Annotated in this window: 205 protein-coding genes, 2 tRNA genes, 1 other RNA gene and 6 pseudogenes (1 of these 214 only partly in view); 115 read left to right on the top strand and 99 right to left on the bottom strand. The window is 58.6% G+C overall.

Annotated elements, in window-relative coordinates; translation table 11 throughout:
* Both lysA and ACI2KB_RS13995 read right to left on the bottom strand, forming a co-directional pair.
* Positions 1-387 carry the 5' end (the start) of a diaminopimelate decarboxylase gene (gene lysA, locus ACI2KB_RS14000; RefSeq protein WP_404635408.1) on the bottom strand. 861 nt of this gene lie to the left of the window's left edge, so 387 of the gene's 1,248 nt are visible here — the first part of the coding sequence; the start codon lies at positions 385-387; its stop codon lies off the left edge, out of view.
* Positions 388-396: 9 nt separating this feature from the next.
* A complete protein-coding gene (locus ACI2KB_RS13995; RefSeq protein ID WP_404635407.1) occupies positions 397-555 on the bottom strand; it encodes a lipoprotein in 159 nt (52 codons plus the stop codon).
* A gap of 238 nt (positions 556-793) precedes the next feature.
* On the opposite strand from ACI2KB_RS13995, the gene cyaY reads away from it, so the two are divergent.
* Entirely contained in the window at positions 794-1,135 is a 342-nt protein-coding gene (gene cyaY, locus ACI2KB_RS13990) for an iron donor protein CyaY (RefSeq protein WP_404635405.1), read from the top strand.
* A gap of 2 nt (positions 1,136-1,137) precedes the next feature.
* Positions 1,138-1,359, top strand: a complete 222-nt coding sequence (locus tag ACI2KB_RS13985) for a DUF1289 domain-containing protein (protein ID WP_404635403.1) — start codon at positions 1,138-1,140, stop codon at positions 1,357-1,359.
* 132 nt (positions 1,360-1,491) lie between these two features.
* On the opposite strand, the gene ACI2KB_RS13980 is transcribed toward ACI2KB_RS13985, so the two are convergent.
* From ACI2KB_RS13980 to ACI2KB_RS13970, 3 genes are all read right to left on the bottom strand, one after another.
* A complete protein-coding gene (locus ACI2KB_RS13980) occupies positions 1,492-4,341 on the bottom strand; it encodes a class I adenylate cyclase (protein ID WP_404635401.1) in 2,850 nt (949 codons plus the stop codon).
* Between the two features lie 192 nt (positions 4,342-4,533).
* Positions 4,534-4,782, bottom strand: a complete 249-nt coding sequence (locus ACI2KB_RS13975) for a TIGR02647 family protein (protein WP_404635399.1) — start codon at positions 4,780-4,782, stop codon at positions 4,534-4,536.
* A gap of 362 nt (positions 4,783-5,144) precedes the next feature.
* Positions 5,145-5,438, bottom strand: a complete 294-nt coding sequence (locus ACI2KB_RS13970) for a hypothetical protein (RefSeq protein WP_404635397.1) — start codon at positions 5,436-5,438, stop codon at positions 5,145-5,147.
* Positions 5,439-5,619: 181 nt separating this feature from the next.
* Here ACI2KB_RS13970 and ACI2KB_RS13965 point away from each other — a divergent pair, with 181 nt between their 5' ends.
* Positions 5,620-6,285: a glutathione S-transferase family protein gene (locus tag ACI2KB_RS13965; RefSeq protein ID WP_404635395.1), complete on the top strand. Its 666-nt coding sequence runs from the start codon at positions 5,620-5,622 to the stop codon at positions 6,283-6,285.
* 109 nt (positions 6,286-6,394) lie between these two features.
* Here the strand turns inward: ACI2KB_RS13965 and argH are convergent, their stop codons facing one another.
* Entirely contained in the window at positions 6,395-7,789 is a 1,395-nt protein-coding gene (gene argH, locus ACI2KB_RS13960) for an argininosuccinate lyase (protein WP_404635393.1), read from the bottom strand.
* Between the two features lie 140 nt (positions 7,790-7,929).
* Here argH and ACI2KB_RS13955 point away from each other — a divergent pair, with 140 nt between their 5' ends.
* From ACI2KB_RS13955 to rsd, 8 genes are all read left to right on the top strand, one after another.
* Positions 7,930-9,012, top strand: coding sequence for a sensor histidine kinase (locus ACI2KB_RS13955; RefSeq protein WP_404635702.1), 1,083 nt, complete (start codon positions 7,930-7,932; stop codon positions 9,010-9,012).
* Positions 9,009-9,755, top strand: coding sequence for a LytR/AlgR family response regulator transcription factor (locus tag ACI2KB_RS13950; RefSeq protein WP_404635392.1), 747 nt, complete (start codon positions 9,009-9,011; stop codon positions 9,753-9,755). The genes ACI2KB_RS13955 and ACI2KB_RS13950 overlap by 4 nt, the downstream gene beginning before the upstream one ends.
* Positions 9,756-10,048: 293 nt before the next feature.
* Entirely contained in the window at positions 10,049-10,990 is a 942-nt protein-coding gene (gene hemC / locus ACI2KB_RS13945) for a hydroxymethylbilane synthase (RefSeq protein ID WP_404635391.1), read from the top strand.
* Complete coding sequence (locus tag ACI2KB_RS13940; RefSeq protein ID WP_404635389.1) at positions 10,987-11,763, top strand: uroporphyrinogen-III synthase; 777 nt, start codon at positions 10,987-10,989, stop codon at positions 11,761-11,763. Before hemC ends, ACI2KB_RS13940 begins: the two co-directional genes overlap by 4 nt.
* A 51-nt stretch (positions 11,764-11,814) precedes the next feature.
* Positions 11,815-12,957 (top strand): uroporphyrinogen-III C-methyltransferase, encoded by a 1,143-nt coding sequence (locus ACI2KB_RS13935; RefSeq protein ID WP_404635387.1) that lies wholly within the window; start codon positions 11,815-11,817, stop codon positions 12,955-12,957.
* The gene (locus ACI2KB_RS13930) at positions 12,954-14,201 is read left to right on the top strand and encodes a heme biosynthesis protein HemY (protein WP_404635385.1); all 1,248 of its coding nucleotides are present in this window, start codon (positions 12,954-12,956) and stop codon (positions 14,199-14,201) included. Before ACI2KB_RS13935 ends, ACI2KB_RS13930 begins: the two co-directional genes overlap by 4 nt.
* Positions 14,202-14,450: 249 nt before the next feature.
* Positions 14,451-14,978: a disulfide bond formation protein B gene (locus tag ACI2KB_RS13925; protein WP_404635383.1), complete on the top strand. Its 528-nt coding sequence runs from the start codon at positions 14,451-14,453 to the stop codon at positions 14,976-14,978.
* A gap of 184 nt (positions 14,979-15,162) precedes the next feature.
* Positions 15,163-15,621, top strand: a complete 459-nt coding sequence (gene rsd / locus ACI2KB_RS13920) for a sigma D regulator (protein ID WP_404635381.1) — start codon at positions 15,163-15,165, stop codon at positions 15,619-15,621.
* A gap of 58 nt (positions 15,622-15,679) precedes the next feature.
* Here rsd and ACI2KB_RS13915 read toward each other — a convergent pair whose 3' ends face one another.
* Positions 15,680-16,357 (bottom strand): FKBP-type peptidyl-prolyl cis-trans isomerase, encoded by a 678-nt coding sequence (locus ACI2KB_RS13915; protein WP_404635379.1) that lies wholly within the window; start codon positions 16,355-16,357, stop codon positions 15,680-15,682.
* A gap of 180 nt (positions 16,358-16,537) precedes the next feature.
* On the opposite strand from ACI2KB_RS13915, the gene ACI2KB_RS13910 reads away from it, so the two are divergent.
* Positions 16,538-17,587: an AlgP family protein gene (locus ACI2KB_RS13910; RefSeq protein ID WP_404635377.1), complete on the top strand. Its 1,050-nt coding sequence runs from the start codon at positions 16,538-16,540 to the stop codon at positions 17,585-17,587.
* On the opposite strand, the gene ACI2KB_RS13905 is transcribed toward ACI2KB_RS13910, so the two are convergent.
* Positions 17,584-18,051, bottom strand: a complete 468-nt coding sequence (locus ACI2KB_RS13905; protein WP_404635375.1) for a TIGR02444 family protein — start codon at positions 18,049-18,051, stop codon at positions 17,584-17,586. The genes ACI2KB_RS13910 and ACI2KB_RS13905 overlap by 4 nt on opposite strands.
* Before the next feature lie 46 nt (positions 18,052-18,097).
* On the opposite strand from ACI2KB_RS13905, the gene ACI2KB_RS13900 reads away from it, so the two are divergent.
* The 3 genes from ACI2KB_RS13900 (at position 18,098) to ACI2KB_RS13890 (ending at position 21,344) form a co-directional block, all read left to right on the top strand.
* Entirely contained in the window at positions 18,098-20,008 is a 1,911-nt protein-coding gene (locus ACI2KB_RS13900; protein WP_404635373.1) for an ATP-binding cassette domain-containing protein, read from the top strand.
* On the top strand, positions 20,008-20,613 hold the full coding sequence (locus ACI2KB_RS13895) for a mechanosensitive ion channel domain-containing protein (protein WP_404635371.1): 606 nt from the start codon (positions 20,008-20,010) through the stop codon (positions 20,611-20,613). The genes ACI2KB_RS13900 and ACI2KB_RS13895 overlap by 1 nt, the downstream gene beginning before the upstream one ends.
* 104 nt (positions 20,614-20,717) lie before the next feature.
* Positions 20,718-21,344 carry a LysE family transporter gene (locus ACI2KB_RS13890; RefSeq protein WP_404635369.1) on the top strand — a complete coding sequence of 209 codons (627 nt, stop codon included), beginning with the start codon at positions 20,718-20,720 and terminating at the stop codon, positions 21,342-21,344.
* 184 nt (positions 21,345-21,528) lie between these two features.
* Here ACI2KB_RS13890 and ACI2KB_RS13885 read toward each other — a convergent pair whose 3' ends face one another.
* Genes ACI2KB_RS13885 through ACI2KB_RS13870 form a run of 4 tightly spaced genes read right to left on the bottom strand, consistent with a single transcriptional unit; the run spans position 21,529 to position 24,699 of the window.
* Positions 21,529-22,281: a penicillin-binding protein activator LpoB gene (locus ACI2KB_RS13885; RefSeq protein WP_404635367.1), complete on the bottom strand. Its 753-nt coding sequence runs from the start codon at positions 22,279-22,281 to the stop codon at positions 21,529-21,531.
* A gap of 3 nt (positions 22,282-22,284) precedes the next feature.
* Positions 22,285-22,875 (bottom strand): penicillin-binding protein activator LpoB, encoded by a 591-nt coding sequence (lpoB, locus tag ACI2KB_RS13880; protein WP_404635365.1) that lies wholly within the window; start codon positions 22,873-22,875, stop codon positions 22,285-22,287.
* A gap of 35 nt (positions 22,876-22,910) precedes the next feature.
* Positions 22,911-23,282 (bottom strand): YcfL family protein, encoded by a 372-nt coding sequence (locus ACI2KB_RS13875; RefSeq protein WP_404635363.1) that lies wholly within the window; start codon positions 23,280-23,282, stop codon positions 22,911-22,913.
* A gap of 13 nt (positions 23,283-23,295) precedes the next feature.
* Complete coding sequence (locus tag ACI2KB_RS13870) at positions 23,296-24,699, bottom strand: COG3014 family protein (RefSeq protein ID WP_404635361.1); 1,404 nt, start codon at positions 24,697-24,699, stop codon at positions 23,296-23,298.
* Positions 24,700-25,064: 365 nt separating this feature from the next.
* Here ACI2KB_RS13870 and ACI2KB_RS13865 point away from each other — a divergent pair, with 365 nt between their 5' ends.
* Positions 25,065-26,960, top strand: coding sequence for an FTR1 family protein (locus ACI2KB_RS13865; RefSeq protein ID WP_404635359.1), 1,896 nt, complete (start codon positions 25,065-25,067; stop codon positions 26,958-26,960).
* 27 nt (positions 26,961-26,987) lie between these two features.
* A complete protein-coding gene (locus tag ACI2KB_RS13860; protein WP_404635357.1) occupies positions 26,988-27,440 on the top strand; it encodes a YaiI/YqxD family protein in 453 nt (150 codons plus the stop codon).
* A 206-nt stretch (positions 27,441-27,646) separates the two neighbouring features.
* Here the strand turns inward: ACI2KB_RS13860 and elbB are convergent, their stop codons facing one another.
* Positions 27,647-28,324 (bottom strand): isoprenoid biosynthesis glyoxalase ElbB, encoded by a 678-nt coding sequence (elbB, locus tag ACI2KB_RS13855; RefSeq protein ID WP_404635355.1) that lies wholly within the window; start codon positions 28,322-28,324, stop codon positions 27,647-27,649.
* Positions 28,325-28,500: 176 nt separating this feature from the next.
* Between elbB and ACI2KB_RS13850 the strand changes: the two are divergent.
* Positions 28,501-29,021, top strand: a pseudogene (locus ACI2KB_RS13850) (hypothetical protein); the annotation flags it as partial.
* Here the strand turns inward: ACI2KB_RS13850 and ACI2KB_RS13845 are convergent.
* Positions 29,008-29,628 (bottom strand): DedA family protein, encoded by a 621-nt coding sequence (locus ACI2KB_RS13845; protein ID WP_404635353.1) that lies wholly within the window; start codon positions 29,626-29,628, stop codon positions 29,008-29,010. The pseudogene ACI2KB_RS13850 and the gene ACI2KB_RS13845 sit on opposite strands and share 14 nt — an antisense overlap.
* A 330-nt stretch (positions 29,629-29,958) precedes the next feature.
* Here ACI2KB_RS13845 and ppk1 point away from each other — a divergent pair, with 330 nt between their 5' ends.
* Complete coding sequence (ppk1, locus tag ACI2KB_RS13840; protein WP_404635351.1) at positions 29,959-32,181, top strand: polyphosphate kinase 1; 2,223 nt, start codon at positions 29,959-29,961, stop codon at positions 32,179-32,181.
* On the opposite strand, the gene ppx is transcribed toward ppk1, so the two are convergent.
* The 5 genes from ppx to ACI2KB_RS13815 form a co-directional block, all read right to left on the bottom strand.
* Positions 32,168-33,670, bottom strand: a complete 1,503-nt coding sequence (ppx, locus tag ACI2KB_RS13835) for an exopolyphosphatase (RefSeq protein WP_404635349.1) — start codon at positions 33,668-33,670, stop codon at positions 32,168-32,170. The two genes, ppk1 and ppx, sit on opposite strands and share 14 nt — an antisense overlap.
* Positions 33,671-34,000: 330 nt before the next feature.
* The gene (locus ACI2KB_RS13830; RefSeq protein WP_404635347.1) at positions 34,001-34,735 is read right to left on the bottom strand and encodes an amino acid ABC transporter ATP-binding protein; all 735 of its coding nucleotides are present in this window, start codon (positions 34,733-34,735) and stop codon (positions 34,001-34,003) included.
* Positions 34,722-35,372, bottom strand: coding sequence for an amino acid ABC transporter permease (locus ACI2KB_RS13825; RefSeq protein ID WP_404635700.1), 651 nt, complete (start codon positions 35,370-35,372; stop codon positions 34,722-34,724). The genes ACI2KB_RS13830 and ACI2KB_RS13825 overlap by 14 nt, the downstream gene beginning before the upstream one ends.
* The gene (locus tag ACI2KB_RS13820; RefSeq protein WP_404635345.1) at positions 35,369-36,034 is read right to left on the bottom strand and encodes an amino acid ABC transporter permease; all 666 of its coding nucleotides are present in this window, start codon (positions 36,032-36,034) and stop codon (positions 35,369-35,371) included. The genes ACI2KB_RS13825 and ACI2KB_RS13820 overlap by 4 nt, the downstream gene beginning before the upstream one ends.
* Positions 36,035-36,063: 29 nt before the next feature.
* Entirely contained in the window at positions 36,064-36,849 is a 786-nt protein-coding gene (locus ACI2KB_RS13815) for a transporter substrate-binding domain-containing protein (RefSeq protein WP_404635343.1), read from the bottom strand.
* A 267-nt stretch (positions 36,850-37,116) separates the two neighbouring features.
* Here ACI2KB_RS13815 and ACI2KB_RS13810 point away from each other — a divergent pair, with 267 nt between their 5' ends.
* From ACI2KB_RS13810 to ACI2KB_RS13780, 7 genes are all read left to right on the top strand, one after another.
* Complete coding sequence (locus tag ACI2KB_RS13810) at positions 37,117-37,821, top strand: FadR/GntR family transcriptional regulator (protein WP_404635341.1); 705 nt, start codon at positions 37,117-37,119, stop codon at positions 37,819-37,821.
* Positions 37,822-37,940: 119 nt separating this feature from the next.
* On the top strand, positions 37,941-38,261 hold the full coding sequence (locus ACI2KB_RS13805) for a thioredoxin family protein (RefSeq protein WP_404635339.1): 321 nt from the start codon (positions 37,941-37,943) through the stop codon (positions 38,259-38,261).
* Positions 38,262-38,453: 192 nt separating this feature from the next.
* Complete coding sequence (gene trxA, locus ACI2KB_RS13800) at positions 38,454-38,783, top strand: thioredoxin TrxA (protein WP_081564805.1); 330 nt, start codon at positions 38,454-38,456, stop codon at positions 38,781-38,783.
* A gap of 227 nt (positions 38,784-39,010) precedes the next feature.
* Positions 39,011-40,270, top strand: a complete 1,260-nt coding sequence (gene rho, locus ACI2KB_RS13795; RefSeq protein ID WP_108236129.1) for a transcription termination factor Rho — start codon at positions 39,011-39,013, stop codon at positions 40,268-40,270.
* Between the two features lie 116 nt (positions 40,271-40,386).
* The gene (locus ACI2KB_RS13790) at positions 40,387-42,351 is read left to right on the top strand and encodes an acyltransferase family protein (protein ID WP_404635337.1); all 1,965 of its coding nucleotides are present in this window, start codon (positions 40,387-40,389) and stop codon (positions 42,349-42,351) included.
* Between the two features lie 73 nt (positions 42,352-42,424).
* Positions 42,425-43,891, top strand: a complete 1,467-nt coding sequence (gene ubiD, locus ACI2KB_RS13785; RefSeq protein WP_404635335.1) for a 4-hydroxy-3-polyprenylbenzoate decarboxylase — start codon at positions 42,425-42,427, stop codon at positions 43,889-43,891.
* The gene (locus tag ACI2KB_RS13780) at positions 43,891-44,859 is read left to right on the top strand and encodes a CDP-6-deoxy-delta-3,4-glucoseen reductase (RefSeq protein WP_404635333.1); all 969 of its coding nucleotides are present in this window, start codon (positions 43,891-43,893) and stop codon (positions 44,857-44,859) included. Before ubiD ends, ACI2KB_RS13780 begins: the two co-directional genes overlap by 1 nt.
* Positions 44,860-44,867: 8 nt before the next feature.
* Here the strand turns inward: ACI2KB_RS13780 and ACI2KB_RS13775 are convergent, their stop codons facing one another.
* The gene (locus ACI2KB_RS13775) at positions 44,868-45,347 is read right to left on the bottom strand and encodes a sn-glycerol-3-phosphate transporter (RefSeq protein WP_404635331.1); all 480 of its coding nucleotides are present in this window, start codon (positions 45,345-45,347) and stop codon (positions 44,868-44,870) included.
* Positions 45,348-45,697: 350 nt separating this feature from the next.
* Here ACI2KB_RS13775 and ACI2KB_RS13770 point away from each other — a divergent pair, with 350 nt between their 5' ends.
* Positions 45,698-46,372 carry a gamma-glutamylcyclotransferase gene (locus ACI2KB_RS13770; RefSeq protein WP_404635329.1) on the top strand — a complete coding sequence of 225 codons (675 nt, stop codon included), beginning with the start codon at positions 45,698-45,700 and terminating at the stop codon, positions 46,370-46,372.
* A gap of 105 nt (positions 46,373-46,477) precedes the next feature.
* Here ACI2KB_RS13770 and glpT read toward each other — a convergent pair whose 3' ends face one another.
* Complete coding sequence (gene glpT / locus ACI2KB_RS13765) at positions 46,478-47,827, bottom strand: glycerol-3-phosphate transporter (RefSeq protein ID WP_404635327.1); 1,350 nt, start codon at positions 47,825-47,827, stop codon at positions 46,478-46,480.
* A 262-nt stretch (positions 47,828-48,089) separates the two neighbouring features.
* Between glpT and ACI2KB_RS13760 the strand changes: the two genes are divergently transcribed.
* The 3 genes from ACI2KB_RS13760 (at position 48,090) to ACI2KB_RS13750 (ending at position 50,286) form a co-directional block, all read left to right on the top strand.
* Positions 48,090-48,731 (top strand): TonB family protein, encoded by a 642-nt coding sequence (locus tag ACI2KB_RS13760; RefSeq protein WP_404635325.1) that lies wholly within the window; start codon positions 48,090-48,092, stop codon positions 48,729-48,731.
* A gap of 47 nt (positions 48,732-48,778) precedes the next feature.
* Positions 48,779-49,426 (top strand): energy transducer TonB, encoded by a 648-nt coding sequence (locus tag ACI2KB_RS13755; protein WP_404635323.1) that lies wholly within the window; start codon positions 48,779-48,781, stop codon positions 49,424-49,426.
* Between the two features lie 215 nt (positions 49,427-49,641).
* Positions 49,642-50,286 carry a TonB family protein gene (locus tag ACI2KB_RS13750; RefSeq protein WP_404635321.1) on the top strand — a complete coding sequence of 215 codons (645 nt, stop codon included), beginning with the start codon at positions 49,642-49,644 and terminating at the stop codon, positions 50,284-50,286.
* 51 nt (positions 50,287-50,337) lie between these two features.
* Here the strand turns inward: ACI2KB_RS13750 and ACI2KB_RS13745 are convergent, their stop codons facing one another.
* A complete protein-coding gene (locus tag ACI2KB_RS13745) occupies positions 50,338-51,318 on the bottom strand; it encodes an NADPH:quinone oxidoreductase family protein (RefSeq protein WP_404635319.1) in 981 nt (326 codons plus the stop codon).
* A gap of 135 nt (positions 51,319-51,453) precedes the next feature.
* Here ACI2KB_RS13745 and ACI2KB_RS13740 point away from each other — a divergent pair, with 135 nt between their 5' ends.
* On the top strand, positions 51,454-51,867 hold the full coding sequence (locus ACI2KB_RS13740; RefSeq protein ID WP_404635317.1) for a flagellar basal body-associated protein FliL: 414 nt from the start codon (positions 51,454-51,456) through the stop codon (positions 51,865-51,867).
* 113 nt (positions 51,868-51,980) lie between these two features.
* On the opposite strand, the gene ACI2KB_RS13735 is transcribed toward ACI2KB_RS13740, so the two are convergent.
* Entirely contained in the window at positions 51,981-52,430 is a 450-nt protein-coding gene (locus ACI2KB_RS13735; RefSeq protein ID WP_404635315.1) for an EVE domain-containing protein, read from the bottom strand.
* Between the two features lie 195 nt (positions 52,431-52,625).
* On the opposite strand from ACI2KB_RS13735, the gene ACI2KB_RS13730 reads away from it, so the two are divergent.
* Positions 52,626-52,778: a hypothetical protein gene (locus ACI2KB_RS13730; RefSeq protein WP_404635313.1), complete on the top strand. Its 153-nt coding sequence runs from the start codon at positions 52,626-52,628 to the stop codon at positions 52,776-52,778.
* 289 nt (positions 52,779-53,067) lie between these two features.
* Here the strand turns inward: ACI2KB_RS13730 and ACI2KB_RS13725 are convergent, their stop codons facing one another.
* The 4 genes from ACI2KB_RS13725 to ACI2KB_RS13710 all read right to left on the bottom strand — a co-directional run bounded on the left by ACI2KB_RS13725 (position 53,068) and on the right by ACI2KB_RS13710 (position 54,536).
* Positions 53,068-53,694, bottom strand: a complete 627-nt coding sequence (locus ACI2KB_RS13725; protein ID WP_404635311.1) for a 5-formyltetrahydrofolate cyclo-ligase — start codon at positions 53,692-53,694, stop codon at positions 53,068-53,070.
* A gap of 108 nt (positions 53,695-53,802) precedes the next feature.
* A non-coding RNA gene (ssrS, locus tag ACI2KB_RS13720) (6S RNA) lies at positions 53,803-53,981 on the bottom strand.
* 31 nt (positions 53,982-54,012) lie between these two features.
* Entirely contained in the window at positions 54,013-54,330 is a 318-nt protein-coding gene (locus ACI2KB_RS13715; protein WP_404635309.1) for a cell division protein ZapA, read from the bottom strand.
* Entirely contained in the window at positions 54,327-54,536 is a 210-nt protein-coding gene (locus tag ACI2KB_RS13710) for a TIGR02449 family protein (protein WP_062379587.1), read from the bottom strand. The genes ACI2KB_RS13715 and ACI2KB_RS13710 overlap by 4 nt, the downstream gene beginning before the upstream one ends.
* Before the next feature lie 150 nt (positions 54,537-54,686).
* On the opposite strand from ACI2KB_RS13710, the gene ACI2KB_RS13705 reads away from it, so the two are divergent.
* The 4 genes from ACI2KB_RS13705 (at position 54,687) to ACI2KB_RS13690 (ending at position 59,097) form a co-directional block, all read left to right on the top strand.
* Positions 54,687-55,238: a YecA family protein gene (locus ACI2KB_RS13705; RefSeq protein WP_404635307.1), complete on the top strand. Its 552-nt coding sequence runs from the start codon at positions 54,687-54,689 to the stop codon at positions 55,236-55,238.
* Positions 55,239-55,308: 70 nt separating this feature from the next.
* The gene (gene pepP, locus ACI2KB_RS13700) at positions 55,309-56,643 is read left to right on the top strand and encodes a Xaa-Pro aminopeptidase (protein WP_404635305.1); all 1,335 of its coding nucleotides are present in this window, start codon (positions 55,309-55,311) and stop codon (positions 56,641-56,643) included.
* A complete protein-coding gene (ubiH, locus tag ACI2KB_RS13695; RefSeq protein WP_404635303.1) occupies positions 56,640-57,827 on the top strand; it encodes a 2-octaprenyl-6-methoxyphenyl hydroxylase in 1,188 nt (395 codons plus the stop codon). Before pepP ends, ubiH begins: the two co-directional genes overlap by 4 nt.
* Before the next feature lie 49 nt (positions 57,828-57,876).
* A complete protein-coding gene (locus ACI2KB_RS13690) occupies positions 57,877-59,097 on the top strand; it encodes a 2-octaprenyl-3-methyl-6-methoxy-1,4-benzoquinol hydroxylase (RefSeq protein ID WP_404635301.1) in 1,221 nt (406 codons plus the stop codon).
* Positions 59,098-59,226: 129 nt separating this feature from the next.
* Here ACI2KB_RS13690 and ACI2KB_RS13685 read toward each other — a convergent pair whose 3' ends face one another.
* From ACI2KB_RS13685 to ACI2KB_RS13675, 3 genes are all read right to left on the bottom strand, one after another.
* Complete coding sequence (locus tag ACI2KB_RS13685) at positions 59,227-60,756, bottom strand: SulP family inorganic anion transporter (RefSeq protein WP_404635299.1); 1,530 nt, start codon at positions 60,754-60,756, stop codon at positions 59,227-59,229.
* Between the two features lie 124 nt (positions 60,757-60,880).
* Complete coding sequence (locus ACI2KB_RS13680) at positions 60,881-61,615, bottom strand: carbonic anhydrase (RefSeq protein WP_404635297.1); 735 nt, start codon at positions 61,613-61,615, stop codon at positions 60,881-60,883.
* A 327-nt stretch (positions 61,616-61,942) separates the two neighbouring features.
* Positions 61,943-63,001, bottom strand: a complete 1,059-nt coding sequence (locus ACI2KB_RS13675; RefSeq protein WP_404635295.1) for a PA0069 family radical SAM protein — start codon at positions 62,999-63,001, stop codon at positions 61,943-61,945.
* A 189-nt stretch (positions 63,002-63,190) separates the two neighbouring features.
* Here ACI2KB_RS13675 and ACI2KB_RS13670 point away from each other — a divergent pair, with 189 nt between their 5' ends.
* From ACI2KB_RS13670 to gcvH, 5 genes are all read left to right on the top strand, one after another.
* On the top strand, positions 63,191-63,862 hold the full coding sequence (locus tag ACI2KB_RS13670; protein WP_404635293.1) for a dual specificity protein phosphatase family protein: 672 nt from the start codon (positions 63,191-63,193) through the stop codon (positions 63,860-63,862).
* Positions 63,863-63,957: 95 nt separating this feature from the next.
* Positions 63,958-64,959, top strand: a complete 1,002-nt coding sequence (locus ACI2KB_RS13665; RefSeq protein WP_404635291.1) for an extracellular solute-binding protein — start codon at positions 63,958-63,960, stop codon at positions 64,957-64,959.
* 189 nt (positions 64,960-65,148) lie between these two features.
* On the top strand, positions 65,149-66,765 hold the full coding sequence (locus tag ACI2KB_RS13660; RefSeq protein ID WP_404635289.1) for an ABC transporter permease: 1,617 nt from the start codon (positions 65,149-65,151) through the stop codon (positions 66,763-66,765).
* A 155-nt stretch (positions 66,766-66,920) separates the two neighbouring features.
* The gene (gene gcvT, locus ACI2KB_RS13655) at positions 66,921-68,003 is read left to right on the top strand and encodes a glycine cleavage system aminomethyltransferase GcvT (protein ID WP_404635287.1); all 1,083 of its coding nucleotides are present in this window, start codon (positions 66,921-66,923) and stop codon (positions 68,001-68,003) included.
* A 67-nt stretch (positions 68,004-68,070) separates the two neighbouring features.
* Complete coding sequence (gene gcvH, locus ACI2KB_RS13650; protein ID WP_404635285.1) at positions 68,071-68,454, top strand: glycine cleavage system protein GcvH; 384 nt, start codon at positions 68,071-68,073, stop codon at positions 68,452-68,454.
* A 72-nt stretch (positions 68,455-68,526) separates the two neighbouring features.
* Here gcvH and ACI2KB_RS13645 read toward each other — a convergent pair whose 3' ends face one another.
* The 5 genes from ACI2KB_RS13645 to ACI2KB_RS13625 all read right to left on the bottom strand — a co-directional run bounded on the left by ACI2KB_RS13645 (position 68,527) and on the right by ACI2KB_RS13625 (position 72,778).
* A complete protein-coding gene (locus ACI2KB_RS13645; RefSeq protein WP_404635283.1) occupies positions 68,527-68,844 on the bottom strand; it encodes a DUF2388 domain-containing protein in 318 nt (105 codons plus the stop codon).
* 188 nt (positions 68,845-69,032) lie between these two features.
* The gene (locus ACI2KB_RS13640) at positions 69,033-69,479 is read right to left on the bottom strand and encodes an NfeD family protein (protein ID WP_404635281.1); all 447 of its coding nucleotides are present in this window, start codon (positions 69,477-69,479) and stop codon (positions 69,033-69,035) included.
* 3 nt (positions 69,480-69,482) lie between these two features.
* Complete coding sequence (locus ACI2KB_RS13635) at positions 69,483-70,421, bottom strand: SPFH domain-containing protein (RefSeq protein WP_404635279.1); 939 nt, start codon at positions 70,419-70,421, stop codon at positions 69,483-69,485.
* Between the two features lie 112 nt (positions 70,422-70,533).
* Positions 70,534-72,318 carry a GspE/PulE family protein gene (locus tag ACI2KB_RS13630; protein ID WP_404635277.1) on the bottom strand — a complete coding sequence of 595 codons (1,785 nt, stop codon included), beginning with the start codon at positions 72,316-72,318 and terminating at the stop codon, positions 70,534-70,536.
* 112 nt (positions 72,319-72,430) lie between these two features.
* On the bottom strand, positions 72,431-72,778 hold the full coding sequence (locus tag ACI2KB_RS13625) for a hypothetical protein (RefSeq protein ID WP_404635698.1): 348 nt from the start codon (positions 72,776-72,778) through the stop codon (positions 72,431-72,433).
* A 163-nt stretch (positions 72,779-72,941) separates the two neighbouring features.
* Between ACI2KB_RS13625 and ACI2KB_RS13620 the strand changes: the two genes are divergently transcribed.
* Complete coding sequence (locus ACI2KB_RS13620; protein WP_404635275.1) at positions 72,942-73,412, top strand: Lrp/AsnC family transcriptional regulator; 471 nt, start codon at positions 72,942-72,944, stop codon at positions 73,410-73,412.
* Between the two features lie 114 nt (positions 73,413-73,526).
* Here ACI2KB_RS13620 and ACI2KB_RS13615 read toward each other — a convergent pair whose 3' ends face one another.
* Positions 73,527-74,894, bottom strand: a complete 1,368-nt coding sequence (locus ACI2KB_RS13615; protein ID WP_404635273.1) for an inorganic triphosphatase — start codon at positions 74,892-74,894, stop codon at positions 73,527-73,529.
* 155 nt (positions 74,895-75,049) lie between these two features.
* On the opposite strand from ACI2KB_RS13615, the gene argE reads away from it, so the two are divergent.
* Both argE and argA read left to right on the top strand, forming a co-directional pair.
* Positions 75,050-76,198: an acetylornithine deacetylase gene (gene argE, locus ACI2KB_RS13610; protein WP_404635271.1), complete on the top strand. Its 1,149-nt coding sequence runs from the start codon at positions 75,050-75,052 to the stop codon at positions 76,196-76,198.
* 128 nt (positions 76,199-76,326) lie between these two features.
* A complete protein-coding gene (argA, locus tag ACI2KB_RS13605; protein WP_404635269.1) occupies positions 76,327-77,625 on the top strand; it encodes an amino-acid N-acetyltransferase in 1,299 nt (432 codons plus the stop codon).
* Between the two features lie 146 nt (positions 77,626-77,771).
* Here the strand turns inward: argA and gshA are convergent, their stop codons facing one another.
* From gshA to ACI2KB_RS13590, 3 genes are all read right to left on the bottom strand, one after another.
* Positions 77,772-79,358 (bottom strand): glutamate--cysteine ligase, encoded by a 1,587-nt coding sequence (gene gshA / locus ACI2KB_RS13600; protein WP_404635267.1) that lies wholly within the window; start codon positions 79,356-79,358, stop codon positions 77,772-77,774.
* Between the two features lie 213 nt (positions 79,359-79,571).
* Positions 79,572-79,955, bottom strand: a complete 384-nt coding sequence (locus ACI2KB_RS13595; RefSeq protein ID WP_404635265.1) for a PaaI family thioesterase — start codon at positions 79,953-79,955, stop codon at positions 79,572-79,574.
* Complete coding sequence (locus ACI2KB_RS13590; RefSeq protein ID WP_404635263.1) at positions 79,955-82,279, bottom strand: Tex family protein; 2,325 nt, start codon at positions 82,277-82,279, stop codon at positions 79,955-79,957. Before ACI2KB_RS13590 ends, ACI2KB_RS13595 begins: the two co-directional genes overlap by 1 nt.
* Positions 82,280-82,558: 279 nt before the next feature.
* Here ACI2KB_RS13590 and ompR point away from each other — a divergent pair, with 279 nt between their 5' ends.
* The gene (gene ompR, locus ACI2KB_RS13585) at positions 82,559-83,299 is read left to right on the top strand and encodes a two-component system response regulator OmpR (protein ID WP_108236092.1); all 741 of its coding nucleotides are present in this window, start codon (positions 82,559-82,561) and stop codon (positions 83,297-83,299) included.
* Positions 83,300-83,466: 167 nt separating this feature from the next.
* A complete protein-coding gene (locus tag ACI2KB_RS13580) occupies positions 83,467-84,780 on the top strand; it encodes an ATP-binding protein (protein WP_404635260.1) in 1,314 nt (437 codons plus the stop codon).
* A gap of 65 nt (positions 84,781-84,845) precedes the next feature.
* On the opposite strand, the gene rimK is transcribed toward ACI2KB_RS13580, so the two are convergent.
* Positions 84,846-85,751, bottom strand: coding sequence for a 30S ribosomal protein S6--L-glutamate ligase (rimK, locus tag ACI2KB_RS13575; RefSeq protein WP_108236090.1), 906 nt, complete (start codon positions 85,749-85,751; stop codon positions 84,846-84,848).
* Positions 85,748-86,203, bottom strand: coding sequence for an ATP-dependent zinc protease (locus ACI2KB_RS13570; protein ID WP_404635696.1), 456 nt, complete (start codon positions 86,201-86,203; stop codon positions 85,748-85,750). Before ACI2KB_RS13570 ends, rimK begins: the two co-directional genes overlap by 4 nt.
* A gap of 201 nt (positions 86,204-86,404) precedes the next feature.
* Here ACI2KB_RS13570 and ACI2KB_RS13565 point away from each other — a divergent pair, with 201 nt between their 5' ends.
* Complete coding sequence (locus ACI2KB_RS13565) at positions 86,405-86,806, top strand: RNA-binding S4 domain-containing protein (protein ID WP_404635258.1); 402 nt, start codon at positions 86,405-86,407, stop codon at positions 86,804-86,806.
* 223 nt (positions 86,807-87,029) lie between these two features.
* On the opposite strand, the gene ACI2KB_RS13560 is transcribed toward ACI2KB_RS13565, so the two are convergent.
* Positions 87,030-87,839: a phosphatase PAP2 family protein gene (locus ACI2KB_RS13560; RefSeq protein ID WP_404635256.1), complete on the bottom strand. Its 810-nt coding sequence runs from the start codon at positions 87,837-87,839 to the stop codon at positions 87,030-87,032.
* A gap of 99 nt (positions 87,840-87,938) precedes the next feature.
* On the opposite strand from ACI2KB_RS13560, the gene hslO reads away from it, so the two are divergent.
* Both hslO and ACI2KB_RS13550 read left to right on the top strand, forming a co-directional pair.
* Positions 87,939-88,841: an Hsp33 family molecular chaperone HslO gene (hslO, locus tag ACI2KB_RS13555; RefSeq protein ID WP_404635254.1), complete on the top strand. Its 903-nt coding sequence runs from the start codon at positions 87,939-87,941 to the stop codon at positions 88,839-88,841.
* A gap of 191 nt (positions 88,842-89,032) precedes the next feature.
* Positions 89,033-90,574, top strand: coding sequence for a phosphoenolpyruvate carboxykinase (locus tag ACI2KB_RS13550; RefSeq protein WP_404635252.1), 1,542 nt, complete (start codon positions 89,033-89,035; stop codon positions 90,572-90,574).
* A gap of 323 nt (positions 90,575-90,897) precedes the next feature.
* Here ACI2KB_RS13550 and ACI2KB_RS13545 read toward each other — a convergent pair whose 3' ends face one another.
* The 3 genes from ACI2KB_RS13545 to ACI2KB_RS13535 all read right to left on the bottom strand — a co-directional run bounded on the left by ACI2KB_RS13545 (position 90,898) and on the right by ACI2KB_RS13535 (position 92,972).
* Positions 90,898-92,025: a hypothetical protein gene (locus ACI2KB_RS13545; protein WP_404635250.1), complete on the bottom strand. Its 1,128-nt coding sequence runs from the start codon at positions 92,023-92,025 to the stop codon at positions 90,898-90,900.
* A 140-nt stretch (positions 92,026-92,165) separates the two neighbouring features.
* Positions 92,166-92,780: a hypothetical protein gene (locus ACI2KB_RS13540; protein WP_404635248.1), complete on the bottom strand. Its 615-nt coding sequence runs from the start codon at positions 92,778-92,780 to the stop codon at positions 92,166-92,168.
* Positions 92,781-92,972, bottom strand: a complete 192-nt coding sequence (locus tag ACI2KB_RS13535; RefSeq protein WP_404635246.1) for a hypothetical protein — start codon at positions 92,970-92,972, stop codon at positions 92,781-92,783.
* Positions 92,973-93,213: 241 nt separating this feature from the next.
* Here ACI2KB_RS13535 and ACI2KB_RS13530 point away from each other — a divergent pair.
* Both ACI2KB_RS13530 and ACI2KB_RS13525 read left to right on the top strand, forming a co-directional pair.
* Positions 93,214-95,145, top strand: a pseudogene (locus ACI2KB_RS13530) (ATP-dependent DNA helicase RecQ).
* Positions 95,146-95,193: 48 nt separating this feature from the next.
* Positions 95,194-95,622, top strand: a complete 429-nt coding sequence (locus ACI2KB_RS13525) for an acyl-CoA thioesterase (protein WP_404635244.1) — start codon at positions 95,194-95,196, stop codon at positions 95,620-95,622.
* 50 nt (positions 95,623-95,672) lie between these two features.
* Here ACI2KB_RS13525 and ACI2KB_RS13520 read toward each other — a convergent pair whose 3' ends face one another.
* The 5 genes from ACI2KB_RS13520 to yrfG all read right to left on the bottom strand — a co-directional run bounded on the left by ACI2KB_RS13520 (position 95,673) and on the right by yrfG (position 101,498).
* Positions 95,673-96,143 carry a glycine zipper domain-containing protein gene (locus ACI2KB_RS13520; RefSeq protein ID WP_404635694.1) on the bottom strand — a complete coding sequence of 157 codons (471 nt, stop codon included), beginning with the start codon at positions 96,141-96,143 and terminating at the stop codon, positions 95,673-95,675.
* 325 nt (positions 96,144-96,468) lie between these two features.
* Complete coding sequence (locus tag ACI2KB_RS13515; RefSeq protein WP_404635692.1) at positions 96,469-98,799, bottom strand: FdhF/YdeP family oxidoreductase; 2,331 nt, start codon at positions 98,797-98,799, stop codon at positions 96,469-96,471.
* A 2-nt stretch (positions 98,800-98,801) separates the two neighbouring features.
* Positions 98,802-99,641, bottom strand: coding sequence for a formate dehydrogenase accessory sulfurtransferase FdhD (gene fdhD / locus ACI2KB_RS13510; RefSeq protein WP_404635242.1), 840 nt, complete (start codon positions 99,639-99,641; stop codon positions 98,802-98,804).
* 95 nt (positions 99,642-99,736) lie between these two features.
* Positions 99,737-100,624, bottom strand: a complete 888-nt coding sequence (locus tag ACI2KB_RS13505; protein ID WP_404635240.1) for a LysR family transcriptional regulator — start codon at positions 100,622-100,624, stop codon at positions 99,737-99,739.
* 211 nt (positions 100,625-100,835) lie between these two features.
* Positions 100,836-101,498, bottom strand: coding sequence for a GMP/IMP nucleotidase (gene yrfG / locus ACI2KB_RS13500; RefSeq protein WP_404635238.1), 663 nt, complete (start codon positions 101,496-101,498; stop codon positions 100,836-100,838).
* A gap of 96 nt (positions 101,499-101,594) precedes the next feature.
* Between yrfG and nudE the strand changes: the two genes are divergently transcribed.
* Both nudE and cysQ read left to right on the top strand, forming a co-directional pair.
* Positions 101,595-102,161, top strand: coding sequence for an ADP compounds hydrolase NudE (gene nudE / locus ACI2KB_RS13495; RefSeq protein WP_404635236.1), 567 nt, complete (start codon positions 101,595-101,597; stop codon positions 102,159-102,161).
* Positions 102,158-103,006, top strand: a complete 849-nt coding sequence (gene cysQ / locus ACI2KB_RS13490) for a 3'(2'),5'-bisphosphate nucleotidase CysQ (protein WP_404635234.1) — start codon at positions 102,158-102,160, stop codon at positions 103,004-103,006. The genes nudE and cysQ overlap by 4 nt, the downstream gene beginning before the upstream one ends.
* A gap of 149 nt (positions 103,007-103,155) precedes the next feature.
* On the opposite strand, the gene ACI2KB_RS13485 is transcribed toward cysQ, so the two are convergent.
* The 7 genes from ACI2KB_RS13485 to rfbB form a co-directional block, all read right to left on the bottom strand.
* On the bottom strand, positions 103,156-103,626 hold the full coding sequence (locus ACI2KB_RS13485; protein ID WP_404635232.1) for a YiiD C-terminal domain-containing protein: 471 nt from the start codon (positions 103,624-103,626) through the stop codon (positions 103,156-103,158).
* Positions 103,613-104,992, bottom strand: a complete 1,380-nt coding sequence (locus tag ACI2KB_RS13480; RefSeq protein ID WP_404635230.1) for a sigma-54-dependent transcriptional regulator — start codon at positions 104,990-104,992, stop codon at positions 103,613-103,615. The genes ACI2KB_RS13485 and ACI2KB_RS13480 overlap by 14 nt, the downstream gene beginning before the upstream one ends.
* Positions 104,989-106,800: an ATP-binding protein gene (locus ACI2KB_RS13475; RefSeq protein ID WP_404635228.1), complete on the bottom strand. Its 1,812-nt coding sequence runs from the start codon at positions 106,798-106,800 to the stop codon at positions 104,989-104,991. The genes ACI2KB_RS13480 and ACI2KB_RS13475 overlap by 4 nt, the downstream gene beginning before the upstream one ends.
* Before the next feature lie 131 nt (positions 106,801-106,931).
* Positions 106,932-107,828 carry a dTDP-4-dehydrorhamnose reductase gene (rfbD, locus tag ACI2KB_RS13470; RefSeq protein ID WP_404635226.1) on the bottom strand — a complete coding sequence of 299 codons (897 nt, stop codon included), beginning with the start codon at positions 107,826-107,828 and terminating at the stop codon, positions 106,932-106,934.
* A complete protein-coding gene (rfbC, locus tag ACI2KB_RS13465; RefSeq protein WP_404635224.1) occupies positions 107,825-108,370 on the bottom strand; it encodes a dTDP-4-dehydrorhamnose 3,5-epimerase in 546 nt (181 codons plus the stop codon). The genes rfbD and rfbC overlap by 4 nt, the downstream gene beginning before the upstream one ends.
* Positions 108,367-109,242 (bottom strand): glucose-1-phosphate thymidylyltransferase RfbA, encoded by an 876-nt coding sequence (gene rfbA / locus ACI2KB_RS13460; RefSeq protein ID WP_404635222.1) that lies wholly within the window; start codon positions 109,240-109,242, stop codon positions 108,367-108,369. Before rfbA ends, rfbC begins: the two co-directional genes overlap by 4 nt.
* The gene (gene rfbB / locus ACI2KB_RS13455; protein ID WP_404635220.1) at positions 109,239-110,318 is read right to left on the bottom strand and encodes a dTDP-glucose 4,6-dehydratase; all 1,080 of its coding nucleotides are present in this window, start codon (positions 110,316-110,318) and stop codon (positions 109,239-109,241) included. The genes rfbA and rfbB overlap by 4 nt, the downstream gene beginning before the upstream one ends.
* A gap of 278 nt (positions 110,319-110,596) precedes the next feature.
* Between rfbB and ACI2KB_RS13450 the strand changes: the two genes are divergently transcribed.
* The 8 genes from ACI2KB_RS13450 to ACI2KB_RS13415 all read left to right on the top strand — a co-directional run bounded on the left by ACI2KB_RS13450 (position 110,597) and on the right by ACI2KB_RS13415 (position 120,161).
* Positions 110,597-113,515, top strand: coding sequence for an aminotransferase (locus ACI2KB_RS13450; RefSeq protein WP_404635218.1), 2,919 nt, complete (start codon positions 110,597-110,599; stop codon positions 113,513-113,515).
* 267 nt (positions 113,516-113,782) lie between these two features.
* Positions 113,783-114,661, top strand: coding sequence for an N-carbamoylputrescine amidase (aguB, locus tag ACI2KB_RS13445; RefSeq protein ID WP_404635216.1), 879 nt, complete (start codon positions 113,783-113,785; stop codon positions 114,659-114,661).
* Positions 114,662-114,664: 3 nt separating this feature from the next.
* A complete protein-coding gene (aguA, locus tag ACI2KB_RS13440; protein ID WP_404635214.1) occupies positions 114,665-115,771 on the top strand; it encodes an agmatine deiminase in 1,107 nt (368 codons plus the stop codon).
* Between the two features lie 201 nt (positions 115,772-115,972).
* Positions 115,973-116,152 carry a hypothetical protein gene (locus ACI2KB_RS13435; RefSeq protein ID WP_404635212.1) on the top strand — a complete coding sequence of 60 codons (180 nt, stop codon included), beginning with the start codon at positions 115,973-115,975 and terminating at the stop codon, positions 116,150-116,152.
* A 249-nt stretch (positions 116,153-116,401) separates the two neighbouring features.
* On the top strand, positions 116,402-117,670 hold the full coding sequence (locus tag ACI2KB_RS13430; protein WP_404635210.1) for an OprD family porin: 1,269 nt from the start codon (positions 116,402-116,404) through the stop codon (positions 117,668-117,670).
* Positions 117,671-118,006: 336 nt separating this feature from the next.
* Positions 118,007-118,780: an AraC family transcriptional regulator gene (locus ACI2KB_RS13425; protein ID WP_404635690.1), complete on the top strand. Its 774-nt coding sequence runs from the start codon at positions 118,007-118,009 to the stop codon at positions 118,778-118,780.
* 210 nt (positions 118,781-118,990) lie between these two features.
* Positions 118,991-119,164: a DUF1427 family protein gene (locus ACI2KB_RS13420; RefSeq protein WP_081564875.1), complete on the top strand. Its 174-nt coding sequence runs from the start codon at positions 118,991-118,993 to the stop codon at positions 119,162-119,164.
* A 37-nt stretch (positions 119,165-119,201) separates the two neighbouring features.
* Complete coding sequence (locus tag ACI2KB_RS13415; protein WP_404635208.1) at positions 119,202-120,161, top strand: zinc-binding alcohol dehydrogenase family protein; 960 nt, start codon at positions 119,202-119,204, stop codon at positions 120,159-120,161.
* A 79-nt stretch (positions 120,162-120,240) separates the two neighbouring features.
* On the opposite strand, the gene ACI2KB_RS13410 is transcribed toward ACI2KB_RS13415, so the two are convergent.
* Both ACI2KB_RS13410 and ACI2KB_RS13405 read right to left on the bottom strand, forming a co-directional pair.
* Positions 120,241-120,990, bottom strand: a complete 750-nt coding sequence (locus ACI2KB_RS13410; protein ID WP_404635206.1) for a substrate-binding periplasmic protein — start codon at positions 120,988-120,990, stop codon at positions 120,241-120,243.
* Between the two features lie 136 nt (positions 120,991-121,126).
* Entirely contained in the window at positions 121,127-121,450 is a 324-nt protein-coding gene (locus ACI2KB_RS13405) for a hypothetical protein (protein WP_404635205.1), read from the bottom strand.
* 230 nt (positions 121,451-121,680) lie between these two features.
* Here ACI2KB_RS13405 and ACI2KB_RS13400 point away from each other — a divergent pair, with 230 nt between their 5' ends.
* The 4 genes from ACI2KB_RS13400 (at position 121,681) to ACI2KB_RS13385 (ending at position 126,419) form a co-directional block, all read left to right on the top strand.
* Entirely contained in the window at positions 121,681-122,589 is a 909-nt protein-coding gene (locus ACI2KB_RS13400; protein WP_404635203.1) for a LysR family transcriptional regulator, read from the top strand.
* 108 nt (positions 122,590-122,697) lie between these two features.
* Entirely contained in the window at positions 122,698-123,891 is a 1,194-nt protein-coding gene (locus ACI2KB_RS13395) for a CaiB/BaiF CoA transferase family protein (protein ID WP_404635201.1), read from the top strand.
* A complete protein-coding gene (locus tag ACI2KB_RS13390) occupies positions 123,888-124,826 on the top strand; it encodes a hydroxymethylglutaryl-CoA lyase (protein ID WP_404635199.1) in 939 nt (312 codons plus the stop codon). The genes ACI2KB_RS13395 and ACI2KB_RS13390 overlap by 4 nt, the downstream gene beginning before the upstream one ends.
* A 258-nt stretch (positions 124,827-125,084) precedes the next feature.
* The gene (locus ACI2KB_RS13385; RefSeq protein ID WP_404635197.1) at positions 125,085-126,419 is read left to right on the top strand and encodes an MFS transporter; all 1,335 of its coding nucleotides are present in this window, start codon (positions 125,085-125,087) and stop codon (positions 126,417-126,419) included.
* Positions 126,420-126,508: 89 nt separating this feature from the next.
* On the opposite strand, the gene ACI2KB_RS13380 is transcribed toward ACI2KB_RS13385, so the two are convergent.
* The 15 genes from ACI2KB_RS13380 to ACI2KB_RS13310 all read right to left on the bottom strand — a co-directional run bounded on the left by ACI2KB_RS13380 (position 126,509) and on the right by ACI2KB_RS13310 (position 141,689).
* Positions 126,509-126,769, bottom strand: coding sequence for a DUF2790 domain-containing protein (locus ACI2KB_RS13380; RefSeq protein ID WP_404635195.1), 261 nt, complete (start codon positions 126,767-126,769; stop codon positions 126,509-126,511).
* A 296-nt stretch (positions 126,770-127,065) separates the two neighbouring features.
* Complete coding sequence (locus ACI2KB_RS13375) at positions 127,066-127,422, bottom strand: DUF3597 family protein (protein ID WP_404635193.1); 357 nt, start codon at positions 127,420-127,422, stop codon at positions 127,066-127,068.
* 416 nt (positions 127,423-127,838) lie between these two features.
* Positions 127,839-129,170, bottom strand: a complete 1,332-nt coding sequence (locus tag ACI2KB_RS13370) for an SPFH domain-containing protein (protein WP_404635191.1) — start codon at positions 129,168-129,170, stop codon at positions 127,839-127,841.
* A 146-nt stretch (positions 129,171-129,316) separates the two neighbouring features.
* Positions 129,317-129,859, bottom strand: a complete 543-nt coding sequence (locus ACI2KB_RS13365) for a hypothetical protein (protein WP_404635189.1) — start codon at positions 129,857-129,859, stop codon at positions 129,317-129,319.
* A gap of 72 nt (positions 129,860-129,931) precedes the next feature.
* Entirely contained in the window at positions 129,932-130,222 is a 291-nt protein-coding gene (locus ACI2KB_RS13360) for a DUF6124 family protein (protein WP_404635188.1), read from the bottom strand.
* An 857-nt stretch (positions 130,223-131,079) separates the two neighbouring features.
* Positions 131,080-133,596 (bottom strand): DEAD/DEAH box helicase, encoded by a 2,517-nt coding sequence (locus ACI2KB_RS13355; RefSeq protein ID WP_404635186.1) that lies wholly within the window; start codon positions 133,594-133,596, stop codon positions 131,080-131,082.
* 3 nt (positions 133,597-133,599) lie between these two features.
* Entirely contained in the window at positions 133,600-134,526 is a 927-nt protein-coding gene (locus tag ACI2KB_RS13350) for a DUF1837 domain-containing protein (RefSeq protein ID WP_404635184.1), read from the bottom strand.
* 886 nt (positions 134,527-135,412) lie between these two features.
* Positions 135,413-135,934, bottom strand: coding sequence for a DUF2846 domain-containing protein (locus ACI2KB_RS13345; RefSeq protein ID WP_404635182.1), 522 nt, complete (start codon positions 135,932-135,934; stop codon positions 135,413-135,415).
* A gap of 258 nt (positions 135,935-136,192) precedes the next feature.
* A complete protein-coding gene (locus ACI2KB_RS13340) occupies positions 136,193-136,792 on the bottom strand; it encodes a hypothetical protein (RefSeq protein ID WP_404635180.1) in 600 nt (199 codons plus the stop codon).
* A gap of 96 nt (positions 136,793-136,888) precedes the next feature.
* Positions 136,889-136,964: transfer RNA gene (locus ACI2KB_RS13335), tRNA-Thr, on the bottom strand.
* A 295-nt stretch (positions 136,965-137,259) separates the two neighbouring features.
* Positions 137,260-138,465, bottom strand: a complete 1,206-nt coding sequence (locus tag ACI2KB_RS13330; protein WP_404635178.1) for a methyltransferase — start codon at positions 138,463-138,465, stop codon at positions 137,260-137,262.
* A gap of 234 nt (positions 138,466-138,699) precedes the next feature.
* Positions 138,700-139,389 (bottom strand): ABC transporter permease, encoded by a 690-nt coding sequence (locus tag ACI2KB_RS13325; RefSeq protein ID WP_404635176.1) that lies wholly within the window; start codon positions 139,387-139,389, stop codon positions 138,700-138,702.
* Entirely contained in the window at positions 139,386-140,081 is a 696-nt protein-coding gene (locus ACI2KB_RS13320) for an ABC transporter permease (RefSeq protein ID WP_404635174.1), read from the bottom strand. The genes ACI2KB_RS13325 and ACI2KB_RS13320 overlap by 4 nt, the downstream gene beginning before the upstream one ends.
* A 62-nt stretch (positions 140,082-140,143) precedes the next feature.
* Positions 140,144-140,902 carry an ABC transporter substrate-binding protein gene (locus ACI2KB_RS13315; RefSeq protein WP_404635172.1) on the bottom strand — a complete coding sequence of 253 codons (759 nt, stop codon included), beginning with the start codon at positions 140,900-140,902 and terminating at the stop codon, positions 140,144-140,146.
* A gap of 13 nt (positions 140,903-140,915) precedes the next feature.
* The gene (locus tag ACI2KB_RS13310) at positions 140,916-141,689 is read right to left on the bottom strand and encodes an ABC transporter ATP-binding protein (RefSeq protein WP_404635170.1); all 774 of its coding nucleotides are present in this window, start codon (positions 141,687-141,689) and stop codon (positions 140,916-140,918) included.
* 420 nt (positions 141,690-142,109) lie between these two features.
* Between ACI2KB_RS13310 and gabP the strand changes: the two genes are divergently transcribed.
* Complete coding sequence (gene gabP, locus ACI2KB_RS13305) at positions 142,110-143,501, top strand: GABA permease (protein WP_404635168.1); 1,392 nt, start codon at positions 142,110-142,112, stop codon at positions 143,499-143,501.
* A 336-nt stretch (positions 143,502-143,837) separates the two neighbouring features.
* Here the strand turns inward: gabP and ACI2KB_RS13300 are convergent, their stop codons facing one another.
* The 6 genes from ACI2KB_RS13300 to ACI2KB_RS13275 form a co-directional block, all read right to left on the bottom strand.
* Positions 143,838-144,389 carry a cytochrome b gene (locus ACI2KB_RS13300; RefSeq protein WP_404635166.1) on the bottom strand — a complete coding sequence of 184 codons (552 nt, stop codon included), beginning with the start codon at positions 144,387-144,389 and terminating at the stop codon, positions 143,838-143,840.
* An 89-nt stretch (positions 144,390-144,478) separates the two neighbouring features.
* Positions 144,479-144,970 carry a hypothetical protein gene (locus ACI2KB_RS13295; protein WP_404635164.1) on the bottom strand — a complete coding sequence of 164 codons (492 nt, stop codon included), beginning with the start codon at positions 144,968-144,970 and terminating at the stop codon, positions 144,479-144,481.
* Positions 144,971-145,119: 149 nt separating this feature from the next.
* Positions 145,120-145,195: transfer RNA gene (locus tag ACI2KB_RS13290), tRNA-Phe, on the bottom strand.
* Positions 145,196-145,296: 101 nt separating this feature from the next.
* Complete coding sequence (locus ACI2KB_RS13285; protein WP_404635162.1) at positions 145,297-145,569, bottom strand: oxidative damage protection protein; 273 nt, start codon at positions 145,567-145,569, stop codon at positions 145,297-145,299.
* Positions 145,566-146,633, bottom strand: coding sequence for an A/G-specific adenine glycosylase (gene mutY, locus ACI2KB_RS13280; RefSeq protein ID WP_404635160.1), 1,068 nt, complete (start codon positions 146,631-146,633; stop codon positions 145,566-145,568). The genes ACI2KB_RS13285 and mutY overlap by 4 nt, the downstream gene beginning before the upstream one ends.
* A 182-nt stretch (positions 146,634-146,815) precedes the next feature.
* Positions 146,816-149,038, bottom strand: a complete 2,223-nt coding sequence (locus tag ACI2KB_RS13275; protein ID WP_404635158.1) for an AsmA family protein — start codon at positions 149,036-149,038, stop codon at positions 146,816-146,818.
* 326 nt (positions 149,039-149,364) lie between these two features.
* Between ACI2KB_RS13275 and ACI2KB_RS13270 the strand changes: the two genes are divergently transcribed.
* The 6 genes from ACI2KB_RS13270 (at position 149,365) to hisF (ending at position 154,564) form a co-directional block, all read left to right on the top strand.
* Positions 149,365-151,026: an OFA family MFS transporter gene (locus ACI2KB_RS13270; protein ID WP_404635156.1), complete on the top strand. Its 1,662-nt coding sequence runs from the start codon at positions 149,365-149,367 to the stop codon at positions 151,024-151,026.
* A 342-nt stretch (positions 151,027-151,368) separates the two neighbouring features.
* Positions 151,369-151,962 carry an imidazoleglycerol-phosphate dehydratase HisB gene (gene hisB, locus ACI2KB_RS13265; RefSeq protein ID WP_404635154.1) on the top strand — a complete coding sequence of 198 codons (594 nt, stop codon included), beginning with the start codon at positions 151,369-151,371 and terminating at the stop codon, positions 151,960-151,962.
* On the top strand, positions 151,962-152,600 hold the full coding sequence (gene hisH / locus ACI2KB_RS13260; RefSeq protein ID WP_404635152.1) for an imidazole glycerol phosphate synthase subunit HisH: 639 nt from the start codon (positions 151,962-151,964) through the stop codon (positions 152,598-152,600). Before hisB ends, hisH begins: the two co-directional genes overlap by 1 nt.
* On the top strand, positions 152,600-152,857 hold the full coding sequence (locus ACI2KB_RS13255; RefSeq protein ID WP_404635150.1) for a DUF2164 domain-containing protein: 258 nt from the start codon (positions 152,600-152,602) through the stop codon (positions 152,855-152,857). Before hisH ends, ACI2KB_RS13255 begins: the two co-directional genes overlap by 1 nt.
* Positions 152,858-152,880: 23 nt before the next feature.
* Positions 152,881-153,618, top strand: coding sequence for a 1-(5-phosphoribosyl)-5-[(5-phosphoribosylamino)methylideneamino]imidazole-4-carboxamide isomerase (gene hisA / locus ACI2KB_RS13250; RefSeq protein WP_404635148.1), 738 nt, complete (start codon positions 152,881-152,883; stop codon positions 153,616-153,618).
* 175 nt (positions 153,619-153,793) lie between these two features.
* Positions 153,794-154,564 carry an imidazole glycerol phosphate synthase subunit HisF gene (hisF, locus tag ACI2KB_RS13245; protein WP_404635146.1) on the top strand — a complete coding sequence of 257 codons (771 nt, stop codon included), beginning with the start codon at positions 153,794-153,796 and terminating at the stop codon, positions 154,562-154,564.
* On the opposite strand, the gene ACI2KB_RS13240 is transcribed toward hisF, so the two are convergent.
* Positions 154,565-156,046, bottom strand: a complete 1,482-nt coding sequence (locus ACI2KB_RS13240) for a trypsin-like serine peptidase (protein WP_404635144.1) — start codon at positions 156,044-156,046, stop codon at positions 154,565-154,567.
* Positions 156,047-156,328: 282 nt separating this feature from the next.
* On the opposite strand from ACI2KB_RS13240, the gene ACI2KB_RS13235 reads away from it, so the two are divergent.
* Positions 156,329-157,060, top strand: a complete 732-nt coding sequence (locus ACI2KB_RS13235) for a substrate-binding periplasmic protein (RefSeq protein WP_404635688.1) — start codon at positions 156,329-156,331, stop codon at positions 157,058-157,060.
* A gap of 173 nt (positions 157,061-157,233) precedes the next feature.
* Here the strand turns inward: ACI2KB_RS13235 and ACI2KB_RS13230 are convergent, their stop codons facing one another.
* From ACI2KB_RS13230 to gpmI, 4 genes are all read right to left on the bottom strand, one after another.
* Entirely contained in the window at positions 157,234-158,034 is an 801-nt protein-coding gene (locus ACI2KB_RS13230) for a divergent polysaccharide deacetylase family protein (RefSeq protein WP_404635142.1), read from the bottom strand.
* A gap of 1 nt (position 158,035) precedes the next feature.
* On the bottom strand, positions 158,036-159,367 hold the full coding sequence (locus ACI2KB_RS13225) for a S41 family peptidase (RefSeq protein WP_404635140.1): 1,332 nt from the start codon (positions 159,365-159,367) through the stop codon (positions 158,036-158,038).
* Between the two features lie 30 nt (positions 159,368-159,397).
* Complete coding sequence (locus tag ACI2KB_RS13220) at positions 159,398-160,708, bottom strand: murein hydrolase activator EnvC family protein (protein ID WP_404635138.1); 1,311 nt, start codon at positions 160,706-160,708, stop codon at positions 159,398-159,400.
* A 141-nt stretch (positions 160,709-160,849) separates the two neighbouring features.
* A complete protein-coding gene (gene gpmI / locus ACI2KB_RS13215; RefSeq protein WP_404635136.1) occupies positions 160,850-162,397 on the bottom strand; it encodes a 2,3-bisphosphoglycerate-independent phosphoglycerate mutase in 1,548 nt (515 codons plus the stop codon).
* Positions 162,398-162,548: 151 nt separating this feature from the next.
* Here gpmI and ACI2KB_RS13210 point away from each other — a divergent pair, with 151 nt between their 5' ends.
* The 3 genes from ACI2KB_RS13210 to secB are packed head-to-tail and all read left to right on the top strand — an operon-like array spanning position 162,549 to position 163,750.
* Positions 162,549-162,962, top strand: a complete 414-nt coding sequence (locus ACI2KB_RS13210) for a rhodanese-like domain-containing protein (protein WP_404635686.1) — start codon at positions 162,549-162,551, stop codon at positions 162,960-162,962.
* 1 nt (position 162,963) lies between these two features.
* A complete protein-coding gene (gene grxC, locus ACI2KB_RS13205; protein WP_062379408.1) occupies positions 162,964-163,218 on the top strand; it encodes a glutaredoxin 3 in 255 nt (84 codons plus the stop codon).
* Positions 163,219-163,264: 46 nt separating this feature from the next.
* Positions 163,265-163,750 carry a protein-export chaperone SecB gene (secB, locus tag ACI2KB_RS13200; protein ID WP_404635134.1) on the top strand — a complete coding sequence of 162 codons (486 nt, stop codon included), beginning with the start codon at positions 163,265-163,267 and terminating at the stop codon, positions 163,748-163,750.
* 181 nt (positions 163,751-163,931) lie between these two features.
* Here the strand turns inward: secB and trmL are convergent, their stop codons facing one another.
* Entirely contained in the window at positions 163,932-164,387 is a 456-nt protein-coding gene (trmL, locus tag ACI2KB_RS13195) for a tRNA (uridine(34)/cytosine(34)/5-carboxymethylaminomethyluridine(34)-2'-O)-methyltransferase TrmL (RefSeq protein ID WP_404635132.1), read from the bottom strand.
* On the opposite strand from trmL, the gene ACI2KB_RS13190 reads away from it, so the two are divergent.
* Together ACI2KB_RS13190 and ACI2KB_RS13185 are read left to right on the top strand one after the other, a co-directional pair.
* On the top strand, positions 164,386-164,829 hold the full coding sequence (locus ACI2KB_RS13190; protein WP_404635130.1) for a hypothetical protein: 444 nt from the start codon (positions 164,386-164,388) through the stop codon (positions 164,827-164,829). The genes trmL and ACI2KB_RS13190 overlap by 2 nt on opposite strands.
* Before the next feature lie 463 nt (positions 164,830-165,292).
* Positions 165,293-170,923, top strand: a complete 5,631-nt coding sequence (locus ACI2KB_RS13185; protein WP_404635128.1) for a dermonecrotic toxin domain-containing protein — start codon at positions 165,293-165,295, stop codon at positions 170,921-170,923.
* 77 nt (positions 170,924-171,000) lie between these two features.
* On the opposite strand, the gene tauD is transcribed toward ACI2KB_RS13185, so the two are convergent.
* The 4 genes from tauD to tauA all read right to left on the bottom strand — a co-directional run bounded on the left by tauD (position 171,001) and on the right by tauA (position 174,743).
* Positions 171,001-171,834 (bottom strand): taurine dioxygenase, encoded by an 834-nt coding sequence (gene tauD, locus ACI2KB_RS13180; protein WP_404635126.1) that lies wholly within the window; start codon positions 171,832-171,834, stop codon positions 171,001-171,003.
* Between the two features lie 60 nt (positions 171,835-171,894).
* Positions 171,895-172,746 carry a taurine ABC transporter permease TauC gene (gene tauC / locus ACI2KB_RS13175; RefSeq protein WP_404635124.1) on the bottom strand — a complete coding sequence of 284 codons (852 nt, stop codon included), beginning with the start codon at positions 172,744-172,746 and terminating at the stop codon, positions 171,895-171,897.
* Positions 172,743-173,534 carry a taurine ABC transporter ATP-binding subunit gene (gene tauB, locus ACI2KB_RS13170; protein ID WP_404635122.1) on the bottom strand — a complete coding sequence of 264 codons (792 nt, stop codon included), beginning with the start codon at positions 173,532-173,534 and terminating at the stop codon, positions 172,743-172,745. Before tauB ends, tauC begins: the two co-directional genes overlap by 4 nt.
* A 231-nt stretch (positions 173,535-173,765) precedes the next feature.
* Positions 173,766-174,743 carry a taurine ABC transporter substrate-binding protein gene (tauA, locus tag ACI2KB_RS13165; protein WP_404635120.1) on the bottom strand — a complete coding sequence of 326 codons (978 nt, stop codon included), beginning with the start codon at positions 174,741-174,743 and terminating at the stop codon, positions 173,766-173,768.
* Positions 174,744-175,559: 816 nt separating this feature from the next.
* Here tauA and ACI2KB_RS13160 point away from each other — a divergent pair.
* The 12 genes and pseudogenes from ACI2KB_RS13160 (at position 175,560) to ACI2KB_RS13105 (ending at position 190,205) form a co-directional block, all read left to right on the top strand.
* Positions 175,560-176,948, top strand: a complete 1,389-nt coding sequence (locus tag ACI2KB_RS13160; protein ID WP_404635118.1) for an OprD family outer membrane porin — start codon at positions 175,560-175,562, stop codon at positions 176,946-176,948.
* Positions 176,949-177,513: 565 nt separating this feature from the next.
* Positions 177,514-178,060 (top strand): annotated as a pseudogene (locus ACI2KB_RS13155) (chromate resistance protein ChrB domain-containing protein).
* Entirely contained in the window at positions 178,053-179,411 is a 1,359-nt protein-coding gene (gene chrA, locus ACI2KB_RS13150; RefSeq protein ID WP_404635116.1) for a chromate efflux transporter, read from the top strand. Before ACI2KB_RS13155 ends, chrA begins: the two are co-directional and overlap by 8 nt.
* A gap of 113 nt (positions 179,412-179,524) precedes the next feature.
* Positions 179,525-179,736, top strand: a pseudogene (locus ACI2KB_RS13145) (chromate resistance protein ChrB domain-containing protein); the annotation flags it as partial.
* Positions 179,737-179,990: 254 nt separating this feature from the next.
* Entirely contained in the window at positions 179,991-181,130 is a 1,140-nt protein-coding gene (locus ACI2KB_RS13140) for a glutathione-independent formaldehyde dehydrogenase (protein WP_404635114.1), read from the top strand.
* Between the two features lie 358 nt (positions 181,131-181,488).
* Positions 181,489-182,522 (top strand): annotated as a pseudogene (locus ACI2KB_RS13135) (putative bifunctional diguanylate cyclase/phosphodiesterase).
* Between the two features lie 263 nt (positions 182,523-182,785).
* The gene (locus ACI2KB_RS13130) at positions 182,786-183,088 is read left to right on the top strand and encodes an antibiotic biosynthesis monooxygenase (RefSeq protein ID WP_279892650.1); all 303 of its coding nucleotides are present in this window, start codon (positions 182,786-182,788) and stop codon (positions 183,086-183,088) included.
* A 361-nt stretch (positions 183,089-183,449) separates the two neighbouring features.
* Entirely contained in the window at positions 183,450-184,028 is a 579-nt protein-coding gene (locus ACI2KB_RS13125; protein WP_404635112.1) for a redoxin domain-containing protein, read from the top strand.
* Complete coding sequence (locus tag ACI2KB_RS13120; protein ID WP_404635110.1) at positions 184,004-184,543, top strand: DsbA family protein; 540 nt, start codon at positions 184,004-184,006, stop codon at positions 184,541-184,543. Before ACI2KB_RS13125 ends, ACI2KB_RS13120 begins: the two co-directional genes overlap by 25 nt.
* Positions 184,544-184,821: 278 nt before the next feature.
* On the top strand, positions 184,822-187,581 hold the full coding sequence (locus ACI2KB_RS13115; protein ID WP_404635684.1) for an AAA family ATPase: 2,760 nt from the start codon (positions 184,822-184,824) through the stop codon (positions 187,579-187,581).
* Between the two features lie 234 nt (positions 187,582-187,815).
* Complete coding sequence (locus tag ACI2KB_RS13110; protein WP_404635108.1) at positions 187,816-189,579, top strand: monovalent cation:proton antiporter-2 (CPA2) family protein; 1,764 nt, start codon at positions 187,816-187,818, stop codon at positions 189,577-189,579.
* Between the two features lie 134 nt (positions 189,580-189,713).
* Positions 189,714-190,205, top strand: a complete 492-nt coding sequence (locus ACI2KB_RS13105; RefSeq protein WP_404635106.1) for a phosphate-starvation-inducible PsiE family protein — start codon at positions 189,714-189,716, stop codon at positions 190,203-190,205.
* Positions 190,206-190,301: 96 nt separating this feature from the next.
* Here ACI2KB_RS13105 and ACI2KB_RS13100 read toward each other — a convergent pair whose 3' ends face one another.
* On the bottom strand, positions 190,302-191,162 hold the full coding sequence (locus tag ACI2KB_RS13100; RefSeq protein WP_404635104.1) for a LysR family transcriptional regulator: 861 nt from the start codon (positions 191,160-191,162) through the stop codon (positions 190,302-190,304).
* A 200-nt stretch (positions 191,163-191,362) separates the two neighbouring features.
* Between ACI2KB_RS13100 and gloA the strand changes: the two genes are divergently transcribed.
* Positions 191,363-191,758 carry a lactoylglutathione lyase gene (gloA, locus tag ACI2KB_RS13095; protein ID WP_108238970.1) on the top strand — a complete coding sequence of 132 codons (396 nt, stop codon included), beginning with the start codon at positions 191,363-191,365 and terminating at the stop codon, positions 191,756-191,758.
* A gap of 255 nt (positions 191,759-192,013) precedes the next feature.
* Here the strand turns inward: gloA and ACI2KB_RS13090 are convergent, their stop codons facing one another.
* A complete protein-coding gene (locus ACI2KB_RS13090; RefSeq protein ID WP_404635102.1) occupies positions 192,014-192,901 on the bottom strand; it encodes a LysR family transcriptional regulator in 888 nt (295 codons plus the stop codon).
* Between the two features lie 101 nt (positions 192,902-193,002).
* Here ACI2KB_RS13090 and ACI2KB_RS13085 point away from each other — a divergent pair, with 101 nt between their 5' ends.
* The 9 genes from ACI2KB_RS13085 to ACI2KB_RS13045 all read left to right on the top strand — a co-directional run bounded on the left by ACI2KB_RS13085 (position 193,003) and on the right by ACI2KB_RS13045 (position 200,902).
* Positions 193,003-194,001 (top strand): zinc-dependent alcohol dehydrogenase family protein, encoded by a 999-nt coding sequence (locus ACI2KB_RS13085; protein WP_404635100.1) that lies wholly within the window; start codon positions 193,003-193,005, stop codon positions 193,999-194,001.
* 231 nt (positions 194,002-194,232) lie between these two features.
* Positions 194,233-194,526: a putative quinol monooxygenase gene (locus tag ACI2KB_RS13080; RefSeq protein WP_404635098.1), complete on the top strand. Its 294-nt coding sequence runs from the start codon at positions 194,233-194,235 to the stop codon at positions 194,524-194,526.
* 10 nt (positions 194,527-194,536) lie between these two features.
* Positions 194,537-195,556: a zinc-binding alcohol dehydrogenase family protein gene (locus tag ACI2KB_RS13075; RefSeq protein WP_192067732.1), complete on the top strand. Its 1,020-nt coding sequence runs from the start codon at positions 194,537-194,539 to the stop codon at positions 195,554-195,556.
* A 246-nt stretch (positions 195,557-195,802) separates the two neighbouring features.
* Positions 195,803-196,441 carry a peroxiredoxin gene (locus ACI2KB_RS13070; RefSeq protein WP_404635096.1) on the top strand — a complete coding sequence of 213 codons (639 nt, stop codon included), beginning with the start codon at positions 195,803-195,805 and terminating at the stop codon, positions 196,439-196,441.
* 452 nt (positions 196,442-196,893) lie between these two features.
* Positions 196,894-197,859, top strand: a complete 966-nt coding sequence (locus tag ACI2KB_RS13065) for a sulfonate ABC transporter substrate-binding protein (RefSeq protein WP_404635094.1) — start codon at positions 196,894-196,896, stop codon at positions 197,857-197,859.
* 27 nt (positions 197,860-197,886) lie between these two features.
* Positions 197,887-198,675 (top strand): aliphatic sulfonate ABC transporter permease SsuC, encoded by a 789-nt coding sequence (gene ssuC, locus ACI2KB_RS13060; RefSeq protein WP_404635092.1) that lies wholly within the window; start codon positions 197,887-197,889, stop codon positions 198,673-198,675.
* The gene (ssuB, locus tag ACI2KB_RS13055; RefSeq protein WP_404635090.1) at positions 198,672-199,481 is read left to right on the top strand and encodes an aliphatic sulfonates ABC transporter ATP-binding protein; all 810 of its coding nucleotides are present in this window, start codon (positions 198,672-198,674) and stop codon (positions 199,479-199,481) included. Before ssuC ends, ssuB begins: the two co-directional genes overlap by 4 nt.
* 51 nt (positions 199,482-199,532) lie before the next feature.
* On the top strand, positions 199,533-199,748 hold the full coding sequence (locus ACI2KB_RS13050; protein WP_404635088.1) for a molybdopterin-binding protein: 216 nt from the start codon (positions 199,533-199,535) through the stop codon (positions 199,746-199,748).
* Between the two features lie 692 nt (positions 199,749-200,440).
* Positions 200,441-200,902 (top strand): hypothetical protein, encoded by a 462-nt coding sequence (locus ACI2KB_RS13045; protein ID WP_404635086.1) that lies wholly within the window; start codon positions 200,441-200,443, stop codon positions 200,900-200,902.
* A 57-nt stretch (positions 200,903-200,959) separates the two neighbouring features.
* Here the strand turns inward: ACI2KB_RS13045 and ACI2KB_RS13040 are convergent, their stop codons facing one another.
* Positions 200,960-201,595: a TetR/AcrR family transcriptional regulator gene (locus tag ACI2KB_RS13040; protein WP_404635084.1), complete on the bottom strand. Its 636-nt coding sequence runs from the start codon at positions 201,593-201,595 to the stop codon at positions 200,960-200,962.
* Between the two features lie 306 nt (positions 201,596-201,901).
* Positions 201,902-203,278, bottom strand: a complete 1,377-nt coding sequence (locus tag ACI2KB_RS13035) for a glutamine synthetase family protein (protein ID WP_404635082.1) — start codon at positions 203,276-203,278, stop codon at positions 201,902-201,904.
* Positions 203,279-203,555: 277 nt separating this feature from the next.
* Between ACI2KB_RS13035 and ACI2KB_RS13030 the strand changes: the two genes are divergently transcribed.
* The 8 genes and pseudogenes from ACI2KB_RS13030 (at position 203,556) to ACI2KB_RS12995 (ending at position 212,954) form a co-directional block, all read left to right on the top strand.
* Positions 203,556-204,344, top strand: a complete 789-nt coding sequence (locus tag ACI2KB_RS13030; RefSeq protein ID WP_404635080.1) for a gamma-glutamyl-gamma-aminobutyrate hydrolase family protein — start codon at positions 203,556-203,558, stop codon at positions 204,342-204,344.
* A 50-nt stretch (positions 204,345-204,394) separates the two neighbouring features.
* Positions 204,395-205,753: a glutamine synthetase family protein gene (locus tag ACI2KB_RS13025; protein WP_404635078.1), complete on the top strand. Its 1,359-nt coding sequence runs from the start codon at positions 204,395-204,397 to the stop codon at positions 205,751-205,753.
* Positions 205,754-205,825: 72 nt separating this feature from the next.
* Complete coding sequence (locus ACI2KB_RS13020; protein WP_404635076.1) at positions 205,826-207,190, top strand: aspartate aminotransferase family protein; 1,365 nt, start codon at positions 205,826-205,828, stop codon at positions 207,188-207,190.
* A 250-nt stretch (positions 207,191-207,440) separates the two neighbouring features.
* Positions 207,441-208,535 (top strand): polyamine ABC transporter substrate-binding protein, encoded by a 1,095-nt coding sequence (locus tag ACI2KB_RS13015; RefSeq protein ID WP_404635074.1) that lies wholly within the window; start codon positions 207,441-207,443, stop codon positions 208,533-208,535.
* Between the two features lie 332 nt (positions 208,536-208,867).
* Complete coding sequence (locus ACI2KB_RS13010; protein WP_404635072.1) at positions 208,868-209,962, top strand: polyamine ABC transporter substrate-binding protein; 1,095 nt, start codon at positions 208,868-208,870, stop codon at positions 209,960-209,962.
* Between the two features lie 55 nt (positions 209,963-210,017).
* Positions 210,018-211,160: a polyamine ABC transporter ATP-binding protein gene (gene potA / locus ACI2KB_RS13005; protein ID WP_404635070.1), complete on the top strand. Its 1,143-nt coding sequence runs from the start codon at positions 210,018-210,020 to the stop codon at positions 211,158-211,160.
* Positions 211,157-212,077 (top strand): ABC transporter permease subunit, encoded by a 921-nt coding sequence (locus tag ACI2KB_RS13000; RefSeq protein ID WP_404635068.1) that lies wholly within the window; start codon positions 211,157-211,159, stop codon positions 212,075-212,077. Before potA ends, ACI2KB_RS13000 begins: the two co-directional genes overlap by 4 nt.
* Positions 212,074-212,954, top strand: a pseudogene (locus tag ACI2KB_RS12995) (ABC transporter permease subunit). The gene ACI2KB_RS13000 and the pseudogene ACI2KB_RS12995 overlap by 4 nt, the downstream one beginning before the upstream one ends.
* A gap of 211 nt (positions 212,955-213,165) precedes the next feature.
* On the opposite strand, the gene ACI2KB_RS12990 reads toward ACI2KB_RS12995, so the two are convergent.
* Positions 213,166-215,565, bottom strand: a complete 2,400-nt coding sequence (locus tag ACI2KB_RS12990; RefSeq protein ID WP_404635066.1) for a penicillin acylase family protein — start codon at positions 215,563-215,565, stop codon at positions 213,166-213,168.
* Positions 215,566-215,736: 171 nt separating this feature from the next.
* On the bottom strand, positions 215,737-216,318 hold the full coding sequence (locus ACI2KB_RS12985; protein WP_404635064.1) for a DUF6436 domain-containing protein: 582 nt from the start codon (positions 216,316-216,318) through the stop codon (positions 215,737-215,739).
* Between the two features lie 109 nt (positions 216,319-216,427).
* Here ACI2KB_RS12985 and ACI2KB_RS12980 point away from each other — a divergent pair, with 109 nt between their 5' ends.
* Positions 216,428-217,369, top strand: coding sequence for an alpha/beta hydrolase (locus ACI2KB_RS12980; protein ID WP_404635062.1), 942 nt, complete (start codon positions 216,428-216,430; stop codon positions 217,367-217,369).
* A 145-nt stretch (positions 217,370-217,514) separates the two neighbouring features.
* Here ACI2KB_RS12980 and ACI2KB_RS12975 read toward each other — a convergent pair whose 3' ends face one another.
* Positions 217,515-218,255, bottom strand: a complete 741-nt coding sequence (locus tag ACI2KB_RS12975) for a DUF2059 domain-containing protein (protein WP_404635060.1) — start codon at positions 218,253-218,255, stop codon at positions 217,515-217,517.
* Between the two features lie 195 nt (positions 218,256-218,450).
* On the opposite strand from ACI2KB_RS12975, the gene ACI2KB_RS12970 reads away from it, so the two are divergent.
* Positions 218,451-219,083, top strand: a complete 633-nt coding sequence (locus tag ACI2KB_RS12970) for a 2OG-Fe(II) oxygenase (RefSeq protein WP_404635058.1) — start codon at positions 218,451-218,453, stop codon at positions 219,081-219,083.
* Between the two features lie 215 nt (positions 219,084-219,298).
* Positions 219,299-219,736, top strand: a complete 438-nt coding sequence (locus tag ACI2KB_RS12965) for a DUF4399 domain-containing protein (protein ID WP_404635056.1) — start codon at positions 219,299-219,301, stop codon at positions 219,734-219,736.
* 209 nt (positions 219,737-219,945) lie between these two features.
* Here ACI2KB_RS12965 and serA read toward each other — a convergent pair whose 3' ends face one another.
* On the bottom strand, positions 219,946-221,175 hold the full coding sequence (serA, locus tag ACI2KB_RS12960; protein WP_404635054.1) for a phosphoglycerate dehydrogenase: 1,230 nt from the start codon (positions 221,173-221,175) through the stop codon (positions 219,946-219,948).
* Between the two features lie 203 nt (positions 221,176-221,378).
* Between serA and ACI2KB_RS12955 the strand changes: the two genes are divergently transcribed.
* From ACI2KB_RS12955 to ACI2KB_RS12945, 3 genes are all read left to right on the top strand, one after another.
* A complete protein-coding gene (locus tag ACI2KB_RS12955; RefSeq protein WP_404635682.1) occupies positions 221,379-222,773 on the top strand; it encodes an FAD-binding oxidoreductase in 1,395 nt (464 codons plus the stop codon).
* 41 nt (positions 222,774-222,814) lie between these two features.
* The gene (locus ACI2KB_RS12950) at positions 222,815-223,480 is read left to right on the top strand and encodes a fumarylacetoacetate hydrolase family protein (protein WP_404635052.1); all 666 of its coding nucleotides are present in this window, start codon (positions 222,815-222,817) and stop codon (positions 223,478-223,480) included.
* A gap of 182 nt (positions 223,481-223,662) precedes the next feature.
* On the top strand, positions 223,663-224,583 hold the full coding sequence (locus ACI2KB_RS12945) for an SdiA-regulated domain-containing protein (protein WP_404635050.1): 921 nt from the start codon (positions 223,663-223,665) through the stop codon (positions 224,581-224,583).
* Between the two features lie 169 nt (positions 224,584-224,752).
* Here the strand turns inward: ACI2KB_RS12945 and rpiA are convergent, their stop codons facing one another.
* Positions 224,753-225,424, bottom strand: coding sequence for a ribose-5-phosphate isomerase RpiA (gene rpiA, locus ACI2KB_RS12940; RefSeq protein WP_404635048.1), 672 nt, complete (start codon positions 225,422-225,424; stop codon positions 224,753-224,755).
* 147 nt (positions 225,425-225,571) lie between these two features.
* Between rpiA and ACI2KB_RS12935 the strand changes: the two genes are divergently transcribed.
* A partial coding sequence (locus ACI2KB_RS12935; protein ID WP_404635680.1) for a hypothetical protein occupies positions 225,572-225,687 on the top strand: 116 nt, incomplete at its 3' end.

Raw genomic sequence — 225,687 nt, 5'->3', positions numbered from 1 at the left:
TTCGTCGGTGGATTCGACGTTGAAGCAATGGACACCGACTTCAAGCGCACGGCGCATGTCGTCGCGAGTCTTGCCGACACCGGAGAACACGATCTTGTCAGCCTGACCGCCAGCGGCCAGCACCCGCTCAAGCTCGCCACGGGAAACGATGTCGAAACCGGCGCCCAGACGCGCCAGGACATTGAGTACACCCAGGTTCGAGTTGGCTTTGACGGCGAAACAGACCAGATGCGGCATGCCGTTCAAGGCGTCGGCGTAGGCGCGGTATTGTGCTTCGATGTGGGCTCGGGAGTAGACATAGGTCGGCGTGCCGAAACGTTCGGCAATGGCAGACAATGCCACTCCTTCCGCGAACAGTTCACCGTCGCGGTAGTTGAAGGCGTCCATGGTCAGTCCCTAGTAGGTCGAGTGCTTGTGCGAGTGCGAAGAGTTGTCCGCGCCAGGGGCATTGGACGTTTCGCCGTCCGGCAGGTACAGCGGACCTTTCTGACCGCAGGCAGAGACCAGGCACGCAACAGCGAGGAGCGCGGCCAGGGAGGAAATCAGGCGCTTCATGGCGAAATCCTTTGTATAAGCATTAATTGCGCCCGAGTATACCGACCACCCGACAGATTGCCTATGCGCCACGGCTCCCGTCCGGCGGGGCTTTGACGCGGGCACCCGGGAGGCGAGGGATTGGCGGGCGTTTTTTGGCGCGGCAATCTGCAAATGGGCGGGTAAGCTTTGCAATTGGGCGCAAGCGACCGTATCTTGCGTCGCTGCGCCATCCGCAGACACTTTCGAGGTTCCCGCAATGAGTTTGACCGAAGCCCGCTTTCATGACCTGGTCGATGCTACTCAAGAAAAACTTGAGGATATCTTCGACGAGAGCGACCTGGATCTGGACCTTGAGAGTTCGGCCGGTGTGCTGACCGTGAAATTCGAAAACGGCACTCAGTTCATTTTCAGCCGTCAGGAGCCGCTGCGTCAGTTGTGGCTGGCGGCGGTCGCTGGTGGTTTCCACTTCGATTACGACGAAGAGGAAAAGCGCTGGGTGTGCGACAAGACCGAAGAGCTGCTGGGCGAGATGCTAACGCGTCTGGCGAACACCCAGGCAGGCGTTGAGGTCGATTTCGACGCGGTTGACGGCAACTGATCGTGACCACCAGCGCTGCCCCTGTCAGACCGCCGAAGCCGCTGTACAGCAACGTCAGCCCGGCGGTGCCATCGCCGTGCATCAGTGTGTGCAGGCTCGATGAGCAGAAAGTTTGTACAGGATGTTTCCGCCATGTCGAAGACATCCGCGAGTGGCGGGCTGCGACGGATGAGCGTCGGCGGGAGATCGTGCGGCAGGCGGATCAACGCCGGGCTCCACGCTGACTTTACGGTTCGCCGGGACCTTGTGGGAGCCGCCTTGGTGGCGAATGCGGCGTGTCAGGCGCCATCAATGAACATGACCCACCGTTTTCGCCACCAAGGCGGCTCCCACAGGTCGGTGTTCACAATGACGGCTCAAGCCTCCTCCATCGCCTCATTCAGCGACTTCTCCAGCTCGGCCTTGTAGCGCAGGAACAGAATCGTCTCGCCCCGCGTATCCGCCAGAATGCCCGACAGATCAAGATCCGTGATGTAGCACCGATAGCGCTGCGGTTCGCGACGCTGGTCGAGAATCTGACGAGCAACGACGCTAAACAGTTGCTCGCCGAACTCCAGCTCCGAAAACTCCATCCCGTCGCAGTACAGCGTGACGTTGACCTGCCCTGGCGATGCTTCTTCGACAATGGCTTGTACGTCATAGAAGGGTTTGTCGGTTGACATCACTGGGCCGAGCCGTTGCTCGATCCGCCTCGCGCGGCCGGCGCCGTCTGGCGTGATGCGGTAATATAGGGTTTCCAGCGTCGAGGGTTCAAGCGGGTTGTCCAACGGCAGCAACGCGCCGCGTCGGAACATCAACGATTGCAGGAAACGTTGCAGTGGCACCAGCAAACTCGGCTCGTCGTGATAGGGCAGGCGCTGATGCCAAAGGGCGTTGTGTTCGTCGAGCACATAGATATCGGCGTTTGGCTCGTTGATCCGATAGAACACCTGAATGCATTCGGGCTGGCCATGAGGAATGATCAGCGACAGATCACTGTCGTCCAGCGCCTGTGGGTCGAGATGAATCGGGCTGTAGGTCTGTAGTTCCTCGCCCAGATACTCGTAAAGCGCGGGCAGGTTATCCAGTACGACGTGACTCACTTGGCCGGGCGTCATTTCCAGAACGTGGTAGCGATACTGGACCTGTATCAGATAGCGATGATTCAACTGTCGGGACAGCAACAATTGCGCCGTATTCACCAGCTCCTCGACCCGCTGGGCAATTGCGGGCGCTCGGTTGTGGCAGAAGCAGCGCACGTGAATGACGGGTTTGGGCGACGTTTGCGGCAGGTTGTTCAGCAGTTCGGTCAGGCAATCGAACAGCGCATTCGGACCATCGAAGCGATTGACCAGCACTTCGTTCCAGCTATTGAGCGTGATCTGGTCGAAGGTCAGTACCAGATTTTCCCGGACCCCGGCATAACTCAAGGAGTCGGTGCGCTCGGTCGTCATCAGGATGTTCAGGTCCTTGTGGTGCTTGAGCGGGTCGACGCCGACGTTCACTAGCAGCAAGATCTCGCTGGGCACACTCGGACGTAGCAGCGCTTCGTCAGACACCATCCCGAGTGGCATCGGGATGGTCTGTTGCAGCGCGCCTTGCAGATTGAACAGTTCGAATTCGGTGAGATCGCTGGTGCCGGGATGCAGGGCCAGCCGCGTGCTGCTGTCGATCACGTTGTTGCGATGGCACCAGGCAAGCAACTCCAGCAGTTCGCGGCTACGTTTGATCGGCGCGAAGGATTCCCACTCATGCACGCCGAGGTTGCCGTTATACAGGCCCCACTGGTATTTGCCGGGTTCGCGTTTATTGGGGGATTGCACCAGTGTCAGCGTGTCTTCGGCCAGGTCCGGGGCGATGCCCGGATTGACGAACTCGACCTTGCCCGCCTTGCGCTCAAAGGCCGCATAGAGACGACGCCCCAGCAGGTTGAGGTCGCGCTTGTTGATCGAGTTGACGGTGTTTTGCGTGCGCGCGAACTGGGTCAAAAAGCGATAGCTGAAGTTGAGTTCACTGACCAGTGCGCGGCGTTCGCTGGCGACTTGTCGCACTTTCCATTGGCTGCGGCTGTCGAGCAGTGCCAACTGGCGCTCGTCCCATTTCCACTCCTTGGCCAGCCGCTCAAGCAACAGGCGCTGCCAACTGGTTGCCCGTTGCCGAGGTGAGCCGGTCAACTTCTTGTTCACTTTGAGGTACAGGCTGCGGCGAACGAGTTCCAGCCGCTCAGGTTCGCCCCGCGCCAGCAAATATTCCTCGATGCGGCGATACACCATCATGTAGGGGTCGAGTTCGTCGAGGTCCACACGGCTGGCGAAGACCTCTTTCTTCATGCGCATGCTCAGGCACTGCACTTGCGGATGCTCGCTGGCATACGCCTCGGTCAGCAGCAGCTTGAGCACGGACTTGTAAGGCGATTCGATACCCTTGAACAACTGCCAGAGCCCGGCCCCGATGAACTCTCCCGGAGGGATGTGGGACATGTTGCCCAGATCGAGCACCTCGTCTTCACGGATGAAGCGCTTGGACAGCAGCGTGTGGGTGTACTCGGCGTAGCGAGCCTCTTCGTAGACCGGCACCAGCCACCAGATCGGCGTGCGACCGGCCAGCCAGATCGCCGTGCGGTAAAACTCGTCGAGCAGCAAATAGTGCTGCGTCGTGCCGCAATCTTCGCCGCTGAGTTGGGCATCGCGCTCGCCCAGCACGAAACGCTCGGGGTCGATCAGGAAGAAATGCGCTTCGGCGCCCATCGTCGCCGCCCAGGTCTCCAGCGCCTGGCACTTTTTGCGTAATTCGTTGACCTCGTCGGGCGACAGGTGGGTGTCGTGGCAGATCCACACGTCCATGTCGCTGTTATCGGCCTGAGCCAGCGTGCCCAGGCTGCCCATCAGAAAAATGCCGTGAATGGGCTGAGGCGGATTGCCGCGACGGGGTTTGTAGGAGAAAGACCGGGTCAGCCGCTGAGCTTCGGCCAGGGCCTGAGCGTCGGGTTCGTAGTGGGAAACCCCGGCTGGTGTAGCGCCTGATACATAACCTGGCAGCAGAGGATGGTTGACGTGAAAAAACAGTGGCAGCAACGCCAGTACCGACTGCTGACGCGTGGACAGCCCCTCATTGGCGCGACTCAGCCGCCCTTCGTTGAGGGTGAGAAAACGGTTGCGCAACTGGCTGAGGACCTTGCGGTCGATGCCCTCATCCAGATCGGGGCGGATCTCGAAACTACGAATCATCGCGACTCAAAGCCGACGGACGGCACTGCTGGGGTGGCGAGCAAGGCGACAGGCAAGAAGGTTCAGCGGTCGTGAGGCGGCTTTGTCTTTTTTCTGGCGCCAGAATTTTATCGGCGCAGCATCTTATAAATGAAGGGTTCGCGAAACCTTTATTTCAAGGGGGTTGAACAAAGGTCTCGCGACGCGACGGCCTCAGGCCGCTTCCTGTTGGGTGGACAAAATGATCAGCAACGATTGGGCGTGTTCGGCTGCATCCAGTCCCAGGCTGGTCAAGTAGCCGCCGTCGACCTGAGTCGTCAGGCCTTTGTCGAAAAGTCGTTGGGCCGCGGCAACGGCGGCGGGGGCCGCAATGTGGTGGACCTTCAGGCCCTCTTGAGTGTTGCGCAGGTTGTAAAGCGACAGGATTTCCAGTTCGGCAACCAATTCAGGGGTGAACGACATAGGTGCTCCAGACTTGTTCTAATGGATGACACGGCGATGGAATCGCAGACAGGACGGCCCCGTAGATCAAGCGGCAGCGGGGCATCTGGAGTGTAGTAAGCGTCTGGAGTTTTTGCAGGAAGTATCTGGCCGGTCGTCAGGTCAGACACAGCAACTTTAACTGACGCACCGCTTTCGCCACCAAGGCGGCTCCCACAAGGATAGCGTCGGAATCAAATTTTTGTTCTCGACGCTGGAACTGTGGGAGCCGGCTTGCTGGCGAAGACCATAGACCAGTCAGCATCGTCAGTCAGTCGGACACAGAGCGTTTGCATCCCACCATAGAATCTCCCGCAGGCCCAGTAAGCCTGTGGCGGAGAGTGTCACTCCTCGTCATCCAGCTCCACACCCGGCGGCAGCTCCGGCAAGGCGCGCAGGGCCTTTTCGTACCATTCGGTGTTGAACGGGCGATCTTCTTCAAGGATGCCGTCGATTTCCACCGCCAGCACGTGAGCCATCATATTGAGGATGTCGTCACGCTCGTAACCGACCAGAGTCAGTTTGTTGAACGTGGCCTTTGCGGCAGGCGGGTTGTCGCTTTCGATCTGGTTTTCGATGGCTTGAATCAAGGTCGATTCAGCAAATGCTTCATCGTCATTGTCGATCTGGTCGCTCATGGCAGACTCCTCGGGAAAGTCGCAGTTTACCTTCAATTGAGGGGCGCGTAATTCTGCATGCACATGACCCGCATCAACGACCCTGCAATGGCGAGCTGCTAGCGTGATAGCCGCTCTGCGTAAGGCCCTTGTGCCGGGCCGAGCGGCAATGATCGCCCAAAGAGGCCAAGGAGGCCTGTCAATGTTCAAGCTCTACGGATTCGCTTCGAGTAACTACTTCAACATGGTCAAGCTGGCGTTGCTGGAGAAGCAATTGCCGTTTGACGTCGTGTCGATGCACGGCTGTCAGAATCCTGAAACGCTGGCCGTCAGTGCTCGCGGCAAGATCCCTGTTCTGGAAACCGAAGCAGGTTTCATCAGCGAAACCGACGTCATTCTGCGCTATCTGGAGGATGTGCACCCCCAGATTTCATTACTGCCTGCTGATCCGTTTCGGCGAGCGCAAGTCTGGACGCTGGTCAAGGAAATCGAACTGTACATCGAGTTGCCCGCGCGGCTCTGCTATGTGGAGGTGCTGTTTGGCGGGCGCGCGACACCCGAGGCGCTCAAGGCAAAAGCCCGAAGGGATTTGATCAAGGGTTTTGCGGCGCTGGCGCGCAGAGGGCACTTTGCACCTTATGTGGCGGGGTCGACGTTCACGCTGGCCGACATCTATTTCATGTACACCGTGGATCTGGCGCAGCAGGTGGGCGAGCGATTGTTCGGATTGAATCTGCTCGATGAGGTGAAGGGGGCGAGGGCATTGCTGGAGCGGCTTAACGAGCGCGATAGTGCACGTGTTGTCGCCGTAGAGCGGGAGGCCGACTTTCCCGTGTTTCTGGCGAGGGTGAAGCCGGTCGCAGTCTAGCGAGCAACGCCTTGTAGGAGCGCGCTTGCCCGCGATTGCGGTATGCCTGTGACGAAATTGCTATCTGGCACAACCCTATCGCGGGCAAGCGCGCTGCTACAGTCCGCGCTTAGCGGCTGGCGAGCAACTGCTTGCCACGTCCGACAGCCGCCTTGACCTGAGCTGGGGCGGTCCCGCCAATGTGGTTCCGAGCGTTGACCGAGCCTTCGAGCGTCAGCACGGCGAACACGTCCTGTTCGATCTGATCACTGAACTGGCGCAGCTTTTCCAGCGACATTTCAGCCAGGTCCTTACCGGTTTCCACGCCGTACTTCACGGCATGACCGACGATCTCGTGGCAGTCACGGAATGGCAGGCCACGGCGAACCAGATAGTCGGCCAGGTCGGTGGCAGTAGAGAAACCGCGCAGCGCCGCTTCACGCATGATCGCGTGCTTCGGTTTGATCGCCGGGATCATGTCGGCGAACGCACGCAGCGAATCGCGCAGGGTGTCGGCGGCGTCGAACAGCGGCTCTTTGTCTTCCTGGTTGTCCTTGTTGTAGGCCAGTGGCTGGCCTTTCATCAGGGTCAACAGGCCCATCAGGGCGCCGAACACGCGGCCGCTTTTGCCACGCACCAGCTCCGGCACGTCCGGGTTTTTCTTTTGCGGCATGATCGAGCTGCCGGTGCAGAAGCGGTCCGGCAGATCGATGAACTGAAATTGTGCGCTGGTCCACAGGACCAACTCTTCGGAGAAGCGCGACAGGTGCATCATTGCCACGCTGGCCGCCGAGCAGAATTCGATGGCGAAGTCGCGGTCGGAGACGCTGTCCAACGAGTTGCCGCCCACGGCTTCGAAGCCCAGCAACTGGCAGGTCAGTTCGCGGTCGATCGGGTAGGTCGTGCCCGCCAGCGCAGCGCTGCCCAGCGGCATGCGGTTGGTGCGTTTGCGGCAGTCGACCAGGCGCTCGTAGTCGCGGCTGAGCATTTCGAACCACGCCAGCATGTGGTGCCCGAAGGTCACCGGCTGTGCAGTTTGCAGGTGGGTGAAGCCTGGCATGATGGTCTCGGCTTCACGCTCGGCCAGGCTCAGCAGGCCTTCTTGCAGGCGTGTGATCTCCGCGAGGATCAGGTCGATTTCATCACGCAGCCACAGGCGAATGTCGGTCGCGACCTGGTCATTGCGGCTGCGTCCGGTGTGCAGCTTTTTGCCCGTGATGCCGATGCGGTCGGTCAGACGCGCTTCGATGTTCATGTGCACGTCTTCCAGGTCCACGCGCCAGTCGAACGAGCCTGCCTCGATCTCGCCCTGAATGGTTTTCAGGCCGTCGATGATGGTGTCACGCTCGGCATCGGTCAGTACGCCCACTTTGGCCAGCATCGTGGCATGGGCGATGGAACCCATGATGTCATGGCGGTAAAGGCGTTGGTCGAAAGTGACGGATGCGGTGAAGCGTGCGACGAAGGCGTCGACGGGTTCACTGAAGCGGCCGCCCCAGGACTGGTTGGTCTTGTCGGTGCTCATGGATTCGCTCGCTGCTCTGCTGTTGACTGTACGAATGGAGATGTGGCCGATTTTAAAAGGCGCGGGCGATGATAACAGGATTGCCGGTTTTTTATGCCGGACAGCTTGCCCGCGCGGGGATGAGCGCAGAGACTGATCGTATGCAAAAAGAGCGCAACCCGCCGAGCCAGAGCGCCTCGCCCGGCAAAGAATTCTTCCTCCCGGAACTGTGTCTGCCTCAGGCGCTGCTGGTCTTGGTCGTGCTCGCGGAACTGTTGGTGCTGGTTCTGGTGCTGGTCGAACCGATGTACCCCGAATTCGACTGGGTGCGGCTGGCGCTGATTTCGCTCTTCGTGCAATGGATCGTGCTGCTGTCGGCGGGTCTGCTGTGCGGCCTGCGCCCCTGGCTGGCACGGCTGAGGCCGGGCATTGCAGGCGCGGCGGGTTGTTTGTTGGTAGTGGCGGTGACGCTGATGTGTACGGCGGTCACGGATTACTGCCAACTGACGGGAGCGACTTCGCTCGACGGGGTGGTTGAACGCTATGTTCGCTATTCGTTGATTGCTCTCATCATGTCGGCGCTGATGTTGCGCTACTTTTATCTGCAGAGTCAGTGGCGCAAACAGCAACAGGCAGAATTGCGAGCGCGGATCGAGTCATTGCAGGCACGCATCCGGCCGCACTTTCTGTTCAATACCCTCAACAGCATCGCGAGCCTTGTGACCAGCGACCCGGTCAAGGCCGAGCAGGCGGTGCTGGATTTGTCGGACCTGTTTCGCGCCAGCCTGGGCAAGCCCGGCAGCCTGACCACATGGCGCGAAGAGTTGGAATTGGCCAAACGATATCTGTCGATTGAGCAATATCGGCTCGGCGAGCGTCTACAGTTGGACTGGGACGTCAGTGCAATTCCCGACGACTTGCCGATTCCCCAGCTAACCTTGCAGCCATTACTTGAGAACGCGTTGATCTACGGTATCGCGCCCCGCGTTGAAGGCGGCGTGGTCAGAGTCGAGGCGGACTACGAACGGGGAGTATTCATATTGCGTGTCAGTAATCCCTACGACGAAGTCGCCCGGCGGCAGACTTCAAGCGGCACTCAGCAGGCCTTGGCAAATATCGGCGCCCGCATCACGGCACTTTTTGGCCCTCTCGCGAGTCTGAGCGTGGAACGCCGTGACGGTCGTCACTTCACCTGTCTACGCTATCCTTGTGCGAGACTCACGCAGGAAGCCAGTGCAATATGAATGTCCTGATCGTTGATGACGAACCCCTAGCCCGTGATCGCCTGAGCCGTCTGGTCGGCGACCTCGAGGGTTATCGGGTCCTTGAACCCAGCGCCACCAATGGCGAAGAAGCCTTGACGCTGATCGATAGTCTGAAACCCGATGTGGTGTTGCTCGACATCCGCATGCCGGGTCTGGACGGGCTGCAAGTGGCAGCCAAATTATGTGAACGCGACACCCCGCCTGCGGTGGTGTTCTGCACTGCCCATGACGAGTTCGCGCTGGAGGCTTTCCAGGTCAGCGCCGTGGGTTACCTGGTCAAACCGGTGCGTCCGGAAAATCTGCTGGAAGCACTGAAGAAGGCCGAGCGACCCAATCGCGTGCAACTGGCAGCCATGACGCGTCCTGCGGCCGAAAGCGGCAATGGCCCACGTACCCACATCAGCGCCCGCACCCGCAAGGGCATCGAGCTGATTCCACTGGATCATGTGATCTATTTCATTGCCGACCACAAATACGTGACGCTGCGCCACGAAGATGGCGAGGTGTTGCTCGATGAACCATTGAAGGCGTTGGAAGACGAATTCGGTGACCGCTTCGTGCGTATCCACCGCAACGCGCTGGTGGCTCGCGATCGTATCGAACGCTTGCAGCGCACGCCGCTGGGGCATTTTCAGTTGTTCCTGAAAGGCTTGAATGGCGACGCACTGATCGTTAGCCGCAGGCACGTGGCAGGTGTACGCAAGATGATGCAGCAGTTATAGCCAAGGACTCTTGGATTGCGCCTGGCTTTGTGGGAGCCGGCTTGCTGGCGAACGCGAACGATCAGTCAGGTTAATTGCAACTGACCCACCGCTTTCGCCAGCAAGCCGGCTCCCACAGATGCTGCGTCCAACCGCAGACATTCGGTGCACCACCTGATACAGCGATCGGAAGCGACACACCACCGCATGGCATTGCCCGGACGATTTGAGATCATGAGGCGTCGCAGACAGTCATCGGCCCGATTGGGCCGAGCTGTTATCATTCGCCGCATTCACTCAGTACGGATCGATCCATGTCTTCTCGCGAAATCCGCATCGCTACCCGCAAAAGTGCTCTGGCACTCTGGCAGGCCGAATACGTCAAGGCTCGTCTGGAGCAGGCGCATCCGGGCCTCATCGTGACGCTGGTGCCGATGGTCAGTCGCGGCGACAAGCTGCTCGACTCGCCGCTGTCGAAAATCGGCGGCAAGGGCCTGTTCGTCAAAGAGCTGGAAACCGCGCTGCTGGAGAACGAAGCGGATATCGCCGTGCACTCGATGAAAGACGTGCCGATGGACTTTCCGCAAGGCCTGGGCCTGTTCTGCATTTGCGAGCGTGAAGACCCGCGTGATGCCTTCGTCTCGAACACCTTCGCCAGCCTCGATGATCTGCCTGCGGGTAGCATCGTCGGCACGTCCAGCCTGCGCCGTCAGGCTCAGTTGCTGGCCTATCGTCCCGACCTGAAAATCCATTTCCTGCGCGGTAACGTCAACACGCGCCTGGCCAAGCTGGATGCCGGTGAATACGATGCCATCATCCTCGCGGCGGCCGGTTTGATTCGTCTGGGCTTCGAAGACCGCATCACCTCGGCGATCAGCATCGAAGACAGCCTCCCGGCAGGTGGCCAGGGCGCGGTCGGCATCGAGTGCCGCAGCGTCGATGTGGAGCTGCACGCTTTGTTGGCGCCTTTGCATCACGCCGAAACGGCTGTGCGCGTAACGGCCGAGCGAGCCTTGAACAAGCACTTGAACGGCGGCTGTCAGGTCCCGATTGCTTGCTACGCAGTGTTGGAGAACGATCAGCTCTGGCTGCGCGGTCTGGTCGGTGATCCTGCCGGAAGCCTGCTGCTGCGTGCCGAAGCTCGTGCGCCTCAGGCCGATGCACAGGCACTGGGTGTGCAAGTGGCCGAGGCGCTGCTGGGGCAGGGCGCTGCGGCGATTCTCAAGGCGGTCTATGGCGAGGCGGACGAGGCGTGAATGGATGGCGTCTGCTGATCACGCGCCCGGCTGAAGAGTCGCAGGCGCTCGCCGAGACGCTGGCGCAAGAAGGCATATTCAGCGCCAGCCTGCCGCTTCTGGACATCGAGCCGCTGCCGGTCTCGGAAGAAACCCGCGCGATCATTTACAACCTCGCGACATACTGTGCCGTGATCGTCGTCAGCAAACCGGCAGCCCGGTTGGGGCTGGAGAGGGTCGATGAAATCTGGCCGCAGCCGCCCATGCAGCACTGGTTCACGGTCGGTGCTGCCACTGCGCAGATTCTCGATGACTACAACTTGCGCGTCTTCTTCCCCGAGCACGGCGACGACAGCGAAGCGCTGCTCGATATGCCCCAACTTCACACCACGCTTTCTTCGGTTTACGACCCCAAGGTCCTGATCATGCGGGGCGAAGACGGGCGCGAATGGTTGGCCGAGCGCTTGCGCGAACGGGGTGTTAGTGTCGATTATCTGCCGCTGTACCGCCGCAAGCTCCCGCAATACCCGGCATTCGCCTTGCCCGATACCGTGCAGGCGGAACGCTTGAACGGGCTGGTGGTCAGCAGTGGACAAGGTTTTCAACATCTGCGAGAGCTGGCGGGCGACAGCTGGCCTGAGTTGTCGCGGATGCCGTTATTCGTACCGAGCCCTCGGGTCGCTGAACTGGCACGTGAGGCCGGGGCTCAGACCGTAGTGGACTGCCGTGGCGCCAGCGCTGCGGCCTTGCTGGCAGCGCTGCGGGACTATCCTGCACCTGCCTCTCAGGCGTAATGATCGACCCGTCGGATTACGCGATCACGCCCAAATGCAAAGGATGGATACGTGAGCGAAACAGTCTTGCCAAAAGATGACGCAGAACCGGTATTGGCCAAACCTGAGCCGTTGCCGGAACCCGCGCAAAAAGAACCTTCCAATCGCCGCTCCGGAACGGGTCTGGCCGTACTGGCCTTGCTGCTCGGGGCTGCGGGCGTCGCCGTCGGTGGCTGGAGTGTGTGGCAACTGCGGGCCATTCAGACCGGTCATCAGCAGCAGGCCGGACAGCTGCAGGACATCGGCGCACAAACTCAGGCCCTCAAGCAGGGCGAGCAGCAACTGGCAGCCCGTCTGGCCACCTTGCCACCTGCCGAGGAGCTGGAGGACCGTCGTCGGCTCGTGACTCAGTTGCAGGGCGATCAGCAACGACTGAGCCAGCGTGTGGAGACCGTACTCGGTGCCAGCCGCAAGGACTGGCGTCTGGCCGAGGCCGAGCATTTGTTGCGTCTGGCGAGCCTGCGTTTGTCCGCGTTGCAGGACATTAACAGCGCTCAGGCGCTGGTTCAGGGGGCTGACGAAATTCTGCGCGAACAGAACGACCCTGGCGCCTACGCCGCTCGCGAGCAACTGGCCAAAAGCATGGCTGCGTTGCGCAGCGTCGATCAGCCGGACCGCACGGGCCTGTTCCTGCAACTGGCTGCACTGCGTGATCAAGCCATTCAGTTGAATTCCCTTGCCCCGGAATACAAGGACAAAGGCGAGTCACTGTTTGGTCTCACCGACGGTTCCGAAGACAGCTACTGGGCGACGTGGTGGGACAAGATTTCCCGGTACATCCGCATCGACTTCCACGCCGACAAGAACATTCGCCCGTTGCTGGCGGGACAAAGTCTGACTCAGGTTCGCCTGGCATTGAGCCTTGCGCTGGAACAGGCCCAGTGGGCTGCGCTCAATGGCGAGCAACAGGTCTACGGCACAGCTGTGGCTGAGGCGCGTAGCGTGCTGAATGCCAATTTCAATCAGGACAACCCGCAGAGCAAAGTCATTGGCGAACGTCTGGACGAACTGGCCAAGCAGCCGGTTTCGGTTCTGACGCCTGACCTGGCCCAGAGCCTCAGCGCGGTGCAGGCTTACCTTGAGCAGCGTCACACACCCGTAGGCGGCGCGCTGGAGCAACCGGCTGAAGGGGCGAAGCCTGGGAGCAAACCATGAAGCGGGCGTATGTGATCGTCTTCATCCTGATCGTCGTGGCGGCCTGTGTTGGACTGGCCATTTCCCGTCACGCAGGCTACGTCCTGATCGCGTATGACACCTTCCGTTATGAGTCCAGCCTGTGGGCGGCATTGGCCTTGCTGGTGGTCATTGGTTTGGTGGTCTGGCTGTTGCGAGGGCTGATCCGGCTGCTGACGACCTCGGGGGGCGTGGTCAACCCATGGTCGCGCCGCAACCGCAGTCGTCGTGTGCAGGTGGCCATCGAGCAGGGCCAGCTGGACCTTGCTGAAGGTCGCTGGGCCAGCGCGCAAAAGCACCTGCATCGCGCAGCCGAAGCTGAGCGTCAGCCATTGCTCTATTACCTCGGTGCCGCACGTGCTGCGAACGAGCAAGGTCGTTACGAAGACAGCGACAATTTGCTGGAACGTGCACTTGAACGTCAGCCTCAGGCTGAGCTGGCCATTGCGCTCAATCACGCGCAACTGCAGCTTGATCGTGGTGACAGCGACGGCGCGTTGACGACGTTGCAGGCGATGCATGATCGCCATCCGCACAATCCACAGATCTTGCGCCAGTTGCAGCGACTGTATCGGCAGCGCGGTGAGTGGTCCGATCTGATTCGCCTGATGCCGGAACTGCGCAAGGATAAAGTTCTGCCTGCGCAAGAACTGGCCGAGCTGGAAAAACGTGCCTGGGGCGAAAACCTCTCGTTGGCGGCTTATCGGGATTCGGAGAGCGAATCGGGCGCTGCAGGGCTGCCCGCGCTGGAGAAGGCCTGGCAGCAACTGACGTCTGCGCAGCGTCAGGAGCCTGCGTTGATTCTGGCGTATGCGGAGCAGTTGCGCCGCCACGGTGCCGATGTGCAGGCAGAGGAAGTGCTGCGCAACGCCCAAAAGCGTGAATACAGCAGCCATCTGGCACGATTGTACGGGCTGGTACGTGGCAGTGATCCGGCCAAGCAGCTGCAAACGGCTGAAAATTGGCTCAAGCAGCATTCCGATGACCCGGGCCTGCTGTTGACGCTAGGTCGCTTGAGCCTGCAAAGCAGCTTGTGGGGCAAGGCTCGCGACTATCTGGAGGCAAGCTTGAACCTCCAGCGCAATCCTGAAGCGTGCGCCGAGCTTGCGCGTCTGCTGGGTCAATTGGGTGAGACGGACCGTAGCAACCAATTGTTTCAGGAGGGGTTGGGCCTGCTGGATGAGCGTTTACTCGCTCGCCCGCTCCCGACTCTGGCTCGCGTTTAGCGCCGGTATTCATATGCACAAAAGGCCCGGAATGAGGGCCTTTTTTGTGATCGTTTCGCCAATTCCTGTAGGGCTTTTCCTAATGCTTCGAAGGCTATTTTCTTGCTTGTCGAGAAATGAGAGTAAATTCCCGTATGCGTAGTTGATAGATCCGTAATCACACTCGGAAACATCCTCCTTCGGTCGCCTTGAAAGCGAGTCTCGCTTTCCTCTACCGTTATCGCCCTCGTCTTTTGTTACGGATTTTCCATGCATCTGGCTCGTACGCGCTCACTGTTTTTTCTGGCGTTCCTCGCTTGCGCGTTGATCGTGGGTGCGGCTGTCTATCTGGGACATTTGACCGGATCAGACACTTGCCCATTGTGCTTCGTACAGCGTGCATTGATGTCGGTCTGTTCGGCTATTTGCTTGTTCGCCATTGTGCATCAGCCGGGTCGTAGTGGCTGGCGTGGCTATTCGGGTGGGCTGTTTTTCATTGCGTCCCTGGGTGCGGCGGTCGCGGCGCGACAAGTCTGGCTACAGGAGTCGCCGCCTGACAACCTGGCGTCCTGCCTTGAGAATCTGAAGTATCTGCTCGATACCCAGCCGTTCTGGAAAGTGCTCTATCTGACATTGATCGGTGCTGCCGGATGTTCCGAAATCAACTGGACCCTCTTTGGTATCAGCGTTCCCGAGTGGAGTTTGCTGGCGTTCTCAGGACTCATGCTGTTTTCGCTGTACTACGTTTTCATCGAATTTCGCCGCGCTAGGCCAATGGATACAGGGACCTCGGATTAAACGCTTGTATGAACTTTATCGACTGCGTACCTTGAAGGCCTCGGCGAGCGGGCATAATCTGGGCCGCACGCATCATCGGATCATGCTGCTGTCGACGTTTTTCACAGCCGGTTTTCATAGGCCACGCGCCGGATCACCTTTATGATTCGGGGTCGGAGTGCCCCTGAAGGGAAGAGAGAACATCATGCTGGAAAGTTGTCAGAATGCTCAGGAACGCTGGGGTGGGGTTCACAAGCTGATCGACCGTTGGTTGCACGAGCGCAACGAGCTGATCCAGGCTTACGACGTGCTGGGTGCCGAACCCGAAGCGCTGTCTGAAACCCGTAAACAACTGCAAGAGTTCTGCGGCACGCTCGTTGATTATGTGTCGGCAGGGCACTTCGAAATCTACGAACAACTGACTGGCGAAGCCAAGGCCTTCAACGACCAGCGTGGTCTTGAACTGGCCGATACGATCTATCCCCGGATCGACGTCATCACCGAGAAACTGCTGGCGTTCAACGATCTTTGTGATGAAGGCAAATGTGTTGCCGAGAAATTCAAGGAGCTGGGCGGCTTGCTGCATGAGCGCTTCGAACTTGAAGACTGCCTGATCGAAGTGCTGCACAACGCGCACAAGGAACAGGATGCCGTTCAAGCCTGACTTGGCCGCGATCAAAAAAGGGTGCTCTGAGGGCACCCTTTTTTTATGGCACCTGCGTTTACTGGGAAACCGCCAACAACTCGATTTCAAACACCAGCGGCGTGTAAGGGTCGATCAGATCGCCAGCGCCTTCAGCGCCGTACGCCTGGGCTGATGGAATCACCAGGCGCCATTTCGCACCCACCGGCATGTCCACCAGCGCAGTGGTCCAGCCCGCGATCACGCTGTCCAGGCGGAACCATTGTGGTTGCTGGCTCTGGTCGAAGATCGTGCCATCCGGCAGGCGCCCGACGTATTTCACCTGAACGCGGCCATTGATGTCCGGCTTGGGGCCATTGCCGGGTGTCAGTTCGGTCATGAGGATGCCGTCTGCCAGCTGGCGTACGCCGGGTTTGGCTTTCTCGGCGTCCATGAAGCGACGCTCTTCCTTGAGCGCAGCTTCGGTCTGCGGCTCGGACTGGCCGGAGTTTTCAGCCTGGGCAAGAGCCGCATCATGGTCGCTGAGAATCTGCTCCATGCGCTCCTGTTTGATCGCCAGTGGCTTGTTCTGGTAGGCCTGCTGCAAGCCTTCGATCAAGGCAGGCAGTTGCAGGTCGGGGGCTTCCTGGCGCAGACGCTCGCCCAGACTCGCACCCAGGCTGTAGGCCAGATCATGAGCGTTGTCAGCGGGTGGGGCATCGGTCGCGTGGGCAAGGGGTACCAAGAGGAACAACGACATAAACAGGTAGCGCGACATGAATGCTCTCCGGCCTGGGAAGTGGCGATTATGCCAGCGCTGAGGATCGAATGTGATGGCTGGATGTGCTGTTTTTCCGCTCCGTGCAACAGACCGGAAATTGTAGTGTCAAGATGCCCTAGCGGCGGTGCGGGCAGAGGTCTAGTATGAGCCGCATTCAAATCAGCCAGGAGGTAAGTCATGTCGGCCACCAAGAAGCCAGTAAACACTCCGTTGCATTTGCTCCAACAACTCTCGAGCAGCTTGCTCGAACATCTTGAAGATGCCTGCTCTCAAGCCTTGGCTGACGCCGAGAAGTTGCTCGCCAAGCTTGAAAAACAACGCGGTAAAGCTCAGGAAAAACTGCACAAGTCTCGCACCAAATTGCAGGACGCGGCGACTGCCGGTAAAGCCAAGGCACAGGCCAAGGCCAAAGACGCTGTCGCTGAACTCGAAGCGTTGCTCGATGCGCTGAAAAATCGCCAGACCGAAACCCGCACCTACATTCAGAATCTCAAGCGCGATGCTCAGGAAAGCCTGAAGCTGGCCCAAGGCGTGGGTCGTGTGAAAGAAGCCGTTGCCAAGGCGTTGAGTGATCGCGCGGCCAAGGCCCCGGCGAAGGCAGTCGCCAAACCGGTCGCTAAAGCCCCTGCGAAAGCGGCAGCCAAACCCGCCGCTAAAGCACCGGCCAAGGCGCCAGCCAAAGCTGCCGCTGCCAAGCCAGCCGCAGCAAAACCGACGGCTGCCAAACCAGTAGCGGCCAAGCCTGCTGCAAAAGCCCCTGCGAAAACGACGGCCGCCAAGCCAGCCGCCAAAACTGCAGCGGCCAAACCGGCTGCCACCAAGGCGCCTGTTGCGGCTAAACCCGTCGCCAAGCCTGCCGCAAAGCCTGCCGCGAAAGCCCCGGCTAAAACCGCTGCCGCAAAACCTGCGACCGCTGCGGCAAAACCAGCGGCCAAGCCTGCTGCGAAGGCGCCAGCCAAGCCCGCCGCGACCGCTGCAGCCAAACCGGCAGCCGCAAAACCTGCCGCCACTGCCAAACCTGCCGCCAAGCCCGCTGCCGCCAAGCCGACGGCCAAGGTCGCCGCCAAAGCGGCCTCCAAGCCTGCCGCTGCCAAGCCTGCTGCAAAACCAGCGGCCAAGCCCGTGACGCCTGCTCCAGCCGCAGCGACCTCGACCCCTGCTCCTGTAGCGCCGACCACTCCGGCCGCTGCTCCAGCCACCGGTTCGATGCCGTCCAGCGCGTCTTAAGCGGCGTCCTGCCCGACGCGTTGCAGCACGTGCAGCGCGTCGGGTGCTTCGCTCGCGGCTTTGCCCGCCAGCGCCTCTAGCCACGCCCCGGTTGTCTGCATGGCCTGATCCGGCCAGTCCTGAACCAGACGTTGCAGCCTCACCAACAATTCCCGTTCGGCATCCAGTTCCAGCACTTTCAAGCGCTCACGCAACGCATCGAGTTCCTCGTCGGTAGCGGCTGCCGCTTTCCATTGCGTGCGGATCGCCCGCAGAGGGCCGACCACTTCGTCGTGCCAAGGCGTCGCCAATTGTCTGATTTCTTCGGCGCGTATCGGATCTAACGGGATCCGTCGCTGATCCAGCCACACCCCGCACAATAGCGCGCAGACGTTGCCGCCGCTGGCCTGTAGCGCGAGACAAGCCTGTTCAACGCCGGGGCGCGCATAGAAATCGAGGGTAAAACTCCAAAGGTCGGAAGGCATCGTCATCTACCCGTTTTGGGCGAAGCTGGTAGACTCCGCCGCCATTATGATCAGACTTCAAAGCCTTACCTTACAGCGTGGTCCGCAGCGTCTGCTAGAAGATGCCGAGATGACGCTGCACGCCGGTCAGAAAGCCGGCCTGATCGGGGCCAACGGCGCCGGTAAATCCAGCCTGTTCGCGTTGCTGCGGGGTGAATTGTCCCCTGACAACGGCGATTGCTCGCTGCCCGCCGATTGGCGCATTGCCCACATGCGTCAGGAGGTCGATACCCTCGAACGCCTGGCGGTGGACTATGTCCTCGATGGCGACTTGCGTCTGCGTCAGGTGCAGCAGGACCTGGCGGCGGCTGAAGCAGCTCACGACGGCGCTGCTCAAGCGCGACTGCACGCCGAACTGGACAGTGCCGATGGCTACACCGCTGACGCCCGCGCTCGCAAGCTGCTGGCCGGTCTGGGCTTCACCAACGAGCAGATGGAACGCCAGGTCGGCAGCTTCTCCGGTGGCTGGCGGATGCGCCTGAACCTGGCACAAGCCCTGATGTGCCCATCGGACCTGCTGTTGCTCGACGAGCCGACCAACCACTTGGACCTCGACGCCATTCTCTGGCTCGAAGACTGGCTCAAGGGTTATCCGGGCACGCTGTTGCTGATTTCCCACGACCGGGATTTCCTTGATGCCGTGGTCGATCACGTTGCCCACGTCGAGCAGAAAAAAATCACGCTCTATCGCGGTGGCTACAGCGCCTTCGAGCGTGCCCGTGCCGAACGTCTGGCCCAGCAGCAACAGGCCTACGAGAAGCAGCAGGCGCAGCGCGCGCACATGGAAAAGTACATCGCCCGCTTCAAGGCCCAAGCCACCAAAGCGCGTCAGGCCCAGAGCCGGATCAAGGCGCTGGAGCGGATGGAGGAGCTGTCGGCGGCCCACGTCGATTCGCCGTTCAACTTCACCTTCCGTGAGTCCGACAAGATCTCCAGCCCGCTGCTGGATTTGTCTGATGCGCGTCTGGGGTATGGCGACAAGACCATTTTGCAGAAGGTCAAACTGCAACTGACGCCGGGCGCCCGGATCGGTTTGCTGGGGCCCAATGGTGCCGGTAAGTCCACGCTGATCAAAAACCTGTCTGGCGAGCTGTCGCCGTTGAGCGGGCGTTTGCAGCGTGGGGAGAACACCGTTGTGGGTTACTTCGCCCAGCATCAACTGGACTCCCTCGATTCCAAGGCCAGTCCGCTGCTGCATTTGCAGCGTATCGCGCCGACCGAACGAGAGCAGACCTTGCGCGACTTCCTCGGTGGTTTTGACTTCCGGGGGGCGCGGCTGGAAGAGCCGGTGCTGAATTTTTCCGGTGGCGAAAAGGCTCGTCTGGCTCTGGCGCTGATCGCCTGGGACAAACCGAACCTGCTGCTGCTCGACGAACCGACCAACCACCTGGACCTGGAAATGCGTCTGGCGCTGACCATGGCGTTGCAGGAGTTCAGCGGTGCGGTGCTGGTGGTGTCTCACGATCGTCACTTGCTCAAGAGCACCACCGACAATTTCCTGTTGGTCGCCGATGGTGCGGTCGAGGAATTCGACGGCGATCTGGACGACTACACCCGCTGGCTGGCGGACTATCGTCAGCGCAACGCGCCGGTCAGCAACACACCGGTGAACCCGGACAAGACCGACAAAAAAGCCCAGCGGCAACAAGCTGCGGCGTTGCGTCAGCAACTGGCCCCGCACAAAAAAGAAGCCGAGAAGCTGGAAAAAGAACTCGGCACGGTCCACGAGAAACTGGCGAAGATAGAGGCAGCGTTAGGCGACAGCGCCATCTACGATGCCGCCAACAAGGACAAACTGCGTGATCTGCTGGCTGAACAGGCCAAGCTGAAAACCCGCGAGTCGGAGCTGGAAGAGGCGTGGATGGAAGCGCTGGAAGTGCTGGAGTCGATGCAGGCCGAGCTGGAAGCGTTGTCCTGATGGAGTCTTTGGCCTTGCCGGTTCCGGCGTACTGGATCGAGCCCATTCTGGTCGCGTTGCAGATTTTGCTGATCCTGTTGATCGGCTACACCTTGCAACGCTTCGTCGCGCGCTTTCTGACCCGCATGGCCGAGCGTTACCCGCTGCTGCCTCCAGAGTTGCTGGTGATGGTGCGTGGCGGCTTGCGCTGGTTGATCATGGGCACGGCGCTGGTAGCGGTACTCGGGCGGCTGGGCGTTTCGGCTTCGGTATTGTGGGCGGCGCTCTCGGGGTTTGTCGCCGTGGCGGCGGTGGCGTTCTTCGCCATGTGGAGCGTGCTGTCGAATCTGCTGTGTGCGGTGTTCATCTTCACCATGGGGCCGTTTCGCATTGGCGATGTGGTCGAGCTGGTGGACACCACCGACAAGCCCGGCATCAAAGGCCGTGTGACGGCGATCAATCTGATGTTCACCACGCTGGTGGAGCCTGCCGAACTGGGCGGCACCCTGGTGCAGGTGCCCAATAGCCAGTTCTTCCAGAAGTCGATCCGGCGCTGGCGCGGTAACGACGGCGTTGCGATAGTTTCGGGCGAGAGGCGAGTGGGCGACAGCCCGGTGTCGAAATAGCCTCACAGTTGCCCACAAAGCTGGCGTAACAGTTAGAAATAATTGGTTTTTGGCCCACGCAAACACTAGCTTAGGCAGAGATGCCGTTCTGCCTGAGGTGTGTAATGTCGCTCGAAACGTGGCTGGCCTTTTTCGCCGCCTGCTGGGTCATCAGTCTTTCTCCGGGTGCCGGTGCGATCGCATCGATGTCCAGCGGTCTGCAATACGGTTTCTGGCGTGGTTACTGGAACGCGCTGGGCCTGCAACTAGCGCTCATTGTTCAGATCGCGATCATCGCGGCGGGTCTGGGTGCCGTGCTTGCGACCTCGGCATTGGCGTTCACTCTGATCAAATGGTTCGGTGTCGCGTACCTGGTGTACCTGGGCATCAAGCAGTGGCGCGCCTTGCCTACCGATCTTTCCGATAACGCTTCCATTCGTCCGATTGGTAAACCGCTGGCGCTGGTCGCGCGGGGCTTTCTGGTGAACATCAGTAATCCCAAGGCGCTGGTGTTCATGCTGGCGATCCTGCCGCAATTCATCGACACCCATCTGCCACTGCTGCCGCAGTACCTGATGATTGGCGTGACGATGGTCAGCGTCGACCTGATCGTGATGGCGGGGTATACGGGGCTGGCGTCGAAAGTGCTGCGGGCACTGAAGACGCCGAAACAGCAGCGTCGAATGAACCGCACGTTTGCCGGATTGTTCGTGAGCGCGGCGGCGTTTTTGGCGACGTTGCACCGCGCTTGAAAGCACGCGCATAAAAAACCGTGGCGGATGGCGCATCGTTCAGATGACACGCTGTCGCGCAGTCAGCAAAGTGTGGGAGCGAATTCATTCGCGAGACGTCGGTACACCCGATACACATTTTCTGGATGTACCCTCGCATCGCGAATGAATTCGCTCCCGCAGTTGAGCTGCGTTGGTTTCGGAATCACCGCAGAATCTTCGGCGCCTCGTCACGGGGCAGGTTGTTGCGTGGCGCAGGTTGCTCTTGCGAGTACTCCAACTCCCCTCGCAGTTGCTCTCGCAACTGGCGCGCAACGTCAATACCGATCGACTTTGAAACCTCTTTGACGACGCGACCGCGATTCGGCGTGACGCGCACGTCGTTGCCATTGACCAGTTTGGTGTCCTGACCTTCGCCCATCGCCGTAAAGGCCGAAGTGATTTCGAAGGTGCGGGTGTTGATCAGGCTGAAGTCGCCCACCAGCGTCAGGCCCAGCACGGCTGAGTGGCTGTTGGTGTTGGCGATTTCATTGACGTCCTGGCGAAAATCGATGTCCGACACGGTGCCGAACAGCACGTAATCAGCGCCTTTGAAGTTGCCGTTCTTGATGCGCTTGATGACGTCGTACACGTCTTCCTTGGCGTTGGCCGTGTAAGGCGTGCCCTGCACCAACTGGAACATCCCGGACTTGAGGATCTGGCCCTTGATGTCGCCGCTGAATGTGCGCAGTTCGCCCTGTTCGATGTAGGTGTTGCGCGCTTCGTACTCGTTGTAGCTCGATGAGCCGCTGGCGCTGTAGCGATTAACCTGAAGGTTGGTCTGCGCCGACACCGTGTGGATGTACTGTTCCACTTGCTGTTCGAACGCCATGTCAGTCACAGCGACTTTTGGCGCCGCTTGAGCGCACAGCGTGCTCATTGCGCACGCCAGGCCGAGAATGCCGATCCATGTACGCATCGCTTAGCGCTCCGTGGTTTTGCGGATTTCTTTCTCGTCCATCCACTCAGCAATGCCGCTTTCAACGTCGATCAGTTGCAGGCTGAATTTGTAGAAGACGTCCTTGTAATCGCTGCTGCGCTTGACGATGGAACTGATCGAACCCTCAAGACGGTATTTGGCGGCGATCATGTTGCCGGTCTTGTTAACGGTCGACTGCTTGTACAGGCCGCTCTGGTTTTGCAGCTTCAACTGGTCGACCTGGCTCTGCATATCCGTGTTGTCGCTGGCGAAACGTGCAGTGCCGGACTTCATCAGCTGGGTCTTGATCGTCGTGGTGATTTCGCGGGTGTCGATGTACTCGCTGGTCTTGTTCTTCACGTCGTAGACCTGCACCACCGGGCGGCCTTGCAGCGCGCCGGACTGGGCCAGCGAGCGGGTCATGCTCTCGGCGATCATTTGCAGGTCCGTGGAGCCGAATTCGTTGGTCACGGTTTCCACGGCCTTGGTGTCGCCGTAGCTGATGTTCTTGCTGCCCAAGGTGGGCGAGTTGTTGGCACAGCCGGTGGCCAGCAGGGCGACAGCGGCGAGGAGTGAAAGGCGAATGAACGACATGTCTTTAGTCTCTTGGGCTGAGCGAAGGGGGGCGATCAAGGGGTTTTGACTTCGAGGCGGAAGTCAGTGGCCTTGGGAACCGGGGCGATGGCGGGCAGGAAGCTGCTCTGGGAACCATACAGCGTCAGGCTTTTCCAGGTTTCAGGCTCGGCGACCGGAAAGCCGTCGTTGCCCAGCCAGGCGAAGCGGTAATACATCGTCTTGTTGTAACTGCTGGTGTTGTTGAGCGAGACGTTGACGGTCATGAAGCCGTTTTCACGGGCGACGCGCATCGGACCGATCTCGATGTTTTTCAGGTCACCCAGCGCAACAACCTTGCTGGCCGCCGTGCCAGGAGCAGGTGGTGGAGGTGTGGCGCAACCGGCGAGGAGTGCCAGTGCCGTCAGCGCGAGAATCTTGCAACGCATGGAGAGTCTTCCTTCAAGGTTTGTTGGCGGCCACGGCTTGCGGCAGGGTCGATGGCATCACTTGCGCGGCGAGACCGGCGGTGTAGACCTGGTTGCCGATGGCGCGCAGGGTGACCACTTGATAAGGGCGATCGATTTTGATCTGCACATGAGTGCCACCTAGCGACGACGGCAACACCACCTGATGTTCGCCCTGCTTGAGACGTACGCGGGCCACCAACGTGTTGTCCGGCAGCGTGCGCCAGGTGCGGGTGTCGGCGCCTTCGGTCACCGCTGACGCGATGCCCACCGCCAGGCCGGCCAGCGGGTTTACGTCGTTGAGTTTTTTCTGCGCCACGCCACGGGTGATCGCTCGCACGCTGGTGCGCAGGATGATGCCCGGCATGTCGTCACGCAGTGCGCGGCGGGACATGGCCGTGGTGCTGTTGAGCGCAGTCAGGTTGAGTGGCTGGCCGTCGAGACCGATCTGATCGAAAAACGGCGTCGAAGTGTCCGCCTTGATCACCGGGAACGACAGTGGGGTGATCACCAGGTTGTTGTTGATCGGCAACGGTATCGGGAGGCGAATTGAATCCCGGGCGGGCGCGAAGCCGGTTTGCACGACGAGCAGCACTTCGCTGCCCTCTGTCTGGGTGTTTTTGCTGCCTGCAGCGTCGAGGTCCAGCAGTGCCTGATCCAGCAGCGGGGTGTTAGGGCGCAGTTCGGCGGCCTGTCGATAACCTGGTGCTGCCAAGTCCTTCTCACCCAACGCTTCGTAGACGAAACCCGCGAGGTAGTGGCTAAAGGCGCTCTGATAGCTGTTCTTCAGACTCACTACTTCGGGCGCATTGAGGGATTCGACCGGATAGCCTCTGAGGTCCTTGTACTGGGTGTTCACACCTTGAGCCTTGGCCTCGTCTTCGCTCTTGAGGTACTCCTTGTCGCGCAGTTCGGCGATGACGGCTTCGCGCTCGTGGGTTTTCTTGATTTCGGTGCGAGCGCCTTCGAAATCGTTCTGGGCCAGCAGGTTCAGGGCCATCTGCGTGGTCAGCATGACTTTTTCGTAGTCGTAGCCTTCGTAGCGACGGACCTTGTCATTGACCAGGTAACTGCCGAACTGGGCCAGGTACTTGCCGCTGTCCAGTTTGACCGAGTCTTCCCAGGCGATGACGGTCTGGTCTGCGTGGCCCCATGCGGCCTGGCTGCCCGCCAGATCGCCCTTGGAGCGCAACAATTCGCCTTTCTCGAAGTAATAGAGCAGGTCTTTGTCGTCGCCAGTGTTGTTCTTTTCAAGGAGCGTCAGGGCGCCGTCGACGTTGCCGCTGGTGAGCTGCTGGTTGGTTTGTTGCAGTTCCGTATCGTAACTGCGAAACGCAGCACAGCCGGTCAGTTGCGCAGCAGCGATCAGCGCGAGAGTGCCAAGGGCGCGAGGTGACATCGAGATCAGTCCTTGAACAGGGCTGGCCGTGTCGTTGAGTCTGCGGCCAGACAAATCCGTTTGAAGAAGGCGAGGGCGCTTCCCATGAAAACAGCCCTGGATGATGGCTGTGTGCCACACTGTGGCGGGCGGGAATTATAAGGAGTGAGGCGCTGAAAACAATGGCTTTTTGATGGCTTTCAATACTTTTAGAAGTGTCTGACACGAGGTTTTGCCACATGCACAGTGCCACTGGTACATCGGCTGACAAGCCCGGAGGTTAAGCATGAAAAGCGCACATCGAGGCCATTGAGCAGCAACGCTTGAGTGCGCGACGCCCAACATGAACAATAGCAACCCTTCGCATTTCTATTTGAGATCCCTTCATGTTGTCCCCTTCTCGCTATCTGGCCTGCCTGAGCCTGACATTGCTGAGTCTGTTCAGCGTTGGCGCATCGGCAGATTCCGCCGACGGTGCCGCTCAGGCGCTGCACCTGCTCGATTACGTGAGCGCCGATTACCCACCCACTGTTGCGGATGGCAAGGTCGTCGATGAGGCGGAATACAAGGAGCAGGTTGAGTTTCTGGGGGCTTTGGAAGGGCTGATCGAGGCGCTGCCAGAGCGGGCTGAACGTGCCGATCTGGCCCAAGGCGTCAAAACGCTGCAACGCGCGGTTGATCAGAAGCAGGACGGCGCTTCCGTGGCGCGTCAGGCCCGTCAGTTAGGGGCGAAGCTTGCGGTGGCGTATGAAGTGAGCCAGGCGCCGATCATTACGCCGGATCCGGCTCGCGGTGCGCCGCTCTACGCCCAGTATTGTTCGGTCTGCCATGGCGATGCGGGCGCGGGTGATGGACCGGCAAGCATCGGCATGACGCCTTCTCCGGCCAATCTGCGTGATGCGGCGCGACTGGATCGCCTGAGCCTCTTCGACGTTTACAACACCCTCGGACTGGGCATCGAAGGCACGGACATGCCGTCGTTCGCCGATCAACTGGACGACCGCCAGCGCTGGGACGTGGCGACCTACATCGCCAGTTTCAGCGCCGATGCCACGGCCCAGCCGGTCAAGACCTTCAACCTTGCGGACCTTGCGCGTCAGACCCCGGTCGAAATCGCCGCTGTCGAAGGCCCGCAAGCGGCCGCCACGTTCCGCGCCCTGCGTGCCCAGCCGCCCCAGGTTCAGCGAGGCCCAGCGCAGTTGCTCGATTACACCAGCACGACGCTGGACAAAAGCCTGGCGGCCTACCAGTCCGGGGATCGCGAGCAGGCGTACGACCTGTCCGTCGCCGCGTATCTGGAAGGCTTCGAGTTGGTGGAAAGCTCGCTGGATAACGTCGACGCCACTGTGCGCAAGGACACCGAAAAGGCGTTGATGGCTTATCGACAATCTTTGCAGGATGGCCTGCCAGCCGCCGAAGCCGCCGAAAAACTCGCCGCTGCGAAGGTGAAGTTGAAAGCGTCAGCCGACCTGCTGGGCAGCGATGGCTTGAGCACGTCGCTGAGCTTTGTTTCGGGCTTGTTGATCCTGCTGCGTGAAGGGCTGGAAGCGATTCTGGTATTGGCGGCGATTCTGGCGTTCCTGCGTAACACTGGCCAGCAATCGGCGGCGCGTAGCGTCAACGTCGGATGGGGGCTGGCGTTGCTCGCGGGTCTGGGAACGTGGGCGTTGGCGGCCTATGTGATCGACGTCAGCGGCTCGCAGCGTGAATTGCTTGAAGGCGCGACCGCTCTGTTCGCCAGTGTCATGGTGCTGTGGCTGGGGGTGTGGATGCACGATCGGCGCCACGCCGCGGCATGGCAGGACTACATCAAGAGCAGCCTGGTCGGTGGCGGCGGTCGGTTCGGTTTTGCGGTGTTGGCGTTCTTCTCGGTGTACCGCGAGTTATTCGAGGTGATCCTGTTTTACGAGACTCTGTGGCTGCAAGCCGGTCCAGCCGGGCATAACGCCGTGTTGGCGGGCGGCGCCACGGCGCTGGTGTTGCTGGTCGGTCTGGCGTGGGTGATTCTGCGCGGTTCGGCGAAGCTGCCATTGGCGATGTTTTTTGGCATCAACGCCGCGTTGTTGTGCGCGCTCTCTGTTGTGTTCGCAGGGCATGGTGTCAAGGCGTTGCAGGAGGCTGGAATCTTCGGCACACGCCCGGTGCCGTTTTTCGAATTCGACTGGTTGGGTATTCACGCTGATGCGTATTCACTGAGTGCTCAGGCCATCGCGTTGGTTGCGATTGCGGTTTTGTATGGGCGCAGTCGTCTCTCGGAGAAGCGACGCGCGTCAGCGGCCTGATGGTTACCCTGTAGGAGTCAATGCCAAATGCGCGTCTGGATCGATGCCGATGCCTGCCCCAAGGCGGCGCGGGATCAAGTGGTCAAGTTTGCCCTCAAGCGGCACTTCGAAGTGGTGTTGGTGGCAGGGCAGGCTGTGCCTCGGCCTGCGTTTGCAGTGGTGAAGCTGATCGTGGTGCCCAGCGGGCCGGATGCCGCTGACAATTATCTGGTTGAACACGCAGTGCCAGGCGAACTGGTGATCTGTAGCGATGTGCCGCTGGCTGACAGGCTGGTCAAAAAAGGCGTCGCGGCACTGGACCCGCGCGGCAAGGAGTTCGATGCCCAGAACATGGGCGAACGGCTGGCGGTGCGCAATCTGTTCACTGACTTGCGCGAGCAGGGTCAGGTGGGAGGAGGGCAGAGCGCTTATGGCGATCGCGAGAAACAGGCATTCGCCAATGCGCTGGATAGGATTCTGACGCGCTTATCCCGTGGTTGAGCTGTTCGCAAACCTTACGTGGTTAACCCCTGTAGGAGCCGGCTTGAACTGGCGAGGCGTTACGTCTGTCACCTCATCAGTCACTGACCCACCGCATTCGCCAGCAAGCCGGCTCCCACGCTCAGGATCAGCGCCGATTCTGTGGGAGCCGCCTTGGTGGCGAAAGAGGTTGTCAGCCGACATAAAAGCTCCTACAAGGTAGCGCTTCAAGCGGGGGCTGCTTCATTCTCCTGCACCAACTCCAACACCCGATCCACCAGTTTGTTGATCCCCGACGCCACTTCGCCAATCGACTTGGCGACCATGTAGGCCGGTGTGCTCACCAGTTTGCGGTCTTTGTCTTCGACGATGTCGGTGACGTCGCAGTCTTTGTGCTGGCCGCCCATTTTGGCGATCTTGGCTGCCGTTTCGGCGCAGTTGCCAATGGTGCAGGTCACACCGGGGCCGTAGATTTTGGCGGCCAGTGCAGGCGATACGCAGATCAGGCCAATTGGCTTGCCCGCTTCTGCGAATGCTTCGGCCATGGCCAGGACCTCCGCTTGAACCTTGCAGGCTGAACCCTCTGTTGCGAAGTTCGACAGGTTCTTCGCCGCACCAAAACCGCCGGGGATGATCAGCGCGTCGAATTCGCTGATGTCAGCCTCGCGGATGTCTTCGATGGCGCCTCGGGCAATGCGCGCCGATTCCACCAGCACATTGCGGGTTTCGGGCATTTCTTCACCCGTCAGGTGATTGATGACGTGGTGTTGGGCGATATTGGGCGCAAAACACTTCACCTCGGCGCCGCGCTGGTCCAGACGCAGCAGGGTGAGCACGCTTTCATGAATTTCCGCGCCGTCCTGTACGCCGCAACCGGAAAGAATGACGGCCACTTTTTTGCTCATGCGTGTATTCCCTCTCTGAGACGATCCGTTCGCGCCGGGTACGCCATTGTTGTCCTGTTCTCTGGCACTTTTGGCGCCAACGATGGCATCAAATGTCTACTAATTTCTCACCTGTTGCCACAAGGTTTTGCCGTGGTGGCGCCTAATCTTTGAAGTTTCGTCGCCGGGTGGCATCGATGAATTTCATTCTGTACGCCGTGCCGTTTTTCTTTGTGCTGATCGCGGTAAAACTGTTGGCTGATTGCTGGCGTAAGGTCAATTACTACCGTGGAGCGGACGCGATCAACAGTTCGAGTACCGGCGTGCTGTCAACCACCACCGGGTTGCTGACCAAGGGCAAATTCGATGTGCCGTTGAACCTTGCGCAGCAGATTTACATCGACGTGCAGTTTTCGTTGTACACGCTGCTCGGTAGCTACCTGCTGTCGAATGGGGAAGCGCTGTCCTCGCCCGCGTTGATGCTGGGCTGGACGTGGGTTGCACTGGGTTTGTTCGTGTTCGGGGTGGCGCTGGAGAAAGGGCCGCCGCGTTGAAGCTGGAGGGGGTGAGGCTGGTGGCGAACTGGCCGCTGATGGCGCTGGCGCCTGTTGTGGGGCTGTGGTCAGCCAGTTCGCTGGGATGGGCGGCGTTGCTGACGTACACCTTGTTGAGCACGATTGCGATGTATCGCGCTCATGGGCGGTTTACTCGTCTGGCCGGTCCTTGGCGTCGACCGCAGCAGGCAGCGCCAGCTTGGCTTCTTCCCGGGCAATGCGGGCGTTCTTGAGGCGGCGTCGGAGCCACAGCAGGCCACCGATCACCAACAGGGCGCCCAGTACCCACAGCTCGTATTTCTTGACGTTGCCCAGCAGGCCTTCGAGTACGGCGCCGAATTTGTACGCCGCAGCGCCCAGCGCCGCCGCCCAGATCGCTGCGCCGATACCGTTGAGCAGCAGATAGCGCCCCGGCGGGTAACCGGACAGGCCAATCGCCACGGGCATGACCGTACGCAGGCCGTAGACAAAGCGGAAGCTCAACACCCAGATGTCCGGGTGCTTGCGAATGTGTTCCAGCGCGCGATCGCCGAGCATTTGCCAGCGCGGTTTGCGTGCCAGGAGCTTGCGGCCGTGCTTGCGCCCCATGAAATACCAGAGCTGGTCGCCTGCGTAGCTGCCGAAGAAGGCAACCACCACGACCAGATTGATGTCCATGTACCCGCGAAACGCCAGAAATCCAGCGAGAACCAGAATGGTCTCACCTTCGAAAAAGGTGCCGAGGAAAAGGGCGAAGTAGCCAAATTCTTGTAAAAAATGCTGGAGCATCATATGGGTGCTGGCGAAATGAACGCGCAGCCTAACGCGCCGGACACATTCAGGAAAGTGTCGAAATGTGTCTTGGCGTTAAAGTTTCCTACGACTTCAGTGGAATTGTTGTCTGGGAAGCGGGTTTGAGTCTGACACTGTATGGTGGACATCCAACTGTCATGCAAGAGTCATAATGCTGGCTTATAACTGTCACGTTTGTCCGCAGGAGTCCGGTGTGACCGGTCTGCGCTGCTGTTCGTCCCCCTAGCTGTGGCGGGACCGGCAGGTTGATCTCCTCAGCCGTTCCCACGGCCCAACTGTGATAAGGGCGATTGCCTTACAGGATTATTCATGAGTACCGAAGGAACAACCGAAGCCGTCGTCGAAATCGAACCTCAGGTCGTGTCGCAGGAAGTGAACTCAGTGGTCGAGCCGACCATCGAGGTCGTACCCGCTCCTGAAGCGCACCCGCCCGTCGCTCCTGCTGTCGTGATTCCAAACCTGGACGACAGCAGCCTTTATATCCATCGCGAACTGTCGCAGTTGCAGTTCAACATTCGCGTGCTGGAACAGGCGCTGGATGAGTCCTATCCACTGCTCGAACGTCTCAAGTTCTTGCTGATTTTCTCCAGCAACCTCGACGAGTTCTTCGAAATTCGCGTCGCGGGCCTGAAGAAACAGATCAATTTCGCCCGTGAACAAGCCGGTGCCGACGGTCTGCAACCGCATCAGGCGCTGGCCCGCATCAGCGAGCTGGTCCATGGCCACGTTGACCGCCAGTACGCGATCCTCAACGACATCCTGCTGCCGGAGCTGGAAAAGCATCAGGTGCGTTTCATCCGTCGTCGTTACTGGACCACGAAACTGAAGACGTGGGTGCGTCGTTATTTCCGCGACGAAATCGCGCCGATCATCACGCCGATTGGTCTGGACCCGACGCACCCGTTTCCGTTGCTGGTCAACAAATCCCTGAACTTCATCGTTGAGCTGGAAGGTATCGACGCCTTTGGTCGTGACTCGGGTCTGGCAATCATTCCGGCGCCACGTCTGCTGCCGCGCGTCATTAAAGTGCCGGAAGATGTCGGTGGGCCGGGCGACAACTACGTGTTCCTGTCGTCGATGATTCACGCCCATGCCGATGACCTGTTCCAAGGCATGAAGGTCAAGGGCTGCTATCAGTTCCGTTTGACGCGTAACGCTGATCTTGCGCTGGATTCCGAGGACGTCGAAGACTTGGCCCGCGCCCTTCGTGGCGAGCTGTTCTCCCGGCGTTACGGTGATGCGGTGCGTCTGGAAGTGGCCGATACCTGCCCTAAACACCTGTCGGACTACCTGCTCAAGCAGTTCAACCTGACCGAGAGCGAGCTGTATCAGGTCAACGGTCCGGTCAACCTGACCCGTCTGTTCAGCATCACCGGTCTGGACAGCCATCCTGAGCTTCAGCACCCGCCGTTCACCCCGGCAATTCCGAAGCTTTTGCAGAACAGCGAAAACATCTTCAACGTGATCAGCAAGCAGGACATTTTGCTGCTGCACCCGTTTGAGTCCTTCACGCCCGTGGTGGATTTGCTGCGTCAGGCCGCGAAAGACCCTCACGTCCTCGCCGTACGCCAGACCCTGTACCGCAGCGGCGCGAACTCGGAAATCGTCGACGCGCTGGTGGACGCCGCGCGTAACGGCAAAGAGGTCACGGCCGTCATCGAATTGCGTGCGCGCTTCGATGAAGAGTCCAACCTGCAACTCGCCAGCCGTCTGCAAGCGGCAGGTGCGGTGGTGATTTACGGCGTGGTCGGCTTCAAGACCCACGCCAAGATGATGCTGATTCTGCGCCGCGAAGCGGGTGAGATTCAGCGTTACGCGCACTTGGGGACGGGTAACTACCACGCTGGCAACGCACGTCTGTATACCGACTACAGCCTCCTGACCTCCGACGACGCGCTGTGTGAAGACGTCGGCAAACTGTTCAGCCAGTTGATCGGCATGGGTAAAACGCTGCGCATGAAGAAGCTGCTGCACGCGCCGTTCACGCTCAAGAAAGGCATGCTCGACATGATCGGTCGCGAAACGCAATTCGCGACCGAAGGCAAGCCCGCGCACATCATCGCCAAGTTCAACTCGCTGACCGATCCGAAGATCATCCGTGCGCTGTACAAGGCCAGTCAGATGGGCGTGAAAATCGATCTGGTGGTGCGTGGCATGTGCTGCTTGCGTCCGGGCGTGCCGGGTGTGTCGCACAACATTCAGGTACGTTCGATCGTTGGCCGCTTCCTGGAGCACACTCGTGTCTTCTACTTCCTTAACGGCGGCGACGAGCAGATGTTCCTGTCCAGTGCAGACTGGATGGAGCGCAACCTCGACAAGCGCGTCGAGACCTGCTTCCCGGTCGAGGGCAAAAAGCTGATTCTGCGGGTGAAGAAGGAGTTGGAAGGGTATCTGACCGACAACACCCACGCCTGGCTGTTGCAGCCGGACGGGCGCTACATTCGCAGCACGCCGACCGGCAACCAGAACCCCCGCAATGTGCAGGCGTCGTTGCTGGAGAGGCTCAGCAACCCGGTCCTCAGCGTACGCTGAGGACGATGTTGACTCGGGTCAGCCACTCCGCTTCCAGCGCGAAGTCGGCCTGAGTCAGCTGGTTGTTTTCCAGCCAGCCATCCGGGAACTGAATGTCGAGCTGGTTATCGTTGGCGGTCAGCACAGGTTGCGGCATCTCTTGGGTGCCGCGAATGTGGTGGAACAGGATCGCGAAGCGCAGCAGCACGCACAGGCGAATCAGCTTCACGCCCACATCGCCAAAGTCGGCGAATTTATCCTTGGGAATGTTGCGGCGGTGGCCGCGTACCAACAGTGCGAGCATTTGCTGGTCTTCCCGCGAGAACCCTGCCAGATCCGAATGCTCGATCAGGTACGCGCCGTGCTTGTGGTAGTGGTAGTGCGCGATGTCCAGACCCACCTCGTGCACCTTGGCGGCCCAGCTCAGCAGATCACGATACAACTCATCTTCCAGTCCCCACGCCTGTGCGACCTGATCCAGCGCTGACAGTGCCTTGCGCTCGACGCGGGCGGCTTGTTCCAGATCGACGTGATAACGGTCCATCAGCGAACTGAGGGTGCGTTCACGGACGTCCTCGTGGTGATGCCGGCCCAGCAGGTCGTACAGCACGCCCTCGCGCAATGCGCCGTCGCAGTGATCCATGCGCTCCAGATTGAGTGCGTCGAAGATCGCTTCGAGAATGGCCAGGCCTGCGGGGAAAATCGCGCGGCGATCCGGTTTGATGCCGTCGAAATCAATCTTGTCGACTTCTCCCAGCTTCATCAGTTTGCGCTTGAGCCACGCCAGACCTTCGGCGTTGACCTCGCCATTGCCGTGGCCGCCCGCCTTCAGGGCCAGACCGATGGCGCGAATGGTGCCGGACGAGCCGATGGCCTCATCCCAGGACAGGCGATGCAGGGCGTGCTCAATGCTCATGATCTCCAGCCGCGCTGCGGTGTAAGCCTGCGCGTAGCGTGCCGGGGTGATTTTGCCGTCCTTGAAATAGCGCTGGGTAAAGCTCACGCAGCCCATTTGCAGGCTTTCGCGCAGCAGAGGCTCGAATCGCTGGCCGATGATGAATTCGGTACTGCCGCCGCCGATGTCCGCCACCAGACGTTTGCCGGGCGTGTCGGCCAGGGTGTGGGACACGCCGAGGTAGATCAGGCGCGCTTCTTCACGGCCGGAAATGACTTCGACCGGATGGCCGAGGATCTCTTCGGCACGATGAATGAATTCATTGCGGTTGCGCGCTTCGCGCAGGGCGTTGGTGCCAACGATGCGCACCGAGCCTGGCGGCATACCGTTGATCAGTTGGGCAAAACGCTTCAGACAATCGAGCCCGCGCTGCATGGATTCTTCATTGAGCTTGCGCTCGTCGTCGATTCCGGCGGCCAGTTGCACCTTCTCACCGAGCCGCTCAAGGATGCGGATTTCACCCTGATGCGCTTTGGCAACAACCATGTGAAAGCTGTTGGAGCCCAGGTCGATCGCGGCGATCAGCGAGAGGTTCTTGTCAGTGGATGGCGGCATGGTCAAAGGTCTCGGTCGATAACCCCGACATCGTGCCACGAACGGGCATTGGCGCCAAACAAGACGATACATTTGTGCTGCGAGTGTTGCGGGGGCGGCTTGCTGGCGGACGCATGGGGTCCGCACAGGATGAACCGACTGACACGCCGCCTTCGCCAGCAAGGCGGCTCCCACAGGTTCGGCGCCGAACAGAAGTCATGGATCTGCCCCGGTCATTGTGGGAGCCGCGTTGGTGCGGGCGGCGTTCCGACGAATGCGGTTGACCAGCCAACAAAGAATCCCCCACGGGATCGCGTTCGCCGATAAGCCGATAAATGGTGTGTAACGACCTCAGGCGTTTTCAACTGAGCCAATGAAATTCGCCAGCTCCGGCGTCTTCGGGTTAGCCATCAATTCTCGCGGATCGCCCACCTCATGCACCTTGCCCTGGTGCATGAACACCAGCTTGTCGCCCACTTCCCGGGCGAAGCGCATTTCATGGGTCACCATGATTAGCGTCATGCCGTCTTTGGCCAGCTCCCGCACCACGCTGAGCACTTCGTTGACCAGTTCCGGGTCCAGCGCCGAGGTGATTTCGTCACACAGCAGCACCTTGGGCGACATTGCCAGCGCACGGGCGATGGCCACGCGCTGCTGCTGACCGCCAGACAGACGATCCGGGAACGCATCGAACTTTTCCCCAAGACCCACGCGGTTGAGCATTTCTTTCGCCAGCTTGGCCGCTTCAGCCTTGGAAGCTTTTTTCACGACTTGCGGCGCGAGCATGACGTTCTCGCCGACCGTCAGGTGCGGAAACAGGTTGAACTGCTGAAACACCATGCCGACTTTCTGTCGTAGGCTGCGCAGATCGGCCCGCGCCGCGTCCAGATACTCGCCGTCGACTTCGATCACGCCGTCGTTGATCGATTCCAGCCCGTTGAGCGTGCGCAGCAGCGTACTTTTGCCCGAGCCGCTGCGGCCGATGATCGCCACGACCTGGCCTTCTTCGACGCTCAGGTCGATGCCTTTGAGCACGTGGTGGTCGCCGTAGTATTTGTGCAGGGCGGAAATTCTAAGCAGAGGCATGAAGTCTCCTTTCCAGGTAGCGCGCGCTGAGCGACAGCGGGTAGCAAAGCAGGAAGTAGCCCAGGGCGACGAAGCCGTAGACCATGAAAGGCTGAAACGTGGCGTTGGCGAGCATGCCACCGGTCTTGGTCAACTCGGTGAAGCCGATGATCGAGGTCACGGCCGTGCCTTTGACCACCTGCACCGAAAACCCGACGGTCGGCGCAACCGCGATGCGCAAGGCTTGCGGCAGAATCACGTAACGCAGCTGTTCGACGCGGGTCAGGGCCAGGCTCGCCGAGGCCTCCCACTGACCGTTGGAGATCGACTCCACGCAACCTCGCCAGATTTCGGCCAGGTAAGCGCTGGTGAACAGCGTCAGGGCCAACGCCGCAGCGACCCAAGGCGAAATATCTACGCCCAGCAACGCAACGCCAAAGAACACCAGAAACAGTTGCATCAGCAGCGGCGTACCTTGAAATAGCTCGATGTAGGCGCGAGCCAGCGTACGGAACGCCGAGGTGTGCGAGATGCGCATCGTCATCACCAGCAGCCCGATGATGCCGCCGCCGATGAATGCCACCAGCGACAGCACCAGTGTCCATTGCAGCCCGGTGAGCAGGTTGCGCACGATGTCCCAGAGGGTGAAATCCATCAGCGGTTCCTCGCGATATAGCGACTGCCGATCCAGGCCAGCAACTGACGAATCATCAGGGCCATGAACAGGTAGATCAGCGTGGTAATGATGTACGTCTCGAAGGCGCGGAAGTTACGCGACTGAATGAAGTTCGCCGCGAAGCTCAGCTCTTCCGTGGCGATCTGCGAGCAGACTGCCGAACCGAGCATCACGATGATGATCTGGCTGCTCAGCGCGGGCCAGACCTTGCCCAGTGCGGGGATCAGCACCACGTAGCGGAACGTTTCGAAGCGCGTCATCGCCAGCGCAGCCGACGCCTCCAGCTGCCCGCGAGGAATCGCCTGAATGCCCGCCCGGATGATTTCCGTCGAGTAAGCCCCCAGGTTGACCACCATCGCCAGTACCGCCGCCTGCCACTCGGAAATCTGCAGCCCCAGCGAAGGCAGGCCGAAGAAGATGAAAAACAGCTGCACCAGAAACGGCGTGTTGCGTATCAGCTCGACGTAAACCCCGAACAGGGCCGAGAACGGTTGGATTTTCCAGGCTCTGACGATAGCGCCGACGATGCCGACTGCAACGCCCAGTAGGGTGCCGATAGCGGTCAGCTCAAGGGTGAACAGCGCGCCGCGCAGCAACAGGTCAGCGTTTTGCAGGACTGGAATGAAGTCGAACTGATACGCCATTTATAAGGCCTCAAAGCAACGAGCAGGAATCAGAGATCGGCTGGCAGTGGCTGTTTCAGCCAGGTTTGCGAGTTCTTTTCCAGCGCGCCGTCCTTCTTCGCCGCTTCCAATATCTCGTTGACCTTGGCCAACAGTTCAGGTTGGCCCTTGTTCACGCCGACGTAGACCGGCGAATCCTTGAGCTTCACTTTCAGCGCCGGGATGCGCTTCGGGTTCTTCTCGCTGATCGCAACCATGACCACGTTGCCGCTGGCGATCAGATCGGTCTGGTTGGCCAAGTAAGCCGCGATGGTCGAATTGTTGTCTTCGAAGCGCTTGATGGTCGCTTCCTTTGGCGCAACGGCGGTCAGCTCGATGTCTTCGATGGCACCACGGGTCACGCTGATGGTTTTGCTTTTCAGGTCGTCCACGCCGTTAATGGCCGCTTCAGGTGGGCCAAACACCGCCAGGTAGAACGGTGCGTAGGCGCGGGAGAAGTCGATGACCTTCTCGCGATCCGGGTTCTTGCCAAGGCTGGAAATCACCAGGTCCACTTTGCCGGTGGTCAGGAACGGGATGCGGTTGGTGCTGTTGACCGGGGTCAGTTCGAGTTTGACCTTCAGTTTGTCAGCGATCAGTTGTGCGGTGTCGATGTCCAGGCCGCGAGGTTTCATGTCCGGGCCAACCGAGCCGAACGGCGGGAAGTCCTGCGGTACGGCGACTTTCAGGGTGCCCCGTGCGGTCACATCGTCCAGGCCGTTGGCGTGGGCGGGGGCCTGGCCGAGCATCAGGCTGGCAAACAGGGCGGCAAGCAGAGCGCTGTAACGCTTGGTCATGTGACGTCTCCGAATCGAACGAATGTGTTGGCGATGCGTGTGTGATGATTCACCGCTTTTGCACAGCCCATGCCACTCTCTCTTTTGTGACCATGGAATGCGGGCTGGAAGGGGGTTGTGGTCTAACTGGTCTGAACAGTTGGCCTGCATCGCGCCCCGCTTTGGCGCGCCTGCAAGCCACGCCGCCCCTTGCTTGGGCGTCACTTGCCGAATCTTCGCGATGACTATAAAAGAGGATTTTTCCACCCTGATTGCGTCTGAACTCTCATGCACTCAAACCCGATTGCAGTACCCGAAGCGGCCTTTCAAGCGATCCGTAAACTGATTGCCGAACAGGGCTACGGCCCCGGCGACAGCCTGCCTTCGCAGCGGGATCTGGCAATTCGGCTGGGAGTCAGTCGCGCGTCTTTGCGTGAAGCGTTGTCATCACTTAGCGCGTTGGGCGTGGTCAGTGTGCAGCCCGGAAAAGGGGTGTTCGTTCAGGCGATTTCTGAACCACAACAGAGCACGAGCGGTTTTTCCTGGCCTTTCGCTGCCCATGCGTCGCCTTCCGAGACCTTTCAATTGCGCTATGCGCTGGAAGGGTTCGCGGCAGGCTTGGCCGCTGTGACCTTGACGGCCGATGAGCGTGATGTACTGGAGGATAACGTCGAAGCCATGCGGCTTGAGCTGAAGGCGGGTGATTTCGACAGCGCCGCGAAGCTGGATTTCGATTTCCACCGGCGCATTCTGGTGGCCAGCGGCAATCAGGCGATTCTCGGCATCATCACCGCCAGCGCCGACATCTTTCTGGAAAGCCAGAAACTACCGTTCATCCGGGCGGGCAGGGCGATGGAGACCTGGCAGGAGCACCGCAAGATCCTCCGTGCTCTGGCGCGCAATGCTTCCGGTCCCGCGCAGAAGGCGATGCAGGAGCATATAAGAGGAGCGGCGTTGCGTACGGGGATCGTGTTCGTTGCGCCGTCTGGCTGAAAACGAGGAGCCGTTTGTCATTTAAGAGTCGGCACGCTCTCAGGGTTCTAAAATTAAGGTGCTGCCGGAAGGAGCATGGAGGCAGTCGACTGTTCGCATGAATGAAAAGGAGCTTTCTCATGAGCAAGTTAGACATCGTTACAGACGCTGATTTCGATCAGCAAGTTGATAGAGCTGAAATTCCTGTGTTGGTGTTCTTCACTGCCCCTTGGTGTGGCCCAGGCAAAATGTGCCTCCCTTTTCTTGAGGGGCTGAAGGATGATTACAATGGCAAGGCTCTAATTTTTCAAATGGACGCGGATGAAAACCCCGATACGGTCGCAAGATTCGCCATTCAATCTCTGCCGACGGCAAAGATATTCAAGAAAACCATCCGCACGCTGATCGGAGCCCAGCCTAAGGAAAACTTTAAGGCTGAACTTGATTCCGTTATCAATTAGTCCTAGCTGGCGCCAGGTTTAGATTGGCTGTCGGCGCCTTCCTGTCCTTCGGTTCGGCCAGGAACTCTCTGACCCTTGATTAGTCTTCCCTCCTGCTGTCATAGCAAGAGACAATCGCCTCAGCCTTCCTGTCACGCGTTGACACAGTTATGATGACCCACGTTTTTTTGCCTATGACCTCGGAGAATTCTCATGAGTAGCGACCTTATCAAACACGTCAGCGACGCGAGCTTCGAAGCCGATGTCCTGAAGGCTAGCGGCCCTGTGCTGGTGGATTACTGGGCTGAATGGTGTGGCCCTTGCAAAATGATTGCCCCGGTTCTGGATGATATCGCCGGTACCTACGAAGGCAAACTGACCATTGCCAAGCTGAACATCGACGAAAACCAGGAGACTCCGGCCAAGCACGGCGTGCGTGGCATTCCGACCCTGATGCTGTTCAAGGACGGCGAAGTCGCGGCGACCAAGGTCGGCGCACTGTCCAAGTCGCAGCTGCAAGCATTCCTCGACGCCAACATCTGATGGCGCTAAAGCCCCGCAAAACGCGGGGCTTTTTTCGGGCGTTGCACTAGACGCTCAGAAAATCAAGTGGTACATTCGGCCCCGCAACGGCTTCTCCGTTGCCCCCTGCATAGCCGTCGCCGACGTTCTCCTTTCGATTTGTACGCGATCCTGTCGCCTTCTCTGCGGCGCGGCCTCATTAAGCCAAAAGCTTAATTTCCCCTCATACATGATTACGTCATTCCTATATGAACCTGACTGAACTCAAGCAAAAGCCTATTACCGATCTGCTCGAAATGGCCGAACAGATGGGCATTGAAAATATGGCCCGTTCGCGCAAGCAGGATGTGATTTTCTCCCTGCTGAAGAAGCACGCCAAAAGCGGCGAGGAAATCTCGGGTGATGGCGTGCTGGAGATCCTCCAGGATGGCTTCGGCTTCCTCCGCTCTGCAGACGCTTCTTACCTCGCTGGCCCCGACGACATCTACGTCTCGCCAAGCCAGATCCGCCGTTTCAACCTTCGCACCGGTGACACCATTGTCGGCAAGATCCGCCCACCGAAGGAAGGCGAGCGTTACTTCGCACTGCTCAAGGTCGACACCATCAACTTCGACCGTCCTGAAAATGCGAAGAACAAGATTCTGTTCGAAAACCTGACACCGCTGTTCCCCAACGAGCGCCTGAAAATGGAAGCCGGTAACGGCTCCACTGAAGACCTCACCGGTCGTGTGATCGACCTGTGTGCCCCGATCGGCAAGGGCCAGCGTGGTTTGATCGTCGCGCCGCCAAAAGCGGGCAAGACCATCATGCTGCAGAACATCGCAGCCAACATTACCCGTAACAACCCTGAGTGCCATCTGATCGTTCTGCTGATCGATGAGCGCCCGGAAGAAGTGACCGAAATGCAGCGCACCGTGCGCGGCGAAGTGGTTGCCTCTACCTTCGATGAGCCACCAACCCGTCACGTGCAGGTCGCCGAAATGGTGATCGAAAAGGCCAAGCGCCTGGTCGAGCACAAGAAAGACGTGGTCATTCTGCTCGACTCCATCACCCGTCTGGCTCGTGCCTACAACACCGTCATCCCAAGCTCCGGCAAGGTACTGACCGGTGGTGTCGATGCTCACGCGCTGGAAAAGCCGAAGCGTTTCTTCGGTGCGGCCCGTAACATCGAAGAAGGCGGCTCGCTGACCATCATCGCCACCGCGCTGGTTGAAACCGGCTCGAAGATGGACGAAGTGATCTACGAAGAATTCAAAGGCACCGGCAACATGGAACTGCCTCTGGATCGCAAGATCGCTGAAAAGCGCGTCTTCCCAGCCATCAACATCAACCGTTCCGGTACTCGCCGCGAAGAGCTGCTGACGGCCGACGACGAACTGCAGCGCATGTGGATTCTGCGCAAGCTGCTGCACCCGATGGATGAAGTCGCTGCCATCGAGTTCCTGGTCGACAAGCTGAAAACGACCAAGACCAACGATGAGTTCTTCCTGTCGATGAAGCGTAAGTAAGACAGGCGCAAGTCATGCGTTGAGCGGCATACGCCGAACGGCGGTGGAAAAATGGTGCCCCTTTCGGCACCATTTTTTTCGGATTTCGAAAACAAGAAAGCGGGACAAGGAGCGTCATGCATACGTTTGGCAATCGTCGAGACATCGACGGGCTGCGCGCTTTGGCTGTCATTCCGGTGGTGCTGTACCACTTCGGATTTGGCCTCTTCAGTGGCGGCTTTGTGGGTGTCGATGTGTTTTTCGTCATCTCCGGCTTTCTGATTACCTCGATCATTTTTCGGGAAATCAGCGCGGGACGCTTCAGTTTTGTCGATTTCTGGGCGCGTCGCGCCCGCCGCATCATTCCAGCTCTGAGCGTCATGATGCTCGCTGCGCTGGCGGTCGGCTGGGTGCTGATGCCCGCCAATGACTACTCGCAGCTAGGCCGCGCAGTGCGGTATCAGGCGATGTTCGTCTCCAACATTCTGTTCATGCGCCAGGACGGGTATTTCAACCCTGCATCGGATTTCAAACCGCTGCTGCACACCTGGTCGCTGTCGGTCGAAGAGCAGTACTACATTCTCTTTCCGTTACTCATGGTGCTGTTGACCCGCTATCTCCGGCATTGGCGCTGGATATTGTTGGGCCTGCTGATTGTGTCGTTTGCGCTCAACATCGCGGTGATCAAGCGTCAGCCCGATGCGGCATTTTTCCTGTTGCCGATGCGTGCGTGGGAGTTGCTGTGCGGCGCGATGCTGGCGGTGTTTCCGGTGTCTGATCGCAAATTCTCGCCATGGCTGTATCAGGGCGTCAGTCTGGCCGGGCTGCTGGCCGTGCTGTACGCCATCTTTGGACTCGACAAATACACGCCGTTTCCCGGCTGGGCCGCATTACTGCCCGTGTTGGGCGCGACGGCGATGATTTGGGCCAACGGGCACGCCTCGACGTGGGCGGGGCGTCTGTTGAGCGGGCGCGCGATGGTTGCTGTCGGTCTGATTTCCTACTCGTGGTATCTGTGGCACTGGCCGGTGTTCGTCTACGCCAACGCCGTTTCGGTCGATGGTATGCAGGCGTTGGAGGCGAGTGGATGGGTCATCCTGACGTTGGTGCTGGCATGGCTCAGTTGGCGTCTGATTGAATTGCCGTTCCGCGAAAAACGTCTGTTGGCAGGGCGCAAGCCGGTATTGTTCGCCGGTCTGACAGCACTTTTAGTGATCGGCTTGGCAGGGCAGGTTGTGCGCTCCGGCGATGGCATTCCTGATCGACTGTCAGGGCAGGCGCTGCAATATGCGCAGGCCCGAGACTGGCAGCGAGGACAAAAAGAGTGCTTGCTGCAGCGCGACAGCGAAGACATGAGCAAGATCTGCCGTTTCGGTGGCGACGAACAGACGCCTCCGATGCAACTGGTCTGGGGCGACAGCCATGCCGCCGCGCTCAAGCCTGCCATTGAAGCTGATGCCGAGCGTTATGGCATCCCGGTGTGGTTAGCGAGCCTATCAGGCTGCCTGCCGATTCTGGGGCATGAAACGCGCCCGCAATGTCAGGATTTCAATCAGGCCACGCTGCAATCCATTCGCGAACACAAGATCCGAGACGTTGTGCTCGCGGCGCGCTGGAGCCTCTATCTCTACGGCGAAGAAGACGGAGACATGCAGCATGTGCTGTACCGCGATGACAGTCGCGCTATTGCGGAACAGGAGATCGCCAAAGACCTGAGCGCCATGGTGCGCAGCGTGCGAGAGACCGGCGCACGGGTTTGGATCTTCAAAGAGGTGCCGTTGCAGCGACAGGGGACGGTGGCGCGTTTGGCCAGTCTGGCGATGGTGGGCCGGTCTGCCGAGAAGCTGGGGCGGCCGATTGCCGAGCACCTGGCGCGTCAGCGGTTTTTCAATCAACTGTTTACTCAATTGAGCGCGCAGGACCCCAACGTTCGGGTTCTGGATCCGACGCCCTTGATGTGCCCGGATGGCGTCTGTCGCGCCGAATTCGATGGCTATTCGCAATACATGGACGAAAATCACCTCTCCGACAAGGGCGGTGAGCGCATGAAGCCTTTATTGGCGCCGATATTCTTGAGTGAAAACGCCGTTCGGGGCGGATGATTGCGTGTCAGGCTGCTGCCGTCGGCCGCGAGAGCAGGTAGGATGTGCGTCTATTTGTTAAGTGGCCGGGTTAATGAAATTCAACGACCTACGGGATTTCGTGCAGCAGCTTGAGCAGCGCGGAGAACTGAAACGCATCCAGGTACCCATTTCGCCTGTGCTGGAAATGACCGAAGTCTGCGACCGGACCCTCCGCAACAAGGGACCGGCCCTGCTGTTCGAGAAACCCACGGGCTTTGATATTCCGGTGCTCGGCAATCTGTTTGGTACGCCCGAGCGCGTGGCCATGGGCATGGGCGCGGAATCTACCGAAGAGCTGCGGGAAATCGGCAAGCTGCTGGCCTTCCTCAAAGAGCCCGAGCCACCGAAGGGGCTGAAAGACGCCTGGTCGAAGCTGCCGATCTTCAAAAAAGTCATTTCGATGGCGCCGAAAGTCGTCAAGGACGCGCCTTGCCAGGAAGTGGTCATCGAAGGCGATGACGTCGATCTGGGCATGCTCCCGGTGCAGACCTGCTGGCCCGGCGATGTCGGACCGTTGATCACGTGGGGGCTGACGGTCACCAAAGGCCCGAACAAAGAACGCCAGAATCTGGGCATCTATCGCCAGCAAGTGATTGGTCGCAACAAGGTCATCATGCGCTGGCTCAGCCATCGTGGCGGCGCGCTGGATTTCAAGGAATGGTGCGATAAGCATCCCGGACAGCCTTTCCCTGTCTCGGTTGCGCTGGGTGCTGACCCTGCCACCATCCTCGGTGCGGTCACACCCGTCCCGGACAGTCTTTCCGAGTATGCGTTTGCCGGTCTGCTGCGGGGCAATCGCACAGAACTGATCAAATGCCGGGGCAACGACCTGCAAGTGCCATCAAGTGCGGAAATCGTGCTCGAAGGTGTGATTCATCCGGGCGAAATGGCCGATGAAGGCCCTTACGGCGACCACACCGGCTATTACAACGAGGTCGATCGCTTCCCGGTGTTCACCGTCGAACGTATCACCCATCGCATCAAGCCGATTTACCACAGCACCTACACCGGACGCCCGCCGGATGAGCCTGCGATTCTGGGTGTGGCGCTGAACGAAGTGTTCGTGCCAATCCTGCAAAAGCAGTTCCCGGAGATCACCGATTTTTACCTGCCGCCGGAAGGCTGCTCGTACCGCATGGCCGTCGTGACCATGAAGAAGCAGTACCCAGGCCACGCCAAGCGCGTGATGTTGGGTGTCTGGTCGTTTTTGCGACAGTTCATGTACACCAAGTTCGTTATCGTCACCGACGACGACATCAATGCGCGCGACTGGAATGACGTCATCTGGGCAATCACTACGCGCATGGACCCCAAGCGCGACACGGTGATGATCGACAACACGCCGATCGACTACCTGGATTTCGCGTCGCCAGTGTCCGGGTTGGGTTCGAAAATGGGCCTTGATGCCACGCACAAATGGCCGGGCGAGACGACGCGTGAGTGGGGGCGTGCCATCGTCAAGGATGACGCCGTTACTCGCCGTATCGATGAAATCTGGAATCAGCTGGGAATAGATTGATGCGCGTAACCTTGCAGCCGTCGGGCGCAGTACTTGAGACATTGCCCGGCGAGCCTATCCTCGATGCCGCCCAGCGACTGGGCTACGAATGCCCACAAAGCTGCCGCAACGGCAACTGCCACATTTGCTCTGCGCTGCTGGTGGAAGGCAATGTCGAACAGGCTGGCGAATTGCGGGGGCACGGCGAAATCTACACCTGCATCGCGGTGCCGCAGCAAGATTGTGTGGTGGTGTGGGACAGCGTGCTGCCGCTGGGCGAGTTGCCAGTGCGCAAGTTTGGCTGTCAGGTTGCCGAATGCGTCGAAGTGGGCGGTGATGTCTGGCGTGTCACGTTGCGCGCCCCGGCAGGCAAGCCGCCGCGCTATCACGCCGGGCAGTACCTGATGATCGCGCGGGACGACGGTGAAAAATCAGCGTTCTCCATGGCATCTTCCCCAGAAAGCGGCCGGGATCTGGAAATTCATGTTCTGGCGCGAGAAGCCAGCGCGCAAAACCTGATCAAGCAGCTTCAGCGCGACGGTACGGCCCGCGTTGAACTGCCGTTCGGTGACACTCATCTGGGTGAGCTGCCTGACGGCCCGCTGGTGTTGATCGCTGCAGGCACCGGCATGGGGCAGATGCACAGCCTGATCGAGCACTGCCGCTCCAAGGGTTTTCCCTATCCCGTGCATGTTTACTGGGGCGTGCGTCGTCCGGAAGATTTCTACGAACTCAAGCATTGGGATGAGTGGAAAACCCTGCCCAACCTGCACCTGCACAAAATCGTCAGCGATCTTTGCGGATGGGAAGGGCGCTGTGGTCTGCTGCATGAGGCGGTCTGTGAGGACTTTGCGGACCTGAAGTCGATTCAGGTCTACGCCAGCGGGTCGCCCAATATGGTCTATTCGACCCTCGACGCATTGGTGGTGGCGGGCATGGACGCTCGGCAGATGCGTGCGGATGTGTTCGCCTACGCCCCTCGTTCCTGAGTGCGCAATTAGAACCTGAGTCCGACGTTGACCATCGCGGCGGAATTGCCCAGCAGCTCAAGCTCGGCGGTCACAGGCTTGACGCTGACGCCCACGCCGGGAATCAGCGCAGGCGCGATGCCGAAGCGATTGAGTGGGATTTTGTCGCGATATTCGCCTTTATAGCCATACAGCAATCCGCCTGTGAGCTTGGCATAAAACGGATGAAGGCTGCTGTTAAAGCGCTTTCCGCCGTAGGCATAAATGGATCGCTGATCGAACGAGTTGCGAAAAAACGCCGCGCCATACAGCCACCCCGACGCCTCATTGCGCTCCAGACCAATGAGATTTTGATGATTGTTGTGCTCTGGGGACGGCGAGAAATGGCGCGTGTACACGCTCGTTTGTAACTGCCAGAAACCCTCGTCCTTCGATGCCTCGACAGGCTGCTCGGCCGATGCCGTGCCGCCCAATAAAATCAGGGTCAATGCCATTTTGAATCTGTTCACGTGGTGTCTCTTCGCTCATTAGCGCGCACGAGGCGCGAACGAGCGGACTTATACGTAAGCAGGCTCTTGGCTCGTAAGCTGAACATTCCGACGTTGCTGTAGGAATCGTCTGATTTTTGCTCGCCGACAAATGGTCAATGCCCCACAAGCCCCGTCCAGCCGGGCGGTGCGTCGCATGGAGTGCGAATTGCATCGAGAATTGGGCACTGTCTGCTTTTCTGGCGTGACGGATTGCGTCAGGGTTGAGTCTGATAGGGCAAATGGTCGTGATGTGGAACGCCTGCCGTGCGCGACCTGTTTCACGTGTATTCAGCGCAAGGCCGATCTTTTCAGGATCGGAAGGACGCCAGATGGGGAATCAAATCAATAGCTTGGTGGCTGCCGTTCATGACGGATTGGGGCTTTCCTATCCCCCGGTCATCGACTTGGGGCCGAAGCTGACCCATGAGCAACTGCTCGCTTCCATGCACGCCACTCTGTCGCGTCATGAGGGTGGTCCGGTGTGGTTGTTCGCGTATGGGTCACTGATCTGGCGCCCCGAATGCTCCGCAGTGGAGCGTCAGCGCGGTCGAGTGCATGGCTACCATCGCGGCCTTTATCTCTGGTCTCACGAGCATCGCGGCACGCCCGAGCAACCGGGTCTGGTGTTTGGTCTGGATCGTGGCGGCTCTTGCAGCGGATTCGCTTACCGCCTGCCTGAAGAAAACATCGAAGAATCGCTGTTGGCGTTGTGGCAGCGGGAAATGCCATATCCCTCATACCGTCCGCACTGGCTCAGTTGCCGACTGGAAGATGGCACCAAGGTGCAGGCGTTGGGGTTCGTACTTGAAAGGCATCTGCCCAGTTACGCCGGTAACTTGCCAGACAGCGTGCTGACCCAAGTCCTGGCCAGCGCCAGTGGGCGCTATGGCACTACGTGGGAGTACGTCGAGCAGACCATCCACGCGCTGCGCAATCACGCGATGCCTGATGTCAGTCTGGAGAAGCGCTTCAAGCGCTGCAGGCCGGTGTTGTTGGCGGTTTGATCCTACGGGCTTGCGGTGATCTCTGTAGCAGCATGGCTTGCTGGCGTCGGCGATGTTGAGTACGCCACCGCCAGCAGCCGGACTGCTACAGAAAGACCTCCGGCTTTAAGCCATCGCCTCCCGCGATTGACTCGCCACCCGCGTATGTCGCAGCGTCGGCGCCAGGAACACCATCGACAGCACACAAGCACTGACCAGAATCACGAACCCGCCATCCCAGCCAAAGTGGTCCACGGTGTAGCCCATCAGCGCACTGGCCGCGACCGAGCCGCCCAGGTAGCCGAATAGCCCCGTAAAGCCCGCCGCCGTGCCCGCTGCCTTCTTCGGCGCCAACTCAAGCGCCTGCAAACCAACCAGCATCACTGGCCCGTAAATCAGGAAGCCGATGGAGATCAGCGCGATCATGTCGATGGTCGGATTGCCCGGAGGGTTGAGCCAGTACACCAGCGTTGCCACGGTCACCAGCAGCATGAACACGATGCCGGTCAGGCCGCGGTTGCCACGGAAAATCTTGTCCGACATCCAGCCACACAGCAGCGTGCCTGGAATTCCGGCCCACTCGTAGAAGAAGTACGCCCACGATGTTTTATCGACATCGAAGTGCTTGGCTTCTTTGAGGTACGTGGGTGCCCAGTCCAGCACGCCGTAGCGCAGCAAATAGACGAACACGTTGGCCAGCGCGATGTACCAGAGCATTTTGTTGCGCAGCACGTATTTGACGAAGATTTCCTTGGCGCTGAATTCTTCTTCGTGGCTCGCGTCGTAGCCTTCCGGGTAGTCGTTCTTGTACTCCTCAACCGGTGGCAGGCCGACCGACTGTGGGGTGTCGCGCATCGTGGCGAAAGCGAACAGCGCCACGAACAGCGCAACGGCTGCAGGCACATAGAACGCCGCGTGCCAGTCGTTGGTCCATCCCAGACCGAGCAGGAACAGCGGACCAATCAGACCGCCACCGACGTTGTGCGCCACGTTCCACACCGACACCACGCCGCCGCGCTCCTTCTGCGACCACCAGTGCACCATCGTCCGCCCGCTTGGCGGCCAACCCATGCCCTGCGCCCAGCCGTTGATGAACAGCAGAATAAACATGATCGTCACGCTCGACGTCGCCCAAGGCGCAAAGCCGAACACGAACATCACCAGCGCTGAAATAAGCAAGCCAAACGGCAGGAAGTAGCGCGGGTTGGAGCGATCCGACACCAGCCCCATCAGGAATTTAGACAGGCCATATGCGATGGCAATCGCCGAAATCGCCACCCCCAGTTCACCCCGGGTGTAGCCCTGATCGATCAGGTACGGCATGGCCAAAGAAAAGTTCTTGCGCAGCAGGTAGTAACCCGCATAACCGAAGAAGATGCCCGCAAAAATCTGCCAGCGCAGGCGGCGATACGTAGGGTCGACACGCTCGGCAGGCATGCGGGCCTGATGCGCGGCAGGTCGGAAAAAGGCAAACATCGACACACTCCAGATTGTTCGTATTGTTATGCGAAATCGAATATTACATTTTCATTACAGAAAATAGGAAGGCTTCTCAACGACGAAAATTCCGGAATGAGGCGGTTTTTCGTGTTGGATTACGAACATGGCGCGAGTGTGTATCCGAGGGTTACTGCTTTCAGAAGCGTCCTACTTGAGAACCGGAATCGATCACCTTACTGGCATTGAGCCCACGGCCTACCATCGCTGCCATTGATAGATCAGCTTTTAGGGGGTGGGTGTGGAAATCATCGCGTTTATTTGGTCACTGCTCTTTCAGTCCGAAGCACAGCCAGAAGAGTGGTTAGTGCCCATTTCCTCTCCCTCTCCGGTGTACCCCGGACACCTCTCGCGTGCGGAGTACGTAGGTAAGGTCCGCGTTTATCTTGAACTCGGTGACACTGGCGACGTTCTCGGCGTTCGTACCGTGGAGAGTTCACATCCCGACTTTGCTCGCGCGGTCACGCAGGCTACTAAGCAATGGCGATTCAAGCCTTGGATGGTTTCTGATACGCACCCGCCGACAACCGAGGTGATGCTTCTGGTGCTTTTCGGCGGACAGGAGATCGAAGCGTTTTCACCTGACGTCACGGTCGGTCTGGAAAGCGTCCTCTGCACTTATCTGAATAAGGAAGTGTCCCTCAGTCGGTTGGACTATCCCTTGGCACCGCTCAGAGATGTCGATCTGTTCGCCTACACCCTCGAATCTCTGAATGGCGCCTATGTGAAGGCGAAGGTGCCTGACCTGGCATCCCGAAAAGACTTACTTCAGCAAATGATCAGGGCGACTCCAGCAGTTGCCGAGCAATGTCGCGCTCATCCCGAGCGACGGTATATCGATTTCCTGCCCAAGGATGTGCGAACAGCGATCAGTTGGGCCTGAAGTAACCCACTGTCTGAGACATGATTAAAAATGAACGGAGTCAAGACGTGGCAACGACGAAATCGTATCTGTTAAGCCTGCTGTTTCTGGTGGTCGGCGCACTGGAGGCAGCGCCCGAAAAAGAGCTGGAATTTGACGTACAAACAGCTCCTCGTTTCCCTCGTTCGCTTTATGAGGAAGGTGTGTCAGGCGTGGTGATCATGGAGTTCAGCGTACGCAATGATGGCTCAGTCACTGACGTGAAAGTTGTCGACAGCTCGCACGTCAAATTTGCCCAGTCGGCAGTGCGAGCAGTGGCCCAGTGGCGCGCCCAACCTTGGCAGGTAAAGCCTGGTTTACCGGGCGTCCGGACCTTCAGGGAAGAACTCTATTTTAGTCATTCCAAAGAAGGGAGTAACCCGCATCGCTGGGTGCGCCAGAGCGTCCGCAGGGCGTCTTGTACCAAATTCAATAAAGCGATGGCCGACTTCCAAGCCCATTCGCCCGAGCGAGCGTGGGTCGACATGCACTATTTCGCTTACACCTTCAAAGTGCTGGCGAGATCGGCGACTCGGCTAAAGATGACCGACGAGCAAAGAGAAGAGACGGGGGATGCGTTGGTTGCCGCTGTCCCGCAGATTGTCGCGATGTGCAAGGCGCAGCCGGAGATGCGTTATCGGGATACGGTGCCGGAAGAGATTCGGGGGATGCTTTGAACGGGTGGTCAGTAGGGCCCGAATGATAAGAGTTCAGTGAAGTATTGACCTGATATCGGGCAATACAGAAGTGTAAGTGCAAGTCGAGAGCCAGTATCTGGTCGCGAAACTGAATTCTAACGAAATTTTATTTTTCGAAGCGGGAGATAGCTATGAGGTGTCAAGTTTCAGAGGTGAGCCAGAGGCTGAACTGCGCTCAGTTTCAAGAAGTAATAATGGCAGTAGTGAAGGTGTTATCTATTTCGGTCGCGATGCTGATATCTGCGAGAGTAGACGCAAACTTCAAAATTGAACCGATAGGCGCGCCTGTCGTGAAATTTCAAGGTGATGCACCAAGCGACACGCGCAGAGTTCAGGTGGAGTACACCGTACATTACGACGGGCACATTACCGACGTTGAAGTCATGACTCCTACCGATGCGGCCTTCGAAGAGGCCGCCAAGGCGGCGGTTTCCGAATGGAGGTTCAAACCTTGGCCTCGGGATGGTAATCCTGAAGCAGTCAGGCTTTCCGTTATATTGAATCGAGGAGAGGCCGGCGGATTGAGAGCTGCATTCAGAAGAAATGTTCTGAATTTAAAGTGTGACGATCTCAATAAAAGGATCGATGAAGCTAAAGTTAAAGACCCCGGTTTTAACTCGCGTAAATTAGATATTTATACGGAGTCTTCCGTTGTTTTGGATCTGCTACCTCGTCCTGGTAATAATATTTCTTATCAGGAAGCAGAAAGCTGGAGGATGTATTTTAGCGGAGTTTTCCCGAGCGTTTTGAGGGGGTGTCGGGCTAACCCTTCGTCGCTTTACATAGACCAGTTGCCGGAACTTATGCGGCGTCGACTCCCACAGGCTGTAACTCAGTAGTAACAGCCCGCTCTACTTTAAACAGGCCCGTTGTACTACGGGCTTGCGCGCTTATCGCCTCACCTTCACCACCACCTTCCCAACCGCCTTCCTTTGCCCCAACGAATCAATCGCTTCCCCCGCTTTCTCCAGCGGATAAACCTTAGACACCAACGGCTTCAACTTCCCTTCCCCAAACCACGCAAACAACTGCTGAAAATTCGCCGCGTTGTCCTGTGGCTGCCTCTGAGCAAACGAACCCCAGAACACGCCGACCACTGACGCGCCTTTCAACAGGGCGATGTTCACCGGTAGTTCGGGAATCCGCCCGCTGGCGAAGCCGACGACGAGGAGGCGGCCGTTCCAGGCGAGGGCGCGGGCGGCCTGGTCGAAGAGGTCGCCGCCGACGGGGTCATAGATGACGTCCACGCCGTTACCGTTGGTGAGGCGCTTGAGTTCGTCTTTCAGGCTGGCTTCGCTGTAGTTGATGAGTTCGTCGGCGCCTGCATTTTTGGCGACCTCCAGCTTGTCGGCACTGCTGGCGGCCGCGATCACGCGGGCGCCCATGGCTTTGCCGATTTCAACGGCTGCGAGGCCCACGCCGCCGGAGGCGCCGAGGACGAGGAGGGTTTCGCCGGGTTGCAGGTTGGCGCGCTGTTTGAGGGCGTGCATGGAGGTGCCGTAGGTCATGCTGAATGCGGCGGCAGTGATGAAGTCCATTGCCTCGGGGATGGGTAGGACGTTGTAGCCTGCGACGGCAATCTGTTCGGCGAAACTGCCCCAGCCGGTAAGGGCCATGACGCGGTCGCCGACTTTCAGGTGGCTGACTTTCTCGCCCACGGCTGCGATAACGCCCGAGGCTTCGCCGCCCGGCGAGAACGGGAAAGGTGGTTTGAACTGGTATTTGCCTTCGATGATCAGGGTGTCGGGGAAGTTGACCCCGGCGGCGTGCACGTTGATCAGGATTTCATTTTTCTTTGGCTCAGGCGTTGGAATATCTTCCAGCACCAGGTTTTCGGCGGGGCCAAAGGCTTTGCAGAGCACGGCTTTCATCGAGGGCTATTCCTTTTCCGGTGATGGCCGATAAGTGTAGGTAGAGGGGATTTGGGGTCAATGAGCATGCCCCGGCCTGATAGGCGTGCATAAGCTGAAGTAAGCTATGGCGCGAACCGGATTGAGGAGCGAACTGTGAAAGCGTGGATTTTGATGTTGTTGGCGTTGTCGATGCCTGTGGTGGCCATGGCCGAAGAGGGCGGTGGCGAGAAGGAAGACCCGAACAAGGTGTCCTACGTGGCTCTGACCCCGCCGTTCGTAGGCAATTACGCGCTGGACGGTGGGCCGAAACTGCACGTCTACAAGGCTGACGTGGCCCTGCGTGTCACTGGTGCTGAAGCGCAGAAGCTGGTCAAGGCCAATGAGCCGCTGATTCGTAACCAGTTGGTTGCGCTGTTCACTCAGCAAACCGTCGACAGCATGAGCAACGTGGACGCCAAAGAGAAACTGCGTCAGGAGGCGTTGAAGCAGACTCAGCAGGTGTTGAGCCAGGAGACCGGCAAACCTGTGGTGGATGATTTGCTGTTCAACAACTTTATTGCGCAATAAAGGCTGCAGTGGAACGGTAGGAGTGAGCTTGCTCGCGATAGCGCCGGGTCAGATGGCATGTCAATCACTGACACTACGCAATCGCGAGCAAGCTCACTCCTACACAGTCGATATCAGCGCAGCGCCAGCACTGCCGCCCACTGTTCGGGCGTTACAGGCATGACGGAAAGCCGACTGCCTTTTTGTACGAGAGGCAGTTGCTCCAGTGCTGTCTGCTGTTTGAGGTAGCCCAGGCTCAGCACTTTGGGGAAGGTTTCGACGAAGCCGACGTCAATGGCGCTCCAAGGGTTCTTTTCTGCGCTGGCCTTCATATCGAAGTAATGGCTGCTCTTGTCCAGCGCTGTAGGGTCCGGGTACGCGGCTTCGGTGATTCTGCCGATGCCCGCAATACCTGGCTCAGGGCAGCTTGAGTGATAGAAAAAGAACTCGTCGCCCACCGCCATCGCACGTAGAAAGTTGCGCGCCTGGTAATTGCGCACGCCGTCCCATCGGGTTTGGCCGAGCTTTTGCAGGCCTCTGATCGACAGTTCGTCGGGCTCGGATTTCATCAGCCAATAGGCCATTTTCTGGGGCTCCTGGAGGTGGTCTGGACAGGTTGTCCGACGCTTTTATGACAAACCGACAGTCGGTTGACGCCAGTATTTGCGTGTTGGTTCACGTTCACGCAGAATGCCGCAATTTTAAGCGCTACACCGTTACGGGCCTATTGAAACACGCCACGGACGACAGGTTTTTGATGTGCCAAAGGGGGGCAATCAATGCAACGCAAGCCGGATTTACTATGGATTTTGGTCATTTTGTTCGGCTTGGGTATTGTCACCACCGGTTACGCGCAAAGTCTGTGGGCTTCCAAAACCGATGCACCGGTTGAGATCACTCAGCAGCAGCAACAGCAGCCGTTTCGTCGTTGATGTTGCATCATCTGCCGTAAACACTTCCTTGCCGACTTGATTGCCCTCGTGGGAGCCGGCATTGCTGGCGAATGCGGCTTGTCAGTTCATGCATGTGTCAATGATCCACTGCTTTCGCCAGCAAGCCGGCTCCCACAGGTTCGGCGTCGAACGTAATGTTTGGATTCTGCGCGGTTATTGTGGGAGCCGCCTCTGGTGGCGAATGAGGTTGGACAGCCAACATAGAATCTCCCACAAGCACCGCATCCAGCACGCAAGCGTGCGGAGTCGCTGTTAACGAAACGCTCTGCTACGCCAAGTACCAGCGCTTGTCCGACACCGTTCCCTGCAACGGCACATCCCAACTGGCCACCGCCAGCTTTTCGACCTTCTGACATTCATGAGCCAGCCCTAGCAAAACCGGCTTCTGCCAGGCTTTGCGACGTGCGCGATACGCCAGGCTACGGTCATAGAAACCGCCGCCCATGCCCAATCGACCGCCCTGATCGTCGAAACCCACCAGCGGCATCAAAATCAGATCCAGTGCCCAGATCTTGTATTGCTGACGTGGGTTGATGTGTGGCTCGGGGATGCGAAAACGATTGGGTCTGAGCCGATCGCCCGGCTTGATGCGCTGAAATACCATCTTGGTGCGCGGCCAGGGACTCAGCACGGGGAGGTACGTCTTCTTGCCTCGACGCTGCGCTTCGCGCAGCAACAGTCGCGGGTCGATTTCGCCGTCCATCGGAAGGTAGAGCGAAACATGCCGGGCGCGCCGAAAAAGCGGGTGTTGCGCCAGTTGCCGGTACAAACCCTGCGCCGCTTGTCGTTGTTCGGCGCGGCTGAGTGAGCGGCGGGCCTTGCGCAACAGGCGACGTAATTGCGGGCGGGAAAGGGTCGAGGGATCGTTCAGGGAAGCAGCGCCAGAAGAGGTCATGCGGCGGGTCCGTGATTTTTGAGCATGGCTTTGGAGAAGAGCGTGAAGCCAGAACGACTCACGATCCCCACCGCCAGACCGGCGGCCTGGCGATGGGTTGAAGATTCGAGACTCCCCGACGAACCGCTGTCGGTGTAGCCCTTGAACCCGAAAGTTCAAGGTGGAGATTGCAGGAGGCTTTAAGGCTTTCCGTCGAGCGGACATGCACACCAACCCCAACGTGCAACCCCCGTGGTTGTGCGTATCGGCTCAGGGACATGACCGACTGGCAAGCACTCCAGGGAGCGGGCGCCAGTATACCGAATGATGTTTGAACAATCAGCCTTGTGCTTTATCCGAATCCGTGGCAAGGGCCAGATCCACGCGTTCGAGCAGGTCACGCACTTGTTCGCGGGTCGCGCCGCCGGTTTGCGATTCAGGGCGCTCCTGTTTGTGCAGCAGATCGTGAGTGATGTTCAAGGCTGCCATCACTGCGATGCGGTCGGCACCGATGACTTTGCCGCTGCTACGGATTTCACGCATCTTGCTGTCCAGATAGCGTGCAGCGCTGACCAGGTTGGTGCGCTCTTCCTGAGGGCAGATGATCGAATACTCTTTGTCGAGGATTTGCACAGTGATGCTGTTGCCGTTACTCATGAGTCTTGCTCCAGGGCCTTGAGGCGCGAAATCATCGACTCGACCTTCTGCCGGGCGATTTCGTTCTTTTCAATGAGGTGAGCGCGTTCCTCGCGCCAGGTTTTTTCCTGAGCTAATAGGAGTCCGTTTTGGCTCTTTAGTTGCTCGACACGGTTGATCAATAACTCCAGTCGGGCCATCAGCGCTTGCAGGTCGTTGTCTTCCATCGTTTTCCACTGATTATTTTCTGATGAGTGGTGCAGGAGCTGGCGTCAGGAGTTGCCTTCAATGTCGCCTGGATAGCTTGCGCGCGTCTGCCGGTGCTACGATACAAGGCCTTCATTCTAGACATTGCGCCGCTTGGCGCCTAGTTGCCCATGCCTAATCAGAATTCCCCGTACAACGCCTTCGCCACCTTGCTCAGTGGCGCAGGCCATCCCGTTTCCCCCGCCGAATTGCACGGTCTGTTGCTGGGCCGCAGTTGCGCGGGCGCAGGCTTCGATCCCGAGGGTTGGTTCGACGATGCCCGGGACCTGTTGCAAACCGAGCCTGAAGAGCGTGTTCGTCAGGCATTGATCGGCCTGCAGGAAATGGTCAAAGCCGAACTGACGGGTGACGACATGGCGGTCGTTTTGCTGCTGCCCGGTGATGACGAGCCTCTGGCGGCACGTGCTGCCGCGATGGGGCAGTGGTGTCAGGGTTTCCTTCACGGGTTTGCGCGCATCGGCGGTCAGTCCATGAGCGAAGACGCCCAGGACGTGCTGCAAGACCTCGCGGCCATCGCCCAGATCCAGGACACCCTGGAAGAGTCCGAAGACGGCGAGAGCGATTTCATGGAAGTCATGGAATACCTGCGCGTCGCGCCGCTGCTGCTGTTCACCGAGTTCAACAAGAAGGTCGACCCTGAGCCGAAGCCTTCGCTGCACTGATTGCTCATCGCTGCCGTCCGGTCATTGCGCGCGATGACCGGAGCGCCCCTCCGGAGGACCCTGATTGCCCATGATCCGTATCCCGAAAGCCGAATACGCCCGTCGCCGCAAAGCCTTGATAGAGCAGATGGAGCCCAACAGCATTGCCATTTTGCCCGCCGCGGCGGTGGCGATTCGCAATCGTGATGTTGAACATGTGTACCGCCAGGACAGCGACTTTCAGTACCTGAGCGGTTTTCCCGAGCCCGAGGCGGTCATCGTGCTGATCCCCGGTCGGGAATATGGCGAGTACGTACTCTTTTGCCGCGAGCGCAATGCCGAGCGCGAATTGTGGGATGGTCTGCGTGCCGGGCAAGAGGGCGCGATTCGGGATTTTGGTGCTGACGATGCATTCCCGATCACCGACATCGACGACATCCTGCCGGGCCTGATCGAAGGCCGCGACCGGGTGTATTCCTCGATGGGCAACAACCCCGAATTCGACCGCCATGTGATGGAGTGGATCAACGTCATTCGCTCCAAGGCGCATCTGGGCGCGCAGCCGCCAAAGGAGTTCGTTGCGCTGGATCATCTTCTGCACGACATGCGCCTGTATAAATCGGCGGCAGAAGTGAAGGTGATGCGCGAAGCGGCGCAAATTTCGGCGCGTGCGCACATTCGGGCGATGCAGGCCAGTCGCGCTGGACTGCACGAATTCAGCCTGGAGGCCGAGCTGGATTACGAATTCCGCAAAGGCGGGGCGAAGATGCCTGCTTATGGCTCCATCGTTGCGTCCGGCCGCAATGCCTGCATCCTGCATTATCAGGAAAACGATGCGGTGCTGAAGGATGGCGATCTTGTGCTGATCGACGCTGGGTGTGAAATCGACTGCTACGCCAGTGACATCACACGCACCTTCCCGGTCAGCGGCACGTTCTCGGCGGAGCAAAAAGCGATCTATGAGCTGGTGCTCAAATCTCAGGAAGCTGCGTTTGCCGCGATCAAGCCGGGCAATCACTGGAATCAGGCCCACGAAGCGACCGTGCAGGTGATCACTGCCGGGCTGGTCGAGTTGGGGCTGCTGCAAGGCAACGTCGAAGAGCTGATTGCCAGCGAGGCGTATAAAGCCTTTTACATGCACCGCGCTGGGCATTGGTTGGGCATGGACGTGCATGACGTCGGCGAGTACCGGGTGGGTGGCGAGTGGCGCGTGCTGGAAGTGGGCATGGCGCTGACCGTCGAGCCTGGCATCTACGTGGCACCGGATAATCAAAATGTTGCGAAGAAATGGCGCGGAATTGGTGTGCGAATCGAGGACGATGTCGTGGTGACCAAAAAGGGCTGTGAAATCCTGACCGGCGACGTGCCCAAAACCGTCGCCGAGATCGAGGCTTTAATGGCCGCCGCACGAAGCGAGGCCGCATGAGCCGTTTCAGTCTGGCCATCGTCGGTGGCGGGCTGGTGGGTGCGAGCCTCGCATTGGCGTTGCAGGCCGGTGCGAAGGCGCGGGGCTGGAAGATCGTGATGATCGAACCCTTCGCCCCCGGAGACACCTACCAGCCCAGTTATGACGCGCGTTCGTCAGCGCTGTCGTTCGGTGCGCGGCAGATCTATGAGCGCTTGGGCCTTTGGCAGCAAATCAGTCGCCGCGCCGAGCCGATTCTGCACATTCAGGTGTCCGACAAGGGCCGCTTTGGCGCAACGCGCTTATCAGCAATACAAGAGGGCGTTCCCGCGCTGGGTTACGTGGTGGAAAACGCCTGGCTCGGCCAGTGTCTCTGGCAGGGACTGGACAAAGACGTCATCAGTTGGCGCGTGCCAGCCGAAGTCAAACAGATGCAGGCGCTGCCTGACGGCTATCGCCTGACCTTGAATGACGAAAGCGAGCTGGACTGCGACCTTGCCGTACTCGCCGATGGCGGACGCTCCAGCCTGCGTGAACAACTGGGCATCGGTGTGCGCACCACGCCCTACGACCAGCATGCGCTGATCGCCAACATCACGCCGGGCGAGGCCCATTGTGGTCAGGCCTTCGAGCGCTTCACCGATGAAGGGCCGATGGCGCTACTGCCGCTGCCGGAAAACCGCTGTGCGTTGGTCTGGACCCGCACGGGCGATGATGTAAAACGCTTGCTGGCGCTGGACGACCGCAGCTTTCTCAACGAATTGCAGGGCATTTTCGGCTATCGGCTGGGCGCGTTGAAGCAGGTTGGCGTGCGCCATACCTACCCGCTTTCGCTGATTGAGGCCGAAGAACAAGTACGTTCGAATCTGGTGGTGCTGGGCAATGCTGCGCACAGCCTGCACCCGATTGCAGGGCAGGGTTTCAACCTGTCGCTGCGCGATGCGGCGTCCTTGGCCGAAGCCTTGCTGGCCAGCGATTCGGCCCCCGGAGATCTGGCGACCTTGCAGAGTTATCGCGACCGTCAGTATCTGGATCAAAAGCTCACTGTGGGCTTCTCCGATCAGGTCACGCGCCTGTTTGGCAGTCGTCAGCCGGTGATCACAGCGGGCCGCAACATCGGCTTGCTGGGTCTGGACCTATTGCCATCGGCCAAGAGCTGGTTTGCCCGTCAGGCCATGGGGCTGGGGACGCGGGCCGATGTTTAACCCCTCTATTCATTCGTGGCCACTGCCACAGGCGAGAACGATTTAAAGCATGGAAACGCGCGCAGATCTGCTGATTGTCGGGGCCGGAATGGTCGGTAGCGCACTGGCGCTGGCGCTGCAAAACAGCGGGCTGAACATTTTGGTGGTCGACGGCAGCCCGTTGACCGTCAAACCGTTCGATCACAGCGCGTCCTTCGAGCCGCGTGTCAGTGCCTTGTCCGCCGCCAGCCAGCGCATTCTTGAGCGCTTGAATGTGTGGGAGGGCATCGTTGCGCGACGCGCCAGCCCGTATGGCGAGATGCATGTCTGGGACGGCAGCGGCACCGGCAAAGTGCATTTCTCGGCGTCCAGCGTTCACGCTCAGGTGCTCGGCCATATTGTCGAAAACCGCGTGGTTCAAGATGCACTGATCGAGCGTCTGCACGACAGCGATATCGGCCTGTTGGCCAATGCCCGGTTGGAGCAGATGCGCCGTTCCGGCGATGACTGGCTGCTGACTCTCGCCGATGGCCGCATGCTGCGAGCGCCGCTGGTGGTGGCCGCCGACGGGGCGAATTCTACTGTTCGGCGCATGACCGGCACCGCGACGCGCGAATGGGACTACATGCACCACGCCATCGTGACCAGCGTACGAACCGCCGACTCACACCGTAAAACAGCGTGGCAGCGCTTCACCGACGACGGCCCGCTGGCCTTCCTGCCGCTGGAGCGTGAAGGCGAGCATTGGTGCTCCATCGTTTGGTCGGTGACGCCGAACGAGTCCGAGCGCTTGATGAAACTTGAGGACGACGCGTTCTGTCGCGAACTTGAGAACGCGTTCGAAGGCTGTCTAGGTCAGGTCATTTCTGCAGATCCTCGCCTGTGCGTGCCGCTGCGTCAGCGTCACGCCAAACGCTACGTGGCCGAAGGGCTTGCGCTGATTGGCGATGCGGCGCACACCATCCATCCACTGGCGGGGCAAGGCGTGAACCTGGGGTTCCTCGATGCCGCGGTGCTGGCCGAAGTGCTGTACGCCGCAGTCGAGCGAGGCGAGCGGCTGGCGGATCCGAAAGTGTTGAGCCGTTACGAGCGCCGACGCATGCCGCATAACCTGGCGCTGATGGCGGCGATGGAGGGCTTTGAGCGGCTGTTCCAGGCTGATCCGTTGCCGGTTCGCTGGCTGCGCAACACCGGCTTGAAGATGGTCGATCAATCTGCGGAGGCCAAGGCGATGTTCGTTCGCCAGGCGCTGGGGTTGACCGGGGATTTGCCGGAGTTGGCGAAGCTCTGACCCGTTATACGCGCAGAGCCGCACCTGACGAACCGCATGTTCAGGCTTTGCTGCCGCTGCGCGCGAGATCGCGGCCTCGCAAGGCTCGTGCGCTCCTACGATGGAGACGCCCGAGCCTTCGCTATCCCATCAATGCATTGCCGCGCCGCCAATCGAGGTGCGGATGCGGCCTTCTACTCTGCGCTTCAACAACCGTTGTTCCAGCACCAGCCTCGACCCTTGCGCTGCATTGGCGCGGCCCCATTCTTCCAGCAATTCCAGGCATGAATGGTCGATGTAGCTGAGGTTGCCCAGCGGCACATGCAGCGTGGTGCCCGGTGGAACGTTGCCCAGTGCTTGCGTTAGCGCAGGCACCTTGAGGAACGTTGCAGCGCCGTTCAAACGCAGCTCCATCTCGCCTTCGGTCTCCAGGTCCACCAGGTTGATCTTCAGGCGCGAGGCGTTCAGGGCCAGTTTCACCAGCGTCAGGCCGAAGCCGATCAGCACGCCTGTCAGCAGGTCGGTCAGGATGATCGAGCTGGCCGTGGCGCCATAGATGAACATCGGCATCCGGCCATAACGCCCCAGGCCGCGTAAAGCCTTGAGGTCCACCAATTTAAAGCCGGTGTAGACCAGCACACCCGCCAAACTCGCCACCGGAATGCTTTGCAGCACGCTGGACAGCAACATCACGAATGCCAGCAGCCACAGGCCGTGAAAGATCGTCGACATGCGTGTCTTGGCGCCTGCCTGTACGTTGGCCGAGCTGCGCACGATCACGCCGGTCATCGGCAATGCGCCGACCAGACCGCAGAGCATGTTACCGACGCCTTGGGCGCTGAGTTCCTTGTCGAAATCCGAGCGTCGCCCGTCATGCATGCGGTCCACCGCAGCGGCTGAGAGCAGGGTCTCGGCGCTGGCGATAAAGGCAACAGCAATCGCAGCAATCAGAATGGCCGGATTGGCCAGATTCAGCAGGTCACCTGGGCTCAGCCAGTCGATGGCTTCAGCGAGGTTGGCCGGGACTTCGACGCGGTTGACGTCCAGGCTCATGATCAGGCTCACCGCAGTCGCAATGCCCACGCCCAGCAATGCACCGGGCACAAAGCGCAGCGACTGCGGCCGACGTTTTTCCCACAGCCACATCACGGCAATGGTACCCAGACCCAACAGACCCGCCTGCATGCCGCTGCCAGGTCCGATGGCACCGAACAGGGTTTCGGGGAACGCAATCAGGTTATCCAGCCCGGAAGGTTTCGGCCCGCTGTCGAACATCACATGGGCCTGTGAGAGCACGATCAGCACGCCGATACCTGCGAGCATTCCGTAGACCACGGCGGGGGCGGTCACCCGAAACCAGCAACCGAGCTTGAGGCGCCCAGCGACCAGTTGCAGCAACCCGGCCAGTACCAGAATCGGCCCGAGCATCGCCATGCCGTGTTCGCGCACCAGCTCGAATACCAGTACCGCCAGACCTGCCGCCGGACCACTGACCTGCAAGGGGGAACCGGCGAGAAAGCCAACTACGATGCCGCCGATGATGCCTGTGATCAGACCCTTGGCGGGTGGCATGCCCGATGCGATGGCGATTCCCATGCACAACGGCAGGGCCACCAGAAAAACGACCACGGACGCCAGCAGCTCCCGTGGCAACAACGACTTCAAATCTGTAGTAGCCATGACGACTCTCCGGAAAACTTCAGACGTGACGAGGCCCGACAGCGCGCGTCATACGCGGCCGCTAAAGGCTTGAGTGGGGGTGGAACGACAGGCTCACGGGCGTGAGCCTGCGATCAGTCGGCGATCAGTATCGCGCGCGCGGCGGTGTCGCCGTCGGAATGGCGTGGTCGCCGTCCAGCGGCAGGAAGCGATCCTGTGCGGCGTCGTAGGCGCGGATTTCGCTGGTCTCGATGTTGTAGACCCAGCCGTGGATGAACAGCTGACCGCTGGCCAGTTTCGAAGCCACCGAAGGGTGAGTGCGCAAGTGCGTCAGTTGGGCGATGACGTTCTCTTCGGTCAGCACGTGCATGGTTTCGTGCTCGCCGGAGCAACTGCAGTTGCCTTCGACGACTGTTTTGGCGACTTCGGCGTGGCGCAGCCAGGCTTTGACCGTCGGCATCTTTTCCAGCGTGTGCGGGTTGAGCACGGCGCGCATTGCACCGCAATCGGAGTGGCCGCAGATGATGATGTGCTGAACGCCCAGCGCCATGACCGCGTATTCGATGGCGGTGGAGACGCCGCCGTTCATCGGGCCGTATGGCGGAACCACGTTACCGACGTTACGGGTGACGAACAGGTCGCCCGGCGAGCTTTGAGTGATCAGTTCAGGGACGATGCGCGAGTCGGCGCAGGTGATGAACATTGCGCGCGGGTGCTGAGCCGTCGCGAGCTTCTTGAAAAGTTCTTCCTGCTGCGGGAAGACGTCATGACGGAAATGTTTGAAGCCGTCGACGATATGTTGCAGCGCCTCATTGGCGGATTCTGCTTTGCCCGAAGCCTGTGGAGCCGGGGCCTGAGGCTGTTTATCCCTGTTGCTCATGTCTCATCCTCTCTGTCGGATTGAAGTGGAGTTTCCAGTGATTCCTGTGGACGACCCACTTTTTTCTGGCATGACGGACAAATCCATCTGTGCGCGACCAGTTGGTCACTTGCGAAACACCTTAGCGATAAAAACTTAATTGAAGCTGAATGCATCGCTCTAGATCGCGGGTCCGGCTTAAGAAAATCTTAATCCGCAATGTTTCCAAATCCTGTAGCAGTCCGGCTTGCCGACGGCAGCGTCCGAAAATTCGCCACCGCCGACAAGCCGGACTGCTACAGGATGTGTCGCCATAATTCGTATGCGACTTTTAAGACGCTGCCTGAGTCACAACAGTGACATCTGACCGCCCGGCGGACAGAACGCTTCACAATCCAGCCGGAAACTGTCGCGCTGGTTCAGGCCCAATTTCTTCACAGCAATACTGTAGCGCTGGGCCAGCAACTCGGCGAATACACCCTCACCGCGCATTCGCAATCCGAAACGGCTGTCATACACCTGGCCGCCTCGACTCTGCCGAACCAGGCTCATGACGTGCTCGGCCCGCTGTGGGTAGTGCGCTTGTAACCACTCTTCGAACAGCGGGGCCACCTCCAATGGCAATCGCAGCATCACGTAGCTGGCGCTCAACGCACCGGCTGCCTTGGCCTCGGTCATGAGTTTTTCCATCTCCATGTCGTTGATCATAGGAATCATCGGCGCCAGCAAGACCCCGACCGGCACGCCTGCGTCTCGCAATACGCGGATCGCGCGCAACCTCGCCTTGGGTGCGGCCGCTCTGGGTTCAAGGATGCGTTTGAGTTCATCGTCCAGCGAGGTAAGGCTGATGAACACCGACACCAGATTCAGCTTTGCCAGTTCCGCCAGAAGATCCAGATCGCGCAGAATCAGCGAGCCCTTGGTGATGATCGTGACCGGGTGGCGATAGCGAAGCAGCACTTCGAGGGTGGCGCGGGTGATTTTGTACTCGCGTTCGATGGGCTGATACGGATCTGTATTCGCGCCGAGTGTGATGGGCGCCACGTTGTAACCGGGCTTGGATAGCTGCTGTTCGAGCAGCGCGGCGGCATTGGTTTTGGCGATCAGCTTTGTCTCGAAATCCAGGCCTGGCGACATGTCCCAATAGGCGTGGCTGGGGCGCGCGTAACAATAAATGCAGCCGTGCTCGCAGCCACGATAGGGGTTGATCGAACGGTCGAACGGGATATCCGGCGACGAATTACGCGCAATGATGCTTTTTGCGGTTTCCAGCGTAACGGTCGTGCCTTGGGTCAGCGGCGCTTCCTGATACCAGCCATCGTCTTCGGCCACCGAGCGATTGGGGGCGAAGCGATTATGGGGGTTGGTGGCAGTGCCGCGGCCACGCGGGGGCAATGGAGTAGGCATAGGCGTCTCATGAATACTGTTTTTATATACAGTATATGGAAATGATCATGAGCTCCACGTCTCGTCTTCGCGATACGGAGACGCGCCGATCAGCGGTCCAACGATCTTTTGACATTCGCCTCACACCGCCTTGACCCCTGCGCACTGAAACTCGCCGCATCTTATCCACCGCTCGCACGGTATGCCTTGATGCGCATTCGATTGATTACTTCTTTAGTCGCCACGTTTCTCCTTGCTTTGAATAGCATCGTACAGGCTGATGATGCGCAGCCCACCCCCATGCGTCCGGGGGAATGGGCGCAGCCCATCGACACGCATTACAACCTGTACGAAATCACCCCAACGCTGTATCGCAGTCGCCAGCCTGATGCGGCGGCGCTGCCATTGCTGAAAAAGTTGGGTGTCGTAACGGTAGTGGATTTCATCAAAGAGAGTGACAGCAAGTGGCTGACGGATCCGTCGGTGGCGCAGGTGCAGATTCCTTTGCAAACCGTGCATGTCGACGACGCCGACATGATCAAGAGCCTGCGCGCCATTCAGGACGCCCAACAGAAAGGTCCGGTGCTGATTCATTGCAAGCATGGGCTGGATCGTACGGGGCTGGTGTCTGCCATGTACCGCATCGTCATTCAGGGCTGGAGCAAGCAGGCGGCACTCGATGAAATGATGCACGGCGGATACGGCGACGAAGACAACCTGAAGCACGGCATCGACTACATCAACAAGGTTGACGTGGGCGCATTGAAAACCGCGCTCAACAGCGGCGCTTGCAGTACCCGCGCATTTGCCAGTTGTGCCATCAAGGGCTGGTTTCAGAAGACCGACGTTGTGGGCGTGCCGACCATACTGTGGCGCTTGTAATCCCGGCCCTGCAACATCTGGTAACGGCTGCGGACGGACTTCGTTGATGAGATTCACTACCATTTCGCCTCATTTCTCACGCAAGAGATTCCCGCATGCAGGCGAGCAAGCGTCTTATGGCTGCCCTGGCATTGACCGTGCTCGGCAGTACCGCCCAGGCCGCTGATGAAGTAGTGGTGTATTCCTCCCGTATCGACGAGCTGATCAAGCCGGTGTTCGATGCCTATACCGCCAAGACCGGTGTGAAGGTCAAGTTCATCACCGACAAGGAAGCGCCGTTGATGCAGCGCATCAAGGCCGAAGGGCAGAACGCGACCGCTGACCTGTTGCTTACCGTTGATGCGGGTAACCTCTGGCAAGCCGAGCAGATGGGCATTCTTCAGCCATTTACCTCGCCAGTGATCGATCAGAACATTCCGCCACAGTACCGCTCTTCAACCCACGCCTGGACCGGCCTGAGCTTGCGCGCGCGGACCATCGCGTACTCCACCGACCGTGTGAAGCCTGAAGAGCTGACCACTTATGAGGCCTTGGCTGACAAACAGTGGGAAGGGCGCCTGTGTCTGCGCACCGCGAAGAAGGTCTACAACCAGTCGCTGACCGCCACCTTGATCGAAACCCACGGCGCCGAGGCGTCGGAAAAGATTCTCAAGGGCTGGGTCAATAACCTGTCCACCGACGTTTTCTCGGACGATATTGCTGTGCTTGAGGCGATCAACGCCGGGCAGTGCGATGTGGGCATCGTCAACACCTATTACTATGGCCGTCTGCACAAACAGAATCCTGAGCTGGCAGTGCGTTTGTTCTGGCCAAACCAGACGGATCGCGGCGTTCACGTGAACCTGTCCGGGATCGGTTTGACCAAGTACGCCCCTCACCCCGAGGCCGCCAAAGCATTGGTGGAGTGGATGACCGGGCCTGAGGCGCAAACCATCTTCTCCGGCACCAACCAGGAATTCCCGGCCAATCCGAAAGTGGCTCCGTCGGAAGAAGTGGCGAGCTGGGGGGACTTCAAGGCCGATACGATTCCCGTGGAAATCGCCGGACGCCGTCAGGCCGAGGCCATTCGCATGATGGACCGTGCAGGTTGGAATTGAGCTGATATGCGGTCCGTAGATCTGCGATCCGGCCACGTTCGATGATTGGAGACAGATTCTGTGGTAGCGAATTCATTCGCGATTGGCCGGTACATCCGCAACATTTCCATTAGTTGTATCGCCGCATCGCGAATGAATTCGCTCCCACGGTCCGGAGTTCCTTCTGACAGTTTTGTTGAGTAGTTCGTCTTGACCCACCCCGCCCAGCGCCGCTGGTACCCCTTGGTCTTCGCCATCGCAGCGCTGGTTCTGCTGCCGCTAAGCGTACTGTTTCTTTCCTGGCAGACCATCGATCACGAAATCTGGTCGCACCTGTGGGAAACCCAGATGCCACGCCTGCTGGGCAACACCCTGACGCTCGTCATCGGTGTGGGCGTTGGTGTGACGCTTTTAGGCGTCAGCCTAGCGTGGCTGACGGCGCTGTGTGAGTTTCCAGGTCGCCGCTGGCTCGATTGGGCATTGATGCTGCCTTTTGCCATTCCTGCCTATGTGCTGGCGTTCGTTTTCGTCGGTCTGCTGGATTTTGCAGGCCCGGTGCAGACGCTGATGCGTGAATGGTTGGGCACAGGCATTCGTTTCCCTGGGGTGCGCTCGACCGGCGGGGTCATCGTCGTACTGATGCTGGTCTTCTACCCTTACGTTTATCTGCTGGCGCGCACCGCATTTCTCGCTCAGGGCAAGGGTTTGATGGAGGCCGCGCGCATTCTGGGGCAATCGCCCTGGCAGGCGTTCTGGCGCGTAGCGCTTCCTATGGCGAGACCGGCCATCGGGGCAGGCGTAGCGCTGGCGTTGATGGAAACGCTCGCGGATTTTGGTGCCGTTTCGGTGTTCAACTTCGACACCTTCACTACCGCGATCTACAAAACCTGGTACGGCTTCTTCAGCCTGTCGAGTGCTGCACAGCTCGCCAGCCTGCTGCTATTGGCGGTCATGCTGGTGCTCTATGGCGAGCACCGTGCCCGAGGTGCCAGCCGCGCGAGCAACGAGCGGGCTCGGGTCAAGGCGTTGTATCACCTGCGAGGCCTGAAGGCGGCTGCGGCCAGCACATGGTGTGGATTGGTGTTTGCCTGTGCGTTCGTGGTGCCGTTGTTGCAACTGGTGGTCTGGGTCTGGCAGCGGGGGCGTTTCGATCTGGATGAGCGCTACACGGGGCTGATCCTTCATACCCTCTATCTTGGCGGTATTGCAGCGCTGGTCACCGTGAGTGTGGCGATGGTGCTGGTGTTTGCCCGCCGCCTTGCGCCGACTCGCGCGATTCGCACTGGCGTGAGTCTAGCCAACGTGGGTTATGCATTGCCGGGCTCGGTGCTGGCAGTGTCGATCATGCTCGCCTTCAGCTATCTGGATCGTGAGCTGGTGGTGCCGCTGTCCAGTTGGCTGGGAGGCGCAGGCAAACCGTTATTACTGGGCAGTCTGGCGGCGTTGGTGCTGGCCTATCTGGTGCGCTTCATCGCTGTCGCGTACGGCCCGCTGGAAAACAGCCTCTCGCGGATTCGGCCGTCGATACCGGAAGCGGCTCGCAGCCTGGGCGTCAGTGGTCCGCGATTGTTTTTCAGGATTTATCTGCCGTTGCTGATTCCTGGCACGCTGAGTGCGGCGTTGCTGGTGTTCGTCGATGTGCTCAAGGAAATGCCTGCCACCTTGCTGATGCGCCCGTTTGGTTGGGACACGCTGGCCGTGCGCATCTTCGAGATGACCAGCGAAGGTGAGTGGGCGCGCGCCGCATTACCGGCCCTGACGCTGGTGGTTGTCGGTTTACTACCGGTAATTGGCCTGATCAGACGTTCCGCCAGACCGATCGGCTAGGTGCGGGGTCACCCCCTTGCGGCTACAATGCGCCGCAATCGACGCGGTCTGTCAGACAATTCCACAAATTCGCAGCAGTGTCATACCCCAAATCACGGGGGATTTGTCCTTGTTGTGCCAGGCCGTGTCTTCGCCAATCCCGGAAGGAGAAACCCATGGGAAAGCGCACACCCCTCTTTGACCTGCACCTCGCGCTGGGCGCGAAGCTGGTCGATTTTGGTGGTTGGGATATGCCATTGCATTACGGCTCACAAGTCGAGGAACACCATCAGGTGCGTCGCGATTGCGGGATTTTCGACGTCTCGCACATGCACGTTATCGATATTACCGGCAGCCAGGCCAAGCCTTGGTTGCAGCATGTGCTGGCCAACGATGTCGGCAGATTGCAACGGACCGGGCGAGCACTTTACACCGCGATGCTCGACACTCAGGGCGGGATCGTCGACGACATGATCGTCTACCTGACCGACGAGGGGTATCGCCTGGTGGTCAATGCGGCTACGGGTGCCAAGGATCTGGCCTGGATGAGCGCCCATCGTGCCGGATTCGACGTGCACCTCACTCATCGTTCCGAACTGGCCATGCTGGCCATTCAGGGTCCCCACGCCCGGCAGAAGATCGCGGAGCTGGTCACCCAGGCCCGAACCGAACTTATCCACACCCTCCAGCCGTTCGAAGGTCAGCAAGAAGGCGACTGGTTCATCGCTCGCACCGGCTATACCGGCGAGGACGGGCTGGAGATTATTTTGCCGAGCGAACAGGCCTGTCGCTTCTTCAATGACATGGTCGGTGCGGGCATCCCGCCCATCGGTCTGGGGGCGCGCGACACGTTGCGTCTGGAAGCGGGCATGAACCTCTACGGTCAGGAAATCGATGAGCAGGTTTCACCGCTGGTCTCTAACATGGCCTGGACCGTGGCCTGGTCGCCCACTGAACGCGATTTCATCGGCCGTGCCGCGCTGGAGGCTCAGCGTGCCAAGGGCATCGAGTCGAAGCTGGTGGGGTTGGTGCTTGAAGAGCGAGGTGTTCTGCGCGCTCATCAGGTCGTCCGAATAGCGGAAGTTGGCGAAGGAGAGATCACCAGTGGTAGTTTCTCTCCTACGCTGAGCAAGTCGATTGCTTTGGCGCGCGTGCCGATGGCGACTGCCGACCGTGCCGAGGTTGAGATTCGTGGCAAATGGTATCCGGTTCGTGTGGTTCAGCCAACCTTCGTGCGCCACGGCAAGGCCCTGATTTAACCTGTTTTCAACAGCTACCCATGGCGGGTTTTTCCGCTGACCTGATGATGTAGAGAGGATAAAAAACATGAGCAATATCCCCGCCGAACTGCGTTTTGCCGAGAGCCATGAGTGGGCGAAACAAGAGGGTGACTTGATCGTTGTCGGTATTTCCGACCACGCACAGGAAGCCTTGGGAGATGTGGTGTTCGTCGAGTTGCCGGAGATCGGCAAGGTCTTCGCGGCGGGCGATGCGGCTGGCGTCGTTGAGTCGGTAAAAGCGGCTTCCGACATCTACTCCCCAGTGGCCGGTGAAGTGGTAGAGGTCAACGAAGCACTGGGCGATGCGCCTGAAGAGCTGAACAATTCGCCATACGAATCGTGGATCTTCAAGGTCAAGCCAAGCGATGCGGCTGGCGACTTGGCCAAACTGCTGGACGCTGCGGGCTACAAGGCTGTTATCGGCGAGTAACTTGCCGAATACAACCATTGTTGGAGCCGCCTTGGTGCGGGCGGCTCCAACATGGCTGGTATCGTTAAACCGTTACTGCTCAGCGACCAGATTCTTCGCCAGAATCGCGTTAGCCAACTCCATGTCCGAGGCGTTCAGGCCCGGATTATCCTTGCGTACCTGGTCCAGAGCAGCTTCCAGATACGGGCCACGAATGGCGCCGTCGCTGGCAACGAAGCTGCCCGCGTCGTCCTGTGCGGCAACGATCAGTTTGTGGTGGCGGAAAGTCAGGTAGGTCGAGCCCGTGGTGGCGCCGGACGAAATGACATCACGCAGGAAGCCGTCAGCCATGGCTGAACCGATCGGCAGAGAAAGCAGGGCTAATGTGGCGACAGCGAGTTTTAGACGCATGACGGGTTACTCCGACTTTGGGGTTGTTCTGAAACGATTTGATACGCCCCGCCTCAATCAAGTTCCGTACGCACTGCAAACCTGTAGGAGTGAGTTCATTCGCGATTGGCCGGTACATTCAATGCATCTCCATCGTCGGTACCGCCACATCGCGAATGAATTCGCTCCCACAGGTCAGCCGTCGTAAGTCACAAAGTCTCTACCTTCAAAATCGCCCCGTCCTGAGCGACGACCTTGACCCGGTCGCCTGCAGGCGTGTCAGGGCCGACGACCATCCAGACCCCGTCGCCCACCTTGATTTTGCCCCGTCCGCCAACAATCGCGTCGTGAACGACGAAAGTTCGGCCAATCAGTTCCGAACCGCGCATGTTCAGCCCCGGTTGATCGGATTTGCGCCACACGCTGCGCTGGCGTCGCCACCAGTACAGCGCCGTGAGTACCGAAAACACCGCAAACAGCAGGAACTGCACCTCCCAGCTCATCGCCGGGATGATGTAGGTGAGGATGCCGACGGCAGCCGCTGCAACGCCGATCCACAGCAGATACCCGCCTGCGCCGAACACTTCCAGGATCAACAGCACGGTGCCAAGCCCCAGCCAGTCCCAGAATGACAGGTCTTGCAGGTAGTCCCACATGGCTTAAACCCGCTTGCCGGTATCGGTTTTCGGCTTGTCGAAGGTCGCTTTGACGATCTCGCCAATGCCGCCCACCGCGCCAATCATCTGGCTAGCCTCCAGTGGCATGAGAATCACTTTGCTGTTATTGGCTGCCGACAGTTTGCCCAATGCGTCAATGTATTTCTGCGCGACAAAATAATTGATGGCCTGTACATCGCCCGCAGCGATAGCCTCGGACACCACCTGAGTTGCCCGGGCTTCTGCTTCGGCTTGACGCTCGCGGGCTTCGGATTCCAGAAATGCGGCCTGACGCTCACCTTCTGCTTCAAGAATCTGCGCCTGCTTCTTGCCCTCGGCGGTAAGGATTGCCGATGCGCGCAGACCTTCTGCTTCGAGAATCTGCGCGCGCTTGATCCGCTCGGCTTTCATCTGCCCGGACATCGCCGCCATCAGATCGGCGGGTGGGCTGATGTCCTTGATCTCAATCCGAGTGATCTTGATTCCCCACGGCGCCGTGGCTTCATCGACGATGCGCAGCAGGCGCTCGTTGATGCCGTCGCGCTGGCTGAGCATGGCGTCCAGTTCCATGGAACCCAGCACGGTACGGATGTTGGTTTGCAGCAGGTTGCGAATGGCGTGTTGCAGATTGTTGACCTCATAGGCCGCCTGAGCGCAGTTGACTACCTGATAGAAACAGACTGCGTCGATCTGAACCGTCGCGTTATCGGACGTGATCACTTCCTGTGGCGGGATGTCCAACACGGTTTCCATCATGTTGATCTTGTGGCCGATGCGGTCCATCACCGGGACGATGATGTTCAGGCCGGGTTTGAGCGTATTGGTGTAACGCCCGAAGCGCTCGACGGTCCATTGATAGCCCTGAGGCACCACTTTGAACCCCATGAAGACGATGGCGATGGCCAGCGCGACGAAGAGTAAAACCACACTACCGATTTGCATAACGTATCCCTGTTGGTTGCTGCTGATAAAAATGCGATCCGGCAGAGAATACGGCGTTCGGAATCCACTCTGCGACTGTTTGTTGTAAACGTCCGTTGTTGGAGCGTAGGCGTCAGCGCTGTTCGCTCTGCGGCGTCACCCGCAGCACTTCTTCAAGCGTAGTCATTCCGGCAGCCACTTTCTGAGCCCCGGACAGTCGTAGACTGCGCATACCGTCCTTGAAGGCTTGCCTGCGCAGGGCGGTGAGGTCCAGATCCGCGGTGATCAGGGATTTCACGGCGTCGGACATCAGCATGATTTCGTAAACCCCTGCACGGCCCCTGTAACCCGTGTCGCGGCATTCGGCGCAGCCCACCGCCCGATGGGCGTTGCCAGGCACAGGCGCCTGCCAGGGTCGGGTCAGGGTTTGCCAGTCGACCTCGTCTATCTCCATGGGGGCTTTGCAATGCGGGCAGAGCGTACGCACCAGACGCTGGGCCATCACCCCGAGAATCGTCGCCTTGAGCAAATAGTGCGGAACGCCCAGTTCCAGCAAGCGGCTGATAGCGCTGGGGGCGTCGTTGGTGTGCAGCGTCGAGAGCACCAAGTGGCCGGTCAGCGCGGCCTGAATGGCCATTTCAGCGGTTTCCAGGTCGCGGATCTCGCCAATCATGATGATGTCCGGGTCCTGGCGCATCAGCGCGCGCACGCCGCTGGCAAAGGTCAGATCAATGTTGTGCTGCACCTGCATCTGATTGAAGGCGGGTTCGACCATTTCGATGGGATCCTCGATGGTGCAGAGGTTCACTTCCGAGGTCGCCAGTTTCTTGAGTGTGGTGTAAAGCGTCGTGGTTTTGCCGGACCCCGTCGGCCCGGTCACCAGAATGATGCCGTTGGGTTGATGGGTCATGCCCTCCCAGCGGCGCAGGTCGTCGCTGGAAAACCCCAGTTGATCGAAGTCCTTGAGCAACACTTCGGGGTCGAAGATCCGCATCACCATTTTTTCGCCGAACGCGGTCGGCAGCGTCGACAGGCGCAGCTCCACTTCGCCGCCATCCGGGGTCTTGGTCTTGACCCGGCCGTCTTGAGGTTTGCGCTTCTCGGCAACGTTCATTCGGCCCAGGCTCTTGAGGCGGCTGGTGACGGCCATCGTGACTTGTGGCGGAAACTGATAGACGTTGTGCAGCACGCCGTCGATGCGGAAACGTACGCTCCCCGCTTCGCGCCGAGGCTCGATGTGAATATCACTGGCTCGCTGCTGGTAGGCGTACTGGAACAACCAGTCGACGATGTTGACGATGTGCGCGTCGTTGGCGTCCGGTTCCTGATCGCTGGCGCCGAGTTTGAGCAACTGTTCGAAGTTGCCCACGCCGCTGATTTTCTGGTCGGTCGCGCTGGCCCCGCTGACCGATTTGGCCAGCCGGTAGAACTCGACGGCCAGTTTTTGAACATCGAGCGGGTTGGCGACGACGCGCTTGATCGGCATTTTTAACACATGCATCAGGTCCGCTTCCCACGCCTTAACGTAGGGCTGGGCGCTGGCGATGGTCACGCATTCGCGGTCTACCGCCACCGCCAGGATCTTGTGACGCTGGGCGAATGCATAGGACATCAAAGGTGTCACCGCTGCGACATTGATCTTCAGCGGGTCGATGCGCATGTAAGGCTGACCGGACTGCTCGGCCAGCCACGCGGTAAGGGTTTCCAGATCGAGCTTTCTGCCGGGGCGTTTGAGGTTGTCGAACTGCTGGGCGGCAATGAACTCCAGCGGGTGCGTTTGCAGGTTTTGTGCGGTGCGGCGCAGGGTTAGCGCGTATTCGGCGTTGTCCTGGTTGAGATATTCCTGCGCGACGAGGTCACGCAGCAATTCGTTCAGATCCAGCCAGCGGTCCTGGGACGAAGGGGCAAGGACGGACATGCGGGCTCCTTTGGACGAGACGGCTTACTTCGTTGGTAAGCAAGAGTAGTCCCAAGCGTGCCAGTTGTTGCGTCCTGCAGGTAGTGAAGCGTTGCCAATATTTTCGGCGCGCTCAACCGACAGCGAGTGAGACGGGCTCGGATAGGACGTGCAAATCGCTGATCGGTTCCAGTGTCACTGAGCAAACATTGATCAAATTGCGCATTTTTTCACCAATCACCTGCGCGCGATGCCAGGTCATGCCGTCCACTTCGGCTTCGATCATCAACATGCCTTCCTGCTGCATAACACTGACCTGTTGCGGGATCAGGTACTGCATGGCGAACAGGTTCAGCACGCGGCAAATCAAGTCAGGCTCGGCCTCGGCAAGAATCTGATAACGCGACCGGCAATGGGCGTTACTGGCGCCCCAGGCATCTGGACGAAGTGCAGGCGGGGTGACGGCTTCGAGGTGCGGCATGCTGAACTCTCCTGTTTTCGCCGCCGGGCTGACTGGGCGGTGGCGAGCTATTTGAGTGAGAGGAATTTTTACATGCCAGAAAAGAAATTTCTGATCCATAATCGACAGAATTAGGTTATTTACGAATTGTTATTGCGCATGCTGTCTTTGTGGGGAATTATTTATGCAAATCGAGCTAGATGCTTATGACCGCAAGATCCTGGCGCTGCTGCAAGAGGATGCGTCCCTGTCCAGCGCGCAGATTGCCGAGCAGGTGGGTTTGTCCCAGTCGCCCTGTTGGCGCCGGATTCAGCGGCTAAAGGATGAAGGGGTCATTCGGCGGCAGGTGACATTGCTGGATCGCAAGAAAATCGGGCTGAACACGCAAATCTTCGCCGAGGTAAAGCTCAACGCCCATGGCCGCTCGAACTTCACGGAATTCACCGAAGCGATTCGTGGGTTTCCCGAGGTATTGGAATGTTATGTGCTGATGGGGTCTGTGGATTTCCTGCTGCGCATCGTGACGCCGGACATCGAAGCCTATGAACGGTTTTTCTTCGAGAAGCTGTCGCTGGTGCCGGGGATTCAAGAGGTGAATTCGACCGTGGCGCTGTCGGAGATCAAATCGACGACGAGTTTGCCGATCATCCGGTGATGAAGGGCCTGTAGGAGCGCGCTTGCCCGCGATTGCAGTGTGTCAGTAGATATATTCGTATCAGACAGACAGCAATCGCGGGCAAGCGCGCTCCTACAGGATTGGAGTTGCGTATTAGATTTTGAGCAACACCTTCCACGCCCGGCTTTGCAGCACGGTGATGGTCTGTTGCACGCGGGCTTCGAGGACTTCGTCAGTGATATCCAGATGCGCCAGTTGTTCCAGCTTGTTCAGCTCGCCATACAGACGGTCCAGTTCCGGCAACTCCAGCGTCTGACGAGCGTAGTGCAGCCACACCTGAATCCGCTCGATACGCGGCAGTTGTTCGGCGAGGTCTTCCGGCTGTTGCTGATAACGCGCAAGGTTCAGCGCTGTGGCTTCGTCGCCCAGGAAACGTGGCACCCAACTGCTGAGCATCGCGTTGCCCAGGCGGTTGCCACGGTTGTTGCGCTCCACTGCCCAACTGCGCTCCATCAGCCAGCGTGACGTAGTCAGCGAGAACAGACCCCAGCGCGTGTCCTCCAGTTCTTCGATGAACTGCTCATGGGCGGCGGCGCGCACGTCGGCGTCTTCCTGACCGGCCTGAACCAGCGTACGCCAGTCTTCGAGCAGAGCATCCAGCGCGGCGCGCAAGTCGTGAGTCGTGGCGCGTGGCGCTGCTTGACCGAGGCTGCCGGTCAGCGCGCGCAGCTCGGCGAGCACATCGACCCAGTCCTGCAACAAACTCCAGTGCCCGTTGAAACGGTATTGCTCGGCCAACCGCTGGCTGCTACCCAGCAGATACCAAGCCAGGGCGCTGTAGGCATCGTCCACCGACGTTTCGGCGTGCAGCTCCGGCACCGGCAGTTTGATGGTGTAGGTGCTGGCGTCGAACAGGCGATAGCCGCGCTCGGCCTTGCTGATGTCACACGGCATCAGCGGCAGCTTTTCCGCCAGTTCAGCGGCCAGTTCCAGCAAGGCGGCAGGCTCGCCTTCACGCAGTTCCAGTTCCAGCTCGCAGATTTCTTCCTTCTGCTTGCCCACGATGACGTGGCCCAGATCCAGCGCCGCCTCGATCACGACCTTGGACTTACCACGGCCCCAAGCAATCTCGGCCTTCTCACGCACGAAGTCGGTGGTGAACAGCGGCTTGATGGTTTTCTTGTCCAGATTCGCCAGTTGTTCAGGCCAGCATTCGCCGTCGAGTTTTTTCACATCGAGCTTGGCTTTGGGCAGGTCCCAGTTGTACTCGTTGCGCTCGGACAGGCCAGCAACGCTCTGGCCGCGAGTCTTGAGGGTCTGGATGATCGCGTCGCCATCCTTGCGCAAGCGCAGTGCGACTTTGGCCTGAGCCAGTTCGCGCTCAGGGGTGTCGAAATACTGATTGAACAGTTCCAGCCGCTCCCAGCCGCTTTTATTGCGCTTCTTCAGCAATGGGTGGTCGCGCAGGGCGCTGAGGGTTTCGCGGCTGACGCGGAGTTTGATTTCGGTTTCTTTCTGCATGGCCGGGAATCCAGACGCTCGAGTGCTGATAACAGGAGACGCAGCGGGAATCGACACCGCCGCGTGGGTTGTGCAGTGTACAGGACATCACCTCGACAGTTTATTCCTGCTGTCCAATCACCCTATGATGGTTCGCAGCACGAAAGGAGTCGCCTATGCCGTTGCCGTCCATGAAAGACCAGTTCGCCGCCCTGATCGCCGCGCCATCAGTGAGCTGTACGCAACCTGCGCTGGATCAATCCAACCGCACCGTCATCGATCTGTTGGCCACTTGGCTGGGAGATCTGGGGTTCAACTGCGACATCCAGGAAGTCAGCCCCGGCAAGTTCAACTTGTTGGCGACCTTCGGCTCAGGTCCCGGCGGGCTAGTGCTCTCCGGGCACAGCGACACCGTTCCCTACGACGATGCGTTGTGGAAGACCGATCCGCTGAAGCTGACGGAAGTTGACAGCAGTTGGGTAGGCCTGGGCAGTTGCGACATGAAGGGCTTTTTCGCGCTGGCCATCGAGGCGCTCCAGCCGTTGCTCGACAAACCGTTCAAACAGCCGTTGATCATTCTCGCGACGTGCGATGAAGAAAGCTCGATGTCCGGCGCCAAGGCGCTGGCCGCGGCAGGTGGCGTGCTGGGGCGCGCAGCGGTAATCGGCGAGCCGACGGGCCTGAAGCCGATTCGCTTGCACAAAGGCGTGATGATGGAGCGCATCGAGATTTTGGGCCGCAGCGGCCACTCGTCGGACCCGAGCCTGGGCCACAGCGCCCTCGAAGCCATGTACGACGCCATTGGCGCGCTCAAGGGGCTGCGTCAGCAATGGCAGACGCAGTTCAATAATCCACAATTCAGCGTGCCCCAGCCGACGATGAACTTCGGTTGCATCCATGGCGGCGACAACCCCAATCGCATTTGCGGCCAGTGTTCGCTGGAGTTCGACCTGCGTCCGTTGCCGGGGATGGATCCGGAAATGCTGCGCGCGGCGATCCGACAGAAGTTGCAACCGCTGGCCGAGCAGCATCAGGTACAGATCGATTACGCGCCACTGTTCTCGGAAGTCGCACCGTTCGAACAGAGTGCTGACGCGGAACTGGTACGGGTGGCCGAGCGTCTGACCGGTCATACGGCTGAAGCGGTGGCATTTGGCACCGAAGCGCCTTATCTTCAGCGCCTTGGTTGCGAAACCATCGTATTGGGGCCAGGCGACATCGCCTGCGCGCACCAGCCTGGTGAGTATCTTGAAATGTCACGTTTGCAGCCTACAGTGCGTCTGCTACGTCAATTGATCGAACATTACTGCCTGACTACCCCTTGAGTGCGGGTCGTGAGTCAGTCCCAAACCAGAAGGAGAGTACGCGTGTTGCGACGCCTGTTCCGACGATAAAGCTCATGCCGCTGTGAGTGTTTACCTTTCGTCCCTCTTTGCTACAGGCCTTTTTGGATATGCCCGATTACGTCAATTGGCTCCGCCACGCGTCTCCCTACATCAATGCCCACCGGGATTGCACCTTCATCGTCATGCTCCCGGGCGATGGCGTTGAACACCCGAATTTCGGCAACATCGTTCACGATCTGGTGCTGTTGCACAGCCTGGGCGTGCGTTTGGTGCTGGTTCACGGCTCCCGTCCGCAGATTGAAAGCCGTCTGGCGGCACGCGGCATCACGCCGCATTTTCATCGCGACATGCGTGTCACGGACTCGGCCACGCTGGAGTGCGTGATCGACGCCGTTGGCGCATTGCGTATTGCTATCGAAGCGCGTCTCTCGATGGACATGGCCGCCTCGCCGATGCAGGGGTCGCGCTTGCGTGTGACCGGTGGCAATTTCGTCACAGCGCGCCCGATCGGCGTGCTGGAAGGCGTCGATTACCAGCACACAGGCGAAGTGCGCCGGATCGACCGCAAAGGTATCAATCGCCTGCTCGACGAGCGCTCCATCGTGCTGCTGTCGCCTCTGGGGTATTCGCCGACCGGAGAAATCTTCAATTTGGCCTGCGAAGACGTCGCCACCCGTGCGGCGGTCGATCTCGGCGCAGAGAAGCTGCTGTTGTTCGGCGCCGAATCGGGCCTGATGGACGAGCAGGGGCGTCTGGTGCGCGAGCTGCGTCCACAGCAGATCCCGGCGCACCTTCAACGTTTGGGTAACAACTACCAGGCCGAGCTGCTGGACGCGGCCGCTCAGGCCTGCCGAGGCGGCGTTGCGCGTAGCCATATCGTCAGCTACGCCGAAGATGGCGCGCTGTTGTCCGAGCTCTTCACCCGTGCGGGTGGCGGCACGCTGGTGGCGCAGGAGCAGTTCGAGTTGGTGCGTGAGGCATCGATTGGTGACGTCGGTGGCTTGATCGACCTGATCACGCCGCTGGAAGAGCAGGGCATTCTGGTGCGTCGCTCCCGCGAGGTGCTGGAACGCGAGATCGAACAGTTCAGCGTGGTCGAGCGTGAGGGGTTGATCATCGCCTGCGCGGCGTTGTACCCGATTGCCGATTCCGAGGCCGGTGAGCTGGCGTGTCTGGCAGTGAATCCCGAGTATCGTCACGGCGGGCGCGGTGACGAGTTGCTGGAGCGCATTGAAGAGCGGGCGAAGGCGCAAGGGCTGAAAACCCTGTTCGTTCTCACCACCCGCACGGCGCATTGGTTCCGTGAGCGTGGGTTCGAGCCAAGCAGTGTTGATCGCCTGCCGAGCGCTCGGGCGTCGCTGTACAACTACCAGCGCAATTCGAAGATTTTCGAGAAGGCGATTTAAGCGCAGTTACAGCGTGATATGTGCCGGACGCAAATCCTGTGGGAGCCGGCTTGCTGGCGAAGGCAGAGTGTCAGTCGCCCTTTGCGTATCTGACGCAACGCATTCGCCAGCAAGCCGGCTCCCACAAAGGGCGGATCTGGGTAGTCCTAGTTACTGATCGCCAGAATGCTCGCCTGATACGCCCCCACGAACGTATCGAAATCCACCGATTCTTCGGTCTGTTCCATTTCGGACTGCTGAGCCAGCGATTCACGCGCTTTGCTTTCGAATGCGGCCTGATCTTCGGCGCTCAATGGGCGGCTGCGGAAGTACTCGGCGTGGCTTTGCGCCTGGCGCAACGAGAACGCCGTGAAGCTTTCCTTGTGCTCGGTCATGGTGGCCAGCACCTGGGCAGACGGGGTCAGCGACACGTCGGCGACTTTAGCCCGCTGAGCGGCCAGCGATTTGGCGTGCTCGTCGATGCCCTGGCTCTTGTCCAGCAACGCAATGATCGGCTCGATCTTGTCCAGCAACTCGTCAGCCCAGACCTTCAGGTCAATGGTCGAGGTGTTGCGGCTCAGTTGCAGGCCCGGACGACGACCTTCCTTCACCACGGTCAGGAAGTTGCTGCTGGCGTTGCCGCATTCACAGTCAGCCAGTTGCGGGCTTTCCTGCAAGGCGCAGAACAGGATGAAGGCGTCGATGAAGCGCGACTGTTGAAGGTCGATACCCACCGGCAGGAACGGGTTGATGTCCAGGCAGCGCACTTCAACGTATTGCACGCCACGGGCCATTAGGGCCTGAATCGGACGCTCACCGGAATAGGTGACGCGTTTCGGGCGGATCGTCGAGTAGTACTCGTTCTCGATCTGCAGCACGTTGGTGTTGAGCTGAATCCACTCGCCATCCTTGTGCGTGCCAATCTCGACGTAAGGCGCATAAGGCGTTGCAACAGCTTTGCGCAGGCTATCGGTGTACGTCAGCAGGTCGTTGTAACACGGCGTCAGATCGGCCTGCGCGCTGCTCTGATAACCGAGATCGCTCATGCGCAAACTGGTGGCGTAGGGCAGGTACAGGGTATCGGCGTCGAACTGCTCCAACTGGTGCGAGCGACCGCGCATGAAACTGGCGTCCAGCGCAGGGGAGGCGCCGAACAGGTACATCAGCAGCCAGCTATAGCGGCGGAAATTGCGGATCAGGCCGATGTAGCTCTCGGACTGAAACTCCCTATCACTGCCATCGAAGGCCACGGTCGACTTGAGCACCGGCCAGATGTCTTCGGGCAGCGAGAAGTTGTAGTGAATACCGGCAATGCATTGCATCGTCTTGCCATAACGCAGCGCGAGACCCTGGCGGTATACGTACTTGAGCTTGCCGATGTTCGAGGTGCCGTAATAGGCGATCGGGATGTCTTCTTCGGCCGGCAACGGGCACGGCATCGAAGGGCTCCAGATGTATTCGCTGCCCAGCTTGCTGTAGGCGAAGCGATGGATCTTTTCCAGGCTGTCCAGCGTGTCGGCTGGCTGAGCCATCGCTGGCGTAATGAACTCCAGCAGCGACTCGGAATAATCGGTGGTGATCTGCTCATTGGTCAGCGCAGAGCCCAGGGCTTCCGGGTGCGGGGTCTGTGCCAGGCGGCCATCGCCTGTAACGCGCAGGCATTCACGCTCGATACCGTGCAGGCATTTCTCCATAAGGGAGAGGTGCGAGTGCTCGCCAAGCAGGGCCAGGCGGCGATTGAGAAGTTCGCTCAAGTTGGATTCCTTCACGCGTCAGTCGGCCCTATATGGGGGCGATATGGCGGTCTACAAGGGTGAAGAAAGGAACTGGCGTTTTCGCCTCGTTTTCAGGTCCGAACGCCGATGCCCGTCGCTGATCATTCCTGCAGGGGTGCCATGCAGAAGCTGACAGAAAATTTCGACACTGCTAAGCAAGTGTCGAAATTAACTCATATCCCTATCGGACAGCTAGACGATCGCGAATGTGCCTTGTGCTTTCGCGACGAGCTTGTCGGCCTGGCGCACTTCGGCTTCGACCACCAGTGTTCGGCGCCCGGCGTGGATCACCGTGCCGATGCAGGTGACTTCACCGTCCGGTACGCCGCGCATGTAGTTGATCTTGCACTCGACCGTCACGCTTTGCCTGTCGAAGCCGTGGGAGCTGGAGCAGGCCAGCCCCATGGCGATGTCGACGAGGCTGAACAGTGCGCCGCCGTGCATCACGTTGCCGCGATTGCGCAAGTGTGGCTCCAGTGCCAGCGTGACTTCGGCGACGCCGTCTCCCAGTCGCACCAGTTTGCAGCCCAAGGTCTTGAAATACGCGCTCTCGGTCAGTTCTGCAGGAATATCCATCAACGTTTCTTCAGTTGTTTGGCGTTGGCGAACAGCGAAGCCATGGCGTTGTTGGCCGGGGCCGCAGTCGCGGTTTCCTTGCGAGGCGCGTTGGCTTGTTGCTGACGTGGCGCTGCACCTGGACGAGCGCCGCGAGCACCGTCGATTTTCTCGCCAGGGGTGTCGCTCATGCGCATCGACAGGCCAACGCGTTTGCGTGGAATGTCGACTTCCATGACCTTCACCTTGACCACATCCCCGGCTTTCACGGCTTCGCGAGGGTCCTTGATGAACTTCTCCGACAGTGCAGAGATGTGTACCAGGCCGTCCTGATGCACGCCGATGTCGACGAACGCGCCGAAGTTGGTCACGTTGGTGACGACACCTTCGAGGATCATGCCCAGTTGCAGGTCCTTGAGGTCTTCGACGCCGTCCTGGAACTCGGCGGTCTTGAACTCGGGGCGTGGATCGCGGCCCGGCTTTTCCAGCTCTTGCAGGATGTCGGTCACGGTGGGCAGACCGAAGGTCTCGTCGGTGAATTTCTTCGGGTCCAGACGCTTGAGGAAGCTGGCATCACCGATCAGCGAGCGTATGTCGCGGTCGGTTTCAGCGGCGATGCGTTGCACCAGCGGGTAGGCTTCAGGGTGAACGGCGGACGAGTCCAGCGGATTGTCACCATTCATGACTCGCAAGAAACCGGCGGCCTGTTCAAAGGTTTTTTCGCCCAGACGCGGCACTTTTTTCAGCGAAGCGCGAGTTTTGAAGGCGCCGTTCTCGTTACGGTGAGCGACGATGTTCTGTGCCAGCGTGGTATTCAGGCCGGAGATGCGGGCGAGCAGAGCGACGGATGCCGTGTTCACGTCAACGCCCACGGCGTTCACGCAATCCTCGACCACAGCGTCCAGGCCGCGTGCCAGTTTGAGTTGCGACACGTCGTGCTGATATTGGCCGACACCGATGGATTTCGGATCGATCTTCACCAGTTCAGCCAGTGGATCCTGCAAGCGACGGGCGATGGACACCGCGCCACGGATCGACACGTCCAGATCCGGGAATTCCTTGGCGGCCAGCTCAGAGGCCGAATACACCGAGGCGCCTGCTTCCGAAACCATGACCTTGGTCATTTTCAGGCCTGGATATTTTTTGATCAGCTCAGCCGCCAGCTTGTCGGTTTCACGGCTGGCAGTGCCGTTGCCGATGGCGATCAGGTCGACCGAATGCTTGGCGCAGAGGGCGGCCAGTACGGCGATGGTTTGATCCCACTGGTTTTTCGGCACATGTGGATACACTGTCGCGTGGTCCAGCAGTTTGCCGGTGGAATCGACCACCGCTACCTTGCAGCCGGTACGCAGGCCCGGGTCCAGACCCAGTGTCGCGCGCGGGCCTGCGGGCGCGGCCAGCAGCAAGTCGTGCAGGTTATGGGCGAACACATTGATCGCTTCGGTCTCGGCGGCGTCGCGCAGCTCGCCCAGCAGATCAGTTTCCAGATGGGAGTAGAGCTTGACCTTCCACGTCCAGCGCACGACTTCGGCCAGCCATTTGTCCGCAGGACGATTCTGGTTTTGCAGGCCAAAACGCTCGCTGATCATCATTTCGCACGGGTGCAGGGTGCCCGGCAATTCTTCGCCGACTTTCAATGCTGAGCTGAGCACGCCTTCGTTGCGGCCACGAAAGATCGCCAGTGCGCGGTGCGATGGCATGCTTTTCAGCGGTTCGTCGTGCTCGAAGTAGTCGCGGAATTTCGCGCCTTCTTCCTCTTTGCCTGCCACGACGCGGGCGCTGATCACCGCTTCCTGCTTGAGGAAGGTGCGCAGTTTTTCCAGCAACGATGCGTCTTCGGCGAAACGCTCCATCAGGATGTATTTGGCGCCTTCGAGCACGGCCTTGACGTCCGCAAAGCCTTTTTCAGCGTCGACGAAACGTGCCGCTTCCGCGTCAGGCGTCAGGCTCGGGTCATTGAACAGGCCGTCGGCCAGCTCACCCAGACCCGCTTCCAGCGCGATCTGGCCTTTGGTGCGACGTTTCTGTTTGTAAGGCAGGTAAAGGTCTTCAAGGCGGGTCTTGGTGTCGGCGAGCTTGATGTCGCGCGCCAGCTCCGGGGTCAGCTTGCCTTGCTCTTCGATGCTGGCGAGGATCGCGCCGCGGCGTTCTTCGAGTTCGCGCAGATAGCGCAGGCGCTCTTCCAGATGACGCAGCTGCGTGTCATCGAGGCTGCCAGTCACTTCTTTACGGTAGCGAGCGATGAAGGGCACGGTAGAGCCTTCATCCAGCAACGCGACGGCCGCTTCGACCTGTTGCGGGCGCACGCCCAGTTCTTCGGCGATGCGGCTGTTGATACTGTCCATAAAACCACCTGGCAAATGTGTGTGCAAAAAAACCAGCTGCTGGCGAACCGCCTTGAGCGAGCGTTGCCTGACTTTGAGGGCGGCGCATTATACCCAGTGAGTTCCGATTAGGGGACCGCCCTGTCGGCTGCTGACTACGGGCGACACCGCTGGCCGTGTCTGCTGCAATGCGGCGAGGTAGAGCAGCAGTGGCGGCTCAGGAAAAATCTGCTAACAATGCACACGGTGCACATGGCAGCCGCTACGCCATAATGCGCGCCGAGACTAAAGGAGCATTCAATGAGCAGCACTGCACAAACGGCTGAAGGCGAGAAAATCCTCATCGTTGACGATGACCCGGGCCTTAGCAGCCTGTTAGAACGTTTTTTCACCAGCAAAGGCTATCGCGCCCGCGCCGTCGGTAACGTGGAGCAGATGGACCGCCTGCTGGCTCGCGAAGTTTTTCACCTCGTGGTGCTCGACCTGATGTTGCCTGGCGAAGACGGCCTGTCCGCCTGCCGCCGGTTGCGCGCCGCGAACAATCAGGTGCCGATCATCATGTTGACCGCCAAGGGCGATGAGCTGAGCCGGATCAAGGGCCTGGAACTGGGGGCTGACGATTACCTGGCCAAACCGTTCAACCCTGACGAACTGATGGCGCGGGTCAAGGCGGTATTGCGTCGCCAGTCCACGCCGGTACCTGGCGCACCTGCCAGTGAAGATGAAACCGTCACCTTTGGTGAGTATGAGCTGTCGTTGGCGACCCGCGAGCTCAAGAAAGGCGATGAAGTCCACATGCTCACCACTGGCGAGTTTGCCGTCCTCAAGGCGCTGGTCATGCACGCCCGTGAACCGCTGACTCGCGACAAATTGATGAACCTGGCCCGTGGTCGTGAGTGGGACGCGCTCGAACGCTCGATCGACGTCCAGATCTCCCGTCTGCGCCGTCTGATCGAAGTGGACGCCGCTAAACCGCGTTACATCCAGACCGTCTGGGGCGTGGGCTATGTATTCGTGCCGGACGGTACCGGCAAGCAGTAACCGTCAGTCGGCAGATTGATACCGGGCGTGTCGCTTGCACACATCCGCTAGCCAGCCATCTCGACGCCTTTCAAAAGAAGGCTCTGAGGTGGCTGGTTTTGTTGTCTGGTGCATTCCGCGAACTCCCGCGAGCCTGGCTCGCTTCTGCAAAGTGTGTAGCTGTTGTCATGAAAACACCGCTCTGGTTCCCGCAAAGCTTCTTCTCCCGCACCTTGTGGCTGGTGCTTATCGTGGTGCTGTTCTCCAAGGCGCTGACGCTGGTTTATCTGCTGATGAACGAAGACGTGCTGGTGGATCGTCAGTACAGCCATGGTGTTGCCTTGACGTTGCGTGCGTACTGGGCGGCTGATGAAAGTGACAGACAGACCATTGCCGATGCAGCAGGGCTGATACGCGTGGTGGGCGGCGGGGTGCCTGAAGGAGAGCAGCACTGGCCGTACTCGGAAATCTATCAACGCCAGATGCAAGCGGAATTGGGCGCCGATACCGAAGTCCGTTTGCGCGTTCACGCGCCTCCAGCCCTGTGGGTTCGTGCCCCCAGCCTTGGCGATGGCTGGTTGAAGGTTCCGCTGTACCCCCACCCGCTACGAGGCCAGAAAATCTGGAGTGTGCTGGGCTGGTTCCTTGCCATAGGCCTGCTGTCCACAGCCTCGGCGTGGATTTTCGTCAGTCAGTTGAACCGACCACTCAAGCGGCTGGTGTTCGCCGCTCGCCAGTTGGGCCAGGGCCGCAGTGTACGCCTGCCAGTGGGGGATACGCCGAGTGAAATGACCGAGGTGTACCGCGCCTTCAACCAAATGGCTGAAGACGTCGAGCAGGCCGGGCAGGAACGCGAGTTGATGTTGGCCGGTGTCTCTCACGACCTTCGCACGCCGCTGACCCGATTGCGCCTGTCATTGGAGCTGATGCCGCGTGACAATGAATTCATGGACGGCATGGTGCGCGACATAGAGGATATGGACGCCATTCTCGATCAGTTCCTTGCATTCATCCGAGATGGTCGCGATGAAGAGGTCGAAGAAGTCGATCTGGTCGAGCTGATTCGCGAAGTGGTCGCCCCCTATAACAGCCCGACCGAACAGGTCCGCACACGACTGGAATCCATCCCGCCCTTCCCACTGCGACGGGTGTCGATGAAGCGCTTGCTGAATAACCTCATCGGCAACGCCATGCATCACGCGGGAGACAGTGTCGAAGTCGCAGCCTATGTCTCGGGTGACAGTGGTGCACCTTATGTGGTCCTGAGCGTGCTGGATCGGGGCATGGGCATCGACCCTTCCGAACTGGACGGTATTTTCAATCCTTTCACTCGTGGCGATCGGGCGAGAGGTGGAAAGGGAACGGGCTTGGGGCTGGCCATCGTAAAGCGCATTGCCGCCATGCATGGGGGCAATGTCGAACTGCGTAATCGCTCGGGAGGTGGACTTGAGGCTCGGGTGAGGCTGCCGTTAGGGCTGATGTTGCCGAGGGATGCGGTTTGAAAAACGATTTGCCGCTGCAGGAGCGCGCCCAGACCAAGCGAGCTCCTGCAAGGCAGAGTGGCCGGTTATCCCTTGCCCTTGGTCCGCGTCATATGCGGCCCGCCGTTTTTCTCGATGTACTGAATGATCATCCCTGCCACGTCTTTGCCGGTGGTGGTTTCGATACCTTCCAGGCCGGGCGATGAGTTCACTTCCATGACCAGTGGGCCATGGTTGGAGCGCAGGATATCGACGCCTGCGACGCTGAGGCCCATGACCTTGGCGGCGCGAATAGCGGTCATGCGCTCTTCGGGGGTGATCTTGATCAGGCTCGCAGTGCCGCCTCGGTGAAGGTTGGAGCGAAACTCGCCGGGCTTGGCCTGACGCATCATGGACGCGATCACCTTGTCACCCACCACGAAGCAGCGAATATCCGCACCGCCCGCCTCCTTGATGTACTCCTGCACCATGATGTCCTGCTTGAGCCCCATGAATGCCTCGATCACGGACTCTGCCGCCGTTGCGGTCTCGCACAGCACAACGCCAATCCCCTGAGTGCCCTCCAGCACCTTGATCACCAGCGGGGCGCCGTTGACCATCTGGATCAGGTCGGGAATGTCGTCGGGGGAGTGAGCAAAACCTGTCACGGGCAGGCCGATGCCGCGCCGGGAAAGCAGTTGAAGCGAGCGCAGTTTGTCGCGAGAGCGCGCGATGGCCACGGACTCGTTGAGCGGGAATACGCCCATCATCTCGAACTGACGCAATACGGCGCAGCCGTAGAACGTGACCGAAGCGCCGATGCGCGGGATGACCGCATCGAAGCCTTCCAGCGGTTTGCCTCGGTAGTGAATCTGCGGCTTATGACTGGCAATGTTCATATAGGCGCGCAGGGTATCGATCACTACGACCTCATGGCCACGCTGGGTACCGGCTTCGACCAGACGACGAGTTGAATACAGACGCGGGTTTCGCGAAAGCACAGCGATCTTCATGCAACACCTGTGGCAGAGGGATTTGAAGCCGGAAAGGTCGGCTTGTCCTGAACATAAGTAACACCCGGATTAACTACCAACTGGCCGTCGATCAAGGCTTTGGAACCCAACAGCAGCCTATAGCGCATGGCCTTGCGGCAGGCGAGGGTGAATTCCACCGGCCAGACCCGGTCGCCCAGCGCCATCGTCGTGCGAATGACGTAACGCACCTGGGCCTGTCCGTTGGAACTTTTGATGGTCTTCATCGCCACCAGTTGCGCTTCGCAACGGCGATGGCGCAATTGCACGACGGTGCCCAGGTGTGCGTTGAAACGCACCCACTGTTCACCGTCGCGTTCAAAAGGTTCGATTTCCGTGGCGTGCAGGCTGGAGGTGCTGGCGCCTGTATCGATCTTGGCGCGCAGACCTGCCACACCCAGACTGGGCAGTGCCACCCATTCGCGAAGGCCGATGACTGTGAGATGGTCGAATGTTTTCAAAGCGATCCCGTACGTTTGCGCGTTCTGCCCACGATAGCCTGACGAGCATGAGTGTGCATGCCCTCTTCTGTGTGCAGAGGATTCTAACCAAGGCTGATGATTACTGTGTGCCCAGCGTTGCGTGCTTCGTTTGGAGTAGTACAGTTCTGACTATCACGTAATTGAGGAATTCAGATGACACAAAAGTCAGACGAGGACGACAAGGTTCGTCTGGACAAGTGGCTTTGGGCTGCACGCTTCTTCAAAACCCGTGCGCTGGCGAAGGCTGCTATCGAAAGCGGTAAGGTTCATTGTCGGGGAGAGCGCTGCAAACCGGGCAAGGAGCCGCGGGTAGGGGATACGTTCGAGATTCGCACCGGATTCGACGATAGAACGGTGGTGGTTACTGCCCTGTCCATCGTGCGTCGCGGTGCTCCGGAGGCTCAGTTGCTTTACAGCGAAACCCCGGAGAGCCTGGCCAAACGTGAGCAGGCCGCGCAAATGCGCAAGGCCGGAAGTCTGGGGGTGACAACGGACGGCAAGCCGAACAAGAAGCAGCGTCGGCAACTGTTTCAGTTTCGCTCGGGTGATGATTGAGGGGGATGTAATACCTGTGGGAGATTCTATGTTGCCCGGTCAAACGCCTTCGCCACCCAGTTGGCTCCCACGGGGATCGCGTCGAACTCAAATCTCGTTATCGACGCTGAACCTGTGAGCGAATTCATTCGCGATAGCGTCGGCACATGCGGCATCTACTTCGCCTGACACGCCGTATCGCGAATGGATTCCGCCCCACAGAAGTGTGTCGCCCGTGATCGGCTTACGCGCGAGCGTCCGTCTTCATGATGCTCAGGCAGCGGAACAACGGAAGCTTGCCGAAGACGTTGAAAATGGGCGCAGTGGCCCGCATCAAGAGTCGTGTGGCGTGAGCGGCAAACGGGGTGTAGCAGCTCCAGGCCAGCGCCAGCAGGGCGATCATTACGCCGCCGATGTAATCGTCCTGCCCCCAGTGAGCGCCCGCGACCAGGCGCGGCATCATGAACAGGAAAGCCAGGACCCAAATCACGACACGTTGGCCAGCGGTGCGGCTGTAAACGGTCATGAACATCGCCCAGATCAACAACACAGAGGCGTGGTCACCGGGGAAGCTTTGGCTCGAACGGTCCTTGAGCTGCCATTTGTCTTCCAGCGTAGGGAAAATCTCGCTGAGTTTGATGGCGTCCGGGATCACCATCGATGCGCTGTCGTGTTGCAGTGAGGTGTGATCGATGATCTTGGAAAACACCGTGCGAATGATCAGCAGAAGAATCAGCGTGAGCACGAAGCCGATCAGGGCCGCGCGGGTTTGTACCGTTTTGAATACCCAGTCGCCCTTGATGAGCAACATCAACAGAATCAAGCCGACGACGATGTCGAACGGGCGCATACTGGCGATTGTCCAGGTCCATAGCCAGGCTTTGTTCTGGGTCAGTGGCTGATTCAGCAGGTGGAAAAGCCACTCGTCGAATTGGGTGAAGGCTGCGTGGCCCGTCGGCCAAATCCACACCAGAAGTAGCGCAAGCGCTACTAGATTACACAGCAGGAATTTTTTGGCGTTCCACTTGGGTTGGAACAGCGCTGGATAGTCCATAAAATGCCCCCATCGGCATGACAGTGCACCCAAGGGTGCTAAACCGCGTTTTATAAGCGGTCGTCATCACTTTGTCATCATTTCAGATACCAATTTCATATGCATGATTTCCCGGATACCGATAACACCCAGCGCTTCATGTTCGACGACAGCGACGTTCGCGGCGAGTTGGCCTCGCTGGAACGCAGCTACGCCGAAGTGCTGGCCAAGCACCCCTACCCGGAGCCTGTAGCACAACTGCTCGGCGAAATGCTGTCGGCGGCAGCGCTGCTGGTGGGCACGTTGAAGTTCGACGGACTGCTCGTGTTGCAGGCGCGGTCTCAGGGACCTGTCTCGCTGCTGATGGTCGAATGCTCCAGCGAGCGCGAGCTGCGCGGCATCGCCCGTTACGATGAGAGCCTGATCCAGCCAGGCGCGACGCTTCAGGACCTGATGCCCGACGGTACGCTGGTGATCAACATCGATCCACGGCATGGCAAGCGTTATCAGAGCATCGTCGATCTGGAGGGCGAGAACCTGTCGCGTTGCCTGTCTGATTATTTCGTTCAGTCCGAGCAACTGCCGACCGAATTCTGGCTATATGCCGATGGAAAACGGGCGCGGGGGTTTCTGCTTCAGCAGCTGCCGCCTGAGCGCCTGAAAGATGAAGACGAGCGCAAGGCCAGTTGGCAGCATGTTCGAGCGCTCGCCAACACCTTGACCGCCGAGGAACTGTTGAGCCTGGATAACGAGACGGTGTTGCATCGTCTTTTCCACGAAGATGCCGTGCGCATGTTCGATGTTCAGCCGTTGGTCTTCCGTTGCAGCTGTTCTCGCGAACGTTCCGCCAATGCTCTCGTCAGTCTTGGCGTGGAAGATGCACAGCAATTGGTGGCCGAGCACAGCGGTACCGTCGAGATCGATTGCCAGTTCTGCAATCAGCGCTACCTTTTCGACGCCACCGATGTAGCGCAGCTGTTCGCCGGTGGCGGGGTCGATACCCCTTCAGATACTCGCCATTGATGTAGTGCGGGCGCCGGGCTGAATGGTTTCCGCCCGGCGGGCTTGGCTTCTCTTTATGTAGTTCTGACCGGAGGCCCCTACCTTTTTTGGGCTTTTCTGGCATAATCCGGCCACTTTTTAGCTGTAGTAGTTTGGGTTTTTCTACTACAAAACGTTTGGAGCACTCGGCCAGCGGGCCGACGGGGAATCTCATGACGCAAGCCAATAACGCCGTTCACACCGATCTCAGTGTCGACGAACTGGTTAAAGAAGCCCTCAAACGCGAAGAAGGCGTACTGTCCGACACCGGCGCTCTGGTTGTTGAAACCGGTCATCGTACGGGTCGTTCGCCAGTCGACCGTTTCATCGTTGACGAACCCAGCACCACGGCAGCCATCGCCTGGGGTCCGATCAACCGCAAATTCCCTGCTGATAAATTCGATGCCCTGTGGGCGCGTGTCGAGGCGTTCAACAACGCTCAGGAACACTTCGTTTCCCACGTGCACGTAGGTGCGGCGGCTGACCACTACCTAGCCGTCAAGATGACCACTCAGACTGCCTGGCAGAACCTGTTCGGTCGTTGCCTGTTCATCAACCCTGCCCAGTACAACCCGGCAGGTCGTCAAGAGTGGCAAGTGCTGAACGTTGCCAACTTCGAGTGCGTACCTGAGCGTGACGGCACCAACTCCGACGGTTGCGTGATCATCAACTTCGCTCAGAAGAAAGTTCTGATCGCGGGCATGCGCTATGCCGGCGAGATGAAAAAAGCCATGTTCTCGGTGCAGAACTTCCTGCTGCCAGCCGCTGACGTGCTGCCGATGCACTGCGCAGCCAACATCGGCGAAGAAGGCGACGTGACCCTGTTCTTCGGTCTGTCGGGCACCGGTAAGACCACCCTGTCCGCCGACGAAAGCCGTTACCTGATCGGTGACGACGAGCACGGTTGGGGCGAAGGCGTGGTGTTCAACATCGAAGGCGGTTGCTATGCCAAGTGCATCGATCTGTCCGAGAAGAACGAGCCGGTCATCTGGAAAGCCATCAAGCACGGCGCAGTACTGGAAAACGTGGTTCTGGATGCCAACAAGCACGCCGACTACGCCGACAGCAGCCTGACCCAGAACAGTCGCGCAGCCTACCCGTTGGAGCACGTTGAAAAACGCTCCGAGAAAAACCTCGGTGGCGAGCCAAACGCCGTGATCTTCCTAACCTGCGACCTGACCGGTGTTCTGCCACCTGTTTCGATCCTCAGCGAAGAACAAGCGGCTTACCACTTCCTGTCGGGTTACACCGCGCTGGTCGGTTCGACCGAAATGGGTTCGGGCGCTGGCATCAAGTCGACCTTCTCCACCTGCTTCGGCGCGCCATTCTTCCCGCGTCCGGCTGGCGAGTACGCTGAGCTGCTGATCAAACGTATCCGTGGCTTCGGCTCGAAAGTGTACCTGGTCAACACCGGCTGGACCGGTGGCGGCTACGGCGTCGGCAAACGCTTCAACATCCCGACGACTCGCGGCGTCATCGCAGCCATCCAAAGCGGCGCGCTGATCGGTGCTGAAACCGAGCACTTGGACACCGTCAACCTGGACGTTCCAAAAGTCGTTCCGGGCGTCGACACTGCACTGCTCAACCCACGCAACACCTGGGCTGACAAAGCGGCCTACGATGAAGCGGCCAAGGCACTTGCGGGCTTGTTCATCGAGAACTTCAAAAAGTTTGAAGTCAGCGACGCGATCAAGGCGGCGGGTCCGAAGCTGTAACGTCATATTTTCCTGAACAGAAAACCGCTCTCAAACAGATTGTGTGAACACCAGGCAATCTGTAAGGGCGGCTTAGCAAAATGCCTCGTATCGGAAGATACGGGGCATTTTTCGTTTGTCCGGCTTTACCGTACAGCCGGCCTCATCGCTGGCACGTGAGCCCGCCCTCGGTCGTTCCGAGAGCAGGCGGTCGTACATGAATTCGGTGTGTTACTGGACCGAGTAATTCACTCCAGGTCGGGGTAACTCATTGTGGGCAGGTGCAGGAGAACCAGGATATGCCCCACTCAATCAATTGTGTTTAATATCGCTTTCGGTGCTGCTTAAATGTGCTTGTAATCCGTTGCCTTTTTTGCAATAGGAGCAGACAAGCCTGCGTCCGGCTTCAAGTTCAAGCCGCCGACTAATGAAAACTTAATGCTCTTTTTTCCCCAGTGTACAAAGCGGCAGCTTCCACTTTGTTCTACGATGAGGGTGTATGAGTGTTTGCGCATTGCAATAAACGCCTCGTTATTACTGGCAACAGACTTCAAGTACTCATCAATCTTTGTGCTGGGCAATTTCAACATGTTGTTAAGTTTCGCCCCCCAACGGGTCAGGCACTGTTCGGCATAGTGTCGTACGATAAGGCCCGGTTCAATGAATGCTTTCTTTCCGTTGGCACCGTCTACTGCCGCATTTCCTACGAGTGTCGCGTGACGGCCAGCCATGGGATAAACGTGCACTGCAGTACCAGGCGCTGTTTGTGGGATTACGCAGGCAAACCCTTTGGAGCGCTCGTCCCTTGCATAAAAAGCCACGTATTCCTTCACATTCTCGCCGAGGGAGATACGGTGTTTTTGAATATTCAGCACACCCGGTACCGGGTCGATCGCAAAGATGTTCACTTTAACGTGTTTGAGTGCCGGGTCGGCCAACATGGCATTGGCCAGCATGTGACAACTGATCCCGCCCCGGCTCCAGCCCACGATATTCACGGTGTCCGGGATAGGTTGGCCTTTACGGCGCATTTTGATGATCTGTTCCTGCAACGCTTGAGGCGTGACTTTTCGGGTCCCGTAGTCGTAGGTGCGCCATAGCCATGAGCCGGTGGTTTCCAAATCTTGGATAGGCACCCCGTTTTTCTTCAGGCGCTCGTATTCCTGTTGAGTCAGTACTTTGCGTTGCCAGGTAGTGTGGCCTTTGATGACGTTCACTGCATGTTTAACGTTCTCTTCCCAGCCACTCCCAAATAATGTGCCACTCATTCCATAACCGCCGGGTGCGGTGAATAACTCATCGGCTTGTAAGTTACCGCTGCCTGGGCCGTCTACCACAATCCAGTCAGCGAACTCGTACGTTGCCATTTGAGAGGCCAGTCTGGAGACCAGCTCTCCATCCCAATAACTGTTGTTGAGGGTGTCATGCTTATTGGAGCCGGTGCCGCAGAAAAATACTGTAAATACACTCATTGCTTATTACCTTGTTGGTTGATAGGTAACTCACAACGTATAGGTGATCACGTGTTTGGTAAAATTTGGTATGTTGCTTGATGTTAAAGCACTTACCCATTACCTGATTTAATATGTGCGTATTCATGGGCTAGCGTCTTTTAGGGGCGATAAGATCGTGCCGCTTCGCAGTACTTTTCCTGTGCCAGCTTGTTTTTTTCGTCCTTGTTTTTGGCGAGGCGCTTGGTCCAGTCGCTGCACATGTCTTTGAAGAACGGTTCGGCTGCACGTCGGCATTCGCGGTACTCGACGCTTTCACCTTTAAAGTTCATGCACACGCTGCTGTTGTCGATGTGGTTGTTGTAGGTGCGATACCGTGCTTCGTAACGGTTACGCCCGTCGATTTCCCGGATGAATACACTTGCCACATCGTAGTGGCGGAATTCGGGCTTGGTTTTGGCCGCAGCCGACTTGTACTGCGCCATGTACTGATCAGAAACCATGCCTTGTGGACGAGGGGCGTTGTAGTCGGTGGGCTGTGCATCGCCGAAGCGACAATTGATCACGTCGCGATCAATGACGTTGCCACCCTTGATGCAGTCGTCCAGCGGCTTGGTTGGCACGGGCTGGCTGTTGTCGAGTTTGGGGGCAACATAGACAACCTGTTCCACAGTACGGATTTCAGGCGTGGTGGCAGCCGGTGCAGGTTCTTCGTTGATCTCTGCCGGCGGTGGCGGGGCGATGGTGATTTGAGCGGGCTTGGGCGTATGAAACATCTAAGCGACGAGGTAGATAATCGCAACGAGCAGTGCCAGACAGATACCAATACTGCTGAGCGGCCAGGCACCTTGGGAGGGGGCGGCTTTTCGTTTTGCGGGATGAGAACCGAGTACGACATCGAACTGGTCAGGTGTCAGACGCTGCATGACAATCTGCCCGTCGTCCTTGGGCGGTTGCGTGTGTGGCATTGCCTCTCCTTGGCGTGTTGCGGATTTCGCGTATTTCAGCGGCTGCGCAGTCCGCGATCTGAAACATTAGTAAATGGTGCGGCGAGGTTAAACGGCGCGATGTTCTTTTGCTAGTAGTGCGTAGCGACGAGGTATCAGCTTTGTATCCTGCTCGGAATTTTTGTAACGCTTGGGCTGTGTCTCGGCGAGCATGGTCGCGTTAAGGTCGGCACTTTCGCGAACTCCCACGCAGGGGTAGCTTATGCATCAAATCCTCAAACAGGTCTTTGGGTATCGGCAGTTTCGTCCCGGACAAGAGGCTGCAATTGGCGCAATTCTGGCTGGGCGTTCGGCCGCAGCGATTTTCCCAACGGGATCGGGTAAGTCCCTTTGCTATCAACTTCCGGCGTTGTTACTGCCTCACCTCACACTGGTGGTTTCGCCTCTGTTGGCGCTGATTCAGGATCAACTGGCGTTCTTGCAACGCCATGGCATTGCGGCAGCCAGTATCGATTCAGCGCAGAATCGCGATGAGGTGGCCAGTGTCATGGCTCGCGCCCGATCAGGCGAGCTCAAGATTTTGATGATTTCGGTTGAGCGACTGAAGAACGAACGCTTCCGGCATTTCATCTCACAGGTGCCCATTTCGTTGTTGGTGGTGGATGAGGCGCACTGTATCTCTGAGTGGGGCCACAACTTCAGGCCGGATTACCTCAAGCTCCCGGACTACCAGCGGGAGTTTCGTATCCCACAGGTATTGCTGCTGACGGCCACGGCCACCACGGGTGTCATACGTGACATGCAGGGCAAATTCGCTATCGCAGCCGATGATGTGGTGACAACCGGGTTTTACCGACCCAATCTCACGTTATGCGTCGAACCTACGCCGGGTCATGACAAACGCGGGCGCCTCTTGCGATGGCTAAAGGAGCGCGCCGGTCAGCCGAGCATCGTCTATGTCACCCTCCAGAAAACCGCTGAGTTTGTTGCGGCACACTTGGCGCAGAACGGCTTGCCTGCGCAGGCTTATCACGCCGGTTTGCCCCACGATACCCGCGAGTCAATCCAGCGCCAGTTCATGGACGGACGGCTGAATTGCATCGTGGCGACCATCGCGTTCGGCATGGGCATCGACAAAAGCGACATTCGTAATGTGGTGCATTTCGATCTGCCCAAATCCATCGAGAACTACAGCCAGGAGATTGGCCGGGCGGGGCGTGACGGCGCCGTTTCCCAGTGCTTGGTGTTGGCCAATCGGGATAACCTCAACGTGTTGGAAAATTTCGTTTATGGCGACACGCCCGAGCGCGAGGGCATTCGGAGGGTGCTGGAGGATGTGCTCAATGCACGCCATGACGGGCAGTGGGAGTTTTTGCTGACGCCGCTTTCGGAGATGAGCAACATCCGCCAACTGCCACTCAAGACCCTCTTGGTGCAGCTGGAACTGCGCGGAATCATTGCGCCGCGGTACTCATATTTTGCTGAATACCGTTTTAAGTATTTGATCGAACCGGAGGCGCTCGTTGAGCACTTTCAGGGCGAGCGGCGGCAGTTCGTTCAGGCGCTTGTCGAGACATCAAGCCGGGCGCGGACCTGGGCGACGGTGAGTTTTGACGCGATGTATCAACGATATCAGGCCGAGCGCTCACGGGTGATAACAGCCTTGGACTTCTTTCAAGAGAAAGGCTGGATCGAACTGTAGAGCAAGCAGATGACAGAGGTCTACAGTGTGTTGATCACGGACTTCGATGCGCAGGCTTTGAGCGAAGAATTGCACGCGTATTTCACGCAGCACGAAACGGCTGAGATAGCACGTATTCATGCCATGCTTGATCTGTTTGCCAGCGACCAATGCCTGAGCGATCGGCTGGCAAATTACTTCGACGATGACCAGGCGCCCGAGCGGTGCGGACACTGTTCGGTGTGCGCGGGCCAAGCGGCCGTTCTTCCTGCTACGCCAGCATTGACCCCGTTTGATCAACAGGACTTCGGTGGACTGTGTGATCCGTTCATCAGCAAGCATTTGGAAACATGCGGGTATCCGCCCAGTGCGGAGTGTCTGACCCGGTTTCTTTGCGGGATCAGTGTGCCGTTGTTTGCCAAGCTCAAGGCCAAGGCACTCAGTGGCTTTGCAGCGTTGGAGAATTATCCCTATGCGCAGGTCAGGGAATGGGCGCACGGCAGGTGCCCCTAGGTGTGACTCGCGTGCCGTCAAATGCAGCCCGACCGATAAGGAAAAAGAATGAGCGAAACCCCGCAGCGCTCCGACTACCGTCACTTCCAGCCCATCACCACCCGCTGGCACGACAACGATATCTACGGTCATGTGAACAACGTGACCTATTACAGCTTTTTCGACAGCGCGGTGAACAGCTACCTGATCGAGCGTGGAGGGCTGGATATTCACGATGGCGACGTGGTGGGCTTTGTGGTGAGTTCCTCGTGCGACTACTTTGCCTCGATCGCCTATCCCGATGTGATTGAGGTGGGCTTACGAGTCGGCAAGTTGGGTAACAGTTCGGTCCAGTACGAATTGGCGGTGTTCAGAACAGGGGAAGAAGAGGCGTGTGCGGCCGGGCGCTTTGTGCATGTGTTTGTGGATCGTGCATCGAACCAGCCAGTGCCGATCCCCGCGCCGTTACGCGAGGCCATGGAAGTGTTGATGGTTTGAAATGACAACCGGCCGCGTAGGAAGCGGCCGGTATCGGTGTGAGCTGTAGCTCAGCGATGGCGCCAGCCGCGATGACGGCCATGATCGTAATGACGATGACGGCGGTCGTGATCGTAGTGGCGACGGTCGCCACGGTAGCCGCGACGATCGTCATCATGGCGGCTCTGCTCGCCCATGTAGTTGCCCAGCGCGCCACCGGCACCGCCACCTGCGGCTGCGCCGATCAGGCTACCGGTGCTACCACCGACGCTGCGGCCAATCACGTTGCCGCCTGCTGCGCCAAGGCCACCGCCAATCGCGGCTTCAGTGCGGTTGTGGCGGTTGGCGCCGACTGCGCCACCGGCTGCGCCGCCCAGACCTGCGCCGATGGCCGATCCGGTGCTGCCGCCAATCTGCTGGCCAACGACCGAACCCAGTACCCCACCCAATGCGCCACCCACACCGGCATTCAGGTTATCGCCCGCAGAGGCAAACCCGGTGGCCAGGGAGAGAGACAACAGCAGAATCGAGGAATACTTCATGTAAGGATGCTCGTAGGGATGACGACGCGATCCTGCAATCATGAATAATTTGTCACAATCGAAATCCGACGAATAACACGATTTGTATACAAATAGATAAGTTATTGTTTTTAGGCGGGAACTTAAGGCTTTTTGGTGAGTCCTAGACTACTTCACACAGGCTCGAATCAAGCGATTCGGGCCTTTTTTGTGGGTCAAAACCTGCGAGTGGGGATCGTCTGTGGGAGCGAGTTCATTCGCGATTGGCCGGTACATCCGACCCATATTTGTCGGATGTACGATCGAATCGCGAATGAATTCGCTCCCACAGGGTTTGCTGAGATTTTTAAATAATCCGCGCCACTTCGCTATGCCGCTCCAGTTTGATCGCCACAAACTTCGATGTTGGCGTGTGGCTGCCATCGCCCACGCTTTCCAGCGGCACCAGCGGGTTGACCTCTGGGTAGTAAGCAGCGGCCTGCCCGGCAGGAATGTCGAATGGCAGCAGCGTGAAGCCTTTGACGCGGCGCACCACATCGTCGCCCCAGATCGACACGATATCGGCTTTCTGGCCCGGTACGAAGCCCAGGCGCACGATGTCGGCCTCGTTGAGGAACATCACGTCACGCTGGCCTTTCACGCCACGATAACGGTCATCCAAGCCATAGATCGTGGTGTTGTACTGATCGTGAGAGCGCATCGATTGCATGATCAGGTCCGGCACGATGCCTGTTCCGCGAATGCTTTCGTGGATCAAGTCCTGTGGCAACTGGTTCGATTTGAAGTTGGCGCGCGCGCTCGGCGTGTTCCACTTGCGCGAACCGGCGGTGCTGCCCAGATAGAAACCGCCCGGGTTTTTAACCTTCTCGTTGAAGTCCTTGAACGCCGGAATGGTGTCGGCGATCAGGTCACGAATCCGGTCGTAGTCTTCGACTAGCCACAGCCAATCCACCGGCTGCTTGCCCACGGTGGCGTTGGCGATACCCGCAAGAATCGCAGGCTCGGAACGCATGTGAGGCGACAGCGGTTTCAACTGGCCGTTGGATGCGTGAACCATGCTGAACGAGTCTTCCACGGTAACGGCCTGCGGGCCTTCTGCCTGGATGTCGATGTCTGTACGACCGAAGCACGGCAGGATCAGCGCTTCTTTGCCATGGGTCAGGTGGCTGCGATTGAGCTTGGTGCTGATCTGTACAGTCAGGTCGCAGTTGCGCAGGGCCTGGAAGGTGCGTGGGCTGTCCGGGGTCGCCTGAGCGAAGTTGCCACCCAGACCGATGAAGACTTTCGAGCGGCCTTCGAGCATCGCGTGAATGGCCTCAACCACGTTGTGGCCGTTTTCACGCGGGACTTTGAACTGGAAGCGTTTTTCCAGCGCATCGAGGAAGAACGCCGGTGGGCGCTCGTTGATGCCCATCGTGCGGTCGCCCTGCACGTTACTGTGGCCACGCACCGGGCACAGGCCTGCACCGGGCTTGCCGATGTTGCCGCGCAGCAGCATCAGATTGGCAACTTCCTGGATGGTTGGCACCGAATGACGATGCTGGGTGATGCCCATCGCCCAGCACATGATCACGTTCTTGCCCTTGGCGTACATGCGCGCGGAGCGTTCGATGTCGCTCAGTGGCAGGCCGGACTGCTCGACGATGAAATCCCAGGAGGTCTCGTCCACTTTTGCCAAATAGTCCAGCACGCCATGGGTGTGCTCGTTGATGAAGTCATGGTCGAACACGGCTGGTTCGCCTTTGGCTTGCGCCTCGCGCTCCCATTGCAGCAGGAATTTGGCCATGCCACGCAGCAGCGCCATGTCGCCGCCCAGTGCAGGGCGGAAGTAGGCGGTATTGGTCGGCTCGGAACCGTTGCTGAGCATTTCGATCGGGTGCTGCGGGTGCTGGAAGCGTTCCAGGCCGCGCTCTTTGAGTGGGTTGACGCAGACCACTTGGGCGCCGCGCTTCACGGCCTCACGCAGTGGCTCCAGCATGCGCGGGTGGTTGGTGCCGGGGTTTTGGCCCAGCACGAAAATCGCGTCGGCGTGCTCGAAATCGTGGAACGTCACGGTGCCTTTACCCACGCCCACGCTTTGCGAGAGCGCCACGCCACTGGCTTCGTGGCACATGTTCGAGCAGTCGGGGAAGTTGTTGGTGCCGTAGGCGCGCACAAACAGTTGATACAGGTACGCCGCCTCGTTGCTCGCCCGGCCCGAGGTGTAGAACTCGGCCATGTTCGGGCTTGGCAGGTTGTTCAGGTGCTTGGCGATCAGCGCGAACGCGTCGTCCCAGGCAATCGGTTTGTAGCGGTCGGTTTCAGCGTCGTACACCATCGGCTCGGTGATACGGCCCTGATATTCAAGCCAGTAGTCGCTCTGCTCCAGCAGCGAGCTGACGCTGTAACGGGCGAAGAAGGACGGATCAACGCGGCGCTTGGTGGCCTCCCAGTTGACTGCCTTGGCGCCGTTTTCACAGAACTTGACCATGCCGCTTTCGGGAGAATCGCCCCACGCGCAGCCAGGGCAGTCGAAGCCGCCGTTCTGGTTGGTCTTGAGCATCATGCGCAGGTTTTTCAACGCGTTGTCGCTGGTCAGCCAGGCTTGGGTCACGCTGATCAAGGCGCCCCATCCACCGGCCGGGCCTTTGTAGGGCTTGTAGCGCGGAACTGGGGTCTTGTCGGCTTGTTTGTGCATGCTCACGCTTTATTCTCCAAGGCAGGGCTGTAGACCCGCGGCGCACTGTGTTTAGGCAAATGAATGAGATTGAGGTTGTGGCGACGGGCCCATTGCAGCGCCAGGCCCGTAGGCGAGGACAGGCTGACGAGGGTTTGAATCCCGGCGCGCAGGACTTTCTGAATCAGTTCGAGGCTGCAACGGCTGGTGACGATGGCCAAGCCGCCCGTGGTCGGGATGTTCTGGCGGATCAACGCGCCGATCAGTTTGTCGAGGGCGTTGTGGCGACCGATGTCTTCACGACCCAGCAGCAGCTCGCCGTGATCGTTCATGAACATCGCGGCGTGCACCGCGCCGCAGTGCTGACCCAGCGGCTGGAAATCGTCCAGACGCTCGCGCAGCCCCTTGAGCCATTCGGCTGGCGGCAGCGGTGCGCCGGGCAACACGTTCAGTTCGGGCAAAGCCTGTTCCACGGCTTCGACGCCGCAAAGGCCGCAACCGCTGGTGCCCGCCAGTTGGCGACGTTGAGTTTTGAGGTTCCAGAAGGCGCGACTGGCGATTTCCACTTCAGCGGTTTGCGCCGAGCCGCAGCCACCGAGTTTGATGTCGTAGATTTCGTCCGGGGATTCGATAATGCCACTGCCGATGCTGAAACCGACGATGAAGTCTTCCAGATCGGTGGGTGTCACGAGCATCACGGCCTGGCTGATGCCGTTATAGGCAATGGCCAGCGCCACCTCTTCGGCGAGCACATTGGGCTCAGAGGTGTCGTGCTCAAGGTTCGAGTAGCTGTAAGACTGGCTTGCGGCAGGCGCGGGCAGTTGCTTTGCGGGCGCCGTGCTCTCCGTGCGCTTGGCATGCATCGGGACGTACCGGCAGAGTATTAAGGCTATAAGCCTAGGCTTCCCGTCGAATAACGTCTAATTGCTAGTACTGATGTCGTGATAGATGACGTCGATCAAGAGGGCTCGATCATTTTCTGGTACAGCCCGAAGCAAGCTTCTGCCAGCGCCGAGCGTGGCGCGGAGCGGCGCATGATCAGGCCCAGGCGCGCCAAGGTTTGTGCGTGTTCGATGGGTTGCAAACGCAGGTGCTCGGTCAGTGTTTCCAGGCCGCCATCCAGCGGCATGATCGCGCAGCAGAAGCCCCCGTGAACCGCTTGCAGCAGTTGGTGCACGGCGTCGGTCTGGATTAGCGGCTGGGGTTCAAGACCGCGACTGTGGAAGTTGTGATCGATGGACTGACGAAAATGCATGCCACTGGTGAGCATGCCCAAGGGCAATTCGATCATGCTTTCCCAGCTCAGCGGCTCGTCGCCGAAGCTGAAATGGCGCTGGTCGTAGATCAGGCCCATGCGGGTTTCGGCCAGTTCCAGCGAATCGAAACGGTCGGTGTCCAGACGCTCCAGATACGACACGCCCAAGTCCAGCCGGTTGCTCGCCAACTGGTCGAGAATCTGTTCAGAACTGAGGGAGGACAACTCGAAGCGCATGTTCGGATGAACGCTGTGCAGGCGTTGCAGCAACGGCAGTGGGTCGAAGTTCGACAGCGGGACCACGCCCAGCCTCAGTGTACCGACCAGATGTCCGCGACAGGCAGCGGCTTCGGCCTGCAATCCGTCGTAGGCGGCCAACACCGTGCGCGCCCAGGCCAACACGCGCTCACCGGGGGCTGTGAAGCCTTCGAAGCGCTGGCCACGATTGACCAGTGGCAGATCCAGTTCTTCTTCCAGGCTGCGCAAGCGCATGGAAAGGGTTGGTTGAGTGATGTGACAACGCGCAGCGGCCTGTCCGAAATGACGGGTTTCGTCGAGGGCAATCAGGAATTTCAGCTGTTTGATGTCCATTGTCACTCCGCAACGCACTGGGCTGGCTCGGGGATTCTAACGCGGCAGGATGTCGCATGGGGTGTTCAGTTGGACTCAGATCCTGTGGGAGCCGGCTTGCTGGCGAATGCGGTGGATCAGTTACGGATAAGTGGACTGACACTCCGTATTCGCCAGCAAGCCGGCTCCCACAGCCTTCGCCAGATTCAAAAGCATACGTCTGGCGTTACGCTCAAAGCCCTTTGATGAGTGCTCTGTAATCCTCGACCGCGGCGAATTCTTCGGTGTCCTTCGGCCCCTTTTTGCTGTCCGGTTCGCGTACGGCCAGCAGGTGTTTCACGCCATAACGCCCGGCGCTGCGCAGGATCGGCAAAGTGTCGTCGATGAACAGGCTGCGCGCCGGATCAAACTGGATATCGGCCTGGAGGGCATCCCAGAACTGCGGATTTTCCTTGGGGTAGCCGTAGTCGTGGGAACTGATCAGGCGCTCGAAATACGGCGCGAGCTGCAACCGCTCCATCTTTAACGACAGCGAATCGCGGTGGGCGTTGGTGATCATGATTACGCGCTTGCCCGCACGTTGGAGAGCGGCCAGAAAGGTTTCGGCATCGGGTCGTAAGGCAATCAGGTGGGCTATTTCGACTTTCAGGTCTTTCACCGACAGCTTCAGTTCGGCGCTCCAGAAGTCGGTGCAGTACCAGTTCAGCGTTCCAGCGTTCTTTTCGAACAGCGGCATCAGCTCCAATTGCGCCATGGCCACGCTCACACCGTGCAATTCGGCGTAGCGCTGCGGCAGGTAATCCAGCCAGAAATGGTTGTCAAAATACAGGTCGAGCAGCGTGCCGTCCATATCCAGCAGGACGGTGTCGATATCGCGCCAGGGCAAAGAAGGCATGGAGATCTCTCGGCAGTGAATAAATCGCTATGGCTATCGGCACAGACATTCAGAAAAGCCACGGTATAGTAACCCGTCTACGCCAAGGAGCTTGTCATGCGCCAGAAACCTACCGTTCTCGCCCGGGAAATCGTCGCGAGCAGCCGCCTTTTTCGTGTCGAGGAAGTGCAATTGCGCTTTTCCAACGGCGTCGAGCGTGTTTATGAGCGCTTGGTCGGACGTGGTAACGGGTATGGCGCGGTGATGATCGTGGCCATGCTGGACGCCGATCATGCGGTGCTGGTGGAAGAATATTGCGGTGGCACCGATGCCTACGAGCTTTCATTGCCCAAAGGTCTGGTCGAACCTGGCGAGGATGTGCTGGCTGCGGCCAACCGTGAACTCAAGGAAGAGGCTGGATTTGGCGCGCGCAACCTTGAACACCTGACGGAGCTGTCACTGTCGCCGGGTTACATGAGCCAGAAAATTCAGGTGGTGCTGGCAACTGATCTGTATGAAGAGCGTCTGGAAGGCGATGAGCCTGAGCCGATGCGTGTGGACAAGGTGAACCTGCGCGAGCTGTCGAGTCTGGCGCAACACCCTCAATTTTCTGAAGGTCGAGCGCTGGCGGCGTTGTATCTGGCGCGAGATCTTTTGACCCAACGCGGAGCCTTTCAGCCATGACCGGTGTGTTTGCAGATTTGCCTCATCCGTTGCTGGCGCCCGTCATTGCGCTGTGCCGCCAGGCGGGCAAGGTTATTCTTCCGTTCTGGCGCTCTGGCGTTGAAGTGACCTCCAAATCCGATAACTCGCCAGTCACTGCGGCGGATCTGGCCGCACACGAAGTGCTGGTCTCGGGCCTGAAAGCGCTGGACCCGAGCATTCATATTCTTTCCGAAGAAGACGCCAACATTCCGCTGAGCGAGCGCAGCCAGTGGCAACGCTGGTGGCTGGTGGATCCGCTGGATGGCACCAAAGAGTTCATTTCCGGCAGCGAGGAATTCACGGTCAATGTCGCGCTGATCGAAAACGGTCGCGTGGTATTCGGTGTGGTGTCGATGCCGACCAATGACCGTTGCTACTTCGGTGGTGCGGGATTGGGGGCGTGGCGCAGCGATGCTGTCGATCATATTCAGCCGATTAGCGCGCGTAACCAGCCTGGCGACGGTGAGCCGTTTACCGTGGTGGCCAGTCGTCGTCATTCCAGTCCGGAGCAAGAGGCGCTGCTGGCGGGGCTGTCCTCTGTCGTGGGCGAATTGAAACTGACCAACATTGGCAGCTCGTTGAAGTTCTGTTTATTGGCTGAGGGTTCGGCGGACTGCTACCCACGTCTGGCACCGACCTCTCAGTGGGACACCGCTGCGGCGCAAGGCGTGTTGGAAGGCGCGGGTGGCGTGGTGTTGAATCTGGCGGGCGAGACGTTCGATTACCCAGCCAGAGAGTCGCTGTTGAACGGGTTTTTCCTGGCGTTACCGGAGCAGGCGCCGTGGCGTGGGGCGTTGGTTGAGTTGGCGAAATCCCAGTCCTGAATGCGATTCTTGTGTGGGAGCCGCCTTGGTGGCGAAGGCTGTGCCAGGTAGATCTACGGAGACTGACACGGCGCATTCGCCACCAAGGCGGCTCCTACAGGTAAAGCGTTTACAGGAACCTTTACGCAGGCCGCAAAATGGCAGTGCGGTCAACGATGCAACACATACTGCCCGACAAACTCTACCGCCGCCTCTTCCGATCCTTCAGCCACAATCCGCGTATTCAACGCCAACCTCGCACGCCCGCGTCGCTGGTATAGCTTCACGAACTTGTCCCACGTTGCGTCATCTGGCGCATCGCAAATGGCCACGCCGTCGCGCTTAACCGGCAGTGGGTAGCTGATCTGGCCTTCCTGAATCACGATGTGTCCGTCGTCGATCCCCGCTTCTTTCAAGCGCAGATACAACCAGCCCCAGCCTGCTAATACGGCGCCGCAATACAAACTGCCGCCGAACAACGTGCTCTTGTGATTGATGTTTTGCGTCAACGGCAGGCGCAGGCGCAACTGATGGTCGCGCCAACTGATGACCTGCATCCCCATGTCTCGGGTCAGCGGAATGTCTTGGTGCAGCACGTGTTCGAGGTGTTGGGCAGTTGAGCCCGGATCATTCGTTGTCATCAGAACCGCCACCGCTGAAATTCAGGCCATGCTTGCGCAGTTTGTCGTGCAATGTCTTGCGAGGTACGCCCAGGGCTTCGGCCAGGCTGCGTACCGAGCTGTGCGGACGGGTCAGTTCGGCCGCGATCAGCGCGCGTTCGAAGGCTTCCACTTGATCACTCAAACCCCCGGTCGACGACGGCACGTGTTGCGGCGCCGCGCCTTCGAGTTCCAGCTCAAGTCCCAGCGCGAAGCGTTCAGCGGCGTTTTGCAGCTCGCGCACGTTGCCCGGCCAACTGTGGCGCAACAGCATCGCGCGATGCCCCGGTTGCAGTTCGCGACGGGATAAACCATGGCGCAGACTGGCAGCGTCGGCAAAATGCTGGAATAGCACCAAGGCGTCCTCGCCACGTTCGCGCAGCGGCGGGATGCGCAGCGGCGCGACGTTCAGGCGGTAATACAAGTCAGCTCGGAAGCGGCCTTGATCGGCCGCGTGGCGCAAGTCTTCCTTGGTCGCCGCGACGATGCGGATATCCAGCGGAATCTGCTGGTTGGCGCCCAGACGTTCGACCACACGCTCTTGCAGCAGACGCAGCAGTTTGACCTGCACGTCCATGCTCATGCTCTCGATTTCGTCGAGAAACAGCGTGCCGCCATTGGCGAATTCGAACTTGCCGATACGCCGTTTCTGCGCCCCGGTGAACGCGCCGGGTTCGTGACCAAACAGCTCACTCTCGACCACCGACTCGGCCAGCGCCCCGGCGTTGATTGCCACAAACGGACCATTACGACGGCTCGACAGATCATGCAGGGCGCGGGCGACCACTTCTTTGCCCGCCCCGGTTTCACCGAGGATCAACACATCGGCCTTGGTCGCGGCCAGCGCGCCAATCTGATCGCGCAGGCGCTGGATTGGCGCTGAAAGCCCTACCAGCCGGGCGCTCAACTGTTGGCGGTCGCTCAGTTCCATACGCAGGCTGCGGTTGTCCAGCACCAGCCGACGCAGCGCGAGTGCACGGCGAACGCTGTCGAGCAGTGCATCGCTGGCGAAGGGTTTTTCCAGAAAATCGTACGCCCCTGCGCGCATGGCCTGCACTGCCAGAGGGACATCGCCGTGGCCGGTGATCAGCAAGACAGGTAGCTCGGGATCCTGAGCGTGTAACTGATTCAATAGCTCCAGACCGTCGATGCCCGGCATGCGGATATCGCTGACAATCACCCCCGGCCAGTCACGTTCGATACGCGTGGGCAGGCCCTTGGCATCGCTCAGCGGCAGGATTTTCAGGCCAGCCAGATCCAGCGTCTGGCTCAGGGCCTGACGCAGATGCGGGTCGTCGTCGATCAGCACCACCTGAATGCGGCTGTCGATGGCGGTCTCCGTGGTCATGCAGATAGATCCTCCGGCGGTTGAAGACTGACTCCTGAAGCGGCTGTGCGCATGCGCAATGTCAGCAATGCGCCGCCTTCGGGATGGTTGGCGAACAGCAACTCTCCCCCCAGGGCGCGCATCAGGGTATCGCAGATCGCAAGGCCCAGCCCGAGGCCTTGCGTCCGGGTTTTGGTCGTGAAGAACGGCTCGCGCGCGTGCTCCAACGCCTCGCGGGAGAAGCCGGGGCCGTTGTCGCGAATGTACAGGTTGACGCCTTCGGCGTTGTGCTCGGCACTGATCCACAATTTGCGCGGCGGACCTTTTTCGGTCAGCGCATCCAGCGCGTTCGCCAGCAGATTGCCCAGCACCTGACGCAAACGGGTCTCACCTGCCTGCACCCAGAGGGTGGCATCCGGCATGTCACGAATCAGCTCGACGTCCATGGCGCGACGGCGTTTGGCGAGTAACGCCAGCGCATCGTCCAGCGCCGGTTGCAGGGCCACGCTTTCGGGGGCGTGGCGGTCGCGGCGGGCGAAGGCGCGCAGGTGCGCGATGATCGAGGCCATGCGCCCGGTCAACTCGCTGATCAGTTTGAGGTTGCCGCGCGCATCGTCGGTGCGCTGATGATCGAGGAGGATTTCGGCGTTTTCCGCGTAGCTGCGAATGGCGGCCAGCGGCTGGTTGAGTTCATGGCTGATGCTGGCCGACATCGTGCCCAGTGCTGACAGTTTGCCCGCCTGAACCAGCTCATCCTGCGCGCGAAACAGCTCTTGCTGTGCGTGTTCGCGCTCCAGCACTTCTTGGCGCAACCGCCTGTTCAACCCCTCAAGATCGCTGGTGCGCTCAACCACCCGCGCTTCCAGTTCGCGTCGTGCCTTACCTTCGAAGTGGATGCGATCCAGATAGTGTCGACGGCGCTGCATCATGATCCCCAGCAGCAGCATCAGCACCAGAAGCGTCGCGCCGCCAATGGCCACGACCGTGCGCACGGGCCGGGATACCAGCACTTTGGGCGCCAGAATGTTCACGCTCCAGCCGGTTTCGTCGATCTGTTGGGTCTGTGTCAGCCAGCCGTTTTCGTCGAGCTGCAAGGGTCTTGGGTCGCGGGTCGGATAGGGCTGGATCGCGACGATGGCCTGCTTTTCCTCTTCGCTGAGCGGGCGTGTGGCGCGGAATCGCCAGTTGGGATTCGAGGTCAGGATGACCACGCCGTTGTGGTCGGTCACCAGCAATTGTTCGGGTGTCTTGCCCCAGAGGGTTTCGGTCAGGTCCAGATCGACTTTGACCACCAGCACGCCGATCACGGTGTTGCCATCTCGTACCGCTGCCGCGAAGAAATAGCCGCGCTTGGCCGAGGTGGTGCCCAGTCCGAAGAACCGCCCCAGATTTCCGGCCATGGCGTTACTGAAATAGGGGCGAAACGCGAAGTTGCGGCCAACAAAGCTGTCGCGCTTGTCCCAGTTGGACGCGGCGAGGGTGTCGCCGTTGGGCGCCATCAGGTAGATGACTTCCGCCCCCGTCTGGCGAGCGGTGTTCATCAATAGCTGATTGGCCTGATCTTGAGTCTGTTTGTCCTGCGGGTTGGCCAGCATGGCGCGCAGTCCGGGCAGGTCACCAAGAATTTGCGGCAACACTTCGTAGCGATGGAGCGTGCCGAGCAGGTTGGCGACGTACAGGTCCAGCGTCTGGCGGTTCTGGCTCAGCAACTCGTTGCGATAGTAATGTTCGGCCAGACGTTCGAGCGGCCACAGCAGCGGCGCGAGGATCAGCGCCAGTAACGCGAGGCTGCGCCAGCGAGGGCGGGGGGGAAGGGAGGTGCTGTTCATCGTATGCGTACGCTGCCGATTTTTATGGTGCCTGCATCGACGTCTCGCAGATGAATTTGCTCCTACAGGTGTTATGCCTTTTCTGTGGGAGCGGATTCATCCGCGAACGATCGCGCAGCGGTCGCAATAGATTACACGCGATTGACCAATCGCTGCTGCGCCAGGCACTCCAGCATTGCGTCCCGCCAGTTTGGCTGGCTGACACCCCACTCCTGTTGCAGACGGCTGCAGTCCAGGCGTGAGTTAAGCGGGCGCTTTGCCGGCGTGGGGTAGGCGCTCGACGGGATGGGTTCGAGGGCCGCGCAAGGCTTGCCTGCTTTGATCAGTTCCTGACCAATCGCTTGCGCGAACCCGAACCACGAGGTCTCGCCCGACGCTGTCAGGTGATAGACGCCCCAAGCGCCGGGCTTGCCGTCACGCCAGCGTTCAATCAGTTCGCGCGTGCTCTGCGCAATCGTACCCGCCCAGGTTGGCGCGCCGATCTGATCAGCGACGACAGTGAGTTTTTCACGCTCTTGCAGCAGACGTTGCATGGTCAGCAGAAAATTGCGCCCCGTCAGTGAGTAGACCCAACTGGTGCGCAGGATCAGGTACTGACCGCCCACCTTGGCAATGGCTTGTTCGCCCGCCAGTTTGCTGCTGCCGTAAACGCCCAGCGGGTGGGGCGTATCGGACTCGTTCCACACGCCCTCTTTGCTGCCGTCGAAGACGTAATCAGTGGAGTAATGGATGAACGGAACGCCCAATGCCTTGGCTTCCTCGGCAAAAACGCCGGGGGCAGTCGCATTGATCGCGTACGCCAGATCCGGCTCGCTTTCGGCCTGATCCACCGCCGTGTGCGCAGCCGCGTTGATGATCAGATCAGGCTTGATCTCGCGCACCACGGCCCGAATCGATTCGGGCTGGCTCAGGTCGAGCTGTTCACGGCCCACGACGATCAACTCGCCCAGCCCGTTCAGGCATTGTTGCAGCGCCAACGAAACCTGGCCGTGCTGCCCGCTGATCAGAATCCGTAATGGCGAACTCACGGGAACAGATCCGCGTCTTTCAGGCTTTTCCCAACCTGATCCTTGGCCGACAGTCTGGGCGCTTCAGTCAGCCCCCAATCGATGGCCAGATCGGGATCGTCCCAGCGAATGCAGCGTTCGGCAGATGGGGTGTAGTAGTCGGTGGTTTTGTACAGAAACTCGGCGTAGTCGCTCAGCACCACGAAGCCGTGAGCAAACCCTGCGGGAATCCAGAGCTGGCGTGCGTTCGCCGCTGACAGTTCGATACCGACCCACTTGCCGAAATGCGGCGAGCTGCGGCGGATGTCCACCGCAATGTCCAGCACGCTGCCCGCAGTGACGCGTACCAGTTTGCCCTGCGGGTTTTCGATCTGATAATGCAGGCCACGCAGCACGCCCTTCTGGGAGCGGGAGTGGTTGTCCTGCACGAATGGGGTCTTGATGCCCGTCGCCTCGGCGAAGGCTCTGGCGTTGAAACTCTCGTAGAAGAAGCCACGCTCATCACCGAACACTTTCGGTTCGATGATCAGGACTTCAGGCAACTCGCTTTCGATGACGTTCACAGACTTTCCCCTGCGACCTTGAACAGATACTGACCGTAGCCGGTCTTGCCAAAGTATTCGGCCCGGGACAGCAGATGTGCCCGGTCGATCCAGCCATTCTGATAGGCGATTTCTTCAAGGCACGCCACTTTCAGGCCTTGACGGTGTTCGATGGTCTGCACGTATTGCGATGCATCCAGCAGGCTGTCGTGAGTGCCGGTATCCAGCCAGGCAAAGCCGCGGCCGAAACGCTCCACGCGCAGGTCGCCACGCTGGAGATAGGCGTTGTTGACGTCGGTGATTTCCAGCTCGCCTCGCGGGGACGGTTTGACGTCCTTGGCAATCTGAATCACTTCGTTGTCGTAGAAATACAGCCCGGTCACCGCATAGCTGGACTTCGGCTTTTTGGGCTTTTCTTCGATGGACAGGGCGTTGCCTTCGCTGTCGAAATCGATCACGCCGAAACGCTCGGGATCCTTGACCCAGTAACCGAACACGGTGGCGCCTGATGTGTTGGAAGCGGCACGCTTGAGCTGATCGCCGAAGTGCTGGCCATGAAAAATGTTGTCGCCCAGGATCAGACAAACGGAGTCATCGCCAATGAATGTCTCGCCGATCAGAAACGCTTGCGCCAGCCCGTCAGGCTTGGGCTGTTCGGCATAGCTGAAGTGCACACCAAACTGGCTGCCGTCACCCAGCAGTGCACGATATTGCGGCAGATCCAGCGGTGTGGAAATGATCAGAATTTCCTTGATACCCGCCAGCATCAGGACCGAGATCGGGTAGTAGATCATCGGCTTGTCATAGATGGGCAGCAGTTGCTTGGAAACGCCAAGGGTAATCGGGTGCAGGCGTGTGCCAGAGCCTCCGGCCAGTACAATTCCTTTGGTCATGCGATCAGATCCTTTATGTGAGTACCCAGGCGTTCGCCCTGATAGCTGCCGTCTTGTACGTTGCGGCACCATTCCATGTTGTCCAGATACCACTGCACGGTTTTGCGCAGTCCGGATTCGAACGTTTCTTCGGGCGTCCAGCCCAGCTCGCGCTCGATCTTGCTGGCGTCGATGGCGTAGCGCATATCATGGCCCGGACGGTCGGTCACATAGGTGATCAAATCAGCGTAGTGAGCCACGCCTTTGCGCTGTTCGGGTGCCAGCTCTTCGAGCAGGGCACAGATGCCGCGCACGACGTCGATGTTCTTCTGCTCGTTGTGGCCACCGATGTTGTAGGTCTCACCCACCTTGCCCTCGGTCACGACCTTGAGCAGCGCGCGGGCGTGGTCTTCAACGAACAGCCAGTCGCGTACTTGCAGGCCATTGCCGTACACCGGCAGTGGTTTACCCGCGAGGGCATTGAGAATGACCAGCGGGATCAGCTTTTCCGGGAAGTGGAACGGGCCGTAATTGTTCGAGCAGTTGGTGACGACGACCGGCAGGCCGTAGGTGCGCTGCCAGGCGCGGACCAGGTGGTCAGACGCGGCTTTGCTGGCCGAGTATGGCGAGCTGGGGGCATACGGCGTGGTTTCGGTGAACAGGTCGTCGACGCCGTGCAGGTCGCCGTACACTTCGTCTGTGGAAATGTGATGGAAACGAAACGCCGCGCGCTCGGCTTCCGGCAGCCCCTGCCAATAGCCACGGGTTGCTTCGAGCAGGCTGTAGGTACCGACGATGTTGGTCTGGATGAATTCCGACGGGCCATCAATGGAGCGGTCAACGTGGGATTCAGCGGCCAGATGCATGATGGCATCTGGCTTGAAGCGTGCGAGCACTTTGCTGACCGCAGCCTGATCGACGATGTCCTGCTGAACGAACTCGTATCGGGTATTGGTGACAATGCTTTGCAGCGATTCAAGATTGCCCGCGTACGTCAGTTTGTCGACATTCAGTACGTCATGGTCGGTGTTGTTGATCAAATGGCGGATCAATGCAGAGCCAATAAAACCGGCGCCACCGGTGACAAGTATTCGCATGGAGAGACCTTCTTCCCTGGCAGGACGTCGAGATAACAATGCACAGCTTGAGGGGGAGTGGCGGCGCGCGCAAGGCGCAAACCACCCAGAGGCAATGAATATAATTGATTGCGGGATCGTTGGCGCGTCATAAAACCGCCGCAACTGTTTCATCTGCCTAACGGTCGCGCTATCCATCTATTGTTATGAGTGTTTTCGCCCGTGCTGCGAGACAGGGTTGCGCATGTGCGTGGCAACTGGCGATATTGCAGCCCACCTCCACCCGTTGAGACCTTCTCATGCCGCTCGCCACCCTGATTCGTCGATCCAGCTTGCCATGCCCAGAAGTGACCTCTGCCCAGGCCGCTGAACTGTTGCTGACGCATTACGGCATGGCGGGGGCCTTGAAGGAGTTGGGGAGCCATCAGGACCGTAATTTCCTGCTCGATACCGGTGATGGACGGCGCTTCGTGTTGAAGATTTGCCATGGCGACTATTCGGTTGTCGAGTTGCAGGCCCAGCATGCTGCGCTTCGACATCTGGCAAGCCATTCCGAAGTTCGTGTGCCTGCCGTGATACAGGCGCTCAACGGTGCTGACCTGCTTTCTGTCGACGTGGGCGGCCAAGGGATTCATGCGCGTCTGCTGGAATTCATTGACGGTCAGTCCATCGCCCATGTCGAGCATTTGAGTCGGCAAGTGGTCACCGGATTGGCCGAGCTGTGCGCACGCGTCGATGTGGCATTGGCTGACTTCTCGCATCCGGGGCTTGAGCGCATTTTGCAATGGGACCCGCGCCATGCGCGTGCGCTGGTCAAACATTTGCTTCCGGTCATTACTGACCCGCACGCGCAGGCGTGTATCGACAAGGCGGCCACAGAGGCTCATTCACGATTGCTGCCGCTGATCGCAGCGCTGCCTGTTCAGGCCATTCATCTGGACATCACGGAGTACAACGTGGTCTGGGCGCGGGATGCTCACGCCATGTGGCAACTGCAAGGGCTGATCGATTTCGGCGATCTGGTCAGCACCTGGCGCATTGCCGACCTGTCCGTCACGTGCGCCGCGCTGTTGCATCACGCCGACGGGGATCCGCTCTACATCCTGCACGCGGTTCAGGCCTATCACGCGATCAATCCGCTGCGCGTCGAAGAGCTCAAGGCCTTATGGCCGTTGATCGTTGCGCGTTCGGCAGTGTTGGTGCTCAGCAGCGAGCAGCAGGCGAGCATCGAACCGGGCAACGCCTATATTCAGGCCAACCTTGCCAGCGAGTGGAACATTTTCGATGTGGCGACTTCAGTGCCCATGGCCTTGATGGAGGCCGCCATCCTGGACTCCGTGGGTTTGCTGGAACGTCAGCCTCGTGACCGAGTGCTTTCCCCGATGCTGCCAAGCTTGCGAGGAAAAGCATTCACAATCGTCGATCTTGGCGTGCTCAGTGAACATTTCGAAGCGGGCAACTGGGAGCAAAGCGACATCGATGAACGTCTGCTCAAAGACGCCGCACAGCATGACGGTCTGGCAGCCAGTCGTTATGGCGAGTATCGGTTGTCCAGAACACTGCCCGACAGCGCTCGTGAACCGGAGACCTTTGCGTTGCACGTGGAGTTGCAGATTCCTCACGGGACGGTCGTCCATGCGCCGTTTCATGGCTCCCTGCGACACGCCGCTGACGGCGCGCTGACTGTGGAAGGTGACCAGTTGACGCTGCGGTTGTGGGGTGTGCGTTCGGATTTCGATTCGGGTGTCGAATTCGCAGCGGGTGACGTCATCGGCCAAGGGGGTGGCTCGCTGATCGTGCAACTGTGCACTGAGCGTGATGTCAGCCCACCGCTGTTCACGATCCCGTCGCGTGCCGCTGCATGGCGGGCGTTGTGCCCTTCGCCAGCGGTACTTCTGGGATTTGATTGCGACGCGCCTGAGCCTGTTAACGCGGTAGATTTGCTGGCCCGTCGCGATGCCAGTTTTGCCCGCTCCCAGAAGCATTACTATCAGACGCCGCCGCAGATCGAGCGCGGCTGGCGCAATCATCTGATCGACGTGCAGGGCCGATCCTATCTGGACATGCTCAATAACGTCGCCGTGTTGGGCCATGGCCATCCGCGTATGGCGCAGGTCGCCGCGCGGCAGTGGTCGTTGCTCAATACCAATTCACGCTTTCACTATGCAGCCATCGCCGAGTTCTCCGAGCGCCTGCTCAAACTCGCGCCAGCGGGCATGGATCGGGTGTTTCTGGTCAACAGCGGGACAGAGGCGAATGATCTGGCGATTCGTCTGGCGTGGGCCTACAGCGGCGGGCGCGATGTCCTGAGTGTACTGGAGGCGTATCACGGCTGGTCAGTGGCGACCGATGCGATCTCGACCTCCATCGCCGATAACCCGCAAGCACTCAGCACCCGGCCAGACTGGGTGCACCCCGTGGTGGCGCCGAATACCTATCGCGGCGAGGCCCGTGGCAGCGACAGTACGCCGTTTTACCTGAAAAGCGTCGATGCGCATCTTGCGCGGCTCAGCGAGCAAGGTCGCCAACTGGCGGGGTTTATCTGCGAGCCGGTGTACGGCAACGCGGGCGGGATTTCGCTGCCGCCGGGCTATCTGCGCGAGGTGTATCAGAAAGTTCGAGCGCAGGGCGGCGTGTGTATCGCCGACGAGGTGCAGGTCGGTTATGGCCGCCTTGGGCACTATTTCTGGGGCTTCGAAGAGCAAGGCGTGGTGCCGGACATCATCACCATGGCCAAGGGCATGGGTAACGGCCATCCGCTGGGCGCGGTCATCACTCGCCGGGAAATTGCCGAGGCGCTGGAGGCTGAGGGGTATTTCTTCTCGTCGTCGGGTGGCAGCCCTGTGAGCTGTCAGATCGGCATGGCCGTGCTGGATGTAATGGAAGAAGAAAAGCTGTGGGAAAACGCCCAGGTGGTGGGCGGCTATTTCAAGGAGCGCCTGCTGGCGCTGATCGACAAACATCCGTTGGTCGGTGCGGCTCACGGCTCCGGCTTCTATCTGGGGCTGGAACTTGTGCGCAATCGCGAGACGCTGGAACCTGCGACCGAGGAAACCACCTACCTGTGTGATCGCCTGCGCGAGCTGGGCATCTTCATGCAACCCACGGGGGATTACCTGAACATCCTCAAGATCAAACCGCCGATGGTGACCACGCGGCGAAGCGTGGATTTCTTTGTCGACAGCGTTTCGAAGGTGCTGAGCGAGCTGGAAGGCTGATGGGTGCCCCGGGTGATATCCGGTAGTGCGAGATCCCCCTGTAGGAGCGTTCGAGCAGCGCGAGGCCGTTCGCGGCCTGGCATAGCTCGTGCGCTCCTACAGGGAAGGGCTAAATTCAGATTAATATCGGCTACCTGTAACGGTATTAATCTTTTTCTGAGGCTTTATGCTTTTAAGTCGGATATTTATCGGCTATAAAGACGGCCAGATTGTCATCGCTCGTCTGTCAGGATGAGTCGCCTTTTGCATCTGCCGCCGGAGCATCAAATGAGCCGTATCGTCACTGTCGCTGCTACTCAAATGGCCTGTTCATGGGACTTGGAAGCCAACATCGAAAACGCTGAAAGGCTGGTCCGCGAGGCGGCAGGCAAGGGGGCGCAGATCATCCTGATTCAAGAGCTGTTCGAAGCGCCGTACTTCTGCCAGAAACCCAACCCCGACTACCTGCACCTGGCCACGTCCGTTGAAAGCAACGTGGCGATCGCGCATTTCCAGAAGGTCGCCAAAGAGCTGCAAGTGGTACTGCCGATCAGCTTTTACGAACGGGCGGGGCGTGCGCGCTTCAACAGCATCGCGATCATCGACGCGGACGGGAGCAACCTGGGAATCTATCGGAAAAGCCACATTCCGGACGGCCCCGGCTATCACGAAAAGTACTACTTCAATCCGGGGGATACCGGGTTCAAGGTCTGGAATACGCGCTACGCGAAAATCGGCGTTGGCATCTGCTGGGACCAATGGTTTCCGGAGTGCGCCCGCAGCATGGCGTTGCTGGGGGCTGAGATCCTGTTCTACCCGACGGCCATCGGCAGCGAGCCGCATGACAAGACCATCAGTTCCCGCGATCACTGGCAGCGGGTGCAACAAGGCCACGCAGGCGCTAACCTGATGCCTTTGGTCGCCAGCAACCGTATTGGCCGCGAAGAGCAAGACGGTTACGACATCACTTTTTACGGCTCCTCATTTATTGCCAATCAGTTTGGCGAGAAGGTCGAAGAGCTCAATCAAACCGAGGAAGGCGTGCTGGTGCACCGCTTCGACCTCGATGAACTGGAACACATCCGCAGTGCCTGGGGCACTTTCCGTGATCGCCGTCCCAACCTGTACGGCCCACTCAAAACCCTCGATGGTTCACTGGAGTCCTGATCAATGACCACACTCAACAGCACACCCCGCGCCGACGGCTTTCACATGCCCGCCGAATGGGCGCCACACACCCAGACCTGGATGGTCTGGCCCGAACGCCCTGACAACTGGCGTCTGGGTGGCAAACCGGTGCAGACCGCGCATGTGGCCGTCGCCAAAGCCATTGCCCGCTTCGAGCCGGTGACCGTGGCTGTTTCCGCTGCCCAGTACGACAACGCTCGCGCGCGTCTGGACGTGCCGAACATTCGTGTCGTCGAGATCAGCAACGACGACGCCTGGGTGCGTGACACCGGGCCGACCTTCGTGATCAATGATGGCGGCGAAGTGCGCGGCGTGGATTGGGGGTTCAACGCGTGGGGCGGTTTCGACGGCGGTCTGTACTCGCCATGGAATCTGGACGCCGCGCTGGCCAGTAAGGTGCTGGAAATCGAGCGCTGCCCGCGTTACGTCACTGAAAGCTTCGTGCTGGAAGGTGGCTCGATTCATGTCGATGGCGAAGGCACGCTGATCACCACTGAAGAATGCTTGCTCAATCGCAACCGCAATCCGCACCTGTCTCGCGAAGAGATCGAGGCTGTGCTGCGTGACCACTTGTCGGTGGAGAAGATCATCTGGCTGCCGGATGGCCTGTACAACGACGAAACCGACGGTCATGTGGACAACTTCTGTTGCTATGTGCGCCCCGGCGAGGTGCTGCTGGCCTGGACCGATGATCCGCAAGACCCCAACTTCCCGCGTTGCCAGGCGGCGATGGCGGTCCTGCAAAACGCGCGAGACGCCAAAGGCCGACCGTTCGTCGTCCACAAAATGCCGATTCCGGGGCCATTGTTCGCTACGGAAGAAGAATGTGCGGGCGTTGATCAGGTGCATGGCAGTCAGGAACGCAACCCTTCGGTGCGCCTCGCTGGATCATATGTGAATTTCCTGATCGTCAACGGCGGCATCATTGCCCCCAGTTTCGACGATCCACTGGACGAAACCGCCCGTGAAATCCTGCAACGCCTGTTCCCGGAACATGAAGTGGTCATGGTTCCGGGTCGCGAGCTGCTGTTAGGCGGCGGCAACATTCATTGCCTGACTCAGCAACAACCGGCGCCTCATCGCCGCTGAGTTGGTTCGTTTCTTGCTTTCATCAAAGCCCATCGGACGATGGGCTTTTTTGTGGGTAGCGATTTCTCGTTTACCTGTCCGAAAGGTCTGCGCAGTTATCTAAACGGTTACCGCATTCGTCCGTCTGTAACAAAAGATCCGTAGATTTCGCAGTCCAAGACGCAAGAGGTTATCCCTATGAACGCAGGTCAGGAGTCACGCGTGACTCGAGGTTTGTCTGCGAGCAATGAAGCACGGCAGATGATGGCGGACTGGTTACGGATAACCCAGGCTCAGAAAACCCAGGCACCGGATTACCGGGCGATGTTGACCCAGCGCTACCCCTCAGGCCTGATCAATGACGCAGAGCTGGAAGCGTTGTTGGGCATCCTGCATAACTGAATCGACAGGCTTCTCCCAGGTCTGGGGAGGCCTTTTCGCGGGTCGGTTTGGCGTTCATCAAATTGACACCCTTGTATGCCGCCGCTAGCATTCGCGATTCAACCGCCTGTGGCCTAGCGCCATGTACGTGCATCAGTAGTCCACTGCGATGATTTCGTGCGGGCTTCCGGGACAATGTCTGGGGAGACGCAATGACCTGTCCGGGTTTTTGCCACAGCGCGAGATCAATCTGCACACAAGGACAACAAGATGAAACAGCGTATCGGCTTGCTCGCTCTGGGCATCTTCGCCGCCAGCCATGCCATGGCAGACGGGCAGGCAGACTCCAACGGCTTCGTTGAAGACAGCAGCCTGAAGGTCAATCTGCGTAACGCCTACATCAGCCGTGACTATAAAGGCGGGCCTGAAGACCGCGCCGAGTGGGGTCAGGCGTTCATGGCCAACTACTCCTCCGGTTTCACTCAGGGCACCGTCGGTGTCGGTGTTGACGCATTCGGTCTGTACGCTGTTCGTCTGGACGGCGGCAAAGGCAAAAGTGGTGCCGGTGGCATCGACTTCTTCAAACAGGACAGCAGTGGTCATGCTGCTGACGACCTGCAGCGCTTCGGCGGCGCGGTCAAATTCCGCATCTCCAAGACCGAGCTGAAATACGGCGACATGATGCCGGAGCTGCCAGTCCTGAGCTACGACAACTCGCGTCTGCTGCCGGAAAGCTACACCGGCACCATGATCACTTCCAAAGAGATCAAGGACCTGACACTGGTTGCCGGTCGCTTCACGGCACAGACCCGCAAGAGCGCTGAAGGTCGCGACAGTGGCGACCTGAAGAGCATCAACGTGTACGGCGCCAGCTACAAATTCACCGACGCCTTCAGCGCCGCGTTCTACGGCTCCGACGACGAAGACACGCTGAAGAAGCAGTACGTGAACCTGAACTACGTCTTCGCGCTGCCGCAGGATCAGTCCCTGACCTTTGACTTCAACGGCTACAAGACCAAGCTGGACAAGGACATCGCGGCCGACGACGCCCGCGATAACAAGATCTGGAGCCTGGCGGCCACCTGGGCCACCGGTATCCACTCGTTCACCATCGCGCACCAGCGCAGCACTGGCGAAACCGGCTACAACTACGGCGGCGTGCGCAGCAATGGTGGTTTCAGCGATGGCGGCAACACCATCTACCTGAGCAACTCCTACTGGTCCGACTTCAACGGCAAGGACGAGCGCTCCTGGCAGTTGGGCTACGGCGTGAACCTGTCGACCGTCGTCACTCCAGGCCTGAGCTACAAAGTTGCTTACGTGCGTGGCGACAACATCGACGACGGCACCAACCGTGGCGATGGCGACGAGCGTGAACTGTTCAGCCAACTGACCTACGTGGTTCAGAGCGGCCCGGCCAAAGACCTGTCCCTGCGCCTGCGCAACTCGTGGCTGCGCGTGTCGGACAACGCTTCCAACTACAACGTTGGCGGTAACGAAACCCGTATCTTCATCGATTACCCGATCAACGTTTTCTAATGTTGAACGGCAGTTGAGCTGAAGCTGCAGAGAACGCCCCGGTCGAGAGATCGGGGCGTTTTTTTATGCGTAGGCGATTGCGGTGTTTCAGTCGACCTGGACGTTACTGACCCGACGCATTCGCCACCAAGGCGGCTCCCACAAGAGCCGCGCCGAATACAAACCTTGTGGCAGACGCTGAGCCTGTGGGAGCCGCCTTGGTGGCGAATGCGTAATGTCGGCACCTGACCAATTGAATGACACACTGCGTTCGCCACCGGTGGCGCCTGAAGAGGGCTGTTTCATCGCATGCGTCATCTCGATAACATTGCCGCACACATTTTCATTGGTCACCCCATGGCCCTCGCCGCACCGCCCGACCTCACGAACACCACCGTCCCCGTGCAACGCGTGTCGCGTACCTACCCGCGCGGTCTGTACATCGAGCCTCATGAGCACGACTGGGGGCAGGTGCTGTATGCGATGTCGGGGGTGATGTGGGTCGAGACGCCCGATGAGGCGCTGGTCGTACCGCCGCAGCGTGCTGTGTGGCTGCCACCGGGCGTTTCTCATGGCATTCGGGTGGTGTCGGACCTGGAAATGCGCAACATCTATCTGCGTCCTGAACTGGCGCAGACACTGGAGAGTACGGTTCAGGTCTTCGAAGTCGCGAAGCTGCTGCGCGAGCTGATCGTCAATCTGGTCGCCGAAGAGGACAAGGATTCGGAGTATTACGCTGCGCTGGTCGGCCTGGCCCTGCTGGAGCTCAAGCGCGCCAAGCGTTCGCTGTTGAAGGTGCCAATGCCGGATGACAGTGATCGTCGCCTGATGAATGTCTGCCATGCGGTGATGGTCGAGCCGTCGATCGGCGTTTCGTTCGAGCAGCATGCCGAGAATGCCGGAGCCAGCGTCAGGACGTTATCTCGCTTGTTTCAGAGCGTGCTGGGGATGGGTTTCGCCGAGTGGCGCAGGCAGGTGCAACTGGCGACGGCGGTGGCCGAAATCATTCAGGGCGTGCCCGTCAGCACCATCGCGCGTTCCATGGGCTATTCGCCCAGCAGTTTCAGCGACATGTTTCGTCGTGAGCTGGGGGTGGCGCCTTCGCACTATCCGTTGGGTGAAATGTCGTAACGCTTTACCGCGCACCTGTAGGAGTGAGCTTGCTCGCGATAACAATCTGTCTGTGACGCATGTGTTGTCTGAATCCATGTAATCGCGAGCAAGCTCACTCCTACAGGATTCGGAACAGCCTGTCCGAAATTCAGAAGCACTTGGCCGGTAGCGCTTTAGGCCGTTTCTTACACTCTGGTCATCGCTTGATACACAGCACCGGAGTTCGTCATGAGCTACATCATTTCCCTCGCAATCGGCATCGCTGTCGGCCTGCTTTATGGCGCCCTCGATTTCCGTTCGCCTGCACCGCCGTTGGTGGCCCTGGTTGGCCTGTTGGGCATGCAGGCGGGCGAGAAGCTCTGGCCCATGGGGCGTCAACTGGTCGCCAACCTGATCTCGTGACTCGAACGATTTCCGATTCTCTCTGGATGTGAACACCATGAAAGCACTGCAATTTTCCCGCACCGGCGACCTGGCTGCGCTGGAAGTCGTCGAACTGCCCACTCCCGTCCCCGCAGAAGGTGAGGTATTGGTGCAGATCAAGGCAGCGGGTCTGAACCCCAGCGACGTGAAGAACGTGCTGGGCCGTTTTCCCTACACCACATTGCCACGGGTTCCTGGTCGCGACTTCGCGGGTGTTGTGATCGAAGGTCCGGAATCGCTGATCGGCAAGGAAGTCTGGGGCACGGGCAACAAGATCGGTTTTTCGCGCAATGGCTCCCATGCCGGTTACATCACGCTGCCTGCCAAGGGCGTTGCACTTAAGCCGAGCTCGCTGAGTTTCGCTCAGGCGGCCAGTCTGGGTGTGCCGTACACCACGGCTTGGGACGCACTGGAGCGTAGCCTCGTTGATGCGAAAACCCGATTGTTGGTGATTGGCGCCAATGGCGCGGTCGGCAGTGCGGCGATTGCCCTGGCTAAAGTGCGTGGCGCTCAAGTGCTGGCGGCCGTGCGGCGCCCTGAACAGGTTGATGCGCTCAAGGAGCAGGGTTTCAACGCGATTCAACTGGGCAAGCCAGAAGAGCTGGCCGGTCAGGTGAGCGCCGTATTTGAAAGTGGGGCTGACGTCATTTTCGACACCACCGGTTTCTGGCTGCCTGCGTCTGTTCAGGCGCTGGCACCTTTCGGTCGCATTGCGATCATCGCTGCGCCGGTAGACGGCCACGTTCAGTTGCCTGCGTTGGCGCTGTACCGCAAAGGCGGCTCAGTGGTGGGGATTAACTCGTTGTTGTACGGCGTTGAAGAGTGTGCGCGGATGCTGGAGCAGTTCGGCCAGTTGTTCGACGAAGGGAAGCTGTCGCTGCCGACGGGGCTTGTCGAAACGCCTATCGAGGAAGGTTTGGGGCGTTATGCCGAGGTCAATCAGGGCAGCACGGACAAGGTGATTTTGATTCCCTGATCTGTAGCAGTCCGACTTGCCGACGGCAGCGACTGTTAAATCGCCACCGCAGGCGCCTACAAAACGGCCGCCGTTACGCTCACCAAACCGGCAAGCCCTTCATATACCCCGCCTCGATCCGCTCATTGGTGCCATTGGCTTCCAGCGTGTCGATGGCGGTTCTCAGCTTCTCGACCATCATTGGGTCGCAGTTCTTCGAGCACGCCAGGTACAAATTGGCGGTCATCAATACGCGGCTCATGACTAAAGGCCGGTCACTCACCTGTTTCCAGATGTAGCGCGTTTCCGGCACGCCGTTGAACCACGCATCGACCCGCCCTTTAAGCAGCATTTGCGCCGGGTTTTCACCGATCTTGAGCGGGTAGATTTGCGAGGCGGGAAAGCCCTCGTCCCGCAAGCGTGTCTCCTGAGCGCTGCCTATGCCGACAGCGATCAGCTTGAAAGTCTTTTTCGCCTCGTCGAAGCTATCGACGCGCTTGGTCAGGCTGAAGAAGCTACGGTCCATGGTCAGGATCGGTGCGATCCAGGTGAAGTTGTCTTCACGGCTCTGAGTGCGTGTCAGAGGCGCAATCAGCAGGTCGCGCCCGATGCTCACTTCCCGCTGTGCGCGGGGCCAGGGAGGGGACAGAAGGTTTGGCGAGTACCCGGCCATGGCGATGGCTTGCAGCGCGATGTCACCGACGATGCCGTGCTCATCGTTCTGACTGAGCATCGTCAGGGGAGGCGCTTCGGGAACGTACATATCAACCGACGGTGTAGCAGACGCAATTGACGGCCACACCAGAAACGCGCCGAACGCGTAGCAGGTAAAGCGGGACATCCATTTCATGGCAGCAGCGCTCAAGGTAAATACCGGGCCTGTAAAAGCAGACCTCTTGCCTGGCTCATGAATCAGTCTGGCAGCTGTTCATGATTCTGCTGGTCAAGGTACAGCATTCAGCGTCAATGCTGAAAAACATCCACTATCAGGTCTTGTTGTGCTCGTTGGTGTAGCGGCCGCTCAATTTCCAGCCATCGGCCTGTAATGTTTCGAGCCAGTCCTCGTAGGAGTCGTCGACATCGACGAGCAGGTTCATGAACTGATCCTCGATATAGCAGCGAAAGGTTTTTTCTTCGACGTTCCATTCCACATCGCGGATGCGCCAGGCGCTCTGATCGGGCAGGCGAATGTTCAGGCCTGGGAAAGGGACGAACGGCAGTTCGGCTTCAAACAGAAGCTTGGACCATTCAGAAGAGATCTCAGGAGTCTGGTGAGTCCAGACGTTTTTGATCAATCGGACTTTATGCACGGTGTGTCTTCTCTCGTGTTTCAGGTTACGGACCCCTGGCGCCTCAGTGGATACGGCGATGGCCCGTTGGACGTCGCTATACGTTACTAGAAGGCAGCAAGATCGGGGAGGGGCCTGCTCGATCAATGTGTGACTACAGAGCGTATACCCCTCAGACAGAAAGGAGGGCAAACGTTCATTCGCCGGTTTGCGTGTATTCTGGACCCCGCCCGGCCACTGAGAGCATCAGCATGCTGCACAAGAACCTCATCCGCCGCCTCGATCTGATCACCCTGAAGCTGTTCGTCGCGGTGTATGAGGAAGGCACGCTGACCCGCGCCGCAGCGCGCGAAGCCATTGCCACCTCGGCGGCGAGCAAGCGCCTGATGGAACTCGAAGAAGTGCTGGGCATTGGCCTGTTCGTGCGCAACGCCAAGGGTATGCTGCTCACGGCAGCGGGGGAAACATTGCTGCATCACGCCCGCCGCATGCTGTCCGATCTGGAAAAGATGGGCCTGGAACTGGATGAGCATCTGCAAGGCATGCGCGGCTATGTGCGCATGCTGGCGAACCTTTCGGCGATCATCCAGTTTCTGCCCGAAGACCTGCACGACTTCACCACCAGCCACACCTTGGTGAAGATCGATCTGGAAGAGCGGCCCAGCAATGGCGTGGTGCAAGGGCTGATCGATGGCGTGGCAGACATCGGCATCTGTTCGGAAGACACCGACGTTCAGGGGCTGCACAGCGTGCCTTATCGACGCGACGAACTGGTCGTGGTGATGCGCCCTGATCATCCACTGGCACAGCGGGAGCGAGTGGCGTTCGAAGAAACCCTTGGCAGTGACCACATCGGTCTGCACGCGGCCAGTTCGATCAACATGCGCACCCACACGGCGGCGCGTTCTCATGGCGTTCCTCTTCGGGTGCGGATTCACGTGCCCGGCTTCGACGCGATGTGCCGCATGGTACAGGCCAACATGGGCATCGGCGTGTTGCCGCGCAAAGCGTTCGAATTGCTGGGCACGCCCTTGGGCCTGACGGCAGTGGCGCTGAGCGATTCGTGGGCGCAACGCACGTTGATTCTGGTGGTGCGCGACAGGGCGGCTTTGTCGCCAGTCAGCCAACTGCTGTTCGAGCATCTTCAGCGGCACGTTTGAAAGCGTTCGCGTTTAGCGAACGCCTCTTGCCCACAAACGGTTGGATTTCCCGAACGCGGGTCCTCTAGTCTTGGCCTCAAATTCCAAGAAACACTTGAGGTATCCGCTATGACAGGCCCCCTGAACGGTGTGCGCGTGATTGAAATCGGCACACTGATCGCAGCGCCCTTTGCCGCCCGTCTGATGGGTGAATTCGGCGCTGAGGTGATCAAGATCGAATCCATGGGGCAGGGCGACCCACTTCGCAAATGGCGAAAGCTGCATGAAGGAACGTCGCTGTGGTGGTACCTGCAATCGCGCAACAAAAAATCCCTTTCGCTGAACCTCAAGTCCTCTGAAGGCATCGAGATCGTCAAACGTCTGGCCGAAAGCGCCGACGTGCTGATCGAAAACCTGCGCCCCGGCGCGCTGGAAAAGCTCGGCCTGGGCTGGGATGTCCTGCATGCCCTGAACCCCAAACTGACGCTGGTGCGTATTTCCGGCTACGGTCAATCCGGCCCTTATCGCGACCGACCGGGCTTTGGCGCCATCGGCGAGGCCATGGGCGGCATTCGTTACACCACAGGCTCGCCAGATTCAGCGCCTGCGCGCGTGGGCGTCAGCCTTGGCGATTCCCTCGCGTCGATGCACGCCGTGATGGGCGCTTTGATGTCGCTGCTGCGGGTGAAAACCGGGCAGGGCGATGGCCAGATCGTCGATGTATCGCTGGTCGAAAGCGTGTTCAACGTGATGGAAAGCCTGGTGCCCGAATACGACATGCTCGGTCATGTGCGTGAGCGCACTGGCGGCGCGTTGCCAGGCATCGCGCCCTCCAACACCTACCCGACGGCCGAAGGCGCGTTCGTGGTCATCGCCGGGAACAGCGACCCGATCTTCAAGCGGCTGATGCACACCATTGGCCGCCCGGACTTGGCCGAAGCGCCCGAGTTCGCGCAGAACGACGGTCGCGCCGCACAAAGTGACATGCTCGACGCCGCGATCAGTGCCTGGTCTTCCAGCCTGCCGATAGATGACGTGCTCAAGGCACTGGAGCAGGCCGAAGTGCCCGCAGGCCGCATCTATAACGTCGCTGACATCGTGGCAGACCCGCATTATCAGGCCCGGGAGATGATTCTGGACGCCCAATTGCCAGGCGGCGCGAACGTCAAAATGCCAGGCATCGTACCCAAGCTCTCCGAAACGCCGGGCTCGGTGAACTGGCAAGGGCCGGCGCTGGGCCAACACACCGACAGCGTGCTCGGCGACTTGGGCCTGACCGCTGCCGATATCGCGCAACTCAAGACCGATGGGGTGGTGCAATGATTACCGATTTTTCCGAGCGTCTGATCGTCCAGGAAGTTTCGCCCCGCGATGGCTTGCAGATCGAGCCGACTTGGGTCGAAACCGCTGACAAGATCAACCTGATCAACCAGCTTTCTCTCGCCGGTTTCAGCCGCATCGAGGCCGGTTCTTTTGTTTCGCCCAAAGCCATCCCGGCGCTGCGCGATGGCGATGAAGTGTTTCGTGGCATCGTGCGGCCCGCGGGTGTGGTCTATGTGGCGCTGATCCCCAACCTCAAGGGCGCCGAGCGTGCGATGGCGGCTGGCGCCGATGAGCTGAACCTGGTGATGTCCGCCAGCCAGACCCACAACCTCGCCAACATGCGCATGCGTTGCGAGCAGTCGCTCAGCGCGTTTGGCGACATCGTCTCGTTCACCGCTGGCAGCCGCGTGAGTCTCAACGGCTCCATCGCCACAACATTTGGCTGCCCGTTCGAAGGCAAGATCGACGAAGACCGCGTGCTGCAAATCGTCGATGCCTATCTGGAACTGGGCATGCAGGGCATTTCCCTCGCCGACACCACCGGCATGGCCAACCCGCGACAGGTGCATCGTCTGGTGCAGCGCGTATTGGAGCGTCTTCCGGCGTCGGCGCTGACCCTGCACTTCCACAACACCCGAGGTTTGGGGCTGGCCAACGTGTTGGCCGCCTACGAAGCCGGTGCCCGTCGTTTCGATGCCTCGCTGGGTGGATTGGGCGGCTGCCCGTTCGCGCCGGGCGCATCGGGAAACATCTGCACCGAAGACTTGGTGAACATGTGCGAAGAAATGGGTATCGAGACCGGTATCGATCTGCCGCATTTGCTGACGATGTCACGACGCTTGCCCGCACTGCTCGGCCACGAAATGCCGGGCCAGGTCGCCAAGGCGGGGCGTAACTGTGATTTGCATCCAGCACCCGAAAATCTCCCGACCTGAATCGAAAACACCTTGCCCCACGTTTCTGTGGCTCCCACAGATTCAGCGTCGATAACGAGATTCGAGTTCGGCGCGATCCCTGTGGGAGCCGCCTTGGTGGCGAAAGCTGTTGATCAGGCAACATAGAATCTCCCACATCAGCAGCGGCGTACTCATGGAGTTACACCCTTAAAACGAACGAACACGCCTCGCCGCGTGCTCGTCCAGACAACAAAAACAAAAGGGCTCCCCCCGGGAAGTCCCACTGGAGTGACCGCAATGACAATTTCTGTTCTGAACCCGAGCAGCAGCCTCGCCGAGGTTGTAAGCGCCGAAAAGGCCCTGATCCGCAAAGTCGCGTGGCGCCTGATGCCGCTGATCATGGTCTGCTACCTGTTCGCCTTCTTCGACCGCATCAACATCAGCTTCGCCAAATTCCAGTTGCAGACCGACTTGAGCCTGAGCGACACCGCTTATGGCCTGGGCGCGAGCCTGTTCGTCATCGGTTACGTGCTGTTCGAAGTGCCCAGCAACATCATGCTGTACAAGGTTGGCGCAAGGCGCTGGATCGCTCGCATCATGATTTCCTGGGGCATCGCGACGGCCTTGATGGTGTTCGTCAACGCCGACTGGCAGTTCTACGTCCTGCGTTTCATCATCGGCGCGATGGAAGCCGGTTTCGCACCGGGCGTGCTGTTTTACCTGACGCTGTGGTTTCCGCAGACCTACCGTGGTCGCATCACCTCAACCCTGTTCCTGGCCTCCGCTTTCGCCGGCCTGCTGGGTGCGCCCATCTCCGGTCTGGTGCTGGGCCAAATGGATGGTGTGATGCACATGCGCGGCTGGCACTGGCTGTTCTTGCTGGGCGGCGTGCCTTGCGTCCTGCTCGGGCTGGCGGTGCTGAAAATCCTCAAAGACCGCGTTGAAGACGCCCCGTGGCTGACCGACTCGGAGAAAACCTACCTCTCCAGCCGCATCGCCCAACACGAGCCGAACAAACACGGCTCGTTGCTGACGGCCCTGAAAATGCCCGGTTTCCTGATGCTCGGCCTGATCTACTTCCTGATTCAAGTCGCGTCCTACGGCCTCAATTTCTGGGCGCCACAACTGATTCGCAGCGCAGGCGTCGAAAGCCCGGTGGTCATCGGCCTGCTCACCGCCATCCCTTACATCTGCGGCGCGATCAGCATGGTCGTCATCGGTCGCCTGTCCGACGCCAGTGGTGAGCGACGCAAATTCGTCTGTGGCCTCGTCGTGCTCGGCGCCATTGGCTTCTTCAGCGCAGGCATTTTCGCCCAGCACACCAGCATGCTGATCCTCTCGCTGGCCATGCTCGGCGGTGGCATCGTCGCCTCCATCCCAGCCTTCTGGACCTTGCCACCCAAACTGCTGGCCGGTGCAGGCGCAGGTGCGGCGGGCGGCATCGCGCTGATCAACACTCTGGGTCAGTTCGGCGGCATCGTCAGCCCGATCATGGTCGGTAGCATCAAAGACATGACCGGCAGCACCACCCCTGCGCTGTACGTGATCGGCGTCACCAGCGTGATCGCGGCGGGACTGTTGCTGTGGGCGTTGCCGGAAAAATTACGCACGCTGGACAAGAGCGAGCACTGAGTTTCCTGCAAACGCCGCTTCCCTGATGAACCCACGCATTCATCAGGGAGGCAGTGTTTGCAGGATTTGGCGAACAGCGTGCATCGATATCAATTGTCCTGCGCGCAGTTCTGAGCAATGGTCCGGTAGTCCACCGCCTGCTTCTGGCCCATCGAATCCAGGTAGGTCAGGCGAGCATTGATCACACCGCAGGAAGCCGAACCTTCGTTCACCGACACCACCTTGGCAATGTCCAGATGATCGCCGTACATGTAGTTGTGCGCTTTGACCGCATCGGCCGCGTTGGCACCAACAGTAGCGAAGCTCAGAGCAGCAAACAGGGAAGCGAGTGTCAGATTTTTCCAGTTCATGAGGTGTCTCCTAGCGTTCAATGAGTGTTTGTTTCGAGAGGCTCTGTACCGTCTCGATGGGTCTCATTTAACGCCCCTCACGTATACCGGATGTGTCCCCGAACCTGCTTGAACGCAACGATGCGTATCAGCCTGGGCTGTAGATACACAGCGATACAAATCCCGGAGACCAAGGCTTGTTGGCAGCGACACTCTCGCCCAAAAAGCCATCGCATTTATGGGCGCTGCGCCAGAATGCAGGCGCAACGCCCAGGGTTTTCTATAGGTTCGTTGAGTTACACCTACGGCGCTTGGTCCTACTGAGAGGCCTTTCTTAGCACGGCTTCGTGCAACTTGATGTTTTGTTCTGCAGTGCCTTCGTAGCCCTCAAGCCCGACCTCCTTGGCCAACTCTTTGCGGTGCTCGAAGCTACTGTCGAGGCCCAACGCTTTGAGTAAATCCACGATGGAGTTTTGAGGCTTCAGTTCTGGATGAGCCTGAGCCAACGACGCGAGTTTGGCGCTGATTTGTTCAGCACTCGCGGGCGAAGGTGCATCGATGCCAGACGTCACATCCGCCACCGGTGGTGCGGAGGACGGCTCTGGTGACGATGAAGGGCTGGCATTGGCTGACCCAATCCCGAGTTTTTCAAGAATGCTGCTAAGAATGCCCATGGTAATTCCCTTTTTAAGTAGTCGTTCATTTCGGGGGTGATCGCCAAACGACGGTTTTCCCCTGTTGCGGCGACTGCCATTCGTCACAAAAGTCGCAGCGGGCGCCAGCAAGCATGAAACAAAGCCTTCCACTCCACATGAGTCAACGCGTGGAGTCGATGCAATGAGTAGGACGGTCGAAAAGGCTTCCATTACTGGAAATGGGATCGTCACTGCCAAGTGCGTTGGCGCGGGGCGATAAAACTGTGTCAGATCAGTCAACCAGCAGCGTAGCCGCTATTTACTTGAGCTGCGGTAGGTGGAATCGGTTCCGAACGATGAGCCAAGGGGATGGGTATCGGATGAGTGGTGGTGCTTTTGGTGATCCAACAGCTGAGGGCGGGAGAGCGTTTCAGCCCTACCGCCCCGTTCAACCGTTATTTAACGACCTTCAAATCAATCGCCAGATCCCGCGCCGCCTTGGTGGCCAACACGCTCATGAACTGATTCAACTCATCCTGACGCCCGGTGCCGCCGGATTGCGTTGCGCCCATGGTCACACTCGGGACAGGCGCATGCATAGCGGCCTGTGCCCACGCCTTGTTGATTTCGATCAGCGCATCGAGCTTGGATTGCAGCGCACCGTCCGCCTTGATCGTCGCTTCTCGCGCATGGGCTTCAGCGTCTGCCGTGATGGTCGTCGCTTGCGCCATGGTGGTGGCCTTGTCGCGCAACAGCTCCGCCGTCTGTTTCTCGATTTCTGCGCGGCTGCGTTCGCGCTCGGCGTTGATCACCGCAAGCTGCTTCTCTGTCTCGGCCTGAGTGGTGCGTTCGATCTGATCGCGTAGCGTTTCCTGCCGCTTGGCTTCGACTTCCTTCTCGCCGCGCGCGGTCACCAGGCGTTTTTCCTCTTCCTCTTTCAATCGGTTCTGCCGCGCTACCGCCAATTCCGCCAGCGCCTGCTGCACCTTGACCATACGCTGCTTGTACTGTGGGTTCGGGTCGGTGTTGGTGATTCGAGCCTCAACCACTTCCACGCCAAATTTGCGGAATTGCTGCTGCTTGCGAATCGGGATGTTCTTGCTGTCGACCACCTTTTCCGTGACGTACTGGCTGCCTGTGTTGCTGCCAAAATTGCCCTGCTCGGTCCCGGCCTGAAGAATCGCCGTCTGCTTGGGCAGATCGCCCCTCGGGCCTCGGATCTCGCGGCGCTTGATCAGATAGAGCCCTTCGTTGAGCTGGTTTTCGAACTCGGCCGCGAACTCACTTCGCGCGCCTGCGTAATAGTCGTCCGCCGTCATTAGCGACGCCGTGGCTTGCAGGGTTTCCTTGATCGCAGGCAGCAACGCAGTGCGGATGAAATTGTCAGGGTTGCGGTATTCCTGAGCGATGGTCAAAAAGGCAGGGCCGCTGGGTAGACGGAACCGGGCAGACGACTCGACTTTTGCATCGACATTGCCCAGAAACACAATCGGAAACGCCTCGATGGTCGCTCCCAGCGCATCGTTCTCCGGGTCCCGATCATCCTTGTCGATCACCAACACAGACTGCACGCTCACCGCTTTCTTCCAGGGCGTCGCGCGACCAAACCACTTGGTGGCATACCCCACGTCATCGACGATCTTCTCGTCACCGAATATCGTACGCACATGGGTCATGTACCCGGCTTCGTTGTAGAAAAAGACTTGGGTAAAGATCAGGGGAATGGCGATCAATGCTGCCACCGGTGGCAGCAGGTACTTCAGCAGATGCTTGTCGAGCTTCAGCATGTTCAATGTCCCTTGTGAACGAAGGGCGCATCTTTCCAGCCTCGACTTGGCGGGTCTGTCGGAAAAATCTGAGAGGATTGTGGGGCAAGACTGTTTGCAAAAATCGCAGCGAAAACCGGTCAGTTCTTTCACCAGAAACCAAAGCGCTAACGTGCGCCTTTGGGAATCAGAACCTTCTGACCCGTATCAGTGATGTCGTACAACGCCTGTGAGCACAACATCCCGGACCGATCGAACTCAACCAGATACGTCTTGTTGGCCTGCGCCACCCACTGATTCGTGAACGGCCCGCACGAGTAACTCCACTGACGCAAAGGGGTGCTTTCTGTCCAGCCGCCCGTACTTTCAACCTCAGTCGTTTCACCCGCTGGAACCAGTATCTCCCGCACCGGACGTGCAAAGCCAAATGCTCGCGTCAGACCTTTCGCCAGACCCCGAGTGAAGCCCGGGTATTGCTGCTCCTCGGCGTCGTTGTACACATTCCCCACCCGCTCCAGATCCCCCGGCTTACCCGCGTGGAAGGTGGCAATGGCATGCGTCGTCGCAACCCGGAACACTACCTTGGCGTGCTGATCATCTGCCTTCAGCACGACCGGGGCTTTCGGCGTCTTGGGGGGCGCAGGTGACTTATGCGCGCAGCCCACCAGAGAGAGTGCGCCAAGAACGACGACGAACAGGGGAATACGCATGGACGGTGGATGCTCATGAAGATCGCAAGGGTCAGTTACGTATCGGAAACGCGACGGGCTTCTTGAACACAATCAACGTCTTTGAACCGCCAACCCCGCCAGCGAAGCTTCCACCAACGCCTTCGCCGCTTCGATCTGATGCACGACCGACCGAGCCAATGGCCGACAGTCAGATGCCGTGTTGTTGGCGGACTCATAGGCCGTTGCGGCTGCGCAACTGAGGAATTCGGAGACAAGTACCAACGCATCATCGACCCGAATACCGGACTGGACGTTGAAGAGGCAGTGATTGCCGAAATTGACGCCGAACGGGATGGATTGGGTGACGGGGATTTCGGGTGGGTGGGGGGTGGATCTGATCATGGCTACATTCCTTGGTGAGTGAAGCCGACACGCTCCGCTGTCAAACGGAATGGGTGGCGGCTGTAGGCGGGTTGACAGACCAGTCACCAAAGAACCTGGCGCACACGAATGTGCCCCACATACAGCCGCCATAGAGGTCCATGTGAATCATCGATCCATAGGACGTGTAGCGATTGTTGCTTCTTAGTGAGTTCGGTCTGTCAAAACCGGCCGCTGAACTAGCGACGCGAGGAGGGTATGCCGTGATCCTAAGAGCCGCAACGCGCCGGGGAGCATAACGGCAAAAATCAGAAGCGTCCTACAGGATCTGGTTTGTTTTGTGGGGGGATGTGTCGGTTGTGTGGTCCCTCGGCGGCTAGGCATTTTTGCGCGCTTGTTCGCCACACCTGCTATCGAGGTCGTACCCATGGCATCCCGCTTCAGTGACAATCTCAACCCTCACACGAACGAAGAGCAGGAAAGGCCCGGTGGCATCTCGTCCGAACTCGGATGCCAGGGATTTATATCCGTCGTGGAGAGTAGAGAACCTCATCTCAAGTCTGGTTTGGTGGCAGTGAGGATGAGGAAACTCTTGATACCGTTCGCGAACGCTTGGTCGGTCCGCAACGGGTGAAAGTTTCTTTGGTTGATCTGTAGGTTCGAGTTCGTTGCGCGACTGCTCGTGGGGATGCACACGCTCGGGAGGGCTTTAGAAACCTGGTGGATTGAGGCGTGGGCACCAGGAGTCGAAAATAAGCTTAAGCCTATGGAATATAATGGTTTTTTAATTGTGGATGAGTGAGTCTATCCCCATTAGTGTCCTAATGAGGATGTTGCTCAGTGTTTTAGGTCGCTACGGTCCGAAGGAATAATTTTAATTATTTTCCTATAATGCTTTTAAACTCGTTTAGGCAGAGCTTCGGGAGGTCGATGGAGTTAATGTTTATTGTAGAGAGGATCTCCAAGTAGTCTTCTACATCTACGGCATCTGTGTATCCAATGATATTTTTTAAGCGAAGTGCTGTAAATCTCGAAAAGCCGACAGACATCAGGCCTAGCTCGACTTTGTTACAGGAGCCAAACTCTAAAAAAGTATGGTATGGGGCTTGCTGAGCGTCGTCTTTTGAAAATCCTCTTTCCAGCAAGGCTAACTCTAAGATGTCTTCATATGCGCTAAGGTACTTAACAAGCCTGAATCTGATTGCGCTTTCAATAACCTTCAGTGTTTGTCTGATTATTGATGAGGCACTTAGTTTATTATCGTCGTCCCTGCGAACAAAGTTCACACGATCTCTGAGTATTGACCCAATGGATTTGCCTGTAACCCAGTCGTGTGCGAGATTGCAAATGAGATTCCTATATTTTATAGAGTTTATAGGTGCATCCCATGAAAAATGATGGCAGACGAGATCAATAGCATTTGACATTCTTTCTTTTCCGCCAGTTTCGAACGGATGCAAAAGTGAAAGGTGGTCAATGCTCAATACTCCAGCTATATGATTGTATAGGCTTTGGAGGTGATCTGGACGCAACGATCGGTGGGATTCGAGTATTTCATAAGGGAGCGTGATCTCAAGTGATCTTATATGGGTTAAGTTGTCGCTGAAAGTATCTGCTGTATCTGAGGTGCTGTACTTGTTTGTTAGCTCTTCATCGTTAGATGTCATGCTCTCATGAAAAAGCTTGCTGAATCCAGCTTCAGCTAACTCTTTGTCTTTTTCGTCAGTCAGGGAGTGCTTTATAAGCCCCTGAAGAATCGTGCCGCCATCGTCCATTATTTTAGCCATGGATGATTTGATTTCTTGCAAAGTATCACCCTGATAAGACTCGTCGACCCAACTTTTAGGTCTGATGCACCAAATATTTCCGTGGAATTCTTGAAGAAGTCTCCCGGCTCTACCTGCCAGATTTAAGAAGTCGGATCGCAGCATCGGGTTTTTGCCGCTATATGGATTTTCAATTACAATATGCTTCGCAGGAAGATTTACACCTTGCAGCAAAGTACTGGTGCAGCATATGTATTTTATTTCTCCAGACCGAAATAGGTCTTCGATTCCAGTTCTTACAATGGAAGGGATATCCCCGTAGTGGAACGCTACGCCATGTTGGAGGCTGTTTATCAGTCCATGCTCTTCGTGGATTTCCCCTTTTATGAAGCTGATAAACTCTCTGATGTTGTTGCTTGGCTCGAACCTATTGTTGAGATGGGAAAGTTCGAGTGCTATCTTTTCGGCATCGCTGGGGTCGTTTGCAAATATTATCGTAGAATCATCGTTCTTTGTGATCGCATAGGCTAAGTTTGCCCTTTGCTTGAAGATACTATCTCTAAAGCGGAAGCTGAAGTTGCGCTCTCCAATTGTGATTTCAAATCTATCTGTAAGCAACGAAACGTTAACCATGTTTGGCTTTCTGTTAATCTCAGATACTAATAGAATATTTTGTGATACTGGTGATATCGTTTCTGTGAAGAACTGACCATTGTCATTGCGATTAAATAGATTCAGTAAGTAGCCAGGATTTTTTATGAGGGGGCTAGCAAACATAAGCGATGTTTTGGGGTGTTTAGATAGCGCGATTTCGATCGCGTTATGCAACACTATGCCTCGATTTCCCTTCTGAATCTCATGCGCCTCATCCACAATTAGTGTGGTGACTCGTTGTGTGTTGTTTTTTGGTTTTAGGAGAGTTAAAAGTCTTTCTGGCGTAAGTACATAAACAATACTTTTAAATTTGGATTCTGTTTCCAGCGGAAAGGGTGCTGTTCGAACTGTGGTGTTGTCTATGTTCTCGCGTTGAATTGTTTGCCGAATGCGGTTCGAAACTTCGCTTATCAAGGCTCGTGTTGGGACTATGTATACAACGGCTTTTTCTGTGCAGGATTTTAGTCGGCGCGCTAGTTCTATATTTAGGATGAATGACTTCCCCGCTGAAGTAGGTGCGGAGACACTTAAGGATGATTGTTTTTGTAAGGCCTCTAAAAGCTTGTATTGGAAGTCTGTTAAAAGTATTCCGTCGCTGGTGGAGTTCTCGGCTTCGCGAGCAACTCTCTCCAATGCTAGTGAAATGGGAATACTAGGTTGTTCATCATCTGCATAACGGTTACGAAGTAGTGTGCGCCCAGGGAAATTTCCTAGTCTGGAAAGTATTATGTCTGCGGCTGGGGCTATATCAATAACGGACTCTTTGCTAGACTCTAGGAGTCTGCTCATTATCTCGTAAGCTAAAATTAAATCTTTGGGATCTTCTGATAGGGAAAGCGCAGATGATATGCCAATGAGTTTTTTAATCTCATGCTCCGTAATCGTAGCCGGGCTATCTGGAATTGGCAGTAGAGACTCAATGTTCAGTTTGTAAAGCTTTTCTATTTGAGGTTGAAACTGTTCGGCTATATTCATAATTTAGTCCAGTGCTGCATTGAATTCGTCGCGAAATTGCTGGACAGATGGGAATGGTAAGAAAAAGACCTCAAAGTTAAGGTGTTTTTTTTCAAAGCTTTTAAATTTCGTGTTAAGTGCTTTGGAAATATTTTTGCTTTCGGTAAGCAGCATTTCGCGAAATTGACTCGATAGATCGCATTGTTTGATTTTGTGAATATTTTGATATTCTTTCCAGTTGTACCCAATCAGGCATGCATGGTTGATACGAGCTCCAGGACCGGGTTCGCCTAGCTTAATCAGATCGACTACTGCATTTTTTGTGTTGTCATCGGCATATTTGAAGTGTTTTGTTATCATTGTGAATTCATGTTTGTAGATTTCTTTATCATGGAATTCATTGATGCTTTTTAGAGCGGATGTGATTGCCCCGTCAATCGAACTGTACAGTTTCGATTCGCCAAAATAAAAATCAACTAGCTGATCTTCTTCGCACCATCGCATATGAATGCCGTCGGAACCATTTGACTCTAGTCGTCTATTGGTTTTTAATTCCATTTTTGCTACGATTTGAGGTGCTTTTAGAATTGCTTCTGTTAAGAAGAAAAGAAGGGTCTCGCCAGCCTCCCCAGTTTTATCAGGATCATCTTCTGAAGTTTCTGGGTGTCTGAATAATTTTCGTGCTTCTTTTGTTAGCTGTGCTGATTGTCTATTTGTCAGGGTATCAGGTCTGTTTTTAGATGCTATACAATAGTCAATGATATACTGGTAAAGTAACTCGGCAAGAGCCTTGGACATTGGTCTACCGTTCCCATCAAACTTCAGATGATGAATTCGTATGTTCGCTTTGGCTTCGTCGATTGTTTCGGTATGCTCGATTACGTCAATGCAAGATTGGTAGTCTAATTCATCTACTGAGACGTAAAACGATGAGTTTTCTAAACTGCTCAATTTTACTCTTCCTTGATTCTCTAAAGTTTGGCTAGAGCTAGTTATTTAGTTTTCCACATCTAGAACTCGACGACTCAATGTGTAACCGCCAACTGGCTCATCCTGGCTGGTAATGAGGGTTATGGGATCATAGCCTTGGGAGGTGCTGCTGGCCAGCATTATGCCATCCTTCATGCTGCCCAGTGGCATGAACTGTGTGTGGCGCAGTACGCTGCGTGATGCGTGGCACATCCCTTTCAGTCTGCAGCGAATCAATGACGCTAATCCTCTCATCGTAACGACACTTCTACATCCGTGTAGATCACCAGCAAGCGTACTCTTCGTCGCTTGTTGTATTGTGTTGCTCCATTCATACCGTGGTGGAAACTTCTGCCATTGCGTCTACCCACCAATGCCATATCGGTCACCTCATCTATTGCTCTCCAGTCCTCGCCCCACGTCATCCCGCCAAGAATGCTGAGTGTTATCAGGGATCAAGGCCCCTGCGGCCTGTGGGTGTCGTCCACTAACGCGGGACTGGCGGCTCCTTACTTCCGAGAGCCTGGGAATCTCATGATCTGGCCTCCTGAACACCGTTACCGATGGGGGGTGGAGGCAGCACTACCTGACGAAACCAGCGCCGCGAGATCCTGAGTCGGGTGAAGGCAGCGATGCGATGACCGGGGCATACCTGACTGTCAGTCAGGTGCAGTCCATTCCTTGGTCTGCGGCACCATCATCTACAGCGCTGTTGCTGGTGACATCGGCGTTTGTCGCGCACCTCGGTGCTACCCTCGGACTCAAGTGCGGCGTACGTTGTGAGGTCATAAAGAAGAGAAGTGCTCGTTCGAAACGGGCCGCAAATTGAAGCATTGAGTCAGCCGGTAGAGGACGCCGTCACCGATTCTCACTGCACTCCCACAGGTACCCGCTGACACCACTTAATCCCTCGCAGCGCCTCCTCTGTCGGAACCAGCGCATACCGGGAGTAAAACCGCTCGCCTCCGAAGCTGGCGTTGTCCACTCCACCCAGGGTCTGTCCGTCGTGATAGTCGGAGGTGCCGACCTGATCGGCGATGAAGTACGCCTTGCCGTTCTCGACATTGATGTCGAAGTGTTTGTTGACCTTGCCGCTGATGACGGGTGGCGAGGTGGAGTCGATGGTGTGTTTGCCTGCGGGCACGGTGGCTTTGAAGTAGCCGCCGGAAGGCAGGCTGCTGATGGCTTTGCCGTCGATGTGGATGGTTGGGGCGACGGCGTCGCCGATGCTGGCGGCGGTGCGGTAGAAATAGAGTGTGGCTTGGTCGGGGCTGGTTTCTGCCGGGGGTGTGAAGAAGGGTTGGCCTTTGAGGTCGGGGCCGCTGATGCAGCCGGTCAGCAGGGTCAGCGTTGCGAGCAGGCAGGCCCAGAGCAGGGTGAGGCGTTTCATGGATGGACATTCCTTGGAAGGTTAAGGCTTTAGCTTGTCGTGGCTACAAACTGCGGTCGTCTGCGTAGTTGTGATGACAGAGATACCGCTTTCGCCACCGAGGCGGCTCCCACAGGGTTGGCGTTGAACAAAAGGCCAGGATCCGGCGCGGTTATTGTGGGAGCCGCCTCAGGTGGCGAATGCAGTCGACCAGGCAACATAAAATCTCCCACGGGCGCAGGCCGTGTGTTGGCTAATGCCCGTAGAAGCCGAGTCAGCTCACAGTTTGCAGAGACCCTTGCCGCTGTCGGTGGCGTCCGAGCTGGGCCAAGGTTCGAAGGCGCTTTTCGCGGTCAGGTTGAGGATGTTGCGACCGTTGAGCACCGGGTATTTGTGCTTGAGGGCTTCCACGGTCTGGTTGGCGTTGTTCACGTTGCCCAGGCAGAAGCGCAGGGCGTCGGCGTGGAGGTCGCCGATGTAGGCGATTTCTCCGGCGCGTACGGTGAACACCACCGGCGCTGAACGTGCCATCGAGTGGCCTGCGTAGTGCACGTAATACCAGTGGGTGAATTCATATTCTCCCGGTGGCACTTCATACATGTAGAGGTTGCCCAGTTGGTTGCGCGAGGTCTGATCGTTTTCGTTGCCCAGCGTTTCCAACTGCAGGGCGGTGCCTTCCCCGCCATGTTGTTTGATATGGACTACCAGCCCATGGGGTTGAAACAGAAAACCCTCGGCGATGGAGCCGACGATGATGGCTTTGGTCGGATCGGGCGGGCGCTTGCCGTCATAGCGCGGGCTGGCGCAGCCGATCAGGAGGGTGGTGGAGAGGGCAATGGCTGCCCAGATGAGAAGTTGTTTGCTGGCTTTCCGTAGCATAGGTCCTGTCAGTCCCTTGGTCGGTTATTGAATCGCGGCGTATGACGCCACAAACAAAAAAGGCCCACCTTTCGGTGAGCCTTTCTCGCTGAGTCATGGTGCCGGCACCAGGAGTCGAACCCGGGACCTACTGATTACAAGTCAGTTGCTCTACCAACTGAGCTATACCGGCGTGTGGGCGCTGATTATAGGGATTTGGTCTGTCGAGTAAAGCGTTAATTTCAGTTTTTTTGCGTGGCTTATGCCCTGCGGCGATTACCGTTATTCACAACCGATCCATTGGAGACAAGACGAGTGGTGCTTTTGTGGAACGGTTCTCATCTGTTCGCAAGCTACTGTTTTTCTGGAAATTTAATGTCTGCCTAAAAAATGACCAATTTGTGAAATCGTTTGCGGGCTAGGATTTTTGTGCTCTGGCCGTTGTTTCATCAACAGAGTTATCCACAGGTTGGCGGGTGTCGGGCGGCTCAGGTGCGTTCGGCGAGGATGAGCAGATTTCTCGGTGTGACGTGACTGGCGCAGAAGGTGCCAATCCGGACTTCGTAGTCACGCTGTTGCAGGTACAGCGCTCGATCAAGGACGAGCCAGAGTTCGAGGGGGCGGCGGAAGAGGTTGCGCAGCAGTTCGAGGTTGCGGACTTCGGCCAGGCGTTGCCAGCCAGCGGCTTCGAGCTTGGCCCAGTCTTGATTGCCGGTGGCAGGCAGTTCTTTCAGCTCGGCAAGGTCGCGGCAGTAGTCGGCGAAGGGTTTGTCGAGCCAGGCGCTGGGCAGGGAGGGGGTGGGCAGGTAGTCGTCGATGCCGCGCAGTTGGCGTTGCAGCAGGTCGAAAGCCAGGCGGCGGGCCATGGAGGTGTCGCGCTGGCGGCGGACGCGGGCGCCTGCGGTGACGGTTTCGCTCAGGGGCAGGCCGAGGTCGTCGAGGGAGAGCTTGAGCGTCGATGACTGACCTTCAGTCGACAGCGGCTGATAGTGGTCGCTGGCGATTCGGTTATAGCAGCACGGGGCGATGGCGAGGTGTTGGCAGTGGGCGTTGCTGGCCAGTTGCATCAGGCGCACGTGGAGGTCGCCGCAGGCGTGCAGGGCGACGGGGGTGTGGTCTGGCTGGAGGCGCTCGGCGGTGTTTTCGGCCATGACGTCTTGATGCAGATGCGTGGCGTGTACGCCGAGTTTGTCACTGAGCTGCCGGCCTGCTGCAACCAGCGCTTCGTCGCATTCGAGGCAGGTCAGGGCCTGGCCGTCGTGGGCGAGGCGCCTGCCGAGGTGGCCTTTGCCAGAGCACCAGTCGAGCCAGTGGGTGGGCGTCTGTCGAAAGCTCAGGCTGCTGGCGAAGGCTTCGATCTGTTGCCACTTGCGTCCGGGTACGTCGACGCTCATGCGCGAGGCGATGGCATTAAGGGCATGAGTCGGCAGGGTGTCGATTTCGCTCAGGACTTTGGATTGTTTGGCGAGCAGGGCGAAGGGCTCGGGGGCGTCGAGTTGTTCGGGGTGGTTGTGGGCGGCTTCGGCGTCGCCCAGCGAGCGTTGGCGCAACCAGATGGATAACTCGGGGTGTTGCGTTTCCCATGGCAAGTGGCGATGGGTGAAGGGTTTTGGTCGCCACAGGTGCTGGTGCTCGCGCAGGAAGGTGTCGAGGGCGAGGAAGTGGGGGGCGAGGTCGGCGGTGTGCAGTGGCATGGGTTGGGTGGCGATGCTGGATATGGTGTTCAGCTTACGGGCTTTGGTGGTTGTGCGGCAGTCTTCGCCAGCACGCCGGCTCCCACAGTGATGTGTGTCGAACCATGGATTTATGAACGGCGCGGATGTTGTGGGAGCCGCCTTGGTGGCGAAAGCGGCAGGCCATGCAACATAGAATCTCCCACAAGGTGATGAGTGCGTAGCCGCCTGGCCGGACTGCTCCGGTTTGCCCGTTCAGCGTCCTTGGCTGGCATCCACCCGCAGATACCGCTCCAGCAGTTTGAAGCCTTGTACCAACACGAACGACATCACGAGATAAATCATCCCGGCGATGAAGAACGTCTGTTCCGGCATGTAGGTGCGCGCGTTGATGGTGCGTGCCATGCCGGTGATGTCGAGCAGGGTCACGGTGCTGGCCAGGGCGCTGGCCTTGAGCATCAGGATGACTTCGTTGCTGTAGGCGGGCAGGCCGATGCGGGCGGCGCGGGGCAGGATGATGTAAAGCAGCGCCTTGCCCTTGGACATGCCCAGTGCGCGAGCGGCTTCGATTTCGCCCGGTGGCACGGCCTGAATCGCGCCTCGCAGGATTTCGGCAATGTAAGCGGTGGTGTGCAGCGTCATGGTCAGCGCGGCGCAGAAGAACGGCTCGCGCAGGTAAGGCCAGAACACGCTTTGGGTCACGGCATCGAACTGCGCCAGGCCGTAATAGACCAGAAACAGTTGCACCAGCAGCGGCGTGCCGCGAAAGAAGAAGATGTAGGCATAGGGCAGGGCGCGCACGTAGGGGCTGCGCGAGGCGCGGGCGATGCCCATGGGAATTGCCAGTATCAGCCCGGCCACGACAGCGATGGCCACCAGCTCCAGCGTCAGGGTTGCGCCTTGCAGCAGCTTGGGCAGCCATTTGAGGACGAATTCCCAGCTCATGACGCACTCCTCGCAAAGCCGACCGAGGCGCGCCGTTCAAGCCATGCCAGGCCGATCATCGACAGCGCCGTCATGCCCAGGTACATGAACGCCGCGACCATATAAAAGGTGAACGGCTGTTTGGTGGTGGTGACGGCGATCTGCGCATGACGCATGACTTCTTCCAGGCCGATCACCGAAACCAGCGCCGTGTCTTTCATCAGGATCATGAACAGGTTGCCCAATCCCGGTAGGGCGATGCGCCACATCTGCGGCATGACCAACTTGATGAAGATGCGTGAGCGCGAGAGGCCCAGCGCCAAACCGGCTTCGCGGTGGCCTTTGGGAATCGACAACATGGCGCCGCGAAACACCTCGGTGGCGTAGGCGCCGAAGCACAGGCCCAAGGCGATGACGCCCGCTGCGAATGCGCTGAGCGACAGGTTGGGGATGCCAAACCAGTGGCCGATGGCGCGCATGGCGTTGACAGTGCCGAAGTAGATCAGCAACACCCAGAGCAATTCAGGAATGCCGCGCACCAGTGTCGAGTACGTGCCGCCCAGCCATTGCAGGGCGCGATTGGACGAGGTTTTGGCCAGCGCGCCGAGGAGGCCCAGCACAAGGCCCAGACACAGGGCGGACAGCGCGAGTTGAATCGTCATCAGCACGCCAGCGGCAAGAGCGGGGCCGAATCCTTGGAGATCGAAGTTCATGGCTTTGCTTGGTCAGAGACATGCCCTGCCGCTCAATGAGTCGGCAGGGCGGGTCAGGCAGGTCAGAGGATGCTGAACGGGAAATACTTGTCGTTGATCTTCTTGTAGGTGCCGTCTTCGATGATTTCTTTGAGGGCGGTGTTCAGCCGCTCGCGCAGTGGGTCGTCCTTGCGCACGGCCATGCCGATCTTGTCTTCGCCAAACATCGGCTCGCCTTTGAATTCGAAGTTCTTGCCCGCGTCGCTTTTCAGCCACTCGTAGCTCGCGTATTTGTCGCCGAGCAGCGCGTCAACGCGACCGGAAGACAGGTCAAGGAAGGCGTTTTCCTGCGAGTCGTAGAGCTTGACGGTGACGTCGTCGCCCCAGTTGTCTTCCAGCCAGGTGCCCGACAGGGTCGCGCGCTGGGCGCCGATGGTCTTGCCTTTCAGGGCTTCTTTGATGGCATCGTTGTTGGCTCCCAGGTTGCTCGATTTCGGCGCGATGAATTGCAGCTTGTTCGAGTAATACGGGTTGGTGAAGTCAACGGCCTGTTTGCGCTCTTCGGTGATCGACATCGAAGAGATGATGAAGTCGAACTTCTGCGCGTTCAGAGCCGGAATGATGCCGTCCCAGTCAGAGGTGACGACTTCGCAGGTGACTTTCATCTTGGCGCACAGGGCGTTGCCGATTTCGACGTCGAAGCCCACGACCTGGCCGCTGGCGTCCTTGTTGTTGAACGGCGGGTAGGCGCCTTCGATGCCCATTTTCAGGGTCTCGGCAGCAACAGCGCTGGAGGTCACGACCAGAAGAGCGGCCACCAGAAGGTTTTTCAGGGTCTGCATCGATGTTGCTCCGTTAGCGATTGCTGGACATGAATTGTTTGCAGCGCGCCGATTGCGGGTTGTCGAAAACCTGCTGCGGCGAGCCTTGTTCTTCTACCAGCCCTTGGTGCAGGAAAACCACTTCACTGGACACCTGGCGGGCGAAATTCATTTCGTGCGTCACCATCAGCATGGTCCGGCCCTCTTCGGCCAGGCCGCGAATGACGTTCAGCACTTCTTGCACCATCTCCGGGTCCAGCGCGGACGTCGGTTCGTCGAACAGAATGACTTTAGGCTGCATCGCCAAGGTGCGGGCGATGGCAGCGCGCTGTTGCTGGCCGCCGGACAACTGATTCGGGTAGGCGTGGCGTTTGTCGGCAATGCCGACTTTGGCCAGCAGCGTTTCGGCGACCTCGATCGCCTCGGCCTTGCTCTGCCCCAGCACCCGGCGTGGTGCCTCGATGATGTTATCGAGCACGGTCATGTGCGGCCACAGGTTGAAGTTCTGGAAGACGAAACCGATTTCGCTGCGCAGGCGATTGATCTGACGATGGTCAGCGGCAATCAGTTCACCCTTGCGTGTGGCTTTGAGTTTGAGCGCTTCACCTGCGACAAGGATTTCACCGTTGTGCGGGTTTTCCAGCAGGTTGATGCAACGCAGAAGCGTGGACTTGCCTGAACCCGAGGAACCCAAAATCGAAATCACGTCGCCATCGCGCGCGGTCAGGGAGATGCCCTTGAGCACTTCCAGCTCCCCGTAGCGTTTATGCAGGTTGCGGATTTCCAGGGCGGGCGTGGCCAGGGCCATGTCGAGTCCTCACGTGTTCGGTGCAAATGGCGCACGGCAAGCGAGCTGCCCCTGCGCAAAAAGGGCGCGATGGTGCCAGCTTTAACGGCCGTGGGGAAGGGTGTTTCGGCCACTGGGGCGATGAGAGGTTGAATCTGTGCGCTTATTTGGTGCTTTTTGTCGCGGCGTGTGTATTTTCGGTGCGGTAAAACGTCTCTATCCTGTTGCGCTCGGTAACACTTCCTACAGGAATGTCGAAAGGCCATTCTTCTCAAGCACTTACCGAACGCCTCTGCAACGGGCATACCCACGCACGACGTCGCTTTTGAAATATCTTGGCGTACTTCTTGCGTAAAAAATAAATAACAGGGCTGTTGTGATCTTTTTACGAAAGACCGCAAACCGTTCTGATCCGTATAAAAATCCCTAAAGGTTGCTTACATGAGCAGTACCCCAAATTCTTCAAACCTCGATCAGGGGCTCAAATCGCGCCACATCACCATGCTGTCCATCGCAGGTGTGATCGGCGCTGGCCTCTTCGTCGGTTCCGGCCATGCCATTGCCGAAGCGGGCCCGGCGGTTTTGCTGGCCTACGCGGCGGCCGGTACGCTGGTGGTTCTCGTCATGCGCATGTTGGCCGAGATGGCGGTGGCTTCGCCGGACACCGGTTCTTTCTCGACTTACGCTGATCGCGCGATCGGCCACTGGGCGGGCTTCACCATCGGTTGGTTGTACTGGTGGTTTTGGGTCTTGGTGATTCCACTGGAAGCCAACGCCGCTGCGACGATTCTCCATGCGTGGTTCCCGAACGTCGCGATCTGGGTGTTCACGTTGGTGATCACCTTGGTGTTGACCGCGACCAACCTGTTCAGCGTGAAGAACTACGGCGAGTTCGAGTTCTGGTTCGCGCTGATCAAGGTGCTGGCGATCATCGGTTTCGTGATCCTGGGGATCGCGGCGGTCTTCGGTCTGCTGCCGACCAGCCAAGTCAGCGGCGTCAGCCACCTGTGGGACACCAATGGCTTCCTGCCAAACGGCATGGGGGCTGTGCTGGCGGCGATGCTGACCACCATGTTCTCGTTCATGGGTACTGAAATCGTCACCATTGCGGCTGCCGAGTCGAAGAACCCAGGCCAGCAAATCACCAAGGCCACCAACTCGGTGATCTGGCGGATCTGCCTGTTTTATCTGGTTTCGATCTTCCTGGTTGTCGCGCTGGTGCCGTGGAATGACAGCCGTCTGGCGCAGGTCGGCTCTTACCAGACCGTGCTGGATCTGATGGGCATCCCGAACGCCAAGTTGATTGTCGACATCGTGGTGTTGGTCGCTGTGACCAGTTGCCTGAACTCGGCGCTGTACACCGCTTCGCGCATGCTGTTCTCCCTCGGCAAGCGTGGCGATGCCCCCGCCGTTTCGCAGCGCACCAGCAAAGCGGGCACCCCGTATTGGGCTGTTCTGCTGTCGACCGCTGCGGCGTTCGCGGCCGTGTTCGCCAACTACGTCGCCCCGGCGGCGGTGTTCGACTTCCTGCTCGCCAGCTCCGGCGCCATCGCGCTGCTGGTGTACCTGGTGATCGCCGTGTCGCAGCTGCGCATGCGCCGCAAGCGTGAATCCGAAGGCCAGACCATTGCTTTCCGCATGTGGCTGTTCCCGGGCCTGACCTGGGCGGTGATTGCCTTCATCGTTGCCGTGCTGACTATCATGCTGTTCCAGGACGCTCATCGCATGGAAATCATCGCGACCGGCTTGCTGAGCATTCTGGTTGTTGCAGCAGGCTTGATCGTGTCGAGCCGTCGTAAGGCAGTGAAAGCGGGGAAGGTTGTGCTCAATTGAGGGTTGATTGAGCGGGCGTTGCCTGTTTGAAAAACGGCTGCTCTCAGGGATGGGGGTGGCCGTTTTTTTGTTCAAGCATCCCCATGGGGACATTCAGGGAAAGCAATGGTGATCCTCAACCGTAATGAGCCTGCCTTCTACATCCTTTCCCCTGAGCGATACGAAGAGCTTCTCGATTTGTTGGACGACGCCGAGCTCGTATCGTTAAGGCGCGACGTGGCGGTCGCACACTCAAGGTAGATATTGATGACCTCATCGCAGAGGCCGAAAAGCACTAACCCCAAGCCTGAAGAGATTACGGTCTATAGCCTTGAATTTTTTACCGTGGGCAGTGGCTCACCGTTTCGGATGCATCCGCCCCAACACCGACTTCCCTCGCACTTGATGCAGCACCACCGCAGCCAGATGTAACGCCACCAACCCCGCCAGGATCGCGCACAGCACGTGGTGCAGCTCATGGAGCTCCAGCAGCGCGATCTTCGAGTGAATCAGCTGTGGCAGCGGTATGAACGCCATTAGCATCACGGGGTGGTTCATCATCAACACCCCCGTAATCAATACGCCGGTCACTGCCAGATAAATCGCCTTGTGGGCGAGACCTGCTACGCGCTCCTGTGCCGTTTCGGGCTTAAGGGGAGAGCCAGCTCGGACGGCCAACCACAGACGCCAGGCGAAGAAAGGAATGAACAGGCTGGTGATCTGCGGATTGAATGACTCAACCCATTGCCGGAACGGGTCGTTAGCGTCCAGCAACACCACTCCGAAGCCGCTGAAGGTGGCCCAGAGAATGATCGCAGCAGACAGCCAATGCAGGAAGATTCGAGGCTTGGTGTAAGCGCTCGCTTCATTCGTCGTCGGAATGGATGAAGGGGAGTGGGGGTGTTTCAAAACGGTAGCCTTAGTGAGAAGGAATTGCATTCTCGTGGTGGCGCAAAGCTACCGTCTTGACCGGGGTCATGCAAATGAAAACCCGTGTGTTACCGACGACCTGCGTCGCGTGCGTTTTTGCGGTGCAGAATGTCGGACGCTTCGATATAGGCCTTCTGGAAGGCTTCGCTGCTGATGTACTCGACGGCGGTGTCTTCATCTTCGTTGTGGAAGATGCCGCGATAGGTGATCAATAGCCCCATCATGAAGTCGGTGGCAGGGTCTTCTTCTTCCTCGGCAATCACCAGTTCCAGCACCGGGTATTGCAGGAATACCACGCACATCGCCAGCAGGCTGACGGCCTCGGCTTTCTTCATGGCTTCGAACAGGTCGTCGAAGTCGGCAGGGTCGAAGCCGTTCTCTTCGATGTCTTTGAAGTCGAAGGTGCTCAGGTCGATTGCCACGTCATCGAACGGCTCATCGACGAAGGCGTGTTTCAACACGGGATGAACGACGACGGGTTTGCCCTTCCCGGAGCGGCTCTGCTTGGCCTTGGCTTTGGCGCGCTGGGCACGTTTTTGCTGTTTGTCTGCGGAGGCCATGCGAGTGAGTCCTTTTGTGGGCGGAGGAGGCGGGCTATGAAAACCTAACCGGGTCGATTAGCCAAGGTTAGTCGGGGGGAAGTTGCCCGAAAAACCGCGCCCAATAAAAAACCCCTGAATCTTTCAATTCAGGGGTTTCTCGATATTAGTGGTGCCCAGAGACGGAATCGAACCGCCGACACGGGGATTTTCAATCCCCTGCTCTACCGACTGAGCTATCTGGGCAACGGGGCGCATTAAACGTGTTTTTCAGGAGGTCGTCAAGCAAGTCTTTGAAAAAAATTCGAATTATTTCCTTCGCTTACGTCTGACGCCTCTCTGAAGCGTCATTCAGACGGTGGAACGTAGCCTTCGGCCTTGGCGTATTCCTCGCCGGACAGGTACTTGTCCATTTCGGTCTGGAGGAATTTACGGTCTTCGGCGTTCATCATGTTCAGCCGACGCTCGTTGATCAGCAGGGTCTGGTGTTTCTGCCAGTCGGCCCAGGCTTTCTGCGAGACGTGGTTGAAGATGTCTTCGCCCTTGGCGCCCGGATAGGGAGGGCGGTCCAGGCCAGGCAGTTCTTCTTTGTACTTGCGGCACATTACGGTGCGGGTCATGACGACTCTCCTGCATTCAATACGTCGGCTGCGTTTTTCAGCAGCTTCTTCACCGGGGCAGCCAGGCCCAGGCGCGGCGGGGTGGCGAGGTTATACCAGAGCCAGTCGTCCTCGGCCACGTGATGGGCGGACTCCTCGACCCGAACCAGCCACGGCTCGATGGTCAACTGGAAGTGGCTGAAGGTGTGGACAAGTCCCGGCAGTGCCTGGTGCGTGCCCATCGCCAGCGAGTGTTGATCGGCCAGGTGCTGCATATCGTCAAAGTCGTCCAGCTCCGGCAAGCTCCACAGCCCGCCCCACAAACCGGTCGACGGGCGACGATAGAGCAAAATCTCGCCTTCGCGGTTAGCGAAGATCGGCATCAGCGTGCGTTTCTGCGGGACGGCCTTGCGCGGTTTCGGCACCGGGTAGCGGGTTTCCTGGCCGAGCATGTGCGCTTCGCAGCCGCGCTCCAGTGGGCACAGCAGGCAACTGGGCTTGCTGCGGGTGCAGAGCGTCGCGCCCAGATCCATCATCGCCTGAGTGTAGTGATTGACGCGGCTGTGGGGCGTGAAACGCTCGGCGGTCGCCCACATCTGCTTGGCGACCTTGGGTTCCCCCGGATAACCCTCTTGGGCGGTGAAGCGCGCCAGCACGCGTTTGACGTTGCCATCGAGGATCGGCGCGCGCAGGCCCATGCTGATGCTGGCGATGGCGCCTGCGGTGGATTGGCCGATGCCGGGGAGTTCGGTGAGTTTTTCCACGTCGCGAGGGAATTCTCCCCCGTGTTGGGAGACGACGATCTTCGCGGCTTTTTGCAGGTTGCGGGCGCGGGTGTAGTAGCCCAGGCCCGTCCACAGGTGCAGCACTTCGTCTTCCGGTGCGTCGGCCAGGGCTTGAACGGTCGGCAGCGCTTCCATGAATCGGTCGAAGTAACCGAGCACGGTGCTGACCTGAGTTTGCTGCAGCATGATTTCCGACACCCAGACGCGGTACGGCGTGATGTCGTGTTGCCAAGGGAGGTCGTGGCGGCCGTGTCGGTCGTACCATTCGAGGACGGCGGAGGAGAACTGCTCGGGTTGCATCGTGGTTCCGGGGTTCAGGGCAAAAGGTTGGGCCTGTGTAGACCTCGCAATTGTGGGAGCCGGCTTGCTGGCGAATACGGTGAATCAGCAACAAATGAGTTGCCTGATACGCCGCATTCGCCAGCAAGCCGGCTCCCACACGTTTTGTGTCGTTGGGCCAATCGGTGATCGGCCAAAAACGGTTACCGCTTGAACAATCCTTTGATAGCGTCCTTGAGCTCGGGACTGACCTTGTCCCCCAGCTTTTCGTCGATCTTGTCGCCGATGCGGTCCGTGGCCAGTTTCGCCGCAACCTTGCCCAGCCCCTCATTGTCCAGCCGACACGCCTTGGCGCCCAGTTCCAGCGGGCCGCGGCAAAGGATCGGCCATTCAACGCCAACGAAGCGCGGGTTCACTTCGCAGGCGGGGTCTGGCATGTCGCTCTTGTCGCCTTCGATGATCACGCCGACGCGGTAGTTCATGCCCATCACGCGCAGGTCGATGTCGCCATCGCCGTTCACGGTCAGGCCCGGTGTGCGGACTTTCAGGTCCGGGTTGCTGGCCACGCCGTTACGAAACACCAGATTGCCATTGAGTTGCTGGAACGGCGTGTCTTTGCCGCGAGGCTCGCCGCTCAAGGTCTTGCGATTGAGCACCGAAATTCCGCGACACAGTTGCTGTTCAAGGTTGGCGTTGACCAGCACACCGTCGTTCAGTGCGAAGTTCGCGGTGCCGTTCAGGCTTTCGACCAGCGCCTTTTGACTGTTGCCCTTGGCGGTGACGTCGCTGTTCAGCGTCAACAGGCCGCGCAGCGGTGGCGTGGTGCCCTGGCTTTGGATGAAGTGCTCGACCGGCACTCTGACGATGCGGGTCTGCACGGCGGCCAGCGGCACCTCTGGACGAACGTCGAGGTTGCCTTTGACTTCGAAGTTGCCGTTATAGAGATCGCCCCGCAGGCTGTCGACGGTGATCACGCCGTTCTGTGCTGAGGTTTTCAGTGCAGCGTTCTGTATCGGCAGTTTTTCCACAGTCAGCTTGCCGAAGGTCAGGTCCGCATCGACATCGAGAGTGCGCAGACGCTCTTGAGGCAGCAGTCGTGCGTCGCTCCAGGCGCCTTGGGTCGGTTGGTTCGGCAGCGGTGAGGTGCCCGCAGCGGCCATGGCTTCTGCTTCGCCGCTTTGCACTTCGGACTTGCGCGCAGCGCCAGCGGCTTTGGCCTGATCGCTTTGCGGCGGACGATAGCGGTCAGCGTCGAAGGTGTCGGCTTTCAGTTGCAGACGCAGCGATTGCCTGGCGAAGTCGTCCACGGCGACGCGGCCCGTGAAGGTGCTGTCATCGAGCCTGAGGGTCAGGTCATCCAGCGACACGCTGTTTTGTGTCGCGGCGATGCGGCTGACCATTTCCAGCTTGGTCAGGCTGTTTTCCCCCAAGGTCGGCGCGGTCTGGCCGACGCTGTCGAGGAACTCGCGCAGATTGAATTGAGCGATGGAGATGCCGCCGCTCAGCTGCGGGGCCTTGTCCAGATCACGTACATGCAGCTCGCCCAATGCGCGGAGCTGGTTGGCCGACAGCTTGAGGTTGGTCCATTCGGCAACGTTGGCCGACATGTCCGCCAGCAGTTGGCCCTGGGCCGAGAAGCTCAGGGTCTTGCCTTGCAGCGGATCGCCTGCGGCCTCACCCGAGAAACGCATGTCGTCCAGTTGATAGCGCTTGAGTGCGCGGTCGAAACGCAGTTTGCCGGTCAGTTCGGTTTTGGTCCGTACGACAGGCTGATTGGTGCTGAGGAAGGCCGTCAGTTTGATCGGAATGTCGGTCGCGTTGTGAACCGGGCCGGTGCTTAATTGAATGCTTTCGGCGGTGAATTGCCGGGCCTTCTGGATGTCGTTGAAATCGATGCGCGCGTTGTTCACGGTCAGGCTGTCGATGTCCAGCTTGAGCGGCTGCCAGGTGCGTTCAGGTTTTCCTGCCGTGTCAGGCTGGGGCGCTGGGGCGGCCGGTTGAGCTGGATTGGCGGCTGTCGCAGGTGCTTTGCCGATGTCTTCCCAGTTGCCGTGACCGTTTTCGTCACGGGTCAACATCAGGTTCAGGCCCTCGACCCGCACGTCGCTCATTTGCACTTCTTTGCGCAGCAGCGGAAGCACGCGCACGGACAGCCCAAGCATTTGCAGGTCGGCGAACGGTTTGGTCGGCTCGGTCAGCGTCGCGACGCTGGCGTCGTGCAATTCAAGGCCCAACCAGGGGAACAGGCTCCAGCCTATGTCGCCATTGAGGGTCAGTTCGACATGGGCACGGTCGCGAACCAGTTTACGAATCTCGTCTTTGTAGTCGTTGGGATCAAACAGATGGGTCAGGGCGAAGCCGAGAGCCACGATGATCAGCAACAGCCCGAGAATAAAGAGCCCCAGGATTTTGCCGAACGCTTTCATGGGCGAGTCCTTGTATTCGTGTCGTTCAAATTTAGCCCGCGAGTATAGCGTTCTCACGCAGGCGCCGGGCCTTGTTCGGCCGTGCGCAATATCAGAGACAGCGATCCATGCAATGACAGACGGTATAAAAAAGGTAGTAGCAGAATGCTTTCTGTCACCTCGTAAATGCTAATCTCTCGCCGTTCGCGGGAATCCCTGCGTCGAATTGTCACGTTATGAGGCCGTTCTGCCGATAAAACTTCCGATGCTTGCGGCATCAAGAGAAGTGGCGGGGCCGTTGCCGTGGTTCTGGCGTGGCACAACTATAAATAGGGGCAAAACAAATAATGACTACGAGCACTGCTCTGGGCGGCACTGTCGCTCAGCCTGCGTTCTTGTCCAAAGAGCGCATTATCGCCAAGCGTGGCTTCAACCGTTGGCTGGTTCCGCCAGCCGCTCTCGCCATCCACCTGTGCATCGGCATGGCCTACGGCTTTTCGGTGTTCTGGTTGCCGCTGTCCAAGGCCATTGGCATCAAAACCGCCGTGGCTTGCGCGCCAGACATGGGTTTCTTCGAGCAAATCTTTTCGTCCAGCTGTGACTGGCCGATTTCGATGCTCGGCTGGATTTACACCCTGTTCTTCATCTTCCTGGGCTGCTCGGCTGCCATCTGGGGTGGGTGGCTGGAACACGCAGGTCCGCGCAAGGCCGGTGTTGTCTCGGCGCTGTGCTGGTGTGGCGGTCTGCTGATTTCTGCGCTGGGTGTCTACACCCATCAAATCTGGCTGATGTGGATTGGCTCGGGCGTGATCGGGGGTATCGGTCTGGGTCTGGGTTATATCTCGCCGGTGTCGACCCTGATCAAGTGGTTCCCGGACAAACGTGGCATGGCGACCGGCATGGCGATCATGGGCTTCGGCGGCGGCGCGATGGTGGGTGCTCCACTGGCGACCGCGCTGATGAGCCACTTCGCAACGCCTGACAGCGTCGGCGTATGGCAGAGCTTCGTGGCCATGGCGGTGATCTACTTCATTTTCATGATCGGCGGCGCGCTGGCGTACCGCGTTCCGCCTACGGGCTGGAAGCCTGAAGGCTGGACCGCGCCTGCGAAGAAAACCAACAGCGCGATGATCACCAATCGTCACGTCCACGTCAGCGTTGCGTGGAAAACCCCGCAATTCCGTCTGGTGTGGCTGGTGCTGTGCCTGAACGTTTCGGCGGGTATCGGCATCCTCGGCATGGCTTCGCCACTGTTGCAGGAAGTGTTCGGTGGCAAGCTGCTGGGCAACGATCAGGGCTTCGCGCAACTGGACGCTTCGCAACTGGCGGCCATCGCGGCCATCGCAGCGGGCTTCACCGGTCTGTTGAGCCTGTTCAACATCGGTGGCCGCTTCTTCTGGGCATCGTTCTCTGACTACATCGGCCGTAAAGCGACGTACTTCGTGTTCTTTGCGCTGGGCTTTTTGCTCTACGCATCGGTCCCGACGCTGGGCCACTTGGGCAGCGTTGCGCTGTTCGTGGCGGCATTCTGCGTGGTGCTGTCGATGTACGGTGGTGGTTTCGCGACCGTTCCGGCTTACCTGGCTGACCTGTTCGGCACGCAGATGGTCGGTGCGATCCATGGTCGTCTGCTGACCGCCTGGGCGGCTGCTGGCGTGCTCGGCCCGGTGCTGGTGAACTACCTGCGTGAGTATCAGCTGAGCCACGGCGTGGCCCGAGCCGATGCTTACGACATCACCTTGTACATCCTCGCCGGTCTGCTGGTGCTGGGCTTCATCTGCAACATGCTGGTGCGCCCGGTGGCCGACAAGTACTTCATGACCGATGAAGAACTGAAAGCAGAACAGGCGATCGGTCACGACGCTGGCGCCGACCACACCACTTCGCTGGAGTGGAAAGCCGACGCAGGCACCAAGCCGCTGGCCGTCCTGGCCTGGCTGGCAGTGGGTATTCCGCTGGCGTGGGGTGTGTGGATCACCTTGCAGAAGACAGCGGTGTTGTTTCACTAAGCCGTCATCGGTGTCGGCCTGAGCATTCGGGCCGACGCCGGTCTGCTACCCGGAAACGGTGAATCCGCGAAAAATGGGTTGTCTGACACGCCGCATTCGCCACCAAGGCGTCTCCCACAATGACCGCGCCGAGTTCAAAGACGCTGCTCGCTGCTGAACCGTGTGGGAGCCGCCTTGGTGGCGAATGCGGCGTGTCAGACAACATAGAATCCCAAGCGTGTCATTTGTACAGACATGTCTATCTGCGTCATCCCGTCTACCATCACACGTCTCGTGTTTCTGTTTCCCCGCCACACGCCTATAATGTCCGCCTTTTCGCCCAATGATTTTGCGGAGCTGGTGATGGCCGAACGTAAGGCGTTCGTCGAGCGCGACACCCTGGAAACCCAGGTCAAAGCCTCGATTAACCTGGATGGCACCGGAAAGGCCCGATTCAACATCGGTGTGCCTTTTCTTGAACACATGCTCGACCAGATCTCCCGTCACGGGTTGATCGACATCGAACTCGATTGCAATGGCGACCTGGAAATCGACGACCACCACACTGTGGAAGACGTCGGTATCACACTGGGTCAGGCCTTCAGCAAAGCCATTGGCGATAAAAAAGGCATTCGTCGTTACGGCCACGCCTATGTCCCGCTGGATGAAGCGCTGTCCCGTGTGGTCATCGACTTCTCGGGTCGTCCTGGCCTGCAAATGCACGTGCCGTACACCCGCGCTGTTGTCGGCGGTTTCGACGTGGACCTGTTCCAGGAGTTTTTCCAAGGCTTCGTGAACCACGCCAACGTTACGCTGCACATCGACAACCTGCGTGGCACCAACACCCACCATCAGATTGAAACCGTGTTCAAGGCTTTTGGCCGCGCGCTGCGCATGGCCGTCGAGCTGGATGACCGCATGGCCGGACAGATGCCTTCGACCAAGGGCGTGCTGTAATGCAGACCGTTGCCGTTATCGACTATGGCATGGGCAACCTGCACTCGGTGGCCAAGGCGCTGGAGCACGTTGGCGCAGGCCGTGTGCTGATCACCAGCGACGCCGACGTGATTCGCGAAGCGGACCGCATCGTGTTCCCCGGTGTGGGCGCCATTCGCGACTGCATGGCTGAAATCCGTCGGTTGGGCTTCGATGCACTGGTGCGCGAAGTCAGCCAAGACCGTCCATTTCTCGGTATCTGCGTCGGTATGCAGGCGTTGATGGACCGCAGTGAAGAAAACGATGGCGTGGATTGCATCGGCCTGTTCCCAGGGCAAGTGCGCTTCTTCGGCAAGGACCTTCACGAAGACGGCCAGCACCTGAAAGTGCCGCACATGGGCTGGAACGAAGTGACCCAGTCGGTGGATCACCCGCTGTGGCACAGCATTCCGGACAAGGCGCGCTTCTATTTCGTGCACAGCTATTTCATCGAGTCGCCGAACCCACGGCAGATCGTGGGGCGTGGTCATTACGGTCGCGACTTCGCGGCTGCGTTGGCCGACGGTTCGCGCTTTGCCGTGCAGTTCCACCCTGAGAAGAGCCATATCCATGGCCTGCAGTTGCTGCAGAACTTCGCTGCATGGGACGGTCGCTGGTAATGAGCCGCAAGAACAAGGCGCCGATCCTGACCCTCACGCCCGAGCAGGAAAGTGAGGCATGCCACAAGATCAAGCGCTTCATGGAAGATCGCTTCGAACTGGACCTTGGGTCTTTCGAAGCGGCGGAAATCCTTGAATTGTTCACCCATGAAGTCGCGCCGCACTATTACAACCGAGCGATTTTCGACGCACAGGCGCTCCTGAAAGAGCGCTTTGAGAGTATCGAAAGCGACGTTTGGGCGCTCGAAAAAAACTAAATTCCGATTGAGTAGGTTTCCAGATGCTGATTATCCCCGCTATCGACCTTAAAGACGGTGCCTGTGTGCGTCTGCGCCAGGGCCGTATGGAAGATTCCACGGTGTTCTCCGATGACCCGGTCAGCATGGCGGCCAAATGGGTCGACGGTGGCTGCCGCCGTCTGCATCTGGTTGACCTGAACGGCGCATTCGAAGGCCAGCCGGTCAACGGTGAAGTGGTCACCGCGATTGCCAAGCGCTACCCGACCCTGCCGATTCAGATCGGCGGTGGTATTCGTTCGCTGGAAACCATCGAGCATTACGTCAAAGCGGGCGTGAGCTACGTGATCATTGGCACCAAAGCCGTGAAAGAGCCTGAGTTCGTCGCCGAAGCCTGCCGCGCGTTTCCGGGCAAGGTGATCGTCGGTCTGGACGCCAAAGACGGTTTCGTCGCCACTGACGGCTGGGCGGAAGTCAGCTCGGTTCAGGTGATCGACCTGGCCAAGCGTTTCGAAGCCGACGGCGTATCGGCCATCGTGTACACCGACATCGCCAAAGACGGCATGATGCAGGGCTGCAACGTGCCGTTCACGGCGGCGCTGGCAGCGGCCACGAAAATCCCGGTCATCGCCTCGGGCGGCATCCACAACTTGGGCGATATCAAAGCCCTGTTGGATGCAAAAGCACCGGGCATCATCGGCGCCATCACTGGCCGCGCGATCTACGAAGGCACGCTGGATGTGGCCGAAGCGCAGGCGTTCTGCGACACCTATAAGGCTTGACGCACATCGATCCTGTTCCTGTGGGAGCGAATTCATTCGCGAGACGCCAGTACAGCCGATAGACATTCATCGGACGGGACGCCCAGTCGCGAATGAATTCGCTCCCACAAAGATCCAGTTTCAAATCAAATATTGATGTTGGGCGTTAGCCCGGCAGTTTTCGGAGAATAGGCCCATGGCCCTCGCCAAGCGCATCATCCCTTGCCTGGACGTCGACAACGGTCGTGTGGTCAAGGGTGTGAAGTTCGAGAACATCCGCGACGCCGGTGACCCGGTGGAAATCGCCCGTCGTTACGATGAGCAGGGTGCGGACGAAATCACCTTTCTTGACATCACGGCCAGCGTCGATGGTCGCGACACCACGCTGCATACCGTCGAGCGTATGGCCAGTCAGGTGTTCATTCCGCTGACCGTGGGCGGTGGCGTGCGCACCGTGACCGACATCCGCAACCTGCTCAATGCCGGGGCGGACAAGGTCTCGATCAACACGGCTGCGGTCTTCAACCCTGAGTTTGTGGGTGAAGCCGCTGCGCGTTTTGGTTCGCAGTGCATCGTCGTCGCGATCGACGCCAAGAAAGTCTCAGGGCCGGGCGAAACCCCGCGCTGGGAAATCTTCACTCATGGCGGTCGCAAGCCGACCGGTCTGGACGCCGTCGAGTGGGCGAAGAAGATGGAAGGTCTCGGCGCGGGTGAAATTCTGCTGACCAGCATGGACCAGGACGGCATGAAGAACGGTTTCGACCTGGGCGTGACCCGCGCGATCAGCGATGCGCTGGGTATTCCGGTGATTGCATCGGGTGGCGTCGGCAACCTGCAACACCTGGCCGATGGCGTGCTGCAAGGCCATGCGAGCGCTGTGTTGGCGGCGAGTATTTTCCACTTCGGCGAATACACCGTGCCGGAAGCCAAGGCGTTCATGGCGCAGCAAGGCATCGTCGTTCGCTGATCACGGCATCAGTAAATCCGTTCGCGGCAGAGACGCCTGTTTCGACAAATCGTGGGCCTTCGAGCACAGCTTGAGGGGTAACTTCGAGGCTTCGTAGGTTCTCGCGCCTTCGAAATGGGGCGTGTACCCATCCGGCTCATCGCAGTCTACGGCGTCCGGTTCGCCTGATTTGAACGTGTAAACCCATAGCGATGGTGCGGAGAAGTACGGCTCGACCCGATAACCGCCCTCGCTCAGGCGGTCTATCGTCAGTTCCGGCATGCGGGTCGGGCCTGCCGGTGCCAACTCCATCGCTATCACCACAGGCTTGTTCATCATCTCCTGCGCCGGTCGCTGAGCCTGCGATGTCACGCCGATGATGCACAGAAAGTGCATGCCGGCCTCAGGCCCGACCGGGTCATCGATCAGTACGTTGGCCGCATCGGCGGCATCCTTGTAGTAATGCGGGCTTTCGCATTCAGTGGCGCTGCGAGTGGTTTTGTAGCGATACATCGGGGTGTTCAGCGAGAACGGCCATGACCAGGTCGGGAATACGGGGTTGCCCTGTCGATCCAGCGTGATACGGCGGTAGGTCTTGGGTGAATAGTCTTCGCCAAGCGTCATCTCCAGCGTGGATCGCAGTGTGCATTGCTCGGCGTCGGGGTTGAAGCGACCGTGGACGAAGCAGTTTTGCAGCCCTGTCGCAGGACTGGAGTACTGGGTATCCGGCGACCAGGCCGGCTGGCCTCCCTTTATTTCGCAAGGTGCATTGGTCTGGCAGCGGTTTTCTGCCTTGGCGCGGCCAGTCGAGGTACTTGTAACACCTATGATGTGGTTTGATCGGCGATCCAGCAGCGGGCTTCCAGAGCTGCCAGGGGCGATTCCAGCGCAGCGGTGCTTGTAGAAACCGCGAAATACAAAAACCTCCTCGACTAGATCTTCTGCGCCCTCGTAAGCGCATAGCGACAGTCTCAGTCCGGGCGCGTTTTCATGGCCGGAAGGCACCCCGACGATCATCAGGTCCACGCTGTCTGCGGGAGGTCGATGGCTTAACTTCAAGGGTTCGATACTGAGATCGAGCAGTTCCTGCAAGGGTGTTTGCAGTTCGATGAGGGCCAGGTCCGCGCCGCGCACGGTCGCGCTGACGATCTGTTTCAACTCGTGACGTTGCGTCCTTTGCATGTTGCCGAGAAAGTAGTCGAAATCGATATATCCCTGAACCGGCGTGTTGTGGGTGAAATTGAGGCTGTGGCGGGTTACACAGTGCCCGCTGGTGAGTATGTAGGCGGGACCGGCGGCTTGGGATTCTCCGTTGCGCGAGTCGATCAGGGCGCCGGTGCAGCGCGACTTTTGCGAAGCCTGGTCGACTTGCAGACGACCGACCGCGCGCCAGTGCTCGTGGCGCCCCTGTGCATTATCAAGGGCGATGGCGGGAGAGCCGTTGGCGTGGCCCTCGCCGTAATCCCTGGCCTGGGCCAGTTCTGCTGAGAAAAGCGTGATCATTGCGAACACATGGGCTGCTGTTCGATGTTGCATCTGGGTACCTGTCCTTAAAGTGATGGCTCCGCTCACGACGTAAGCGGTCAGTGAAGTCATCAATTAGTCAGACAAACGCTGCTCAGGGCGCATACATATGTATTGCGCGCTCGAAAAAGTACGCGATGCAACGAAGACTCTGGACAACGGCATTTGGGGTCCGCACTCTGTCCACAGCCATGGATAAGGAAGGGCCATATGCTTAAACCTGCTGCGTGTTTTCTCGCACTGTTCGTTTTGATGCCGAGTATGGGGACGTATGCAGATGAACCGGTTGTCGGTACTGATGAAGACAAACGGACAGACTATTCAGTGGTGCTGCTAACCGAGAATTTCCCGCCTTACAACATGGCGATCGATGGCAAGAACTTCGCCCAGGAAAGCAACATCCAGGGCATCGCCGTCGAGATCGTGCGTGAAACCTTCAAACGCGCCGGTATCGGCTACAACATGACCCTGCGCTTCCCGTGGGACCGCATCTACAAACTGGCATTGGAGAAGCCTGGTTACGGCGTGTTCGTGACCGCGCGTTTGCCCGAGCGCGAGAAGTTGTTCAAGTGGGTCGGCCCCATTGGGCCGGACGACTGGATCATGCTGGCGAAGGCCGACAGCCCGATACAATTGAACAACCTGGAAGAGGCTCGGCAATACAGGATCGGCGCCTACAAGGGTGACGCCATCGCCGAAGAGCTGGGGCGTCAGGGCATGAGCCCGATTACTGTGCTCAGCGACAAGGACAATGCCAGGAAGCTCGTTGAAGGTCAGATCGACCTTTGGGCGACGGGTGACCCTGCGGGGCGTTATCTGGCGCGGCAGGAAGGCGTAACGGGTCTCAAGACGGTGCTGCGCTTCAACAGCGCCGAGTTGTTTCTGGCGCTGAACAAAGACACGCCGGATGAGGTGGTGCAGAGGCTACAAACAGCGCTGGATCAACTGCGCAAGGAAGGGCTGGTCGACAGCATTCTCGGGAAGTATCTCTGACTGCCGCACGCTTCTGCCCGGAGGGCGTAGGAGCGAGCTTGCCCGCGATCTGCTGCGTAGCAGCAGTACACCCTGCGAATGCGGTGCATCAGGCACAACTGCGGCGTTTGGTTTCGCTGCCGCTTCGCGGCAGATCGCGGGCAAGCCTCGCTCCTACAGGGGGGCTGTGTTGCTCAGCGATAAACCCCATTCTTTCCATGCCCACCCATGGCCTGATTGCCGCGCAGCCCGATCATGTGACGCAGTTCGATCCATTCGATGCCTTGGGCTTTGAGCTTGGGCAACTCACGCTCCAGCACCTCCATGGTCACCGGGTACGGGTGGCCGATCATCACGGCCGAACCCTGCTTGTGGGCCAGCTTGATCGCTGCCTGAAACTGGCCGTTGATGGCCTCGGCGGTGCGTTCGTCGTCCAGAAATACGTCCCGCGAAAGGCTGGCGAGGCCAATCTTCTGCGCTTCGGCAGCGGCGACGGTCTTGGCGCTGGTGCGGCTGTCGACGAAGAAGAGATGACGGCGTTGCAGCTCGCCCACCAGCCACGCCATGGCGACCGGCTCGGCGGTCATGCGGCTGCCTTCATGATTGTTGATGCCCGCCGCATAAGGAACCTTCATCAGCGCGGCATTGAGGCGCGATTCCAGCTCGGTCAGCGGCAAGTCAGGCCGCCAGGCATAAGGCCCGGTCGCCGGGTCCATCGGCATGTGCAGCATGACGGTCTTGCCCGCCTTGTGGGCCTGACGGGCGAAGTCGGTGGCGTGGCGCGTGTCGGGCATGATCGCCAACGTGACCGGGCCGGGAAGGGCCAGCGCGCGGCTGTCCTTCTCGGGGCTTTGGCCGAGATCGTCGATGATCAGGCTGATGTAGGCGACCTTCGGCGACTTGCCGTCGGCATCTGCAGCGTCAGCGGGTGCCGCGTGGGCAGCACCCGTGATCATGGCTAAGGCCCAGACGAGCCCGGTCAACCAAAAGCGCATATCAATTGCCGCGAGTGACACTCAATCCCTTGAGCAGGCTGAGGGCCTGGTTCAACTGGTAATCGTCGTCCTGCGGACGCGCCTTGCCAGCCTTGGCCTTTGTGGTTGGTTTGTCCGCGCCGCCGTTGCCGTTGCCCAGGTGGCCGAGCAGGTCGGCCTCTTTGTAGTTCTCGCCATCGGCCTCGGTGGTCACCTTGGCGCGTTTGACTTCGATATCCGGGTTGATGCCCTGCGCCTGAATAGAGCGGCCATTCGGCGTGAAGTACAACGCCGTGGTGATCTTCAGTGCGCGGTCATTGGCCAGCGGCAGCACGGTCTGCACCGAGCCTTTGCCGAAGGTGTCGGTGCCCATCAGGATGCCGCGTTTCTGGTCCTGCAAGGCACCGGCAACGATCTCGGACGCCGAGGCGCTGCCGCCGTTGATCAGCACCACCAGTGGCGCGCCTTCGCTGGCGTCAGCCGGGTCTGCCGAGAAGCGCAGTTCGGAGTTGGCGATGCGGCCCTTGGTGTAGACGATCAGGCCTTTGGTCAGGAAATGGTCAGCCACTTCGACCGCCGCCTGCAACACACCGCCCGGGTTGTTGCGCAGGTCGAGGATCAGGCCGTTCATCTTCTTGCCGTTGTCCTTGCGCAGCTTGGCTAAAGCCTTGCCGACTTCTTCACCGGTCTTGACCTGGAACTGGGTAATGCGGATGTAGCCGTAGCCCGGCTCCAGCATCTGGGCTTTCACGCTCTTGACCTGAATGGTCGCGCGGGCCAGCGTCACGTCGAACGGATTGCCGCCATCGCGGACCAGCGTGAGGGTGATTTTTTCACCGATCTTGCCGCGCATCTTGTCGACGGCTTCCTGCATGGTCTGGCCTTGGGTCGGCGCGCCGTTGATCTTGACGATCAGGTCGCCCGCTTCGATGCCCGCCTTGGAGGCCGGGGTGTCGTCGATAGGGGAGACCACTTTGATGAAGCCGTCTTCGACGCCCACTTCAATGCCCAGGCCGCCGAACTCGCCGCTGGTGCTCTCCTGCAGCTCCTGGAAGTCTTCCGGGCCGAGGTAGGCAGAGTGAGGGTCAAGGTTGCTGAGCATGCCCTTGATGGCATTTTCCAGCAGGGTTTTATCGTCCACTGGCTCGACGTAGGCGGCCTTGATCCGGTCCATCACCTCGGCAAAGGTACGCAGCTCGTCAAGCGGCAGTGGTGCCTTGAGGTTCGCGGCGTTGGCTGGCGCGGAGGCAGCAGGCGCGGCGGCCGGAGCGGCACCGGCTGCGAAAGCCTGTGGAGCGCCGATAACCACGGCGATAGTCAGGGCCAGCGAGGTGAGGCGGGACGAAAACAGCATGTCTTACGAACTCCTGAGTGAGATGTCGACTTATCCTTGAGAGCGACACCATTGGGCCGGATCACTAGGGCGACCCTGCTGACGAATAGCGAAATACAGTGCCGGAGTGTCCTGACCGCCACCACTGTTACCCACAGTCGCGATCGCTTCCCCGGCTTTTACAACGTCCCCAGCTTCCTTCAACAGACTCTGGTTGTGGCCATACAGGCTCAAATAACCGTTTCCATGGTCGAGAATGACCAGAAGGCCTGCGCCGCGCAACCAGTCGGCGAACACCACGCGACCACCATGCACAGCGTGTACCTGACTGCCCGCCGACGCGCTGATCATCACGCCATCCCACTTGGTCCGGTCGTCATCGCCACGGGTTTCACCGAAACGCGCCAACAATCGACCATCGACAGGCCAAGGAAGTTTTCCCTTTGCTTGCTCAAAAGGTCCGCCATACGACTGACCTGCGCTGGAAACCAGTGCACCGGGGGCTTTCGCAGGGCGGCGTGGGGCTTCATCGCTGTCATCCTTGCCGCGGTTTTTCGCCAGTGCTTCCTGCTCGCGCTGACGCTTCTCGGCTTCCTGCTGGGCCAGCAAGGCTTTCTGACGCGCTTCTTCTGCTTCCCGAGCCTGACGGGCGAGGGTTTCTTCGATGGTCTTCAGGACTTTAGTCAGGTCTGCCTGATCCTGCTGGCGCGCCTGTAGTTTCTGGTCACGAGCCTTGTAGTCCTGATTCAGTTTGGCCAGTGCGACCTGGCGCTCCTGGCGCACCGTTTCGAGTTGGGCCTTCTGGTCATCCAGCGAGCTTTTCTGAACCAGCAATTGGGCTTGTTGCAGGTCGATATCTTTTTCGACTTCGGCCAGCTGGCGCAGGGTTTCGTTGAAATTGCGCAACTGCGTCAGGCGGGCCTGACTCAGATAATCGTAATAGGTGAGGGTGCGGGCGAATTTTTCGGGGTTCTGCTGGTTGAGCAGCAGTTTGAGGTATTCCTGGCGGCCATTCTGGTAGGCGGCGCGGGCCTGAATCGCAATCAGGCGTTGCTGTTCAACGCGTGCGCTTTGGAGTTTTTTTTTCTCATCATCGAGCCGTTGTAGCTCGGTTTCGCTCTTTTTTAGTTCTTTTTGCAGGGCCTCCACCTGCTTTTCCAGCTTGCCCATTTCGGTTTCAGTGGAGCGCAGGTCTTTCTGTACGCCGGATTTTTCTTCCTGAAGCTGGCTCAGCGCCTTTTTCAGTTCAGTGATGTCCTGACGCGTGGCATCCAGCTGTTTTTGGGTTTGTGCGCGCTCATCGTCGGCAAACGCCGGATTGAGCAGACAAATCAAAGCAAGGGCGATCAGGGCGCGAAGCATGGGGTTGGGCAATACCGGGAGTGAGGACGGGCTTAGTATGCCCGCCGAAGGCGGCAAAAAAAACGCTCTGAGGGCGCTGCTTTCAGACATTTCATACAAATAACCGGCCTGTCGCAGACGGACAGGCCGGTTTGAAGCGGTTTACTTGGCGACCAGAATCGACGTGCCGGTCATCTCTTTCGGGATTTCCAGGCCCAACAGGGTCAGCATGGTCGGCGCCACGTCCGCCAGCACGCCGCCTTCGCGGACTTTCAGGTCACGCTTGCCGACGTACACGAACGGCACAGGCTCAGTGGTGTGCGCAGTGTGCGGCTGGTGGGTGTGCTCGTCGGTCATTTGCTCGACGTTGCCGTGGTCGGCGGTGATCAGCGCTTCGCCGCCCACTTTTTCCAGCGCTTCGGTAATGCGGCCCACGCACACGTCCAGGCACTCAACGGCCTTGACCGCCGCTTCCATGATGCCGCTGTGGCCGACCATGTCGCCGTTGGCGTAGTTGACGATGATCACGTCGTAACGCTGGTTTTCGATAGCATCGACGATCTTGTCGGTGACTTCCGGTGCGCTCATTTCGGGTTGCAGGTCGTAGGTCGCGACTTTCGGGGACGGAATCAGAATGCGCTCTTCGCCTTCGAACGGTTCTTCACGGCCACCGGAGAAGAAGAAGGTCACGTGGGCGTACTTCTCGGTCTCGGCGATGCGCAGTTGAGTCTTGCCGTTTTTGGCCAGGTATTCGCCCAGCACGTTCTCAAGGCTGCCCTTGGTGAATGCCGCAGGTGCTGGAATGGAGGCGGCGTATTCGGTCAACCCGACGTAGCCGGCCAGTTTCGGCTGGCGAGTGCGGGCGAAATCCTTGAAGTCGTCTTCGACGAACACGCGAGACAGCTCGCGGGCGCGGTCAGCGCGGAAGTTCATGAAGACCACGGCGTCGCCGTCTTCGACCTTGGCCAGCTCACCGATGCGGGTGGCTTTGACGAATTCGTCGTTCTCGCCACGCTCGTAGGCGGCGTCCAGACCCGCTTTCGGCGTTGCTGCCTGAAATTCAGCGGTGCCGTCGACGATCAGGTTGTAGGCCGCTTCGACGCGGTCCCAGCGGTTGTCGCGGTCCATGGCGAAGTAGCGGCCAATGATCGTGGCGGTACGACCTTTGCCCAGACGACCGTAGGCCGCTTCCATGGTGTCGAGGTAGTTGTGCGCGCTGCGTGGCGGTGTGTCGCGGCCATCGAGGAAGGCATGCACGTAGATTTTCTCGGCGCCGCGTTTGACGGCCAGTTCGACCATCGCCACCAGGTGGTCTTCATGGCTGTGCACGCCGCCATCGGACAGCAGGCCCATGATGTGCACGGCCTTGCCAGCACCCACCGCCTTGTCCACAGCGGCGCAAATGACCGGGTTCTCGAAGAACTCGCCGTCGCGGATCGCTTTGGTCACGCGGGTGAAATCCTGATACACCACGCGCCCGGCGCCCAGGTTCATGTGACCAACTTCGGAGTTGCCCATCTGACCGTCTGGCAGGCCGACATCCATCCCGGAACCGGAGATCAAGCCGTTGGGCATGGTCTTGTACAGGCGATCGAAAGTCGGCGTCTTCTTGTTCGCGGTCGCTTCGTAGACCGCGTTGCCGTCGTGGCTGTCGCTGTGACCGAAGCCGTCCAGGATGATCAGAACCAGAGGTTTAGGCGTGGTAGTCATGAATCCCACTCTTGGCTAATAGGTGAAGTAGAAAAAAGATCGACATATTAAGGTGAAGTTCAAACGGCGTCACTGTGACCGCCGTACGGGCTTTGGCCGACCTTGGGGGCTGTGTATACTGGCCGACATTTTAACGCCCTGGAACCCGATGATGGTTGAACACCTGATTGCTTTTGCCACGAACCACTATTTGATCTCTGGCGCTTTTGTCATCCTGCTGGCGCTGTTGATCGCGACAGAACTGAACAAGGGCGGCAAGAGCTTGAGCACCGGTGAGCTGACTGCGCTGGTCAACCGCGACGAAGCGGTGGTGATCGACGTGCGCGCCAAGAAAGAGTACGCCACTGGCCACATCGTCGGGGCCCTGAATTTCCCTCAAGATAAAGTCATGACTCGCACGTCCGAGCTTGAGAAGTACAAGTCCAAGACGCTGATCATCGTTGACGCGGCTGGCCAGCACGCAGGCCATGTGGCCCGTGAACTGCTCAAGGCCGGTTTCAACGCCGCCAAGCTGTCGGGCGGTGTGTCCTCGTGGAAAGCCGACAACCTGCCGCTGGTGAAGTGACATGGCCGAAGTCGTCGTCTACTCCAGCGATTATTGCCCTTACTGCTCGCGTGCCAAATACCTGCTCGAAAGCAAGAACGTCGACTTCGAGGAGATCAAGGTCGACGGCAAGCCACAGATTCGCGCTGAAATGACAAAAAAGGCCGGGCGCACCTCGGTGCCGCAGATCTGGATCGGTTCGGTCCATGTCGGTGGTTGCGACGATCTATTCGCGCTGGAGCGCGCCGGCAAGCTCGACGCACTGTTGAGCGCCTGAATTCGAACCCTACACGACAAGACCTCAAGAGTAAGAAGGATCTGAGATGACTGATCAAACGAATAACGGCGCCACTTCCAACGAAGAAGCTCCACAATTCTCCCTGCAACGCATCTACGTGCGTGACCTGTCGTTCGAAGCGCCGAAAAGCCCGGCGATCTTCCGTCAGGAGTGGACCCCAAGCGTCAGCCTGGATCTGAACACCCGTCAGAAGCAACTGGAAGGCGACTTCTACGAAGTCGTGCTGACCCTGTCAGTCGAAGTGAAGAACGGCGACGAAATCGCCTTCATCGCTGAAGTTCAGCAAGCCGGTATCTTCCTGATCAAAGGTCTGGACGCGGCTTCGATGAGCCACACCTTGGGCGCGTTCTGCCCGAACCTGCTGTTCCCGTACGCTCGCGAGACCATCGACAGCCTGGTAGTACGCGGTTCGTTCCCGGCGCTGATGCTGGCCCCGGTGAATTTCGACGCCCTGTACGCGCAAGAGCTGCAACGCATGCAGGAAGCGGGCGAGACCCCGACCGTTCAGTAAGCGTTGCTGGCTGAATGAAAAAGCGCCTGTGATGGGCGCTTTTTTTATGGGGCTGACCGGGATTACTTTTGTGGGAGCCGGCTTGCTGGCGAATGCGGTTTGTCTGTAACAGAGATGTTGACTGACACACTGCTTTCGCCAGCAAGCCGGCTCCCACAATGATCGGTGTGCCGGCTTCAGACTATTTAAACCCGAGCTGCCGCCAGCCTTCATACACCGCAACAGCCACGGTATTGGACAGGTTCAAACTGCGGCAGCCTTCGCGCATCGGCAGACGCAGGCGTTGATCGCTATTCAGCGGGTCGAGCACTTCGGGTGGCAAGCCGCGGCTTTCCGGGCCGAAGAGAAACGCGTCACCCTCCTGAAAGGCCACATCGTGAAAGGGTTTGGAACCCTTTGTGGTAAAAGCGAACAGGCGCGGATGGCCGATTCTTTCCAGGCAACTGGCCAGGTCGGCGTGGCGGTGCAACGTGGCGTACTCGTGATAGTCGAGTCCCGCACGGCGCAGGCGTTTGTCATCCAGCTCAAAACCCAGCGGCTCGATGAGATGCAACTGACAGCCACTGTTGGCGCAGAGCCTGATGATGTTGCCGGTATTCGGCGGAATTTCTGGTTGAAAAAGGATCACGTGAAACATGCACGGCTCCGAACGTAAGGACGGGATGCATTCTACCCTTGAAGAAGACCCGAGACCGAAGCTGTGGCGGCGGTTTTTGGGGTCTATCGCGATTTTTGGCGTGATGGTCGGACTGATGATCGGGCGACTGACCGCGCCAGATCCTGTTGAACTGCTGAGCATCGAAGTGCTGCCTGATGGCGTAGCGGTCTGGTTCAACCGCGAGCCGCAACTGCATGGCGAAATGATCGATGGCGCCGTGGCGTTGCTGTTCAACGCTCAGGGTTCGGCACAACGAGGCGCACTCAAGCTCATCAATGGCCGAGACGTACGCTGGAGAGTTCAAAAGAGTGATAAGGGATTGTTGCTGAACCTACTGGCGACCCGTCCCTTGCACGGCGATTGGCACGGTGCAATTCAGGACGGGCGCTGGAGACTGGAGGTCAGTCTCCGAGAGGAATAAAAGAGGGGAATCCCCGGCCTGCCTGTACCAAGGTCCCCAAAACTGGTGGATGATTAACCTATTGCAGAGCGCGTGCCAGTTTTGAGTTGTCGTCGGAAAAAGAATGAAATTTCCCGTTTAGCCCCTGTAATCGGGGGCATTGCGGGTACGTGTACGATGACCCCAGTGCTTCATCAACAAATCTGCCTCCAACAAGCCCCTCGCCACTCGGGGCGCCTTGCACGCTATCCGTGCATTTTTGGGGGCTGGACACCAAAGTGAGGCATCCGACGCCTCTTCCCGAGGGCGAATCTTCGTGTAGCAGATCCCCTCGCGAGCGGGTGGTATCTATATGGTTTTTATATTCTGATTTTTGAACGAAGTCGCCGGATCGATCCGGTGCTGGTATCGGCTATTTGAGCTTTTTATGGTGAGCGTTCTGAATAAGCTCGGAAGGCCATTTAAGGTTTCAAGGCTGTATTTCATGGCATCACGTATTGATTCACCCCCCGGTAGCAACACGCCTGCTCAGCAGAACAGGCATTTCGAAACCATCAAACGCAAGATCCCGCAGTGGCTGGTGAATGCATCTCCCGAGCTGCGTCGAGCGACCCGTCAGGCGGGTAGTACGCAACTCTCTTGGTTCGACCAGGCCCGCCAGTCGATGCCCGATGTCGTAAAAGCGTTGCGACAGGATCATGAGTCTCATCGTTTCATTGAGCAGTCACTCAGACCGGCACTGGCAGCGCTGCCGCCGCTCGAAGCCTTTGCCGAGCCGCTCTTGGTGGCGGCCATTAAAGAACGGTTCGGTCTCGATGTGGATGTGCGCAAAACGCTCCTGTTTCACGCCCGCCGTGCTCACGTCGACCAGTCATTTGCCGCAGCTTCTCGCGACCCGTTGGTCGAGGTTCAGAAATCGCTCAAGGCGGCGACTCAACCCTTGCTGAGCGCAGCCCTGCAAAACTTCGAATCATGGGAGTCGGAAGCGGGCGGGATGGACCTGGATTCGCGCCGCAAGGCAGTGATCTATGTTGACGCTTCGGCGTCCGGCGGTATGGCTGCAGAAACACCACTGGCGATTGCCCCTGAGGCGTTCGCAGCCTTGTGTCGTGAGTTGGACCTGGGCGGCCAGTATCAAAAGATGATTGCAGCGTTCCTCAACCCGCCTTCCAGACCTGACGATGCGCCAGATGCGGCCAGTTTCACTCGCCAAGGGTCGCTCAAGCGTGTCGAACAATCGGCTTTCAGGATTCAGGCGCATCTAGCGTACATGCAGCAGCGCATCAGTGAAGACCTCTACAACGTCTTGCTGGAGGCTGCCCGCAACGGATCTTCTCCTCAGGTAAGCGGCCGAGCGGTCAGTTGTCAGTTTCTTCGACTGTGGGGTGTCGAACTGACGGGGATCGTGGTCATTGGCATGGCGCGTGACAGTGCACAACAAGTGGAACGTGTCGCCGTCTACATTCCGGGTGACCCGGTGTGCCCGCTCATGGAGTACGCGTCTACCACGGCGTTTACCCACGCCTTGCGTGACCGGATGTTGCAGAAAGGGTATCTGGCGTTTTTCCAGAGCCTAGTGCCTGCACGTCATCGCGCACGGTTATTTGCGAAGTTAGACGAGTGCCTGCGCCCCAAGGTCTGGAACACGGACATGGGCTGGTATGAACAGCGGTTCGACGAAAACGTGAAGCTGCATCTGCGCGAAAGCTCGCTGAGCGGAGGACTGCTCACCGCCATCACACGACAGAAAGCCAACGTGCTCAAGGACGACGCTCTGTTTCATGCCGTGCCTACGGCTGAAGAGGATCAGAAAACCTTTGCCGAGCGCGTGCAGTATTTCGAAAGCCTGACGCTGCAGGCGCTCAATGTTGTGGGGTTTGTCGTGCCCGCGGTGGGTGCTGTGATGATGGCGGTCGCCGCTGCTCAACTGGGCGTGGAGGTGTTCGAAGGCGCTGAGAGTTGGACGCGCGGTGAATGGGCTCAAGGTTGGGGCTATCTGATGGATGTGGCTGAGAACGTGGCGTTAATGGCGGCGCTCGGTGCGGCACACGCGGTAGGTACGCCAGCGGTTGAAACCATCCCGGTGGAAGCCCCGTCGTTCATCGAGGAACTGGACGAGGTGGAGTTGCGCGACGGAGGCTCGCGCTTGTGGAAGCCCGATCTCGGCCCCTTTGCCCACGACACGGTTCTACCTGCCAGTCTCAAGCCAGATGAGTTCGGACTGTATCGCTATCAAGGTAAATCCTGGCTGGCGATAGAGAACAAGGTTTATTCGGTCATACAAACCTCACCGGACGCTCCGTTCCGGATCGAACACCCCACGAATGTCAGTAGCTATCAGCCGGTATTGCGCAACAACGGGGCAGGTGCCTGGTTGCATCCGGCTGACCGACCCAGGGAATGGGAAGGCCTGAAGCTGTTTCGACGCCTGGGTCACGACGTCGCAGAATTTTCCGATACCGTGGCACAGCGTATTTTGTGGGTCAGCGATACCCGCGAGGCAGTGCTGCGTCGCACGCTGGCCGAAAGCGAACGCCCTCCCGCGTTGCTTGAGGATACGATTCAGCGATTTGCGCTGGACCAGACGATTCAGCGCGAAGCTCAGGGTTCAACGTCAGCGGCAGAGAACGCGGTGACGTTCCAAACGCGCTATCAAGGGATGTTGCGAAGTCGAGAGCCCCATGCGGTGACGATTACTCATCGCTACCCCGATCTGCCTGCAACAGTTGCCGATGAACTGGTGCGCGGTGCGTCGCCGTCGGAGGTCGAGGCGTTGGGCCAAAGACGTGTGCCGTTGCGCATCGCCGAAGAGGTCCGCGTCTATCAACAGCAAATCAGGCTGGCGCGGGCCTATGAGGGGATTTATCTGGAATCGGTGAGCAGTCCGGATACCGCTGTATTGATTCTGCACACAATGGAAACCTTGCCCGGGTGGTCTGCTCGACTGCGTTTGGAACTTCGTCAGAACGGGTTTGCCAGCGCATTGATCGATGCTGTCGGTCCCGCAGACGCGGAGATTCGCAAGGTGTTGGTCATGCGCTCAGACGGCTTTCAGCCTTATGACGCCCAAGGGTTGGAATTACATGGCCGCGATAACCTTTATTCCACGATCTTGCATGCCTTGCCCGATGCAGAACGTGCGGCGCTGGGTTTTCCGGGCACATGGGACGGACCGAAGCTCAAAGTGGCCATTCAGGGCGCGGCCCCGTTGCCCAGGCAAACGCTACGCAGCCTTCTGAAGATGCAGCCTTCGAAGCCGGGGGCAAAATCCCCGATGCGATTGGCCGATGGTCGTCTGGCGTACCCATTGAGCGGTGCGGGCGCCCTGCAGGGGTTCATCGCACGCGACACACTGCTGGACCTGATCGGTGCCATCGGGATGTTGCACGTCGAGGCTACTGCCGAGCAGATGCTGGCTGCGCTGGAGCACTCCGGAATGACCCGTCAGCAGATTCATGCGCGGCTGATTCAAGTCCTCGAAGAACGCAACATAATGGATCGTCATATGAATGCATGGGGTGATGCCTCGGCGGCGATTCCCGACCTGGAATCGCGACTCGCCAGCCGCGCGGCCATCCACGATGCCATCTGGTGCCATTGGGCAGAGAACACGTTGCCCGAGGTTTTTCCTCGTGGTTCGGCGTTACGCCTGGAGCACGTTGTGCTTGGCGACTTTCCCACGACACTTCCCGATTTCTTTTTTCAGCGGGTGACCCGCCTGGAACTGATGGATGTCGCTATCGACAGACGGGGCGCCGGGGCGCAGAGGTTCTTTGTGGACCGTACAGCTCAGCGGGCCGAGCTGGAGCAGTTTATCGCGCAATTCCCGCGCGTTAACGAGCTCGACATGGATCGCTCCGACTCGACGATACTGCTGGCTGAGCCGTTGGTCTACCAGCTACCCGATTTGGTCGCACGTCGCTTGCCCGCGCTACGTAACTTGCGTCTGGCCAATCAGGGTATTTCGATCGGCACTCTGGAGGTCGCTTCGTTCCGAGTCCTTGAACAACTGGAGTCTCTGGATTTGAGTGGGAACTGGATCAGCGTTCTGCCGCCTTCCAATCTGCTCAGTTTGTCCGTGCGCCAACTGAATCTGGACAACATCGGACTGGATCACTGGCCTGCATGGCTGGAAGGGCTGTCGTCCAGCTCCATCACTGAGCTGTCTTTACGCAACAACCGCATTGTCGAGGTGCCTTGGGACGTTCTCGACAATCAGACACCCGCCACTCAGCCAACGGCTATTTCGCTGCACGGCAACCCGCTGTCTCGGCTGACGTTGATGCGGATTCGTCTGAACGAGCAGCCGGCCAGCCGGTTTCGTTTCAATCTGGACATGCCTGCGCATCTGAGCGCCTATCTTGCATTGCTGAGAAGCGAGAGAACGCAACTGCGAGAGGCAGTCGCTCAATGGGCAGAAACTTCCGGTTCAGCTCGACCCATGAGTGAGGCGACTATTGCGGCGCGCCGGGCCATTGGTCAGACAATTCTGGAATTTTGGCGTTTGTACAGCGAGGGGCAGACGTTTGTGGTCCTGACTCTGGAACGTGTCGCCCTGGACGACTTTCCACCTCGCTTGCCTGCGTTTTTTTATACCTGTGTGCGCCATCTGCATCTGATCGAGGTGCGCGCGCAGGCGGCCCAGTTGAACCGATTCCTCGCGAGTTTCCCGCAACTGACAGGTCTGGAGTTGATCGGGCAACCCCAGCCGCACTATGAACTGTCTTCGGTTCTGCAGAACCTGCCTCGCGTTGCCAGCCTGAGCCTGCGAAATCAGGGGCGACTCATCGATCAGCACGCGATCGCAGCGCTCGGAAGGCTGCCTCGCCTGGACACGCTGGATTTGAGTGGCAACCGGTTGGGTATCATTTCTGACGTATCCAGCTTGCGACCTCACTTGCTCTGGCTGTCGATGGAGAATATGGGGCTGGATCAATGGCCTGCTTGGGTGGACGACTTGCTCCCGCTCGAAGGGCTGGTGCTGGATGACAATCAGTTGACCGATCTGCCGGAATACATCCTGGAGAACCCGCGTAACTATCGGGCACAGACTGAAATCGGGTTGCGACGAAATCCGTTGAGTCATGAGACGATGCGCCGGGCTTATCTCTCGGAACGTCATAACGGTTCCTACAGCTTCGTGATGGAACTGCCTGACGACATTGTGCAACTGGCACCGGAGCACCCGGATTCGGATTCGGATATCGATGATTATCTGTCGGATTCGGTGGTCACGGTAGAAAGCCCTGCGACTCCGGCCCAGGTCGACGACTGGCTGCTGGGATCGGTAGATGAGAACGCGGCACACAAGGCGCTTTGGCAGCGCCTGGAGGCGCGCAACGACGCTAATAACCTCATGGCGCTGATCGGAAGGCTGACCCAATCGGCTCCCTATCGCTCGGAGCAGACCCGTGTCGGGTTTTCCGAGCGGGTATGGCACGTGCTGGACGCGGCGGATCAGAACGAGACCAGCCGCCAGTTATACAACGGCATCGCCGAGGGGGCTTTGGTGCAGGCCGATACAGGTTCGCAAACATGCCACGACGGTGCCTGGCTGGTGTTCAACCAGATAGAAATCCAGATGTTCATCGATCAGTCTCTGACCGATGTCCCGCCCGAGTCACGAGGGCAGTCCTTGTATCGACTGACCCGACGCCTCTACCGGCTGCATGAGCTTGATGCAATTGCCCGGGAGCAAGCACAAGGCCGTGATGAGGCTGAGGTACGTCTGGCGTATCGCTTGCGATGGTCGACTGAGCTGGACCTGCCGTTACCGCCCAGCGGCATGTTGTATCAGGTGCACGCGAGCATTCGTCCCTCCGAGCTTGAAACCGCGCTGGCCAGGGTGCAGAAGGGCGAACATGGCGAGCCGTTCATGAATTACGCCGCCCACCGGGATTTCTGGATCGAGTATTTGCGTGAGGTGCACGCAGAGCGCTTCACGGCGATCAAACAGGACTATCTGGCGCGGGTGACGGCGTTGCCGGATCGATTCCCCGACAAGACGATCGAGGAGTTGGGTGATCGATTTGCAGCGCTGAAGCAAGAGTTCGAAGCGCAGGAGCTGAACCTGATTCGTGAATTGACCTATCGGGAGAGCTTCGATCAGGCCTGATTCGCGCACTCCGACGTCTGCTGACCGGCCTCAGGATCGGTCGGCAGACGCGAGCGTCGTCACACTGGGCGTGCCGGTCAAAACGGCACATCCCCCAGAATCGTCGCCCGGTGCATCACACGGCGCTGCGGTCGGTAATCATCCACGGCGTAATGCTGTGTCACGCGGTTGTCCCACATCGCCACATCGTTTACCTGCCAACGCCAGCGAATGGTGAATTCAGGTCGTGTCGCGTGGGCGAACAGCAATTTCAGAATGGCCTCGCTTTCTGCGGACTCCAGTTCATTGATCCGCGTGGTGAACCCGTCGTTGACGAACAGCGCCTTGCGCCCGCTCACAGGATGAGTGCGGATGACCGGATGGGACAGCGGCGGATTCTTGCGGCGGGTTTCCTCCCAACGCGCCAGATCCTCAGCGGTGGTACCAAACCGCTCCAGAGGGAATGACCGGGTGAAATCGTGAGTGGCTGTCAAACCGTCCAGCAGCGCCCGCAGCGGTGCGGACAACGCTTCGAACGCTGCGATGCCACTGGCCCACAAGGTATCGCCGCCGTAGGTCGGTAGTTGCTTGGCACTCAGCACGGCGCCCAGCGCAGGTGTCGGCAGAAAGGTCACGTCGGTGTGCCAGATCGCGTTGTCGCGCACGTCGGTCACAGCAGTGTCGAGCACCATGACTTCTGGCTGTTCGGGCACGTTGGGGTAGATCGGATGTGTGTGCAGATCGCCAAACTGCGCCGCGAAGCGCGCTTGTTGTTGAGGCGTAATGGGCTGTTCGCGAAAGAACAGCACCTGATGCTTCAGCAGCGCCTGTTCGATAGCATCGCGTTGCTTGGCAGTCAGGTCGCGGCTCAGGTCGACGCCACTGATTTGCGCGCCCAATGCGGAGCTGAGTGGGGTGATGTGAAGGCTCATGTTGGTCTCGCTGTGTGCGCCGAAATGTCGGCGTAGTCAGTCTTGATAACGCGTCGGTTGTCAGTGATTTTGGCCGTGCCACGGCACCAGTTTGCGTTGCAGAGCGCGCAGGCCCATTTCCAGTGCGAAGGCGATGAAGGCGATCACCAGAATTCCGAGCACCACGACATCGGTCACCAGGAACTGCGCCGCCGATTGCACCATGAAGCCCAGCCCGCTGGTGGCGGCGATCAGTTCTGCGGCCACCAGCGTTGACCAGCCAACACCCAGACCAATGCGAATGCCAGTGAGGATATCGGGCAGGGCGCTGGGCAGAATCACATGGCGAATCAGTTGCCAGCGAGTGGCCCCCAGCGATTGCGCCGCCCGCAGTTTGGCGCTGTCCACCGTGCGTACGCCGGTCGCCGTCGCAATGGCAATCGGCGCGAAGATCGCCAGATAAATCAGCAGGACCTTGGAGAATTCGCCGATACCGCACCAGATCACGATCAGCGGCAGGTAGGCCAAGGGCGGAATCGGGCGGTAAAACTCGATCAGCGGGTCAAAAATGCCTCGGGCAATGCGGTTATGACCGATGGCGATCCCGACGGGAATGGCAGTCAGGACTGCGAACGCCAGGCCCAGCCCGATGCGTTGCAGGCTCGCCCCCAAATGTTGCCAGAGCGTGGACTCCATATAGCCTTGCGTCATCAGTAACCAGGCCTTGGCCAACACTGCGGAAGGTGGTGGCAAAAACAACGGTTCGATCCATTCGAACGCCGTGACGACCCACCAGGCGGCGACCAGCGACACCAGCGTCAAGACGCTGATCGCGCGGGTGCTCAGATAAGGGCGTGCCGAGGGCACCTTTCGAATGGGAGCTGGCGCTTGGGCGAGCGCCTCGCTGAGCGGCGGCGACTGAAGCTTGCTCATGCCCGTTGCTCCTGAAGGGATTGGCGCTGCGAGAACACCCGCGCCAGGACGTGCTCGCGGGTAGCAATGAATTGTGGATCGGATTTGATCGCCCGCGCCGACTCCCCCGCGCTGTAGCGACGGCCAAAATCCAGCTTCAGGTGCTCGACGATTTGCCCCGGATTGGGTGCCAGCAGGATCAGGTCGGTCGCCAGGAACACCGCCTCTTCGATGTCATGGGTGATCAGAAAAACCGGCTTGGCGCTGCGTTGCCAGACTTGCAACAACAGTTCTTGCATCTGCTCGCGTGTGAAAGCATCCAGCGCGCCAAACGGCTCGTCCATCAGCAGTACGCGCGGGTCGGCTGCCAGCGCGCGGGCCAGACCGACGCGTTGTTTTTGGCCACCGGATAACTGCCAGATACGGCGCGTCTCGAAACCGGCCAGATCCACCAGCGCGAGCATTTCACGCGCTTTGGCTTCTCGCTGCGCTTTGGCAACGCCCGCCAGTTCCAGACCGAAAGCAACGTTGGCCAACACGTCCTGCCAAGGCAGCAGCGCGTCGTCCTGAAACACCACGCCGCGCTCGGCGCTCGGCCCTTTGACGGGCACGTTATCGAGCGTGATGCGACCCGCACTGGGTTCAACGAAACCGGCAATCAGGTTCAACAGCGAAGTCTTGCCACTGCCAGAGGGACCGAGGGCGACCAGCAACTGTTGTGGGCCGAGGGTCAGGGAAATGTCCGACAGCACCGGTTCGGCCGCACCGGGGTACTGTGCGCAGATGCGCTCCAGTTGTAACAAGGCCATGGCGATGACTCCGTTTTCGGTAGGTGTGAACGTTTCTTTGGGAGGTCCTGTATTGACCGGTCAAGCGCCTTCGCCACCCAGGCGGCTCCCACAAGGGTCGCCCCGAATCTTGTATTCGACGCTGAAACTGTGGGAGCCGGCTTGCTGGCGAAAACGTCTTGCTTGACGCATTGTCATTGCCTGCCTGTCCGTTTTCACAAGCAAGGCGGCTCGTACAGGTATGGCGAGGGTTTACTGAGTAACAAACTTCGCACTGACATAAGGCGTGTAATCCGCCAATACCGCATCGACCTTGCCCTGCTCTTTAAGGAAGGCGGCGGTTTTGCCAATCGCTTCGGTCGTCGGCGCGCCCAGCTCTTTCACTTGATCAGCGGCCAGCGGATAGACGTTGCCTTGCAGCAGGCCGGGGATGTCATCGGCCTTGGCGCCAGACAGCTTCACCAGCTTGTCGACATTGTCTTTGCTTGAGAGCCATGCCGCCGGGTCTTTGCGGTAGTTGGCGTAGGCATCGAGGGTCGTTTTGGCGAAGGCTTTGACGATCTCAGGGTGCTTGTCAGCGAAATCCTTGCGCACGATCCAGGCGTCGAAGGTCGGCGCGCCCAGCTTTGCCAGCTCACCGGAGGTGATCAGCACTTTGCCGGTTTCCTTGGCGACGCCCAATGCGGGGTCCCAGACGTAAGTGGCATCGATATCACCGCGTTTCCACGCTGCCGCAATGGCTGGCGGGGCGAGGTTGAGGATGGTGACCTTGGACGGATCGATGTTCCAGTGCTTCAGCGCCGCCAGCAGGCTGTAGTGCCCGGTGGACACGAACGGCACGGCGATCTTCTTGCCGACCAGATCCTGCGGTCCGCTGATCCCTGATCCGTTGCGTGCCACCAGCGCTTCGGCGGCGCCGATCTGCGTGGCGATCAGGAATGTTTCCACGGGCACTTTGCGAGTCGCCGCTGCGGTCAGTGGGCTTGAGCCCAGATAGCCGATCTGCACGTCGCCCGACGCAATGGCCGTGATGACGTCCGCCCCATTATCGAATTTGCGCCAGGCGATGTTCGAGCCGGTGGCTTTCTCGTAGGCGCCATCGGCCTGAGCGACTTTCGCCGGGTCGACGGTGGTTTGATAAGCGACGGTAAAGTCCGCTGCGTGGGCGAACAGGGCGGCGCTCGTCAGCGACAGGGCTGCCAACAGGCGAAGAGGTTTAAGCAGATTCATGGTGAGACTCCGGATCAAGGCAGGCCGAGGACTGAATGAAGCGGAGCGTAAATGATCTAAGAAACGCCAAATAAATAACGTTTTGGCATGAGCTTAGAGTAGATTTTCAGCAGTCTGAGCGAGCGGGACCGCGAAAATCGAAAAAAATGCGATGGTAATGTGACCGTTCATCGAAATGTCACAATTGACAAATAGGATCTGCACGCTTGCACAAAGGATGCTTTTGCCCTCAGCACAGGGATACCTTGTCTCGCAAGGCTGGCACTGAGGGCCATCATGGATTTCGGCGGAACGATCAGCGGATCTGGCACGAGCCAGTCAACTGACAAGTTTGTTCCGCACTCCTCGAAAAAACTGACGGATAGCAGGGTGACAACTGTAACAATTGCGTCTACCCCGTAATCAAGTTCTTTATTTTCAAAGAGTTATGTCGGTAATTCTCACCTTGTTTCACAGACTGGTCGTGACTGGGCAGTCTGATTCCGGTCGTACGATGTGGGGAAACTTATCGATCTGACGAACGGGATCGAAATATTTTTTGGGAATTAGGTAAAGACGCCGATACACTCCGCAGCGGACGGTTGAAACGGCTTGTGACATATAACTGCTTGGCATAAAAGCAGGTCAAACAAGTCTTTTTAGGTTTAAAGGATTTACCTTACCTTGCAGCCAGCCGTAAACGCGGTCTAGTCAATTAGTCTTGGGGCCATTGACTCACCGAGTCGGGTCCGGCGCTAATCGCGCATCCGCGGTCTTGAGCCTTCGGTCTCAGAACCAAGGAACTACAAAAATTAGATTCAAGAGGAGCGAAACACAATGAAGAAGTCCACCCTGGCCTTGGCCGTTTACGCTGGTGTAGTGGCCACTCAGGCTGGTGCTGCCGGTTTCTTTGACGACAGCAAGGCAACCGTAAGCTCTCGTACTCTGTATTTCGAGAACGACAACCGCGAGCAGTTCGGCACCACTAAAGCATCTGACCAGCGCCAAACGGCTACCGGTCTGCTGTTCAACTTTATCTCCGGCTACACCCCGGGCACCGTGGGCTTCGGTCTGGACGTGCAGAGCATGCTGGGCATCAACCTGGGTGGTGGCATCACTCACCACACCGCCAGCACTGCAAACACCGTGACTCCGGTTGATACCGACGGTACTCCTGTAGATGACTGGAGCCGCACTGGCGCCAACGCCAAAGTCAAAATCTCCAAGACCGAGCTGAAACTGGGTAACGCCCTGCAGCCGAACTTGCCGATTCTGGTTGCGAACGACGGTCGTCTGCTGCCACAAACCTTCGAAGGTGGCATCGTCACTTCCAAGGAACTGGATGGCTGGACCTTCACTGGCGGTAAGCTGACTCAGGCCGCTGGCCGTGCGTCGAGCAACTGGTCGGGTATGGCCGTTGCCGGTGGTACGCATGACTCCAACAGCTTCACCTTCGCCGGTGCTGACTGGAAAGTCACCAAAGACCTGACCCTGCAGGCTTACCATTCGGTTCTGGAAGACTACTACAAGCAGACTTTCCTCGGCCTGGTACACGTTCTGCCAATCGGTGATGACCAGTCCTTCAAGACTGACCTGCGTTACTTCGACAGCCGCTCCGACGGCAAGAACGGCGAAACCGGTTACGTGTTCAACAACAACGGCGGCTATGCCAAGAACGCTGGCGAAGTTGACAACAAAACCTGGTCGGCCATGTTCACCTACACCTTGGGTGGTCACTCGCTGATGCTGGGTCACCAAGACGTGGGTGACGACGGCGGCTTCGTTTGGATGAACAACGGCAGCATCACCAAAAATGGTGGTACTGCATCCGTGGCCAACGCCGCTGAAGGTCAGGGCGGTTCGTCCTTCTACCTGTTCACTGACTCGATGATCAACCAGTTCGCACGCGCTGGTGAGACCACCAACTTCGGTCAGTACTCCTATGACTTCGCACGTCTGGGCGTTCCAGGTCTGAAAGCAGCTTTCGCTTACCTGAAAGGCGATAACATCAAGTCGCAGCGCGGCAACCTGGGTGACAGCTCCGAGTGGGAACGCGACATGCGTATCGACTACGTGTTCCAGGACGGTCCTCTGAAGGGCTTCGGCGCTACCCTGCGTCGTGCTAACTACCGTGGTAGCTTCACTGGCACCAACGCTCAGAACAGTCACATTGCTGACCAAGACCAGACTCGTCTGATCTTCAACTACACCTACGCTTTCAAATAGTCACTAAAGACTATCCTGTAAAGATTCATACTTAAGGCCCTGATTTCAGGGCCTTTTTATTTTTGTAGGAGGACACGAAGAGCGCACTACCTGCGAGAAATCGACCGTCCACATCCCGTCGGCCGAAGCAACCCGACTTGCGATGATCGGTATAACAGCCGGATTGGGCACTACAGTCTCACGATAGCCCGAGGGTATGGGACTGTACGCGATATGGTACAACCGCAGTGTGACGACGCTTTTCAAAAGTTGAGGTGCGAAATCCTCGGTGTAAGCGTTGTTCGCAATCAGTACCTATCGCGCCTGCACTTGACTACGACGCCCTCCGGCTTCAACTGAGAGCACTACGCGACCGGGCTGTTGCTGATTTACAGAACAGACTCGACTGCGCTCGAAAATACGCGCGCCCTCGTGTTCCGCAGCTCTCGCCATACCTTAAGCCTGCGCGTAGGAGTTCAAAACCGCGCCTGTCGGATTGTTCCAACCGGCGATCAAGCTCCTGCTGCAGTATGTCTAGCCTGTACTCGCCGAACTCGAGGGGGCCACTGCCAATGCTACTGAACGCATGCGGGCCTGGCGGGCTTTGAAGGCCTCTGGTGCAGCGGTATTACGCGATGGTGCATATTTGTTGCCTGACAACAATGTCTGTCGTGAAGTCTTGGCGTCTGTCGAACGCGACATCCTCTCCATCAATGGCACTGCTTACATCCTGCCGGTGGTCGATCCGCAAGGTGAGCGTTTTGTCGAGTTGTTTGACCTTCATTGATTCTGAAGCCCAGATCCTATGGCTGGAAACCCCACATGACTGTGCAGCAGACGCGCTGGGCTTCGACTTCGATGGTGCGACCTTCAGTCATGTCGGCAATCGCGTGACCTTCGAAACCCTGCAAGCCAGTTTTGAGCTTCAAGAACCCGGCCTGAACCGCATTGCGGCTTTGGTGCACTACCTCGATATCGGCGGTATTCAGCCTTTGGAGGCTGCAGGCATCGAGCGCGTGCTGGCAGGACTGCGCGAAACAATGACCCATGACGACCACTTGCAGGCTGCTGCCAGCGCCATCTTCGACGGCCTGCTCGCCGAGTTTGAGAAAGAGGAACAACCCCATGAGTAAGGTGTTGCCATCAACGGCTGAAGAGGGTCTATCGAGGCCGGGGGCGATCAGCTTGTGTGAGGCATTCTGGTTCTGGTTGAAGCTCGGCTTCATCAGTTTCGGTGGGCCCGCCGGGCAGATTTCGATCATGCACCAGGAGTTGGTAGAACGTCGGCGCTGGATCTCCGAACGACGCTTTCTCCATGCGCTCAACTATTGCATGTTGCTGCCTGGGCCAGAGGCTCAGCAATTGGCGACCTATATCGGCTGGCTGATGCATCGAACCTGGGGTGGAGTAATTGCCGGAGTGCTGTTTGTGCTGCCCTCATTGTTCATCCTCATCGCTTTGTCGTGGATGTACATCGCGTTCGGCGAGGTGCCGGTGGTGGCCGGCCTCTTCTATGGGATCAAACCTGCCGTGACGGCCATCGTGGTGCAGGCGGCACACAGGATTGGCACTCGGGCGCTGAAGAGTAATTGGCTGTGGGCGATAGCAGCGGCTTCATTTACCGCGATCTTCGCGTTCAATGTGCCGTTCCCGTTGATCGTATTGGGAGCAGCGTTAATCGGCTATGTCGGCGGGCGGCTGGCGCCTGAGAATTTCAGAGCTGGGGGCCATAGCGCTGCCAAAAAGTCCTTTGGCCCAGCATTGATCGATGACGACACTCCGTCCCCGGAACATGCCCGGTTCAGCTGGATTAAACTGGCGATGCTGGCCCTCATCGGCGCAGCGCTGTGGGCGTTGCCGATGGGAACCCTGACCGCGCTCTTTGGCTGGGAGGGCACCTTGACCCAGATGGGCTGGTTCTTTACCAAGGCCGCGTTGCTGACCTTTGGTGGAGCCTACGCTGTGCTCCCGTATGTCTATCAAGGCGCGGTCGGTCACTATGGCTGGCTTACTCCGACCCAGATGATCGACGGTTTGGCACTGGGGGAAACCACACCTGGGCCACTGATCATGGTGGTGGCCTTCGTCGGCTTTGTTGGAGCGTACGTCTCGCAAGTGTTCGGCGCCGATCAGATGTTTCTGGCCGGGGCTGTCGCGGCCACCCTAGTGACATGGTTCACCTTCCTGCCCTCGTTCCTGTTTATCCTCGCCGGTGGCCCGCTGGTGGAATCGACCCACAACGAACTCAACTTCACTGCACCGCTTACCGCAATCACAGCGGCGGTGGTTGGAGTGATCCTCAATCTGGCCTGTTTCTTCGGCTATCACGTGCTATGGCCGCAAGGCTTCAGCGGACACCTCGACTGGCCCTCTGCGCTGATCGCCATTTTGGCGGCAATTGCCTTGTTCCGCTTCAAACGGGGCGTGATTCAGGTGCTGATGGCCTGTGCACTCGTCGGTTTGACAGTGCACCTGTTGGGGTAAAAGCACGATTTGAGTAGCAGTCTTTGGCGGGCGCCGGGCTCGCCAGATGACCCAGCCTGCCGAGCTAGGCAGGAGGTGTTTCATGGGGTTGGGTTACCCGTGAACGACCGAAGATCGACCGCATCGCTTGTCCGTGGCTGATCTCTCGCTTTATCGATCCCTAACCCGAGCTTCTATACGTGCCCAGCGCTGATGTGCTGCGGATTTCGGCGGAGAAGGATGCAACCTCCTACGACATCCGGGCGTTGAGCTGACCCATGAGGGTGAGCTCTCCAGCTTCGATGCATTCCTGAAAAAGTACCAACTTAGTGAGCCCACAACCCAAAGCGAACACTGCACCTTCGAGCTGGCCCGAAATGGTAGTCAGATGGGCTTTGGGTAGACCACTGCACATTTTATATATCGTATAAACGGGAGGCTCTGACTTAACGTGGAGCTGTAGATTCAGTGTTTATGATCGCCGGTTGTCCGGATCACCACCGGTCCGGTAGTCACCCGAATCTTTGACCGTTCGACTCAGCCGACCAGCCAGATATCTCGTAGCAGACGAATCCAATTCAGTTTGAACGGGAGAACACAATGAAAGCCATCGTGTATAACGGGCCACGCGACGTCAGTGTACAAGACGTCCCCGACGCCAAAATTGAAAAGCCGACCGATGCCGTAGTGCGCATCACCACCACAAATATTTGCGGCTCTGACCTGCACATGTACGAAGGCCGCACCTCTATGGAAACAGGGCGAGTCTTTGGTCACGAAAATCTTGGTGAAGTCATTGAAGTCGGCGCTGGCGTAGATCGCGTCAAAGTCGGCGATCGCGTTTGTTTGCCATTTAACATCGGTTGCGGTTTTTGCGAGAACTGCGAAAGGGGGTTGACTGGTTTTTGCCTCACAGCCAATCCGGGCACTGCCGGTGCGGCTTATGGCTTTGCCGATATGGGCGAGTACCAGGGTGGTCAAGCGGAACTGCTCCGAGTGCCCTATGCAGACTTCAACTGCCTGGTACTGCCAGAGGATGCACAGGAAAAAGAAAATGACTACGTCATGCTGTCAGACATTTTCCCTACCGGTTGGCATGCAACCGAGCTGGCTGGCCTGATGCCCGGTGAAAGCATTGCCATTTACGGTGCGGGGCCAGTGGGGCTGATGGCTGCGCATGCCGCGATGATCAAAGGCGCTTCGCAGGTGTTCGTGGTCGACAATCATCCAGATCGATTGAAGCTGGCGGCGCAAATGGGTGCCACGCCGATCAATTCGCTGGAAAAGGAAGCGGTCGACCAGATTCTCAACCTGACTCACGGCAAGGGGACTGATCGGGGCTGTGAATGTGTTGGGTATCAATGCTGTGACAAACACGGTCATGAAGCCAATCATCTGACCATGAACAACCTGGTGGCTTCGACCAAAGCCACTGGTGGTATCGGCGTCGTCGGGGTGTTCGTGCCTCAGGATCCAGGTGCGCAGAACGAACTCGCCAAAGAAGGGAAGATGGCCTTCGACTTCGGTGCGTTTTGGTTCAAGGGCCAGCAGATTCGCACCGGCCAGGCCAACGTGAAGGCTTATAATCGTCGGCTCGCGGAGCTGATTCACCATGACCGCGCTAAACCTTCGCAGATCATTTCCCACAGCCTGAAACTGGCTGAAGGTCCTGACGCGTACAAGCATTTTGATGCGCGGGATGAGGGTTGGACGAAGGTCATTCTGAAGCCAGCAGCATGAGAGCCATCTCGATGGCTTGAGCCGTAGATTCAGCGGCAATTTGGAGTCGTCAAAAGGTGCGAACCGAATTGCCGCTCAATGCTTCCGGTCATTAGTGCTAAAGATAGTCAGTCTACGTACTCCAGTGCTTCTTCCTTAAATGCTGAAATCCGGACCTAGAACGAAACCCCTGCGGGCAAATTGTGTACGCCGCTGTGCAGCCATTAACACATGTGGTGATGTCCGAATCCATGTCTCACGCCTGCAACTATCCTTAGCTGCCTTATGTTCAGTGACTGCTTCTGGCCGATTCTGTTGAAAAAGTCGGTACTTCCAGACTGCTCGCATACAGGTTAGGCCCGCGGACACGATCGTGCGCATGGGCGGTGACGAATTCATCGTTCTGCTGCCGGACCTGCTGCGTGATGAAGACGTCGTGCCAGTGGTTGAGCGATTGATGGCCAGCATTGCCAGACCCTACTGCATCCAGGGCATCGACCTGCACGTGAGCGCAAGTGTCGGTATCACCCTGAGCGATGGTCACCTTGAGCAGCCGATGCAGTTGATCCAACAGGCTGACATGGCCATGTACAAAGCCAAACAACAAGGGCGCAACAACTTTCAGTGGTACGCCAGCGACCTGAATCAGCGCAATGACCTGCAAAAGGCTATCGAGACTCGGTCGTTACAGCTGCATTATCAACCGCAGATCGACGCACGTACCGGGCGTGTGGTCGGGATCGAAGCGTTGCTGCGCTGGGAGCATCCGGAAAAGGGATTTATCCCCCCAGCGGTGTTTGTTCCGGTGGCCGAGGACAGTGGTCAGATCATCCCGCTTAGCCTTGGGTGCTCGATACGGCCTGCGCTCAGTTGCGCCAGCTGGACGACCAGTGCATCACGGGCATCTCGATGGCCGTCAATATTTCACCAATGCATTTTCAGCGTGGCCATTTCGTGCAGTATGTCCAGGCCACGCTGGAGAAACACGGTCTGCGAGGTGAACAACTGGAGCTGGAGATCACCGAGTCGCTGCTGTTGCATAACGCTGAACAGGCGATCGAGACGTTGCACCGGCTCAAGGCATTGGGGGTGCGCATTGCACTCGATGACTTCGGGACCGGTTTTTCCAGCCTTAGCTACCTCAAGCGTTTGCCGATCGACAAGATCAAGATCGACCGTTCGTTCATCCGGGAAATCGTTACCGATCACCACGATGCAGCGATCACCCAGGGCATTATTTCCATGGCCCACCACCTCAGCCTCATTGTTGTGGCCGAAGGCGTGGAGACGGCGTCTCAAATGGAATTCCTGAAAGGCAGTCGCTGCGATATTTTTCAGGGTTATCACTTCGCCAGACCGATGCCGTTTGCCGCGCTCAAAGCGTTCATGAGCGATCCAGAGTTTCACCCCTGACCGGCTTTTCGCTTGATCTGCTTGTTGAAAATCGGACCAAGGTAAAGCGCCGCTCCCGAAGAAATGGGCTGGGTGCAGCTAAATGACTGATGATGGGGCGGTCCGGCGTCTGCTTCTGGCCGTTTGCTCTGCCGGCGGAATGACTCGACGCTATCTTCCATCCCCGCGACGCTGGAGCTTGCTGGCAAGTCGGCAAATATCACGTTGGGCTTACTGGAAAGCATGGCGCATGATGACCTCGTCATAACAAGAGGAGACACGTCATGGTCAACGTAGCGTTGTTCGTTCGTCTCGAAGCAAAACCCGGGAAAGAGAAAGAGGTGGAGCGTTTTTTAATGAGTGGTCTCGCTATCGTGGAGGAGGAGCCAGCCACCACGGCCTGGTTCGCCATCCGCTTGGGGCCTTCCACCTTTGGCATCTTTGACGCCTTCCCGGATGAAGCAGGCCGACAGGCTCATCTTTCGGGCAAGGTCGCCGCCGCGCTTATGGCAAAGGCTGCCGAGCTGTTTGCCGAACCGCCGTCAATCGAGAAGGTTGACGTGCTTGCGGCTAAGCTGCCCGGCTAAGCAAGCCCGACAAGGCTCCAACCCGTCCCTGCCGCCTTTTTGCAGCCTCAGGGACGCGGCTGAGTCTGGACGTTACCGCGGGTCTCTTTTCGGCGGGCAGGTGCTTACAGCGACTATAGTCATTGGTGCGTCAGATCAAATCAGCCATTGCGCTGCCAACCTGGCCTCAACCCAATTCCGCGAAAGCACGGCGGATCGCCTCGTGCTCGTAATGCGGCCCATACCCTCGCAGCCGAAGACACTCAGGCTTGTCTCGAGGCATCTTCGCCATTCTGAACCCCTTGACGGTGGATGGAATTATGCCGCCGGGCGAGTCGTATCCGGCTGAGCAGAACCCACCCCACCTATCAGGGCTCAAGCAATGAACACTTCAGCATTGGATGATGCAAAAGAAACGACCGACCGCTTGGTTCAAGGACTACTTCCAGCCGGCACTGTCGCCCCCGATTTCTCCCTGTACGCAACGCCCGATCAGCGGCTGTCCCTGCACGAGCTAAGGGGAAGTCCCGTAATATTGGCGTTCTACCCCGCTGACTGGAGCTCGGTGTGTGGCGACCAACTGACCTTGTACAACCAGGTGCTCCCCACATTCAGAGAGTACGGCGCGACGCTGCTGGGTATTTCCGTCGACAGCGCCTGGTGTCATCAGGCCTTCGTCAAAGATCGTGGTTTTCACTTCAGCCTGCTTGCCGATTTCGAGCCCAAAGGAGCGGTGGCGCGACAGTATGGCGCGTACGATTCCCACCTTGGAGTGTGTAAGCGTGCGTTGTTCGTGATTGACAAGGAGGGGGTGGTCGCCTGGAGCTACGTTTCACCGATGGCAATCAATCCTGGAGCGGACGGCATTCTGGATGCGCTGGATGCTCTGGCAGATTCCCCACACAGCACGCCCGCAAAAAACCAGCAGGTGATCACATGGCCACTCTCAAAGTCCCGGTAACTGCAAACGACCATCGCCAGGGAAGGGCGGATGCCAAGGTCACACTGGTGGAATATGGCGACTACGAATGCCCCTATTGCGGTTTGGCGTACTGGGTCGTCAAAAAGCTGCAGCAGCATTTTGGCGAGGATCTGTTGCTTGTGTTTCGCAACTTTCCGCTGACCACCGCTCACCCGCATGCCCTGAGCGCAGCTGTCACCGCGGAATACGCCGGAAGTCGAGGGTTCTTTTGGGAGGCCCACGACGAGTTGTATGAACATCAGGATCGATTGGGTCTGCCGTTGTATGACGCCATCGCACAGAGACACGGCTTTTCCAGCGATGAACTCTTTGTTGCCATGCAAACTGATATCTATCTGCCCAAAATACAATCCGATTTCGATGGCGGCGTACGTAGTGGGGTAAACGGCACGCCCGCGTTTTACATCGACGGGCTTAGCTATGACGGGCCTCCCGAGGTCACCGAGATGAGTCAGGCGATCGAGCTTGCCTCAATGCGTGGGCTCAATCGCTAGAGAGCACGTGGGTGGATAGGTGACGACAGGTAATTTTGTAAACGAGCTATCTGGGGGTCGTTCGTCGGTAATCGGGTCGACGGGGCGCACGTTGATGAGATCGCGACTATGTTGATCGGGTGGCGTCGCTTCCCAGGGCCGCCATTCCCTCCCACGCAATCGTCTTCCCGACCACGCTCAGCGTATTGCTGGTCTCATGCCCCTGTTTCTTGAGCATCGCTTACGGGCACGTAGATCCATCTGTATGAGTCCGTGTTATCCATTTTTGGAGACAACTCATCATGGCTACTCTCTGTGAAATATGTAATGCCAGACCGGCCGTCGCGCGAGTGACTGTCTCGCAAAATGGCCAGGCCAGAACGATGTCCATTTGCGACCACGATTACCGTCGACTTTTACGCCATCAAAGCATGTTGAATCCCTTCGACTCTTTGCTGGGCGGGGGCGTGTCACGCTTTTTCGACAGCATGGGAGGTGCAGCGGACCAGGGAGGGGACGAATTCAGGCTGTCGGCGCATGTGCCTCGCGAATCTGTCGATGCCACCGATGCATTCAGCTCCCAGACGCTGGAAATCCTGCAACGCGCTGGAGAAAAAGCCCATGAGTTCAACCGCAGCGAGCTCGATACTGAGCATCTGTTGTATGTGCTTGCCGATACCGACGTAGGCACAGCGTTGCTCAAGGAATTGAAGCTTTCTGCGGACGACATCAAAGGCTACATCGATCAACACGCTCAAAGGGGCGCAGCGGAGGCGCAGGCCCCGGTGGATCAGATGAGCATCTCGCCTCGCCTGAAAAAAGTGTTCAATTTTGCATTCCAGGCATCTCGTGAGTTAGGGCACTCGTACGTTGGGCCCGAGCATCTATTGATCGGGCTTTCCTCGGTGCCCGAAAGCATCGCCGGAACGCTGCTCAAAAAATACGGCGTAACCCCTGAGGCCTTGCGGCAGAAGGTGGTCAAGGTGGTGGGCAAGGGGGCTGAGGACGGGAGAGTCGATACCCCGACGGGAACACCGACGCTCGACAAGTTCGGTCGCGACCTGACGTCATTGGCTCGTGAGGGCAAGCTGGATCCCGTATTGGGCCGCGCGCAGGAAATCGAAAATACCATCGAGGTGCTCGCCCGCCGCAGGAAGAACAATCCGGTCCTGATCGGCGAACCCGGCGTCGGTAAGACAGCCATTGTCGAAGGGCTTGCACAGCGCATAGTCAAGGGCGATGTCCCGGAAATTCTACGTGGCAGACGACTGGTTGAAGTCAACCTGAACTCAATGGTCGCGGGCTCCAAATACCGGGGCGAGTTCGAGGAACGCGCCAAGCAACTGCTCGATGAAGTGGCTGCAAAGAGCTCGGAGCTGATTCTGTTCATCGACGAGCTGCACACGATTGTGGGCGCGGGGCAGGGAGGCGAAGAGGGCGGCCTGGATATTGCCAACGTATTGAAACCCGCCCTGGCGCGCGGAGAGCTCAGCCTGATCGGTGCGACGACGCTCAATGAGTACCAAAAGCACATCGAAAAAGATGCGGCGCTCGAAAGGCGGTTTCAGCCTGTCCTGATAGCCGAGCCCACCGTGGAACAGACCATCGTTATTCTGCGTGGGCTGCGGGACAAGCTTGAGGCGCATCACCAGGTGACGTTCGCCGACGAAGCATTCGTGGCCGCCGCGGAACTGTCGGATCGTTACATCACCTCGCGCTTTCTGCCGGACAAGGCCATCGACCTGATCGACCAGGCCGCGGCCCGCGTGCGCATCAGCGCCTCCTCAAGGCCTGCTGGGATTCAGGAACTGGAAGCGGAAATCACCCAGCTCAAACGCGAACAGGACTATTCATCCTCGCGTAAACGCTTTGATGAATCCAAAGGCTTCGAAGAGCGCATCGGTCAAAAACAAGCACAGTTAGGAGAGGAGACAGAAGCCTGGGAGCGCAAGACGGGTTCCGAAACCCTTGAGGTGACCCTTGAGTCGATTGCCGAAGTACTGTCCCGTCTGACCGGTATTCCGGTAACCGAACTCACCCAGGAAGAGCGTCAGAAGCTGCTGAATATGGAAGACACTTTGCGTGATCGGCTGGTCGGGCAGGAAGATGCTGTGCTTGCGGTCAGCGATGCGGTTCGTTTGTCTCGCGCCGGCCTTGGACAAGCCAACAGACCGATTGCCACGTTTCTCTTTCTTGGTCCAACCGGCGTAGGCAAAACCGAGTTGGCCAAGGCGTTGGCAGAGACGGTGTTTGGTGACGAGCAATCGATCATTCGCATCGATATGTCGGAGTACATGGAGCGTCATGCGGTTGCCCGGTTGATCGGTGCGCCACCCGGTTATGTCGGATACGACGAAGGCGGTCAGTTGACAGAGCGCGTCCGCCGCAAGCCCTACAGCGTGATTTTGCTCGACGAGATTGAGAAGGCGCATCCCGATGTGAGCAACGTATTGCTGCAGGTGTTCGATGATGGTCGTCTCACGGACGGCAAGGGACGAGTTGTGGACTTCAGCAATACGATCATCATCGCCACCAGCAATCTGGGCTCTCCCGTCATCATGCAGAATCTTGGGCGCCCAGAAAATGAACGCCTCACGGATAAAGCGTTACGTGATGAATTGATGGGCGTCTTGAAAGGGCATTTCCGTCCCGAATTCCTGAACCGTATCGACGACATCATCGTGTTCCATGCCCTTACTCGGGACAACATCCGATCGATTGTGGGCATTCAGCTTGATCGGGTCATTAGAACCGCGGCTGCCCAGAACATCACGGTGAAAGTGGCTGACACCCTCATTGATCATCTGGCGGATGTTGGTTATCAGCCCGAGTTTGGCGCGCGAGAGTTGAAGCGTCAGATTCGCCAGACCGTCGAAACGCGTCTTGCCAAGGAAATGCTCGCCGGCAAGCTCCAGGGCGGCGACAGCGTTGAGCTCAGTTACGACACGACGCGCGACGAAGTGATGTTCAACAAGCTGGACGCGCCAGCGACCTCAGCAACCGTGAGTCCGCCTGACCGGCCTGATGATCGCGTGCCTGTGACGGGGACAGCGACTTAACGCAACCCACTCCCGTTATTGGGCAACGGCGTTGTCGATCACGTCGTGAGATGAAGCATTGGCTCTTTGGACGCCTGGCCGAGCCCGGCGGACGACGATCCGCCCTTGCTGCACGCTACGGAGGGCGCCGGGTCCTGAAGCCTTTTTCAGGGCCGGGCACTTTTTTCATCGCTCTGTTCAGCACGCCTGCCTGCGGATGCCTTACGGTCCTGATGTGGGATGAGGGTCAATGCCATGGTCGTTGAAGGCAATGCGGGTCAACTATTCACTGTCGTCACTTTGCTTGCCGCTGCGGTGGTGGCAGTGCCATTGCTCAAGCGCATCGGACTCGGCTCAGTGGTTGGTTACCTGGCAGCGGGGCTGATCATTGGTCCCTTCGGGCTGCAACTGATCAACAATCCCCACACCATCATTGATATCGCCGAGCTGGGTGTGGCGATGTTTCTCTTTGTGATTGGCCTGGAGATGAAACCCTCGCATCTGTGGGATTTACGCCGGCAGATCTTTGGGTTGGGCAGCCTGCAGGTGCTGGTCTGTGCTGCGCTGCTCACCCTGGTGGGCATGGCCTTCGGGTTTCCATGGCAGGTCTCGTTCGTGAGCGCGGCGGGTTTTGTCCTGTCGTCCACCGCCATTGTTACCCAAGTCCTCTCCGAGCGCGGTGACATCACCGAGCCAAGGGGGCAGCACATCGTGTCCATCTTGTTATTCGAAGACCTGATGATTGCGCCGTTACTGGCAGTAGTCGCCTTCCTGGCGCCCCCTGATTGGGCGCATGAACCTGCATCCCCTCTCTGGCAACGCGTCGGTATCGCCGCGCTCTCCCTGGGCGCATTAACCGCCATCGGTCTGTGGTTGCTCAATCCGATGTTTCGGGTATTGGCCCAGGCCAAAGCGCGCGAAGTCATGACGGCTGCGACGCTGCTGGTGGTGTTGGGCGCGGCGCTGCTGATGGAAGTTGGCGGTCTTTCAATGGCGATGGGCGCTTTCGTGGCGGGCGTGTTGCTGTCGGAGTCGACCTTCCGCCACCAGTTGGAGGCCGACATAGAACCGTTTCGTGGCCTGCTGCTGGGGTTGTTCTTCCTCGGTGTCGGCATGACGCTGGATCTGCAAGTCATGGCCAGAAACTGGGCACTCATCACCTCCGGCGTGCTCTCGCTGATGGCGGTCAAGGCGCTGTGTATTTATGGCGTCGCTCGCTTCGCGAAAAGCAGCCATAGCGACGCACTGGATCGCGCCATGCTGATGGCACAGGGGGGCGAGTTTGCGTTTGTGTTGTTTGCCGAGGCACTCAAACTCAGGGTCATCAGTGCGGAAGTCAACGCCAACATGACCGCTATCGTCGTGCTGTCCATGGCGCTTACCCCCGTGACGCTGCTGCTGTCTCGACGGTTTGCTCCCGCGCGACCCGTTTCCCTGGACGGGGTGGAGGCCGCACACAATCTGCGATGCAATGTGCTCATCATCGGTTTTGGGCGTGTAGGGCAGATTGCCTGCCAGGCGCCGCTCTCCCAGGGGGCGAACATTTCCATCATCGATATCGATCCGGAGGTCATCCGCGCCGTGACACCGTATGGGTTCAAGGTCTATTACGGCGACGGCGCGCGCCATGAAATCCTGCACGCGGCCGGGGCGCATCACGCTCGCGCCATCATTGTCTGTGTGGATGACAAAAAAGCAGCGACGCGCATTGTCGAAAGCACGCGGCACTACTGCCCGCACGTGAAACTGGTGGTGCGGGCCTTTGACCGTGAACACGCGCTCGAGCTGATCAAACACAATGCGGACTACATTGTGCGAGAGACGTTTGAAGCTGCCCTGTTGCTCGGTCGTCAGGCAGTGTTGACGCTCGGTGCGTCTGAGCGAGAAGCCGACGCATTGGTCGACGAAGTTCGCAAACGCGATGCCGAACGCTTTGCCCTGGAGACGGCGGGCGGCCTGTTTGCCGGCCGTGCGCTGGTGCTGGGAAATATTGATCGCATCGATCCGCCGAGCGGATAGCGCATCGAGATCACCAGGATTGTTTCCGATGTACCCCTGAAACTCTGCTTCACTCAACCCTCCGGCGCGCTGGATCAGCGGCTACAGGCGAGCCATGCCGACGGCTAAAACCACAAGAGCTGGAGAAAAAACTAATGAATAATCCGGACCCCTCAGCGCCACTGCCTTCGAGGTCGACGTTCAAAAACCTTCGTGTCCAGTGGTCACTGATGAACGCCTATGAGCGATTCGAGCAAATCATCGTGCTGGCGCTCGGTGTGATCATCTCGTGCGTCATCGTCATTGCATTGATTCAGCTCTACAGACGAGTGCTGCCGCTGGTGGTGGGCGGCGCGATTGATCCCTTGGATCACGGCGATTTCCAGTTACTGTTCGGTTCGATCTTCACTGTATTGATCGCCTTGGAGTTCAAGCACTCCATCATTCGTCCGGCGTTCAGGCACGGCAGCATCGTGCAGCTGCGAACAGTGATTCTTATCTCGCTCTTGGCCCTGAGTCGGAAATTCGTGATTCTTGATTCCGCTTCAACGCCCGCCGCCACTATCGCTGCATTGGGGTTTGCAACGCTGGTCTTGGGAATCATCTATTGGTTGTTCACAAAACGGGGTAGATGGCCGGAGGAATAGACGGCCCAGCCCTATTTCGTTGGGGATTACCACCATCCCCCGCCAAAAGACGCCGTCGGGGTTTGACGAGTTCGAATCGTTTAGACGTGGTTGCAATTAAACACCCTGACGGTCGATGACCTCAATGAAGTTTCTGATCAGGGGGGATTGCTGGTTCTTTCTCCAGACGAAGTAGATATCGCTTGAGTCCAGACTGGGCGCCTGGTCAGCCTGAAACGTGTGCGCCTGACTGGCAAAACGATCCACGTAACTTTCCGGTACGCAGGCGAAACCTATCCCTTGCGCGATACAGGCGAAGATGGTCGGATACGATTCGATTTCCAGAATAGCCCTAGGCTGGATGCCGCTGCTTTCCAACCAGTTATCGACCTGTTGTCTGTAGTGGCATGTGCGACCGAATACATACAGTTCGAGCCCCGACAGGTCTTGAGGCGTGGGCGGGGAAAGCGATTTGGGCACTACTCTGAGCAAGCGCTCACGAAACGCTAATCGGCTATCCAGCAAGGGATGCTGGATCGGGCCGTCAGTAAGAATCAAATCAAGCTCGCCATCCATCAAAAGCCGCTCAAGGAATAGCGAGTGCTCCGGGCGAATGTGAACTTCGACCCCCGGTGCCTCAAGGCGATAGCGAACCAGGCGCTCTGGTAAATGATTGGCCAGCGCTACATCGAGCGCTCCGACGCGAAGCACTCCCTGGATGGAATCGTTCGAGAAGAGCGAGCGCGTTTCAGCTGCCAGGTCAATGAGCTGTTTGGCTTTTCGGTAGACCAGCCTGCCCTCGGGAGTGACCAGCAATCGGTTGTTTTCGCGGTTGAACAAAACGACGCCAAGTTGACTTTCGAGCTCTCGCAGTCTGGCCGTGATGTTCGAGGGCACACAATGCAGCGATGCGGCTGCCGCGGCTATCGTGCCGTGCTCGACGACGGCGCAAAAAAAGCCGAGCTGCGAAAGCTTCAAGAGAATCTCCTTTTGTGATGGTCTGGCTCACATCTAGTCACTTTTAGTGATTGAGTGGGCAGCTTAACATTCTCCCATCAAGGGCTTCCAGCGTTGAACAGCCTGGCTGTTTGCGCAGAAATAGGCCTGGAATCGGGCCACGAGAAGCCTTTCAAGAGATGTTGGCCATGCAATGGGCCAACGCTGCCGTGGAGAAATAGATGCGCATACTGCATACCATGTTGCGTGTAGTGGACCTGGACAAATCCATTCACTTCTACACGAGGCTGCTTGGCATGAGCCTCTTGAGACGCAAAGACTATCCAGAGGGCAAGTTCACACTGGCTTTCCTGGGTTATGGTCCGGAGACAGAGACGGTTGCATTGGAGCTGACGCGAAACTGGGGTCAACACAGCTACGAGCTCGGGGATGCTTACGGGCATGTCGCTATCGAGGTTGAAGATGCGGAAGCGTTATGCAGCCGTGCTGCGATCATGGGATATCGCGTTCCGCGACCTGCAGGTGTTATGAAACATGGGCGCACGATCATCGCGTTCATCGAGGACCCCAATGGCTATAAGGTTGAGTTGATTCAAAAAGGTACACAATTCGACTGAACAGGCGCCGCGAACGCGAATAGGATCATTGACGTCCACCCATCACCACTCTCATTTTGAGGGGCTTGAAGTTTGAAGGCCTTTGCCGGATGAACGGATACGGTGGTCAGGATGCACTCTGATCTGCTGCAGCTTTATGTGAAAGCGACGCCCCTGTCCGGGGGCAACGAACCTGATTGATCTGCAGTTCAACTGACACGTTCCGGCTTCTTACACCATCCGGCGGGTTTCATCGTGGCGGCACGGTTGCTTTCTTCAAACGGGGTGGGTCGCGACCCACTCTTTGAGATGAGCAACAAAGCTGAGCACAGTCGGAGAGATGTTCTCTCTTGAAGGGTAGACCGCATACATTCCCACCGGCGCCTCAATGGTCCAATCGGACAACGCCTCGACCAGTGCTCCTGAATCGAGATCATCTCGGACGTGCCAGTCCATGAGCAGCGCTACGCCGTGTCCATCTATCGCCATCTGGCGAACCACTTCCCCAAGACTGGATGAAAACCGTTTGCGTATTTTGCAGGTTTTTTTGATGCCTGCGCGGGACATCGCCCAACTGGAATCCTTTCCGATGATGAGGCCATCCAGTGTGGCCAACTCCTTTGGCGAGACAGGCATGCCCTGTTTTTCCCAATACTGGGGAGCGGCGCAAATCAGGCGTCGGGAATCAGCAATTCTTTGCGCAATCAGGGACGAATCGGCCATCACGCCGTGTCGAATCGCGAGATCGGTACCATGGGCAGCCAGATCAACCAGTTGATCCGTCGGATGGAGATCAACGATGACACCAGGGTAGCGTTTGAGATAGCTGCTTACGACGCTCGATAAATAAGCTTGGGCAAATGTCGCGGAAGCGGTGACGCGCAGATGACCGGTAATCTCAGTCTTTTGAAAGAATCCTCGCTCGGCCTTCTCGACACTTTCGAGGATGCTCAAGGCATGCTGATACAGCTTCTCGCCGTCCGAAGTGGGGCTGAGTTTGCGGGTGGTGCGGTTAAAAAGTCTCCGACCGACGCTGTCTTCAAGGGCCAGAAGACGCTTACTTCCACCTGCAGCCGTCATCCCCAGTCGTTCGGCAGCCGCTCGGATTGAGCCCTCCTCGAAAACGGCAGTAAACAAACGTAACTCATCGATGGAATCCAGCACGATTACCAACCAAAAGGACCGAAAGATTCAACGATCTTAGCGTATTTATCCTGTTTCATTGATGATAATTTATTCGCCTACAGTTCCTCGGAGTTAAGCACTTGAAAGCCATAGTGATAAATCAGCATGGTGGCTCGGACCTCTTCGTCGAAATTCAGACGGACGATCCCGTTGCGCGAGCGGGGCATGTGATTGTCGACGTGCGGGCGACAAGCGTGAATCCAGTGGACACGAAAATTCGTCGAGGCAGCGAAGGAACGGCTGGTCTGACGTTCCCGGCCACTCTCCACATTGATGTTTCGGGAGTAGTCAGCTCCGTCGGTACTGGTGTGACGCGCTTCAACCCAGGCGATGAAGTCTATGGCTGTTTCGGCGGCATCGTGGGGATTCCCGGTGCGCTGGCAGATCAGATGGAGGTCGATGCCCAGATGCTGGCGCTAAAACCCAAGTCGCTCTCTTTTGGCGAAGCAGCAAGCTTGCCGCTCGTGGCGATTACTGCATGGGAGGCGCTGATCGACCGTGCTTCGATCAAACCCAATGACAATGTCCTTGTACATGGTGGCACCGGCGGTGTCGGACATATAGGCATTCAATTGGCCAAGGTGCTGGGAGCCAGGGTATCGACGACGGTTTCCACACCGGAAAAAGCGGAAATTGCCCGTCGGTTGGGCGCCGATGAAATTATTTTTTATAACAGCGAGACGCCTGAGGAATACAGTCAGCGAATCACTGAAGGAAAGGGATTCGATACGGTCTTCGATACCTTGGGCGGCGAGGTCCTACAAAACTCGCTGAAAGCCGCGAAGCTCAAGGGCCACGTCGTCTCGATCATCGGTTACGACACCTACGATCTGACCGAAATGCACTTCAAGGCATTGAGACTCGACCTAATATTCATGGCTGTTTCGATCATTCATAACCAAGACCGCAAGCACCATGGCGAGATCCTGCAAAGACTGGCTGCCCTGGTTGATCGCGGCTTGGTCAAGCCACTGATCGATGAGCGCCATGATTTCACTGCTGCGGGTGTCAGTGCGGCACATGATCGCCTAGAGTCAGGTCGTGCCATTGGCAAAGTCGTCATTGAGCGAAAGGCTTAGTCACGCCGACACAGGATCGTGTGCACCGGGCCCGTAAGACAGTGACTCAGTCTTCCCCTTCGACGAGTTCATGTGTGTCGTGCCGATAACCTGGATCTCGACCAGGCCGCCATCTCGCAGCACCGCAGATTCAAATTGTTGGCTGCACGGCCGACGCCATGGATATCTTCGATACACCCGTGCCAGCCAATGCGCTCTCTCTTTATTTAACGCTTACAAGCAGGAGGTTTGATGACCACCCCTCTGACACTGATTGCCACTTTGATCGCCAAGGCCGGGTTTGAAGCCGAACTCGAGGAGATGCTGCAGCGCCTGCAAGGCCCGAGCCGAGCCGAAGCGGATTGCATCCAGTACGACTTCCATCGTGATGCCGAGCAGGCTCGCACTTTCCACATGATCGAACAGTGGCGCACTGAAGGGGCGCTGACTGCTCACGAAGCGACACCGCATTTTCAGGCCGCGCTCCCTTTCATCGAGCGTGCTGCTGAAAAGCTCACCATCACGAAAATGTATCGCATCTCCTGAGGTTCTTCGAATGAAAGCCATTGCACACTTCAAATGCCTGCCTATCGAACATCCCGACGCCTTGGTGGAGATCGATATACCCGAGCCAGTGCCGAAGCCGCGCGACCTGCTCGTAGAGGTAAAGGCCGTATCGGTCAATCCTGTCGATACCAAGGTGCGACAGGGCTACGTACCGCACGAAGACGAAAGCCAGCCCCGTATCCTCGGATGGGACGCTACCGGCGTGGTCAAGTCGGTCGGCAGCGACGTGACGCTGTTCAAGCCTGGTGACAGGGTCTGGTACGCCGGATCGTTGATCCGCCCGGGAAGTAACAGTGAGCTGCAACTGGTGGACGAGCGTATCGTCGGTTCAATGCCCCAATCGCTGGATTTCAGCCAGGCTGCGGCATTGCCACTGACTTCCCTGACCGCCTGGGAGTTACTCTTCGATCGCCTCGGTGTCGCACGTGATACCACCGACCGGGGCGAAACGCTGCTCATCGTCGGCGCTGCGGGCGGGGTGGGTTCGATCCTGACTCAGTTGGCGCGTCAACTGACCGGACTAACAATCATCGGCACGGCTTCGCGCCCGGAAACCCAGGCCTGGGTCACCGAGCTGGGTGCGCATCACGTCATCGACCATACCAAGCCACTCAGCGAAGAGCTCAAGCGCATTGGCATTGCACAAGTCAGCTATGTCGCAAGCCTGACCCAGACTGATCGGCACTACGAGCAAATCATCGAATCACTGAAGCCTCAGGGCAGGCTGGGCCTGATCGATGATCCGGCCACGCTTGACGCTGTGCCGCTGAAGCGTAAGAGCCTGTCGTTGCACTGGGAGCTGATGTATACCCGCTCGCTTTACGAAACCGAGGACATGCAGGAGCAGCACAACATCCTCAACGAAATTGCGCGGCACGTCGATTCGGGTCTCTTGCGCACCACTCTTGGCGATAACTACGGACGCCTCAGCGCAGAAAATCTTCGTCGTGCCCATGCTCTACTGGAAAGCGGCAAGGCGAAAGGCAAGATCGTTCTGGAGGGCTTCTAAGAGGTACCACAGAAACGACTGGGTAATCTCCAGCTCCAGGTACCCATCACGCAAACCGTGTTGCTTCAGGCGCCTGGACACGCGTGGAAAGCACCCCGCTTCGGCGGGGCTTTTTTATGCCGGAAAGAAAATAAAACATCTGCTTTTTATAGCGAAATGGCTGTTCAACATCGTTATTCGGTCTTTCAGTTTTAACGATTTCGCAGGCACAGTATCCCGACAACACCCATCAAAGGAGCTGACTGCATGAGCCTCAAACTTGGCGACATCGCCCCCGACTTCGAACAGCAATCCAGCCAGGGTCCGATCAAGTTTCACGAATGGCTGGGCAACCAGTGGGGCGTTCTGTTTTCCCACCCTGCCGACTTCACACCGGTGTGCACCACCGAGCTGGGTTTTACGGCCAAGCTCAAAGACGAGTTCGACAAGCGCAACGTCAAAGCTATCGCCCTTTCCGTGGACCCGGTCGATTCCCATATCAAGTGGATCGATGACATCAACTCCACCCAGAACACTATCGTGAATTTCCCGATTCTGGCTGACGCGGATCGCAAGGTGTCCGAGCTGTATGACCTGATTCACCCGAATGCCAGCGAAACCCTGACCGTGCGTTCGTTGTTCGTGATCGACCCAAACAAGAAGGTACGTCTGACCATTACCTACCCGGCCAGTACGGGTCGTAACTTCCACGAAATCCTGCGGGTGATCGACTCGCTGCAACTGACCGACAGCCACAAGGTGGCGACTCCGGCGAACTGGAAAGACGGTGATGACGTGGTGATCGTGCCGTCGATCAAGGACGAGGAAGAGATCAAGCAACGCTTTCCGAAGGGCTACAAGGCCGTCACGCCGTACCTGCGCCTGACGCCGCAGCCCAACCGCTGACAGACCTGCTTCAACCACGACATTCGGGCCGATTTATCGGCCCTTTTTTTTATGCGGCCCGCTGCAAACTTACTGTGGGAAATTTTATGTTGATTGGCCAATCCCTTTCGCCACCAAGGCGGCTCCTACAAAGATCGGGCTGAATTCAAATCTCGCGTTTGACACTGAACCTGTGGGAGCCGGCTTGCTGGCGAATATGGTGTGTCATGCGAAGCAGTGACGCCTGACGCCCTGAATTCGCCAGCAAGTCGACTCCCGCAGAATCGACGTATTGCTTGTTATTCATTCTGGTGCTAACCAAATGAATAAATATGATTTTAAAGAATATGAACCCGCTGTTAATGTCTCTCCGTCCTGGCGATTTCGTCGGCCATGAATCCCCACGAACACCTTACTTGCCCGCCATCGGACAAGCAGGTGCCACCTGAAAGCTACTAGCAAAGGAGCGTGCCATGCGCACTGTCATTTTGCGTCGAGGCCTGGTCGCTCTGTTTGCTGCGGCGGTGTCCTTTGGCGTTCTAACCCAGGCTCAAGCCGACACCCTGCGTATCGGTTATCAAAAGTACGGCACGCTGGTGCTGCTCAAGGCCAAAGGCTCGCTGGAAAAGAAACTGGCCGAGCAGGGCGTGCAGGTGCAATGGACTGAGTTCCCCGGCGGCCCACAACTGTTGGAAGGCCTCAATGTCGGCTCCATCGATTTCGGCGTGACCGGCGAGACTCCACCGGTGTTCGCACAGGCTGCGGGCGCTGATCTGCTTTACGTCGCATCTGAGCCGCCTGCACCGACCAGCGAAGCGCTGCTGGTGCCCAAGGATTCGCCAATCAAATCGGTGGCAGACCTCAAAGGCAAGAAAGTCGCCCTCAACAAAGGTTCCAATGTGCATTACCTGCTGGTGCGCGCGCTGGAAGAGGCTGGCCTGAAATACACCGACATCCAGACCGTGTTCCTGCCGCCAGCAGATGCCCGCGCAGCATTCGAACGCGGCGCCGTCGACGCCTGGGTCATCTGGGATCCGTACCAGGCTGCGGCCGAGCAACAGCTTCAGGCGCGTACCTTGCGTGATGGCAAGGGCATCGTCGACAACAACCAGTTCTATCTGGCGACCAAGCCCTACGCACAGCAACATCCGAAAGTGATTCAGACCCTGGTCGAAGAAGTGCGCGCCGTAGGCGAGTGGTCCAAGGCCAACCCGGATGAAGTCACCAAGCAAGTCGCGCCACTGCTCGGTCTGCCGGAAGACATCACCAAAATCTCGGTCAAGCGCCAGGGTTACGGAGCGCTGTTCATCAGCTCGGAAACCATCGCGGCTCAACAGAAAATCGCCGACACCTTCTATCAACTGAAGTTGATCCCTAAACCGCTCAGCATCGCCGATGTGATCTGGACGCCACCTGCTGCTGTCGCGAAAGCGCAGTAAGCCTGGGCATTGAGAGGAGACAACTCCATGAGCGTGGAAAGAATCACTCAAAGACTGGCGCCTTGGCTGCTACCGGTCTTGCTGCTGGCGATCTGGCAACTGGCGGTCAGTGCCGGTTGGCTGTCCACCCGAATTCTGCCTGCGCCAAGCGCGGTCATCGAAGCGGGCGTGACGCTGGTGCGCAGTGGCGAAATCTGGACTCACCTGGCCATCAGCGGCTGGCGTGCGGCGATCGGTTTTGCCATCGGCGGCGGTATCGGTCTGACGCTGGGCTTCATCACTGGGCTGTCCAAGTGGGGCGAACGCCTGCTCGACAGCTCGGTGCAGATGATCCGTAACGTGCCACACCTGGCGCTGATTCCGCTGGTGATCCTGTGGTTCGGCATCGACGAGAGCGCGAAGATTTTTCTGGTAGCGCTGGGCACGTTGTTCCCGATTTACCTGAACACCTATCACGGCATTCGTAACATCGATCCGGCGCTGGTAGAGATGTCGCGCAGCTACGGTCTGTCGGGCTTCGCGCTGTTCCGGCATGTGATTTTGCCAGGCGCAATGCCTTCGATTCTGGTGGGTGTGCGTTTCGCGCTGGGCTTCATGTGGCTGACGCTGATCGTCGCCGAAACCATCTCGGCCAGCTCCGGCATTGGCTATTTGGCGATGAATGCGCGTGAGTTTCTACAAACCGATGTGGTGGTTCTGGCCATCGTGCTGTACGCCGTTCTCGGCAAACTGGCAGACCTCGCAGCGCGCGGTCTGGAGCGGGTCTGCCTGCGTTGGCACCCGGCGTATCAAGTGGCAAAAGGTGGCGCACGATGAGCACGCTTCAACAACCGGCAAACCTGTTGCGCGGCATCCCGCTGCAAGTGCGCAAACTGAAGAAAACCTTTGGCTCGCGGGAAGTCCTCAAAGACATCGACCTGCATATTCCGGCGGGGCAGTTCGTTGCCGTCGTCGGTCGCAGCGGCTGTGGCAAAAGCACGTTGCTACGCCTGTTGGCGGGCCTCGATCAACCATCGAGCGGGCAATTGCTGGCAGGCAATGCGTCGCTGGCGGACGCCCGTGAAGACACCCGCCTGATGTTTCAGGAAGCGCGCTTGCTGCCGTGGAAACGCATTATCGATAACGTCGGTCTGGGCCTCAGTGGCGACTGGCGCGGCAAGGCCCTTGAAGCGCTGGCAGCGGTTGGTCTGGCTGAGCGCGCCAACGAATGGCCTGCGGCGCTGTCAGGTGGCCAAAAGCAACGAGTGGCCTTGGCTCGCGCCTTGATCCACGAACCGCGTTTGTTGCTGCTGGACGAACCGCTTGGCGCGCTGGATGCCCTGACGCGAATTGAAATGCAGCAGTTGATCGAAGACCTCTGGCAGAAGCACGGCTTTACGGTTTTGCTGGTGACCCATGACGTCAGCGAGGCAGTGGCGATTGCTGATCGTGTCTTGCTGATCGAAGAAGGGCGCATCGGCCTCGACTTGCACGTCGACCTGCCCCGTCCTCGCGCTCGCGGCTCGTATCGACTGGCCGCGCTGGAGACTGAAGTCCTTAACCGCGTGCTGTCGCTTCCTGGCAGCCCGCCCGAACCCGAACCCACTTCACCGCTGCCCACGCAACTGCGTTGGGCCAACTAACCCGGGCGCAATGTCGCGCCTGGCACTGATCTCACAAAAGGAAGCCCTACCATGACTATCAAAGCCATCAACGTCCGCAACCAGTTCAAAGGCACCATCAAGGAAATCGTCACCGGTGACGTACTGTCTGAAATCGACGTACAAACCGCCTCCGGCATCGTCACTTCCGTGATCACCACTCGTTCGGTCAAAGAGCTTGAACTGGCCGTTGGCAGCGAAGTGATCGCGTTCGTGAAATCCACCGAGGTGTCGATCGCCAAGTTGTGATCGATGCGCTGTGAACAACCCCGAAGGGTGCGAGCCCTTCGGGGTTTTTTGCTTCTGGGAGTAGCACGCGGACTTCATGGGAGTGCGCGCGCCTGCGGCGAACGATTACGAGGTATCTCTAACACGTCGCGCCTGAGATGCCATATCGCGACAGAGTTAGCTCTCACAGTGAGTAACGTCTGTTGTTATGTCGGACTCAAGAGAAAGACGCTGCGCGGGCTGCTGTAGGACGCTTCTGAATTTTTGGGACATGGCTGACAGCTCTTAACAGAGGGGATTGTCATCCCTACATTCGATCCGTCTTTTACTAAGTCGGACGTCGAGATTATGAGAATACCGCGTGCGCCGGAAGGGGTTAACCTGACTTTGAACCTGCATTGGGCTCGCCAAAAGAAGGTGCTCTACAAATACGGTCGCGGTGCGTTGCTGTGGCGATGGTTTATGAGCAGGTTCGCAATGGAGGACCGTGGGATTTCAAGCAGCAAGGCGCGGAGTATCAAGACTTTGGAAACTTCCATTATGGTGCTGTTGGCACGGCGGCCGGCTTTTCAAGTTTGTACTTCAGCGAGCTGCAGGTTTTGCCCAGTTCAGGGCGGGTACAACGGAGGAGGACATAACGTGGGTAGACTGGTTCTCGTTTCCTTATGGTGACGACAGGAATGACCAGATGATGATTCTGGAGGGCATTAAATATGCGATTTGCCATCCGCTGTAGCACTAAGTTAACGGCGTGGCTTCTGGCTACTCTGTGCGTCGTTCTGCTTGGTTGGATTTTGCTCAACCGCCAGCCTTCGCCTGTATTATCGGAAATCGTTGGCCGCTATCCCATAGGAAATGCCGGGATGGTCTACGCCGTCCTCACCGATGCAGGCGGGGCGACCTCTTCTTTTGTTTATCGCTACTTTCTCTATCGGCGCATGGACGATGATCAATTGGCGTTGAAGGCAATGGCACGCGATGGGAAGGCGTTTTTGGTGACACGCGATCCGCTTGCCAGAGTTGCAGTAGTGGAGGGGAGGGTGAAGGTTTCAGTCGGAGAACAGGTTTATCGATTCCATAGTCCTGCCGCCTTGACGGTGGACGGCCAGGACATGCTCGTTGATGTTTGGCTTGATGCTCGTATAGAGACACAGTCGGCAGAGGTGGTGCGCTAGTCAGGACACCACGAGTCAGGGTTGAACTGCGATTCCCCGTGGGAGCGGGATGGTCGATCAGATTGCCGTGTGTTTCGGCAAAAACGGCGGCAGGTACAGCCCCAGATACGCGTCGAACACCCGCTGACCTTCCTCGGCCATGCGCGGGGTGATGCTGTCGTGCAGTTGCACTGAGCGCGCGTATACGCGGTCGGCGAGTTCCAGTGCCAGAGCGAAGACTTCCACGTCATCCGGCAAGGCGGGTAACTGGAAGTGTTTGGCGAACAGTGCGTACATCAGTTCGCCCAGTTCAACGTCGTGTTGACGGTCCGCTTGGGTAACTTCTGTCAGCCCATGCTGCGCGAGGATCAGTTGGCGAGCGGCAGCGTCTTCGCTGTAGATGACCAACATGCGATTTTCCACCAGGCGTGACAGGTCGTGCCAGGTGTTGAGTTGTGCGTGATCGATCGGCTGTTGCAGGCTTTCGCGAAAGGCCGCGTGAACGTCGGCGGTCAGGGCTTCGAGCAGTGCCGGGACGCTGGCAAAAAAGTGATAGACCGACGAGGGCGGAATTCCCGCGCGCTCGGCCACGCTGTAAATCGACAGGCTCGCCACGCCGTCGGCAGCCAACAGCGTGCGGGCGGCATCGAGGATGGAATCGATCCGGGCCTGGCTGCGTGCGCGGGGTTTGCGGGGTGTGGCGGGGCGGGTCATTGAGTGCTCTCTTGATCGGGGTCGGAGGCATTGTACGCGAGGCATTCGGCAGTGGCGCCTGCCGATGTCATCGCGAGCAAGCTCACTCCTACAGGTGCGCGAAATCCTGTTGATCGTGCCCACGCTCTGCGTGGGCATGCATTCTGTGACGCTCTGCGTCACCCCGGCGATGGACGCGGAGCGTCCTGGGCGGCGTTACCACGCGGAGCGTGGGAACGATCAATCCCATCTCATGATGTCCCGTCTAAAATAAAAAACGCCCTCAACCACGCGGTTTGAGGGCGTTCTTTTTAATTCACACAGCCGTCACACCGTGTGCAGATACCAGTTGTACTCAAGGTCGGAGATGGAGTGCTCGAACTCTTCCAGCTCACTTTCCTTACAGGCCACGAAGATATCGATGTACTTCGGATCGATGTACTTGGCCATGATCTCGCTGTCGTCCAGCTCGCGCAGGGCGTCGCGCAGGTTGTTCGGCAGGCTTTGTTCGTGTTGCTCGTACGAGTTGCCTTCAACCGGCGCAGGCGGCTCGACCTTGTTGGTCAGGCCGTGGTGAATACCGGCCAGCACCGACGCCATCAGCAGGTACGGGTTGGCATCGGCACCGGCAACGCGGTGTTCGATACGCACGGCATCCGCAGTGCCGGTCGGAACGCGAACGGCGACCGTACGGTTGTCCAGCCCCCAGGTGGGCGAGTTGGGCACGTAGAACTGAGCACCGAACCGGCGATACGAGTTGACGTTCGGGCAAAGGAACGCCATCTGCGCCGGTAGGGTCTCGAGCACACCGCCGATCGCGTGACGCAGCGCGGCGTTCTGCTCGGGATCCTCACTGGTGAAGATGTTTTTGCCATCGCGGTCCAGAACCGAGATGTGGACGTGCAGACCATTACCCGCCTGACCTGGATACGGCTTGGCCATGAAAGTGGAATCCATCTCATGGTCGTAGGCGATGTTCTTGATCAGTCGTTTGAGCAGTACCGCGTAGTCGCAGGCTTTCAGCGCGTCGGCGGTATGGTGCAGGTTGACTTCGAACTGCGCTGGGGCACTTTCCTTGACTATGGCGTCGGCCGGGATGCCTTGCTCTTTCGCACCTTCCAGAATGTCCTGGAGGCAATCGACGTATTCGTCGAGGTCGTCGATCAGGTAGACCTGTGTCGAGTGCGGGCGTTTGCCAGAGATTGGCGAGCGCGGTGGCTGTGGACGACCGTTCACGTTCTCCTGATCGATCAGGTAGAACTCCAGCTCGAACGCCGCGCAGATGGTCAGGCCCAGTTCGTCGAACTTGGTCACCACTTGGCGCAGCACTTCACGTGGGTCGGCGAAGAACGGCTCGCCTTCCAGCTCGTGCATGGTCATCAAGAGTTGTGCGGTCGGGCGCTTCTGCCAAGGCTCGTTGCACAGAGTGTCAGGGATGGGATAACAGATTCGGTCTGCGTCACCGATGTCCAGGCCCAGGCCGGTGCTTTCCACCGTCGAGCCATTGATATCCAGTGCGAAAAGAGAAGCCGGGAGGTTAATGCCTTTCTCGTAAACCTTATGGAGGCTGGTGCGTTCGATGCGCTTGCCGCGCACCACTCCATTCATATCTGCAATCAGAAGGTCAACGTATAGAACCTCAGGATGTTCCTTAAGGAACGCGTTCGCTTCGTTGAGCTGAACGGCACGCGGGGGTACCGACATGATGCAACACCTTTGTTGTTGAAAATATCAATCATCGAGCATTACGGGGTTCAGTCAATCCGAAAGCCCAGATGAAGTCAAGAGAGCCCTGTTTTGCCCTAAAACGGCGCCTTGCGGCCATTTTTGCCGTGTTTTAGGGCGTAAATATGCCGTTGGAGGTCTCGGGAACTGCGATCTTGAGCGGGGCGTGTTTTATTTTTTACGGGGTTGTTGTGTAAAAAAATGAACAAGGCTAAGCTCGGTCGCAACCCATAACAGCAATAACGCCGGGGGTCACATGTCTCGCCTTCCGCTGATCGGCGTCACAGCCTGCACTCAGCAAATCGGCTCGCATGCCTATCACATCAGCGGCGACAAGTACGTCCGCGCAGTCGCCGTCGCTGCCAAGGGCTTGCCGCTGATTTTGCCGTCACTGGCAGAGCTCATCGATCCGGCCGATATCCTCTCGGTGGTCGATGGTTTGCTCTTCACCGGATCTCCCTCCAACGTCGAACCCTATCACTATAGCGGTCCAGCCAGCGCGCCGGGCACTGCTCATGATCCTGCACGCGACGCCACCACCTTACCCCTTATTCGCGCCGCTGTGGCTGCTGGCGTGCCGGTATTGGGGATTTGCCGTGGTTTTCAGGAGATGAATGTGGCGTTTGGCGGCAGTCTGCATCAGAAGGTTCATGAGACTGGAACCTTTATGGATCATCGTGAGCCAGACAATGAACCCGTTGAAATTCAATACGCTCCGAGTCATCCGATGCACATTGAGCCGGGTGGTGTGTTGGCTGGATTGGGATTGCCAGAAGAAATTCGTGTCAATTCAATTCACGGTCAGGGAATCGAGCGTCTTGCACCCGGTCTGCGCGTCGAAGCCACCGCGCCGGATGGCTTGATTGAAGCGATCTCCGTACCATCGGGCGCGTCTTTTGCTTCGGCCGATGTATTCGCGCTTGGCGTTCAGTGGCACCCGGAGTGGCAAGTCACGCAGAACCCCGACTATCTTTCAATTCTGCAGGCATTTGGCGATGCCTGCCGAAAACGGGCAAGACAGCGTGACGCCGAAGCGTCCAGATAGCCCCTGCTAGCTAATTCAGCTACCAGGACACCGAAAACCCTGAGGTATTTATGAGTACCAACCTCGACCAGCTCACCGATTGGTTGAAAGAACACAGGATTACCGAAGTCGAGTGCATGATCTCCGACCTCACCGGTATCACTCGCGGCAAGATTTCCCCGACCAACAAGTTCATTGCCGAAAAGGGCATGCGCCTGCCGGAAAGCGTTCTGCTGCAAACCGTGACCGGGGACTACGTCGAAGACGACATCTATTACGAGCTACTGGACGCTGCCGACATCGATATGTTCTGCCGTCCTGACCAGAATGCGGTGTTTCTGGTCCCTTGGGCCATCGAGCCTACTGCGCAGGTGATTCACGACACCTACGACAAGCAGGGCAACCCCATCGAGCTGTCGCCGCGCAACGTCTTGAAGAAAGTGCTCAAGCTCTACGCCGATCAAGGCTGGCAGCCGATCGTGGCGCCGGAGATGGAGTTTTACCTGACCAAGCGCAGCGACGACCCTGACTACCCGTTGCAGCCGCCGGTAGGCCGTTCGGGCCGTCCGGAAACCGGTCGCCAGTCCTTCTCTATCGAAGCGGCGAACGAATTCGATCCGCTGTTCGAAGACGTCTACGACTGGTGCGAACTGCAGAATCTGGACCTTGATACCCTGATTCACGAAGACGGCACGGCGCAGATGGAAATCAACTTCCGTCACGGTGACGCGCTGCATCTGGCCGACCAGATTCTGGTGTTCAAGCGCACCATGCGTGAGGCCGCGCTCAAGCATGACGTGGCGGCGACCTTCATGGCCAAGCCCATGACCGGCGAGCCAGGCAGCGCCATGCACCTGCACCAGAGCATCATCGACATCGAGACGGGCAAAAGCATCTTCTCCAATGAAGACGGGACCATGAGCCAGTTGTTCCTGCAGCACATTGGTGGTCTGCAGAAGCTGATTCCCGAACTGTTGCCGCTGTTCGCGCCCAACGTCAACTCGTTCCGCCGCTTCCTGCCCGACACCTCGGCGCCCGTGAACGTGGAGTGGGGCGAAGAAAACCGCACCGTGGGCCTGCGTGTTCCGGATGCCTCGCCGCAGAACCGGCGCGTTGAAAACCGCCTGCCGGGCGCCGACGCCAACCCGTATCTGGCCATCGCCGCGAGTCTGTTGTGCGGCTTCATCGGCATGGTCGAAGGGTTGAATCCGAGCGCGCCGGTGGTGGGCCGTGGCTACGAGCGCCGCAACCTGCGCCTGCCGCTGACCATCGAGGATGCGCTGGAACGGATGGAAAACAGCAAGACCGTCGAGAAATACCTCGGCAAGACCTTCGTCACCGGCTACGTCGCGGTCAAGCGCGCCGAGCACGAAAACTTCAAGCGTGTGATCAGTTCCTGGGAGCGGGAGTTCCTGCTCTTTGCCGTCTGAAGTCTATGGGCGCCGTCGAGCCTGGGAAGTCAGACGGCGCCCACACGCGATACGCAGCTAATGGAGTGGTTCATGAGTTCCAACAATCCGCAAACCCGCGAATGGCAAGCGCTCAGCAACGATCATCACCTGGCGCCGTTCAGCGACTTCAAACAGCTTAAAGAGAAAGGCCCGCGCATCATCACCCACGCCAAGGGCGTTTACCTCTGGGACAGCGAAGGCAACAAGATCCTCGACGGCATGGCTGGGCTGTGGTGCGTGGCGGTGGGGTATGGCCGCGACGAATTGGCCGAGGCTGCCAGCCAGCAGATGCGCGAGCTGCCTTACTACAACCTGTTCTTCCAGACCGCGCACCCGCCTGCGTTGCAACTGGCCAAAGCGATTTCCGAAATTGCCCCCGACGGCATGAACCACGTGTTCTTCACCGGTTCCGGCTCCGAAGGCAACGACACCGTGCTGCGTCTGGTTCGTCATTACTGGGCGATCAAAGGCAAGCCGAGCAAGAAGACCATCATCAGCCGCAAGAATGGCTATCACGGCTCTACCGTGGCGGGCGCGAGCCTGGGCGGTATGACCTACATGCACGAGCAGGGCGACCTGCCGATTCCGGGCATCGTCCACATTCCGCAGCCTTATTGGTTCGGCGAAGGCGGCGACATGACCCCGGACGAGTTCGGCGTCTGGGCCGCCGAGCAACTGGAAAAGAAAATTCTCGAACTGGGCGTGGACAACGTCGGTGCGTTCATCGCCGAGCCGATCCAGGGCGCGGGTGGCGTGATCGTCCCGCCAGACACCTACTGGCCAAAGATCAAAGAGATCCTCGCCAAGTACGACATCCTGTTCGTGGCCGATGAAGTGATCTGTGGCTTTGGCCGCACGGGTGAGTGGTTCGGTAGCGATTTCTACGACCTCAAGCCGGACCTGATGACCATCGCCAAGGGCCTGACCTCCGGTTATATCCCCATGGGCGGCGTGATCGTGCGAGACGAAGTGGTCGCGGTGCTCAACGAGGGTGGCGATTTCAACCACGGCTTCACCTATTCCGGTCACCCGGTGGCGGCGGCGGTGGGTCTGGAAAACATACGCATCCTGCGCGAAGAGAAGATCGTCGAGCGGGTGAAAGCAGAAACGGCACCATACTTGCAAAAGCGTTTGCGTGAGTTGAGCGATCATCCTTTGGTGGGTGAAGTTCGGGGTGTCGGCATGCTCGGCGCCATCGAACTGGTGAAGGACAAAGCCACTCGCGAACGCTATGCCGATCTCGGCGTGGGCATGATCTGCCGGACATTCTGCTTCAATAACGGACTGATTATGCGCGCGGTGGGGGACACGATGATCATCTCGCCACCGCTGGTGATCAGCTTTGCAGAGATCGATGAGTTGGTGGAAAAGGCACGCAAATGCCTGGACCTGACGTTGGCCGAGTTGAGTAAGTGATGGACTGTAGGAGTGAGCTTGCTCGCGATTGCGGTTGTCACTCGCAGATGCAGCGTCTGATTGGACGCTATCGTCCGGATGTGGCCCAGACCAAGCTCACTCCTACAAAGAGACAGGTTGTTGGCGTGCAGATGAAATCTTTGAAAGTTATGCAACAAGGCAGGCCGCTCTGCTTGTAAGCCCGCCCAGGAAATTGCCAGACTAACGGTTGTTTTAGTCGCCGCTAACATAAAACATTGGAGCTGTACGAATGAAGAAATTTGGCAAAACCCTCCTCGCCTTGTCCCTGATGGGCGCAGTGGCTGCTGCGAACGCCGATGACAAAGTTCTGCACGTCTATAACTGGTCCGATTACATCGCGCCAAACACCATCGCCGACTTCGAAAAAGAGTCGGGTATCAAAGTGGTGTACGACGTTTTCGACAGCAACGAGACCCTGGAAGCCAAACTGCTGGCGGGCAAATCGGGCTACGACATCGTCGTACCGTCGAACAACTTCCTGGCCAAACAGATCAAGGCCGGTGTTTATCAAGAGCTGGACAAGTCCAAGCTGCCTAACTACAAAAACCTCGACCCTGCGCTGTTGAAGGCCGTGTCGGTCAGCGACCCGGATAACAAGCACGCCTTCCCGTACATGTGGGGTTCGATCGGTATCGGTTTCAACCCTGAGAAAGTCAAGGCCGCGCTGGGCGCCGACGCACCGACCAACTCGTGGGATCTGCTGTTCAAGCCTGAAAACGCCGCCAAACTGAAAGCCTGTGGCATCAGCTTCCTCGATTCTCCGACCGAAATGCTGCCAGTCGCGCTGCATTACCTGGGCCTGCCAACCGACAGCCAGAAGAAAGAAGACATCGAGAAAGCCGAAGCGCTGTTCAAGAAGATTCGTCCTTCGGTCACCTACTTCCACTCCTCCAAGTACATCTCGGACCTGGCCAACGGCAACATCTGCGTAGCCGTGGGTTACTCGGGTGACGTGTACCAGGCCAAGGCCCGTGCTGAAGAAGCCGGTGGCAAGGTCAAAGTCAGCTACAACATTCCGAAAGAGGGTGCTGGCAGCTTCTACGACATGGTCGCGATCCCTAAAGACGCCGAGAACGTCGAAGGCGCCTACAAGTTCATGAACTTCATTCTGCAACCGAAGGTGATGGCCGAAATCACCAACGCTGTTCACTTCCCGAACGGTAACAAGGCTGCGACCGAGTTCGTCGACAAGGAAATTACTTCCGACCCGGGCGTTTATCCGCCAGCCGATGTTCTGGCCAAGTTGTATGCGATTGCTGACCTGCCTGCAGCGACTCAGCGTCTGATGACCCGCAGCTGGACCAACATCAAATCGGGCAAATAAGCCTGGTCGAAGCGTGCCGCCCCGTTGCGGCACGTTCACCCGATTCTTTATGGAACGGACGCTGTTGAGGCATCACTGAAGGACCTGTGGGAGTGAGCTTGTTCACGAAAAAGCGGTACATCCACCCCCCATCGTAGGCGGTTGAAAGTCCCTCTTCGTGAGCAAGCTCACTCCTACAGAAATCCGCGTTTTCCGCCACCTGCGCGGGCAGATAAAAAGTTTTTTTGCGAGAAGGGTTTATCGAGGGTAAGTTGCGCGCCGGATTTGTCACAGGCAGCCACTACTGTCGTCGGCAGAGCCAACAGGCTCACCCACTGAAAAGGACTGCAAACGTGTCTATTTCTTTATTTTCCAAAGGCTTGTTGTTGGGAGCCGGTCTGACGCTCGCCGTCGGCGCATACGCGGAATCCACCGTCCGCATTTATAACTGGTCCGATTACATCGGCACCACGACCCTCGCGGATTTCGAGTCCACGACGGGGATCAAGACCAAATACGATGTTTTCGATTCCAACGAAACCCTGGAAGGCAAGCTGCTGGCCGGTCACACCGGTTATGACGTCGTTGTCCCTTCCAACCACTTCCTTGGCAAGCAGATCAAGGCCGGCGCATTCCAGAAGCTCGACAAGTCGCAACTCCCCAACTATTCCAACCTCGATCCTGAACTGATGAAGCGCCTGGAGAAGAACGATCCGGGTAATCAGTACGCGGTGCCATACCTTTGGGGCACCAACGGGATTGGCTACAACGTCGACAAGATCAAGGAAGTGCTGGGTGTCGACACCATCGATTCCTGGGCCGTGCTGTTCGAACCCGAGAACATCAAGAAGCTGCAGAAGTGCGGTGTCGCGTTCCTCGATTCGGCAGACGAAATGATGCCCGCCGTGCTGAATTACATGGGCTTGAACCCGAACAGCACCGACGAAAAAGACTACAAGAAGGCCGAGGACAAGCTGCTGAAAGTGCGTCCCTACGTGACCTACTTCAACTCCTCCAAATACATCACGGACTTGGCCAACGGCGACATCTGCATCGCGGCCGGTTTCTCGGGTGACGTGTTCCAGGCCAAGGCTCGTGCGGAAGAAGCGGGCAAGGGCGTGAACATTGCCTATTCGATCCCGAAAGAGGGCGGCAATCTGTGGTTCGATATGCTGGCGATTCCGGCAGACGCACCCGATGTCAAAGCTGCCCACGCTTTTATCAACTACATCCTCAAGCCTGACGTGATCGCCAAGGTCAGTGACCAGGTGGGTTACGCCAACCCGAACCCGGCTTCAGGTGACCTGATGGATCAGGAAATCCGCAACGACGAGTCGGTTTATCCGTCCGCGGAAGTACAGAAGCGGCTGTACGTCAACTCCGAGTTGCCACCGAAAATCCAGCGTGTGATGACGCGCAGCTGGACCAAGATCAAATCCGGTAAATAAAGACCTGGCGCCCGGCCGTACCGGTCGGGCGCAAAAACAGTTGGGAGTTTCACCCATGGCAGTTGCCTCCGGCGCCTACAAAAAAGCCCTTGAGGGTGGTCAGCAACCTAAGCAGGTGCTGGTCAAAATCGATCGGGTCACCAAGAAATTCGACGAGACGGTTGCTGTGGACGATGTGTCTCTGCAGATCAACAAAGGCGAAATCTTCGCCTTGCTTGGCGGTTCCGGCTCAGGCAAGTCCACACTTCTGCGTATGCTCGCCGGTTTCGAACGACCGACCGAGGGACGAATTTTCCTCGACGGCGTCGACATCACCGACATGCCGCCGTACGAACGTCCGATCAACATGATGTTCCAGTCCTACGCGCTGTTCCCGCACATGACCGTGGCGCAGAACATTGCCTTCGGCTTGCAGCAGGACAAGCTGCCCAAGGAAGAGATCGAGTCCCGCGTGGCCGAGATGCTCAAACTGGTGCAGATGACCCAGTACGCCAAGCGCAAGCCGCATCAGCTGTCTGGCGGTCAACGTCAGCGTGTGGCGCTGGCCCGCTCGTTGGCCAAGAAGCCGAAGCTGCTGTTGCTCGACGAGCCGATGGGCGCGCTGGACAAAAAATTGCGCTCGCAGATGCAACTGGAACTGGTGGAAATCATCGAGCGCGTGGGCGTGACCTGCGTGATGGTGACCCACGACCAGGAAGAGGCCATGACCATGGCCCAACGCATCGCGATCATGCACCTGGGCTGGATCGCACAGATCGGCAGCCCTGTGGATATCTACGAAACGCCGACCAGCCGTCTGGTCTGTGAGTTCATCGGCAACGTCAACCTGTTCGACGGCGAAGTCATCGAAGACATGGAAGGTCACGCGCTGATCAAGAGCCCCGAGCTTGAGCGCAACATCTATGTGGGCCACGGCATCAGCACGTCGGTGGAAGACAAGCACATCACCTACGCGATCCGTCCGGAAAAACTGCTCATTACCACTGAGCAACCGACGTATGAATACAACTGGTCCCGCGGCAAGGTGCACGACATCGCCTATTTGGGCGGTCACTCGGTGTTCTACGTGCAACTGGCCTGCGGCAAGTTGGTTCAGTCGTTCGTGGCCAACGCTGAACGCCGTGGCGCACGCCCGACCTGGGACGACGAAGTCTACGTCTGGTGGGAAGACGACAGCGGCGTGGTACTGCGCTCATGAAAATTCGAAAAGTAAAACGTGCGTTCAATCGCATCACGCCCAGTGGCCGCCACGCGGTCATCGGCGTTCCGTTTCTATGGCTGTTCCTGTTCTTCGCACTGCCGTTTCTGATCGTCATCAAGATCAGTTTCGCTGAAGCCGACGTCGCGATTCCGCCGTACACGGAGATCTTCTCCTACGCCGAGCAGAAGCTCGACATCGTGCTCAACTTCGCGAACTACTCGCTGCTGACCGGCGACGATCTGTACATCTCGGCGTATCTCGGCTCGTTGAAGATGGCCTTCTTCAGCACCTTGCTGTGTCTGTTGATCGGCTACCCGATGGCCTACGGCATCTCTATCGCCCGCAAAGAAATGCAGACGGTGCTGCTGCTGCTGATCATGATGCCGACCTGGACCGCGATCCTGATCCGCGTCTACGCGTGGATGGGCATTCTCAGCAACAACGGCCTGCTCAATGCCTTTCTGATGTGGCTGGGTGTGATCAGCGAGCCATTACAGATCCTCAACACTAACCTGGCGGTGTATATCGGCGTGGTCTATTCGTACCTGCCGTTCATGATCCTGCCACTGTACGCCAACCTGGTGAAGCACGATCAGAGCCTGCTGGAAGCGGCGTCTGACCTGGGTTCGAGCACCTTCAACAGCTTCTGGAAGATCACCGTGCCGCTGTCCAAGAACGGCATCATCGCCGGCTGCATGCTGGTGTTCATTCCGGTGGTGGGCGAGTTCGTCATCCCTGAATTGCTGGGCGGCCCCGAGACGCTGATGATCGGTAAAGTCTTGTGGCAAGAGTTCTTCAACAACCGCGACTGGCCGGTGGCGTCTGCGCTGGCGGTGGTGATGCTGTTGATCCTCATCGTGCCGATCATTCTGTTCAACCGTAGCCAGGCCAAAGAACTGGAGGGCAAGGCATGAGAGGCTTCCGATTCTCGAACCTGATGTTGGTACTGGGCCTGATCTTCATCTACGCGCCCATGGTCATCCTGGTGATCTACTCGTTCAACGCCTCGAAACTGGTGACGGTCTGGGGCGGCTGGTCGGTGAAGTGGTACGTCGGCCTGCTGGACAACACGCAACTGATGGCCGCTGTGGCGCGCTCGCTTGAAATCGCCTGCTACACCTCGGTGGCGGCCGTCGCGCTGGGCACCATGGCGGCGTTCGTGCTGACCCGCGTCACACGCTTCAAGGGCCGCACGTTCTTCGGCGGCTTGGTGACCGCGCCGCTGGTGATGCCGGAGGTGATCACCGGTCTGTCGCTGTTGCTGCTGTTCGTGGCCATGGCGCAGTTGATCGGCTGGCCGCAGGAGCGTGGCATCGTCACCATCTGGATCGCTCACACGACGTTCTGTGCGGCTTACGTGGCGGTGGTGGTGTCGGCTCGCTTGCGTGAGCTGGACATGTCGATTGAAGAGGCGGCGATGGATCTGGGGGCGCGTCCGTGGAAAGTGTTCTTCCTGATCACCATCCCGATGATTGCGCCGTCGCTGGCGGCGGGCGGCATGATGTCTTTCGCCCTGTCGCTGGATGACCTGGTGCTGGCGAGCTTCGTTTCGGGCCCTGGCTCGACGACCCTGCCGATGGAAGTGTTCTCGGCAGTGCGTCTGGGTGTGAAGCCGGAAATCAACGCCATTGCCAGCTTGATTCTGTTGGCGGTGTCGCTGGCGACCTTCCTGGTGTGGTTCTTTAGCCGTCGTGCCGAAGAGAAGCGCAAGAAGGCCATTCAGCAGGCCATCGAAGAAGCGGCCGCCGATGGCTGGAAACAGCCGGAAGTGCGTCGCCCGCAGGTGGTTGAGCCGGTTTGATCGTTGCCTGATCGTTCCCACGCTCCGCGTGGGAATGCATCCACCGACGCTCCGCGTTGCCAGATGCTGGACGCGGAGCGTGGGGACGATCATCAAACCTGTGGGAGCCGGCTTGCTGGCGAAAGCGTTGTCTCATTAAGCCCAAATGTGACTGACCTGACGCCTTCGCCAGCAAGCCGGCTCCCACAAGGTGAGGTGGTGCTACTTTGACGGCACCAACCTCAACACCTCTTTGCTATTCCCCGCCACATCCCCCTCACTGAGCCGCTCCGGCAAATACTCCCCGCTGATATACGCCTTGGCCTGATCGGCGTAGTGCTTATCGAACAACACCCCGCTTTGCCCAACCGGATTGATGCCCAACGCATGGGCTGGATCGGCGAAATCAATCAGGCGTCGCGTAGACGGTCCGTACGTTACCGGCCACGGCGCGGTGGTAATGCTGGCGGACAGGTTATTCGGCACTTCATGAGTGCCAGGCGCTGCAAACGGACCGACGTTGAACAGCATGTCCAACGGCGGCTGACGACCCAGCGGGTGCTCGTGGGTCAGGGTGTGCGCCTTGCCCCAGGTCCATTCGTTCGGATTTACGCCATAGAGCGATTTCAAATGTGAAACCGCCGCATGCCAAGCCACTTTCACTGTGTTGTCGCGGCTCTCGGTTTCGTTGGAGTTGCGATTGTTCCACCACGGCGACTTCGCATCGGCGGCCAGCTTTGGCAGCGCCATGTCGATTACCCTTGTGGACAGCAGTGTAGAGAACAGCCCGTCGCCCAGTTCATCGCGAAAGGTCTGGTCGCACAGGTTGTAGAGGAACTGGTTAAACAGCGTCGCACCGACCGAGTCCACCGGGTAGTCGCCTTTCCATGCTGCCAGACGCTCGATCAGGTCATGCTCTTCCGGATCGCGGATGACTCGACGCAGTACCGGAATCAGCGGCGTCAGGATCTGCTGGGCATAGTCGGTTTTCGTGCCCAATTGCAGCGCCTTGCTGTTCTCCAGAGTCCACTTCACCGAGGCATCGCTCAGTTGCCTGTCCAACTGCCGACCCCGTTCAGCGAGGTTGTAGTAACCCGGAATTTCCATGCCCGTCGGCGATACCGGCTGGAAATTCGCTGAGACGATGTAGCCACGGGCCGGGTTCTCTTCCTGCGGGTTGGCGCTGAACGGGTAGAAACCGTTTTTGTCCGCCTGCTCGGTGCTGCCGTCGAGGATGAACGCCGGGTTCACGCCTGCCGGGCGCACCGGCAGTTGTGCGGCGGCCCACCAGCCGATGTCGCCCTTGGCGTTGGCATACACCACGTTGAGGCCGGGAGACTGTATCTTCTCGGCGGCGCTGCGCATCTTGTCCAGCGTGTCGGCGCGATTGGCCTCGTAGAAACCCTGCAAAATCGGATTGTCCGATTCAAGGAAGGACCACCACATGGCCACCGGTGTGTCGGCGTGGTCCTGAATGCCACTCGCAGTCAGCACGTCATTGATGATCGGGCCGTGGGGCGACTGGCGCAGGTTGAAGGTGATCGGTGATTCGCCCTTGACCTTGATCTGTTCGGGGCGTGAAGTCATGTCAGCCCAGGCGCCGTGGTACCAGACCTGATTGGGGTTTTCGGGGTTGACCTTCTCGGCGATCAGGTCCACGTCGTCGTTCTGGAACATGGTCAGGCTCCAGCCGAAATCCATGTTGTGGCCCAATAAGGCGAATGGGTTAAGGGCCTGAAAGTGCCCGTAGAGCTCGAAGCCCGGCGCCGAGAGCTGCGCCTCGTACCAGACGGCCGGGACCGAGAAGCGAATGTGCGGATCGCCCGCCAGCAGCGGTTTGCCGCTTTGGGTGCGGCTGCCCGACACGGCCCATGCGTTGCTGCCCTCGAACTGTGGCAGACCCGCGTCTTCCAGCGCCTGTTGGCTGATCAACGCCAAATCGCTCAGGCCCTTCCAGTCCTTGCTGGTCAAGGTAGGCGATGGGTGCAGGGCGCCCTGCGGTTGCCAGTCCAGATCGAAGGTTTTCAGGTACTGCGGCCCTAATTGGTCGCGCACGTAGGTCAGCAACGGTTCGGTGCGGAATGCGGCGGCGAAGCTGTAGGCCAGATAACCGCCGATGCTCAAGGTGTCTTCTGCTGTGAACGGGCGCTTATCGATACCCAGCACGTCGAACTCGATGGGTTTGGGATGTCCGGACTGATACTGGTTCACGCCGTCCAGATAGGCTTGCAGCGCTTTCCAGGCCGGGGTGTTCTTGTCCTGTCGGGCGACGTAGGCATCGGCGTGCTCGCGAATGCGCAGGCTGCGAAACAGCTTGTCGGTGGTGATCAGTTTCGGCCCCAGCACTTCAGCCAGTTCGCCACGGGCCAGACGGCGCAGGATTTCCATCTGGAACAGCCGGTCCTGGGCGTGCACGTAGCCCAGCGCGCGGTACAGGTCTTCCTGATTTTCCGCTTTGATGTGGGGGACGCCGCGCTCGTCATAGCGCACGGTGACCGGTGCCTGAAGATGCGTCAGTGCGATATCGCCACTTCGTACCGGTTGCTTGCTGTGGACATACCAGATCCCGACACCCGCGATCAGGATCACGACAGCGGCGACGACAGAAAGACTGCGTTTCATCCGAGGGCTCGAAAGATCAGAGAGAAGCCCGGAAGGCTACAGATTTGTGGTGGGGCTGGGTAGTCGGCGTCGGACGCCCGTTCTTTGCCGTATCGCAGGCCTGCGCTTTTGTGGGAGCCGGCTCCCACAAAAGATGCCCGACCGACAGCCGGGGTATTCATAGGGCTGAGGTTATAGCGTCCACGGGCAATAACACCCCACCGCCATGGTGTGCGTGGCGCTCACCGGCCTGTCCGCCTTGAGCGCCTGAAGGATCGGCTCCACGAAGCTGTTTTGCGCATTGCAGACCAGCCCGTCGCTGTATGGCCCGAAATACGCCAGATGGCCCTGCCGATCCCAGATGGCGACGGCAGGGCTTGAAGGTATTCGCTCAGCGCCCGGCAACGCATTCAGCTGCTTGATGGCGCTCAGGTTGGCTGGCAGTTGCCCACGAGACCCCGGCTTCTGCACCGCGTAAAAGTCCACGCCACCGTCCCCGGAAAACCGCGCCACCAGTTCACTCAAGTGCTCTTGATTGCCAACGTTGCAAGGGCAGGCGGGGTCCCAGAAGTGCACGACCCGGATTCGCCCCGGCCCCGCAAGCTCCGATGGCAGGCTGAGCACGTCTCCGGCAAAGAGAACCGCACGATCACTGAACGTACGGACGTATCGACCCTCAAACCAGCGGTAACCCAGCCACAGGCCTGCTGCACAGGCGACGGCGATCAGCGCGAACAAAACGGTGCGGCGTCGAGTGAGTGATTGAGCGGTCATGGCTGGGCTTCGATTTGGGTGACGTAGCTTGCCACGCCTGTGCGGACAGAAGAAACTCACAGGCATTGCGTCACTGTTTGTGTGCCTATTTGCCTGAGCTGGAATCCTGATGTCCAACACGTTCGACCCTGATCGTCTGCGAGCCGGCCTGCAACCCTTGAGCGCCGGGCTCGCACTCTCCGAACAAGAGCAGGCCTACCAGCGTTTCTACAGTCTGGTGGGGCTGGGGCGTGATGGCCGGATCACCAGTCGCCTCGGACGTTTCGAGGTGGGTGGCTACGAAATCGTCACGCAGTTGTGGACCCCGGAAACCCCCGTCGCGACCCTGGTGCTGGTGCACGGCTTCTACGATCACATGGGCCTTTATCGGCATGTGATCGAATGGGCGCTGGAACTGGGCTTTGCAGTGATTTCCTGCGACCTGCCGGGGCATGGCCTGTCCAGTGGCAACCGGGCGAGCATTACCGACTTCGCCGAGTATCAAGCGGTGCTCGACCGCCTGTTCGCCGAGGCGGACATCCTCAAGCTGCCCAAGCCCTGGCATCTGTGCGGGCAAAGCACGGGTGGGGCCATTGTGATCGACCACTTGCTCAACCATGGCGATGACAGCCCGGTCGACGGCCAGTCCATTCTGCTGGCCCCGCTGGTGAGGCCGCGCGGATGGACGTGGTCGAAGGTCAGTTATTACCTGCTGCGTGCTTTCGTCAAAGGCATTGATCGACGTTTCAGCGAGAATTCCAATGCACCCGCCTTTCTGCCGTTTCTGATGGCTGATCCACTCCAGCCCCGTCGCTTGCCAACCGTTTGGGTGGGCGCACTGGCCAAGTGGATCGTACGGATCGAAAGCGCGCCGCACAGTTCACGGAGCCCGTTGATCGTACAGGGCGAGTCGGACATGACTGTAGACTGGAGCCATAACCTGGCGGTGCTCAACGACAAGTTCGACCACCCGCAGATCTTCATGCTCCACGAAGCGCGGCATCATCTGGCCAATGAGTTGCCGGAGTTGCGGGAGCGGTTTTTCGAATTCTTGACGCCGCGGATGGGGTGAAACGTCGCCGTTAATCCGATGGGGCTGGCAGATCGCTAATCTCTTGTGGGAGCCGGCTTGCTGGCGAAGGCGGTGTGCCATTCAGCGAGGATGTGACTGATCTGACGCTTTCGCCAGCAAGCCGGCTCCCACAATGATCGCGGTGTTAATTCACGCGTTGCCCCACCGCCAATCCCGCCCTAATCGCCGCCAGTGCCGCCTGATAGTAGGTCTGGCCCTCGGTTGACTCGGCAAAGGTCGAAAACTCTTCCAGTTCGGCATCCGACAAGTCTCGATAGACGTACAGCATCGTATTGCTCATGTCGTTGGCGATCTGCGCCATCAGGCGCTGACGCTGGCCTTCCAGCATGCCTTGAGTCGAGCCGCCACCCATCAAGCCTGGAATCATCGAACTCAGGCTATCGGCCGCTACCCCTGCGATGGCAAGGCTGACTTCCGCTCCGGCCTCTTTGGCGGGCAGGGCGTTGGTCAGGTGGCCGATGATCAGTAGGCGGTTATCGCTGGCCTGCATTTTTGGCAAGCCTTGCGCGTTCTTGGCCAACTGGTCGGGGCGAGTGGCGGTCAGCTCTGCGTTGACAATCTTGCGGCCCAGCGGTGACTGGAAGAATTGCAGCGCAGGGTTCGGGTCCTGAAGCGTTTGACGCAGCTTCTGTGCGGCACGCTGATCCATGGCCTGGGGAGCGAATCGTTGATTGCTGTTATTCACCAATGCGTCGAATACCGCAGGCGGCAGGCTGTTTTTGTAACGCTGCTGCGCGGCTTTGAGGGCGTCATTGAAATGCGCGCGTTGTTCTGGCCAGCCTGCGACCTTGTACAACTGGTCGTAGCCGTCTGCCCAGGCGGGCAGCGTGCAGAACATCAACAGCAGGAAAAACAGACGGCGCATTAGGGACTCCTGTCGGCAGGCCGCTATTCTCGGCGGGGCGGCGGGGATTTGTCGAGTTAACAGTTGCCAGACCCCAATAAAACCCGTGGGTTCGGCCATCTTTTGTGTAAAACCGCCTTGAGCGGTTAAACGCCGAAAAATATTCCTTCTTCCGCAGACCACAGGCTCTGTTGGATTGCACGGCGTCTGGATACTATGCGCGCCATGCACTTATCCCCTGATGACGCCCTGCTGATGCAAATCGTCGACGACCTGGCCGAGCGTGGCTGGTCGCAGCAGAACCTCTTTTTGCCTGAAGCGCTGACTCGCAAGCTGGCCCTTGAGTGCCGCAAGCGCGCGGCCGAGGGTGAGCTTGCGCCTGCGGGCGTGGGGCGCGGGGCTGCGCAAGAAGTGCGCGAGGGGATTCGGGGCGATCACATTCAGTGGCTGGAGCCCGCTCAGGCGGAGTCCTGCGATGAGTATCTGGCGGTGATGGATGCGCTGCGTCAGGCCCTTAATCGCGGTTTGTTTCTGGGGCTGGAAGACTTCGAAAGCCACTTCGCCCTATACCCGCCGGGTGCGTTCTATCGCAGGCATGTGGACCGCTTTCGCGACGACGACAAGCGCATGGTCTCCGCCGTTATTTACCTCAATGACGCGTGGTTGCCCGAGCATGGCGGGCAATTACGGATGTTTCCCAAGGGCGGCGATCCGTTCGATGTGCAGCCTGTGGAGGGCTGTCTGGCGGTGTTTCTGTCGGGCGACATGCCACATGAAGTCCTGCCCGCGACCCGCGAGCGTTTGTCGCTGACCGGTTGGTTCCGCCGTCGGGGTAATGAGCCGTTTTAGCGAACAGAGCGGCTTTACACAGTCTCCTGTGAGAGCGGTGCTAGCGGCTGGGAATATGAAATCTTCTACATAAACCCCCTCTCCCGACGCTCAAGGCTGCGGATCCGACTATGGTGATTACCGTGCCAGAGCGTTTGTCTGCGGACCCTGAACCGAATCTTTCCGTGCGCGGTCCCAGATGAGGCGTCTAGACCAACAAAGTAACGGGAGAGATCATGAAGACCTTATTTGCAAAAACTGCCTTGGCTGGACTGCTGCTCGGTTCGACGTTTCTGGTGCAGGCCGCCGATGTGCCGCGCACGCCGTCGCCCGCAGGCGCTGAGGTCTACATCATTTCGCCGAAAGATGGTGCTGTGGTCAACGGCACCTTCAAGGTGCAGTTCGGCCTCAAAGGCATGGGTGTCGCGCCTGCTGGCGTTGATGTGCCAGAGACCGGTCACCATCACCTGCTGATCGACGTGAAGGATCAGCCGGACATGAATGCGCCGTTGCCAGTGACTGACAATATTCGTCATTTCGGCAAGGGCCAGACCGAAACCGAACTGACCCTCACCCCAGGCCAGCACACCCTGCAATTGCTGGTGGGCGACAAGAGCCACATCCCGCTGAATCCGACGGTTGAGTCGCAGAAGATCACCATTACGGTGAAGTGACCTAGCGCCGCCGTACACCTGTGGGAGCGAATTCATTCGCGAGAAATCGCACATTCGACGGATATCTGCCGGATGTACCACCGCATCGCGAATGAATTCGCTCCCACAGGTGTACGGCGGTGTGTCAGTGACGTTGCATAAATGGCAGGCACAAAAAAGGAGACCCGAAGGTCTCCTTTTTCGTTGCAGCCCAAGACTTGGAGCAGCGCTCAGAACAACACGCGGCTACGGATGGTGCCTTTGATGTGCTGCAGCTTCTCTTGCGCCAGATCCGAGTACTCGGCGTCGACGTCGATGACCACGTAACCGACTTTCTCGTTGGTCTGCAGGAACTGACCGGAGATGTTGATGCCGTTTTCCGCGAACACCTTGTTGATCTCCATGAGCACGCCCGGAATGTTTTCGTGGATGTGCAGCAGGCGGTGCTTGCCAGGGTGAGCGGGCAGGGCCACTTCAGGGAAGTTGACCGAGGACACCGACGTACCGTTGTCGCTGTACTTGACCAGCTTCTCGGCCACTTCCAGGCCGATGTTGGCCTGGGCTTCGGCGGTCGAGCCACCGATGTGCGGGGTCAGGATCACGTTGTCCAGACCGCGCAGCGGGCTTTCGAAGATGTCGTCGTTGGAGCGAGGCTCGACCGGGAACACGTCGATGGCGGCGCCGATCAGGTGTTGATCCTTGATGGCAGCGGCCAGTGCGTCCAGCTCAACCACGGTGCCGCGTGCGGCGTTGATCAGAATCGCGCCTTTCTTCATGGCGCGGATTTCTTTCTCGCCGATCATCCACTGGGTGGATGGCAGCTCAGGCACGTGCAGCGACACGATGTCGGCCAGGCCCAGCAGCTCGTTCAGGCTGGTGACTTGAGTGGCGTTGCCCAGTGGCAGTTTGGTCAGCGGGTCGTAGAAGAACACTTGCATGCCCAGGCTTTCGGCCAGAACCGACAACTGTGTACCGATCGAGCCGTAGCCGATGATGCCCAGCTTCTTGCCACGGATTTCGAACGAGTTGGCCGCGCTCTTGATCCAGCCGCCGCGATGGCAGGAGGCGTTCTTCTCAGGGATGCCGCGCAGCAGCAGGATGGCCTCGGCCAGCACAAGCTCGGCAACCGAACGGGTGTTGGAGTACGGGGCGTTGAACACGGCAATACCGCGCTCGCGGGCTGCGTCCAGGTCAACCTGGTTGGTGCCGATGCAGAAGCAGCCGACAGCGACCAGTTTCTTGGCGCCGTCGAAGATTTCTTCGGTCAGGTGCGTGCGGGAACGAATACCGATGAAGTGAGCGTCGGCGATCTTTTCCTTCAGTTCGGCTTCCGGCAGCGACTTGGTGTGGTACTCGATGTTGGAGTAACCGGCGGCCTTGAGGACATCGACGGCGGATTGATGGACGCCTTCGAGAAGAAGGAACTTGATCTTGCTCTTGTCGAGGGAAGTCTTGCTCATCTGCGTAAACCTGTGTCCCGGAGAAAAATGGCAGGGAATGGCCCGCATCAAAGTGGGCCTCACGGCGCAACGGCGCCATCGCAGGTCGGCCTCAGGCACGTCGCTGCGGGGGCGGTATGCTAGCATATGTGCCCCGCTAAATACCCGTTCCTGCGACGTGAGCCGTTCTCAGGATGACCATGAATTGTTCGAGGGTTCTGTTGATGTTGCTGCCTGCGCTGATAGATGAACTGAAGTCCTTGGTCGAGCCGGGCAAAGTCCTCACCGACGCCGATTCCCTTGAAGCGTACGGCAAGGACTGGACCCGCCAATTCGCCCCTGCGCCCAGCGCCATCGTGTTTCCAAAGACGGCCGAACAGGTGCAGGCGATTGTCCGTTGGGCCAATGAACACAAGATCGCGCTGGTGCCTTCCGGCGGCCGCACCGGGCTGTCCGCTGCAGCGGTGGCGATGAACGGCGAAGTGGTGGTCTCGTTCGACTACATGAATCAGATTCTTGAATTCAACGTCACGGACCGCACCGTACGCTGCCAGCCGGGTGTCATCACCAAGCAATTGCAGAACTTCGCCGAAGAGAACGGCCTGTATTACCCGGTCGACTTCGCCTCGTCAGGGTCCAGCCATATTGGCGGCAACATCGGCACCAATGCCGGTGGGATCAAGGTCATTCGCTACGGCATGACCCGCAACTGGGTTTCGGGGCTGAAAGTCGTCACCGGCAAAGGCGACATCCTTGAACTGAACAAAGACCTGACCAAGAACGCCACCGGCTACGACATGCGTCAGTTGTTCATCGGCTCGGAAGGGACGCTAGGTTTCGTCGTCGAAGCGACAATGCGCCTGGATCGCGAGCCGAACAACCTGACCTGCATGGTGCTCGGCACGCCGGATTTCGACTCGATCATGCCGGTGCTGCACGCGTTCCACGGCAAGCTGGACCTGACTGCGTTCGAGTTTTTCTCCGACAAGGGCCTGGCCCATATTCTGGCGCGGGGCGACGTGCCGGAGCCGTTCGAAACCAAAACGCCGTTCTACGCCTTGCTGGAGTTCGAAGCGAGCAACGAAGAAATCGCCAATCAGGCGCTGGAAACCTTCGAATATTGCGTGGAGCAGGGCTGGGTCATCGATGGCGTGATGAGTCAGAGCAAACAGCAGTTGCAGAACCTCTGGAAACTGCGCGAATACCTGTCGGAAACCATTTCTCACTACACGCCGTACAAGAACGACATTTCGGTCACGGTGTCGAAAGTGCCCGCGTTCCTGAATGAAATCGACACCATCGTCAGCGAGAATTACCCCGATTTCGAGGTGGTCTGGTACGGCCACATCGGTGACGGCAACTTGCACCTGAACATTCTCAAACCGGGCCACTTGCCCAAAGAAGAGTTCTTCGCCCGTTGCGCGACGGTCAACAAGAAGGTGTTCGAGACCGTCGAGAAATACAACGGCTCGATCTCTGCCGAGCATGGCGTGGGGCTGGTCAAGCGCGATTACCTCGAATACAGCCGTTCGCCGGTGGAAATTGAGTACATGAAAGCGCTAAAAGCAGTCTTCGATCCAAACGGCATCATGAATCCGGGCAAGATCTTCGCGCTGTAAGCGACGATCCACTGAATAGACGCAGCAATAAAGGAACGCTCATGAGCTATCAGCACAAATACGTCGACGGGACCAAGGTCCATTTTCCACTGGGCAAAGTGGTTTGCATCGGCCGTAACTACGCCGAACACGCGAAGGAGCTGGACAACCCGGTCCCGACCGAACCTCTGCTGTTCATCAAGCCCGGCAGTTGCGTGGTGGAGATCGAAGGCGGTTTCAGCATTCCGCAGGACCGGGGTTCGGTGCATTACGAGGCTGAAATTGCGGTGTTGATCGGCAAGCCGCTGAGCAAGAACCCGAGCCGTGAAGAAGTACTGGATGCGATTTCCGGTTTCGCCCCAGCGCTGGACCTGACCCTGCGCGACGTGCAGTCCAAGCTCAAAGAGAAAGGCCTGCCGTGGGAAATCGCCAAGTCGTTCGACGGCGCGGCAGTGATTGCCCCGTTCGTGTCGGCGGACGCCTACCCAGACCTGACCGACATCGCCATTCGCCTGACCGTCAACGGCGAGGTGCGCCAGGACGGCAACAGCAGCCAGATGCTCAACCCGATCGTGCCAATGATTCAGCACATGGCTTCGCAGTTCTCGTTGCAGGCCGGTGATGTGATTCTGACCGGTACTCCCGCGGGCGTCGGCCCATTCCATGTGGGCGATCAGATCGTGCTGGAACTGCCGGGCCAGAGCCGTTTCGAGAGCGACGTGCGCTGAGCTGATCCGTATGCGCTGATAAGGCCGCCTGTGACGATTCGCAGGCGGCCTTTTTCGTATTTGGAACAGGATGTTGCAGTAAGCGTGGATTGCCGTTTTTTTCACACGTGATCTGGATAATCCTTCGCCGATTGCTGCGCAGAGCGCCGCACCCATGGATTTTCTTTTGCAGGATCGTTTCGATGGCCGCTACTGATCAATCGCTCGCTTCCCCCAAGCCGCGCCCGCGTTTTCACTGGTCCTGGCTGCTGATCGCCCTGGCGGTGATTCTGGTGGGGCTGTCTTACGCCTGGCACTGGGATGATCGCGGTCTGTTGTGGCTGCGCGAGCAAGTGGTCTCGGCGTCCGAGCGCAATGCCAGCATCTGGTTGCCGGATTACCGGGTTGTGATCGACGGCAAGCCGCTGGGTGGGCTGGAGAAGGATGAAGCGTCGGACCTTTCCTATGACGCAGCGAGCAAAACCCTCTATTCAGTGATGGGCAAGAACCCGTTTTTGGTCGAGCTGAGCCTGACGGGCGATGTGCTGCGCAAGATTCCGCTGGTGGGTTGGGGCAACCCCGAAGGCATAGCGGTGCTGGGCAATGGCCTGATCGCGATTGTCGACGAACGTGAGCACATGCTGTCGATGGTGACTGTGACGCCGGACACCAAGACCTTGAACATCGCCGACTTTCCGAAATACGACCTGGGGCCTTCTGCGGATCAGAACAAAGCCTTCGAGGGCGTGGCGTGGGATGCACGCAACCAGCAAATCCTGCTGGGCGAAGAGCGCCCACCTGCACTGTTCAGCTGGAAGTCCGATGGCAGTGCGGTGTTGAAGGGTGACAAGCAAAAGCTGGTGAATGACAACCTGATCATGCGCAACCTGTCGGCCCTGCATGCCGATCAGAAAACCGGACACTTGCTGGCGCTGTCGGCTGAATCGCATTTGCTGTTGGAACTGGACGAGAAAGGTACGGCCGTCAGCTTCATGGCGCTGGTGCGTGGGTTGAATGGCCTGGACCACAACATCCCTCGCGCCGAAGGCGTGACGATGGACGAAGAAAGCACGATCTACGTCGTCAGTGAGCCGAACCTGTTTTATTCGTTCAAGAAGAAGTGATGCGAACCTGAATGCACCTGCAGATTTTGCGGCAACTGAGAGTCGCAGCTCAGGCGCGACTGTTGTGGGAGCCGGCTTGCTGGCGAAGGCGTTGTGTCAGTCGATATCAATGTGACTGACCTGACGCATTCGCCAGCAAGCCGGCTCCCACAAGGGTAAGGCGTTGTGTTTACCGGGTCAGGGTCTTCACGCCTTCCTGAGTACCCAACAGCAACAAATCCGCCGAACGTGCTGCGAACAGGCCGTTGGTGACCACGCCGACGATGGCGTTGATCTGAGCTTCCAGTTCCACCGGGTTGGTGATGTTCATGTTGTGCACGTCGAGGATGATGTTGCCGTTGTCGGTCACCACACCTTCGCGATAAACCGGGTCGCCGCCCAGTTTCACCAGTTGGCGTGCGACGTGGCTACGGGCCATCGGGATGACTTCGACCGGCAGGGGGAATGCGCCCAGCACGGGCACCAGCTTGCTGCCATCGGCGATGCAGATGAAGGTTTTGGCCACGGCCGCAACGATCTTCTCGCGAGTCAGGGCTGCGCCGCCGCCTTTGATCAGATTCAGGTGCTCGTCGCTCTCGTCGGCGCCGTCAACGTAGAACTCCAGATCGCTCACGGTGTTCAGCTCGTAAACCGGGATGCCGTGGCCTTTCAGGCGGGCGGCAGTGGCTTCGGAACTGGCGACAGCACCGTCAAATGCGTTTTTGTGCTTGGCCAGCGCATCGATGAAGCAGTTGGCGGTGGAGCCAGTGCCGACGCCGACGATGCTTTTGTCGTCGAGCTTCGGAAGGATGAAGTCGACAGCGGCCTGGGCAACGGCCTGTTTGAGTTGATCCTGGGTCATGCGGGGCTCCACGGGGGCCAATGGACACAAAAAGGGCGGGCATTATAGCGATATGCCCTGATTAAAACCCGGGTCTTTGTGTGGTCGTCGGTCGGGACGCGGGGTAGACTTCTCGGCCTTGCCCTTTTCGTCAGTGATGCTTTCCCGATGCTCGAACAGTACGTCAAGAAAATCCTCACCTCCCGCGTCTACGACGTTGCCGTGGAAACCCCGCTGCAGGGCGCCCGCCAATTGTCCGAACGTCTCGGTAACCAGGTGCTGCT

The organism is Pseudomonas sp. NPDC088444 (assembly GCF_044900175.1).
Classification (GTDB): Bacteria; Pseudomonadota; Gammaproteobacteria; order Pseudomonadales; family Pseudomonadaceae; genus Aquipseudomonas.
This window is presented reverse-complemented; position numbering and strand designations above follow the sequence as displayed.

What these genes read in the sequence shown, in the direction of transcription:
- ACI2KB_RS13995 (WP_404635407.1), bottom strand. Translation starts at nt 555, where the DNA reads ATGAAGCGCCTGATTTCCTCCCTGGCCGCGCTCCTCGCTGTTGCGTGC.
- cyaY (WP_404635405.1), top strand. Translation starts at nt 794, where the DNA reads ATGAGTTTGACCGAAGCCCGCTTTCATGACCTGGTCGATGCTACTCAA.
- ACI2KB_RS13980 (WP_404635401.1), bottom strand. Translation starts at nt 4,341, where the DNA reads ATGATTCGTAGTTTCGAGATCCGCCCCGATCTGGATGAGGGCATCGAC.
- ACI2KB_RS13975 (WP_404635399.1), bottom strand. Translation starts at nt 4,782, where the DNA reads ATGTCGTTCACCCCTGAATTGGTTGCCGAACTGGAAATCCTGTCGCTT.
- ACI2KB_RS13970 (WP_404635397.1), bottom strand. Translation starts at nt 5,438, where the DNA reads ATGAGCGACCAGATCGACAATGACGATGAAGCATTTGCTGAATCGACC.
- ACI2KB_RS13965 (WP_404635395.1), top strand. Translation starts at nt 5,620, where the DNA reads ATGTTCAAGCTCTACGGATTCGCTTCGAGTAACTACTTCAACATGGTC.
- argH (WP_404635393.1), bottom strand. Translation starts at nt 7,789, where the DNA reads ATGAGCACCGACAAGACCAACCAGTCCTGGGGCGGCCGCTTCAGTGAA.
- ACI2KB_RS13955 (WP_404635702.1), top strand. Translation starts at nt 7,930, where the DNA reads ATGCAAAAAGAGCGCAACCCGCCGAGCCAGAGCGCCTCGCCCGGCAAA.
- ACI2KB_RS13950 (WP_404635392.1), top strand. Translation starts at nt 9,009, where the DNA reads ATGAATGTCCTGATCGTTGATGACGAACCCCTAGCCCGTGATCGCCTG.
- hemC (WP_404635391.1), top strand. Translation starts at nt 10,049, where the DNA reads ATGTCTTCTCGCGAAATCCGCATCGCTACCCGCAAAAGTGCTCTGGCA.
- ACI2KB_RS13930 (WP_404635385.1), top strand. Translation starts at nt 12,954, where the DNA reads ATGAAGCGGGCGTATGTGATCGTCTTCATCCTGATCGTCGTGGCGGCC.
- ACI2KB_RS13925 (WP_404635383.1), top strand. Translation starts at nt 14,451, where the DNA reads ATGCATCTGGCTCGTACGCGCTCACTGTTTTTTCTGGCGTTCCTCGCT.
- rsd (WP_404635381.1), top strand. Translation starts at nt 15,163, where the DNA reads ATGCTGGAAAGTTGTCAGAATGCTCAGGAACGCTGGGGTGGGGTTCAC.
- ACI2KB_RS13915 (WP_404635379.1), bottom strand. Translation starts at nt 16,357, where the DNA reads ATGTCGCGCTACCTGTTTATGTCGTTGTTCCTCTTGGTACCCCTTGCC.
- ACI2KB_RS13910 (WP_404635377.1), top strand. Translation starts at nt 16,538, where the DNA reads ATGTCGGCCACCAAGAAGCCAGTAAACACTCCGTTGCATTTGCTCCAA.
- ACI2KB_RS13905 (WP_404635375.1), bottom strand. Translation starts at nt 18,051, where the DNA reads ATGCCTTCCGACCTTTGGAGTTTTACCCTCGATTTCTATGCGCGCCCC.
- ACI2KB_RS13900 (WP_404635373.1), top strand. Translation starts at nt 18,098, where the DNA reads ATGATCAGACTTCAAAGCCTTACCTTACAGCGTGGTCCGCAGCGTCTG.
- ACI2KB_RS13895 (WP_404635371.1), top strand. Translation starts at nt 20,008, where the DNA reads ATGGAGTCTTTGGCCTTGCCGGTTCCGGCGTACTGGATCGAGCCCATT.
- ACI2KB_RS13890 (WP_404635369.1), top strand. Translation starts at nt 20,718, where the DNA reads ATGTCGCTCGAAACGTGGCTGGCCTTTTTCGCCGCCTGCTGGGTCATC.
- ACI2KB_RS13885 (WP_404635367.1), bottom strand. Translation starts at nt 22,281, where the DNA reads ATGCGTACATGGATCGGCATTCTCGGCCTGGCGTGCGCAATGAGCACG.
- lpoB (WP_404635365.1), bottom strand. Translation starts at nt 22,875, where the DNA reads ATGTCGTTCATTCGCCTTTCACTCCTCGCCGCTGTCGCCCTGCTGGCC.
- ACI2KB_RS13875 (WP_404635363.1), bottom strand. Translation starts at nt 23,282, where the DNA reads ATGCGTTGCAAGATTCTCGCGCTGACGGCACTGGCACTCCTCGCCGGT.
- ACI2KB_RS13870 (WP_404635361.1), bottom strand. Translation starts at nt 24,699, where the DNA reads ATGTCACCTCGCGCCCTTGGCACTCTCGCGCTGATCGCTGCTGCGCAA.
- ACI2KB_RS13865 (WP_404635359.1), top strand. Translation starts at nt 25,065, where the DNA reads ATGTTGTCCCCTTCTCGCTATCTGGCCTGCCTGAGCCTGACATTGCTG.
- ACI2KB_RS13860 (WP_404635357.1), top strand. Translation starts at nt 26,988, where the DNA reads ATGCGCGTCTGGATCGATGCCGATGCCTGCCCCAAGGCGGCGCGGGAT.
- elbB (WP_404635355.1), bottom strand. Translation starts at nt 28,324, where the DNA reads ATGAGCAAAAAAGTGGCCGTCATTCTTTCCGGTTGCGGCGTACAGGAC.
- ACI2KB_RS13845 (WP_404635353.1), bottom strand. Translation starts at nt 29,628, where the DNA reads ATGATGCTCCAGCATTTTTTACAAGAATTTGGCTACTTCGCCCTTTTC.
- ppk1 (WP_404635351.1), top strand. Translation starts at nt 29,959, where the DNA reads ATGAGTACCGAAGGAACAACCGAAGCCGTCGTCGAAATCGAACCTCAG.
- ppx (WP_404635349.1), bottom strand. Translation starts at nt 33,670, where the DNA reads ATGCCGCCATCCACTGACAAGAACCTCTCGCTGATCGCCGCGATCGAC.
- ACI2KB_RS13830 (WP_404635347.1), bottom strand. Translation starts at nt 34,735, where the DNA reads ATGCCTCTGCTTAGAATTTCCGCCCTGCACAAATACTACGGCGACCAC.
- ACI2KB_RS13820 (WP_404635345.1), bottom strand. Translation starts at nt 36,034, where the DNA reads ATGGCGTATCAGTTCGACTTCATTCCAGTCCTGCAAAACGCTGACCTG.
- ACI2KB_RS13815 (WP_404635343.1), bottom strand. Translation starts at nt 36,849, where the DNA reads ATGACCAAGCGTTACAGCGCTCTGCTTGCCGCCCTGTTTGCCAGCCTG.
- ACI2KB_RS13810 (WP_404635341.1), top strand. Translation starts at nt 37,117, where the DNA reads ATGCACTCAAACCCGATTGCAGTACCCGAAGCGGCCTTTCAAGCGATC.
- ACI2KB_RS13805 (WP_404635339.1), top strand. Translation starts at nt 37,941, where the DNA reads ATGAGCAAGTTAGACATCGTTACAGACGCTGATTTCGATCAGCAAGTT.
- trxA (WP_081564805.1), top strand. Translation starts at nt 38,454, where the DNA reads ATGAGTAGCGACCTTATCAAACACGTCAGCGACGCGAGCTTCGAAGCC.
- rho (WP_108236129.1), top strand. Translation starts at nt 39,011, where the DNA reads ATGAACCTGACTGAACTCAAGCAAAAGCCTATTACCGATCTGCTCGAA.
- ACI2KB_RS13790 (WP_404635337.1), top strand. Translation starts at nt 40,387, where the DNA reads ATGCATACGTTTGGCAATCGTCGAGACATCGACGGGCTGCGCGCTTTG.
- ubiD (WP_404635335.1), top strand. Translation starts at nt 42,425, where the DNA reads ATGAAATTCAACGACCTACGGGATTTCGTGCAGCAGCTTGAGCAGCGC.
- ACI2KB_RS13780 (WP_404635333.1), top strand. Translation starts at nt 43,891, where the DNA reads ATGCGCGTAACCTTGCAGCCGTCGGGCGCAGTACTTGAGACATTGCCC.
- ACI2KB_RS13770 (WP_404635329.1), top strand. Translation starts at nt 45,698, where the DNA reads ATGGGGAATCAAATCAATAGCTTGGTGGCTGCCGTTCATGACGGATTG.
- glpT (WP_404635327.1), bottom strand. Translation starts at nt 47,827, where the DNA reads ATGTTTGCCTTTTTCCGACCTGCCGCGCATCAGGCCCGCATGCCTGCC.
- ACI2KB_RS13750 (WP_404635321.1), top strand. Translation starts at nt 49,642, where the DNA reads ATGGCAGTAGTGAAGGTGTTATCTATTTCGGTCGCGATGCTGATATCT.
- ACI2KB_RS13745 (WP_404635319.1), bottom strand. Translation starts at nt 51,318, where the DNA reads ATGAAAGCCGTGCTCTGCAAAGCCTTTGGCCCCGCCGAAAACCTGGTG.
- ACI2KB_RS13735 (WP_404635315.1), bottom strand. Translation starts at nt 52,430, where the DNA reads ATGGCCTATTGGCTGATGAAATCCGAGCCCGACGAACTGTCGATCAGA.
- ACI2KB_RS13730 (WP_404635313.1), top strand. Translation starts at nt 52,626, where the DNA reads ATGCAACGCAAGCCGGATTTACTATGGATTTTGGTCATTTTGTTCGGC.
- ACI2KB_RS13725 (WP_404635311.1), bottom strand. Translation starts at nt 53,694, where the DNA reads ATGACCTCTTCTGGCGCTGCTTCCCTGAACGATCCCTCGACCCTTTCC.
- ACI2KB_RS13715 (WP_404635309.1), bottom strand. Translation starts at nt 54,330, where the DNA reads ATGAGTAACGGCAACAGCATCACTGTGCAAATCCTCGACAAAGAGTAT.
- ACI2KB_RS13710 (WP_062379587.1), bottom strand. Translation starts at nt 54,536, where the DNA reads ATGGAAGACAACGACCTGCAAGCGCTGATGGCCCGACTGGAGTTATTG.
- ACI2KB_RS13705 (WP_404635307.1), top strand. Translation starts at nt 54,687, where the DNA reads ATGCCTAATCAGAATTCCCCGTACAACGCCTTCGCCACCTTGCTCAGT.
- pepP (WP_404635305.1), top strand. Translation starts at nt 55,309, where the DNA reads ATGATCCGTATCCCGAAAGCCGAATACGCCCGTCGCCGCAAAGCCTTG.
- ubiH (WP_404635303.1), top strand. Translation starts at nt 56,640, where the DNA reads ATGAGCCGTTTCAGTCTGGCCATCGTCGGTGGCGGGCTGGTGGGTGCG.
- ACI2KB_RS13690 (WP_404635301.1), top strand. Translation starts at nt 57,877, where the DNA reads ATGGAAACGCGCGCAGATCTGCTGATTGTCGGGGCCGGAATGGTCGGT.
- ACI2KB_RS13685 (WP_404635299.1), bottom strand. Translation starts at nt 60,756, where the DNA reads ATGGCTACTACAGATTTGAAGTCGTTGTTGCCACGGGAGCTGCTGGCG.
- ACI2KB_RS13680 (WP_404635297.1), bottom strand. Translation starts at nt 61,615, where the DNA reads ATGAGCAACAGGGATAAACAGCCTCAGGCCCCGGCTCCACAGGCTTCG.
- ACI2KB_RS13675 (WP_404635295.1), bottom strand. Translation starts at nt 63,001, where the DNA reads ATGCCTACTCCATTGCCCCCGCGTGGCCGCGGCACTGCCACCAACCCC.
- ACI2KB_RS13670 (WP_404635293.1), top strand. Translation starts at nt 63,191, where the DNA reads ATGCGCATTCGATTGATTACTTCTTTAGTCGCCACGTTTCTCCTTGCT.
- ACI2KB_RS13665 (WP_404635291.1), top strand. Translation starts at nt 63,958, where the DNA reads ATGCAGGCGAGCAAGCGTCTTATGGCTGCCCTGGCATTGACCGTGCTC.
- gcvT (WP_404635287.1), top strand. Translation starts at nt 66,921, where the DNA reads ATGGGAAAGCGCACACCCCTCTTTGACCTGCACCTCGCGCTGGGCGCG.
- gcvH (WP_404635285.1), top strand. Translation starts at nt 68,071, where the DNA reads ATGAGCAATATCCCCGCCGAACTGCGTTTTGCCGAGAGCCATGAGTGG.
- ACI2KB_RS13645 (WP_404635283.1), bottom strand. Translation starts at nt 68,844, where the DNA reads ATGCGTCTAAAACTCGCTGTCGCCACATTAGCCCTGCTTTCTCTGCCG.
- ACI2KB_RS13640 (WP_404635281.1), bottom strand. Translation starts at nt 69,479, where the DNA reads ATGTGGGACTACCTGCAAGACCTGTCATTCTGGGACTGGCTGGGGCTT.
- ACI2KB_RS13635 (WP_404635279.1), bottom strand. Translation starts at nt 70,421, where the DNA reads ATGCAAATCGGTAGTGTGGTTTTACTCTTCGTCGCGCTGGCCATCGCC.
- ACI2KB_RS13630 (WP_404635277.1), bottom strand. Translation starts at nt 72,318, where the DNA reads ATGTCCGTCCTTGCCCCTTCGTCCCAGGACCGCTGGCTGGATCTGAAC.
- ACI2KB_RS13625 (WP_404635698.1), bottom strand. Translation starts at nt 72,778, where the DNA reads ATGCCGCACCTCGAAGCCGTCACCCCGCCTGCACTTCGTCCAGATGCC.
- ACI2KB_RS13620 (WP_404635275.1), top strand. Translation starts at nt 72,942, where the DNA reads ATGCAAATCGAGCTAGATGCTTATGACCGCAAGATCCTGGCGCTGCTG.
- ACI2KB_RS13615 (WP_404635273.1), bottom strand. Translation starts at nt 74,894, where the DNA reads ATGCAGAAAGAAACCGAAATCAAACTCCGCGTCAGCCGCGAAACCCTC.
- argE (WP_404635271.1), top strand. Translation starts at nt 75,050, where the DNA reads ATGCCGTTGCCGTCCATGAAAGACCAGTTCGCCGCCCTGATCGCCGCG.
- argA (WP_404635269.1), top strand. Translation starts at nt 76,327, where the DNA reads ATGCCCGATTACGTCAATTGGCTCCGCCACGCGTCTCCCTACATCAAT.
- ACI2KB_RS13595 (WP_404635265.1), bottom strand. Translation starts at nt 79,955, where the DNA reads ATGGATATTCCTGCAGAACTGACCGAGAGCGCGTATTTCAAGACCTTG.
- ACI2KB_RS13590 (WP_404635263.1), bottom strand. Translation starts at nt 82,279, where the DNA reads ATGGACAGTATCAACAGCCGCATCGCCGAAGAACTGGGCGTGCGCCCG.
- ompR (WP_108236092.1), top strand. Translation starts at nt 82,559, where the DNA reads ATGAGCAGCACTGCACAAACGGCTGAAGGCGAGAAAATCCTCATCGTT.
- ACI2KB_RS13580 (WP_404635260.1), top strand. Translation starts at nt 83,467, where the DNA reads ATGAAAACACCGCTCTGGTTCCCGCAAAGCTTCTTCTCCCGCACCTTG.
- rimK (WP_108236090.1), bottom strand. Translation starts at nt 85,751, where the DNA reads ATGAAGATCGCTGTGCTTTCGCGAAACCCGCGTCTGTATTCAACTCGT.
- ACI2KB_RS13565 (WP_404635258.1), top strand. Translation starts at nt 86,405, where the DNA reads ATGACACAAAAGTCAGACGAGGACGACAAGGTTCGTCTGGACAAGTGG.
- ACI2KB_RS13560 (WP_404635256.1), bottom strand. Translation starts at nt 87,839, where the DNA reads ATGGACTATCCAGCGCTGTTCCAACCCAAGTGGAACGCCAAAAAATTC.
- hslO (WP_404635254.1), top strand. Translation starts at nt 87,939, where the DNA reads ATGCATGATTTCCCGGATACCGATAACACCCAGCGCTTCATGTTCGAC.
- ACI2KB_RS13550 (WP_404635252.1), top strand. Translation starts at nt 89,033, where the DNA reads ATGACGCAAGCCAATAACGCCGTTCACACCGATCTCAGTGTCGACGAA.
- ACI2KB_RS13545 (WP_404635250.1), bottom strand. Translation starts at nt 92,025, where the DNA reads ATGAGTGTATTTACAGTATTTTTCTGCGGCACCGGCTCCAATAAGCAT.
- ACI2KB_RS13540 (WP_404635248.1), bottom strand. Translation starts at nt 92,780, where the DNA reads ATGTTTCATACGCCCAAGCCCGCTCAAATCACCATCGCCCCGCCACCG.
- ACI2KB_RS13535 (WP_404635246.1), bottom strand. Translation starts at nt 92,972, where the DNA reads ATGCCACACACGCAACCGCCCAAGGACGACGGGCAGATTGTCATGCAG.
- ACI2KB_RS13525 (WP_404635244.1), top strand. Translation starts at nt 95,194, where the DNA reads ATGAGCGAAACCCCGCAGCGCTCCGACTACCGTCACTTCCAGCCCATC.
- ACI2KB_RS13520 (WP_404635694.1), bottom strand. Translation starts at nt 96,143, where the DNA reads ATGAAGTATTCCTCGATTCTGCTGTTGTCTCTCTCCCTGGCCACCGGG.
- ACI2KB_RS13515 (WP_404635692.1), bottom strand. Translation starts at nt 98,799, where the DNA reads ATGCACAAACAAGCCGACAAGACCCCAGTTCCGCGCTACAAGCCCTAC.
- fdhD (WP_404635242.1), bottom strand. Translation starts at nt 99,641, where the DNA reads ATGCATGCCAAGCGCACGGAGAGCACGGCGCCCGCAAAGCAACTGCCC.
- ACI2KB_RS13505 (WP_404635240.1), bottom strand. Translation starts at nt 100,624, where the DNA reads ATGGACATCAAACAGCTGAAATTCCTGATTGCCCTCGACGAAACCCGT.
- yrfG (WP_404635238.1), bottom strand. Translation starts at nt 101,498, where the DNA reads ATGCCTTCTTTGCCCTGGCGCGATATCGACACCGTCCTGCTGGATATG.
- nudE (WP_404635236.1), top strand. Translation starts at nt 101,595, where the DNA reads ATGCGCCAGAAACCTACCGTTCTCGCCCGGGAAATCGTCGCGAGCAGC.
- cysQ (WP_404635234.1), top strand. Translation starts at nt 102,158, where the DNA reads ATGACCGGTGTGTTTGCAGATTTGCCTCATCCGTTGCTGGCGCCCGTC.
- ACI2KB_RS13485 (WP_404635232.1), bottom strand. Translation starts at nt 103,626, where the DNA reads ATGACAACGAATGATCCGGGCTCAACTGCCCAACACCTCGAACACGTG.
- ACI2KB_RS13480 (WP_404635230.1), bottom strand. Translation starts at nt 104,992, where the DNA reads ATGACCACGGAGACCGCCATCGACAGCCGCATTCAGGTGGTGCTGATC.
- ACI2KB_RS13475 (WP_404635228.1), bottom strand. Translation starts at nt 106,800, where the DNA reads ATGAACAGCACCTCCCTTCCCCCCCGCCCTCGCTGGCGCAGCCTCGCG.
- rfbA (WP_404635222.1), bottom strand. Translation starts at nt 109,242, where the DNA reads ATGACCAAAGGAATTGTACTGGCCGGAGGCTCTGGCACACGCCTGCAC.
- rfbB (WP_404635220.1), bottom strand. Translation starts at nt 110,318, where the DNA reads ATGCGAATACTTGTCACCGGTGGCGCCGGTTTTATTGGCTCTGCATTG.
- ACI2KB_RS13450 (WP_404635218.1), top strand. Translation starts at nt 110,597, where the DNA reads ATGCCGCTCGCCACCCTGATTCGTCGATCCAGCTTGCCATGCCCAGAA.
- aguB (WP_404635216.1), top strand. Translation starts at nt 113,783, where the DNA reads ATGAGCCGTATCGTCACTGTCGCTGCTACTCAAATGGCCTGTTCATGG.
- aguA (WP_404635214.1), top strand. Translation starts at nt 114,665, where the DNA reads ATGACCACACTCAACAGCACACCCCGCGCCGACGGCTTTCACATGCCC.
- ACI2KB_RS13430 (WP_404635210.1), top strand. Translation starts at nt 116,402, where the DNA reads ATGAAACAGCGTATCGGCTTGCTCGCTCTGGGCATCTTCGCCGCCAGC.
- ACI2KB_RS13425 (WP_404635690.1), top strand. Translation starts at nt 118,007, where the DNA reads ATGGCCCTCGCCGCACCGCCCGACCTCACGAACACCACCGTCCCCGTG.
- ACI2KB_RS13420 (WP_081564875.1), top strand. Translation starts at nt 118,991, where the DNA reads ATGAGCTACATCATTTCCCTCGCAATCGGCATCGCTGTCGGCCTGCTT.
- ACI2KB_RS13415 (WP_404635208.1), top strand. Translation starts at nt 119,202, where the DNA reads ATGAAAGCACTGCAATTTTCCCGCACCGGCGACCTGGCTGCGCTGGAA.
- ACI2KB_RS13410 (WP_404635206.1), bottom strand. Translation starts at nt 120,990, where the DNA reads ATGAAATGGATGTCCCGCTTTACCTGCTACGCGTTCGGCGCGTTTCTG.
- ACI2KB_RS13400 (WP_404635203.1), top strand. Translation starts at nt 121,681, where the DNA reads ATGCTGCACAAGAACCTCATCCGCCGCCTCGATCTGATCACCCTGAAG.
- ACI2KB_RS13395 (WP_404635201.1), top strand. Translation starts at nt 122,698, where the DNA reads ATGACAGGCCCCCTGAACGGTGTGCGCGTGATTGAAATCGGCACACTG.
- ACI2KB_RS13390 (WP_404635199.1), top strand. Translation starts at nt 123,888, where the DNA reads ATGATTACCGATTTTTCCGAGCGTCTGATCGTCCAGGAAGTTTCGCCC.
- ACI2KB_RS13385 (WP_404635197.1), top strand. Translation starts at nt 125,085, where the DNA reads ATGACAATTTCTGTTCTGAACCCGAGCAGCAGCCTCGCCGAGGTTGTA.
- ACI2KB_RS13380 (WP_404635195.1), bottom strand. Translation starts at nt 126,769, where the DNA reads ATGAACTGGAAAAATCTGACACTCGCTTCCCTGTTTGCTGCTCTGAGC.
- ACI2KB_RS13375 (WP_404635193.1), bottom strand. Translation starts at nt 127,422, where the DNA reads ATGGGCATTCTTAGCAGCATTCTTGAAAAACTCGGGATTGGGTCAGCC.
- ACI2KB_RS13370 (WP_404635191.1), bottom strand. Translation starts at nt 129,170, where the DNA reads ATGCTGAAGCTCGACAAGCATCTGCTGAAGTACCTGCTGCCACCGGTG.
- ACI2KB_RS13365 (WP_404635189.1), bottom strand. Translation starts at nt 129,859, where the DNA reads ATGCGTATTCCCCTGTTCGTCGTCGTTCTTGGCGCACTCTCTCTGGTG.
- ACI2KB_RS13360 (WP_404635188.1), bottom strand. Translation starts at nt 130,222, where the DNA reads ATGATCAGATCCACCCCCCACCCACCCGAAATCCCCGTCACCCAATCC.
- ACI2KB_RS13355 (WP_404635186.1), bottom strand. Translation starts at nt 133,596, where the DNA reads ATGAATATAGCCGAACAGTTTCAACCTCAAATAGAAAAGCTTTACAAA.
- ACI2KB_RS13345 (WP_404635182.1), bottom strand. Translation starts at nt 135,934, where the DNA reads ATGAAACGCCTCACCCTGCTCTGGGCCTGCCTGCTCGCAACGCTGACC.
- ACI2KB_RS13340 (WP_404635180.1), bottom strand. Translation starts at nt 136,792, where the DNA reads ATGCTACGGAAAGCCAGCAAACAACTTCTCATCTGGGCAGCCATTGCC.
- ACI2KB_RS13330 (WP_404635178.1), bottom strand. Translation starts at nt 138,465, where the DNA reads ATGCCACTGCACACCGCCGACCTCGCCCCCCACTTCCTCGCCCTCGAC.
- ACI2KB_RS13325 (WP_404635176.1), bottom strand. Translation starts at nt 139,389, where the DNA reads ATGAGCTGGGAATTCGTCCTCAAATGGCTGCCCAAGCTGCTGCAAGGC.
- ACI2KB_RS13320 (WP_404635174.1), bottom strand. Translation starts at nt 140,081, where the DNA reads ATGAACTTCGATCTCCAAGGATTCGGCCCCGCTCTTGCCGCTGGCGTG.
- ACI2KB_RS13315 (WP_404635172.1), bottom strand. Translation starts at nt 140,902, where the DNA reads ATGCAGACCCTGAAAAACCTTCTGGTGGCCGCTCTTCTGGTCGTGACC.
- ACI2KB_RS13310 (WP_404635170.1), bottom strand. Translation starts at nt 141,689, where the DNA reads ATGGCCCTGGCCACGCCCGCCCTGGAAATCCGCAACCTGCATAAACGC.
- gabP (WP_404635168.1), top strand. Translation starts at nt 142,110, where the DNA reads ATGAGCAGTACCCCAAATTCTTCAAACCTCGATCAGGGGCTCAAATCG.
- ACI2KB_RS13295 (WP_404635164.1), bottom strand. Translation starts at nt 144,970, where the DNA reads ATGGCCTCCGCAGACAAACAGCAAAAACGTGCCCAGCGCGCCAAAGCC.
- ACI2KB_RS13285 (WP_404635162.1), bottom strand. Translation starts at nt 145,569, where the DNA reads ATGACCCGCACCGTAATGTGCCGCAAGTACAAAGAAGAACTGCCTGGC.
- mutY (WP_404635160.1), bottom strand. Translation starts at nt 146,633, where the DNA reads ATGCAACCCGAGCAGTTCTCCTCCGCCGTCCTCGAATGGTACGACCGA.
- ACI2KB_RS13275 (WP_404635158.1), bottom strand. Translation starts at nt 149,038, where the DNA reads ATGAAAGCGTTCGGCAAAATCCTGGGGCTCTTTATTCTCGGGCTGTTG.
- ACI2KB_RS13270 (WP_404635156.1), top strand. Translation starts at nt 149,365, where the DNA reads ATGACTACGAGCACTGCTCTGGGCGGCACTGTCGCTCAGCCTGCGTTC.
- hisB (WP_404635154.1), top strand. Translation starts at nt 151,369, where the DNA reads ATGGCCGAACGTAAGGCGTTCGTCGAGCGCGACACCCTGGAAACCCAG.
- hisH (WP_404635152.1), top strand. Translation starts at nt 151,962, where the DNA reads ATGCAGACCGTTGCCGTTATCGACTATGGCATGGGCAACCTGCACTCG.
- ACI2KB_RS13255 (WP_404635150.1), top strand. Translation starts at nt 152,600, where the DNA reads ATGAGCCGCAAGAACAAGGCGCCGATCCTGACCCTCACGCCCGAGCAG.
- hisA (WP_404635148.1), top strand. Translation starts at nt 152,881, where the DNA reads ATGCTGATTATCCCCGCTATCGACCTTAAAGACGGTGCCTGTGTGCGT.
- hisF (WP_404635146.1), top strand. Translation starts at nt 153,794, where the DNA reads ATGGCCCTCGCCAAGCGCATCATCCCTTGCCTGGACGTCGACAACGGT.
- ACI2KB_RS13240 (WP_404635144.1), bottom strand. Translation starts at nt 156,046, where the DNA reads ATGATCACGCTTTTCTCAGCAGAACTGGCCCAGGCCAGGGATTACGGC.
- ACI2KB_RS13235 (WP_404635688.1), top strand. Translation starts at nt 156,329, where the DNA reads ATGGGGACGTATGCAGATGAACCGGTTGTCGGTACTGATGAAGACAAA.
- ACI2KB_RS13230 (WP_404635142.1), bottom strand. Translation starts at nt 158,034, where the DNA reads ATGCGCTTTTGGTTGACCGGGCTCGTCTGGGCCTTAGCCATGATCACG.
- ACI2KB_RS13225 (WP_404635140.1), bottom strand. Translation starts at nt 159,367, where the DNA reads ATGCTGTTTTCGTCCCGCCTCACCTCGCTGGCCCTGACTATCGCCGTG.
- ACI2KB_RS13220 (WP_404635138.1), bottom strand. Translation starts at nt 160,708, where the DNA reads ATGCTTCGCGCCCTGATCGCCCTTGCTTTGATTTGTCTGCTCAATCCG.
- gpmI (WP_404635136.1), bottom strand. Translation starts at nt 162,397, where the DNA reads ATGACTACCACGCCTAAACCTCTGGTTCTGATCATCCTGGACGGCTTC.
- ACI2KB_RS13210 (WP_404635686.1), top strand. Translation starts at nt 162,549, where the DNA reads ATGGTTGAACACCTGATTGCTTTTGCCACGAACCACTATTTGATCTCT.
- grxC (WP_062379408.1), top strand. Translation starts at nt 162,964, where the DNA reads ATGGCCGAAGTCGTCGTCTACTCCAGCGATTATTGCCCTTACTGCTCG.
- secB (WP_404635134.1), top strand. Translation starts at nt 163,265, where the DNA reads ATGACTGATCAAACGAATAACGGCGCCACTTCCAACGAAGAAGCTCCA.
- ACI2KB_RS13190 (WP_404635130.1), top strand. Translation starts at nt 164,386, where the DNA reads ATGCACGGCTCCGAACGTAAGGACGGGATGCATTCTACCCTTGAAGAA.
- trmL (WP_404635132.1), bottom strand. Translation starts at nt 164,387, where the DNA reads ATGTTTCACGTGATCCTTTTTCAACCAGAAATTCCGCCGAATACCGGC.
- ACI2KB_RS13185 (WP_404635128.1), top strand. Translation starts at nt 165,293, where the DNA reads ATGGCATCACGTATTGATTCACCCCCCGGTAGCAACACGCCTGCTCAG.
- tauD (WP_404635126.1), bottom strand. Translation starts at nt 171,834, where the DNA reads ATGAGCCTTCACATCACCCCACTCAGCTCCGCATTGGGCGCGCAAATC.
- tauC (WP_404635124.1), bottom strand. Translation starts at nt 172,746, where the DNA reads ATGAGCAAGCTTCAGTCGCCGCCGCTCAGCGAGGCGCTCGCCCAAGCG.
- tauB (WP_404635122.1), bottom strand. Translation starts at nt 173,534, where the DNA reads ATGGCCTTGTTACAACTGGAGCGCATCTGCGCACAGTACCCCGGTGCG.
- tauA (WP_404635120.1), bottom strand. Translation starts at nt 174,743, where the DNA reads ATGAATCTGCTTAAACCTCTTCGCCTGTTGGCAGCCCTGTCGCTGACG.
- ACI2KB_RS13160 (WP_404635118.1), top strand. Translation starts at nt 175,560, where the DNA reads ATGAAGAAGTCCACCCTGGCCTTGGCCGTTTACGCTGGTGTAGTGGCC.
- chrA (WP_404635116.1), top strand. Translation starts at nt 178,053, where the DNA reads ATGAGTAAGGTGTTGCCATCAACGGCTGAAGAGGGTCTATCGAGGCCG.
- ACI2KB_RS13140 (WP_404635114.1), top strand. Translation starts at nt 179,991, where the DNA reads ATGAAAGCCATCGTGTATAACGGGCCACGCGACGTCAGTGTACAAGAC.
- ACI2KB_RS13130 (WP_279892650.1), top strand. Translation starts at nt 182,786, where the DNA reads ATGGTCAACGTAGCGTTGTTCGTTCGTCTCGAAGCAAAACCCGGGAAA.
- ACI2KB_RS13125 (WP_404635112.1), top strand. Translation starts at nt 183,450, where the DNA reads ATGAACACTTCAGCATTGGATGATGCAAAAGAAACGACCGACCGCTTG.
- ACI2KB_RS13120 (WP_404635110.1), top strand. Translation starts at nt 184,004, where the DNA reads ATGGCCACTCTCAAAGTCCCGGTAACTGCAAACGACCATCGCCAGGGA.
- ACI2KB_RS13110 (WP_404635108.1), top strand. Translation starts at nt 187,816, where the DNA reads ATGGTCGTTGAAGGCAATGCGGGTCAACTATTCACTGTCGTCACTTTG.
- ACI2KB_RS13105 (WP_404635106.1), top strand. Translation starts at nt 189,714, where the DNA reads ATGAATAATCCGGACCCCTCAGCGCCACTGCCTTCGAGGTCGACGTTC.
- gloA (WP_108238970.1), top strand. Translation starts at nt 191,363, where the DNA reads ATGCGCATACTGCATACCATGTTGCGTGTAGTGGACCTGGACAAATCC.
- ACI2KB_RS13080 (WP_404635098.1), top strand. Translation starts at nt 194,233, where the DNA reads ATGACCACCCCTCTGACACTGATTGCCACTTTGATCGCCAAGGCCGGG.
- ACI2KB_RS13075 (WP_192067732.1), top strand. Translation starts at nt 194,537, where the DNA reads ATGAAAGCCATTGCACACTTCAAATGCCTGCCTATCGAACATCCCGAC.
- ACI2KB_RS13070 (WP_404635096.1), top strand. Translation starts at nt 195,803, where the DNA reads ATGAGCCTCAAACTTGGCGACATCGCCCCCGACTTCGAACAGCAATCC.
- ACI2KB_RS13065 (WP_404635094.1), top strand. Translation starts at nt 196,894, where the DNA reads ATGCGCACTGTCATTTTGCGTCGAGGCCTGGTCGCTCTGTTTGCTGCG.
- ssuC (WP_404635092.1), top strand. Translation starts at nt 197,887, where the DNA reads ATGAGCGTGGAAAGAATCACTCAAAGACTGGCGCCTTGGCTGCTACCG.
- ssuB (WP_404635090.1), top strand. Translation starts at nt 198,672, where the DNA reads ATGAGCACGCTTCAACAACCGGCAAACCTGTTGCGCGGCATCCCGCTG.
- ACI2KB_RS13050 (WP_404635088.1), top strand. Translation starts at nt 199,533, where the DNA reads ATGACTATCAAAGCCATCAACGTCCGCAACCAGTTCAAAGGCACCATC.
- ACI2KB_RS13045 (WP_404635086.1), top strand. Translation starts at nt 200,441, where the DNA reads ATGCGATTTGCCATCCGCTGTAGCACTAAGTTAACGGCGTGGCTTCTG.
- ACI2KB_RS13040 (WP_404635084.1), bottom strand. Translation starts at nt 201,595, where the DNA reads ATGACCCGCCCCGCCACACCCCGCAAACCCCGCGCACGCAGCCAGGCC.
- ACI2KB_RS13035 (WP_404635082.1), bottom strand. Translation starts at nt 203,278, where the DNA reads ATGTCGGTACCCCCGCGTGCCGTTCAGCTCAACGAAGCGAACGCGTTC.
- ACI2KB_RS13030 (WP_404635080.1), top strand. Translation starts at nt 203,556, where the DNA reads ATGTCTCGCCTTCCGCTGATCGGCGTCACAGCCTGCACTCAGCAAATC.
- ACI2KB_RS13025 (WP_404635078.1), top strand. Translation starts at nt 204,395, where the DNA reads ATGAGTACCAACCTCGACCAGCTCACCGATTGGTTGAAAGAACACAGG.
- ACI2KB_RS13020 (WP_404635076.1), top strand. Translation starts at nt 205,826, where the DNA reads ATGAGTTCCAACAATCCGCAAACCCGCGAATGGCAAGCGCTCAGCAAC.
- ACI2KB_RS13015 (WP_404635074.1), top strand. Translation starts at nt 207,441, where the DNA reads ATGAAGAAATTTGGCAAAACCCTCCTCGCCTTGTCCCTGATGGGCGCA.
- potA (WP_404635070.1), top strand. Translation starts at nt 210,018, where the DNA reads ATGGCAGTTGCCTCCGGCGCCTACAAAAAAGCCCTTGAGGGTGGTCAG.
- ACI2KB_RS13000 (WP_404635068.1), top strand. Translation starts at nt 211,157, where the DNA reads ATGAAAATTCGAAAAGTAAAACGTGCGTTCAATCGCATCACGCCCAGT.
- ACI2KB_RS12990 (WP_404635066.1), bottom strand. Translation starts at nt 215,565, where the DNA reads ATGAAACGCAGTCTTTCTGTCGTCGCCGCTGTCGTGATCCTGATCGCG.
- ACI2KB_RS12985 (WP_404635064.1), bottom strand. Translation starts at nt 216,318, where the DNA reads ATGACCGCTCAATCACTCACTCGACGCCGCACCGTTTTGTTCGCGCTG.
- ACI2KB_RS12980 (WP_404635062.1), top strand. Translation starts at nt 216,428, where the DNA reads ATGTCCAACACGTTCGACCCTGATCGTCTGCGAGCCGGCCTGCAACCC.
- ACI2KB_RS12975 (WP_404635060.1), bottom strand. Translation starts at nt 218,255, where the DNA reads ATGCGCCGTCTGTTTTTCCTGCTGTTGATGTTCTGCACGCTGCCCGCC.
- ACI2KB_RS12970 (WP_404635058.1), top strand. Translation starts at nt 218,451, where the DNA reads ATGCGCGCCATGCACTTATCCCCTGATGACGCCCTGCTGATGCAAATC.
- ACI2KB_RS12965 (WP_404635056.1), top strand. Translation starts at nt 219,299, where the DNA reads ATGAAGACCTTATTTGCAAAAACTGCCTTGGCTGGACTGCTGCTCGGT.
- serA (WP_404635054.1), bottom strand. Translation starts at nt 221,175, where the DNA reads ATGAGCAAGACTTCCCTCGACAAGAGCAAGATCAAGTTCCTTCTTCTC.
- ACI2KB_RS12955 (WP_404635682.1), top strand. Translation starts at nt 221,379, where the DNA reads ATGTTGCTGCCTGCGCTGATAGATGAACTGAAGTCCTTGGTCGAGCCG.
- ACI2KB_RS12950 (WP_404635052.1), top strand. Translation starts at nt 222,815, where the DNA reads ATGAGCTATCAGCACAAATACGTCGACGGGACCAAGGTCCATTTTCCA.
- ACI2KB_RS12945 (WP_404635050.1), top strand. Translation starts at nt 223,663, where the DNA reads ATGGCCGCTACTGATCAATCGCTCGCTTCCCCCAAGCCGCGCCCGCGT.
- rpiA (WP_404635048.1), bottom strand. Translation starts at nt 225,424, where the DNA reads ATGACCCAGGATCAACTCAAACAGGCCGTTGCCCAGGCCGCTGTCGAC.